Source organism: Pseudomonas sp. GW823-FHT02C02 (assembly GCF_058797635.1).
The window spans coordinates 1-226,041 of the sequence record NZ_JBXAJV010000010.1 but is presented as its reverse complement, the minus strand read 5'-3'; the positions used below and the strand labels follow the sequence as shown (position 1 = coordinate 226,041).

General features: G+C 59.4%; 221 protein-coding genes, 3 tRNA genes, 1 other RNA gene, 4 pseudogenes and 1 riboswitch (1 of these 230 only partly in view). Of the genes and pseudogenes, 99 read left to right on the top strand and 130 right to left on the bottom strand.

The annotated features are described in order from the left end of the window. Window positions 1-818, top strand: partial view of a 2-isopropylmalate synthase gene (leuA, locus tag AC1ROI_RS19570; protein ID WP_010457834.1) — the end only. The gene continues 862 nt to the left of window position 1, outside the view; the window shows 818 of its 1,680 coding nt (coding positions 863-1,680); the start codon falls outside the window, past its left edge; its stop codon occupies window positions 816-818. A gap of 204 nt (window positions 819-1,022) precedes the next feature. On the opposite strand, the gene AC1ROI_RS19565 is transcribed toward leuA, so the two are convergent. From AC1ROI_RS19565 to trmJ, 21 genes are all read right to left on the bottom strand, one after another. Further along, window positions 1,023-1,814 carry an amidohydrolase gene (locus tag AC1ROI_RS19565; RefSeq protein ID WP_010457836.1) on the bottom strand — a complete coding sequence of 264 codons (792 nt, stop codon included), beginning with the start codon at window positions 1,812-1,814 and terminating at the stop codon, window positions 1,023-1,025. Then, entirely contained in the window at window positions 1,802-2,950 is a 1,149-nt protein-coding gene (locus tag AC1ROI_RS19560; protein ID WP_077749337.1) for a pyridoxal phosphate-dependent aminotransferase, read from the bottom strand. Before AC1ROI_RS19560 ends, AC1ROI_RS19565 begins: the two co-directional genes overlap by 13 nt. Window positions 2,951-3,096: 146 nt before the next feature. Further along, on the bottom strand, window positions 3,097-4,566 hold the full coding sequence (der, locus tag AC1ROI_RS19555) for a ribosome biogenesis GTPase Der (protein WP_010457840.1): 1,470 nt from the start codon (window positions 4,564-4,566) through the stop codon (window positions 3,097-3,099). 140 nt (window positions 4,567-4,706) lie between these two features. After that, entirely contained in the window at window positions 4,707-5,858 is a 1,152-nt protein-coding gene (bamB, locus tag AC1ROI_RS19550) for an outer membrane protein assembly factor BamB (protein WP_042932605.1), read from the bottom strand. Next, the gene (locus tag AC1ROI_RS19545) at window positions 5,851-6,492 is read right to left on the bottom strand and encodes a tetratricopeptide repeat protein (protein ID WP_010457845.1); all 642 of its coding nucleotides are present in this window, start codon (window positions 6,490-6,492) and stop codon (window positions 5,851-5,853) included. Before AC1ROI_RS19545 ends, bamB begins: the two co-directional genes overlap by 8 nt. 42 nt (window positions 6,493-6,534) lie before the next feature. Continuing rightward, entirely contained in the window at window positions 6,535-7,824 is a 1,290-nt protein-coding gene (gene hisS, locus AC1ROI_RS19540; protein ID WP_010457847.1) for a histidine--tRNA ligase, read from the bottom strand. Window positions 7,825-7,847: 23 nt separating this feature from the next. Continuing rightward, window positions 7,848-8,957: a flavodoxin-dependent (E)-4-hydroxy-3-methylbut-2-enyl-diphosphate synthase gene (gene ispG, locus AC1ROI_RS19535; protein WP_010457850.1), complete on the bottom strand. Its 1,110-nt coding sequence runs from the start codon at window positions 8,955-8,957 to the stop codon at window positions 7,848-7,850. Window positions 8,958-8,960: 3 nt separating this feature from the next. Then, window positions 8,961-9,995 (bottom strand): RodZ domain-containing protein, encoded by a 1,035-nt coding sequence (locus tag AC1ROI_RS19530; RefSeq protein ID WP_102593570.1) that lies wholly within the window; start codon window positions 9,993-9,995, stop codon window positions 8,961-8,963. Then, the gene (gene pilW / locus AC1ROI_RS19525) at window positions 9,995-10,753 is read right to left on the bottom strand and encodes a type IV pilus biogenesis/stability protein PilW (protein WP_010457854.1); all 759 of its coding nucleotides are present in this window, start codon (window positions 10,751-10,753) and stop codon (window positions 9,995-9,997) included. The genes AC1ROI_RS19530 and pilW overlap by 1 nt, the downstream gene beginning before the upstream one ends. 17 nt (window positions 10,754-10,770) lie before the next feature. Beyond that, on the bottom strand, window positions 10,771-11,913 hold the full coding sequence (gene rlmN / locus AC1ROI_RS19520) for a dual-specificity RNA methyltransferase RlmN (protein ID WP_010457857.1): 1,143 nt from the start codon (window positions 11,911-11,913) through the stop codon (window positions 10,771-10,773). Between the two features lie 28 nt (window positions 11,914-11,941). Then, the gene (gene ndk / locus AC1ROI_RS19515; RefSeq protein WP_010457859.1) at window positions 11,942-12,367 is read right to left on the bottom strand and encodes a nucleoside-diphosphate kinase; all 426 of its coding nucleotides are present in this window, start codon (window positions 12,365-12,367) and stop codon (window positions 11,942-11,944) included. Window positions 12,368-12,459: 92 nt separating this feature from the next. Further along, entirely contained in the window at window positions 12,460-12,660 is a 201-nt protein-coding gene (gene iscX, locus AC1ROI_RS19510; RefSeq protein ID WP_010457861.1) for a Fe-S cluster assembly protein IscX, read from the bottom strand. A gap of 14 nt (window positions 12,661-12,674) precedes the next feature. Then, complete coding sequence (gene fdx / locus AC1ROI_RS19505; protein ID WP_102593569.1) at window positions 12,675-13,016, bottom strand: ISC system 2Fe-2S type ferredoxin; 342 nt, start codon at window positions 13,014-13,016, stop codon at window positions 12,675-12,677. Window positions 13,017-13,018: 2 nt separating this feature from the next. Beyond that, window positions 13,019-14,881 carry a Fe-S protein assembly chaperone HscA gene (gene hscA, locus AC1ROI_RS19500; protein ID WP_083375808.1) on the bottom strand — a complete coding sequence of 621 codons (1,863 nt, stop codon included), beginning with the start codon at window positions 14,879-14,881 and terminating at the stop codon, window positions 13,019-13,021. Between the two features lie 51 nt (window positions 14,882-14,932). After that, window positions 14,933-15,454 carry a co-chaperone HscB gene (gene hscB / locus AC1ROI_RS19495; protein WP_010457866.1) on the bottom strand — a complete coding sequence of 174 codons (522 nt, stop codon included), beginning with the start codon at window positions 15,452-15,454 and terminating at the stop codon, window positions 14,933-14,935. An 8-nt stretch (window positions 15,455-15,462) separates the two neighbouring features. Continuing rightward, window positions 15,463-15,786 (bottom strand): iron-sulfur cluster assembly protein IscA, encoded by a 324-nt coding sequence (gene iscA / locus AC1ROI_RS19490; protein ID WP_007903589.1) that lies wholly within the window; start codon window positions 15,784-15,786, stop codon window positions 15,463-15,465. Window positions 15,787-15,814: 28 nt separating this feature from the next. After that, a complete protein-coding gene (iscU, locus tag AC1ROI_RS19485; protein ID WP_003443374.1) occupies window positions 15,815-16,201 on the bottom strand; it encodes a Fe-S cluster assembly scaffold IscU in 387 nt (128 codons plus the stop codon). 84 nt (window positions 16,202-16,285) lie between these two features. Next, window positions 16,286-17,500: an IscS subfamily cysteine desulfurase gene (locus AC1ROI_RS19480; protein ID WP_102593568.1), complete on the bottom strand. Its 1,215-nt coding sequence runs from the start codon at window positions 17,498-17,500 to the stop codon at window positions 16,286-16,288. Window positions 17,501-17,550: 50 nt separating this feature from the next. Then, on the bottom strand, window positions 17,551-18,042 hold the full coding sequence (gene iscR / locus AC1ROI_RS19475) for a Fe-S cluster assembly transcriptional regulator IscR (RefSeq protein ID WP_007903581.1): 492 nt from the start codon (window positions 18,040-18,042) through the stop codon (window positions 17,551-17,553). A 225-nt stretch (window positions 18,043-18,267) separates the two neighbouring features. Beyond that, entirely contained in the window at window positions 18,268-19,044 is a 777-nt protein-coding gene (gene cysE / locus AC1ROI_RS19470; protein WP_010457882.1) for a serine O-acetyltransferase, read from the bottom strand. A 2-nt stretch (window positions 19,045-19,046) separates the two neighbouring features. Continuing rightward, window positions 19,047-19,817 (bottom strand): tRNA (cytosine(32)/uridine(32)-2'-O)-methyltransferase TrmJ, encoded by a 771-nt coding sequence (gene trmJ, locus AC1ROI_RS19465; RefSeq protein ID WP_010457884.1) that lies wholly within the window; start codon window positions 19,815-19,817, stop codon window positions 19,047-19,049. Window positions 19,818-19,962: 145 nt separating this feature from the next. Between trmJ and suhB the strand changes: the two genes are divergently transcribed. Next, a complete protein-coding gene (suhB, locus tag AC1ROI_RS19460) occupies window positions 19,963-20,781 on the top strand; it encodes a type III secretion system regulator SuhB (RefSeq protein WP_008053258.1) in 819 nt (272 codons plus the stop codon). Window positions 20,782-21,033: 252 nt separating this feature from the next. On the opposite strand, the gene AC1ROI_RS19455 is transcribed toward suhB, so the two are convergent. The 6 genes from AC1ROI_RS19455 to queA form a co-directional block, all read right to left on the bottom strand. Then, window positions 21,034-21,582 carry a glycine zipper 2TM domain-containing protein gene (locus tag AC1ROI_RS19455; protein ID WP_010457893.1) on the bottom strand — a complete coding sequence of 183 codons (549 nt, stop codon included), beginning with the start codon at window positions 21,580-21,582 and terminating at the stop codon, window positions 21,034-21,036. A gap of 120 nt (window positions 21,583-21,702) precedes the next feature. After that, a complete protein-coding gene (gene secF / locus AC1ROI_RS19450) occupies window positions 21,703-22,617 on the bottom strand; it encodes a protein translocase subunit SecF (RefSeq protein ID WP_010457895.1) in 915 nt (304 codons plus the stop codon). A gap of 9 nt (window positions 22,618-22,626) precedes the next feature. Next, entirely contained in the window at window positions 22,627-24,495 is a 1,869-nt protein-coding gene (gene secD / locus AC1ROI_RS19445) for a protein translocase subunit SecD (RefSeq protein WP_102593567.1), read from the bottom strand. Between the two features lie 63 nt (window positions 24,496-24,558). Next, window positions 24,559-24,894, bottom strand: a complete 336-nt coding sequence (gene yajC / locus AC1ROI_RS19440) for a preprotein translocase subunit YajC (RefSeq protein ID WP_007982729.1) — start codon at window positions 24,892-24,894, stop codon at window positions 24,559-24,561. Between the two features lie 43 nt (window positions 24,895-24,937). Next, window positions 24,938-26,053 (bottom strand): tRNA guanosine(34) transglycosylase Tgt, encoded by a 1,116-nt coding sequence (tgt, locus tag AC1ROI_RS19435; protein WP_010457900.1) that lies wholly within the window; start codon window positions 26,051-26,053, stop codon window positions 24,938-24,940. Between the two features lie 14 nt (window positions 26,054-26,067). Then, a complete protein-coding gene (gene queA, locus AC1ROI_RS19430; protein ID WP_008025479.1) occupies window positions 26,068-27,117 on the bottom strand; it encodes a tRNA preQ1(34) S-adenosylmethionine ribosyltransferase-isomerase QueA in 1,050 nt (349 codons plus the stop codon). 107 nt (window positions 27,118-27,224) lie between these two features. On the opposite strand from queA, the gene AC1ROI_RS19425 reads away from it, so the two are divergent. The 3 genes from AC1ROI_RS19425 to AC1ROI_RS19415 all read left to right on the top strand — a co-directional run bounded on the left by AC1ROI_RS19425 (window position 27,225) and on the right by AC1ROI_RS19415 (window position 28,397). Continuing rightward, a tRNA-Leu gene (locus tag AC1ROI_RS19425) sits at window positions 27,225-27,309 on the top strand. Window positions 27,310-27,486: 177 nt separating this feature from the next. Next, on the top strand, window positions 27,487-27,816 hold the full coding sequence (locus tag AC1ROI_RS19420; RefSeq protein WP_102593566.1) for a hypothetical protein: 330 nt from the start codon (window positions 27,487-27,489) through the stop codon (window positions 27,814-27,816). Window positions 27,817-27,953: 137 nt separating this feature from the next. Next, a complete protein-coding gene (locus AC1ROI_RS19415) occupies window positions 27,954-28,397 on the top strand; it encodes a hypothetical protein (protein WP_146012968.1) in 444 nt (147 codons plus the stop codon). Between the two features lie 115 nt (window positions 28,398-28,512). Here AC1ROI_RS19415 and AC1ROI_RS19410 read toward each other — a convergent pair whose 3' ends face one another. Genes AC1ROI_RS19410 through AC1ROI_RS19400 form a run of 3 tightly spaced genes read right to left on the bottom strand, consistent with a single transcriptional unit; the run spans window position 28,513 to window position 31,362 of the window. Next, entirely contained in the window at window positions 28,513-29,061 is a 549-nt protein-coding gene (locus AC1ROI_RS19410; RefSeq protein WP_102593565.1) for an ATP-binding protein, read from the bottom strand. Next, window positions 29,058-30,593: a GNAT family N-acetyltransferase gene (locus tag AC1ROI_RS19405; protein WP_102593564.1), complete on the bottom strand. Its 1,536-nt coding sequence runs from the start codon at window positions 30,591-30,593 to the stop codon at window positions 29,058-29,060. Before AC1ROI_RS19405 ends, AC1ROI_RS19410 begins: the two co-directional genes overlap by 4 nt. Further along, window positions 30,568-31,362, bottom strand: coding sequence for a DUF365 domain-containing protein (locus AC1ROI_RS19400; RefSeq protein WP_102593563.1), 795 nt, complete (start codon window positions 31,360-31,362; stop codon window positions 30,568-30,570). Before AC1ROI_RS19400 ends, AC1ROI_RS19405 begins: the two co-directional genes overlap by 26 nt. A gap of 658 nt (window positions 31,363-32,020) precedes the next feature. On the opposite strand from AC1ROI_RS19400, the gene AC1ROI_RS19395 reads away from it, so the two are divergent. After that, entirely contained in the window at window positions 32,021-32,329 is a 309-nt protein-coding gene (locus AC1ROI_RS19395; protein WP_102593562.1) for a DUF3077 domain-containing protein, read from the top strand. A 435-nt stretch (window positions 32,330-32,764) separates the two neighbouring features. On the opposite strand, the gene AC1ROI_RS19390 is transcribed toward AC1ROI_RS19395, so the two are convergent. Together AC1ROI_RS19390 and AC1ROI_RS19385 are read right to left on the bottom strand one after the other, a co-directional pair. After that, window positions 32,765-33,133, bottom strand: coding sequence for a PH domain-containing protein (locus tag AC1ROI_RS19390; protein ID WP_010457986.1), 369 nt, complete (start codon window positions 33,131-33,133; stop codon window positions 32,765-32,767). A gap of 75 nt (window positions 33,134-33,208) precedes the next feature. Continuing rightward, window positions 33,209-33,550, bottom strand: coding sequence for a potassium channel family protein (locus AC1ROI_RS19385; RefSeq protein ID WP_077749351.1), 342 nt, complete (start codon window positions 33,548-33,550; stop codon window positions 33,209-33,211). Between the two features lie 415 nt (window positions 33,551-33,965). On the opposite strand from AC1ROI_RS19385, the gene AC1ROI_RS19380 reads away from it, so the two are divergent. The 6 genes from AC1ROI_RS19380 (at window position 33,966) to AC1ROI_RS19355 (ending at window position 40,828) form a co-directional block, all read left to right on the top strand. Beyond that, window positions 33,966-34,442, top strand: coding sequence for a formate dehydrogenase subunit gamma (locus AC1ROI_RS19380; protein WP_010457990.1), 477 nt, complete (start codon window positions 33,966-33,968; stop codon window positions 34,440-34,442). Next, the gene (locus AC1ROI_RS19375; RefSeq protein ID WP_102593561.1) at window positions 34,439-35,971 is read left to right on the top strand and encodes a formate dehydrogenase beta subunit; all 1,533 of its coding nucleotides are present in this window, start codon (window positions 34,439-34,441) and stop codon (window positions 35,969-35,971) included. The genes AC1ROI_RS19380 and AC1ROI_RS19375 overlap by 4 nt, the downstream gene beginning before the upstream one ends. After that, window positions 35,968-38,850, top strand: coding sequence for a formate dehydrogenase subunit alpha (fdhF, locus tag AC1ROI_RS19370; protein ID WP_102593560.1), 2,883 nt, complete (start codon window positions 35,968-35,970; stop codon window positions 38,848-38,850). Before AC1ROI_RS19375 ends, fdhF begins: the two co-directional genes overlap by 4 nt. Then, window positions 38,847-39,068, top strand: a complete 222-nt coding sequence (locus tag AC1ROI_RS19365; RefSeq protein WP_010457997.1) for a formate dehydrogenase subunit delta — start codon at window positions 38,847-38,849, stop codon at window positions 39,066-39,068. The genes fdhF and AC1ROI_RS19365 overlap by 4 nt, the downstream gene beginning before the upstream one ends. A gap of 783 nt (window positions 39,069-39,851) precedes the next feature. After that, window positions 39,852-40,316 carry a hypothetical protein gene (locus AC1ROI_RS19360; protein WP_010458001.1) on the top strand — a complete coding sequence of 155 codons (465 nt, stop codon included), beginning with the start codon at window positions 39,852-39,854 and terminating at the stop codon, window positions 40,314-40,316. Window positions 40,317-40,462: 146 nt separating this feature from the next. Continuing rightward, the gene (locus tag AC1ROI_RS19355) at window positions 40,463-40,828 is read left to right on the top strand and encodes a hypothetical protein (protein WP_010458003.1); all 366 of its coding nucleotides are present in this window, start codon (window positions 40,463-40,465) and stop codon (window positions 40,826-40,828) included. Between the two features lie 176 nt (window positions 40,829-41,004). On the opposite strand, the pseudogene AC1ROI_RS19350 reads toward AC1ROI_RS19355, so the two are convergent. The 3 genes and pseudogenes from AC1ROI_RS19350 to AC1ROI_RS19340 form a co-directional block, all read right to left on the bottom strand. After that, a pseudogene (locus AC1ROI_RS19350) lies at window positions 41,005-41,372 on the bottom strand (PH domain-containing protein). A gap of 17 nt (window positions 41,373-41,389) precedes the next feature. Continuing rightward, window positions 41,390-42,742, bottom strand: coding sequence for an ATP-binding protein (locus AC1ROI_RS19345; RefSeq protein WP_102593559.1), 1,353 nt, complete (start codon window positions 42,740-42,742; stop codon window positions 41,390-41,392). After that, complete coding sequence (locus tag AC1ROI_RS19340) at window positions 42,739-43,449, bottom strand: response regulator (RefSeq protein WP_094470782.1); 711 nt, start codon at window positions 43,447-43,449, stop codon at window positions 42,739-42,741. Before AC1ROI_RS19340 ends, AC1ROI_RS19345 begins: the two co-directional genes overlap by 4 nt. A 166-nt stretch (window positions 43,450-43,615) precedes the next feature. Here AC1ROI_RS19340 and AC1ROI_RS19335 point away from each other — a divergent pair, with 166 nt between their 5' ends. The 8 genes from AC1ROI_RS19335 to AC1ROI_RS19300 all read left to right on the top strand — a co-directional run bounded on the left by AC1ROI_RS19335 (window position 43,616) and on the right by AC1ROI_RS19300 (window position 48,815). After that, the gene (locus tag AC1ROI_RS19335) at window positions 43,616-44,407 is read left to right on the top strand and encodes an MlaA family lipoprotein (RefSeq protein ID WP_102593558.1); all 792 of its coding nucleotides are present in this window, start codon (window positions 43,616-43,618) and stop codon (window positions 44,405-44,407) included. After that, complete coding sequence (locus AC1ROI_RS19330) at window positions 44,397-44,660, top strand: hypothetical protein (RefSeq protein WP_077749358.1); 264 nt, start codon at window positions 44,397-44,399, stop codon at window positions 44,658-44,660. The genes AC1ROI_RS19335 and AC1ROI_RS19330 overlap by 11 nt, the downstream gene beginning before the upstream one ends. 105 nt (window positions 44,661-44,765) lie before the next feature. Continuing rightward, entirely contained in the window at window positions 44,766-45,128 is a 363-nt protein-coding gene (locus AC1ROI_RS19325; protein ID WP_010458015.1) for a hypothetical protein, read from the top strand. Window positions 45,129-45,242: 114 nt separating this feature from the next. Next, entirely contained in the window at window positions 45,243-47,165 is a 1,923-nt protein-coding gene (locus tag AC1ROI_RS19320; RefSeq protein WP_371857845.1) for an alkaline phosphatase D family protein, read from the top strand. 14 nt (window positions 47,166-47,179) lie between these two features. Beyond that, entirely contained in the window at window positions 47,180-47,689 is a 510-nt protein-coding gene (locus AC1ROI_RS19315) for a P-loop NTPase family protein (protein ID WP_102593557.1), read from the top strand. Between the two features lie 12 nt (window positions 47,690-47,701). Next, window positions 47,702-48,157 carry a bleomycin resistance protein gene (locus AC1ROI_RS19310; protein WP_102593556.1) on the top strand — a complete coding sequence of 152 codons (456 nt, stop codon included), beginning with the start codon at window positions 47,702-47,704 and terminating at the stop codon, window positions 48,155-48,157. A 152-nt stretch (window positions 48,158-48,309) separates the two neighbouring features. Continuing rightward, complete coding sequence (locus AC1ROI_RS19305; protein WP_010458023.1) at window positions 48,310-48,564, top strand: type II toxin-antitoxin system prevent-host-death family antitoxin; 255 nt, start codon at window positions 48,310-48,312, stop codon at window positions 48,562-48,564. Then, on the top strand, window positions 48,561-48,815 hold the full coding sequence (locus AC1ROI_RS19300; RefSeq protein ID WP_077749362.1) for a Txe/YoeB family addiction module toxin: 255 nt from the start codon (window positions 48,561-48,563) through the stop codon (window positions 48,813-48,815). The genes AC1ROI_RS19305 and AC1ROI_RS19300 overlap by 4 nt, the downstream gene beginning before the upstream one ends. Window positions 48,816-48,823: 8 nt before the next feature. On the opposite strand, the gene AC1ROI_RS19295 is transcribed toward AC1ROI_RS19300, so the two are convergent. Then, window positions 48,824-49,999 carry an aspartate aminotransferase family protein gene (locus AC1ROI_RS19295; RefSeq protein ID WP_102593555.1) on the bottom strand — a complete coding sequence of 392 codons (1,176 nt, stop codon included), beginning with the start codon at window positions 49,997-49,999 and terminating at the stop codon, window positions 48,824-48,826. A 102-nt stretch (window positions 50,000-50,101) separates the two neighbouring features. On the opposite strand from AC1ROI_RS19295, the gene AC1ROI_RS19290 reads away from it, so the two are divergent. The 3 genes from AC1ROI_RS19290 to AC1ROI_RS19280 all read left to right on the top strand — a co-directional run bounded on the left by AC1ROI_RS19290 (window position 50,102) and on the right by AC1ROI_RS19280 (window position 52,493). After that, window positions 50,102-51,007 carry a LysR family transcriptional regulator gene (locus tag AC1ROI_RS19290; protein ID WP_077749364.1) on the top strand — a complete coding sequence of 302 codons (906 nt, stop codon included), beginning with the start codon at window positions 50,102-50,104 and terminating at the stop codon, window positions 51,005-51,007. Between the two features lie 71 nt (window positions 51,008-51,078). Then, on the top strand, window positions 51,079-52,092 hold the full coding sequence (locus AC1ROI_RS19285; RefSeq protein WP_102593554.1) for a sensor domain-containing diguanylate cyclase: 1,014 nt from the start codon (window positions 51,079-51,081) through the stop codon (window positions 52,090-52,092). Beyond that, window positions 52,089-52,493, top strand: coding sequence for a GNAT family N-acetyltransferase (locus tag AC1ROI_RS19280; protein WP_010458034.1), 405 nt, complete (start codon window positions 52,089-52,091; stop codon window positions 52,491-52,493). The genes AC1ROI_RS19285 and AC1ROI_RS19280 overlap by 4 nt, the downstream gene beginning before the upstream one ends. 12 nt (window positions 52,494-52,505) lie before the next feature. On the opposite strand, the gene msrA is transcribed toward AC1ROI_RS19280, so the two are convergent. Genes msrA through msrB form a run of 3 tightly spaced genes read right to left on the bottom strand, consistent with a single transcriptional unit; the run spans window position 52,506 to window position 55,570 of the window. Further along, entirely contained in the window at window positions 52,506-53,213 is a 708-nt protein-coding gene (msrA, locus tag AC1ROI_RS19275; RefSeq protein ID WP_083375787.1) for a peptide-methionine (S)-S-oxide reductase MsrA, read from the bottom strand. Window positions 53,214-53,244: 31 nt separating this feature from the next. Beyond that, window positions 53,245-55,008 carry a cytochrome c biogenesis protein DipZ gene (locus tag AC1ROI_RS19270; RefSeq protein WP_010458037.1) on the bottom strand — a complete coding sequence of 588 codons (1,764 nt, stop codon included), beginning with the start codon at window positions 55,006-55,008 and terminating at the stop codon, window positions 53,245-53,247. 43 nt (window positions 55,009-55,051) lie between these two features. Then, on the bottom strand, window positions 55,052-55,570 hold the full coding sequence (msrB, locus tag AC1ROI_RS19265; RefSeq protein ID WP_077749381.1) for a peptide-methionine (R)-S-oxide reductase MsrB: 519 nt from the start codon (window positions 55,568-55,570) through the stop codon (window positions 55,052-55,054). Window positions 55,571-55,722: 152 nt separating this feature from the next. Here msrB and AC1ROI_RS19260 point away from each other — a divergent pair, with 152 nt between their 5' ends. The 4 genes from AC1ROI_RS19260 to AC1ROI_RS19245 all read left to right on the top strand — a co-directional run bounded on the left by AC1ROI_RS19260 (window position 55,723) and on the right by AC1ROI_RS19245 (window position 59,578). Beyond that, window positions 55,723-56,439: a response regulator transcription factor gene (locus AC1ROI_RS19260; protein ID WP_102593553.1), complete on the top strand. Its 717-nt coding sequence runs from the start codon at window positions 55,723-55,725 to the stop codon at window positions 56,437-56,439. Continuing rightward, complete coding sequence (locus AC1ROI_RS19255) at window positions 56,436-57,953, top strand: sensor histidine kinase (protein ID WP_042932584.1); 1,518 nt, start codon at window positions 56,436-56,438, stop codon at window positions 57,951-57,953. Before AC1ROI_RS19260 ends, AC1ROI_RS19255 begins: the two co-directional genes overlap by 4 nt. A 60-nt stretch (window positions 57,954-58,013) precedes the next feature. Next, a complete protein-coding gene (locus AC1ROI_RS19250) occupies window positions 58,014-58,757 on the top strand; it encodes a DUF72 domain-containing protein (RefSeq protein ID WP_102593552.1) in 744 nt (247 codons plus the stop codon). 116 nt (window positions 58,758-58,873) lie between these two features. Next, window positions 58,874-59,578, top strand: coding sequence for a hypothetical protein (locus AC1ROI_RS19245; protein WP_010458047.1), 705 nt, complete (start codon window positions 58,874-58,876; stop codon window positions 59,576-59,578). A gap of 171 nt (window positions 59,579-59,749) precedes the next feature. Here the strand turns inward: AC1ROI_RS19245 and AC1ROI_RS19240 are convergent, their stop codons facing one another. Beyond that, window positions 59,750-60,244 carry a RidA family protein gene (locus AC1ROI_RS19240; protein ID WP_042932582.1) on the bottom strand — a complete coding sequence of 165 codons (495 nt, stop codon included), beginning with the start codon at window positions 60,242-60,244 and terminating at the stop codon, window positions 59,750-59,752. A gap of 122 nt (window positions 60,245-60,366) precedes the next feature. On the opposite strand from AC1ROI_RS19240, the gene AC1ROI_RS19235 reads away from it, so the two are divergent. After that, entirely contained in the window at window positions 60,367-61,770 is a 1,404-nt protein-coding gene (locus tag AC1ROI_RS19235; RefSeq protein ID WP_102593551.1) for an aminotransferase-like domain-containing protein, read from the top strand. A gap of 104 nt (window positions 61,771-61,874) precedes the next feature. Here the strand turns inward: AC1ROI_RS19235 and AC1ROI_RS19230 are convergent, their stop codons facing one another. The 10 genes from AC1ROI_RS19230 to hmpA all read right to left on the bottom strand — a co-directional run bounded on the left by AC1ROI_RS19230 (window position 61,875) and on the right by hmpA (window position 71,372). Continuing rightward, the gene (locus tag AC1ROI_RS19230) at window positions 61,875-62,327 is read right to left on the bottom strand and encodes a hypothetical protein (RefSeq protein ID WP_077749374.1); all 453 of its coding nucleotides are present in this window, start codon (window positions 62,325-62,327) and stop codon (window positions 61,875-61,877) included. Continuing rightward, on the bottom strand, window positions 62,311-62,949 hold the full coding sequence (locus AC1ROI_RS19225; protein WP_172791623.1) for a DUF6036 family nucleotidyltransferase: 639 nt from the start codon (window positions 62,947-62,949) through the stop codon (window positions 62,311-62,313). The genes AC1ROI_RS19230 and AC1ROI_RS19225 overlap by 17 nt, the downstream gene beginning before the upstream one ends. 254 nt (window positions 62,950-63,203) lie before the next feature. Continuing rightward, the gene (gene cyoE, locus AC1ROI_RS19220) at window positions 63,204-64,091 is read right to left on the bottom strand and encodes a heme o synthase (RefSeq protein WP_010458052.1); all 888 of its coding nucleotides are present in this window, start codon (window positions 64,089-64,091) and stop codon (window positions 63,204-63,206) included. 11 nt (window positions 64,092-64,102) lie between these two features. Continuing rightward, window positions 64,103-64,438: a cytochrome o ubiquinol oxidase subunit IV gene (gene cyoD / locus AC1ROI_RS19215; RefSeq protein ID WP_077749376.1), complete on the bottom strand. Its 336-nt coding sequence runs from the start codon at window positions 64,436-64,438 to the stop codon at window positions 64,103-64,105. Further along, the gene (locus AC1ROI_RS19210) at window positions 64,439-65,065 is read right to left on the bottom strand and encodes a cytochrome o ubiquinol oxidase subunit III (RefSeq protein ID WP_010458056.1); all 627 of its coding nucleotides are present in this window, start codon (window positions 65,063-65,065) and stop codon (window positions 64,439-64,441) included. A 3-nt stretch (window positions 65,066-65,068) separates the two neighbouring features. Beyond that, the gene (gene cyoB, locus AC1ROI_RS19205; protein ID WP_010458058.1) at window positions 65,069-67,099 is read right to left on the bottom strand and encodes a cytochrome o ubiquinol oxidase subunit I; all 2,031 of its coding nucleotides are present in this window, start codon (window positions 67,097-67,099) and stop codon (window positions 65,069-65,071) included. 3 nt (window positions 67,100-67,102) lie between these two features. Beyond that, window positions 67,103-68,047 (bottom strand): ubiquinol oxidase subunit II, encoded by a 945-nt coding sequence (cyoA, locus tag AC1ROI_RS19200; protein WP_010458061.1) that lies wholly within the window; start codon window positions 68,045-68,047, stop codon window positions 67,103-67,105. 816 nt (window positions 68,048-68,863) lie between these two features. Continuing rightward, complete coding sequence (locus AC1ROI_RS19195) at window positions 68,864-69,373, bottom strand: disulfide bond formation protein B (protein WP_042932579.1); 510 nt, start codon at window positions 69,371-69,373, stop codon at window positions 68,864-68,866. 25 nt (window positions 69,374-69,398) lie between these two features. After that, entirely contained in the window at window positions 69,399-69,941 is a 543-nt protein-coding gene (locus AC1ROI_RS19190; protein WP_010458066.1) for an ester cyclase, read from the bottom strand. Window positions 69,942-70,190: 249 nt separating this feature from the next. After that, a complete protein-coding gene (gene hmpA / locus AC1ROI_RS19185; protein ID WP_010458067.1) occupies window positions 70,191-71,372 on the bottom strand; it encodes an NO-inducible flavohemoprotein in 1,182 nt (393 codons plus the stop codon). 157 nt (window positions 71,373-71,529) lie between these two features. On the opposite strand from hmpA, the gene norR reads away from it, so the two are divergent. From norR to AC1ROI_RS19160, 5 genes are all read left to right on the top strand, one after another. Then, on the top strand, window positions 71,530-73,080 hold the full coding sequence (norR, locus tag AC1ROI_RS19180) for a nitric oxide reductase transcriptional regulator NorR (protein WP_102593550.1): 1,551 nt from the start codon (window positions 71,530-71,532) through the stop codon (window positions 73,078-73,080). 265 nt (window positions 73,081-73,345) lie between these two features. Next, on the top strand, window positions 73,346-74,248 hold the full coding sequence (locus tag AC1ROI_RS19175) for a chemotaxis protein CheV (protein WP_010458072.1): 903 nt from the start codon (window positions 73,346-73,348) through the stop codon (window positions 74,246-74,248). 27 nt (window positions 74,249-74,275) lie between these two features. Further along, a complete protein-coding gene (locus AC1ROI_RS19170) occupies window positions 74,276-74,734 on the top strand; it encodes a GNAT family N-acetyltransferase (RefSeq protein WP_042933005.1) in 459 nt (152 codons plus the stop codon). A gap of 179 nt (window positions 74,735-74,913) precedes the next feature. Next, on the top strand, window positions 74,914-75,240 hold the full coding sequence (locus AC1ROI_RS19165; RefSeq protein ID WP_102593549.1) for a hypothetical protein: 327 nt from the start codon (window positions 74,914-74,916) through the stop codon (window positions 75,238-75,240). 83 nt (window positions 75,241-75,323) lie between these two features. Further along, on the top strand, window positions 75,324-76,073 hold the full coding sequence (locus AC1ROI_RS19160) for a YkgJ family cysteine cluster protein (RefSeq protein ID WP_102593580.1): 750 nt from the start codon (window positions 75,324-75,326) through the stop codon (window positions 76,071-76,073). Window positions 76,074-76,228: 155 nt separating this feature from the next. Here AC1ROI_RS19160 and AC1ROI_RS19155 read toward each other — a convergent pair whose 3' ends face one another. After that, window positions 76,229-76,486 (bottom strand): hypothetical protein, encoded by a 258-nt coding sequence (locus tag AC1ROI_RS19155; RefSeq protein WP_083375782.1) that lies wholly within the window; start codon window positions 76,484-76,486, stop codon window positions 76,229-76,231. Window positions 76,487-76,687: 201 nt separating this feature from the next. After that, window positions 76,688-77,059, bottom strand: a complete 372-nt coding sequence (locus AC1ROI_RS19150; RefSeq protein WP_083375781.1) for a DUF6124 family protein — start codon at window positions 77,057-77,059, stop codon at window positions 76,688-76,690. Window positions 77,060-78,158: 1,099 nt separating this feature from the next. Here AC1ROI_RS19150 and AC1ROI_RS19145 point away from each other — a divergent pair. From AC1ROI_RS19145 to AC1ROI_RS19115, 7 genes are all read left to right on the top strand, one after another. Beyond that, the gene (locus AC1ROI_RS19145; RefSeq protein WP_102593548.1) at window positions 78,159-79,319 is read left to right on the top strand and encodes an efflux RND transporter periplasmic adaptor subunit; all 1,161 of its coding nucleotides are present in this window, start codon (window positions 78,159-78,161) and stop codon (window positions 79,317-79,319) included. Further along, the gene (locus tag AC1ROI_RS19140; RefSeq protein WP_102593547.1) at window positions 79,316-82,417 is read left to right on the top strand and encodes a multidrug efflux RND transporter permease subunit; all 3,102 of its coding nucleotides are present in this window, start codon (window positions 79,316-79,318) and stop codon (window positions 82,415-82,417) included. Before AC1ROI_RS19145 ends, AC1ROI_RS19140 begins: the two co-directional genes overlap by 4 nt. Window positions 82,418-82,426: 9 nt before the next feature. After that, window positions 82,427-83,104: a heavy metal response regulator transcription factor gene (locus tag AC1ROI_RS19135; protein ID WP_007916978.1), complete on the top strand. Its 678-nt coding sequence runs from the start codon at window positions 82,427-82,429 to the stop codon at window positions 83,102-83,104. Continuing rightward, window positions 83,094-84,458, top strand: a complete 1,365-nt coding sequence (locus AC1ROI_RS19130; RefSeq protein ID WP_102593546.1) for a heavy metal sensor histidine kinase — start codon at window positions 83,094-83,096, stop codon at window positions 84,456-84,458. Before AC1ROI_RS19135 ends, AC1ROI_RS19130 begins: the two co-directional genes overlap by 11 nt. Before the next feature lie 274 nt (window positions 84,459-84,732). Beyond that, entirely contained in the window at window positions 84,733-84,957 is a 225-nt protein-coding gene (locus AC1ROI_RS19125) for a hypothetical protein (protein ID WP_010458093.1), read from the top strand. 194 nt (window positions 84,958-85,151) lie between these two features. Beyond that, window positions 85,152-86,471 carry an OprD family porin gene (locus tag AC1ROI_RS19120; protein WP_077748988.1) on the top strand — a complete coding sequence of 440 codons (1,320 nt, stop codon included), beginning with the start codon at window positions 85,152-85,154 and terminating at the stop codon, window positions 86,469-86,471. Window positions 86,472-86,619: 148 nt separating this feature from the next. Next, the gene (locus AC1ROI_RS19115; protein WP_102593545.1) at window positions 86,620-88,116 is read left to right on the top strand and encodes a sensor domain-containing diguanylate cyclase; all 1,497 of its coding nucleotides are present in this window, start codon (window positions 86,620-86,622) and stop codon (window positions 88,114-88,116) included. Between the two features lie 148 nt (window positions 88,117-88,264). Here the strand turns inward: AC1ROI_RS19115 and lpxC are convergent, their stop codons facing one another. From lpxC to rsmI, 18 genes are all read right to left on the bottom strand, one after another. Beyond that, complete coding sequence (gene lpxC, locus AC1ROI_RS19110; RefSeq protein ID WP_008147525.1) at window positions 88,265-89,176, bottom strand: UDP-3-O-acyl-N-acetylglucosamine deacetylase; 912 nt, start codon at window positions 89,174-89,176, stop codon at window positions 88,265-88,267. A gap of 112 nt (window positions 89,177-89,288) precedes the next feature. Further along, a complete protein-coding gene (gene ftsZ, locus AC1ROI_RS19105) occupies window positions 89,289-90,482 on the bottom strand; it encodes a cell division protein FtsZ (RefSeq protein WP_007943486.1) in 1,194 nt (397 codons plus the stop codon). A gap of 107 nt (window positions 90,483-90,589) precedes the next feature. Next, entirely contained in the window at window positions 90,590-91,849 is a 1,260-nt protein-coding gene (ftsA, locus tag AC1ROI_RS19100; protein ID WP_008147519.1) for a cell division protein FtsA, read from the bottom strand. Window positions 91,850-91,864: 15 nt separating this feature from the next. Then, window positions 91,865-92,734 (bottom strand): cell division protein FtsQ/DivIB, encoded by an 870-nt coding sequence (locus AC1ROI_RS19095; RefSeq protein WP_010458113.1) that lies wholly within the window; start codon window positions 92,732-92,734, stop codon window positions 91,865-91,867. Between the two features lie 4 nt (window positions 92,735-92,738). After that, window positions 92,739-93,695, bottom strand: a complete 957-nt coding sequence (locus tag AC1ROI_RS19090; RefSeq protein ID WP_010458115.1) for a D-alanine--D-alanine ligase — start codon at window positions 93,693-93,695, stop codon at window positions 92,739-92,741. Then, window positions 93,692-95,152: a UDP-N-acetylmuramate--L-alanine ligase gene (murC, locus tag AC1ROI_RS19085; protein WP_077748991.1), complete on the bottom strand. Its 1,461-nt coding sequence runs from the start codon at window positions 95,150-95,152 to the stop codon at window positions 93,692-93,694. Before murC ends, AC1ROI_RS19090 begins: the two co-directional genes overlap by 4 nt. Further along, on the bottom strand, window positions 95,145-96,215 hold the full coding sequence (gene murG, locus AC1ROI_RS19080) for an undecaprenyldiphospho-muramoylpentapeptide beta-N-acetylglucosaminyltransferase (RefSeq protein WP_102593544.1): 1,071 nt from the start codon (window positions 96,213-96,215) through the stop codon (window positions 95,145-95,147). Before murG ends, murC begins: the two co-directional genes overlap by 8 nt. Then, complete coding sequence (ftsW, locus tag AC1ROI_RS19075) at window positions 96,205-97,422, bottom strand: putative lipid II flippase FtsW (RefSeq protein WP_010458121.1); 1,218 nt, start codon at window positions 97,420-97,422, stop codon at window positions 96,205-96,207. The genes murG and ftsW overlap by 11 nt, the downstream gene beginning before the upstream one ends. After that, on the bottom strand, window positions 97,419-98,765 hold the full coding sequence (gene murD, locus AC1ROI_RS19070; RefSeq protein WP_102593543.1) for a UDP-N-acetylmuramoyl-L-alanine--D-glutamate ligase: 1,347 nt from the start codon (window positions 98,763-98,765) through the stop codon (window positions 97,419-97,421). Before murD ends, ftsW begins: the two co-directional genes overlap by 4 nt. Window positions 98,766-98,770: 5 nt before the next feature. Beyond that, window positions 98,771-99,853 carry a phospho-N-acetylmuramoyl-pentapeptide-transferase gene (mraY, locus tag AC1ROI_RS19065; RefSeq protein ID WP_010458126.1) on the bottom strand — a complete coding sequence of 361 codons (1,083 nt, stop codon included), beginning with the start codon at window positions 99,851-99,853 and terminating at the stop codon, window positions 98,771-98,773. Further along, entirely contained in the window at window positions 99,853-101,220 is a 1,368-nt protein-coding gene (locus tag AC1ROI_RS19060; protein WP_102593542.1) for a UDP-N-acetylmuramoyl-tripeptide--D-alanyl-D-alanine ligase, read from the bottom strand. The genes mraY and AC1ROI_RS19060 overlap by 1 nt, the downstream gene beginning before the upstream one ends. Beyond that, complete coding sequence (locus AC1ROI_RS19055; protein WP_010458130.1) at window positions 101,213-102,676, bottom strand: UDP-N-acetylmuramoyl-L-alanyl-D-glutamate--2,6-diaminopimelate ligase; 1,464 nt, start codon at window positions 102,674-102,676, stop codon at window positions 101,213-101,215. Before AC1ROI_RS19055 ends, AC1ROI_RS19060 begins: the two co-directional genes overlap by 8 nt. Then, window positions 102,676-104,415, bottom strand: coding sequence for a peptidoglycan D,D-transpeptidase FtsI family protein (locus AC1ROI_RS19050; RefSeq protein WP_169857918.1), 1,740 nt, complete (start codon window positions 104,413-104,415; stop codon window positions 102,676-102,678). Before AC1ROI_RS19050 ends, AC1ROI_RS19055 begins: the two co-directional genes overlap by 1 nt. Next, window positions 104,415-104,708, bottom strand: a complete 294-nt coding sequence (ftsL, locus tag AC1ROI_RS19045) for a cell division protein FtsL (RefSeq protein WP_010458132.1) — start codon at window positions 104,706-104,708, stop codon at window positions 104,415-104,417. The genes AC1ROI_RS19050 and ftsL overlap by 1 nt, the downstream gene beginning before the upstream one ends. Beyond that, window positions 104,705-105,652 carry a 16S rRNA (cytosine(1402)-N(4))-methyltransferase RsmH gene (rsmH, locus tag AC1ROI_RS19040; RefSeq protein ID WP_010458133.1) on the bottom strand — a complete coding sequence of 316 codons (948 nt, stop codon included), beginning with the start codon at window positions 105,650-105,652 and terminating at the stop codon, window positions 104,705-104,707. The genes ftsL and rsmH overlap by 4 nt, the downstream gene beginning before the upstream one ends. Further along, window positions 105,649-106,104 (bottom strand): division/cell wall cluster transcriptional repressor MraZ, encoded by a 456-nt coding sequence (gene mraZ, locus AC1ROI_RS19035; protein WP_008025967.1) that lies wholly within the window; start codon window positions 106,102-106,104, stop codon window positions 105,649-105,651. Before mraZ ends, rsmH begins: the two co-directional genes overlap by 4 nt. Window positions 106,105-106,459: 355 nt before the next feature. Further along, window positions 106,460-106,813, bottom strand: an RNA gene (gene rnpB, locus AC1ROI_RS19030) — RNase P RNA component class A. A gap of 76 nt (window positions 106,814-106,889) precedes the next feature. Next, a complete protein-coding gene (rsmI, locus tag AC1ROI_RS19025) occupies window positions 106,890-107,795 on the bottom strand; it encodes a 16S rRNA (cytidine(1402)-2'-O)-methyltransferase (protein WP_167362276.1) in 906 nt (301 codons plus the stop codon). A 175-nt stretch (window positions 107,796-107,970) separates the two neighbouring features. On the opposite strand from rsmI, the gene AC1ROI_RS19020 reads away from it, so the two are divergent. The 4 genes from AC1ROI_RS19020 (at window position 107,971) to AC1ROI_RS19005 (ending at window position 111,417) form a co-directional block, all read left to right on the top strand. After that, complete coding sequence (locus tag AC1ROI_RS19020; RefSeq protein WP_102593541.1) at window positions 107,971-109,782, top strand: penicillin-binding protein activator; 1,812 nt, start codon at window positions 107,971-107,973, stop codon at window positions 109,780-109,782. Beyond that, entirely contained in the window at window positions 109,782-110,144 is a 363-nt protein-coding gene (locus tag AC1ROI_RS19015) for a YraN family protein (protein ID WP_007904371.1), read from the top strand. Before AC1ROI_RS19020 ends, AC1ROI_RS19015 begins: the two co-directional genes overlap by 1 nt. Before the next feature lie 104 nt (window positions 110,145-110,248). Next, on the top strand, window positions 110,249-110,842 hold the full coding sequence (locus AC1ROI_RS19010) for a phosphoheptose isomerase (protein ID WP_008025961.1): 594 nt from the start codon (window positions 110,249-110,251) through the stop codon (window positions 110,840-110,842). Beyond that, window positions 110,839-111,417 (top strand): BON domain-containing protein, encoded by a 579-nt coding sequence (locus AC1ROI_RS19005; RefSeq protein WP_010458144.1) that lies wholly within the window; start codon window positions 110,839-110,841, stop codon window positions 111,415-111,417. The genes AC1ROI_RS19010 and AC1ROI_RS19005 overlap by 4 nt, the downstream gene beginning before the upstream one ends. 99 nt (window positions 111,418-111,516) lie before the next feature. Here AC1ROI_RS19005 and AC1ROI_RS19000 read toward each other — a convergent pair whose 3' ends face one another. The 7 genes from AC1ROI_RS19000 to rplM form a co-directional block, all read right to left on the bottom strand. Next, complete coding sequence (locus AC1ROI_RS19000; RefSeq protein WP_010458147.1) at window positions 111,517-111,930, bottom strand: ClpXP protease specificity-enhancing factor; 414 nt, start codon at window positions 111,928-111,930, stop codon at window positions 111,517-111,519. 16 nt (window positions 111,931-111,946) lie between these two features. Further along, window positions 111,947-112,564 carry a glutathione S-transferase N-terminal domain-containing protein gene (locus AC1ROI_RS18995; RefSeq protein WP_007905304.1) on the bottom strand — a complete coding sequence of 206 codons (618 nt, stop codon included), beginning with the start codon at window positions 112,562-112,564 and terminating at the stop codon, window positions 111,947-111,949. A 150-nt stretch (window positions 112,565-112,714) separates the two neighbouring features. Beyond that, a complete protein-coding gene (locus AC1ROI_RS18990; protein WP_010458152.1) occupies window positions 112,715-113,497 on the bottom strand; it encodes a cytochrome c1 in 783 nt (260 codons plus the stop codon). Further along, complete coding sequence (locus AC1ROI_RS18985; RefSeq protein ID WP_010458153.1) at window positions 113,497-114,708, bottom strand: cytochrome b; 1,212 nt, start codon at window positions 114,706-114,708, stop codon at window positions 113,497-113,499. The genes AC1ROI_RS18990 and AC1ROI_RS18985 overlap by 1 nt, the downstream gene beginning before the upstream one ends. After that, a complete protein-coding gene (gene petA, locus AC1ROI_RS18980; protein WP_007905300.1) occupies window positions 114,708-115,301 on the bottom strand; it encodes a ubiquinol-cytochrome c reductase iron-sulfur subunit in 594 nt (197 codons plus the stop codon). Before petA ends, AC1ROI_RS18985 begins: the two co-directional genes overlap by 1 nt. Window positions 115,302-115,568: 267 nt before the next feature. Further along, window positions 115,569-115,961, bottom strand: a complete 393-nt coding sequence (gene rpsI / locus AC1ROI_RS18975) for a 30S ribosomal protein S9 (protein ID WP_002555064.1) — start codon at window positions 115,959-115,961, stop codon at window positions 115,569-115,571. Window positions 115,962-115,975: 14 nt separating this feature from the next. Then, a complete protein-coding gene (gene rplM, locus AC1ROI_RS18970) occupies window positions 115,976-116,404 on the bottom strand; it encodes a 50S ribosomal protein L13 (protein WP_007905295.1) in 429 nt (142 codons plus the stop codon). A 245-nt stretch (window positions 116,405-116,649) separates the two neighbouring features. On the opposite strand from rplM, the gene AC1ROI_RS18965 reads away from it, so the two are divergent. After that, window positions 116,650-117,690 (top strand): NADP(H)-dependent aldo-keto reductase, encoded by a 1,041-nt coding sequence (locus AC1ROI_RS18965; protein WP_010458157.1) that lies wholly within the window; start codon window positions 116,650-116,652, stop codon window positions 117,688-117,690. A gap of 103 nt (window positions 117,691-117,793) precedes the next feature. Here the strand turns inward: AC1ROI_RS18965 and AC1ROI_RS18960 are convergent, their stop codons facing one another. After that, on the bottom strand, window positions 117,794-118,930 hold the full coding sequence (locus AC1ROI_RS18960) for an acyl-CoA dehydrogenase family protein (RefSeq protein WP_010458159.1): 1,137 nt from the start codon (window positions 118,928-118,930) through the stop codon (window positions 117,794-117,796). A 245-nt stretch (window positions 118,931-119,175) separates the two neighbouring features. Here AC1ROI_RS18960 and AC1ROI_RS18955 point away from each other — a divergent pair, with 245 nt between their 5' ends. Continuing rightward, window positions 119,176-120,072, top strand: coding sequence for a GlxA family transcriptional regulator (locus tag AC1ROI_RS18955; RefSeq protein WP_169857917.1), 897 nt, complete (start codon window positions 119,176-119,178; stop codon window positions 120,070-120,072). 177 nt (window positions 120,073-120,249) lie between these two features. Here AC1ROI_RS18955 and zapE read toward each other — a convergent pair whose 3' ends face one another. From zapE to AC1ROI_RS18940, 3 genes are all read right to left on the bottom strand, one after another. Further along, window positions 120,250-121,344, bottom strand: a complete 1,095-nt coding sequence (zapE, locus tag AC1ROI_RS18950; RefSeq protein WP_010458163.1) for a cell division protein ZapE — start codon at window positions 121,342-121,344, stop codon at window positions 120,250-120,252. A gap of 91 nt (window positions 121,345-121,435) precedes the next feature. After that, entirely contained in the window at window positions 121,436-122,791 is a 1,356-nt protein-coding gene (locus tag AC1ROI_RS18945; protein WP_077748996.1) for a tryptophan--tRNA ligase, read from the bottom strand. A gap of 24 nt (window positions 122,792-122,815) precedes the next feature. Then, entirely contained in the window at window positions 122,816-123,445 is a 630-nt protein-coding gene (locus tag AC1ROI_RS18940; protein WP_042932570.1) for an alpha/beta hydrolase, read from the bottom strand. Between the two features lie 144 nt (window positions 123,446-123,589). On the opposite strand from AC1ROI_RS18940, the gene AC1ROI_RS18935 reads away from it, so the two are divergent. Continuing rightward, window positions 123,590-124,024: a Z-ring associated ZapG family protein gene (locus tag AC1ROI_RS18935; protein WP_010458168.1), complete on the top strand. Its 435-nt coding sequence runs from the start codon at window positions 123,590-123,592 to the stop codon at window positions 124,022-124,024. A gap of 172 nt (window positions 124,025-124,196) precedes the next feature. On the opposite strand, the gene AC1ROI_RS18930 is transcribed toward AC1ROI_RS18935, so the two are convergent. The 8 genes from AC1ROI_RS18930 to ehuR form a co-directional block, all read right to left on the bottom strand. Beyond that, window positions 124,197-125,582: an aspartate aminotransferase family protein gene (locus AC1ROI_RS18930; RefSeq protein WP_102593540.1), complete on the bottom strand. Its 1,386-nt coding sequence runs from the start codon at window positions 125,580-125,582 to the stop codon at window positions 124,197-124,199. Window positions 125,583-125,593: 11 nt separating this feature from the next. Further along, window positions 125,594-127,066, bottom strand: coding sequence for an NAD-dependent succinate-semialdehyde dehydrogenase (locus AC1ROI_RS18925; RefSeq protein WP_010458172.1), 1,473 nt, complete (start codon window positions 127,064-127,066; stop codon window positions 125,594-125,596). 246 nt (window positions 127,067-127,312) lie between these two features. Next, window positions 127,313-127,792: an Lrp/AsnC family transcriptional regulator gene (locus AC1ROI_RS18920; protein ID WP_083375771.1), complete on the bottom strand. Its 480-nt coding sequence runs from the start codon at window positions 127,790-127,792 to the stop codon at window positions 127,313-127,315. A gap of 68 nt (window positions 127,793-127,860) precedes the next feature. Then, window positions 127,861-128,862: a N(2)-acetyl-L-2,4-diaminobutanoate deacetylase DoeB gene (doeB, locus tag AC1ROI_RS18915; protein WP_010458176.1), complete on the bottom strand. Its 1,002-nt coding sequence runs from the start codon at window positions 128,860-128,862 to the stop codon at window positions 127,861-127,863. Between the two features lie 3 nt (window positions 128,863-128,865). Beyond that, entirely contained in the window at window positions 128,866-130,056 is a 1,191-nt protein-coding gene (gene doeA / locus AC1ROI_RS18910) for an ectoine hydrolase DoeA (RefSeq protein WP_102593539.1), read from the bottom strand. Between the two features lie 42 nt (window positions 130,057-130,098). Then, window positions 130,099-131,091, bottom strand: a complete 993-nt coding sequence (locus AC1ROI_RS18905; RefSeq protein ID WP_102593538.1) for a cyclodeaminase — start codon at window positions 131,089-131,091, stop codon at window positions 130,099-130,101. A gap of 39 nt (window positions 131,092-131,130) precedes the next feature. Then, a complete protein-coding gene (gene eutB / locus AC1ROI_RS18900) occupies window positions 131,131-132,102 on the bottom strand; it encodes a hydroxyectoine utilization dehydratase EutB (RefSeq protein WP_010458182.1) in 972 nt (323 codons plus the stop codon). Between the two features lie 107 nt (window positions 132,103-132,209). Next, the gene (gene ehuR / locus AC1ROI_RS18895; RefSeq protein ID WP_042932568.1) at window positions 132,210-133,604 is read right to left on the bottom strand and encodes a MocR-like ectoine utilization transcription factor EhuR; all 1,395 of its coding nucleotides are present in this window, start codon (window positions 133,602-133,604) and stop codon (window positions 132,210-132,212) included. 280 nt (window positions 133,605-133,884) lie between these two features. Between ehuR and ehuB the strand changes: the two genes are divergently transcribed. The 4 genes from ehuB to ehuA all read left to right on the top strand — a co-directional run bounded on the left by ehuB (window position 133,885) and on the right by ehuA (window position 136,999). Further along, window positions 133,885-134,742, top strand: coding sequence for an ectoine/hydroxyectoine ABC transporter substrate-binding protein EhuB (gene ehuB / locus AC1ROI_RS18890; protein WP_102593537.1), 858 nt, complete (start codon window positions 133,885-133,887; stop codon window positions 134,740-134,742). A 69-nt stretch (window positions 134,743-134,811) separates the two neighbouring features. Next, complete coding sequence (gene ehuC / locus AC1ROI_RS18885; protein ID WP_010458187.1) at window positions 134,812-135,471, top strand: ectoine/hydroxyectoine ABC transporter permease subunit EhuC; 660 nt, start codon at window positions 134,812-134,814, stop codon at window positions 135,469-135,471. Continuing rightward, window positions 135,468-136,124, top strand: a complete 657-nt coding sequence (gene ehuD, locus AC1ROI_RS18880) for an ectoine/hydroxyectoine ABC transporter permease subunit EhuD (protein ID WP_010458188.1) — start codon at window positions 135,468-135,470, stop codon at window positions 136,122-136,124. Before ehuC ends, ehuD begins: the two co-directional genes overlap by 4 nt. Window positions 136,125-136,204: 80 nt before the next feature. Further along, entirely contained in the window at window positions 136,205-136,999 is a 795-nt protein-coding gene (ehuA, locus tag AC1ROI_RS18875) for an ectoine/hydroxyectoine ABC transporter ATP-binding protein EhuA (protein WP_010458189.1), read from the top strand. 137 nt (window positions 137,000-137,136) lie between these two features. Here the strand turns inward: ehuA and AC1ROI_RS18870 are convergent, their stop codons facing one another. From AC1ROI_RS18870 to AC1ROI_RS18840, 7 genes are all read right to left on the bottom strand, one after another. Further along, window positions 137,137-137,868 (bottom strand): YiaD family glycine zipper/OmpA-like lipoprotein, encoded by a 732-nt coding sequence (locus AC1ROI_RS18870; protein ID WP_010458190.1) that lies wholly within the window; start codon window positions 137,866-137,868, stop codon window positions 137,137-137,139. Window positions 137,869-137,970: 102 nt separating this feature from the next. Further along, window positions 137,971-138,612 (bottom strand): MBL fold metallo-hydrolase, encoded by a 642-nt coding sequence (locus tag AC1ROI_RS18865; protein ID WP_010458191.1) that lies wholly within the window; start codon window positions 138,610-138,612, stop codon window positions 137,971-137,973. A gap of 88 nt (window positions 138,613-138,700) precedes the next feature. After that, a complete protein-coding gene (locus AC1ROI_RS18860; protein WP_102595363.1) occupies window positions 138,701-141,439 on the bottom strand; it encodes a winged helix-turn-helix domain-containing protein in 2,739 nt (912 codons plus the stop codon). A 352-nt stretch (window positions 141,440-141,791) separates the two neighbouring features. Next, window positions 141,792-143,156 carry a DUF1329 domain-containing protein gene (locus AC1ROI_RS18855; protein ID WP_010458193.1) on the bottom strand — a complete coding sequence of 455 codons (1,365 nt, stop codon included), beginning with the start codon at window positions 143,154-143,156 and terminating at the stop codon, window positions 141,792-141,794. Window positions 143,157-143,184: 28 nt separating this feature from the next. Then, window positions 143,185-145,071: a DUF1302 domain-containing protein gene (locus tag AC1ROI_RS18850; RefSeq protein ID WP_102595362.1), complete on the bottom strand. Its 1,887-nt coding sequence runs from the start codon at window positions 145,069-145,071 to the stop codon at window positions 143,185-143,187. Between the two features lie 336 nt (window positions 145,072-145,407). Next, on the bottom strand, window positions 145,408-147,090 hold the full coding sequence (locus tag AC1ROI_RS18845; protein WP_077748998.1) for a fatty acid--CoA ligase: 1,683 nt from the start codon (window positions 147,088-147,090) through the stop codon (window positions 145,408-145,410). A gap of 161 nt (window positions 147,091-147,251) precedes the next feature. Further along, window positions 147,252-147,881, bottom strand: coding sequence for a LysE family translocator (locus AC1ROI_RS18840; protein ID WP_102595361.1), 630 nt, complete (start codon window positions 147,879-147,881; stop codon window positions 147,252-147,254). A 240-nt stretch (window positions 147,882-148,121) separates the two neighbouring features. Between AC1ROI_RS18840 and AC1ROI_RS18835 the strand changes: the two genes are divergently transcribed. The 3 genes from AC1ROI_RS18835 (at window position 148,122) to AC1ROI_RS18825 (ending at window position 150,958) form a co-directional block, all read left to right on the top strand. Next, a complete protein-coding gene (locus tag AC1ROI_RS18835) occupies window positions 148,122-149,087 on the top strand; it encodes a 2-hydroxyacid dehydrogenase (RefSeq protein WP_010458197.1) in 966 nt (321 codons plus the stop codon). A 33-nt stretch (window positions 149,088-149,120) separates the two neighbouring features. Beyond that, complete coding sequence (locus AC1ROI_RS18830) at window positions 149,121-150,119, top strand: methyltransferase (protein ID WP_010458199.1); 999 nt, start codon at window positions 149,121-149,123, stop codon at window positions 150,117-150,119. Between the two features lie 40 nt (window positions 150,120-150,159). Continuing rightward, window positions 150,160-150,284, top strand: a riboswitch (yybP-ykoY riboswitch). 89 nt (window positions 150,285-150,373) lie between these two features. Beyond that, window positions 150,374-150,958 carry a TMEM165/GDT1 family protein gene (locus tag AC1ROI_RS18825; RefSeq protein WP_010458201.1) on the top strand — a complete coding sequence of 195 codons (585 nt, stop codon included), beginning with the start codon at window positions 150,374-150,376 and terminating at the stop codon, window positions 150,956-150,958. Between the two features lie 136 nt (window positions 150,959-151,094). Here the strand turns inward: AC1ROI_RS18825 and AC1ROI_RS18820 are convergent, their stop codons facing one another. Then, window positions 151,095-151,913, bottom strand: coding sequence for a M48 family metallopeptidase (locus tag AC1ROI_RS18820; RefSeq protein WP_010458203.1), 819 nt, complete (start codon window positions 151,911-151,913; stop codon window positions 151,095-151,097). A 156-nt stretch (window positions 151,914-152,069) separates the two neighbouring features. On the opposite strand from AC1ROI_RS18820, the pseudogene AC1ROI_RS18815 reads away from it, so the two are divergent. After that, window positions 152,070-153,473, top strand: a pseudogene (locus tag AC1ROI_RS18815) (methyl-accepting chemotaxis protein); the annotation flags it as partial. A 12-nt stretch (window positions 153,474-153,485) separates the two neighbouring features. After that, on the top strand, window positions 153,486-154,328 hold the full coding sequence (locus AC1ROI_RS18810) for a methyl-accepting chemotaxis protein (RefSeq protein WP_370654477.1): 843 nt from the start codon (window positions 153,486-153,488) through the stop codon (window positions 154,326-154,328). 141 nt (window positions 154,329-154,469) lie between these two features. Here the strand turns inward: AC1ROI_RS18810 and AC1ROI_RS18805 are convergent, their stop codons facing one another. From AC1ROI_RS18805 to AC1ROI_RS18795, 3 genes are read right to left on the bottom strand one after another with little or no spacing between them, the layout of a single operon-like run. Then, window positions 154,470-155,093, bottom strand: a complete 624-nt coding sequence (locus tag AC1ROI_RS18805) for an SOS response-associated peptidase (protein ID WP_010458207.1) — start codon at window positions 155,091-155,093, stop codon at window positions 154,470-154,472. Window positions 155,094-155,128: 35 nt separating this feature from the next. Further along, window positions 155,129-155,389: a putative signal transducing protein gene (locus AC1ROI_RS18800; protein ID WP_010458208.1), complete on the bottom strand. Its 261-nt coding sequence runs from the start codon at window positions 155,387-155,389 to the stop codon at window positions 155,129-155,131. 9 nt (window positions 155,390-155,398) lie between these two features. Beyond that, entirely contained in the window at window positions 155,399-155,581 is a 183-nt protein-coding gene (locus AC1ROI_RS18795; RefSeq protein ID WP_010458210.1) for a CPXCG motif-containing cysteine-rich protein, read from the bottom strand. A 139-nt stretch (window positions 155,582-155,720) separates the two neighbouring features. Here AC1ROI_RS18795 and AC1ROI_RS18790 point away from each other — a divergent pair, with 139 nt between their 5' ends. Then, a complete protein-coding gene (locus AC1ROI_RS18790; RefSeq protein ID WP_010458211.1) occupies window positions 155,721-156,887 on the top strand; it encodes a 1-acyl-sn-glycerol-3-phosphate acyltransferase in 1,167 nt (388 codons plus the stop codon). Window positions 156,888-157,118: 231 nt separating this feature from the next. Here AC1ROI_RS18790 and AC1ROI_RS18785 read toward each other — a convergent pair whose 3' ends face one another. Then, a complete protein-coding gene (locus AC1ROI_RS18785) occupies window positions 157,119-157,397 on the bottom strand; it encodes a hypothetical protein (protein WP_010458213.1) in 279 nt (92 codons plus the stop codon). A 192-nt stretch (window positions 157,398-157,589) separates the two neighbouring features. Between AC1ROI_RS18785 and AC1ROI_RS18780 the strand changes: the two genes are divergently transcribed. Beyond that, entirely contained in the window at window positions 157,590-157,796 is a 207-nt protein-coding gene (locus AC1ROI_RS18780) for a hypothetical protein (protein WP_010458215.1), read from the top strand. Between the two features lie 97 nt (window positions 157,797-157,893). On the opposite strand, the gene AC1ROI_RS18775 is transcribed toward AC1ROI_RS18780, so the two are convergent. Beyond that, window positions 157,894-158,478 carry a YajG family lipoprotein gene (locus AC1ROI_RS18775; protein WP_010458217.1) on the bottom strand — a complete coding sequence of 195 codons (585 nt, stop codon included), beginning with the start codon at window positions 158,476-158,478 and terminating at the stop codon, window positions 157,894-157,896. 205 nt (window positions 158,479-158,683) lie between these two features. Between AC1ROI_RS18775 and AC1ROI_RS18770 the strand changes: the two genes are divergently transcribed. Then, entirely contained in the window at window positions 158,684-158,917 is a 234-nt protein-coding gene (locus AC1ROI_RS18770) for a hypothetical protein (RefSeq protein WP_010458219.1), read from the top strand. Between the two features lie 738 nt (window positions 158,918-159,655). Then, the gene (gene mqo, locus AC1ROI_RS18765) at window positions 159,656-161,164 is read left to right on the top strand and encodes a malate dehydrogenase (quinone) (protein ID WP_077749003.1); all 1,509 of its coding nucleotides are present in this window, start codon (window positions 159,656-159,658) and stop codon (window positions 161,162-161,164) included. Window positions 161,165-161,366: 202 nt separating this feature from the next. Here mqo and AC1ROI_RS18760 read toward each other — a convergent pair whose 3' ends face one another. Both AC1ROI_RS18760 and AC1ROI_RS18755 read right to left on the bottom strand, forming a co-directional pair. Beyond that, window positions 161,367-161,654 (bottom strand): PA4642 family protein, encoded by a 288-nt coding sequence (locus tag AC1ROI_RS18760; RefSeq protein ID WP_010458223.1) that lies wholly within the window; start codon window positions 161,652-161,654, stop codon window positions 161,367-161,369. 63 nt (window positions 161,655-161,717) lie between these two features. Continuing rightward, on the bottom strand, window positions 161,718-162,203 hold the full coding sequence (locus AC1ROI_RS18755; RefSeq protein ID WP_102595359.1) for a hypothetical protein: 486 nt from the start codon (window positions 162,201-162,203) through the stop codon (window positions 161,718-161,720). A 151-nt stretch (window positions 162,204-162,354) separates the two neighbouring features. On the opposite strand from AC1ROI_RS18755, the gene dauA reads away from it, so the two are divergent. After that, a complete protein-coding gene (gene dauA, locus AC1ROI_RS18750) occupies window positions 162,355-164,076 on the top strand; it encodes a C4-dicarboxylic acid transporter DauA (protein ID WP_102599434.1) in 1,722 nt (573 codons plus the stop codon). Between the two features lie 9 nt (window positions 164,077-164,085). Here dauA and AC1ROI_RS18745 read toward each other — a convergent pair whose 3' ends face one another. Both AC1ROI_RS18745 and AC1ROI_RS18740 read right to left on the bottom strand, forming a co-directional pair. Further along, complete coding sequence (locus AC1ROI_RS18745) at window positions 164,086-164,559, bottom strand: WbuC family cupin fold metalloprotein (protein WP_102595357.1); 474 nt, start codon at window positions 164,557-164,559, stop codon at window positions 164,086-164,088. Between the two features lie 4 nt (window positions 164,560-164,563). Further along, the gene (locus AC1ROI_RS18740; protein WP_010458232.1) at window positions 164,564-165,121 is read right to left on the bottom strand and encodes a hypoxanthine-guanine phosphoribosyltransferase; all 558 of its coding nucleotides are present in this window, start codon (window positions 165,119-165,121) and stop codon (window positions 164,564-164,566) included. A 164-nt stretch (window positions 165,122-165,285) separates the two neighbouring features. Here AC1ROI_RS18740 and upp point away from each other — a divergent pair, with 164 nt between their 5' ends. Together upp and AC1ROI_RS18730 are read left to right on the top strand one after the other, a co-directional pair. Then, window positions 165,286-165,924 (top strand): uracil phosphoribosyltransferase, encoded by a 639-nt coding sequence (gene upp / locus AC1ROI_RS18735; protein ID WP_010458234.1) that lies wholly within the window; start codon window positions 165,286-165,288, stop codon window positions 165,922-165,924. Window positions 165,925-165,926: 2 nt separating this feature from the next. Beyond that, window positions 165,927-167,201, top strand: coding sequence for a uracil-xanthine permease family protein (locus AC1ROI_RS18730; protein ID WP_010458235.1), 1,275 nt, complete (start codon window positions 165,927-165,929; stop codon window positions 167,199-167,201). A 104-nt stretch (window positions 167,202-167,305) separates the two neighbouring features. On the opposite strand, the gene hemH is transcribed toward AC1ROI_RS18730, so the two are convergent. Continuing rightward, on the bottom strand, window positions 167,306-168,331 hold the full coding sequence (gene hemH, locus AC1ROI_RS18725; RefSeq protein WP_010458238.1) for a ferrochelatase: 1,026 nt from the start codon (window positions 168,329-168,331) through the stop codon (window positions 167,306-167,308). A 13-nt stretch (window positions 168,332-168,344) separates the two neighbouring features. Next, window positions 168,345-169,247 (bottom strand): TIGR01777 family oxidoreductase, encoded by a 903-nt coding sequence (locus tag AC1ROI_RS18720; RefSeq protein ID WP_102599435.1) that lies wholly within the window; start codon window positions 169,245-169,247, stop codon window positions 168,345-168,347. A gap of 196 nt (window positions 169,248-169,443) precedes the next feature. On the opposite strand from AC1ROI_RS18720, the gene AC1ROI_RS18715 reads away from it, so the two are divergent. From AC1ROI_RS18715 to AC1ROI_RS18660, 12 genes are all read left to right on the top strand, one after another. Further along, window positions 169,444-170,430 carry an NAD(P)/FAD-dependent oxidoreductase gene (locus tag AC1ROI_RS18715; RefSeq protein WP_010458243.1) on the top strand — a complete coding sequence of 329 codons (987 nt, stop codon included), beginning with the start codon at window positions 169,444-169,446 and terminating at the stop codon, window positions 170,428-170,430. Then, window positions 170,427-170,642 carry a TIGR02450 family Trp-rich protein gene (locus AC1ROI_RS18710; protein ID WP_010458245.1) on the top strand — a complete coding sequence of 72 codons (216 nt, stop codon included), beginning with the start codon at window positions 170,427-170,429 and terminating at the stop codon, window positions 170,640-170,642. The genes AC1ROI_RS18715 and AC1ROI_RS18710 overlap by 4 nt, the downstream gene beginning before the upstream one ends. A 203-nt stretch (window positions 170,643-170,845) precedes the next feature. Beyond that, window positions 170,846-171,808 (top strand): YbgA family protein, encoded by a 963-nt coding sequence (locus AC1ROI_RS18705; protein ID WP_102594932.1) that lies wholly within the window; start codon window positions 170,846-170,848, stop codon window positions 171,806-171,808. Further along, a complete protein-coding gene (locus AC1ROI_RS18700) occupies window positions 171,808-172,749 on the top strand; it encodes a MerR family transcriptional regulator (RefSeq protein ID WP_102594933.1) in 942 nt (313 codons plus the stop codon). The genes AC1ROI_RS18705 and AC1ROI_RS18700 overlap by 1 nt, the downstream gene beginning before the upstream one ends. 11 nt (window positions 172,750-172,760) lie before the next feature. After that, a complete protein-coding gene (phrB, locus tag AC1ROI_RS18695) occupies window positions 172,761-174,206 on the top strand; it encodes a deoxyribodipyrimidine photo-lyase (protein ID WP_102594946.1) in 1,446 nt (481 codons plus the stop codon). Continuing rightward, window positions 174,199-174,621 carry a nuclear transport factor 2 family protein gene (locus tag AC1ROI_RS18690; RefSeq protein ID WP_010458253.1) on the top strand — a complete coding sequence of 141 codons (423 nt, stop codon included), beginning with the start codon at window positions 174,199-174,201 and terminating at the stop codon, window positions 174,619-174,621. The genes phrB and AC1ROI_RS18690 overlap by 8 nt, the downstream gene beginning before the upstream one ends. Beyond that, on the top strand, window positions 174,618-175,400 hold the full coding sequence (locus tag AC1ROI_RS18685) for an SDR family NAD(P)-dependent oxidoreductase (RefSeq protein ID WP_010458254.1): 783 nt from the start codon (window positions 174,618-174,620) through the stop codon (window positions 175,398-175,400). Before AC1ROI_RS18690 ends, AC1ROI_RS18685 begins: the two co-directional genes overlap by 4 nt. After that, on the top strand, window positions 175,397-176,644 hold the full coding sequence (locus AC1ROI_RS18680) for an NAD(P)/FAD-dependent oxidoreductase (RefSeq protein WP_102594934.1): 1,248 nt from the start codon (window positions 175,397-175,399) through the stop codon (window positions 176,642-176,644). Before AC1ROI_RS18685 ends, AC1ROI_RS18680 begins: the two co-directional genes overlap by 4 nt. Continuing rightward, window positions 176,641-177,456, top strand: a complete 816-nt coding sequence (locus AC1ROI_RS18675) for a DUF1365 domain-containing protein (RefSeq protein WP_102594935.1) — start codon at window positions 176,641-176,643, stop codon at window positions 177,454-177,456. The genes AC1ROI_RS18680 and AC1ROI_RS18675 overlap by 4 nt, the downstream gene beginning before the upstream one ends. Beyond that, complete coding sequence (locus AC1ROI_RS18670) at window positions 177,443-178,714, top strand: SAM-dependent methyltransferase (protein ID WP_077749013.1); 1,272 nt, start codon at window positions 177,443-177,445, stop codon at window positions 178,712-178,714. Before AC1ROI_RS18675 ends, AC1ROI_RS18670 begins: the two co-directional genes overlap by 14 nt. Next, entirely contained in the window at window positions 178,707-179,210 is a 504-nt protein-coding gene (locus AC1ROI_RS18665) for a DUF2878 domain-containing protein (protein WP_010458261.1), read from the top strand. The genes AC1ROI_RS18670 and AC1ROI_RS18665 overlap by 8 nt, the downstream gene beginning before the upstream one ends. A 53-nt stretch (window positions 179,211-179,263) precedes the next feature. Next, entirely contained in the window at window positions 179,264-179,569 is a 306-nt protein-coding gene (locus AC1ROI_RS18660; RefSeq protein WP_102594936.1) for a YkgJ family cysteine cluster protein, read from the top strand. A 129-nt stretch (window positions 179,570-179,698) separates the two neighbouring features. Here the strand turns inward: AC1ROI_RS18660 and AC1ROI_RS18655 are convergent, their stop codons facing one another. The 6 genes from AC1ROI_RS18655 to hemA all read right to left on the bottom strand — a co-directional run bounded on the left by AC1ROI_RS18655 (window position 179,699) and on the right by hemA (window position 185,067). After that, window positions 179,699-180,217, bottom strand: a complete 519-nt coding sequence (locus AC1ROI_RS18655) for an acyloxyacyl hydrolase (RefSeq protein WP_010458265.1) — start codon at window positions 180,215-180,217, stop codon at window positions 179,699-179,701. Window positions 180,218-180,334: 117 nt separating this feature from the next. Beyond that, entirely contained in the window at window positions 180,335-181,126 is a 792-nt protein-coding gene (gene murI / locus AC1ROI_RS18650; protein WP_102594937.1) for a glutamate racemase, read from the bottom strand. Beyond that, window positions 181,119-181,874 carry a molybdopterin-synthase adenylyltransferase MoeB gene (locus AC1ROI_RS18645; RefSeq protein ID WP_102594938.1) on the bottom strand — a complete coding sequence of 252 codons (756 nt, stop codon included), beginning with the start codon at window positions 181,872-181,874 and terminating at the stop codon, window positions 181,119-181,121. Before AC1ROI_RS18645 ends, murI begins: the two co-directional genes overlap by 8 nt. Next, window positions 181,868-182,698, bottom strand: coding sequence for a peptide chain release factor N(5)-glutamine methyltransferase (gene prmC, locus AC1ROI_RS18640; RefSeq protein ID WP_010458270.1), 831 nt, complete (start codon window positions 182,696-182,698; stop codon window positions 181,868-181,870). Before prmC ends, AC1ROI_RS18645 begins: the two co-directional genes overlap by 7 nt. Next, window positions 182,699-183,781, bottom strand: coding sequence for a peptide chain release factor 1 (gene prfA / locus AC1ROI_RS18635; RefSeq protein ID WP_010458272.1), 1,083 nt, complete (start codon window positions 183,779-183,781; stop codon window positions 182,699-182,701). Then, window positions 183,778-185,067 carry a glutamyl-tRNA reductase gene (gene hemA, locus AC1ROI_RS18630; RefSeq protein WP_010458274.1) on the bottom strand — a complete coding sequence of 430 codons (1,290 nt, stop codon included), beginning with the start codon at window positions 185,065-185,067 and terminating at the stop codon, window positions 183,778-183,780. The genes prfA and hemA overlap by 4 nt, the downstream gene beginning before the upstream one ends. Before the next feature lie 182 nt (window positions 185,068-185,249). Here hemA and AC1ROI_RS18625 point away from each other — a divergent pair, with 182 nt between their 5' ends. From AC1ROI_RS18625 to ychF, 8 genes are all read left to right on the top strand, one after another. Then, window positions 185,250-186,974 (top strand): tetratricopeptide repeat protein, encoded by a 1,725-nt coding sequence (locus AC1ROI_RS18625; RefSeq protein ID WP_077749018.1) that lies wholly within the window; start codon window positions 185,250-185,252, stop codon window positions 186,972-186,974. Window positions 186,975-186,978: 4 nt separating this feature from the next. Then, entirely contained in the window at window positions 186,979-187,596 is a 618-nt protein-coding gene (gene lolB, locus AC1ROI_RS18620) for a lipoprotein insertase outer membrane protein LolB (protein ID WP_102594939.1), read from the top strand. A gap of 2 nt (window positions 187,597-187,598) precedes the next feature. Then, a complete protein-coding gene (ispE, locus tag AC1ROI_RS18615) occupies window positions 187,599-188,450 on the top strand; it encodes a 4-(cytidine 5'-diphospho)-2-C-methyl-D-erythritol kinase (protein ID WP_010458280.1) in 852 nt (283 codons plus the stop codon). 36 nt (window positions 188,451-188,486) lie between these two features. Further along, window positions 188,487-188,561: transfer RNA gene (locus AC1ROI_RS18610), tRNA-Gln, on the top strand. A 46-nt stretch (window positions 188,562-188,607) separates the two neighbouring features. Further along, window positions 188,608-189,549 carry a ribose-phosphate pyrophosphokinase gene (locus tag AC1ROI_RS18605; RefSeq protein ID WP_010458281.1) on the top strand — a complete coding sequence of 314 codons (942 nt, stop codon included), beginning with the start codon at window positions 188,608-188,610 and terminating at the stop codon, window positions 189,547-189,549. A gap of 141 nt (window positions 189,550-189,690) precedes the next feature. Continuing rightward, entirely contained in the window at window positions 189,691-190,293 is a 603-nt protein-coding gene (locus AC1ROI_RS18600; RefSeq protein WP_074880258.1) for a 50S ribosomal protein L25/general stress protein Ctc, read from the top strand. A gap of 170 nt (window positions 190,294-190,463) precedes the next feature. Continuing rightward, window positions 190,464-191,048 (top strand): aminoacyl-tRNA hydrolase, encoded by a 585-nt coding sequence (gene pth, locus AC1ROI_RS18595; protein ID WP_010458286.1) that lies wholly within the window; start codon window positions 190,464-190,466, stop codon window positions 191,046-191,048. Window positions 191,049-191,070: 22 nt separating this feature from the next. Continuing rightward, a complete protein-coding gene (ychF, locus tag AC1ROI_RS18590) occupies window positions 191,071-192,171 on the top strand; it encodes a redox-regulated ATPase YchF (protein WP_010458288.1) in 1,101 nt (366 codons plus the stop codon). A 176-nt stretch (window positions 192,172-192,347) separates the two neighbouring features. Here ychF and AC1ROI_RS18585 read toward each other — a convergent pair whose 3' ends face one another. Next, window positions 192,348-193,565, bottom strand: coding sequence for an MFS transporter (locus tag AC1ROI_RS18585; RefSeq protein WP_102594940.1), 1,218 nt, complete (start codon window positions 193,563-193,565; stop codon window positions 192,348-192,350). A gap of 333 nt (window positions 193,566-193,898) precedes the next feature. Here AC1ROI_RS18585 and AC1ROI_RS18580 point away from each other — a divergent pair, with 333 nt between their 5' ends. Continuing rightward, window positions 193,899-195,956, top strand: a complete 2,058-nt coding sequence (locus AC1ROI_RS18580; protein WP_010458292.1) for a methyl-accepting chemotaxis protein — start codon at window positions 193,899-193,901, stop codon at window positions 195,954-195,956. Between the two features lie 116 nt (window positions 195,957-196,072). Beyond that, window positions 196,073-196,149, top strand: a tRNA-Met gene (locus tag AC1ROI_RS18575). 71 nt (window positions 196,150-196,220) lie between these two features. Here the strand turns inward: AC1ROI_RS18575 and AC1ROI_RS18570 are convergent. Further along, complete coding sequence (locus AC1ROI_RS18570; RefSeq protein ID WP_010458293.1) at window positions 196,221-197,330, bottom strand: DUF2817 domain-containing protein; 1,110 nt, start codon at window positions 197,328-197,330, stop codon at window positions 196,221-196,223. 164 nt (window positions 197,331-197,494) lie between these two features. Here AC1ROI_RS18570 and ggt point away from each other — a divergent pair, with 164 nt between their 5' ends. The 3 genes from ggt (at window position 197,495) to AC1ROI_RS18555 (ending at window position 200,251) form a co-directional block, all read left to right on the top strand. Further along, a complete protein-coding gene (gene ggt / locus AC1ROI_RS18565; protein WP_010458294.1) occupies window positions 197,495-199,327 on the top strand; it encodes a gamma-glutamyltransferase in 1,833 nt (610 codons plus the stop codon). Between the two features lie 246 nt (window positions 199,328-199,573). After that, window positions 199,574-199,876: a type II toxin-antitoxin system HigB family toxin gene (locus AC1ROI_RS18560; protein WP_010458295.1), complete on the top strand. Its 303-nt coding sequence runs from the start codon at window positions 199,574-199,576 to the stop codon at window positions 199,874-199,876. A gap of 3 nt (window positions 199,877-199,879) precedes the next feature. Beyond that, complete coding sequence (locus AC1ROI_RS18555; RefSeq protein WP_010458297.1) at window positions 199,880-200,251, top strand: helix-turn-helix domain-containing protein; 372 nt, start codon at window positions 199,880-199,882, stop codon at window positions 200,249-200,251. Between the two features lie 76 nt (window positions 200,252-200,327). On the opposite strand, the gene AC1ROI_RS18550 is transcribed toward AC1ROI_RS18555, so the two are convergent. Continuing rightward, window positions 200,328-200,672: a gamma-glutamylcyclotransferase family protein gene (locus tag AC1ROI_RS18550; protein WP_010458309.1), complete on the bottom strand. Its 345-nt coding sequence runs from the start codon at window positions 200,670-200,672 to the stop codon at window positions 200,328-200,330. A gap of 33 nt (window positions 200,673-200,705) precedes the next feature. Then, window positions 200,706-201,800 (bottom strand): D-alanine--D-alanine ligase, encoded by a 1,095-nt coding sequence (gene ddlA / locus AC1ROI_RS18545; protein ID WP_010458310.1) that lies wholly within the window; start codon window positions 201,798-201,800, stop codon window positions 200,706-200,708. Between the two features lie 186 nt (window positions 201,801-201,986). On the opposite strand from ddlA, the gene AC1ROI_RS18540 reads away from it, so the two are divergent. Beyond that, on the top strand, window positions 201,987-202,796 hold the full coding sequence (locus tag AC1ROI_RS18540; protein ID WP_102594947.1) for an AraC family transcriptional regulator: 810 nt from the start codon (window positions 201,987-201,989) through the stop codon (window positions 202,794-202,796). A 76-nt stretch (window positions 202,797-202,872) separates the two neighbouring features. Then, window positions 202,873-203,241 (top strand): cupin domain-containing protein, encoded by a 369-nt coding sequence (locus AC1ROI_RS18535; protein ID WP_077749023.1) that lies wholly within the window; start codon window positions 202,873-202,875, stop codon window positions 203,239-203,241. A 12-nt stretch (window positions 203,242-203,253) separates the two neighbouring features. On the opposite strand, the gene AC1ROI_RS18530 is transcribed toward AC1ROI_RS18535, so the two are convergent. The 4 genes and pseudogenes from AC1ROI_RS18530 to AC1ROI_RS18515 all read right to left on the bottom strand — a co-directional run bounded on the left by AC1ROI_RS18530 (window position 203,254) and on the right by AC1ROI_RS18515 (window position 206,668). Continuing rightward, on the bottom strand, window positions 203,254-203,853 hold the full coding sequence (locus AC1ROI_RS18530; protein ID WP_102594941.1) for a flavin reductase family protein: 600 nt from the start codon (window positions 203,851-203,853) through the stop codon (window positions 203,254-203,256). A 56-nt stretch (window positions 203,854-203,909) separates the two neighbouring features. After that, a pseudogene (locus AC1ROI_RS18525) lies at window positions 203,910-204,347 on the bottom strand (methyl-accepting chemotaxis protein); the annotation flags it as partial. A 102-nt stretch (window positions 204,348-204,449) separates the two neighbouring features. Next, a pseudogene (locus AC1ROI_RS18520) lies at window positions 204,450-205,136 on the bottom strand (PAS domain-containing protein); the annotation flags it as partial. 218 nt (window positions 205,137-205,354) lie between these two features. Then, on the bottom strand, window positions 205,355-206,668 hold the full coding sequence (locus AC1ROI_RS18515; RefSeq protein ID WP_102594943.1) for an MFS transporter: 1,314 nt from the start codon (window positions 206,666-206,668) through the stop codon (window positions 205,355-205,357). A gap of 202 nt (window positions 206,669-206,870) precedes the next feature. On the opposite strand from AC1ROI_RS18515, the gene AC1ROI_RS18510 reads away from it, so the two are divergent. Next, complete coding sequence (locus AC1ROI_RS18510; RefSeq protein ID WP_010458328.1) at window positions 206,871-208,289, top strand: short-chain fatty acid transporter; 1,419 nt, start codon at window positions 206,871-206,873, stop codon at window positions 208,287-208,289. Window positions 208,290-208,324: 35 nt separating this feature from the next. Here AC1ROI_RS18510 and AC1ROI_RS18505 read toward each other — a convergent pair whose 3' ends face one another. Next, the gene (locus AC1ROI_RS18505) at window positions 208,325-208,669 is read right to left on the bottom strand and encodes a HepT-like ribonuclease domain-containing protein (RefSeq protein ID WP_010458329.1); all 345 of its coding nucleotides are present in this window, start codon (window positions 208,667-208,669) and stop codon (window positions 208,325-208,327) included. Further along, on the bottom strand, window positions 208,666-208,956 hold the full coding sequence (locus AC1ROI_RS18500) for a nucleotidyltransferase family protein (protein WP_010458330.1): 291 nt from the start codon (window positions 208,954-208,956) through the stop codon (window positions 208,666-208,668). The genes AC1ROI_RS18505 and AC1ROI_RS18500 overlap by 4 nt, the downstream gene beginning before the upstream one ends. Before the next feature lie 234 nt (window positions 208,957-209,190). Between AC1ROI_RS18500 and AC1ROI_RS18495 the strand changes: the two genes are divergently transcribed. The 4 genes from AC1ROI_RS18495 (at window position 209,191) to AC1ROI_RS18480 (ending at window position 214,569) form a co-directional block, all read left to right on the top strand. After that, a complete protein-coding gene (locus tag AC1ROI_RS18495; RefSeq protein ID WP_077749025.1) occupies window positions 209,191-210,888 on the top strand; it encodes a molecular chaperone HscC in 1,698 nt (565 codons plus the stop codon). A gap of 11 nt (window positions 210,889-210,899) precedes the next feature. Next, complete coding sequence (locus tag AC1ROI_RS18490) at window positions 210,900-212,621, top strand: J domain-containing protein (RefSeq protein ID WP_102594944.1); 1,722 nt, start codon at window positions 210,900-210,902, stop codon at window positions 212,619-212,621. A 73-nt stretch (window positions 212,622-212,694) separates the two neighbouring features. After that, on the top strand, window positions 212,695-213,867 hold the full coding sequence (locus AC1ROI_RS18485) for a hypothetical protein (protein WP_077749027.1): 1,173 nt from the start codon (window positions 212,695-212,697) through the stop codon (window positions 213,865-213,867). A gap of 177 nt (window positions 213,868-214,044) precedes the next feature. Then, window positions 214,045-214,569, top strand: coding sequence for an SET domain-containing protein-lysine N-methyltransferase (locus tag AC1ROI_RS18480; protein ID WP_102594945.1), 525 nt, complete (start codon window positions 214,045-214,047; stop codon window positions 214,567-214,569). A 6-nt stretch (window positions 214,570-214,575) separates the two neighbouring features. On the opposite strand, the gene can is transcribed toward AC1ROI_RS18480, so the two are convergent. Further along, window positions 214,576-215,220: a carbonate dehydratase gene (can, locus tag AC1ROI_RS18475; protein ID WP_010458342.1), complete on the bottom strand. Its 645-nt coding sequence runs from the start codon at window positions 215,218-215,220 to the stop codon at window positions 214,576-214,578. Window positions 215,221-215,362: 142 nt separating this feature from the next. On the opposite strand from can, the gene AC1ROI_RS18470 reads away from it, so the two are divergent. Beyond that, window positions 215,363-215,767 (top strand): hypothetical protein, encoded by a 405-nt coding sequence (locus AC1ROI_RS18470; RefSeq protein WP_010458344.1) that lies wholly within the window; start codon window positions 215,363-215,365, stop codon window positions 215,765-215,767. Window positions 215,768-215,878: 111 nt separating this feature from the next. Here the strand turns inward: AC1ROI_RS18470 and rimI are convergent, their stop codons facing one another. Together rimI and AC1ROI_RS18460 are read right to left on the bottom strand one after the other, a co-directional pair. Next, window positions 215,879-216,331, bottom strand: a complete 453-nt coding sequence (gene rimI, locus AC1ROI_RS18465) for a ribosomal protein S18-alanine N-acetyltransferase (RefSeq protein WP_077749029.1) — start codon at window positions 216,329-216,331, stop codon at window positions 215,879-215,881. After that, on the bottom strand, window positions 216,324-217,070 hold the full coding sequence (locus AC1ROI_RS18460) for an energy transducer TonB (RefSeq protein ID WP_102595874.1): 747 nt from the start codon (window positions 217,068-217,070) through the stop codon (window positions 216,324-216,326). The genes rimI and AC1ROI_RS18460 overlap by 8 nt, the downstream gene beginning before the upstream one ends. Before the next feature lie 219 nt (window positions 217,071-217,289). Between AC1ROI_RS18460 and mksB the strand changes: the two genes are divergently transcribed. The 3 genes from mksB to mksF are packed head-to-tail and all read left to right on the top strand — an operon-like array spanning window position 217,290 to window position 222,095. Beyond that, window positions 217,290-218,567, top strand: coding sequence for an Mks condensin complex protein MksB (gene mksB / locus AC1ROI_RS18455; RefSeq protein WP_010458351.1), 1,278 nt, complete (start codon window positions 217,290-217,292; stop codon window positions 218,565-218,567). Further along, window positions 218,557-219,258, top strand: a complete 702-nt coding sequence (gene mksE, locus AC1ROI_RS18450; protein ID WP_077749032.1) for an Mks condensin complex protein MksE — start codon at window positions 218,557-218,559, stop codon at window positions 219,256-219,258. The genes mksB and mksE overlap by 11 nt, the downstream gene beginning before the upstream one ends. After that, the gene (mksF, locus tag AC1ROI_RS18445; RefSeq protein WP_102595873.1) at window positions 219,255-222,095 is read left to right on the top strand and encodes an Mks condensin complex protein MksF; all 2,841 of its coding nucleotides are present in this window, start codon (window positions 219,255-219,257) and stop codon (window positions 222,093-222,095) included. Before mksE ends, mksF begins: the two co-directional genes overlap by 4 nt. Window positions 222,096-222,310: 215 nt before the next feature. Here mksF and AC1ROI_RS18440 read toward each other — a convergent pair whose 3' ends face one another. From AC1ROI_RS18440 to AC1ROI_RS18430, 3 genes are read right to left on the bottom strand one after another with little or no spacing between them, the layout of a single operon-like run. After that, complete coding sequence (locus AC1ROI_RS18440) at window positions 222,311-224,614, bottom strand: PqiB family protein (RefSeq protein ID WP_010458354.1); 2,304 nt, start codon at window positions 224,612-224,614, stop codon at window positions 222,311-222,313. Further along, the gene (locus tag AC1ROI_RS18435; RefSeq protein ID WP_010458355.1) at window positions 224,607-225,230 is read right to left on the bottom strand and encodes a paraquat-inducible protein A; all 624 of its coding nucleotides are present in this window, start codon (window positions 225,228-225,230) and stop codon (window positions 224,607-224,609) included. The genes AC1ROI_RS18440 and AC1ROI_RS18435 overlap by 8 nt, the downstream gene beginning before the upstream one ends. Next, a complete protein-coding gene (locus tag AC1ROI_RS18430; protein ID WP_077749035.1) occupies window positions 225,217-225,876 on the bottom strand; it encodes a paraquat-inducible protein A in 660 nt (219 codons plus the stop codon). The genes AC1ROI_RS18435 and AC1ROI_RS18430 overlap by 14 nt, the downstream gene beginning before the upstream one ends. Window positions 225,877-226,041: the final 165 nt, after the last annotated feature.

Sequence of the window (226,041 nt, the reverse complement as noted above, 5' to 3'; positions counted from 1 at the left end):
TCGCGTTGAACCTCTACACCCAGGGCATTCACCCTGAGCTGGACTTCTCCGACATCGACGGCGTGCGCAAAGTCGTTGAAGAATGCAACCAGATCCAGGTGCACCCGCGTCACCCCTACGTCGGCGACCTGGTTCACACCGCGTTCTCCGGCTCCCACCAGGACGCGATCCGCAAGGGCTTTGCCCAGCAGAAACCGGACGCCTTGTGGGAAGTGCCGTACTTGCCGATCGACCCGGCCGACATCGGCCGCAGCTACGAGGCGGTGATCCGCGTCAACAGCCAGTCGGGCAAGGGCGGTATCGCCTACTTGCTGGAACAGGAATACGGCATCAGCTTGCCGCGTCGCATGCAGATCGAGTTCAGCCAGGTGGTACAGCGTGAAACCGATCGCCTCGGCCTGGAGATGACCGCCCAACAGATCCACGCCTTGCTGCACAGCGAGTATTTGCAGGCCAACACCCCGTATGCGCTGGTCAGCCATCGCCTGCAGGAAGAAAACGGTCACAGTGCCGTGGAAGTGGAAGTCTCGGGCAAAGGCCAGGGCGAAACCAACCTGCACTGGCGCGGCAAGGGCAACGGCGCGCTGGAAGCCCTGGTGGCCGGCCTGCCAATCCCGGTGGAAATCATGGACTACAACGAACACGCAATCGGCGCGGGCACCAATGCCAAGGCAGCGGCCTACATTGAACTGCGTGTGAACGGTGAACGTGCGGTGCATGGCGTCGGTATCGATGAAAACATCACCACCGCGAGCTTCAAGGCCCTGTTCAGCGCGCTGAACCGCTCCCTGAGCCAGCCGGAAGCGAAAGCGGCGTAAGCGTTCGCGGCAATGCAAAAGGCCCCGAGGTGAAAACCTCGGGGCCTTTTTGTTTGCCTGGCATTTTTAGGGTGCCTGTCATGGCCTCTTCGCGAGCAGGCTCACTCCCACAGGAGGCTTCGGGTGCACACAAAATCTCTATTCACGCGATCCACTGTGGGAGTGAGCCTGCTCGCGATGAGGCCGGCTCAGGCTGCCGAGATATCAGGTGAACTCGAACGTATCAGCATCGAGATTCGCCGGAAACCGTGTGCGATAGGCTTGCAGATCCGCCGCATTCAGCACGACCTGGAACACGCCATCGGCTTCGCCGGCACTGAGCAATGTCTCACCCTGGAAATCCAGCACCTGGCTATCACCGGTGTAAGCAAAGCCTTTGCCGTCGGTACCGATGCGATTGACCGCCGCCACGTAGCACAGGTTTTCAATCGCCCGCGCTGGCAGCAAACGGTTCCAATGCTGACGACGCGCGCCGGGCCAGTTGGCGGTGTAGAGCAGCAAGTCAGTGTCTTGTGCATCGCGGCTCCAGACCGGGAAACGCAAGTCATAGCAAATCAGCGGCCGCACACGCCAGCCCTTGAGCTCGAACTGCACCTGGCGCTCGCCCGGTGTGTAGTGGTTGTGCTCACCGGCCATGCGGAACAGGTGACGCTTGTCGTAGTGCCAGACTTCCCCGTCCGGCCGCGCCCACAACAATCGATTGCGGTGGCTGCCATCAGCGGCCTGGACGATGACGCTGCCGGTGATCACCGCATCAAGTTTCGCCGCCTGGACGCGTAGCCATTTGCTGGTCGGACCGTTTTCCGCTTCGGCGAGGGTCTGCGATTCCATGGAAAAACCGGTGGTGAACATCTCCGGCAGAATGATCAGATCCGCCCCGCGAGCCTGCTCAAGCAATGGCTCGAAATGCTCCAGGTTGGCCTGACGGTCGTGCCAGGCCAGGGTGGTCTGGATCAGCGCGACGTTCAGATTGGGCAGTGCACTCAGATCACGCATAGTTTTGCCGCTGCTTCACGCAACGTCTCCTCGCGTTTGGCGAAGCACAAGCGCACCAGGCGCTGGCCTTCAGGTGGTGTCTGGTAGAACACCGAGATCGGGATGCTCGCCACGCCATGTTCACGGGTCATCCACAGCGCCATTTCGACGTCATTGAGGTCCGGGCGGATCTGCGAATAATCGACCAACTGAAAATACGTGCCGGTCACGCGCTTGAAGCTGAAACGCGACGATGCCAGCAGATCGCAGAACAGATCGCGCTTGGCCTGGTAGAAACCCGGCAGTTCTTCGACGTGTTCAGGATGTTCGGCCATGAAGTCGGCCAAGGCGTATTGCAGCGGGGTCACGCCGCAGAAACTGACGTACTGGTGAACCTTGCGCAGCTCGGCGGTGAGCGCCGGCGGTGCGACCACGTAGCCGGTTTTCCACCCGGTGACGTGATAGGTCTTGCCGAAAGAACTGACCACGAAGGCGCGCTGATACAGCTCTTCGTGATTCAGCACGCTGACGTGAGGCACGCCGTCGAAGACCAGGTGTTCGTAGACTTCGTCACTGACGATGTAGATGTCGCGATCCCGAATCAACGCTGCCAACTGGTCCAGCTCGGCACGGCTGATCAGCGCGCCACTCGGGTTATGCGGAGCGTTCAGCACGATCATCCGCGTGCGCGGCGTAATCGCTTCGGCGAGTTTCTCGAAGTCGATGGAAAAATCATTCAGACCCAGTTGCACATGCACGCATCGCCCACCGGCCAGCTCCACCGACGGCTCGTAGCTGTCGTAGCACGGATCGAACACGATCACTTCATCGCCGCTGTGGATAACCGCTTGAATCGCACAGAAGATCGCTTGGGTGGCACCGGGAGTGACCGTCACTTCATGGTCGGCATCCACGCTGACGCCGTAGGTGCGGGCGATCTTCGCCGAAATCTGCTGACGCAGCGCCGGCAGGCCGGTCATCGGTGAATATTGGTTGTGGCCATTGGCAATGTGCCGACCGACCGCATCGCACAGGGCTTGCGGCGCATCGAAATCAGGAAACCCCTGGGACAGGTTGATCGCCCCGGTTTGCGCCGCGAGCTGAGACATCTGAGTGAAGATAGTGATGCCGACATTCGGCAGCTTACTGGTGATCATCGGTAGCCCCTTGCAGGTGAGCTGCAAGTTTCAAGCTGCAAGCTGCAAGTGGTCAAGCAACAAACCATCAGACACAAAAAAGGGCTCTGACTTGAGCCCTTTTCTGCAGTGACTTGAAGCGTGCAGCTTGAAACTTAAAGCTGCTTCTATTTCTTATCGCGGCGCTTTTTGTCGGCCTTTTTGTGGTGCGACATCATGCGACGCTTCTTGTTGACCTGACGGTCGGTCAGCGTGGTCTTTTTGCCTTCGAACGGGTTCTCGCCGCCCTTGAACTCGATGCGGATCGGCGTACCGACCAGCTTCAAGACACGACGGTAAGTGTTTTCCAGATAACGGACGTAAGACTTCGGCACCTTCTCGATCTGGTTACCGTGGATCACGATGATCGGCGGGTTCGCACCACCCAAGTGGGCATAACGCAGCTTGATCCGGCGGTTGTTGACCATCGGCGGCGCGTGCTCGCTGACCGCATCTTCCAGGATTGTGGTCAGGCGGTTGGTTGGCCAGCGGGTAACCGCGGACTTGAACGAGTTCTGTACGGAGGCATAGAGGTTGCCCACGCCCGTACCGTGCAGGGCCGAGATGAAGTGGATGTCGGCGTAGTCGACGAAGAACAGTCGACGTTGCAGCTCGACCTTCACGAAGTCACGCTCGCTCGGCGTCATGCCGTCCCACTTGTTGATCGCGATCACCAGCGCACGACCCGACTCAATGGCGAAGCCCAGTAGGTTGAGATCGTGATCGACCACGCCCTCGCGGGCGTCCATCACAAAGATCACCACGTTGGCGTCTTTGATCGCTTGCAGGGTTTTGACCACGGAGAACTTTTCGACTTCTTCGTGGATCTTGCCGCGCTTGCGCACACCGGCGGTGTCGATCAGCGTGTACTTCTCGTCGTTACGCTCGAACGGGATGTAGATGCTGTCGCGAGTGGTGCCAGGCTCGTCATAGACGATAACCCGGTCTTCACCGAGCATGCGATTGACCAGGGTCGACTTGCCGACGTTCGGGCGGCCGATGATGGCGATCTTGATCCCGTCTTTTTCGCTAGGGCCAGGAATGCGCTTGGCTTCCTCGCCTTCGGCAACGATCTCTTCCTCGCCTTCTTCCTGTTCGTCATCGTCTTTCGGGAAGTCGCTCAGGGCGATTTCCAGCATCTGGGTGATGCCACGACCGTGGGCGCCGGCGATCGGAATCGCGTGGCCCATGCCCAACGGGGCGAACTCGGCGCGGGCCATTTCAGGGTCGATGTTGTCGACCTTGTTGGCAACCACGTAGGAACGCTTGTTACGTTTGCGCAAATGCTCGGCGATCATCTGGTCGGCGGCGGTAAAACCGGCCTTGGCATCTACCAGGAACAGAACGACATCCGCTTCTTCAATGGCCAGCAACGACTGCTCGGCCATTTTTTCGTCCATACCGTGCTCGTCACCGGAGATACCGCCGGTGTCGACCAGAATGTAGGAACGCCCTTGCCACTTGGCCTCACCGTATTGGCGATCACGGGTCAGACCGGACAAGTCGCCGACGATGGCGTCGCGAGTCCTGGTCAGGCGGTTGAACAAGGTGGACTTGCCGACGTTCGGTCGGCCCACCAGGGCGATTACGGGAACCATGCGGCTCTCCACTTCGTTATTTCAGAAAATACAAAAGCCGCTGCGAGGCAGCGGCTGGTGCTCGGGGCAGCGCTTGAAGGCGCCGCAAGCCTTGCAGAACAAGGCCGCCTGGGGGTTAAACCCCAAGCATAGTCAAACCTTTACTTAATGGTCAGGGCTTCCAGTTTGCCACTGTTGCCATATACATAAATCGTGTCACCCACCACCAGCGGACGGGCACGCAGGCCGTCGCTGTCGATGCGCTCGCGGCCGACGAAACGACCGTCCACCTGGCTCAGCAGGTGCAGGTAGCCTTCCATATCGCCGACTGCAACGTAGCTGGAGAACACTTCCGGAGCCGACAGTTGACGACGAGCCAGCGAATCGTTGCTCCACAAGGCTGTGGTGGAACGTTCGTCGACGCCTTCAACAGTGCCCGAAGACAGGCTCACGTAAACGCTGCCAAAACCCTGCGCGACGCCGGCATAGCTGGAAGCATCACGCTGCCAGAGCTGACGACCGCTTTGCAGGTCCAGTGCCGCAACGCGACCCTGGTAGCTGGCGACGTACAGTGTTTCGCCGGACAGCAGCAGGCCACCGTCGATATCGACCACACGCTCCAGTTCCGAACGACCTTGTGGAATCGCGACCCGTTGTTCCCACACCGGCACGCCGTTGGAAATATCGAGAGCGACCACTTTACCGGTCGACAGGCCAGCCACCGCGAGGCGGTTGGTGACGATCGGTGCGCTGGTGCCGCGCAAGGTCAGGACCGCAGGCGTGCTGTCATACAGCCAGCGCTGGGTGCCGGTGGCGGCATCCAGACCAATCAGACGGTCGTCCTGAGTCTGAACCACAACCACGTCACCGTTGTTGGCCGGCGGTGCGAGTACTTCGCTGGACACGCGAGCGCGCCATTTCTCTTCACCATTGATCGCATCCAGAGCAACGATTTCGCCCTTGATGGTGCCGAACATGACCAGACCGTAACCCACGCCAACGGCGCCGGAAACAGGCAGTTCAAGGTCCTTCTTCCATTTGACGTCGCCGTTGCTGCGATCCAGCGCCATCACCACACCGGTGACGTCGGCAGCATAGATGGTATCGCCTTCGATCGCCGGAACCAGCATGTTGTAGGTTTCGCCCTGACCGTCACCGATCGAACGACTCCACTGCTTTTGCAGAACCACTTCTTCTTTGAAGTCGGTCAACTCGGCCGGTGGCAATTCTTTTTTGCTGTTGCTGCTGCAACCCGCGGCCAAAATGGCCAGAGCCAGCAATGCTGCATGTTTCCAACGGATCACGTCACGCATCCCCTTTGGCCAGGTCGTCCAGCTTGATTTGTAGGCCACCGACCGCCGCTTCATCCGACAGTGCCGCCTTGGCTTTTTGATACGCCGTGTTTGCTTCGTCGGTACGACCCAACTGCACCAGCAGGTCGCCTTTGAGTTCTTCGCGCGTGGCCAGGAATGCCTTGTCAGCATCGCCTTCGAGCAGCTTCAGGGCCTCATCGACCTTGTTCTGCGCCGCCAGTACCTGCGCCAGACGCTGACGGGCGATTTCGCCCAGCGCCGGGTTGGCCGGTTTTGCCACGATGGCTTTCAGCTCGGTGGCCGCGTCGTCCAGCTTGCCGCTGTCGACCGCGACTTTCGCCACGAACAAGCTGCCGTACTGTGCATAGGCGCTACCGCCGAACTCGCTGTTGAGCTTGCCGGCCAGGTCCGAAACACGGGCGGCATCAGGCTTGCCGTCAGGCGTCAGCGTGGTTTCGAGCAATTGCTGATAGAGAATCGAGGCGCCTTGCGACTGATTGCTCTGATACTTCTGAAAGGCCTGCCAGCCGAACACGATGACCAGCGCCAACAGGCCGCCAGTGACCAGGGGCTTGCCGTTGCGTGTCCACCAGTCCTTCAAATCTGCCAGGTTTTCGTCTTCGGTACTCGACACCCCAATACTCCTTAATCGCTAAATCGGCTGTTTATGACAGCTTCAACCCTGCACGACGCAGGTGGCCAGGTGTGCAGCAAGCGCATCCCAGGCAATGCTTTGTTGTTCGCCCTGGCCACGCAGGGGTTTGAAACCTACCACTTGCTGGGCCATTTCGTCGTCACCGAGGATCAGCGCATACAGCGCGCCGCTCTTGTCGGCCTTCTTGAACTGGCTTTTGAAGCTGCCCGCGCCGGCATTGACTTGCAGGCGCAGGTTGGGCAATTGATCACGTACACGTTCACTCAGGGCCAGACCGGCCAGCTCGGCGGCTTCTCCGAAGGCGCAGAGGTAAACGTCGACCTGACGGGAGATCTCTTCCGGAATCTGCTCCAGGGTTTCAAGCAACAGCACCAGGCGCTCGATACCCATGGCGAAACCGACGCCCGGGGTTGGCTTGCCACCCATCTGCTCCACCAGACCGTCGTAACGACCACCGGCACACACGGTGCCCTGGGCGCCCAACTTGTCGGTGACCCATTCGAAAACGGTCTTGCTGTAGTAATCCAGCCCGCGAACCAGCTTCGGGTTGATCACGTAAGGAATGCCGGCGGTGTCCAGACGAGCCTTCAGGCCCTCGAAGTGCACACGGGACTCTTCGTCCAGGTAGTCGGCCATTTTCGGCGCATCGACCAGCACGGCTTGCGTGTCTGCGTTCTTGGTATCGAGCACCCGCAAAGGGTTGGTTTTCAGACGGCGCTGGCTGTCTTCGTCCAGCTTGTCCAGGCGGGACGAGAGGAACTCGACCAGCGCTTCGCGATAACGAGCACGGGACTCGGCGGTGCCCAGGCTGTTGAGCTCAAGCTTGACCGCATCACGGATGCCCAGCTCGCCCCACAGGCGCCAGGTCAGCACGATCAGCTCGGCGTCGATGTCCGGACCGTCGAGGTTGAAGACCTCGCAACCGATCTGATGGAACTGGCGATAACGGCCTTTTTGAGGACGTTCGTGACGGAACATCGGGCCGATGTACCAGAGTTTCTGCACCTGACCACCGCCGGTGATGCCGTGCTCGAGCACAGCACGCACGCAGGCCGCCGTGCCTTCAGGGCGCAGGGTCAGGGAATCGCCGTTGCGGTCGTCGAAGGTGTACATCTCTTTTTCGACGATGTCGGTCACTTCACCAATGGAGCGCTTGAACAGCTCGGTGAACTCGACGATCGGCATGCGGATCTGCTTGTAACCGTAGTTATCCAGCAGACGCGAGACGGTACCCTCGAAATGACGCCACAGCGGGGTCTGTTCGGGCAGGATGTCGTTCATGCCACGTATGGCTTGCAGAGACTTGCTCACTATAAATCCTTAAATTCGTTCGATCAGCCGCGGGCGATGACTGCCGCGTCGGCTTCGACCTTTTCGGCCGCTTTCTGGCGGATCAAGCGTTCAAGCTCATCCACCAGATTGTCATTCGTCAGTTTCTGCGACGGCTTGCCGTCGATGTAAATCAGGTTCGGCGTGCCGCCGGTCAAGCCGATATGGGCTTCCTTGGCTTCACCCGGCCCGTTGACCACGCAACCGATGACCGCGACATCCAGCGGCACCAGCAGATCTTCGAGGCGCCCTTCCAGCTCGTTCATGGTTTTGACCACATCGAAATTCTGCCGCGAGCAGCTCGGGCAGGCGATGAAGTTGATGCCACGGGAACGCAGGTGCAGGGATTTGAGAATGTCGTAGCCGACTTTCACTTCCTCGACCGGGTCGGCCGCCAACGAGATGCGAATAGTATCGCCAATCCCTTCGGCGAGCAGCATACCGAGGCCCACGGCGGATTTCACCGTGCCTGAGCGCAAACCACCGGCTTCGGTGATGCCCAGGTGCAGCGGCTGGACGATTTCCTTGGCCAGCAGGCGGTAGGCGGCGACGGCCATGAACACGTCGGAGGCCTTCACGCTGACCTTGAAGTCCTGGAAATTCAGGCGTTCAAGGTGCTCGACGTGACGCAGGGCAGACTCGACCAGCGCCGCCGGGGTCGGCTCGCCGTATTTCTTTTGCAGGTCTTTTTCCAGGGAACCGGCGTTGACGCCGATGCGGATCGGGATCCCGCGATCACGGGCGGCATCGACCACCGCGCGCACGCGGTCTTCACGACCGATGTTGCCCGGGTTGATCCGCAGGCAATCAACGCCAAGTTCGGCGACGCGCAGCGCAATCTTGTAGTCGAAGTGGATGTCGGCAACCAACGGCACCTTGACCAATTGCTTGATCTTGCCGAAGGCTTCGGCGGCATCCATGTCCGGCACGGAAATCCGCACGATATCGACACCAGCGGCTTCCAGACGATTGATCTGGGCCACGGTGGCGGCCACGTCATTGGTGTCGCTGTTCGTCATGCTCTGAACAGCGATGGGCGCATCGCCGCCCACGGGCACGTTACCGACCCAGATCTTGCGGGATTCGCGACGTTTGATTGGAGATTCGCCGTGCATGACTTATTGACCCAACTTCAGGCGAGCAGTCTCGCCACTGGTGAACGGAGCGACATCAACCGCCTGCCCGTTGTAGCTGACCTGCGCGCCACGGGCGAAGCCCAGACGCACGGCAAACGGCGGCTTGCCGCTGACGGAAACACTTTCGCCTTTACGCTTCAGACCGCTCAACAGCACTTTGCCGGTGCCATCGGTCACTTGCGTCCAGCAATCGGCGGTGAACTGCAGTTGAACCTGACCTTGGCCGGCAACCGGAGCTGCCGGTGCTGGAGCGGGGATGGTCGGCGTCACCGAAGCGCTTGCAGGCGGAGTTGATACAACAGGAGCCGTCGGAGCCGGCGCTACGGGAGTCGCGACAACCGGAGCGCTGCTGTGCGCCGGTGCAGCAGGCGCTGGGACAACGGGCGCAGTCGGCGCGGCGGCAGGCGCAGTGGCTTCAGTCCCGGCCGGTGCTTCAGTGGAATTCTCGGCTTGCGGCAACGCCAGCGCGGTTGCTCCGTCAACCTGACTTTCCGCGACGGCCTGGTCTTCCGGCTCGTCCAGCGGATGGATCTGGGTGGTGCCATCAGCACCTTCGACTTCGACGTGTTCCGGGCTCGGGGTGATCAGGTCCTTGGTGCGCTGGGAGGTTTGATCCTGCCACCAGACAAAACCACCGCCAATCACTGCGATCAGCAACAGCAGGCTGACAATGCGCAAAATAGTGTGGGAAACCCGAACCGGTTCTTCGATACGCCCCAGGCTGTGGACGTTGCTGCCCTGGGAGTCGGTGCCGGTGGATTGGTCGAACTGCTGGACCAGAACGGTCTGGTCCATGCCCAACAATTTGGCATACGCGCGAATATAACCGCGAGCAAAGGTGTGCCCCGGCAGCTTGTCGAAAGCGCCGGCTTCCAGATTACTCAAGGAATTAACGGTGAGGTTGAGCTTGAGGGCCACTTCAGCCAGCGACCAGCCATTGCTTTCGCGGGCCTGGCGCAAAGTCTCACCGGGGTTAACGCGATTCGCTGCTACAACTTCGGGATGCGCCGCTTTCATCATTGCTCCGACAGGTATTGCTGATATTCCGGCGTACCGGGATAGAGTCGTTTTAGTTGCAGGCCAAAACTGGCGGCCTTGTCGCGATCTTCAAACACTTTTGCCAGCCGAACGCCGAGCAATAGACTACGTGCATTTTGCTCGGTGAGCAGGCTAAAACGATCGTAATAGTCACGCGCGGGCACATAATGCCTGTCTTCGAAGGACAACTCAGCCATTTCCAGCAATGCACGCGGTTGTTGGCGGTTCAAACGCAGGGCTTTTTCCAGTTGCTGCTGGGCCAGATCACGCTGACCCAGCTTCGAAGCGGTCATGCCCAGGTTCTCGAACACCCGCGAACGCTCAGGATACAGGGTATCGGCGGCGGCCTGTTCAAAGCGCTCGTAAGCCTCTTTGTAACGTTTTTCTTCGAAAAGAAAGCTGCCGTAGTTGTTCAGGATTCGAGCATCGTCGGGGCGGGAAGACAGCGCCTTGCGAAAGTGCTGGTCTGCCAGTTCAGGTTCCATTTCAGCCTGAAACACCAACCCAAGCGCCGCATTGGCATCCGGGTCCGAGTCATCCAGATCCAAGGCTTTCTTCAACGGCACTTTCGCCCGTTCGGTCATGCCTTGCTGCAGGTACCCCAAGCCCAGTTGCACATAGGCAGCACGCGCTTCATCGCGACCTTTGCTGGTTTTCATCGGGTTGAAATCGCCCGACAGGACGCAACCAGCACACAGGCTGGCCAACAGCAAAAGCAGCGCAAAGCGCAGGGACATAGAGATCCTCTCTTGATTTATTCCGCAGCGTTTTGAGCCATATCGTTCTCGGCGTTCAACTCACGCACGGCGATATAACGTTCGCTGCGACGGGTGCGATCCAGCACCTGCCCTACCAATTGGCCACACGCGGCATCGATGTCTTCACCGCGGGTGGTGCGCACGGTGACATTGAAGCCGGCATGGTGAAGCTGATCCTGGAAACGGCGAATCGCGTTGTTGCTTGGGCGCTCGTAACCGGAATGCGGGAACGGGTTAAACGGAATCAGGTTGATCTTGCACGGGATGTTCTTGAGCAACTCGATCATCTCAACGGCATGTTCAACCTTGTCGTTGATGTCCTTGAGCAAGGTGTACTCGATGGTCAGCACGCGCTTTTCGCCCAGGGACGACATGTAGCGCTGGCACGACTCGAGCAGCATCTTAAGCGGATACTTCTTGTTGATCGGCACCAATTGGTTACGCAATGCGTCGTTTGGTGCGTGCAGCGACAACGCCAGGGAGACGTCAATGTGCTTGGACAGCTCATCGATCATCGGCACCACGCCCGAAGTGGACAGGGTCACGCGGCGCTTGGAGATCCCGTAGCCCAGGTCATCCATCATCAGATGCATGGCGGCCACGACGTTGTCGAAGTTCAGCAGCGGCTCACCCATGCCCATCATCACCACGTTGGTGATGGCACGGTCGGCGGTCGCCGGGATGCTGCCGAACGATTTATTGGCAATCCACACCTGGCCGATGACTTCAGCGGCGGTGAGGTTGCTGTTGAAACCTTGCTTGCCGGTGGAGCAGAAACTGCAATCCAGGGCACAGCCTGCCTGGGACGAAACGCACAAAGTGCCGCGCTTGCCCTGGGGAATGTAAACGGTCTCGACGCAGCTGCCGGACGCCACGCGCACTACCCATTTACGGGTACCGTCGGTGGAGATGTCCTCGCTGACGACCTCAGGACCGCGAACTTCGGCAATAGCCTTGAGCTTGTCGCGCAAGGCCTTGCTGACGTTCGTCATGGCGTCGAAATCATCGACGCCAAGGTGGTGAATCCATTTCATTACCTGACCGGCACGGAAACGCTTCTCCCCGATTGAGTCGAAGAATTTTTCCATTTCCAGCTGAGTCAGACCCAGCAGGTTGGTTTTTACAGTCGATGTAGTCATGGATTCACCTTCACTCATAAGCCAATGCTTAGCGAGTGGTTACTTCAGTAGCTGCGAAGAAGTACGAGATTTCGCGAGCAGCAGCGGCTTCGGAGTCCGAACCGTGTACAGCGTTGGCATCGATGGAGTCAGCGAAGTCAGCACGGATGGTGCCGGCAGCAGCTTCTTTAGGGTTGGTAGCGCCCATCAGCTCACGGTTCAGAGCGATAGCGTTTTCGCCTTCCAGAACCTGAACGACAACTGGACCGGAGATCATGAAAGCAACCAGGTCGCCGAAGAAACCGCGAGCGCTGTGCTCAGCGTAGAAGCCTTCAGCTTCGGCTTTGGACAGTTGCTTCATTTTCGAAGCTACAACCTTCAGGCCGGCTTTTTCGAAACGAGTGGTGATCTCGCCGATGACGTTTTTTGCAACAGCGTCAGGCTTGATGATGGAGAAAGTACGTTGAACAGCCATGGTGTAACTCCAGAAACGGTAATTTGCGAAAAATTAAACCCGCGAATTATACGCGGGTTCTTTGGTATTGCCTAACTGCATACGGCGCAGACTCAGTCTGCTTCTTCGATCCAGGCGGCCTGAATGGCTTCAAGTACCTTCTCGCCACCGCGGGTCGGATCATCACGGAACTCCGGCAATGCCAGCACCCATTTGTGCAGATCGACGAAGTTCACATAACGCGGATCCACTTCCGGCCGGGATTCAGCCAGCTGGATCGCGATTTCCAGCACATCAACCCATTTCAGACTCATGACGTTTCCTTGAATCAGTGCGGCGCTTCGGCCGCATGGTTGAGCGAGTACTTCGGAATTTCGACGGTCAGGTCTTCAGTCCCGACTTTTGCCTGACAGGCCAGGCGTGACTGGGGCTCCAGCCCCCAAGCCTTATCAAGATAGTCTTCTTCCAGCTCATCGGCCTCTTCCAGCGAGTCAAAGCCCTCGCGAATCAGGCAATGGCAGGTGGTGCAGGCGCAGACGCCGCCGCAAGCGCTTTCCATCTCGATATGGTGTTCGTGAGCCAGTTCGAGGATGGAGATGCCGGGTTCAGCCTCCACAACCATGCCGTCCGGGCAAAACTTCTCGTGTGGCAGAAAAATGACCTGCGGCATCGTTATTCCTCAATCTCATTCAAGTTGCGCCCCGCCAGCGCGGCTTTCACCGTTGAGTCCAGGCGGCGGGCAGCAAAAGCGTCGGTCACTTGCGACAGACGCTTGGTCTGCTGCTCGATGGCGAAACCATCGGTACCTTTCATCAGTTCGGTCAGTTCCTGCATCTGCAACTCGATGACCATGCGCTCTTCGGCGTCGAGCAAGCGCTCGCCGTCGACATCAAGGGCAGCCTGCACCGCTTCGATCAGGCGCTGGGCGTCGACCTGCTGCTCACGCAACACACGGGCGACCTTGTCGTCGTTGGCGTGCTGGAACGATTCCTTGAGCATTTTGGCGATTTCGCCGTCGGTCAGACCGTAGGACGGCTTGACCTGAATGCTGGCCTCGACGCCTGAACCCAACTCGCGAGCGGAGACACTGAGCAGACCGTCGGCATCGACCTGGAACGTCACGCGGATTTTCGCGGCACCGGCGACCATGGCCGGAATGCCGCGCAATTCGAAGCGTGCCAGGGAACGGCAGTCGCTGATCAGCTCACGCTCGCCTTGCAGCACGTGAATCGCCATGGCCGACTGGCCGTCTTTGTAAGTCGTGAAGTCCTGGGCGCGGGCAACGGGGATGGTGGTGTTGCGTGGAATCACCTTCTCCATCAGGCCGCCCATGGTTTCCAGCCCCAGGGACAACGGAATGACGTCGAGCAAGAGCAATTCGCCGCCATCGCGCTTGTTGCCAGCCAACGTATCGGCCTGGATCGCAGCCCCAATGGCCACCACTTGATCCGGATCGATTTCAGTCAGCGGCTGGCGACCAAAGGCTTCAGCGACGGCTTCACGAACGCGAGGCACGCGCGTCGAGCCGCCGACCATGACCACAGCGTGCACTTCGTCCAGCTCGATGCCGGAATCACGCACCGCGCGGCGGCAGGCTTTCAGGCTGCGGGCGACCATTGGCTCGATCAGCGCATCGAAGGCTTCGCGGGTCAGTTGCGCTTTCCAGTCGCCGTAAGCGACTTCAACCGTCGAGGCATTGGTCAGGGCTTCTTTGGCCGCACAAGCGGTTTGCAGCAGATGGCGCTGAGCACCCGGGTCGAGGTCGGCGGACAAGCCGGCGCTCTCGATGATCCAGCCAGCGATGGCGTGGTCAAAGTCATCGCCACCCAAGGCGCTATCGCCACCGGTAGCGAGGACTTCGAATACACCGCCCGTCAGGCGCAGGATCGAAATATCAAACGTACCGCCACCCAGGTCGTAAATCGCGACCAGGCCTTCGGCATGCTGATCCAGACCGTAAGCCACAGCGGCTGCGGTCGGTTCATTGAGCAAACGCAGCACGTTCAGACCGGCCAGCTTGGCCGCATCCTTGGTCGCTTGACGCTGAGCATCATCGAAATAGGCCGGAACGGTGATCACCGCGCCCACCAACTCGCCGCCCAATGCCGCTTCAGCACGCTGACGCAGCACCTTGAGGATATCGGCGGAGACTTCGACCGGGCTTTTCGGCCCCTGAATCGTGTCGATGAACGGCATGTGCGACTCGCCACCGACAAAGCGGTACGGCAGTTGGTCGCCCAATTGCTTGACGTCGGACAGACCACGACCCATCAAGCGCTTGACCGACAGCACGGTGTTCAAAGGATCGGTAGCGGCCGCCAGCTTGGCGGACTCGCCGACTTCGACGCGATCGGCGTGGTAGCGCACGGCGGACGGCAGGATGACCTGCCCTTCGGCGTCGGCCAGAGGCTCGGAAAGACCACTGCGCAACGCAGCGACCAGCGAATTGGTAGTGCCCAAGTCGATCCCCACAGCCAGACGACGCTGGTGCGGTTGAGGACTTTGGCCGGGTTCGGCGATCTGCAGTAGGGCCATCGTTATCAGGACTTATCTGTATATCAGGCGTGCGACCGGAGCGGCACTGGGTTAATCGTCGAGGCGCTCTTCTAACTGGCGCACTTCGTAGGTGAGCTTGTCGAGGAACTGCATACGCCGCATCAGGCGTTCGGCCTGCTCACGTTGCGCTGCATCATCCCAACAGGCTGCGAAGCTTTCGTTCAGTTCATCCTGAGCCGTCTTCAGGCGGCGCTTGAACACTGCAACACCCGCCAGGTCGGCGCTGTCTTGCAGGTCTTCGAGCTCTTCACGCAATTCCATCTGCTGCAGAAGGAATTCCGGATCATGCACCGTGACCTCCAGCGGCAGCTCGCCTCCATTCAAAGCGAGCAGGTATCGCGCGCGCTTTGGGGGACTTTTGAGCGTCTGATAGGCCTCGTTGAGGCTCGCGGATTGCTCCAGCGCCAGCCGCTGCTCGCGCTCGGAAGCGTCTGCAAAGCGGTCCGGATGAACACCGCGCGCCAACTCACGATAGCGCGTGGCCAACTGATCGAGATCCAGACGGAAGCTCGGCTGCAGTTCAAATAAAGCGAAATGACAAGGAGTACCCACGAGCAGCCTCAGATGTTGAAGCTTTCGCCGCAGCCACATTCACCGCGCACGTTGGGGTTGTTGAACTTGAAGCCTTCGTTCAACCCTTCCTTGACGAAATCGAGTTCGGTGCCGTCCAGGTAGGCAAGGCTTTTCGGGTCGATGATCACTTTCTCGCCGTGACTTTCGAACACCTGATCCTCTGCAACCACCTCGTCGACAAACTCCAGCACGTAGGCAAGGCCGGAACAGCCTGTGGTGCGAACACCCAGGCGAATCCCCTCACCTTTGCCGCGCCCGTTAAGGGAGCGTCGCACGTGTTGAGCAGCCGCTTCTGTCATGCTGATAGCCATCGTTGACTCCTTACTCGTCGCTTAATGCTTAGATCAAGCCTTTCTTCTGCTTGTAGTCGCGAACGGCCGCTTTGATAGCGTCTTCAGCGAGTACGGAGCAGTGAATTTTTACCGGCGGCAGTGCCAGTTCTTCGGCCAGCTGAGTGTTCTTGATGGTCTCCGCTTCATCCAGAGTCTTGCCTTTCATCCACTCGGTCGCCAGGGAGCTGGAGGCGATCGCCGAACCGCAACCATAGGTCTTGAACTTGGCGTCTTCGATGATGCCTTGCTCGTTGACCTTGATCTGCAGGCGCATCACATCGCCGCACGCCGGAGCGCCGACCATGCCGGTGCCGACATCAGGGTCTTCCGCGTCCATCTTGCCGACGTTGCGCGGGTTTTCGTAGTGGTCGATGACCTTTTCGCTGTAAGCCATGATTCTTAATCCTCACTCATCAGAGAGTCGCTCTTGAGCCCTGAAAACCTTGGTTTTGCAGGGCCGGTTTGCGGCGACTTGAAATCAGTGTGCCGCCCACTCGATTTTCGAAATGTCGACACCGTCTTTGTACATGTCCCACAGCGGCGACAGGGTGCGCAGCTTGGTAACGGCCTCGCAGACTTTCTGCGCGGCGTAGTCGATTTCTTCTTCGGTGGTGAAACGGCCGAAGGTGAAACGGATCGAGCTATGGGCCAGTTCGTCGTTGCGGCCCAGGGCGCGCAGTACATACGAAGGCTCAAGCGATGCCGAGGTGCAGGCCGAACCGGACGAAACCGCCAGATCCTTGAGCGCCATGATCAGCGACTCGCCTTCAACGTAGTTGAAGCTCAGGTTCAGGTTGTGCGGTACGCGGGCGGTCATGCTGCCGTTGATGTACAGCTCTTCCAGGCCTTCGACCTGCTTGAAGAAACGGTCGCTCAGGGTTTTGATACGGATGTTCTCGGCCGCCATGTCTTCTTTGGCTACGCGGAACGCTTCACCCATGCCGACGATCTGGTGGGTCGCCAGGGTGCCGGAACGCATGCCACGCTCGTGACCGCCGCCGTGCATGGTCGCTTCGATGCGAACACGCGGCTTGCGGCTGACGTACAGCGCGCCGATGCCTTTAGGGCCGTAGGTTTTGTGGGCAGAGAACGACATCAGGTCGACTTTCAGCTTCTGCAAGTCAATTTCGACCTTGCCAGTGGACTGAGCGGCGTCGACGTGGAACAGAATTCCCTTGGAGCGGGTCAGTTCGCCGATGGCTGCGATGTCGTTGATGGTGCCGATTTCGTTGTTCACGTGCATGACCGAGACCAGGATGGTGTCGTCGCGCAGGGCGGCTTCGATCATCGCTGGCGTAACCAGGCCGTCAGTCTGAGGCTCGAGGTAGGTCACTTCGAAACCTTCACGCTCCAGTTGGCGCATGGTGTCGAGGACAGCCTTGTGCTCAATCTTGGTGGTGATCAGGTGTTTGCCTTTGGTCGCATAGAAATGCGCCGCACCCTTGATTGCCAGGTTGTCGGACTCGGTGGCACCGGAGGTCCAGACGATTTCACGCGGGTCGGCGTTAACCAGGTCAGCGACCTGACGACGAGCGTTTTCGACGGACTCTTCAGCTTTCCAGCCGAACACGTGGGAACGGGACGCCGGGTTACCGAAGTTTCCGTCGACCAGCAGGCACTCACTCATCTTTTGCGCAACACGCGGATCAACCGGGGTGGTCGCAGAGTAATCAAGGTAAATCGGCAATTTCATGGACTATCTCCTAATCAGGCTGGCTGGCGTACCGCTTTGCTCTCTGGCTGTCATTCGACGGCGGACGCTTCAATCTTGTCCAGGCGTGGCGCCTTGCTGTTGCAACGGCGCTGGTCCTGACGCTGGGCTACTTCTTGCACCTCACGGCGAGTTACAAGGTCAGCCAAGCTGATACCGCTCAGAAATTCGTGAATCTGCAGGCTCAGATCGCACCACAAGTGGTGGGTCAGGCAGGTGTCGCCTTGATGGCAATCACCCTGGCCCTGGCATTTGGTTGCATCGACCGATTCGTTCACCGCATCGATCACCTGGGCGACCTGGATGCCCTGCATGTCGCGGGACAGTTGGTAGCCACCGCCCGGGCCACGAACGCTGGAGACCAGATTGCTGCGGCGCAATTTGGCGAAAAGCTGTTCGAGGTAGGACAGGGAGATGCCTTGGCGCTCGGAGATATCGGCCAGGGACACCGGCCCGTGCTGCGCGTGCAACGCCAGGTCGAGCATGGCGGTTACGGCGTATCGGCCTTTTGTAGTCAGTCGCATGGACAATTACCACGGAGTTCGGAATGGGGCGAGTATGCAATTCCCGAGTATTTAAGTCAACTATAAGACCTAGTACTTTAGTCAGGATTACCCGCAAAAGAGCGCGCGCATCATAGCAAAGGCTGGCCGCGTACAGCCAGCAGTACCGCGATATCGTTCTTCGCGGGCAAGCCTCGCTCCTACAGGGGTCGCGCCAAGGCTTGCCCGCGAAGGGGTCGGCGCGGTTTAACTGGCCTGGCTCTGATCCTTGTCCTTCACACAGGCAAAGTCTTCTTCGCGCAGCTCAGGCAGATCTTTCGCACAGTAATTACTGCCCAGGTCCTTCAACGCTCCGCACATCCCCTCCAGACGGCCATCGACTGCCTGCAGGTGATCGAGCAATTGGTTAATAGCCCGCGCCACCGGGTCAGGCATGTCTTCGCCAACACCGTAGGCATCGAAACCGATCTTCTCGGCCATGGCCTTGCGCTTGGCGTCCTGCTCTTCATCGGACTTGACGATGATCCGCCCCGGAATCCCGACCACCGTGGCCCCGGCCGGAACCGCCTTGGTCACCACGGCGTTGGAACCGACCTTGGCACCCGCGCCCACCGTGAACGGACCGAGCACCTTGGCGCCCGCCCCGACCACCACGCCATCTTCCAGCGTCGGGTGACGCTTGCCCTTGTTCCAGCTGGTGCCACCCAACGTCACGCCCTGATAAAGGGTGACATCGTTGCCGATCTCGGCGGTCTCGCCAATGACGATGCCCATGCCATGGTCAATAAAGAAGCGACGACCGACCTTGGCGCCGGGATGAATCTCGATCCCGGTCAGCCAGCGACCGAAGTTAGAGACAACCCGCGCCAGCCACTTCCAACCCATACCCCACAGGGCCGATGACAGGCGATGGATCCAGATGGCGTGCATGCCGGGGTAGCAGGTCAGGACTTCAAAGGCGTTGCGCGCTGCCGGGTCACGATGGAAAACACTCTGGATATCTTCACGCAAACGCTCGAACATTTTTAATCCTTCCGCTTTAGAAGCTCGCCACGGGCCGCTTTCTGGGTTTCCGTGAGGATGCCACGCAATATATTCATTTCCGCCCGGCTGACCGAGCTGCGACCGTACAACCGGCGCAGGCGCGCCATCAAGTGCCGTGGTTTTTCCGGATCGAGGAATTCGATGGCCACCAGGGTTTGCTCCAGGTGCTCATAGAATCGCTCCAGCTCATCCATGGTCGCCAGCTCACCACTTTTGGTGGACGCCACCTCATCCTTCTCGACCTTGCTCGGCTGGCCTTGGGCCGCGAGCCAGGACATGCGCACTTCATAACTCAACACCTGCACCGCTGCCCCAAGGTTCAGCGAACTGAACTCAGGGTCTGATGGGATGTGCACGTGATAATGACATCGCTGCAGCTCTTCATTGGTCAGGCCGGAATCTTCACGACCAAAGACCAAGGCAATCTCGGCACCCGATGCCGCTTCCTCGACCACCTTCACACCGCATTCGCGGGGATCGAGCAACGGCCAGGGGATGCGACGGTCACGGGCGCTGGTGCCAAGCACCAGATTGCAGCCGACCAAGGCATCTTCCAAGGTGGCGACGACTTGCGCGTTTTCAAGGATGTCCCCGGCGCCGGAAGCACGGGCATCGGCCTCGTGATGCGGGAACAACCGCGGTTCGACCAGCACCAGCCGCGACAGGCCCATGTTCTTCATGGCACGCGCAGCCCCGCCGATGTTGCCGGGGTGGCTGGTATTGACCAGGACGACACGAATGTTATGCAGCACGGGAGGCGTTCTCGAACACAAATTTGGGAGCAGAATCTTACAGTTGATCCTACCGTTAAGCTATGAAAGCGAACACCAACCTTCACCTGTAGAAAAGTTCTGATAGAATGCCCGGCTTTCTTTAACAACCTTAGGTGACACATCCATGCAGCCCATGCTGAATATCGCGCTGCGCGCCGCCCGCAGCGCCAGTGAATTGATCTTCCGCTCCATCGAGCGCCTGGATACCATCAAGGTCGACGAAAAAGACGCCAAGGATTATGTATCCGAGGTGGATCGCGCCGCCGAACAGAAAATCATCGACGCGCTGCGCAAGGCCTACCCGAATCACTCGATCCTGGGTGAAGAAACCGGCATGCACGCCGGCACCGGGATCGAAGGCGAAGAATACCTGTGGATCATCGATCCGCTGGACGGCACCACCAACTTCCTGCGCGGCATTCCTCACTTCGCTGTCAGCATCGCCTGCAAATACCGCGGTCGCCTAGAACACGCTGTTGTTCTGGACCCGGTTCGCCAGGAAGAATTCACCGCCAGCCGTGGTCGCGGCGCTCAACTGAACGGTCGTCGCCTGCGCGTCAGCGGTCGCACCAGCCTGGACGGCGCCCTGCTGGGTACCGGCTTCCCGTTCCGTGACGACCAGATGGACAACCTCGACAACTACCTGGGCATGTTCCGCGCCCTGGTGGGCCAGACCGCCGGCATCCGCCGCGCAGGTTCGGCGAGCCTGGACCTGGCCTACGTGGCTGCCGGTCGTTTTGACGCCTTCTGGGAGTCGGGCCTGTCCGAGTGGGACATGGCGGCAGGCGCCCTGCTGATCCAGGAAGCCGGCGGCTTGGTGAGCGACTTCACCGGTGGCCACGACTTCCTTGAGAAAGGCCATGTCGTTGCAGGCAACACCAAGTGCTTCAAGGCGGTATTGACGGCGATCCAGCCGCACCTGCCGGCCTCGCTGAAACGCTAAGCGAACGCCCCCAAAAAAGCACCCTTCGGGGTGCTTTTTTTATGCCCGGGATTTTTACCTGCAGCACCACGGACCCCATGTAGGAGTGAGCCTGCTCGCGATAGCGATGTATCAGTCTCCGCCTGTTTTGACTGATAGATTGCAATCGCGAGCAGGCTCACTCCTACAGGGGATTTGCTGTGTCGCTTAAATCGTGGGCACAAAAAAAAGCACCCATCCGGGTGCTTCTTTTTGAATCTGAATTGCAGTTTTTTAGTGAGCCTGTTCGTTCTGCGACAGGACCAGCTTGCCTTCCTTGTCGACCGGAATCTGGTTACCCGGATCACGATCCATCCGCACCTTGCCTTCCTTGCCATCCAGCGAATAACGAACGTCGTAGCCTACAACCTTGTCGCTGATGTCATTCACCGTGTTACAGCGAGTCTGAGTCGTGGTGTAGGTGTCACGCTCTTGCATGCCTTCCTGAACCTTGTTGCCCGCATAACCACCACCGACAGCGCCTGCGACCGTGGCAATTTTCTTGCCGGTGCCGCCGCCGATCTGGTTACCCAGCAAACCACCGGCTAATGCACCGACCACCGTACCGGCGATCTGGTGTTGATCTTTCACCGGCGCTTGCCGGGTTACTGCTACATCCTTGCACACTTCACGTGGCGTCTTGATTTGTGTCTTGACCGGTTCAACGGCTAGCACTTGCGCATACTCAGGGCCGCTTTTAACCAGGCTGTAGGTGGCAACAGCACCCCCGGCTGTTACACCGACAGCACCCAATACCGCACCAACCAGCAACGACTTGTTCACATGAACCTCCTGACCATCACATGCGGGCAAAGCCCGCGCTTCTCCCAGCCTTGGAGCATAAAAAAAGGCGCGAGTTCAACTCGCGCCTTTTTGGGCTGACAGCTGGAGGAGCGATGGCCGTTATGGACGGTCGTCGACTTCCTTGTCAGTGGCCGCAGGAGGAATCAGGTCCTCGCTGCTCAGGTTCAGCCAGATCAGCACCACGTTCGCGATGTAGATCGACGAGTAAGTACCCGCCAGAACACCGATAAACAGGGCAATGGAGAAGCCGAACAGGTTGTCGCCACCGAAGAACAGCAGGGCCGCGATCGCCAGCAAGGTGGAGATCGACGTCGCCATGGTGCGCAGCAGGGTTTGCGTGGTCGAGATGTTGATGTTCTCGATCAGGCTGGCCTTGCGCAGTACACGGAAGTTCTCACGAACCCGGTCGAATACCACGATGGTGTCGTTGAGCGAGTAACCAATGATCGCCAGTACCGCCGCCAGCACCGTCAGATCGAAGGTGATCTGGAAGAACGACAGGATACCGATGGTCACGATCACGTCGTGGATCAGCGAAACGATGGCACCGACCGCGAACTTCCACTGAAAGCGGAAAGCCAGGTAGATCAGGATACCGCCCAGCGCCATCAGCATGCCGAGGCCGCCCTGGTCGCGCAGTTCTTCACCCACCTGCGGACCGACGAACTCGACGCGTTTGACCGTCGCCGGGTTGTCGCCACCGACTTTCAGCAGCGCTTCTGCCACTTGATGGCCCAGCTGCGGGTCTTCACCCGGCATACGCACGAGCAAATCGGTAGTCGCACCGAAGCTCTGCACGATTGCCTCGTGATAACCCGAAGTGACCAGCTGCTCACGCACCTTGGTGACATCGGCCGGACGCTCGTAGGTCAGCTCGATGAGCGTACCGCCGGTGAAGTCCAGGCCCCAGTTCATGCCCTTGGTGGCGACGCTGAACAAAGCCAGCACGGTAAGGAACAATGTGACGCCGAACGCAACGTTGCGAACGCCCATGAAGTTGATTGTACGTAACATGGCAGCCCCTTAAATCCACAACTTCTTGAAGTCACGACCGCCGAAGATCAGGTTGACCATCGCGCGGGTCACCATGATGGCCGTGAACATCGAGGTAAAGATCCCGAGGGACATGGTCACTGCGAAGCCTTTGACTGGACCTGTGCCCATCGCAAAGAGAATCCCGCCGACCAGCAACGTTGTCAGGTTGGCGTCGAGAATCGCAGTAAATGCCCGGCCGAAGCCTTCGTTGATTGCCCGTTGCACGGTCATGCCCGCCGCAATCTCTTCACGAATCCGCGAGAAGATCAGAACGTTGGCGTCGACCGCCATACCCATGGTCAATACGATACCGGCGATACCCGGCAGGGTCAGCGTTGCACCCAGCAGCGACATCAAGGCCAGCAGCAGCACCATGTTCACCGACAGTGCGACGGTGGCGATGATGCCGAAGAAGCGGTAGATGGCGATGATGAACAGCGAGACGAACAGCATGCCCCACAGCGATGCATCGATACCTTTGGTGATGTTGTCGGCACCCAGGCTCGGGCCAATGGTGCGCTCTTCAGCGAAGTACATCGGTGCAGCCAGACCACCGGCACGCAACAGCAGCGCCAGTTCGGACGACTCGCCCTGACCGTTCAGGCCAGTGATGCGGAATTGAGCACCCAGCGGCGACTGGATGGTCGCCAGGCTGATGATCTTCTTCTCTTCTTTAAACGTCTGGACCGCAACGTCTTTCTCGACGCCGTTGACCATTTGCTTGGTGTACGTGGTGACCGGGCGCTGTTCGATGAAGATCACCGCCATGCTGCGACCGACGTTGCTGCGAGTCGCACGACTCATCAGCTCGCCACCGTGGCCATCCAGACGGATGTTCACTTCTGGCGTACCGTGCTCGCCGAAGCCAGCCTTGGCGTCAGTCACCTGGTCACCGGTGATGATCAGGCCACGCTCGATCTGTGCCGGTGGACGATTGCCTTCACGGAACTCGAAGCTTTCGGAAGTGGCTTTCGAAGCGCCCGGCTCAGCCGCCAGACGGAACTCAAGGTTGGCCGTCTTGCCGAGGATACGCTTGGCTTCTGCGGTGTCCTGCACGCCCGGCAGCTCAACCACGATGCGGTTGGCGCCCTGACGTTGAACGATCGGTTCGGCAACACCCAGCTCGTTGACGCGGTTACGTACCGTGGTCAAGTTCTGCTTGATGGAGTATTCGCGGATTTCCGCCAGCTTGGCCGGGGTCATCGCCAGACGCAGCACCGCCTGACCATTGAGGTCGGCCGGAACAATGTCGAAATCGTTGAAGTTCTTGCGGATCAGTGCGCGGGCCTGTTCGCGGGAAGCTTCATCAGCGAAGCCCAGCTGAATGGCACCGTTGAGTTGCGGCAGGCTGCGATAGCGCAGTTTCTCTTTACGCAACAGGCTCTTTACATCGCCTTCGTACACTTTCAAGCGTGCGTCGAGGGCTTTGTCCATGTCCACTTCCAGCAGGAAGTGCACACCACCGGACAAGTCCAGACCCAGCTTCATCGGGTGCGCGCCCAGGTTGCGCAGCCATTGCGGGGTGGTTTGTGCCAGGTTCAGCGCGACGACGTAGTCATCACCCAGCGCCTTGCGCACGACGTCTTTGGCCGGCAGCTGGTCTTCAGCCTTGGTCAGACGAATCAGACCGCCCTTGCCATTGGCCGCCAGCGTGGCTGCCTTGACGTTGATCCCGGATTCCTTGAGCGCAACGCTCACACGATCCAGATCAGCCTGAGTGACTTGCAGCGCAGTGCTTGCACCGCTGACCTGAATGGCCGGGTCATCAGGATATAAATTGGGAGCGGAATAAATCAGACCGACCGCCAGCACCGCCAGGATCAGAATGTATTTCCACAGAGGGTATTTGTTCAGCATCACGCCGCCCGCTTATGACGCGGGGCGCCTTGCGCGCCCCGTCGATTGAGTAGAAGTTGAAACTTAGATCGCTTTTAGCGTGCCTTTTGGCAGCGTGGCGGCAATGGCGCCTTTCTGGAACTTCATTTCGACGGTGTCGGAAACTTCCAGAACCACGAAATCATCAGCCACTTTAGTGATCTTGCCGGCGATGCCGCCGGTCGTCACAACTTCGTCGCCTTTCTGCAGGCTGCTCAGCAGGTTCTTCTGCTCTTTGGCGCGCTTGGCCTGTGGACGCCAGATCATCAGGTAGAAGATGACCAGGAAACCGACCAGGAAAATCCACTCAAAGCCGCCACCCATTGGGCCTGCAGCAGGTGCAGCAGCGTCAGCCATGGCATTAGAGATAAAAAAGCTCATTTAGCACTCCAGTTGCAAATGTTGAATCTTGGGGTCAGAAAACTCAGTCCAAAGGCGGAACAGGAAGCCCGCGTTTGGCGTAGAAGGCATCGACAAAGGCGGCCAATGTACCCTGTTGAATAGCCTCGCGCAAACCAGCCATAAGCACTTGATAATGACGCAAGTTATGGATGGTATTGAGCATGCTCCCCAGCATTTCGCCGCACTTGTCCAGGTGATGCAGATAAGCGCGGGAGAAGTTCTGGCAGGTATAGCAATCGCAGGTCGGATCGAGCGGCGAATCATCATGGCGATGGAACGCGTTACGGATCTTCAGCACGCCTGTATCAATGAACAGATGCCCATTGCGGGCATTACGGGTTGGCATCACGCAATCGAACATGTCCACACCGCGGCGCACACCCTCAACCAGATCTTCCGGTTTGCCAACGCCCATAAGGTAACGAGGTTTGTCAGCCGGCATTTGCCCCGGCAGGTAATCCAGCACCTTGATCATCTCGTGCTTGGGCTCGCCCACCGACAGACCGCCAATGGCCAGACCATCGAAGCCGATCTTGTCGAGGCCTTCCAGGGAGCGCATGCGCAGATCCTGGTGCATGCCGCCCTGAACGATGCCGAACAGCGCCGCCGTGTTGTCGCCATGGGCTTCTTTCGAACGCTTGGCCCAACGCAACGACAGCTCCATGGAAATCCGTGCGACGTCTTCGTCAGCCGGGTACGGGGTGCATTCGTCGAAAATCATCACGATGTCCGAGCCCAGGTCACGCTGAACCTGCATCGACTCTTCCGGGCCCATGAACACTTTGGCGCCGTCGACCGGAGAAGCGAAGGTCACGCCCTCCTCTTTGATCTTGCGCATCGCGCCGAGGCTGAACACCTGGAAACCGCCGGAGTCGGTCAGAATCGGGCCTTTCCACTGCATGAAATCGTGCAGGTCGCCGTGCTTCTTGATCACTTCGGTGCCAGGACGCAGCCACAAGTGGAAGGTGTTGCCCAGAATGATCTCCGCGCCGGTCGCGACGATATCCCGCGGCAGCATGCCCTTGACGGTGCCATACGTGCCCACCGGCATGAACGCCGGGGTCTCGACGGTACCGCGCGGGAAGGTCAAACGACCGCGACGAGCCTTGCCGTCGGTAGCAAGCAACTCAAACGACATACGACTTTGGCGACTCATTCTTTGTCCTCAGGGCCACGTGGTGCGGGGTTACGGGTGATAAACATCGCATCACCGTAGCTGAAAAAGCGGTATTCATGCTCGACAGCCGCTTTATAAGCGGCCATCGCTTCGGGATAACCGGCGAACGCCGAAACCAGCATCAACAGCGTGGATTCGGGCAAATGAAAGTTGGTGACCAGGGCGTCGACCACATGAAACGGCCGGCCCGGGTAGATAAAGATATCGGTGTCACCACTGAACGGCTTGAGCACACCATCGCGCGCGGCGCTTTCCAGGGAGCGCACGCTGGTGGTCCCCACCGCCACCACACGACCACCGCGAGCGCGGCATGCAGCGACGGCATCCACCACGTCCTGGCCGACTTCCAGCCATTCGCTGTGCATGTGGTGATCTTCGATCTTCTCGACGCGCACCGGCTGGAACGTGCCCGCGCCGACGTGCAAGGTCACGAACGCGGTCTCGACGCCCTTGGCGGCAATCGCCTCCATCAGCGGCTGATCGAAATGCAGCCCCGCCGTCGGCGCCGCCACCGCGCCCAGGCGCTCGGCGTACACCGTCTGATAACGCTCACGGTCCGAGCCTTCATCCGGGCGGTCTATATAAGGAGGCAGCGGCATGTGCCCGACGCGGTCGAGCAGCGGCAACACCTCTTCGGCAAACCCCAGCTCGAACAACGCATCGTGCCGCGCCAGCATCTCGGCCTCGCCACCGCCATCGATCAGGATCTTCGAACCCGGCTTCGGCGACTTGCTGGACCGCACATGGGCCAGCACACGATGACTGTCGAGCACCCGCTCCACCAGAATTTCCAGCTTGCCGCCGGAAGCCTTCTGGCCAAACAGCCGCGCCGGAATCACCCGGGTATTGTTGAACACCATCAAATCGCCCGGACGCAAATGCTCGAGCAAATCGGTGAATTGACGGTGTGCCAGGGCGCCGCTGACCCCATCAAGGGTCAACAGGCGACTGTTGCGACGCTCGGCCAAAGGGTGGCGAGCAATCAGCGAATCTGGGAGTTCGAAAGTAAAGTCAGCAACGCGCATGATGGGGTTCGTCTAGCAGGGGCCGGAAGTCTAGCCGAAATAGTGAAAATTCTCTATGTACCTGATTGACCGACGGTAATCTCATCTCTATACTTCGCCGCCATTGAGCCCTGATGGCGGAATTGGTAGACGCGGCGGATTCAAAATCCGTTTTCGAAAGGAGTGGGAGTTCGAGTCTCCCTCGGGGCACCAAAATTAAGAAAGGTCTTGCTTAGCAAGGCCTTTTTTTTCGCCTGCGATAAAGTGGCTGACACCCCGCCGACCTGTAGTGGCTGCCGAAGGCTGCGATCTTTTGATCCTGCTTTCCAACGCCACAACCAGAAACCCGAAACCCGAAACCGCTCGGCTAACGAATCAAGGATTCACACAATGGAATTGCCACTGGAAACCGTTGCCCTTTTCGCCCTCAAGCTGGCTTATGAGACGGAAGGTGAAAGTCCGATTCTGCGGGATGATCCGATCATGAGCGATTATGAGCGGGAGGTGTTTGGGTTGCTGGTGCGACGGGGGGATGTTGAGGGGATTCAGGTCAGAGTGGCGCACTGTGTAAATTTGGCGCTGGTGGCCATAGGTGGGCCCGATACGCCGCTAGGGCGCGAACTGCATCGGTTGTCAGCTAATTTCAGCAATGCGCGGACGATGGAGCAGCTTGATGCCCCGCTCATTACGCTCAAGGATTACCTGAAAGAAATTCAATGAATGAAGGCAGGCGGCCTATAAAGCTGGAACGTCCGATAGCCCGACCTACGTTAGTCGCTACGTATCATGCCTAATAATAAATCTGCCCAACTTTTCTTTTTATGAAAAAACACAAACTCTTTTATTGGAGAACTGCTTTGGAACATCTTGACCATCCGACACTCGAACAATGGAACAAAAGACGCGACTGGTTTGTAGCCTTTATTTTTGATTACGAAGAAAGGGGCTCATACTTAGTAGGAGAACAAGCATGCGCTATTATTTCCGACGTTCAGTCTTGCTTCTGCGCGGGCGCTTGGGCAGCAACAATCGTACTTGCTTTTGCAGTTATCGAAGCAAATCTTCAAGAAACAAATGAAACAGGAAAAAAACAACGCTCTGTCGAATTATTGAGCTCATTTAGTAGTGACAACAAATTTGACATACTACGAAAACGCAGAAATGCACTTATACATGCCACCCCTAACAACCCAGCTATTACAACAGATCAACAATGGGATGATCGTGACTCACTAGAATCCGAGGCAAAAGCAGCTGTAGAACTTATGTTTATCGCATTTTATTCGCAAGCCGGGACCTAACATTAAGTAACTAGCACACCTTGAAAAGACAAGCCCTACAACATTCTAAACCAGTACTTCACAGATCAAAACACATAAAATACACACACTAAAACTTGTAACCCACCCATATACATCAATATTCTTTGATAATATGCTCCATCCACTCCAAACAACCTGAGGACAACACTGTAAAAGGGACACCCAAAGATAGAGAAATCTTAAACCCAACACTCTGCGCATGGAGTTGATACGTCTCCAAATAGCTTAGCGAGCGATCTGGGCGCGCCCTTTCGATATCGGATGTCCTCCTCCTTAATATCTCGCGAGGATCCTCTACCAAGCACACGAGATGAGTCACCCCCATTGATTTAAATACAATTGCATCTATATCTACCAACCCACTTGGTGACTCTATAACCGTATGCCCGTCCAATATAACAATTAATGCATTAGGATCTCGTAGGCGGTCAAAGCCTGAAATCAAAAGCCTCTGATTTTCATCAATATTTGCGTGACGCAAAACCTCAGCATTTAAATGCTGATTTTCTTTATTTTGAATTTGCTGGCGTATAACATCACTAGCCTGGAGAAGTTGAAACTCGACCTTTGACTGCAATTTTTTTAGAAAAGTCGACTTCCCGACTCCCGAGACGCCAACAACTGCAATAATTTTCTGACTCATGCCTTAAACCCTAAACTTAAACCTCCAAGCAACTCCCTAAGTTTCGCCTGGCCAATCTCAAAAATGGATTGAGGAGGATGACCCACAAATATTCCTCGACTAAATAGCTCATTAAGACCGACAGGAGGATCTATGTATCCGACGAGCAGATAGTTAATCACTTTAACCGGGCGACTCTCGCTTGCCTTCCATCCTTCTAATTCAGTTTCGCTATACACTGACCTGCCACCGGCTAACTGCATTAGTTCTTTGGTAGAGCGCGCCGATGCGACCTCCTCGAAAATCCCTATCGCGGTTAAAGCTTGCGAAGGATTGTGCTCAGACTTGCCTTTGTAGAAAAAAAGCAATGAGCCCGGTTCAGCGAGGCGAGACTGCGCCCGACAAAGATAAACTTTTCTTATGGTATTACCTGGGCGCTGCGGGCCTCCACTCAGACCGAAAGCCTCAAAAAGATCTGCTTGCTGGCGAACTTTCAGATCCGGATATAGTGTGTCGTGATATGCCTCTCGAATTGGTATTCCGAACGCTCTAACACCAGCACCAGAAACAAATCTTGGGTAGTTTAAACGGGCAGTGACAAACAGATTTTGCCCTGGAGTTTTAACGAGATTTTCTTGAGAAAAAGTCTTCTCATAAATCAACTCGCCATCCGGCTTAGTCTTAGTATGTTGAAATCCGTAATACTCGATCAAGTCAATTAGCGCAACTTGGGCCGGATAGGTGGTTACATACACCAGGTCATAGGCGTTCCGCTGAGCGAACCAAAAAACTTTTTTAAGCAGCAACTCCCCAAGCTTGAACCCACGCTTCTCTGGCCGGACTTTAAAAGTACAAATCTTGAGTATTTTGGCAGCCGGAAGAGTTGCATCCGTTTTTCCTGCAAATTCATCCTTTCGCACTATTAGTCCGGCAATGCTTCCGTCATCTACAATCCAGCATGAGCGATGTTCTCGCACACACTTTTCACGCCACCATTGATCAAACGGTGCGTAGTCTTCTCTGAGACTATCGAATATTCCATCCTCTAGCGGAATCGTGTTGGCAGAAACCTCCTCAACAAAACGAACTGGACTTGCTTTCGGCTCAAAAGTAGTCCTCAGCAAATCTACAGCATCTGCCACATGCAATACACGTCGACCAAGCTCAGAAGAGAAGCGACGAGCCCGCTCGTGGAGACCACGATCCTGAGTAACAAGAAAATCAGCAGCGCCAATATACAGAGCATGCAAAATAGTTACGTCTACTAGATCGTTATGCTTTCGAATAGATCCAAATTGCTCTTCCAATACAGAGGATGTTATCCCACGCATTTTCGCAATAGAGCGAAACTTTTCAAGCTTGCTTAGAGAAACCTTTCTCCTTTCAACGTCTTTATCTTGAGCAATATCATCTCGGGCTGCCTCATGAACAAATACGTCTGCCTTGTATTTCGCCGCGAGGTTTATAAATGCAGCGAAAGCAGGCTGAACAGCACGATTATCTTCGAGACCAATAACAACATTTGTATCAATCAGATACGTTTGCGTATTCATCCTTGAGAGCCCTGCGGAGATCTGGTTTGGCATAAAGAAAAGATTGAGGTGGTTGGAACCCGAAGCGTTCTCGCAACTCATTTAATTTCAACGGACGTGGTAATGGACGAACATTGGAGAACTCCAGTGCATACCCCTCCTCCACACCGGAAAAATACACATCAAAATCTTCTTTTTTGATAAATGCACAATCTGAATATTGTTTCCAGATATCGGCCACTGACATCTTTATTACATCGGAAATTTCCGCACTACCGACCATGGCACGAACAGGAGAGGTAGAGTAAATATATACTATTGACCCTTTGGATGTAGACATAGGAAAGCGGCGGCGGAGTTCAACCGTTTTTTTCCCCTCCATAATTTTTTCAGAATACTGGGGGCGAATACTAAGAACAACGTCTCGCGATGAGTCAGCGATACAATCATCATCACCAAAAATAGGTAATACCAATTGATGAGACTCTAAAGTGTCTAGATTAAGCTCTGTCCGTAAACGTAGAGCTAACTCACCACTTGCTGGAAATGCAGCCTCAATACGCAAAGCAGCACCAAGCGCCTCAACATACTTTTGTAACGATGAAATTTGAACGTCACCACGGGCCTCGATTTTAGAAACTGCCGCCTGACCAATACAAAGTCTTTCGGCCATCTGCTTTTGTGTGAGGCCAACAGACTCCCGCAAGCTTTTGAGTGAACGACCAACTACTCGGCCAGCGTCACTATCCGTATCGTAAACGGCAGCGACCACCTGTGATTTTTGAGCCATATGCTCCTCCCTCGCATTACTGGTCGCACAGTATCACCGGAAAATATTCCACTCAAGGAATATACAGAGAAACATCCTGTAAAACTGATTGATGAAAATCTGCATTCTGCATGGAGGAACTGAGCATTGGTTCTCACCCTACAGAAAACGTATCCGACGATAGCGGAAGGCAGTGAGAGAGCATGTCTGAAACCTTCCAAGTTGTGATTGATCGTTTTTCTGAGATCAAAACTAGAAATTTTAGCGGAAGAATTTGGGCCAGGGATTTTCGATGATTGCAGGAACGGGGCCTGCACGATACCCTCCCACCGTCGCTGCCAATTCAGCGACCGGGCTTGGTAACCCGAGGTAAATCACTGCGCAACAGTGCTATGCGTTCGCAGGCGCTTTTTTTTCGCCTGCGATCTGCGTTATGGCGGCTGTGCGTGGGACGTCTTCGGACGTGCCGGTTTCCTTGATTTCCCGGTTTACCAACCTGCGCACAGCTGCCACCCATTCGCTTGGTAACGAATTGTGGCGGCTCTTAAAAATTAAGGAGCTTCACAATGCGCTGTATGGATACGTACAAAACTTGGCTTTTCCCTCAACGCGACTCCCAGTTGCGTAACGCCCCACCATCCACCCTCTCCCACCGCCTCTCCCTCACCGGAGGTGGCGAATGACCGATCAATCAGAGCTAAAAACCATCGGCCTAACCCCTGCCATTTACTGCGCAGACCAACCGCTTTTCCACGTCACTCGTGGCGTCCCCCTCGGCGATGCATTAGCCATGGCTTCTGACTTTCTGTTTCTCGCCAAGAAGCTGAATGAAGATGCCGCGTACGCCACGGACACCGACCGCCACTCTTGGGCCGCGCATTATTTGACGGCGATGAGTAAGGCGGTGGTTGATGATGCGGTGAAGGTGCTGACGCGGGATCGGAAGGTTGCGCCGATGTCGAAGCAGGCGGCGGAGGCTGAAGAGTAGCTTCTGGTTTTTAGACGTCAGGCGTACCGCATGTAGGGGCGGGTTTGGTCGCGGGCTGGGGCATTCAGTGGGAGTGATGGTTGCCTTGAGTTTTTCGCGAGCAGGCTCGCTCCCACAGGGGGCGGTTAAGCCAATTTCCATGTTCCAGAAACAAGAAGGCCCGAACGTAATGCCGGACTGAGCCAGCACCAGAGGATCGGGCGCGATTGGGATTGATGCTGTCGACGCCTGATCATCATGTCTACGCCGACGCCACATAAAACACTGGTTTTTTGCCGACACCTAAGCGGGTGGGGGCTGAGGCTGGGAAGTAGTGGCTAGCTTTAAGCGTTGATGGTGGCTGGTCTGGCGCTTTCGCGAGCAGGCTCGCTCCCACTTTGGATGTGTGTTTAGTCAGTTGGGGCCCCGAGGTTTCGGGGCTTTTTCGTTTTGGGGTTAGAGCAAGTGCTGGGAGATCAGTTTTGAGATTTCGACCATGGATGTCCTGCCGGTGAATTCGAATTTCACTTTTCCCAACGACGAGAAATAAACCTCCAGTTCGGAGTCCAGGTCGAACGTGCCAGAGGTTTCCACCGAGTACGCCACGATGTTTTTGTAGGGTAATGAGGTGAAGTCTTTTTTGCTGCCGGTGAGACCCTGGACGTTGACGGCGATGATGCGTTTGTTGGTGAACACCACGCCGTCGCGCATGGACTTATAAGCGTCGATGACGTGCTCGCCGTCGATCAAAAGGTCGGAAACGCGTGCGGCGTATTCGTCGTTTTGCTTGAGCTTGAAGAATCCTTTGTTGTTGAAATCAATCATCAGTCTTTCCCTGTTTTCAAATGAACATCGCGAGCAGGGCTTCATAGCGCATTTCCCACTACGCCGCCACGTCCCCTACTCCAGGTGGTCTGTCGCCCGCACCGCATTTTCAATCGCCCGAATGCTGATCGCCGCAAATATTGCCGTCATCAGCACCCCGTTAAACCCCAGCAAAACCGCCAGCACCCGCGAGACGGCCAGTTTCGGGACGAGATCGCCATAACCGATGGTCAGGCCGGTCACGAACGCGAAGTAGATACCGTCAAAAGGACCCCATCCTTCCAGATAGCTGATGATCAGACCGAACAGCACGATCAAAAACAGCAGGATGGAAAAAATCGGCCAGACAACGCGAAAGTAGAACCTGACGGCTTTATAGAATTCTCGACGGACGTGTGCTGCATGAGCGATGTTCATGTTATGGGCCCTTTGGGGGTTTGCCGGACCGGCAATTGAATGCTCGGCGCTTCAACACCCTTCAGCTTGGCACAAGCGAGGTGGATCGCCCGCTCATCGTACTCAAGGCGTATCTGAAAGATATTCGGTGAGCAAACGCTTGGCTTTGTGCTCTTCTAGACTTACTGGAGAGTCGTAGGCAGAACCGAACACGTCGCTTTGGTGCAGTTCGATCAATAGCAGCGTGGCAAGCTGCCCTTTATGCCCAATAGAGGTGCGGCGAAGACCGTATCGGGCACAACAAGATGCCCGCTCAGGGTGCCCTGGCCAACGGCCTGACAATGCCACGATACCGTGACGTGGTGTGAATGCCGCAGCCGACACTTTCGGACGACCGACAACCGCCTGGTTTGTCCGTGACCGTGAGGAATGCTGTATGCCTGATGAGATGTTGCAATTGCCTATGGTCAACAGCGTGCTGGAGCGCCACAAGGGCTCTGCGGGTGCACTGTTGCCCATCCTTCATGAGATTCAGGCCGGTATCGGTTACATCCCCGATGCCGCCATCCCCGAGATTGCCCACGCGCTCAACCAGAGTCAGGCCGAGGTTCGCGGGGTGATCAGCTTTTACCATGACTTCCGTACCGCGCCGCCGGCCCGGCATATCCTGCGGTTGTGCCGGGCGGAGTCGTGCAAGAGTCGTGGCGCCGAGCAGCTTGCCGCGCAGTTGCGTGATCGTCTGCAACTGGACGATCACGGCAGCAGCGCCGACGGCAGCATCAGTTTGCGTCCGGTGTATTGCCTCGGTGCCTGCGCCTGCTCACCCGCTCTGGAATTGGATGGTCAGGTGCATGCGCGGCTCAGCGCCGAGCGTCTCGATGCTTTGCTCGACGCTTGCCGGGAGGACGCATGAGCCTCTATCTCCCCTGTGATTCTCTTGCCCGTGCCGTGGGTGCCGATGCAGTGGCGTCTGCCCTTGCCGGTCAGGACCTGCAACGCACCAGTTCCCGTGGTCTTTACTGGCTTGAGCCGCTGCTGGAAGTGGACACCCCGCAAGGCCGTATCGGCTTCGGCCCGCTGACTGCTAGCGATGTGCCGTCGGTGCTCGATGCGCTGCAAGGCGACCCGTCCTCGCACCCACTGGCCTTGGGTCTGGTGGAAGAATTGCCCTATCTGAAATCTCAACAACGCCTGTTGTTCGCTCGCGCCGGTATTACCCGGCCGCTGTCGCTGGACGATTACCGGGCCCATGGCGGTTTCGAAGGTTTAACGAGAGCCGTGACCGTTGGCGGTGATCAAACCGCAACGGAAGTGTTCGATTCAGGCCTGCGTGGCCGTGGCGGCGCAGCGTTCCCCGCCGGGATCAAGTGGCGCACGGTACGCGCCACCCAGGCGGCGCAGAAATACATTGTGTGCAACGCCGACGAAGGCGACTCTGGCACTTTCGCCGACCGCATGTTGATGGAAGGCGACCCCTTCCTGCTGATCGAAGGCATGGCCATTGCCGGCATCACCGTCGGCGCCAGCTACGGCTACATCTATGTGCGCTCGGAATACCCACAGGCCATCACCACGCTGAACGAGGCGCTGGAGATTGCCCGGTCCAACGGTTACCTGGGGGCCAATGTCGGCGGCAGCGGCTTGGCTTTTGATATGGAAGTGCGTGTCGGGGCCGGCGCTTACATCTGCGGTGAGGAAACCGCGTTGCTGGATTCGCTCGAAGGCAAGCGCGGGGTCGTTCGCGCCAAGCCGCCGATTCCCGCGTTGAAGGGGCTGTTCGGCCTGCCGACGCTGGTGCATAACGTGCTGACCCTGGCCTCGGTGCCGCTGATTCTGGCCAAGGGTGCGCAGTTCTATCGTGATTACGGCATGGGCCGTTCCCTGGGCACGATGCCCTTCCAGTTGGCGGGCAATATTCTTCACGGTGGCCTGGTGGAACGGGCCTTTGGCCTGACCCTGCGCGAACTGGTGGAAGACTACGGCGGTGGCACCGCCAGTGGTCGACCGCTGAAAGCCGCGCAGGTCGGCGGTCCGCTCGGCGCTTGGGTGCCGCCGTCGCAATTCGACACGCCGCTGGATTACGAAGCGTTCGCCGGCATCGGCGCGATGCTCGGTCACGGCGGTGTGGTGGTCGCGGACGACAGCCTGGACATGGCGCAAATGGCGCGTTTCGCCCTGCAGTTCTGCGCCGAGGAATCCTGCGGCAAATGCACGCCCTGCCGTATCGGCTCGACCCGGGGCGTGGAGGTGATCGACCGCCTGTTGGCCGCGCCGGACCAAAGTGGTCGCGATGAGCAGGTCATCATCCTCAAGGACCTGTGCGACACGATGCAATACGGTTCGCTGTGCGCCTTGGGCGGCATGGCCCCCTTTCCGGTGGTCAGCGCCCTCAAGTACTTCCCCGCCGACTTCGGTCTGCAATCTTCGGAGGCCGACCAATGATTACCCTCTTCGACCCGAAAACCGATATTGATCTGGGCACCCCGGCCCGCGACAGCGACGTGCAGATAACCCTGAGCATCGACGGGCGCAGCATCAGCGTGCCCGAAGGCACTTCGGTGATGCGCGCCGCCGCATTGATGGGCACGACCATTCCGAAACTGTGTGCCACCGACAGCCTGGAAGCCTTCGGCTCCTGCCGCATGTGCCTGGTCGAGATCGACGGCATGCGCGGCTATCCCGCGTCTTGCACCACGCCGGTCACCGAAGGCATGACCGTGCACACCCAGACGCCGAAGCTCGCGACCCTGCGTCGCAATGTCATGGAGTTGTACATCTCCGATCACCCGCTGGACTGCCTGACCTGTTCGGCCAACGGCAACTGCGAGCTGCAAACCGTCGCCGGTCAGGTTGGCCTGCGGGAAGTGCGTTACGGCTATGAAGGTGACAACCATCTGGCCGACGTGAAGGACACTTCCAACCCTTACTTCGATTACGACCCGAGCAAGTGCATCGTCTGCAACCGCTGCGTGCGTGCCTGCGAAGAAACCCAAGGCACCTTTGCGTTGACGATTACCGGACGCGGTTTTGAATCCCGAGTGGCGGCGGCCGGTGGCGATAACTTCCTCGACTCCGAATGCGTGTCCTGCGGCGCCTGTGTGCAGGCTTGTCCTACTGCGACGTTGATGGAAAAAAGCGTGGTCGAACTGGGTCAGCCGGAGCACAGCGTGATCACCACCTGCGCCTATTGCGGCGTGGGCTGCTCGTTCCGCGCCGAGATGAAAGGCGACCAGTTGGTGCGCATGGTTCCGGACAAGAACGGCCAGGCCAACCATGGCCACTCGTGCGTCAAAGGACGCTTCGCCTGGGGCTACGCCACCCACCCGGATCGCATCACCAAGCCGATGATCCGTAAACACATCAACGACCCGTGGCAGGAAGTCAGCTGGGATGAAGCGGTGACTTACGCCGCCAGCGAATTCCGTCGGTTGCAGCAAAAGTACGGCCGCGATTCCATTGGTGGCATCACCTCCAGCCGTTGCACCAACGAAGAAACCTACCTGGTGCAAAAACTGGTGCGCGCTGCGTTCGGCAACAACAACGTCGACACCTGTGCGCGGGTCTGCCACTCGCCGACTGGTTATGGGCTGAAACAAACTTTGGGCGAATCCGCCGGCACCCAAAGTTTCGACTCGGTGATGCAGGCCGACGTGATTCTGGTGATGGGCGCCAACCCCAGCGACGCCCACCCGGTGTTCGCCTCCCAACTCAAACGCCGCCTGCGTGAAGGCGCACGCCTGATCGTCATCGACCCACGGCGCATTGATCTGGTGGACGCGGTGCATGCCCGCGCCGAACTGCACCTGGCCCTGCGCCCGGGCACCAACGTCGCCATGCTCAACGCACTGGCTCACGTCATCGTCACCGAAGGCTTGCTCGATCAGGCCTTTATCGACGCCCGTTGCGAGGGCAGCGATTTTGCTCGCTGGAGCGAGTTCGTCAGCCGCGCGGAACACTCGCCGGAAGTGCTCGGCCCGATCTGCGGCGTCGCCGCTGCCGATATCCGCGCCGCCGCTCGCCTGTATGCCGGTGCCGGCAATGCGGCGATCTACTACGGCCTGGGCATCACCGAACACAGCCAGGGCAGCACTGCGGTCATGGGCATCGCCAACCTCGCCATGGCCACCGGCAACATCGGCCGCGAAGGCGTGGGCGTGAACCCGCTGCGTGGGCAGAACAACGTTCAGGGCTCCTGCGACATGGGTTCGTTCCCCCACGAATTGCCCGGTTACCGGCACATCTCCAACGAAGTGGTACGGGCGCAGTTCGAACAGGCCTGGAACGTCACCTTGCAACCCGACCCGGGGCTGCGTATCCCGAATATGTTCGAGTCGGCGCTGGCCGGCAGTTTCAAAGGCCTGTATTGCCAAGGCGAAGACATCGCCCAGAGCGACCCGAACACCCAACACGTCACCGCAGCCCTGTCGGCCATGGAATGCATCGTGGTGCAGGACATTTTCCTCAACGAAACCGCCAGGTTCGCTCATGTATTCCTGCCGGGCAGTTCGTTCCTGGAAAAGGACGGCACCTTCACCAACGCCGAGCGGCGTATCTCGCGGGTGCGCAAGGTCATGGAACCGCTGGGTGGCAAGGCTGACTGGGAAGGCACGGTGGCCCTGGCCAACGCCCTGGGCTACCCGATGAACTACACGCATCCGTCGCAAATCATGGATGAAATCGCCAGCCTGACGCCGACGTTCACCAACGTCAGTTACGCAGCACTGGACAGCCACGGCAGCCTGCAATGGCCGTGCAACGCCGAGGCGCCGGACGGCACGCCGACCATGCACATCGATCAGTTCGTGCGCGGCAAAGGGCGCTTCATGCTCACCGGGTACGTGCCCACCGAGGAGAAGGTCAACAATCGTTATCCGCTGCTGCTGACCACTGGGCGCATCCTCAGTCAGTACAACGTCGGCGCTCAGACACGGCGAACCGAAAACGTCGCCTGGCACGATGAAGACCGCCTGGAAATCCACCCGACCGACGCCGAGAGCCGAGGCATCAACGAAGGCGACTGGGTCGGCATCGGCAGCCGCGCCGGTCAGACCGTACTGCGTGCGCGGGTCACCGAGCGGGTCGCGCCGGGCGTGGTGTACACGACGTTCCACTTCCCGGAATCGGGGGCCAACGTCATCACCACCGACAACTCCGACTGGGCTACCAACTGTCCGGAGTACAAGGTCACCGCCGTGGAAGTCAGCCGCGTCTACCACCCTTCCGAATGGCAAAAACGCTATCAGGCCTTCAGTGATGAACAGGACCGTCTGCTCAAGGAACGCCGGCATGCCCGTGGCGCCAAAGCGGAGGTGCGCCGATGAGTACGGAGAACCTGATCAAGATGGTCAACCAGATCGCCCTGTATTTCGCCACCGAACCGGACCAGCAAGCGGCCGTGCTCGGTGTGCGTAATCACCTGCAGATGTACTGGACGCCGGGCATGCGCAAGGAATTGCTGGCCTGGCAGACGGAACATCACGGGGCGGATTTGCACCCGTTGGCGCAGGCGGCGGTCAGTGGCGCGGGGTGGGAGGCTTAGGTTCACACAAGCTCAAGATCGACCGAAAAACCTGTAGGAGTGAGCCTGCTCGCGATGGCGTCAGATCAGTCAGCAACAATGCTGAATGTACTGACGCCATCGCGAGCAGGCTCGCTCCTACAGGGGTTTTGTGAACTGACTGACATCCGGGATGAACCACGGGTTTTTCGGCGCCTTCGATCACTCAGCTCACAGCAAATGATTGGAAATCAAAGTCGATTACTCGAGCGTGGCGCGCTTCACCCAAGTACAGCGTCGAACGCCCTGGATATTCAGTGAGTGACGAAATGTGGGTTAAGCCGTTTTTCCTGCGTGGGCCGTCGTGGTCACCAGAATCCGCGCCCGCTTCGGACGTAATGGCCATAGGACATTATTTCAATTGCGCCCTCCGTACTGCCTCTGCTAGATTTCTCGACAGGCACGAATCTCAAAATAGTCGCCACTGATCCACGCACTTCGTTAAAAAACCACATAAAGGACTAACAATGGCTCGCAACAAAGCAAGGGACGACAAATTTTTCAATTGCGTACAAGAGTTTGAGGACGACTACGTTTCCAGCCACTACGGGACGAACAAGGGAACAGTAAAATCCTTCCTCAAAGACTCATGCAAAACAGGTGTTATCAATTACAGCACCCATGAGTCAGTCTACAAACTGATTGAGGAAAAACTGGGATACCCGGTTCCATCCTCACCAAAATAAACTTGTAGACATTTTAAAAATCGCACCTATAAAAAACCAAACTGCCAGTTTCAGTTCAATCACGTCAAGGATGAAAACAATGAAAAAGTATCTTCTGCTCGCCGGTGTACTTCTCGCAAGCCAAGCGCATAGCGCGCCAAGCTATGTTGTTGACCTTAAACTCATCACACCGAAGCGAACAACTTCAGACCGGATTGACTCTAACGCTCCGTACTATTCAAAAGAAGGTCAGACGCGTAATTACGTAGAACTTGTTTGCGAAGGGAATAAAAAAATCCTGCGTTCCACACCTGTATTTGATGGAACTACCATAGATGGACTATCAAAAGAAAACGAGCTTTCCATTATCATTGAAAGTTCGACCGTGATCGACAAAAGCGAAGAAATCGGCAAAATTAGCAAGTCCCAATGCATCACTATTCGCCCCGACATAAAAACAAATAAGCTCACCGCAAAAATCCCTTTGACGGCTACTGCAGAGTCTAAAAAGATCGATTTAGGCGACGGCTACAGCATCCAGTATGAAGTACATCAAAAACACTAACCCGGGTTGAATAAGCCCCGAGCTTTCGGGGCTTTCGGGGCTTTCAATGCTCAGTGCTTGGCGGGCGAACAACGCGGCAGCCACTGCATCCCCCTCCAACACAGTGGATCGTTTCCGGGGCAGGTCACCAAGGGATGGAATAAATAATGCTGTTCGACTGGCTGGTTATTTACGCTGCGTGGGCGGGAATGTGGGTTTGGGTGGTGCGCGCTCGCGGCACCATGAATGTGTGGCTTGCCAATCTCGCGGGCTTCGTAGGTGGCTGTATCGTCGCAATGATCGTGGAGTACCTGACTCGCGTCGCCAACGGGGATGCCCCACCGAACGCTCCCTATATGTTGTTCTCGATCATGGCCGCGCTTGGCACGTTAGTCGGAACATGGATGTGGCTCATCGCAAGGCTTCAACAGCCGGAAAACCTGTTCCTGCGCCATCTGTTCGCTGGGGCAGTCAGTCTCGTCACCGGCTCGATTGCGCTCAATTTGGCGTGGACGCATTTGGTTTCCGGATGATGAAGGCGCTGAAAAAGAAAACGGTATGTACAGCGATCATGCGAGCCAGTGCTGATCGACATTTGATGTTGGCTGATCTGCGCTATCGCGAGCAGGCTCGCTCCTACAGGGGGGGTGTGTAACTGACTGACATGCGGGATGAGCCCCGAGTTTTTCGGGGCCTTCGATCACTCAGCTCAGAGCAAATGCTTGGAAATCAGTTTCGAAATTTCCACCATCGATGTCTTCCCGGTGAACTCGAACTTCACCTTCCCCAGCGACGAAAAATAAATCTTCAACTCCGAATCCAGGTCAAACGTCCCCGACGTTTCCACCGAATACGCCACGATGTTTTTGTACGGCAACGAGGTGAAGTCTTTCTTGCTGCCGGTAAGGCCCTGGACGTTGACCGCGATGATCCGCTTGTTGGTAAACACCACGCCATCGCGCATGGATTTGTAGGAGTCGATCACCGTTCCCCGTCCAGTAGCAGCGCGGTGACGCGTTCGGCGTATTCGTCGTTTTGCTTGAGTTTGAAGAAGCCTTTGTTGTTGAAATCAATCATCTGTCATTCCCTGTTTTTCAAATGGACACCTGGGCCGGATGCACGGGCAACACCACCAACGCCTCCAACCCGCCCTTCGACCGATTTCGCAGTTTCAATTCCCCGCCATGCTCCAACACTATCGCCCGCGCCGCCGATAATCCCAAGCCCACACCGCCGGTGCTTTTGTTGCGTGATCCTTCCATGCGAAAGAACGGCACAAACACTTGTTCAAGGCTGGCCTGCGGAATACCCGGCCCGCGATCCAGTACTTTGATCCGCACTTCCCCAGCATCAGCAATCAACTCAATTGCCGGTTCACTGCCGTACTTGATCGCGTTATCCAGCAGATTGGTCATCACCCGCTTAAGCCCCAGCGGCCGCCCGAAATACACCCACCGCGTCGGCCCGACGTAGGCGATCTCAACCCCCTGATCCCGGTAATCATCCAGCAACGTTTGCAGCAACTCGGCCAGATCGAACTGGGTCGCCGGTTCAAGCCGCGCATCATCCCGGAAGAATTCCAGCGCCGAGTTGATCATCGCCTGCATTTCATCCACATCACGAAACAGTCGCTGCTGTTGCTCGCTGTCTTCGATGAATTCCCCGCGCAAACGCATCCGCGTCAGGGGCGCGCGCAGGTCGTGGGAGATGGCGGCGAGCATTTGGGTGCGGTCGCGAATGAAGTGTTGCAGTTGGGCCTGCATGGCGTTGAACGCGAGGATCGCCTGGCGGATTTCCTGAGGGCCTAGCGGTTCGATCGGCGGGGCGCGGAAATCCACGCCGAAACGTCGGGCGCCTTCGGCGAAGTGTTGCAAAGGTGTGGCGAGGCGGCGGGTGGCGATCAGCGCGACCAGGGCGGTGGAGATCAGCACCAGCAGGATGACGATCAGGTAGCGCGGCGCTTCGTCCAGGCCCCAGCTGCGCGAAGGGGCGGAGAACATGACCCAGGTCGCGTCCGGCAGCTGGATCAGCAGCGCATAACGGGCGTCCGCCGAGGGCTCCGTCCAGTCGGCCGGCTCGTAGGTCTGGATTCGTGCGGAAAACTTAAGCAACGGATGCAGGATGGTCGAGCCGATTTCGGAATCCAGGTCTTCCACCGTCGGCAGATTGAGCTCACGTCGATCAAGGTGCCAACTGACGATGAAGCCCTCATCGCTGACGGCGTGCGCCAGTTGGCTGCGCAGCGGCGCCGGGGCGGCCTGGATGATGCGGGTGATGGCGGCCATTTTGTCCGGCAACCCGGTTTCGGTCAGCGGTGGGCGCGCCCACACACCCGCCAGTTGGATAAACAGCCCGTTGAGCGCCAATGAAATCAGCATCGCCAGAATGATGGTCAAGGCGATCCAGCGCGCCACCGTGTCCCGGCGAATCCGCTTCAACCAGCTCATCGCCGGGTCACGCTGGGGGTGAACAGATAACCGCCATTGCGCACCGTACGAATCATCGCCGGGCGTTTGGTGTCGGATTCGAGCTTGCGTCGCAGGCGGCTGACTTGCACATCGATGCTGCGATCAAACGCGTCATGGCAATGCCCCCGCGCCAGGTCCAGCAACTGCTCGCGGGTGAGGATGCGTTGAGGGTGTTCGACGAAGACCAGCAGCAAGTCGAACTCACCGGCCGACAGCGGGATCATCACGTTGTCCGGCGAGCGCAGTTCACGGCGGGTGACGTCGAGGTGCCAGTCGGCGAAGTCGATCAGCGGCCGTGGGCGCTCCTGCACGACCGGCCGGCGTTCGTCCACGCGCCGCAGCACGGCGCGCACCCGGGCCAGCAGCTCGCGGGCGTCGAAAGGTTTGGTCAGGTAATCATCGGCGCCGAGTTCGAGGCCGACGACCCGGTCGCTGAGTTCGCCCATGGCGGTCAGCATGATCACCGGCATCGCGTAGCGAATCCGCAATTGCTGACACAGGATCAATCCGCTGTCCCCCGGCAACATCACGTCAAGAATGATCAGGTCCGGCGGCTGGCGCTCGATGGCCGCCCACAGCGACGCGCCGTCGGTGGCGACCTCGACGCTGTAGCCGTGTTGCACGAAGAATTTTTTCAGCAGATCGAGGACTTCAAGGTCGTCGTCCACAATTAAAAGGCTGTTCACCGAAGGTCACTTAAGGGGCGAATGGAGCCGCCATCTAAAACCATTCACGGCAGCGCGTCATATATTTCAATCCTGCAATAAAGCGTCAGCACCGCAATAAACCAGACATCTTTGTGCAAGGCCTGGGGCTCAGCATCTCGGCGAATTCCTCCCGAGACTTGCGTCCATGTTGCCTTTCAAATGTGCTCCCTGGTTGGTCCGCAACACATCGATGGCCGTGCTGGCCGCCGGGCTGGCGGGTTGCAGCAGCCAACCGCCGGCGTCCGCCACCGTGACGTGTGCCGAAATCAGCTATTCGGTGTACGACCCGGCGGAACCGTTCAACCGCGGTGTCTTTGCCTTCAATCGGGTGGCCGATGACTATGCCCTGGCGCCGGTCGCCCGTGGCTATCGGTACTTGCCGGACTTTTTCCAGACCGGTGTGCACAACTTTGTCGCGAACTTTGGCGAGCCCAAGGTCTTTATCAACGACCTGCTGCAAGGCAACCCGATGCGCTCGGTCAACACGTTGGGACGTTTCGCGCTCAATACCACCGTGGGCGTGGTGGGCTTGATCGATGTGTCCGGCATGGCCGGCATCCCGCGTCACAAAGCAGATTTCGGCCAGACCTTCGGCGTGTGGGGCATCGGCAACGGTCCGATCGTCGAGCTGCCCTTGTTCGGCACCTCGAACAGCCGCGATGCAGCCGGGCGAGTACTGAGTTTTGTGGTCGATCCGTTCGGCAGCAACAGCGATACCGTGGACACGCTGTCCATGATCAACACGGTCGGCGGCATCGTCGATGGTCGAGCCGAAGCATTACCGCTGACCGACAGCCTGCAAAAATTGCCGGATTATTACAGCGCCTTGCGCAACGTGGTCGCCGAGCATCGAGCCGCTTATGTGGAGGATGGCAAACAAGGCTCAGCGCAAACAACCCAACCTCAATGCGAAGGAGTACCGACCGATGGTTTCTGAAAGCAATCATTTAACGCTGCAACAGCGAGTAACCCGGCACGACGCGGTTAATGTGCACTGCCGGGAAATCACCCTGCGCCTGTCACCGGACTGCCGCCAACTGGTGCTCAGCCGCTACACCGAACACTACGGCCCGGCGGTGGTGCGCTGGATCGAGCGCAGTCATACGGTGTCGCTGAGCGAGCTGTTTCGCTGGCTGGTGGCCAATGGGGAAACCAGTGTCATGAGGGGGGACAGCCTTTCGCTGCCTTGATGAATCGCCCGTCTCACTTCAACACCACGCCACTGATTTGCTATCGTGCACGCCATCGCCCCACCTCAAAGAACAATGGACGCCATTGTTACCAAGGAAGAATGAATGGTTCTCGTCGCAATATTGGTGTTCTTGGCTGCGTCAGCGGGGATCTGGTTCTGGATAGTGAGGAACCGTGGCAGCTTGTATCTGTGGTTCGCCAACCTGGCAGGTGCTCTGGCCAGTTTGATTGTCGCGACGATCGTGCTGATGTTCATGAGCCCCGATGAGACAAAAACACGACCCGCTTACTTTCTCTATACGATCATGGCGACCTTTGGCGTCTTCTTCGGAACATGGCTCTTCACAGTCGCCAGGTTCAAGCAGGATGAGTATCCGGTCGGGCGCCATTTGATAGCCGGAGCTTGCAGCCTGGTGACGGCATTCCTGACGTTTGTGATATGCGCAGTGATCATTGATGGCAAATGAGCACTGCCCGGCTCGGCTCTACAATTTCAGCAGCAAGCCAGTAGCCATCAGATAATCCCGGGCGCTGGCTGCGCTATCATCGCGCGCTCTGTGCACCAAGAGTCTTGAACCTGCATGCCCATGTCTTCGCCATTCCCCGACAGCCATCGCTCTCTGCCACCGGTCCTTGCCGGCCCGCTGTTGCGGCGTCTGGAGCCCACGCGCCTGGTGCTCTGGCTGGTAGGAACCCGGGCATTGTCGCTGACCTTGCGCCTGCAAGGTGTCGGCGACATTCGCCTCGATGCCGGGCAATGCACGGTCATTCCGGTGGGCAAGCATGCCTTCGTCCACCTGATCGATGTACCACTGGCGACCGCCCTGCCCTGCGACACCCTGATCGACTATGACCTGCTGATAGATGACGCGGCGACCGGTATTGCCGACTGGGCGCCTCATCTGCTGTACGGCGAAGCCCGTTGCCCGAATTTTGTTTTGCGTTCGCGCATTGATCAGTTGATGCACGGTTCCTGCCGTAAACCTCACCACCCGGCAGCCGACGGTTTGCTGTGCGTCGATCGTTTTCTGGCGACAGAACATGCCGCGACGGAGCGCCCGGCCCTGCTGATGATGAGCGGCGATCAGGTGTACGCCGACGATGTCGCCGGTCCGATGTTGCGGGCGATCCATGCGCTGATCACTCAACTGGGGCTGTTCGAAGAACGCCTCGAAGGTGCGGTGGTCAGCGACAGCGCCAAACTCTACGAACACCCTGCCAGTTATTACCATCGTGCGGATTTGTTGCCGGCGCTTGAGAGCAACAAAACCTTGCGCGAGCGATTTTTCGGCGGAGCGCGCAAGCCGATTTTCACCAGCAGCAGCGCCGACAATCACCTGGTGACATTCGCTGAAGTCATGGCCATGTACCTGCTGGTCTGGTCGCCGACTCCCTGGACGCTGATCGCGCCACAACCGCCAGCGCTGACGCCCGAAAGGCGCAAGCGTTATGCCCTTGAACAGACGCGTATCGATGACTTCAAGGTGGGCCTGGGGGATGTCGCGCGGGCCATGGCGCATCTGCCGTGCCTGATGATTTTCGACGACCATGACATTACCGACGACTGGAATCTGTCCGCGCAATGGGAGGAAACGGCCTACGGCCATCCGTTCTCCAAGCGCATCATCGGCAACGCGCTGCTCGCCTACATGCTGTGCCAGGGCTGGGGCAACAACCCGGATGCGTTCGGCGACGTGCTGGAAAAAGCCCGATTATTGAGTGCCACGGGACACGACGATTATCTCGACAGCGACGTCCAGGACGCTCTGATCGATGAGCTGCTCGGCTTTCAACACTGGCATTACGTGCTGCCGACCACTCCGGCGCTGGTTGTCATCGACACCCGCACCCGACGCTGGCGCAGCGAGATGAATCTCAAGCAACCCTCGGGTCTGCTGGACTGGGAAGCGCTCAGCGAACTGCAACAGGAACTGCTCGATCACCCGTCGGCGATTATCGTTTCGCCAGCGCCGATCTTCGGCGTCAAACTGATCGAAACCGTGCAACGCGTCTTCAGCTGGTGCGGTTATCCGCTACTGGTCGACGCTGAAAACTGGATGGCCCATCGGGGCGCGGCCCAGGTGATCCTGAACATTTTCCGACACTCGCGCACACCGGGTAACTACGTGGTGCTGTCGGGCGATGTGCATTACTCCTTCGTCTACGAAGTCCTGATCCGACACCGCCAGGCCGGTCCGAGGATCTGGCAGATCACCAGCAGCGGCATCAAAAACGAATTCCCGCCCACGCTGCTCGAATGGTTCGACCGCCTCAACCGCTGGCTCTACTCGCCGCGCTCGCCGCTCAATTGGCTGACCAAACGCCGTCGCATGCGCATCATCCCGCACATCCCTGAACATGCCGAAGCGGGTGAACGGCTGTGGAATTCGGCAGGGATCGGCCAAGTGTTCTTCAATGAAAAGGGACAGCCGCAGGAAATCTTTCAGCACAATTCAAACGGTTCACCAAAGACGCGAATGATTGCGCCCGACACAGACGACTGAACGTGTGAGCCACCATGAACCTCACCCGAACCCTGATCATCGGCAACTCTGGCGCTGGCAAAAGCTGGCAGGCTAAACGACTGGCCGAACACCTGCATGCGCCGTGGACTGATCTTGACCGCGTCCACTGGCTGTCGGATGAAAGCAGCATCGCCCGCTCTCGCTCCGAAGCATTGGGCATGGCGCGCGTGCTGGCCGATGAAGAGCGCTGGGTGATTGAGGGTGTTTACGGCTGGATCGTCAGCGAACTGATCAACCGTGCAACAGCGCTGGTCTGGCTGTGTGTTGACGACGAAAGCTGCGTCGCGAATATTCGTCAGCGAGAAAACCGGCAGGACAACGACGAATTGCTGATCGCGTTGCTGGAATGGGCCGGCAGTTATCGTGTTCGCAAAGACTCCAGCGGGTTTTCCGCACACCGGCAGCTGTTCGAAGGGTTCAGCGGTTCAAAAATCAGACTCAGGGATCGGAGTGAAATCGCGGCCTTCGTGAACACTCTTCCCGACTCATCTCACAGCGTTTGAAAAAGGATTGGTATGTTTGCACGGAGCAAGTTAGTCCCCGAACTGATGGTCACCGACATCAAGAAAAGCCTGCATTTCTGGACCTCGCTAATCGGTTTCAAGATTGCCTACGAGCGCCCTGAAGCGGGTTTCGCCTACCTCGATAACAACGGCGTGCAAATCATGCTGGAGCAATACGCTCCAGACGAAGGCCAGTGGATGACAGGAGCATTAGAAGCGCCGTTTGGCCGGGGCATCAACTTTCAGATCACTGTTGATTTTGTCGAGCCGATACTCAAGCGATTGGAGGATGTCGAATGGCCGCTGTTTCGTCCCTGCGCCGATGTCTGGTATCGCGCCGATACGGTGGAGGTCGGGCAACGTGAGTTTCTGGTTCAGGACCCGGATGGGTATCTGGTTCGGTTGGTGGAGAGTTTGGGGGAGCGGGTGTGTTTGTCCGTAGATCGGATCGCGGGCAAATCGGATTAGGATTACATCGGTCTCGGAAACGTCTTGAAGAAGCTTCGGCGATACTCAGTGCAAGCGTAGACACATCGTCTGCGTAACGACCACTCGGAGGTATCGCCTTGTCAACCTGTACTCATTTCTGTACGTTCTTTGCATCGAGCGAGGACTACAACATGCAAACTATCAACTACACCACCGCACGGGCCCATCTGGCCGAAACCATGGATAGGGTCAATGAAGACCGTGCGCCGTTGCTGGTTACTCGCCAGAAAGGCGAACCCGTAGTGATGATGTCTCTGGCGGAGTACAACGCTCTCGAAGAGACCGCCTATCTGCTGCGCTCCCCCGCCAATGCTGAGCGCCTGATCAAATCGATCAGCAACTTGCGTGCAGGGAAGACCCAATCCAGGCAACTCATCGAAGAATGAATATTGAGTTCACTCCCGAAGGTTGGGACGACTATTTATGGTTCCAACAAAATGACAAGGCCGGACTCAAACGAATCAACCTGCTCATCACAGCTATCCAGCGTGAACCATTCGACGGGCTCGGAAAGCCTGAGCCGCTCAAACACAATTTGAGCGGCTTTTGGTCACGTCGAATTACTGCTGAGCATCGTTTGGTCTACGAGGTCGATGAAGGTGAGATTCGCGTCGTGATGTGTCGATATCACTACTGAACACGATCTCAGGATGTTCTCATCGCCCGACAAACCCCTCTGACAATCATCTCCACTTCCCGCCCATCAATCGTCAGCGGTGGCAGCAGGCGGATGGTCTTGCCCCGTGTCACGTTGATCAGCAAGCCGTGGTCGCGTGCGGCGATCAGGGTCAGGTCGCGGATCGGTTGCTTGAGTTCGATGCCGATCATCAAGCCTTGGCCACGAATCGCCAGGACGTTCGGGTCGTCGGCCAGTTCGGCGCGCAGTCTGGCCAGCAGGCGTTCCCCCTGAAGCCTGGCGTTTTCCAGCAGACCTTGTTCTTCGATGATGTCCAACACCGTGCAGCCGACCCGACACGCCAGCGGATTACCGCCGAAGGTGCTGCCATGGCTGCCGGGGGTGAACAGCTCGGCGGCTTTGCCCCGGGCCAGGCAGGCGCCAATGGGGATACCGTTGCCGAGGCCCTTGGCCAGGGTCATGACGTCCGGGACGATGCCGTCGTGTTGGAAGGCGAACCACTGGCCGGTACGACCGATGCCGGTCTGGATTTCGTCGAGCATCATCAGCCAGCCGCGCCGGTTGCACAGTTCGCGCACGGCTTTCAGGTAGCCGGGGGGCGCCAGCTGGACGCCGCTTTCACCTTGAATCGGTTCCATCAGAATCGCCACGATGCGCGGGCCATGGGCTTGCCGCACTTTTTCCAGCGCGTTGAGGTCGCCGAAGGGCACTTTGACGAAGTCGCCGGGCAACTCGTTGAACCCCAGGCGCACGGCCGGGCCGTCGCTGGCGGATAAGGTGCCCAGCGTCCGGCCATGGAAGGCGTTTTCCATCACAACCACCAGCGGCTGCTCGACGCCTTTATGCCAGCCATAAAGCCGTGCGAGCTTCAGCGCGGTTTCATTGGCTTCGGCCCCGGAGTTGTTGAAGAACGCCCGCTCCATGCCCGACAACTGCGTCAGTTTCTGCGCCAACCGCTGCTGCCAGTCGATGCCGTAGAGGTTGGAGGTATGCAACAGCAGCCCGGCCTGCTCGCTGATCGCCGACACGATTTTGGGATGAGAGTGGCCGACATTGGTCACCGCCACACCCGCCACCGCATCCAGATACTCACGTCCCGCCTGGTCCCAAAGTCGAGTGCCCAGGCCTTTGCTGAAACTCAGGGCCAGGGGTTGGTAAGTGGTCATCAGGCAAGCGGCGGTCATGACATCAAGCTCCATCAATTGTCGGTGTTTTTGCAGTATGGTTAGCCACCTGAGCTGGATAAACGCTGCAACACTTCAATCATCTTAAAGCTGAGCTTGATAATGGATTTATTCCAGGCAATGACGGTTTACGTCAAAGTGGTCGAAGCCGGGAGCATGACGGCCGCCGCACAGCAGTGCGAAATGTCCACTACCATGGTCGGCAATCACCTCCGCGCGCTGGAGCAACGTCTGGGTGTGCGTTTGTTGAACCGGACGACGCGGCGCCAGCGTTTGACGGAGTTCGGCTCCGCCTATTACCAGCGCTGTCTGGAGGTGTTGGGATTGGTGGAGGATTCCGAGCGGCTGGCCGAACAAAGTCAGGACACCCCGAGCGGGACATTGCGCATCACCGCCCCGCTGACCTTCGGCACTGAAAAGCTTGCTCCGGCACTCAGCGAGTTCACCCTGCGTTACCCGCAAGTCAAACTGGACGTGGTGCTCACCAACGGGCGGCCCGACCTTCTCGAAAACGGCCTCGACGTGGCGTTTCGCCTGGGCGCAATCGAACCGTCCAACCTGATCGCCCGCCCGCTCATCGACTACACGCTGACCATGTGCGCCTCGAAGTCTTATCTGGCACGCCGGGGCACACCGGAAAAACCCGAAGACTTGCAACAGCACGACTGCTTGTCCTTTGCCTACCCGGTCGGCGATGACTGGCAATCTGTGGAAAAGCAATGGCGGCTGAGCGGGCCGGAAGGCGAAGTCATGGTGGCCGTCAGAGGACCGATGCTGATCAACAGCTCGGCCGGGCTGCACCAGGCTGCTCGAACCGGGATGGGCATCGTGATGTTGCCCGATGCGCTGGTCGAGCAGGATCTGCTGAGCGGAAACCTGGTAGCGCTGATGCAAGACTATCGACTGCCCAGCCGGCCGATGCACCTGGTGTACGCCCAGGATCGCTACCGCTTGCCGAAATTGCGTCGCTTCGTCGACTTCGCCATGCAGATGTGGGCCAAGCACTAGCCGGGGCAATACACCATGCACTAATCTCCCGACTGACGGGTCACTTTGATATCAGTGCAAGGAGAGCGGTGATGGGTGAGGCATCAAATATCGAGCCGTTGAAATTCAATGTGTCGGATTTGAACGAGGACATGCTGCACACCATTCTGGAACTGGTCAGTGACGGCATTTGGGACTGGAATGCCAACACCGGGTTCGTCTACCGCAATCCCGGGTGGTACGTGATGCTCGGCTATGCTCCGCACTCCCTGGACAACACCGTGTTTACCTGGGAAAACGTGATGCACCCCGACGATTACCCGCGGGTGATGGCGTTGTTTGATGCGTACCTGAATCAACACACGGCGGGCTATCAAGCCGAGTATCGCTGCCGCAAGCAGGACGGCAGTTATACCTGGATCGAAGATCGCGGCTACGTGCTGGCACGCAATGCCGACGGATCGGTCGCGCGGATGGTCGGTGCGCACCGCAGCATCGAAGACAAGAAACGCCTCTTCGAGGAGATGGAACGGCGCAATCAATCCCTTGAAGCCATCGTCGAAGAACGCACCCGGGAGTTGTCGCGGGTCAATCAGCAGCTGCAAATTCAACTGGAAGAAAATCGCAAACTGGCGGAAACCGATGCGCTGACATCGATCGCCAATCGCTATCGCCTGGAAAAAACCTTGCCTCAGGAATGCGAGCGTGCCCAGCGCTTTCGCCAGCCGCTGTCATTGATCGCCATGGACATTGATGACTTCAAGAACATCAACGATCACTACGGCCATGCCCTGGGAGACGCGGCATTGGTGCAGGTCGTCAAGACCGTGAACCGCTGCGTGCGCTACGGCGATCTACTGGCACGCTGGGGCGGTGACGAGTTCATCCTCATTCTGCCCAATACCTCGCTGGCCGACGCCCGATCCTTCGCCGAAAAAATCCGCCATGGCCTCTCAAGCATGCCGCCTGTGGGCGAGTTCCAGGTGACCATGAGTTTCGGGGTGGTCCAGCGCTTCGAGGAAGAGCAAAAGACCGGCCTTCTGGCCAGGGCCGATCAGGCGCTGTATCGGTCGAAAGTGGCAGGCAAGAATGTGATTTCCGGGTGAGCGCCGTCCTGCATGTCCGCGATGTACTGCCCTCGGAAGCGGAATCCGTGCGGCTGTTTCTTGAGCAGAACGGATGGGCCCACCGCCTGGGATCAACTGAACATTTTGCGCAGTTGATCGCCAGCTCCCAACGTACCGCGCTTGCCGTGAAAGATGCCCAGATCATCGGGTTTGCCCGTGGCATCACCGACAGCCTATCCAATGGTTATCTGTCTATGGTTGTCGTGTCCGGGCAGCATCGACGTGAAGGCGTTGGCCGGGCGCTGGTCGAGCATGTCATGGGCGAGAACACCGACATCACCTGGGTTCTGCGCGCAGGCCGTGAAGGCGCTTCGGAATTTTTCTCGCGCCTGGGTTTTGAACCGTCGAGCATCGCGATGGAGCGCCCGCGCAGTCGATAGCCAAAACGCCCTTCACATCCCCGCCTTCACCAGCACCGGTTTCTCCTGATACCGATCCGGGTACAGCTGCTTCAGCTGCGCGACTTTCGGCAGGTCGTTGATCACGATGTATGGATACGTCGGGTGCTCGGTCAGAAAGTCCTGATGTTCCTCTTCCGCCGGGTAGAAACCGTTGTAGGTTTCCAGCTTGGTGACAATGGGTTTGGTGAACGAATGGGCGGCGTCGAGCTGGGCAATGTAGGCCTGGGCGACGCGCTGCTGTTCCGTGTTCGCCGGGAAAATTGCCGACCGATACTGCGTGCCGCTGTCGGGGCCCTGGCGGTTCAACTCGGTGGGGTTGTGCGCCACTGAGAAATAGATTTGCAGCAAGGTGCCGTAGCTGACCTGCGACGGATCGAAAGTGACTTCGACCGATTCCGCATGACCGGTATCGCCGTCGCTGACACGCTCATACCGGGCGGTGTTGGCTTCACCGCCAGCGTAACCGGAGACGGCTTTTTTCACGCCTTTGACGTGCTGGAACACCCCTTGGACGCCCCAGAAGCAACCGCCGGCGAAGACTGCGGTTTCGCTGTGGGCCTGGGTGGTTTCATCCAGGGCAGGCGGCGGGATAATGACGGCCTCTTCAGCAGCGCCGAAAGAAAACGCCGAGCATTGGCCAATGACGCCTGCAGCCGCCAAACCCAACAAGGTACGGCGCCAGGTAACCGGGATTTTCATGAGTCTGACTCCTGAACAAATGATAGGGCGATCAACCGAACGTAAACGCATACGCCGACACACCCGGATCGAGAAACTCGATGCTGAAAGTGCGGTCCGTCACGCCGCCGTTCTGGCGCACCAATTGATACAACCGTTGCTCGGTAACGCTGCCGCTGCCATCGGGGGCGACGTCGGTACCGTGGGCATCGCCGGGGGCTTTTCCGTCGATCAGCACTTTGAAGCGCACCGGTTTGCCGTCTGCGCCGGGGCCCAGTACCAGGTGCAAATCGCGCGCGTGGAAGCGGTAGACGATTCGGCTGGCCGGCGCGCTTGAAATCGCGCGCTCCGAACCGACGTTCCATTGACCGTCCAGGCCCCAATCGTTGAGTGCCAATTGCGCCGGCGTGCTGTACGCCGACACCTTGTCCGGCACCAGACCGGTTTGCGGTACGAAGTGCTCCGCACGCTGGTAGCCGACATAGGTTTCCGGCGACTGGACTTCATTCATGTCCGGGGCCAGTTGGACCCCGGTGGCATCGGCTGTGATCAGCCCATCGGCGACTTTTGAGGCGCCCGCTTCACGCAGCAACTGCTGGATGACGCGTTCCGATTCGGCGTACTCGCCTTCACCGAAGTGGTGATAACGAATGCGCCCCTGCGCGTCGGCAAAATAGTGAGCCGGCCAGTATTCGTTGTTGAAGGCACGCCAGATCTTGTAGTCATTGTCGATCGCCACCGGGTAGTTGATGCCCAGGTCTTTCATGGCTTTGGTGACATTGCCCACATCCCGCTCGAACGCGAATTCGGGCGCATGAACACCGATCACCACCAGCCCCTGATCGCGGTACTTCTCGGCCCAGGCTTTGACATACGGCAAGGTGCGCAGGCAGTTGATGCAGGAGTAAGTCCAGAAATCCACCAGCACGACCTTGCCCTTCAATGCCTGTGCGGTCAGTGGAGGCGAATTGAGCCATTGCACGGCGCCATCCAGCGGCGGGAGGTTGCCCTCAATCGGCAATGCGCCTGGCGCTTTTGCTGACATTTTCATCGCCCCGCCAGCGGCCATCATCGCCCCGCTGTTGTTCGGTGATTTGCCGGCCAAACGGCCCACCAACGCCTGCTCGAGGCCGCCGGTGGAAGCCGTCGAAACCCGCGCCAGGATGCCAGTGTCCAGCCCGAGGGCAATCGCCGCCACACCGGCCAACATCGCCGCGCCCAAACCTCGACGGACCCATTCACCCGCGCCGATCGAGCGCTTCATCGCCGCGAAGACTTTACCGCCCAGCAACAACGCCACGGCGAGGGAAGTGGCGGCACCCGCGGCGTAAGCCAGCAACAGCAACGTGGTGGCGATGCTTGCCCCTTGCAGCGCCGCCCCGGTCAGCAACAGGCCGAGAATCGGCCCGGCACACGGTGCCCAGAGCAGGCCCGTGGCGACGCCGATCAGGAACGAAGCGCCGGGACGCGGACGAGCATCGGCGCCCGCGGCTTCCGACAGTCGGCTGCCGGCCGCCACCAGTGGGCGCGTCAGGCGCTCGGCCAATCGAGGCAGCAGCAGCGTCAGCCCGAACAGTGCCACGAACAGCAACGCGAGCCAGCGACCGTACTGATTGACTTGCACCACCCAGCCGCCGCCCACCGCCGCCAATGAGGCGACGAGCGCGAAGGTCACCGCCATCCCCGCCAACAGTGGCAAGCCACTTTTCATAAACGGCTGCCCGGTGCGAGCGAAGACAAAGGGCAATACCGGCAGAATGCACGGGCTGACAATCGTCAGCACACCACCGAGATACGCGAGAACCAGAAGCCACATAGCATCGACCTGCAATAAATGAGTGAAAGGAAGTGCCCATGGGTCACGCCGCCCCGGGCTCGAAGGTCATCGCCAGACCGTTCATGCAGTAACGCAGGCCGGTCGGCTTGGGCCCATCGTCGAAGACGTGGCCCAGATGCCCCCCGCAACGCCGGCAGTGGACTGCTTCGCGCAGCACGCCGAAGGAACGGTCCTGACGGGTCGCCACCGCCTTGTCCAGTGGCGCCCAGAAGCTGGGCCAACCGGTGCGGCTATCAAACTTCGTGTCGGATGAGAACAGCGGCAAATCACACCCGGCACAGGCGAAAATTCCCTCGCGATGCTCGTTGTTCAACGGGCTGCTGTAGGCCCGTTCGGTGCCTTCTTCGCGCAGGATTTCGTACTGCTCGGCACTGAGCATCGCGCGCCATTCGCTGTCACTGTGAGTCACCTCGAACACCTCCGACGCACTGGCCTCGCTGACCAGCGCCGAATGGGCGGCAAATTTTGGCAACACACCGATCACCAGGGCTGCAGCGCCCAGCCCGCCGCTCGCTACAAGAAATTGTCGCCGTGAAAACATGGCCATCTCCAAAATTCCAGGTGCCTGATAGGGAACACAGCCTAGGCTTGGGTTGATCGCCAAATCCTCACGGACAGTTAAACAATTCGTGATAACTCGCCCCGGGGAAAACCCGCACAATGTGCCCATTGCGCTACAAAGGATTGAGCTTTATGGAACAGACCAAACGTGTCCTGGTGGTCGAGGACGACCTGCACATCGCCGACCTTATCTGCCTGCATCTGCGCGATGAGCAGTTCGAGGTGGTGCACTGCGCCGACGGTGATGAGGGTATGCGACTGCTGCAGCAAGGAAGCTGGGACGCACTGATCCTCGACCTGATGTTGCCCGGCGTCGACGGCCTGGAAATCTGCCGTCGGGCGCGGGCCATGGCCCGCTACACACCGATCATCATCACCAGCGCCCGCTCCAGTGAAATGCACCGGATCCTGGGGCTGGAACTCGGGGCCGACGATTACCTGGCCAAGCCTTTTTCAATGCTTGAGCTGGTCGCCCGGGTCAAAGCCCTGCTGCGACGTGTCGACGCCATGGCCCGCAACCTGAAAATGGACGCCGGCAGCCTGATCACCAACGGCCTGTCCATCGACCCGATCACCCGCGACGTGTCCCTCGACGGTCGTCGCCTGGACCTGACACCGCGAGAGTTCGACCTGCTGTATTTCTTCGTCCGCCAGCCTGGCAAGGTGTTCTCGAGGATGGACCTGCTCAACGCGGTCTGGGGCTACAGCCACGAAGGCTACGAACACACGGTCAACACCCACATCAATCGTCTGCGGGCCAAGATCGAAGCCGATCCGGCACAACCTGCGCACATCCTCACGGTATGGGGTCGTGGCTATAAATTCGCGGCCAAGGAGGAGCAGCCATGAGGCTGACCCTGACACAGCGCCTGTCCCTGGTGTTCGCCATTCTGTTGCTGGTGTGCTGTGGCACCTCGGCCTGGATGCAAGTGCGCTCCAACAAAATGCACGAACTGGAGGTGGTTCAAGGGCTGTCGCGTGATCTCGCCCAGCACATCGCCCGCGACACTGTGCTGATGGACACCAATGGCCTGATGCCCAATGCCGTGCGCGAATTGTTCAGCAAACTCATGCTGGTCAATCCGAGTGTCGAGGTCTATCTGCTTGATAACGAGGGGCTCATTGTCGGCAGCGCCGCCCCCGAAGGCCGGATGCGTCGGGATCGGGTCGATCTGGCACCAATCCAGCGCTTGCTCAAGGGCGAGGCGCTGCCGATTCTCGGCGACGACCCGCGCAGCGTCGACGGACGAAAGGTGTTCAGCGCAGCGCCGTTGCAGGTCAACGGCAAGCCGGAAGGTTACCTCTATGTGGTGTTGCTCAGTGAAGAACACGACCGCTTCGCCGAACGCGGTGCCACCAGCGCCGCGCTCAATACGGCGCTGCTGTCTATCGGTCTGGTGGCGTCGTTGTGCCTGATCGCCGGCCTTGCCGCATTTGCCCTGATCACCCGACCGTTGCGTCGATTGACCGATCGAGTCAGCCAGTTCGACATCGACGGAGTCCCCTCCACACCGCCCGCATCGGACCCGGTAGAAAAAGCATCGAGCCACGATGAAATAGCCGTACTCGACGCCGCTTTCCGCCAGATGCAAACCCGTCTCGGCGAACAATGGCGCTCGCTGACTCGCCAGGATCAGGAACGCCGCGAATTGGTAGCGAACATCTCCCATGACCTGCGCACACCGCTGGCCTCGCTGCACGGTTATCTGGAAACCCTGTCGCTCAAAGACGCCACGCTGTCCCCCGCCGACCGCCGTCGCTATCTGGGCATCGCCCTGGATCAAAGCCGCAAGGTTGGCGGCCTGGCGCAATCGCTGCTGGAACTGGTGCGGCTGGAACACGGTTTCGTGCAACCGGTGCTGGAGCGTTTCTCCCTGACCGATCTTGTGCAGGACATCTTCCAGAAGTTCGAACTCACCGCCGAAGCGCGCCAGATTGAACTCAAGGCCAACTTCGCGCCCAACGTCTCGGCCGTCTGCGCCGACCTGGGGCTGATCGAACGTGTGCTGACCAACCTGTTCGACAATGCCCTGCGCGATACCCCGCAAGGTGGAGAAATCGAACTGAGCCTGCGACCTCAAGGGCCCTTCATCGAAGTCACCGTCAGCGACACCGGCCCCGGCATCGCCCCCGAATTGCGCGAAGGTTTGTTTCTGCGTCCGTTCAACATTGGCGGTGCCCGGCGCGATGGCGGGCTGGGGCTGCGCATCGTGCATCGGATCCTGCAACTGCACGGTCGCGAGATTCAGTTGATCGACGTTCCGGGACGGGGGGCGACTTTCCGTTTCTCCTTGCCGGTGGATGAGCAAACGGCCGAAAAATGGGCCGTTCGCTCGATGAACCTGAATTCGATGGGGAAATAGCCCGGTTTCAGCGGTCACAGCTTTGAACCCGATACCCGATGCTGAGGCGAGAAAACGTTGATGACGGCCACGACGCCCTTGTATATCGGCTGCGCCGGATGGAGCCTGCCCCGTGAGCAATGGAGTGCTTTTCCCGACGAAGGCACTCACCTGCAACGGTACGCGGCACAGCTGATGTGCGCGGAAATCAACAGCTCGTTTTATCGACCACACCGCCCGGCAACCTATGCGCGATGGGCTGAAAGCGTGCCGGAGAATTTCAGGTTTTCAGTCAAAGTCCCCAAGCAGATCACCCACGAGGCTCGCTTGGTGAATGGTGAACAGTTGATCGATGACTTTATTGAGCAATGCATCCACCTGGGCCAGAAGCTTGGCTGCCTGCTGATCCAGCTTCCGCCCTCCTTGCCCTTCGACGTCAACACGGCCGAAACCTTTTTCGCCACCTTTCGTTCGCGCTACACAGGCTTCGCCGTGTTTGAACCCAGGCACGTCAGCTGGCAAACAGGCGAGGCGCAGGCGCTGCTGATGGAGCATCGAATAGGCCAAGTGGCAGCCGATCCTTCGCCACTGCCCAATGGCGATGTACCCGGTGCCTGGCCGGGCATCCGCTACTACCGATTGCACGGGTCGCCGCGAATCTACTGTTCAAACTACGAGAAACCATGGCTTGAAGACCTGGCTCGAACGCTACCCCCCCAAGCTGACGGCGTTCCCACCTGGTGCATCTTCGACAACACCGCCAGTGGTGCGGCGACCGCCAATGCGCTGGAGCTTCAGCGAATGACATCCCAGCGCCAAAAATGATGACCAACCGCCTGTTCATCCGTGACAACTCGGGTCAGGTCCAATAGATTAGGCGGCCTGAAAAGGCCCTGTGCTTTCTCGCCTAAACCCAAGTTAAAAGAAGTAGTGAAATTTCAATGTCCGATTCCAATACCGCTGAATCCGTAGTCACCTTGTCGTCCAAAGCGGAATACGAAAACTCCATCAATCTTTCACAGCATGTGCCACAGGCCAAGACCATCAGCGAGATGGTCCTGGACGCTTTTCAATCCACCCGGGAAAGCGACCAGATCCGCGAGCTGCGCGCCGCGATTCGCCAGGCGCACGACAGCTTCGACGACGATAAAGCCTATGAACTGATGGGCGAACTCAAACAACTGAAAGACGCTGAAGCGTCCGACATTGCCGCGCTGGAAGACCTGAGCAGCAAATTCCCGATCAGCCGTATTCTTTCCAGCTTCAAGGAAGACCCGGCGTTTCAGGAAATCGTCTATGGCCTGGCGTTGAAGGTGCTGAACCAGACTCACCAGGCCATCAGCAACCCAAGCACGGGCAAGAGCAAAGTGGCTCGCGCCAAGAAAGACCTCGAAGTGTTCACCATCAGCAAGGATGGCGTGAGCGTTACGCTGCCGCTGCGCACGCCACGTGCGAGCCTGAACGTTGATCGCAAAGCGCTGGAGTTCCTCGGTTTCACTTTCGTCGGCGAAGGTGAAGACGCGGCCATTGAAAACGAAACGTTCCTGGACAATACCGGGGCCGAACAAGCGGTCAACCGCAAGAACATCATCACTGCTATTCAACAACAAACCGCGTTCGACGGTTACAGCATCGCTGCGCAGTAACCGTTCGACCTGAAAGCTTTCAGTCAGTAAGGAACCTGTGGCGAGGGAGCTTGCTCCCGCCGGGCTGCGTAGCGGCCCCAAAAAATGTGGCAACAATGCCGACTCTTGTGAGTGCTACCCACTCAAGCGGGAGCAAGCTCCCTCGCCACAAAGCAGGTATGCCCAAAAGAATTATCGCGCTGACGGATGCAGGGCCGCGATCATGTCCACTTCAATCGGCGCATTTTTCGGTAGCTGGTAAACACCGACGGTCGTTCGGGTGTGTTTACCGGCCTCACCCAATACATGCGTGAAGACGTCAGACGCTCCATTGGCAACCTCACTGAGGTCCACAAAATCGAACGTGGATTTCACGTAGACCGTGATGCGCAGCAATGCCTTGAGGTTATCCAGTGAGCCGATGGCCTCACGGATCAGGGCAAGCCCGCGTATCGCGCTGATACCGGCAGCCTCTTGGGCATCGGCCAGGTTGAGTTCCAGTCCCACTCGGCCGGGGTACTGGATTTTGCCGTTCATTCGCGGCACCAGCCCACTGACGTACAGTTCATCATCGTGCCGGACCACCGGGGCGTAATGCCCGCCGGCAGAATTCTCGTCGTAGATATCAAAGCCAAGTTCTTTCGCCATCGCGAGGAAGCGTTCGTCGCGACTCATTTGATTACTCATTAACCGACCCCCTCTTAATCAATCATGCATACGCGCAGATGATGGTAGAGAGAGATGCGTGTCTTGATCAGGGCAACTTCGTATAAGATCCAACAAACTTTACTGCCAGGGAGACCAGTAAAATGCAGCGCGCCGTCATCGCCGCCATCGAGTTCCAGCCGGGAGTGCCGCTGGTGCAGCAGATCGTCGATCAGCTGTCTTTGGCCATCCACCAGGGTGGCCTGCCGAACGGGGCCAAGTTGCCACCGATTCGCGAGCTGTCCGAGTTGATGAACGTCGGCAAGTCCACGGTGGTCGATGCTCTCGACCGGTTGCGGGCCAAGGGGTTGGTGGTTTCACGCCAGGGTTCGGGGCATTACATTCACCGCCCAAGCATTCAATCCCAGCATGCAACTGGCCCGGACCTGCATCCCCAAGACACACTCAGCCGGGTCCGCCGCGCCTTGCTGCTGAACAACGGCGCGCTGCGCCCCGGCTGCGGATTTCTGCCCGCCTCGTGGCTGCCCGCCGACGAATTGCTCAAAGCCGTGCGCAGCACCCTTCGTGCGACCGCGCTGCGCATGGGCGAGTACGGTGAGGTCGGTGGTTACCTCCCGTTGCGCGAGGCGTTGCGCGTGAAGCTGTCGACCGTCGGCATCGAGGTGCCGGTGGAGCAGATCATCACCACCGCCAATACCGTGCAGGCCATCGACCTGCTGATGCGCCTGTTGATAAAACCCGGCGACACCGTGCTGCTCGACGATCCGTGCTACTTCAACATGCACACCAACCTGGCGCTGCACGGCGCCAAGGTCATCACCATCGCCCGCGATTGCGACGGGCTGGACCTGGAAGCGTTCGAGCAATTACTGATCGCCCATCGCCCAGTGCTGTATATGACCAACAGCACGCTGCACAACCCGACCGGACACTCGTTCTCCGCCGCCCAGGTTTATCGCTTGCTGGAGCTGAGTCACCGTTACGGCGTCCACATCCTCGAAGATGACTTGTATGGCGACATCCAGCAAAGACGCACCCCGCGCCTGGCCGCGAGCGGTCTGGACAATGTCAGTTACGTGTCCGGTTTCTCCAAGACCCTGACCGCCAACAGCCGGGTCAGCTACACCGCGCTATCGCCGCAACTGGCCGCACGCATAATCACCTTGAAAATGGCCTGCGGCGGCGTGACCTCGGAACTGGCGGAGCAGATCACCTGCACCATGCTCAGTAACGGCAGCTACGCCAAACACACCCGGCGCACGGTGGATCGCCTGTATGAATCGAGCAGTCGCGTGACGAGATGGCTGGTAGAGGCGGGATGTTCGGTGTCATCGATAGCGGGTGAAGGGCTGTTCATCTGGACTCGGTTGCCCGAAGGACTGCACGCCGAAACCCTGGCCGGCAAAGGCCTCGAACACGACCTGGTGCTGGCGCCCGGCACCCTGTTGAGCAAAGCCGCCGATGCCAGCAGCTTCCTGCGTTTCAATGTTGCGCATAGCGATAGCCTGCAGGTGCGCGAGCAGTTTTTCCGGCTGCTCGATCGCTGAGTTTTTCTGATGCCATTTTGCTGTTCCAATAAAAGCCCCGCTCTTCTCTCGAAGGCGGGGCTTTCAACCGGAGCTGCATCGGGTTCTTGTTTTGCAACTCAGGCTCAAGAAAATGTTGCGCGTTGCTCCGCCTCGTAATGTCGAGTCTGAAAAGGCATGAGGGTTTGAGCCTTTAGGCCAAGGCCTTCACTCAACCCCCAGGAGGCTGCCAGTTCATCACGGCGACGGCGAAGCGGCGCGGCTGGTTCTGGCTTCACGCCTTGCTTGAAAGTCGAGTAGGCAAAAAGCTCAAGGGCATTAAAGGTTTCCAGCACTCGGCTATCAGACACGCATGAAAAACGTGTAAAGCGTTCGAGCAGGTAGCCTGCGCGACGAACCTCGACCTCATCAGAATGCCGACTCAAAAAAGCCGTGACTTCACTTGAGAGGTTCGAGCTTGAGTACCAAACAGCTTTGGCAGCGCTCACAAGCGCAACGTCATCTGCTTGATTCAAAGGACTTTTGACCAGAGTGTCCAAAGCGGATGAGAGGACGTGGCCGCTAAGGGGCTTCGTCATCTGTATTCTCCAGATAGTTTTGCAGAATATTTTCGAGAACAGAGGTTGGTGATTCTTTATTGCCAACATATACATCAATAGCCTGCAACGCCAGTCGGCGGAGCTCAGTGGTGAGTATGAAACCACTTCTGAGCAGCGCCATGATATCGCCAATGTCCTGATCCGTAGCTCTGCCCAATTTAGAAATGGCAATGTCGATAGGCGATGCAATGTGAACATGCAGAGGAGACTCATTCGGAAACTCGGCAAGTGGAAGGCTTCGCTCCCAGTAATCCTCGTGAACAGGCCCAAAGCTTGTGTTGTATTGAAGGTCGTAGTTCAGTTCCATCAATCGACCGGATCGTTCATCGACAAACTCTTCCGGAACCTCTGCGAGCATGGTTTGAAGGTGGAGACCTTTTGGGACATTAGCCTCGTAAATTTCGGCATCGACATCCGTGGAAACACGGTGATTTGTATAGAGGTGAACCGCACACCCACCGAACACAATAATTTTGACCGCCCCAGTGTCTGCAGACTCAAGCACCAACTCAGCTTCGACAGATTTGAACATTGAAATCAAAGCCTGCCCTAACGCCGTGCTCGTATTAACACGGGGATTGATTACGTCCGGCAAATCCATATTCGAACCTCTAGCGACAAAACGCCAGGCAGCTGCTGCAGCTGATTTGGCAAAGCCCGAGGTTAGAAAGACGACTTCCGACCGACAACCTGAAAGGTTTGTAGGAAGATTCTTCCACATGGGTAAGCAGGAGCACTGGGCCTCGCATTAGTTGCGCGCCTACGAGACTTGGTGTGCCAAACGACTGAATCGCACCCAATAAAAAGCCCCGCTCTTCTCTCGAAGACGGGGCTTTTCTTTACAGCAGCCGGCGCTTAAGGCGCGTAAGTCAGCAACAACTCACTCGGCACTTTGAAGTCCAGCGACATCATCACGCTCAACGCGGTGATGGTGAAGATCGAGAACACGAACAGCTTGCGTGCCCAGACCGTGTCATCGACTGCCTTGTAGCCGGTCCAGGCCATGTACAACCAGTACATGCCCATGGCCGCGGCGACGGCGAGGTAGCTCATGCCGGCGTAGCCGCTGAAGGTCAGCATCAAGGTCGCCACGAGGAACGCCAGGATGTAGAGCAGGATGTGCCGCTTGGCCACTTGAATCCCGCGCTTCACGGGCAACACCGGAATCGATGCGGCCCGGTAATCGTTGAAGCGGAAGATCGCGATGGCGTAGGAATGCGGCATCTGCCACAGGCTGAACATCACCAGCAACGTCAGTGCGGCCATGTCGAAGTTGTTGGTCACGGCCACGTAGCCAATCACCGGCGGCATCGCACCCGACAGACTGCCCACCAGCGTGCCGTGAACCGACTTGCGCTTGAGGTACAGGCTGTAGAAGCCGACGTAGATGACGAAACCGATCACCGCGAACAGCGCGGCCAACGGGTTCGCCACCTTGTACAACAATGCAACGCCGGCCACACCGAGGACGGTCGCGAAGATCAGCGCCAGTTTCAGGGAGATCAGGCCCTGGACCAGTACGCGGTTCTTGGTGCGCTCCATCTTCAGGTCGATGTCGCGGTCGATGCAGTTGTTGAACACGCAACCGGAAGCCACCACCAGGGAGGTGCCGATCATTGCCGCCAGGAAGATGGCCAGATCGACATGCCCTTGAGAGGCCAGGAAAAATCCGCCTGCCACTGAAAGCACGTTACCGAAAATGATCCCCGGTTTGGTGATTTGGATAAAGTGCTTAAAGGACATCCGGACTTACCTCACTTCGCCATCATGAACGTGTGGATGCTGAACATGATCCACAGCGACAGGCCCACCAGCAGGACAATCACGATCGCGGCGAAAACAAATGCAATCACGTTGTTACGCTGCGCGGCCGAACGGTCCAGGTGCAGGAAGTACACCAGGTGCACCAGCACCTGGATCACGGCGAATGCCAGGACGATCATCAGGGTGATCGACTTCGGCAGCGTCGGGTACATCACCAGCGCAAACGGGATGACGGTCAGGATCACCGACAGGATGAAGCCGATCGCGTAGGACTTGACGCTGCCGTGGCCGGCGTCGTGGCTGTCATGGGCGTGTGTGTTAGCCATTTACATAGTCCCCATCAGGTAAACAACGGTGAATACGCAGATCCACACGACGTCCAGGAAGTGCCAGAACAGGCTCAGGCAGCTCAGGCGGGTCTTGTTGGTCGACGTCAGGCCATGCTTGTTGACCTGATACATCATGATCGCCATCCAGATCAGACCGCTGGTCACGTGCAGACCGTGGGTACCGACCAGGGTGAAGAACCCGGACAGGAAGCCGCTGCGGCTAGGGCCGTAGCCTTCGGCGATCAACACGTGGAACTCGTTGATCTCCATGCCGATGAAGCCGGCACCGAACAGGAAGGTCATGGCCAACCAGCCCAGGACCTGCTTCTTGTTACCCCGGTAGAACGCCAGCATGGCGAAACCGTAGGTGATCGAACTGAACAACAGCAGAGCGGTTTCGCCCAGCACGTACGGCAGTTCGAAGATGTCGTGGCCCGACGGGCCACCGGCGACGTTGTTAACCAGTACCGCGTACACCGCGAAGATCGACGCAAACAGAATGCAGTCGGTCATCAGGTAGAGCCAGAAACCGTATACGGTCATCTCGCCCGAGTCGTGGTGATGGTCATCGTGCCCATGTCCATCGACATGGGTGTGTCCAGCATTGGTCACTAAGTTCGACATGGTTTAAGCCTGTTCCAACGAGGTTTCAACACGGGTGGCGGTGGCCGGGATTTTCCCTGCCGCGACCAGACGCTTGTGCTGCTCGGCTTCGATGCGTTCGATCACATCGACCGGCACCATGTAGCCTTGATCGTCACGTGCAGCGTGGATCACGAAGTAGATGACAGTGCCAGCCAGGCTCGCGATTGCCAGCCACCAGATGTGCCAGATCATCGCGAAACCGAACACGGTCAACAGCGCGCCCATCACCACGCCAGTGGCGGTGTTGTTCGGCATGTGGATCGGCTCGTACTTGGCCGGAGCGCGGTACGCAGTACCGTTTTCCTTGGCTTCGGTGAACGGGTCGATGCAGTCGGCTTTCGGCAGCACGGCAAAGTTGTAGAACGGTGGTGGCGACGAGGTCGACCATTCCAGCGTGTGGGCATTCCACGGATCACCGTGTTCGCACATGTTCTCTGGCTTGTTGCGGTCACGCACACTGACGTACAGCTGGATCAGTTGGCAGGCGATGCCGACAGCGATCATCACCGCACCGAACATGGCGACATACAGGTACGGCACCCACTCAGGGTTGGTGGTGGCGTTCAGACGACGGGTCATGCCCATGAAGCCCAGTGCATAGAGCGGCATGAACGCGACGAAGAAGCCGCTGATCCAGAACCAGAACGCTGCCTTGCCCCAGCCTTCGTGCAGCTTGAAGCCGAACGCTTTCGGGAAGTAGAAGGCGAAACCGGCGATGTAGCCGAATACCGCGCCGCCGATGATCACGTTATGGAAGTGCGCGATCACGAACAGGCTGTTGTGCAGTACGAAGTCAGCACCCGGGATGGCCAGCAATACGCCGGTCATGCCGCCGATGGCGAAGGTCACCATGAAGCCCAGGGTCCACAGAACCTGGCTGGTGAAGCGCAGACGGCCCTGGTAAATGGTGAACAGCCAGTTGAATAGCTTCACCCCCGTCGGGATCGAAATCAGCATCGTCGCCAGGCCGAAGAAGGCGTTGACGTTGGCACCCGAACCCATGGTGAAGAAGTGGTGCAGCCAAACCATGAAGCCCAGTACCGAGATCGCGCCGGAAGCGTAGATCATCGAGTGGTGGCCAAACAGTTTCTTGCCGGTGAAGGCCGAGATGACTTCCGAGAAAATGCCGAATGCCGGCAGGATCAGGATGTACACCTCAGGGTGACCCCACGCCCAGAACAGGTTGACGTACATCATTGGATTGCCACCAAGTTCATTGGTGAAAATGTGGAAATCCATGTAACGGTCAAGCGTCAGCAGTGCCAGGGTAGCGGTCAGGATCGGGAACGAAGCCACGATCAGGACGTTGGCCCAGGTGCAGGTCCAGGTGAAGATCGGCATGTCCATCAGTTTCATGCCAGGGGTACGCATTTTCAGCACGGTGGCCAGGAAGTTGACCCCCGTTAGCGTTGTCCCCAGACCAGATAGCTGTAGCGCCCAGATGTAGTAATCCATCCCCACGCCCGGACTGTATTGCAGGCCCGACAGCGGCGGATAGGCAACCCAACCGGTCTTGGCGAATTCGCCGACGCCCAGGGACAGGTTGATCAGCACCACGCCGGACACCAGCAGCCAGAAGCTCAGGGAGTTCAGGAACGGGAAGGCAACGTCACGCGCGCCGATCTGCAGCGGCACTGCAAGGTTCATCAGGCCGGTGAAGAATGGCATCGCCATGAAGATGATCATGATCACACCGTGGGCGGTGAAGATCTGGTCATAGTGTTCAGGCGGCAGGTAGCCAGGCGAACCCTCGGTGGCCATTGCCAGCTGGGTACGCATCATGATGGCGTCGGCAAAACCGCGCAGCAGCATGACCATGGCGACGATGATGTACATCACGCCGATTTTCTTGTGGTCGACCGACGTCAGCCACTCGGTCCACAAGTAGGTCCACTTCTTGAAGTAGGTGATTGCAGCGAACAGTGCCAGACCACCGAGCGCGATCATGGCGATGGTTATCATCACGATCGGTTCGTGGAACGGGACCGCTTCCCAACTTAATTTACCAAACATCGTTTACTCCTCTGCCCCGGCAGCTGAATGCGAGTTCATGTCCATTCCTTGCGTAGCGGCCACTTCTTTCTCTTTCTTCTCGTGCTTCACCTTAGGACCCGGTTTCATGCCTTCGTACTTGTCGACGATGGTCTGGAACAGGTTCGGCGTCACCGAGGAGTAGAGCTCGACTGGGTTGTTCTGGCTCTGCTTGGCAAGGGCTGCGTACTCAACTTGTTCAAGCTGCTTGGGTGACTTTTTGACTTCACTTACCCAGGCGTCGAAATCTTCCTGGGAAGTTGCGATCGCTTTGAATTTCATACCGGTGAAACCCGCGCCGCTGTAGTTGGCGGAGATACCGTCCATTTCAGCGTTACGGTCAGCGATCAAGTGCAGCTTGGTCTGCATGCCCGCCATCGCGTAGATCTGGCCGCCCAGGCCCGGGATGAAGAACGAGTTCATCACGGCGTCGGAGGTGATCTTGAAGTTGATTGGCGTGTGCGCCGGGAACACGATCTTGTTGACCGTGGCAATGCCTTGTTCCGGGTAGATGAATAGCCACTTCCAGTCCAGCGCGACCACTTCGATGGTCACAGGCTTGACGTCGGATTGAATCGGACGGTACGGGTCCAATTCGTGGGTCGAAATGTAGGTGATGTAACCCAGGGCAACGATGATCAGGACCGGGATGGTCCAGACGGCCACTTCGATTTTGGTCGAGTGAGACCATTTCGGGGTGTAAATGGCGTCCTTGTTAGAGGCACGGTACTTCCAGGCGAACAGGAAGGTCATGACGATAACCGGCACCACGACCAACAGCATCAGCAGCGTGGCGGTGATGATCAGGTTTCGCTGTTCCAGGCCGACCTGGCCCGTGGGATTGAGCAAGGTCATGTTGCAGCCTGACAGCAACAACGTGCCGAGCAGCGGCAATAAGCCTAGTAGTCTGGGGTACCTGTTTTTACTCATCTCACGACCTCTAAAGCAGCTTGCGCAATGCAGTTGGGTTTTGATCGCCAACACTTCACCCTGCCAAGGGTTGGCATTTTTCTTGGATTGAATAAGGGCTGCCCGTCGCGCGTCAGACGCTGTTCGACAAATCCTGGGCTAGCGGTAAGTTCTTATTCGAATTCGTGGTCAAAGGCCTTGTTACAGACCAATTCCATTTGGTGCGGATAGTTGGAAGGCTCCGACACCTGGGAGTCGCACGAAGCGTTCAAGCCCCTCGACGCCCTGTTTTCCTGCTCAAGGTGAGCAGTGCCGGAATTCAGTGCGGGCGATTGTAGATACGTAGCGACTCATAAACCATGTCTCATCCCGAAATAATTTTTATCCATTCCAGCAACAATCATTAACGGATTTTGCAAAAGTGCGGCATCTTATCGAAATTAATTCTCAACAAAAACACCAAAATTTGTAGGTCTACAGGGCGCAGTTCAGACAGCTATCGGGGCTGACGCAGACACTTCGACGGTGCCCTAGCCCCTACAAGACAAGGGCTCTGGCGATTTGCCAGCCGCTGTTAAAACTGTCTGTTTGCGTGCGATGGCCAATAAATCGGCAGACGCCTGAGTAGGCCAATTTTGTTGCCAGGCCATACACCGATTCTGCCCGTTGAAATGCCTTGCGACAGTCACGCTGTGACAACATGTCGCACACGTGTCGCACCCTTTCTTGTCGCACATCACGGACTTTTTATTTGTCCCTTGAAATGCAAAACGCCCCGGCCCTCTTGATGAGGACCGGGGCGTTTTTTCACGTTATCCGCACGAGTGGCGGATGACCTCAGCGCAGCGCTTTGCGGTTACGCGAAGTGAGCAGCGGCACCAGCACCACGATCAGCACGAACGCCACCAGCGCCCACTGCGCCAGCGACAAACCGAGGATCGGCGGGTATGGCGTGGAGCAGAAACCATCGACCTGAAAGCCCAGCGGGAAAATCTTCGCCAGCGGCAGGCCATCGACAATCGGTTGCAGCACATCGATGCCACAGCTGACCGCCGGGTAGAACTGGGTGTAGACGTGATGCCCGGCCACCGCGACGCCGGCCAGTGCGAAAATCACCACCAGGGTTTCAAACACCGTGATGCTGCGGCGGGTGCGCATCGCCGCGCCAATGAAGGCAAACAGCGCAATCAGCAACAGCGCGTAACGTTGCAGGATGCACAGCGGGCACGGCGCCTCGCCCAGCACAACTTGCATGTACAGCGCGCCACCGATCAGCGCCAGGCAGATGATGCCCAGCAACACCAGGTAGCGCCGTTCACGTCCCAACCGCATTGTTTCCTCGCTCATCGCGTTTCCCTTTTATGCTCGTGGATCAGCTCGCCGGCGGCTGCGCTTGCAGCTGCTGCATGAGGCTGATGTTGTCTTCGATATGCCAATTGGCCGCGATGCGACCGCTTTTGATCTGATAGATATCGGTTGCCCGGAAGTCTACACGCTGACCCTGACCTTTGAGAGCCTTGAACGGACCAGTGAAGTGACCGCGAAAGTGCAAATGCACTACCACCCGGTCGCCAGCAATGATCATTTGCTCGATCTCGCAGCTCAGGTCCGGCACCGCCGTGCGGAAAAACTTCGACGCCAGCAGCGGCCCGGTCGGCCCCTGGACCCGGCCTTCAGGCGGGGTCATGTCGATGAATTGCTCCGACAAGGCCGCCTTGGCCAACGCCTCCTCCCCGCTGTTCCAGAAACTACCGTAACGACGAGCTGCCAATTCCATCGCATCACGCTGCGCCTTGGGCAGGCTCTGATCAACGATCAAGGTCTGCGGCTGGAGCAAGGCGGATTCGGCGAACGCGAAAGGGCTGGCCAGTAACGCAGCCGATAGAACGAGACGGGAGAAGGTGAAGTGAGTCATGGGGCGATCCTGATCATGTAAACGAACGAGCGCCTATCATCAGCATCGGGGAATAAACGATAAACCGGTTAAGAACGGATTAACTTTTAAGGGATTTTTACGAATCGGGACTGCGGCGCGTCTATCGCGGGCAAGCCCCGCTCCTACAGGTTTTGTACCGTTGCGCAATCGCGCGAACAACACAGAACCTGTAGGAGCGGGGCTTGCCCGCGAAGCAGGCGACTCGGTCTCCCGAGTCGCCGCAAACAGTTACTCCAACGCCGAAGCCGGCCCAAAGAACTCGTAACGGCTCTGCTTCTCCGGCACACCCAACGCCTTGAGGTGACGCTTGATTGCCGCCATGAACCCTTTCGGCCCCAGGAAGTAAGCATCCAGATCGCGCTGCTCCGGCAACCACTCGCCCAGTTGCTCGCGGCTCAACAGCCCGACCGTGTCGGCCGCCGGGCTCACGCCATCATCTTCGGCGTAGCAATAGAAGCGTTTGAGTTGCGGGTGACGCTCGGCCAAGCCATCGATCCAGTCGCGGAATGCATGAACGCTGCCGTTACGCGCGCAGTGGATAAAGTGCACCGGCCGTTCGGTGGCCAGCGCCGCTTCCAGCATCGCCAGCGTCGGGGTGATGCCGACACCACCGCTGATCAGCACCAGCGGTTTGTCACTGGCGGTCAGGGTGAACTCGCCCGATGGCGGGAACAGCTGGATGCTCGAACCAACGTGCAACTGATCGTGCAAGTGGTTGGAGGCGCGGCCACCGGTTTCACGCTTGACGCTGATGCGGTACTGGCCCTTGTTGGCCAACGCCGACAGCGAGTAGTTACGACGGATCTCTTCGCCATCGAGGATCAGTTTCATGCCGATGTACTGGCCCGGTTCCGCTGCCAAAATCGCGCCTTTGTCGGCAGGTTCGAAGTAGAACGAGGTGATTTCCGCGCTTTCCTCGACCTTGGCCGCCACGATGAATTCCCGCGCCCCGCGCCAGCCACCGGGTGCCTGTTCCTTTTGATCGTAGATGCTGGTTTCGGCGCCGATCAGGATGTCGGCCAACTGACCGTAGGCCGCGCCCCAGGCACTCATCACCTCAGGGGTGGCAATTTCTTCGCCCAGCACTTCGGAGATCGCACGCAGCAGGCAAGTGCCGACAATCGGGTAGTGCTCCGGCAGGATTTGCAGGGCCACGTGCTTGTTGATGATCTTGGCGACGAGGTCGCCCAACTGATCGAGCTGGTCGATGTGGCGCGCGTACATCAGAACACCGTTGGCCAGGGCGCGCGGCTGATCACCGCTGGCCTGGTGGGCCTGGTTGAACAGCGGGCGCACTTCCGGGTATTCCGAGAGCATCATGCGGTAGAAGTGAGTGATCAGCGCTTCGCCACCGCTTTCCAGCAACGGCACGGTGGATTTGACGATGGCACGGTCTTGAACGCTAAGCATAAAGTGACTCCTGGGCTACTTTGGATTGCTAACTGATGACCCTAGGGTTATCACTTTCCATGCCAACTATTTAACCCTTTAAAAACAATAACTTATAAACACAGTAGTCATATCGACACACGCTGGCTTATAGTCATCCCGACTACACGGAGTCACTATGACTGCAAAATCCTTGCTTACCGCCCTGCTACCGCTGGTCTCCGACCTGTCCCGCGAACTGCCCGAAGGCGAGCGTTATCGACGCCTGCTCGAAGCCATGCGCGCCCTGCTCCCCTGCGATGCCGCCGCCCTGCTGCGCCTGGATGGCGAGTGGCTGGTGCCGCTGGCCGTCGACGGGTTGAGCACCGACACCCTGGGCCGCCGTTTCAAAGTCAGCGAGCACCCGCGTTTCGAAGCGTTGCTCAGCAGCCACGGCCCGACGCGGTTCGCCGCCGACAGCGACTTGCCGGACCCTTACGACGGTCTGGTCGACGGCCTCGACGAGCATCTGGAAGTTCACGATTGCATGGGCTGCCCGTTGTTCATCGACGAGCGTCCCTGGGGCTTGCTGACCCTCGACGCCCTCGACCCGGAAAAATTTGAACCCATCGAACTGGACGCCCTGCAAGCCTTCGCCAGCCTCGCGGCGGCCACCGTCAACGCCGCCGAACGCATCGAGCGCCTGGCCAATCGCGCCGAAGACGAGCATCAGCGCGCCGAGGTCTACCGCCAGGCCAGCGGCCAGCAAAACCGCGAGATGATCGGGCAGAGCAAGACGCATAAACGCCTGGTGGAAGAGATCAGCCTGGTGGGCGGCAGCGACCTGACCGTGCTGATCACCGGCGAAACCGGGGTCGGCAAGGAATTGGTCGCGCAGGCGATTCACTCCGCTTCGCCAAGGGCGGACAAACCGATCATCAGCCTCAACTGCGCCGCCCTGCCGGACACCCTGGTGGAGAGCGAATTGTTCGGCCATGTGCGCGGCGCCTTCACCGGCGCCACCAGCGATCGGCGCGGCAAGTTCGAACTGGCCAATGGCGGCACGCTGTTTCTTGATGAAGTCGGCGAACTGTCCCTGACCGTGCAGGCCAAGTTGTTGCGGGTGCTGCAAAGCGGTCAATTGCAGCGCCTGGGGTCGGATAAAGAACATCAGGTGGACGTGCGCCTGATCGCAGCAACCAACCGCGACCTGGCCGAAGAAGTGCGCAGCGGCCGCTACCGTGCCGACTTCTATCACCGTTTGAGCGTTTACCCGCTGCTGGTACCGGCCCTGCGCGATCGCGGGCGCGATGTGTTGCTGCTCAGCGGTTATTTCCTGGAACAGAACCGCTCGCGGATGGGCCTTAACAGCCTGCGCCTGAACAGCGACGCGCAAGTGGCATTGCTGGCATACGACTGGCCGGGGAATGTGCGGGAGCTGGAGCACTTGATTGGTCGCAGTGCCTTGAAAGCGCTGGGTAACTGCAAGGTACGGCCGAAGATTCTGAGTTTGAGTGCGGCGGATCTGGATTTGCCCAATGGCAGCATCGAAGTGGTCGCCGAGCAACCGGCGGCGGCCCCGATGGCATTGGTGTCGGGGGATTTGCGAGAGGCTACCGAAAATTATCAGCGCCAATTGATCAGCGCTTGCCTGGAACGGCACCACGACAACTGGGCAAGCGCGGCGCGCGAGTTGGGCCTGGATCGGGCGAACCTCGGGAGGATGGCCAAGCGCCTAGGGATGAAATAACCCCCCACTGTGGCGAGGGAGCTTGCTCCCGCTCGGCTGCGAAGCAGCCGCAAAACCTGAAAATGCGGATAGTCTGATAACACACATCACCTGATCGGGAGTGCTTCGCACTCCAGAGGGAGCAAGCTCCCTCGCCACAGGGTTCGCCGTTGGGCCGGGAATGGGTATTTAGCCTAAAGCCTGCCCCCAACAAGTCGATAACCCGGCATCAATAGTTTTTGGCGACTTTTTACTCGCCCATCACCTTTTTCCACAGAAGGTTTTTATGTCCACCACCAAAGCCCGCGCAGACTCACTTTCGCTTCTGCTGTTTACCTTGCGCAGCGGCAAGCTGATGGCAATCAACCTGCTGAAAGTCAGCGAAATCATCCCCTGCCCGCCGCTGACCAAGCTGCCGGAGTCGCACCCACACGTCAAAGGTATTGCCACCTTGCGCGGCGCCTCGTTGTCGGTGATCGACCTCAGCCGCGCCATCGGCGAGCGGCCACTGGAAGACCCGAATGGTGGCTGCCTGATCGTCACCGACGTCAGCCGCTCCAAACAGGGCCTGCACGTTCAGGCCGTGAGCAAGATCGTCCACTGCCTGACCACCGACATCCGCCCGCCGCCCTTCGGCTCCGGCGGCGTGCGCTCGTACATCACCGGCGTGACCTCGGTCGACGGCACCCTGGTGCAAGTGCTGGACATCGAAAAGGTCATCCACGGCATCGCCCCGGCGCAGATCGAAATGGCCCCGACCGAACTGAGCATGGAAGACGCCGAAGTGCTGGGTAACGCTCGGATCCTGGTGGTCGACGACAGCCAGGTCGCGCTGCAGCAATCGGTTCACACCTTGCGCAACCTCGGCCTGCAATGCCACACCGCCCGCAGCGCCAAGGAAGCCATCGACTGCCTGCTGGACCTGCAAGGCACGGCGCAGCAGATCAACCTGATCGTCTCGGACATCGAAATGTCGGAGATGGACGGCTACGCGTTCACCCGCACCCTGCGCGAGACGCCGGACTTCTCGCACCTTTATGTGTTGCTGCACACATCGCTGGACAGCGCGATGAACAGTGAGAAAGCGCGTCTGGCCGGGGCCAACGCGGTGCTGACCAAGTTCTCCTCGCCAGAACTGACCCGGTGCCTGATCGAAGCGGCCAAGGCCGTCGCCGAACAAGGTCACTGAGTCATGGCTGAAGGCTTTTGCTTGCTGATGCGGCGCAACCTTGCCGAGGCGGTGCCCGCAATCACGTGGCCGGTCGGCATTGAATTGATCGAGTACCGTCCCGAAGTCGCCCAAGCCGTCCATCACGTGATGGAACTGGGTCACCTGGAAGGCGGTGGTCGTGTGCCGGAATTGGCGATCTGGCAGCGACGTTTTGAAACCGATCCTGAATACGACCCCACGCTCTGCTTCATCGCTCAAGATGCCGAAGGGATCGTCGGCGTGGCGCAGTGCTGGACCAGCGCCTACATCAAGAAGTTGATGGTGCACCCACGGGCACAGCGACGCGGGCTTGGTCGCGCATTACTGCTCCACGCGTTCCAGGTGTTTCAGGACCGCCGGGAAGGTTATGTGGATTTGAAAGTACTGGAAGACAACCTTCGGGCGCAGCGGCTGTATGAAAGCGCCGGGATGTATGTAGTCCGCCGAGAATTGGTCCCAGTCTGATACACCGCCATCGCGAGCAGGCTCGCTCCCACAATGTTTTTTTGTCGTACACAAAATCGGTGTCTGGTGAAGATCTACTGTGGGAGCGAGCCTGCTCGCGATGGGGCCGACACATTCAACCCAATACCATCAGGCATACTCTCCCCTCGGCCAACTCAATGCCCAAGGATGCCTGACTTATGAAAACCGCCACCCTGACCTTGCTCTGCCTTACCGCCCTCGCCACCCAAGCCCACGCCTCCAGTCCCGACGCCTGGGCCGCCTACGACAAAGCCGTGCTCGCCAGCTGCACCAAAGCCAGCGGCCTGAAAAACGCCAAACCCGTCGGCACCGCCGCGCAGTTCGACGACCGGGTCGACTACACCGCGCTCCTGATGCAAGGCCAATACCCGCAAAAACACATGAAAGGCCAGCAAGGCACCGAACTGTGCCTGTACAACAAAAAGAGCAAAACCGCCTACGTGACCGAATGGGACTCCATCCGCCCCACCGCCAAAACCCAGTGACTGGCGCATAACTTGCTTCGACCCGAGCCTTCGCGGTGTCTTTCTGGCGCCGTTCCATGCCCTCGGAAGCGACCGGCCGCTCAATGAATACGACATTTTCCTGCGTAGGTTGCGGCAAATGCTGCAACGACCACCACGTGCCCCTGACCCTGGCCGAAGCCCGCATGTGGGCGGCCGACGGCGGTCAGGTGATCGTGCTGGTGGAAGGTTTCCTCGGCAACGGCCTGGGCCTTCCCGTGCAGCAACGCGAACACGCCGAACGTCGCTCAGCAGTGGTTCGAAGCGGCACGTCCGAGGCTTACGTGGCGATCACTTTTGCCGCCTACAACGTCGGTCCCTGCCGGAATCTTGACGAAGACAACCTCTGCCGAATCTACGAACGCCGCCCGCTGGTGTGCCGCATCTACCCGATGGAAATCAATCCGCACATTGCGCTGAACACCGCAGTGAAAGAATGCCCGCCCGAATCGTGGGAACAGGGCCCGGACTTGATCATCGGGGGTAAGTTGGTGGATCAGGAGCTCGCGGGATTGATCCAGCGTTCGCGCCAGGCGGATCGCGATGACATTCAGACCAAGGATGCGATTTGCGGGCTGCTGGGGATTCGGACGACAGCGTTGAAGGGGGATGGATTTACGGCTTATCTGCCGGATATGAAGGCGTTTGCCACCGCCATCGACCAGGTTGCCGCGCAGCCGCTGGCGGGTTCAGGCAGTGATTGGCAGTTTCATGTGTCAGGGGAAGACATCGCCGTGCAAGTGCAGGCGGCCGGGGCGATGGTGGCGACGGAAGCGCCGGTGAACTATGCGTTTATTTCGTTGCGGGTGGCTTGATTCCAGGGCTGTTCAACCTGTTATGGCCCCTTCGCGAGCAGGCTCGCTCCCACCATTGATCTGCGTCGTACACAAAATCTGTGTCCTGTTGAGATCTACTGTGGGAGCGAGCCTGCTCGCGAAGGCGATTGATCAGGCACTGCAGCGTTTGAAACTCAGCGTTTACCCATCGACCGACGAGTCCCTGGAGGCGCAGCCCCTGGCGTCTTGGTATGGCCATTCTTCGCGCCATTCTTGTACCAAGGCTGGCTGGCATTCTTCGCAGCGGCCAAATCACCCGGTTTGAACGGGAACTTGAACGCCGGGATCGCGGCTTTGGTTTCGCTGTCTGCGCTGGAGTCGACGCTGTCTGGCAGGTCTGCCGGGTCGTCGCTCAAAGCGTCGGCAACCGGCGGTTGTGTCGGGGAAGTCATGAAAGCTCCGGGGTGATGCAAAAAGTCGGGCCCGGTCAGCGAGCCGCGAAAGAGCGGCAGTATACCTGTGTCCAGAGCCGCAAGCTTCACGCCGCAAGCGAGTCCGTCGGGTTTTGTGCCAATCGCGAGCAACCCCCGCACCTGTGGGAGCAAGGCTTGCCCGCGAAGAACGTTCACGCGGTCAATCAGACCGAATGCTATCTACCGGGGAACCTCAACCCTATCCAACACCCGATTCACCGCCAACTCCGCCAGCATGATGACCTGCTGAATCGCCATCAGCGTATGCCGCTGCGGCCCCTCCAGACTCGTCGCAAAATCACTGCTCATCACACTCGCCGACGCCAACGACTCACAGGCATGGGCCAACAGACTTTCAGAATCAACATCAGGATCGACCACAAACATCGTGCTCGGCCGGCGCGGTTTTTCGATGTAGCGCTCGGGGGGATCGAGGTAGTAATCGAGCGCGCGCTTCATGGCTTCGTGGTCTTTGATGAGCGATTCGGCCTGGGTGGTTTCGTCGCGGGGTGTGGTGGTGTTGATGGGTGGATCGGGGATTAACTTATCCATGCAAATTTCCTTTTGATGTTGGAGCCATCAATTTCCGATCTCACTCGGAGCAAAGGTGGCAGCTATGTGCGGTGTGAGATTACCGGCAAAAGGAACCCGGCCAGACCGAAGTCTGCCCGCACACAGCCGCCATAAAAAACTTGCAGGCAGCGGGTAAGCTGGCGGCAATTATGGGGGGCCTTGCGCTGGTTTCCAATTGTTCAGCCGGAATCTCACTCCCGGTCGCTGAGTTTTCAGCGACAGCCAAAGGTTAGAGAACACGCTTCCTACCCGGCAACCTGAAAAATGCGTGGGAAAACGCTGTGTTTTTTACACATCGTTCAACACAAAAATGGAACGCAGCGCGTCCCGGGCGGCATTCCCACGCGGAGCGTAGGGAACGATCAATCGGGGGCAGTAGAGAGAAAATGGTCGGCTGGCAGACCGCTATCGCGAGCAGGCTCACTCCTACAGTGGAACGATGCACGTCTGCAAGAAATTGGTCGGCTGGCAGGCCGCCTTCGCGGGCAAGCCTCGCTCCTACAGTGGAACGATGCACGTCTGCAAGAAATTGGTCGGCTGTCAGGCCGCCTTCGCGGGCAAGCCTCGCTCCTACAAGGGGTTCGGTGTACACGCTTCGCTTTTCCCCACTCATTAGGCCGAGCGTTAGCTCGCCTGCTTTTGATCTTGATCTGCCCGCCCCTTCGGGAGGCTGAGTGGAGGCGTTCATCTGGGGGGTGGGCGCGTAGCGCCGTGCGGCGAAGCCGCACACATCGAGAGGAGGTCGAAGCGAAGCCGACCGGAGGCGATGCCCCCAGATGAATGCCGGAGCGAGGGTACGCCGAGCCCAGGCGAGGGGCCGGACGCTGGGGCGAAGCCTTTTGCTTACTTTTCGGCGTTTGGAAAAGTGAGTCGCTGTAAGAGCGAAACCGCCAGCAACCGTTACCGCAGGAATGGATATGTACGCCATCAACAGCAGCATGGTCGGCTACCAGGCCGCCAAGCCCAAACTGACAGCGCCGTCAGTTAGCAGTCACCTTCCTGACCGCCGAACAGGTTTATAAAGGAAGGTATAAACCCGACCCGACTCCCGACCACCTAGCCCGGCGCCCCCACTCGCATGCGAACCCAGAAAAAAACCGCCTTGATCGCAGGCCTGCTGATCGCCCTGGCAGCGAGTGGCGCGTGGTACGCCACCAAACCCGCCACCGCCAAACTCGCCGCGCCCACAGCGATCCCGGTTCGAGTCGTCAGCGTCACCGAAAAAGACGTCCCCCGCTACGTCACCGGCATCGGCTCGGTCCTGTCCCTGCACAGCGTCGTAGTCCGCCCGCAAATCGACGGCATCCTCACCAAAATCCTGGTCAAAGAAGGCCAATTGGTGAAACAAGGCGACCTGCTCGCCACCATCGACGACCGCTCGATCCGCGCCAGCCTCGACCAGGCTCGGGCACAACTCGGCGAAAGCCAGGCGCAACTGCAAGTCGCGCTGATCAACCTCAAGCGCTACAAACTGCTCAGCGTCGATGACGGCGTATCCAAGCAGACCTACGACCAGCAACAAGCCCTGGTCAACCAGCTCAAAGCCACCGCCCAAGGCAATCAGGCGTCAATCGACGCCGCTCAGGTGCAGCTTTCCTACACACAGATTCGCTCCCCGGTCACCGGCCGCGTCGGTATTCGCACGGTGGACGAAGGCAACTTCCTGCGCATGACCGACACCCTGGGCCTGTTCACCGTGACCCAGATTGACCCGATCGCCGTCGAGTTTTCCCTGCCGCAACAAATGCTGCCTACCCTGCAAGGCCTGATCGGCGACCCCGAGCGCGCACAAGTGAAGGCCTATATCGGCGCCGACACCGACGGCGAAACCGGCAACCTGCTGGGCGAAGGGCACCTGACCCTGATCGACAACCAGATCAACGCCAACACCGGGACCATCCGCGCCAAGGCGGAATTCAACAATCCCGGGCAGAAGCTCTGGCCGGGCCTGCTGGTGACGGTAAAAATTCAGACCGCCCTGGATAAAGATGCGCTGGTGGTCCCGCCCACTGTCGTACAGCGTGGCCTCGATCAACATTTCGTGTACCGCGTCAACGGCGACAAGGTCGAAACCGTCACCGTACAAATGGTCTACCAAGGCAGCGGCCAGGACATCATCAAAGGCGTAAAACCGGGTGACGTGCTGGTCAGCGACGGCCAGTCGCGGCTCAAACCCGGCTCGACCGTGCAGGTAATGACCGAGCCGCCGCAAGTGGTGCAATCGGAGTCGAAGCCATGAAGGGCCACGGTTCTGTCTCAGCCTGGTGCATCGATCATCCGGTGGCGACGATCCTGCTGACCTTTGCCCTGGTGTTGCTCGGCGTCATCGCCTTCCCGCGCCTGCCGATTGCGCCGCTGCCGGAAGCCGAATTCCCGACCATTCAAGTCGCCGCACAATTGCCCGGCGCCAGCCCCGAAACCATGGCGTCGTCGGTGGCCACGCCGCTTGAAGTGCAATTCAGCGCCATCCCCGGCGTGACCCAGATGACCTCGAGCAGCGCCTTGGGCTCGACCAACCTGACCCTGCAATTCACCCTCGACAAAAGCATCGACACCGCCGCCCAGGAAGTGCAGGCCGCAATCAACACCGCCGCCGGCAAGCTGCCCAAGGACATGCCGAACCTGCCGACGTGGCGCAAGGTCAACCCGGCCGATAGCCCGGTGCTGATTCTCAGCATCAACTCAACCTTGATGCCCGGCACCGAACTCAGTGACTTGGTGGAAACCCTGCTCTCGCGTCAGATCAGTCAGATCGACGGCGTAGGCCAAATCAACATCACCGGCCAGCAACGTCCGGCAATCCGTGTTCAAGTCTCGGCCGACAAACTCGCGGCCATCGGCCTGACCCTGGCGGACATTCGGCTGGCGATCCAGCAAACCAGCCTCAACCTGGCCAAAGGTGCGTTGTACGGTGAGTCGAGTATCTCGACACTGTCGACCAACGACCAATTGTTCCACCCCGAGGAATACAACCAGCTCATCGTTTCCTACAAGGACGGTGCCCCGGTTCACCTCAAGGATGTCGCTAAAGTCGTCAACGGTTCAGAAAATGCCTACGTTCAGGCGTGGGCCGGTGATCAACCCGGGGTGAACCTGGTGATTTCCCGGCAGCCGGGCGCCAACATCGTCGAAACCGTTGATCGCATCCAGGCCGCCCTGCCCGGCCTCGAAGCCATGCTGCCGGCCTCGGTGCAGGTCAAGGTGCTGGTCGACCGCACCCAGACCATCCGCGCCTCCCTGCATGAAGTGGAAATTACCCTGCTGATCGCGATCATGCTGGTGGTGGCGGTGATGGCGCTGTTCCTGCGCCAATGGTCGGCGACCCTGATTGTGTCCGCCGTACTGGGCGTGTCGCTGGTCGCCAGTTTCGCCCTGATGTACATCATGGGTTTCAGCCTGAACAACCTGACGCTGGTGGCAATCGTGGTGGCCGTGGGGTTTGTGGTCGACGATGCGATTGTGGTGGTGGAGAACATTCACCGCCACCTGGAGGCCGGCGACGGCATGCGCGAGGCGGCGATCAAGGGTGCCGGCGAGATCGGTTTTACCGTGGTTTCGATCAGCTTCTCGCTGGTGGCGGCGTTCATTCCGTTGCTGTTCATGGGTGGCGTGGTCGGGCGGCTGTTCAAGGAATTCGCCCTGACCGCCACTTCGACCATCATGATTTCGGTGGTGGTGTCGCTGACGCTGGCGCCGACCCTGGCCGCGCTGTTCATGCGCGCCCCGGTGCATCACGCCCACAGCAAACCCACGTTTGGCGAACGCTTGCTGACAGGTTATGAAAAACTGCTGCGCCGCGCCCTCGCCCACCAGAAACTGATGATCGGGGTTTTCTTTCTGTCACTGGGCCTGGCGGTGGCCGGTTACATCTTTATTCCCAAAGGGTTCTTCCCGGTGCAGGACACCGGTTTTGTCCTCGGCACCACCGAAGCCGCCGCCGATATTTCCTACGGCGACATGGTGAAAAAACACCTGGCGATGGCCGAAATCGTCGCCGCAGACCCAGCGGTTGCGGCGTTTTCCCACTCGGTCGGGGTCTCGGGCAGTAACCAGACCATCGCCAATGGCCGCTTCTGGATTTCCCTGAAAAAACGCGGCGACCGCGACGTCTCGGCCAGCCAGTTCATCGACCGGATCCGTCCGAAACTGATGAAAGTCCCGGGCATCGTGCTCTATCTGCGCGCCGGCCAGGACATCAACCTCAGCTCCGGCCCGAGTCGCGCCCAGTATCAATACGTGCTCAAGAGCAACGACGGCGCAACGCTCAGCACCTGGACCCAACGCCTGACCGAAAAACTGCGCGCCAACCCGGCGTTCCGCGATATTTCCAACGACCTGCAACTGGGAGGCAGCATCACCCACATCAGTATTGACCGCAGCGCCGCCGCGCGTTTCGGCCTGACCGCCAGTGATGTCGATGAAGCGCTGTACGATGCGTTCGGCCAACGGCAGATCAATGAATTCCAGACCCAGATCAACCAATACAACGTGATCCTGGAACTGGACACCCAGCAACGCGGCAAGGCCGCAAGCCTCAATTATTTCTACCTGCGCTCGCCGCTGAGCGGGGAAATGGTGCCGCTGTCGGCCCTGGCGACATTCGATGCGCCAACGGTTGGCCCGTTGTCTATTGCCCACGACGGCATGTTCCCGGCCGCCAACTTGTCGTTCAACCTGGCGCCTGGCGTGGCGTTGGGCGATGCAGTGATCATGCTCAACCAGGCCAAGGCCGACATCGGCATGCCGGCCGCCATGAGCGGCAACTTCCAGGGCGCGGCGCAAGCGTTCCAGAGTTCGCTGGCCAGCCAGCCGTGGTTGATCCTGGCGGCGCTGGTGGCGGTGTATATCATTCTCGGCGTGCTCTACGAGAGCTTCGTCCATCCGTTGACCATTATTTCAACGCTGCCATCGGCGGGGCTTGGCGCGGTGATCATGCTGTGGATCTGCGGCCAGGACTTTTCGATCATGGCGCTGATCGGGCTGGTGTTGCTGATCGGCATCGTCAAGAAAAACGGCATCCTGATGATCGACTTCGCTCTCGATGCCCAGCGCAATCGTGGCTTGCCGCCGGAAGAGGCGATTTACCAGGCCTGTATCACGCGGTTCCGGCCGATCATCATGACCACCCTCGCCGCCCTGCTCGGCGCCCTGCCGTTGATGCTCGGCTACGGCACCGGCGCCGAACTGCGCCAGCCATTGGGCATCGCGGTGGTCGGCGGCTTGCTGGTGAGCCAGGCGCTGACGCTGTTTACCACTCCGGTCATATACTTGTGGCTTGAGCGGCTTTTCCATAAGCCCAAACCCGCACCGATGCCGGCGCTGGCAACCACAGACTGAGGCGGGGTCATGCGCGTTCTGATTATCGAAGACGAAGAAAAAACCGCGGACTATCTGCACCGCGGCCTGACGGAACAGGGTTACACCGTGGACCTGGCGCGCGACGGCGTCGAAGGCCTGCACCTGGCGCTGGAAAGCGACTACGCGGTGATCGTCCTCGACGTCATGCTGCCGGGCCTCGACGGCTTCGGTGTATTGCGCGCGCTGCGTGCGCGCAAGCAAACCCCGGTGATCATGCTCACCGCCCGCGAGCGGGTCGAAGACCGCATCAAAGGCTTGCGCGACGGGGCCGACGATTACCTCGGCAAGCCGTTTTCCTTCCTCGAACTGGTGGCGCGCCTGCAAGCGCTGACCCGGCGCAGCGGCGGCCACGAACCCGTGCAAGTGAGCATCGCCGACCTGTGGATCGATTTGATCAGCCGCAAGGCCACCCGCGCCGGCACCCGCCTGGACCTGACCGCCAAGGAGTTCTCGCTGCTCAGCGTTTTGGCCCGCCGGCAAGGTGAAATCCTCTCGAAAACGGCGATTGCCGAGATGGTCTGGGACATCAATTTCGACAGCGACGCCAACGTCGTAGAAGTCGCGATCAAACGCCTGCGGGCCAAGCTCGACGGGCCGTTCGACGAAAAACTGCTGCACACGATCCGGGGCATGGGTTATGTGCTGGAGAGCCGCGGTGTCCAGTAATTCGATTGCCCTGCGCCTGAGCGGGATGTTCACGCTGGTGGCGCTGCTGGTGTTCCTGTTGATCGGCTGGGCCTTGTACCAGCAGGTCGACAAAGGCCTGGGTTTGCTGCCCGAGGCGGAGCTGGACGCGCGTTACAGCGTGCTCGAATCCACCGTCGGACGATATGGCACGCCGGAGCATTGGGTGAAGATCAACAACAAGCTCAAGTTGCTCGGCGAAGAAGACAAGCGCATCAGTTTCTGGATCATCAGCGGCGACCCTCACTACGAGTACGGCAACCTGACACCGCAGATCCGCGCCTTTGCCGAAGGGCCGCTGGGGATGCGCGACATGACGTTGCCGGACCAGCCTTATCCGCTGAAAGTGCTGGTCAGCCAGTTCCCGGCCAAGGATCAACGGCCGCCGCTGCGTTTCATGATCGGTATCGACACCGAGACGTTTTTCCAGACCCAGCATCATCTGCTGATCGCGCTGATCAGCCTGGCAATTATTGGCGTGTTGCTGGCCTCGGCGCTGGGTTATTGGGTGGCGCGAATTGGCCTCAAACCCTTGATCAAGTTGTCGCAGGAAGCCCAACGCCTGGCACCGCCGTTGCGTTCCGGGCGTTTGCGCTTATCGCCGCTGCCGCCGGAGCTCAATCAGTTCGTCAATTCGTTCAACTCCACACTGGAGCGAGTCGAGCAGGCCTATTCGCGGCTTGAGTCGTTCAACGCCGACGTCGCCCACGAACTGCGCTCGCCGCTGACCAACCTGATCGGCCAGACCCAGGTCGCGCTGACCCGTGGACGCTCGGCGGAACACTACTTCGAAGTGCTGCAATCGAACCTCGAAGAGCTGGAACGGCTGCGTTCGATCATCAATGACATGCTATTTCTTGCCAGCGCGGATCAGGGCAGCAAGGCGACCAAACTGACTTCCACCTCGCTGGCCGACGAAGTGGCCACGACTCTTGAATACCTGGATTTCATTCTTGAGGATGCGCAGGTTCAGGTGCAAGTCAGTGGAGATGCGCAGGTGCGGATCGAGATTGCGCATCTGCGCCGGGCGTTGATCAATTTGCTGAGTAACGCGGTGCAACACACCGGGCCCGGGCAGGTGATTGAGGTGCGGATCGAGGTCGAGGAGCACCAGGTGAGCATCGGCGTGGCCAACCCCGGGTCGCCGATTGCCAACGAGCATTTGCCTCGATTGTTCGAGCGTTTTTATCGCGTCGACGCATCGCGCAGCAACAGCGGGAATAACCATGGGCTGGGGTTGGCGATCGTCAAGGCGATTGCGCTGATGCATGGCGGGGATGTGTTTGTGCGCAGTGATCACGGCATGAACACCTTCGGCATCCACCTCCCGGTCTAGACCCTTCCCTGTGGCGAGCGAGCTTGCTCGCGCTGGGCTGCGTAGCAGCCCCCCAATCAGCCACTCAGGTTCCTCAGGAAAATCGGGGGGTTGTTTGCGACTGCTGCGCAGTCGAGCGCGAGCAAGCTCCCTCACCACAAAAGCCATTTCCCGCTGCCGGCTACTGTTGCTTTTAGCGCAACAGTCCTTTCATGAATCCGCTCTTTTTCCCCTGTCCAATCCCCCTTATCTTTGCCGCACCAAACAGCACTTGCCAAGCAAGAAGGTTTTAAAGATGTCCAACACTATGGGTATTGCCAGCGCTTTCGTTTTGTCCTCTTTGTTCCTGTCTCCGTTCGCCGTGGCTGAAGAATCGCCGGCCTTCGTCGCGCACAATGCCGCACGCGCCGCTTCGTATGAAGAGCATCAGGGCGAAATGACAGCCAAGGCTAAAGAGGCTGCGCAAACCCCTCAAGCATCTATGTCTTCAAGCCAACCACGGGTTGAGAAAGACAGCTGATCCGACCCGTTTGCTCCTTTTCCCTCGACACTTTTCATCGGCTCTTCCCTTTGAAAAGTTGTCTTCAAAGCCGCTGCTATCAGCGGCTTTTTTTCGTTGTGGTTTAAACGCCGTCCAGTTCGTCTTCACTGACAAGAAATATTTTTCACTTCAAGAGTATGAAGTGTTTAGTTGACCAAGGAGCTTTACCGCAAGTGCGTTTCCCTCTCCGTTTCAACCCGCTGTTCATTGCAATCGCTGCAACGATGACCCCCGCCGCCTACGCCGCCGACGAATCCAGTCAGGAAGGTTTTGTCGAAGGTTCGAGCCTCAACCTTAATGTCCGTAACTACTACATGAACCGCAACCGCCTGCAGCAGACGGACGACAACATCGAGTGGGGTCAGGGTTTCCTCGGTCTCTTTGAATCGGGTTTCACCCAGGGCACCGTCGGGTTCGGCGTTGACGCCCACGCCATGCTGGGGCTCAAGCTCGACGGCGGTGGCGGCACGGATGGTTCGAGCATCCTGCCGATCAGCGATGGCAACGGCAAAGCGCCTGGGTCGTTCTCAACGGCGGGTGGCACGCTGAAAATGCGTGCTTTTGATACCGAGTTGAAGGCCGGCGACCTATTCCTCACCAACCCGGTAATTGCCGGCGGCGAAACCCGCATGTTGCCGCAGACCTTTCGTGGGGTCAGCCTGACCAACCACAGCTTCGACGGCTTCCTGATCGAAGGTGGCCAGGCGAGCTTCACCAAGCCGTACAACCAGAGCGGTCACACCCGCATCGGCACCTCCTACGGCAGCCTGGCAGACGGTGACGACAGTCAGCACCTGAACTGGGCCGGTGTGGCGTGGAGCGGTCTGCCGGGGTTGACCAGCAGCCTGTACGCCTCCGAACTCAAGGACATCTGGAACCAGTACTACTACGACCTGGATTACACCTACGCGCTGAACGACCTGGTCAGCCTCAACCCGGGCCTGCATTTCTATCACACGCAAGACACCGGCGATGCGCTGCTGGGTAACATCGACAACAACGCCTACAGCCTGCATTTCACCGTCGGCGTGGGCTTTCACAGCGTTACGGCGGCGTATCAGCGAGTCAACGGCAACACGCCGTTCGACTACATCAGCCAGGGCGACAGCGTCTTCCTCGACAACTCCCAGCAGTATTCTGACTTCAACGGCCCGAACGAGCGCTCGTGGAAACTCAAGTACGCCTACGACTTTGCCGGTCTCGGCCTGCCCGGCCTGACCTCGGCGCTGTCCTACTCCCGAGGCGAGCTGGACCTGACCAAAGTCGATCCGGACAGCCGCGGCTACGCCTCGTGGTACAGCGCCGACGGCAAAAACGCCAGGCACTGGGAGCGCGACATCGATCTCAAGTACGTGATCCAGGGCGGCAAGGCCAAGGATCTGGCGGTGCGCATGCAATGGGCCACCAACCGCGGTGGCAATGGCTATGGCGCGCTGGATCAGGACACCGATGAATACCGGGTGATCGTCGACTACCCGCTCAATGTCTTCTAAGCTTCACTAAGCAAAAGGCCAGCATTTTTTTGCTGGCCTTTTTTTTATCCGGCATTTATACAAGCGCTCTGGACGCGACCGGTTTCTGGAACTCTGCCCGATTCTTGTAAAAAACTTTTATAACGCCTTATTTGCAGAAGTCAGAACCATGAGTGTGAGCAATGAGAAATCTCAACATCCGATCAGCTCGACACGATCGGAGCAACTTCTGACTCTCGGCAGTGTGCTGTTGGTGATTGCGATATTCAGCATTGTGACCTTCCTGCTGATCCGTGAACGCGCCAACGCCGAGTTGTCCGCCGCTCGCGCCGCCAACAACATCGTGCAATTGATCGACGCCGATGTGCTGCGAAATGTCGAACTCTATGATATTTCCCTGCTGGGTTTGATCGCCGCCTCCCGGCGAGAAGATCTCAAGAGCGTTTCTCCCACCATTCGCCATCTGGCCTATTTCGACCGCGCCACCGCCGCGCCGTACAAGGGCGACATTTTGTTGCTCGACAACAAGGGCGACGTGATCGCCGACTCGGCGTCGGTGGAACCCAGGCAAGGCAACTACGCTGATCGCGAATACTTCCAGTCGCACGTGAACAACCCGGCCCCGGGCATGTTCATCAGCCCGCCCTTCCGGGCCAGGTCACCCGAACACAACTGGCGTATCAGTTTCAGTCGACGGGTGAGCGGCCCCCAGGGTGAGTTTCTGGGGGTCGCCGAAGCCGCCATGCGCTTGAGTTACTTCGATCAGTTGTTCAACAGTTTGAGCATCGGCCGCGACAGCACAGTCAATCTGATCAGCAAGAACGGGATTCTCCTGGCCCAGCAACCACGCCTGGCCGAAGAGCTGATCGGCAAGGATTTCAGTAACCGCCCCAATTTCCAGCGCATCGTCAAAGAAGGCAACGGCAGCTTCACCAGCATGTCCGATCTATACCGTGACAAACGCCTGTACACCTTTTCCAAGGTCGGAAATTTGCCGTTGATCGTCATCGTTGCACTGTCCAGCGATGAAGTCTTTTCGGCCTGGAAACGCACTGCGGTGGTGGTCAGCTCTGCAACCGCTGCCTTGTGCGTGAGCCTGCTGTGGCTGACGTGGGTGCTGCGCCGGGAATTGCGCCGGCGTCACAATGCCGAACACGAACTGGCGCAACTGGCCGCCACCGATGCGTTGACGGGGCTGGCCAACCGCCGGACGCTGGATCAGGCCCTGCGCCATGAATGGTTTCGCGCTCAACGTTCCGGCATGCCTTTGTCACTGATGATGATTGATGCCGACCATTTCAAAGCGTTCAACGACCGCCATGGCCATCAGGCCGGCGACGAAGCGCTGCGCTCGCTGGCCAACGTTATCAGCGCCCACGTGCGACGACCGGCGGACCTGGCTGCCCGTTATGGCGGCGAGGAGTTTTCGGTGATCCTGGCGGAAACCGATAGCGCCGGTGCGCGGCAGATTGCCGAAAATATCCGCAAGGCCGTTGAGCAGTTGCCGCTGGTTGAGGGAGCTGATGGGCCGATGACTGTCAGTATCGGGATCAGCACCTGGACGACAGCGACGGATATCAGCCTGGAGAGTTTGCTGTTTGCGGCGGACAAGGCGTTGTATCAGGCCAAGGAAAACGGACGGAATCGGGTGGTCGACACGGCTTGAAATCTGCGGTGTCGCTACTGGCCTCTTTGCGGGCACGTCGGATCGCCGCACCGCCCGCGCCTACAATGGCGCTCGGTCTACCTCTTTCCCGCGGGCATAAAAAAAGGCCACCCGAAGGCAGCCTTTAAAAACTAGAGAGGTTTTTGACTTACACGGCCGCTACGGGACGCATGTAAGAGATCGGTGCAGTGCTGGCGTCTTCGAAAGTCACGACTTCCCAAGCATCTGTCTGCTCAATCAACTTGCGCAGCAGCTGGTTGTTCAATGCATGTCCGGACTTGAAGCCCTTGAACTCACCAATCAGGCTATTGCCCAGCAGGTAGAGGTCACCAATTGCATCGAGGATCTTGTGCTTCACGAATTCGTCTTCATAGCGAAGGCCGTCTTCGTTCAGTACACCATCCGCGTCGACCACAATAGCGTTTTCAACGCTGCCGCCGAGTGCGAGGTTGTGCTTGCGCAAGTACTCGATGTCACTCATGAAACCAAAGGTACGGGCGCGGCTGACTTCTTTTACGAACGAAGTGCTGGAAAAATCCACGCTTGCACTTTGTGTGCGGTTACGGAAAACCGGGTGATCGAAATCGATCTCGAAACTCACCTTGAAGCCTTCGAAAGGGACGAAAGTGGCGCGCTTGTCGCCGTCTTCCACTGTCACTTCCCGCAGGATCCGGATGAACTTCTTCGGTGCGTCCTGTTCTTCCAGGCCGGCCGATTGAATCAGGAATACGAAAGGTCCAGCGCTACCATCCATGATCGGGACTTCGGACGCGGAGAGCTCGACGTAGGCGTTATCGATGCCCAGGCCAGCCATGGCCGAGAGCAAGTGCTCCACCGTATCCACTTTGGTGTCGCCACTGACCAATGTGGTCGACATCGTGGTTTCACCAACGTTTTCCGCGCGGGCAGGAATCTGCACCACAGGGTCGAGGTCGGCACGAACAAACACAATGCCGGTGTCGATAGGTGCAGGCTTGAGGGTCAGGTAAACCTTCTCCCCGGAGTGCAGGCCTACACCTGTAGCACGGATAATATTTTTCAGTGTGCGTTGTTTAATCATGGCTTGGGCCGCTTCAGCGCAAATTGCGAACTGGTATCAACAAAGGCTGGCGATAATAGCAGACCAGACCTTTGCTGAACACCAATCACCTTCATAGCCCTGATACATTCCATCAATCAGCCTGACGACGCAGGAAAGCCGGGATGTCCAGGTAATCCAGATCATCTTGCGGATTCATCTTCGCGGCAGTCGCAGCACCGGCCTGAGCCTGGTTGCGCATGACGGTCGGACGGTCCAGGTCACGGTAATTTACCGCCGGTTGTTCCTGACGAGCGGGCGCCGATTGTTGCGGCTGGGAGGCCATGGAGGTGTGAACGGTGTTGTCGATGACCTTCACAGGCTTCTCGATTTTCGCGCCCAGACCGGTGGCAACCACAGTCACGTGCAGTTCGTCGCGCATGTCCGGATCGATAACGGTACCGACCTTGACCATCGCGTGCTCGGAAGCGAAGGCTTCGATGATGCTACCCACGTCGGAGTACTCACCCAGGGACAGGTCAGGACCGGCGGTGATGTTCACCAGGATGCCGCGTGCACCTTGCAGGTTCACGTCTTCGAGCAACGGGTTGCGAATGGCCGCTTCAGTGGCCTCACGTGCACGGTTCGGACCGCTGGCACAGCCAGTGCCCATCATCGCCATGCCCATTTCGCTCATTACAGTCCGTACGTCGGCAAAGTCGACGTTGATCATGCCCGGACGCTTGATGATGTCGGAGATACCGCGAACGGCACCGGCCAGTACATCGTCGGCCTTGGCGAAAGCCGACAGCAGGCTGGCGTCTTTACCGAGGATGGTCAGCAGCTTCTCGTTGGGAATGGTGATCAACGAGTCGACGCTTTCAGACAGCAGACGGATACCTTCGTCGGCGATCTGCATACGCTTGCGGCCTTCGAACGGGAACGGACGAGTCACCACCGCAACGGTGAGAATCCCCATTTCCTTGGCCACTTCAGCAATGATCGGCGCAGCACCGGTACCGGTACCACCGCCCATGCCGGTGGTGATGAACACCATATTGGTGCCCTGCAGGACTTCGGCAATGCGCTCACGGTCTTCGAGAGCGGCCTGACGACCTACTTCAGGGTTGGCGCCGGCGCCCAGACCTTTGGTAACGCCGGTACCCAATTGCAGGATGGTCCGCGCACCGATGGATTTCAGCGCCTGGGCATCAGTGTTGGCGCAGATGAATTCAACGCCTTCAATGTTGCTCTTGACCATGTGGTTGACGGCGTTGCCGCCGCCTCCGCCAACACCGATAACTTTAATAACCGGGCTTGCGGGGATGTTGTCTACGAGTTCGAACATTTTCCCTCTCCTTTACGTTCTCTAGTTTTTTCGCCTACTGCTTTTACTGCTTGTCGCTTTTACTGCTTGCTCTTGCGGCTTGTAGCTTGCCGCTTGAATCTGCTTCGTCAGAAGTTGCCTTGTACCCAGCTCTTGATGCGATCGAGCAAGGCGGCTTTCGGTTCTTCATTGCTGTAGCTGTCGCGGCTGCTGATGCCCGAGAACGAAATCCCGTCGGACTGCTTCTGCAGGCCGTACATCAACAGGCCTACGCCGGTGGAATAAATCGGGTTGCGGACCACGTCGTCCAGGCCCTTGACGCCATGGGGCACGCCCAGGCGGACCGGCATGTGGAAGATCTCTTCGGCCAGTTCGACCGCGCCTTCCATTTTCGAGGTACCGCCGGTCAGCACGATGCCGGCCGGGATCAGGTCTTCGTAGCCACTGCGGCGCAGTTCGGCCTGGATCAGCGTGAACAGTTCGTCGTAACGCGGCTCGACCACTTCGGCCAGGGCCTGGCGGGACAGCTCGCGCGGTGGACGGTCGCCAACACTTGGCACCTTGATGGTTTCACCGGCACCGGCCAGCTTGGCCAGGGCGCAGGCGTAGCGAATCTTGATTTCTTCGGCGTACTGGGTCGGGGTGCGCAACGCCATGGCGATGTCGTTGGTCACCTGGTCGCCCGCAATCGGGATCACCGCGGTGTGACGGATCGCGCCTTCGGTGAAGATCGCGATGTCGGTGGTGCCGCCGCCGATGTCCACCAGGCACACGCCCAGCTCTTTCTCGTCGTCGGTCAGGACCGAATAGGCCGACGCCAGTTGCTCGAGAATGATGTCGTCGATTTCCAGACCGCAGCGACGCACGCATTTTTCAATGTTCTGTGCGGCGTTGACGGCGCAGGTCACCACATGGACCTTGGCTTCCAGACGCACGCCCGACATGCCCAGCGGCTCACGAACGCCTTCCTGGTTATCGATCACGTAATCCTGCGGCAAGGTGTGCAGTACGCGCTGGTCAGCCGGGATCGCCACGGCCTGGGCGGCGTCGAGGACACGCTCAAGGTCGGCGGAGCTGACTTCGCGATCACGAATCGCCACGATGCCGTGGGAGTTCAGGCTGCGGATGTGATTGCCGGCCACGCCGACGAACGCCGAGTGAATCCGGCAACCGGCCATCAGCTGCGCTTCTTCGATCGCGCGCTGGATCGATTGCACGGTGGACTCGATGTTCACCACCACGCCTTTCTTCAGGCCACGGGACGGATGAGTGCCGATCCCGACGATTTCGAGCGTGCCGTCGTCCGAGACCTCGCCGACCAGCGCCACCACCTTGGAGGTGCCGATATCGAGACCGACGATCATTTTGCCGCTTTGCACGTTTGCCATGGGTCCTGCCTCTTCTTAATTCTTCGCGACAGCGGGTTGGGCTGTCGTGGGCGCTACAGGTTCCCGCCAGCCAACAGCAAGGCCGTTGGCGTAGCGCAGATCGATGCGCGCAATGTTCGTAATCTGTTCTTTAAGCGTCTTGTCGTAGATGGCAATGAAGCGGCGCATCTTTTCCACCAGCTTGCCGCGTCCCAGCAGCAGTTCGATCCCCGGGCCCGCGCTGCCGGCGCCGGTGGTCAGGAACCAGCTGCCTCGTTCACGCAACTCCAGGCGTGCAATCGAGAAGCCCATCGGCCTGAGCATCTGGCTCAGCACCTGGTATTGCTGCATCACTTGCTGTTGCGCCCGTTGTGGGCCGAACAGCTGTGGCAAATGTTCGTAATTGGCCAGCTCACGCGGGGTGAACGCCTGGCCCTGGTTGTTCAACAGCGATTCATCGCCCCAACGGGCTATCGGCAGTTGTTCTTCCAGGCGGATCACTACTTGATCCGGCCACACCCGACGCACTTCGGCGTGGGCAATCCATGGCATCGTTTCAAGTTCGGTGCGCATGCTCGCAAGATCGATGGTGAAGAAGCTCGACGCCACATAAGGGGCGATTCGCTGCTGCACCGCCTGCTGGCTGATGTAACTCAAGTCACCCTGCACAGCGACTTTGGTGATCGGCCGGTCGGCGTAGGGCAGCAAACGCTGCGCGCCTTCGTAAGTGCCGAACCCCAGCGCAACCAACATCACCGGCCAGAACAGGCTTTTCAGAAAACCAAAATTGGCTTTCGGCAGGCGCGCAGACATCGGCTCTTTGGCCACCATTCGGCTCGCACCCCGTGGCACCGGCTTGCGGCCGGGTGCTGGAGGGGGCTGATGTCTCAGCTGTGCGCCTTGCATGGTCTTAACCCCGCGCCTCGATACTTGCGGCCAGAATCGCCAGAACCAGTTGCTGGAAATCCAGACCGGCGGCACGGGCCGCCATCGGCACCAGGCTGTGATCGGTCATGCCCGGTGCGGTGTTGACTTCGAGGAACCAGAACTGACCGTCGGCGTCCTGCATCACGTCTGCCCTGCCCCAACCGGCGATACCCAGCGCCTCACAGGCTTTCGCCGTGAGGTCCATCAATTCTTTTTCCTTGGTGCTGTCCAGGCCACACGGGATCCGGTACTGAGTATCGGAAGCCACGTACTTGGCGTCGTAGTCGTAGAAGCTGTGCGTGGTGCCCAGGGCAATCGGTGGCAACACCTGGTCACGCAGGGTGGCGATGGTGAACTCCGGACCTTGAATCCATTGCTCGACCAACACTTGCGAATCGTAGGTACTGGCCGCTTTCCAGGCGTCGATCAATTCCGACGCGGACGTCACTTTGGCCATCCCGATACTTGAACCTTCATGGGCCGGTTTGACGATCAAAGGGAAGCCCAGTTCCGTCGCTGCCGAAATACAATCGGCCTCAGAGCTCAGTACCGCGTGACGTGGCGTCGGGATGCCGAGGCTGTGCCAGACCTGTTTGGTCCGCAGCTTGTCCATGGCCAGTGCCGAAGCCAGGATGCCGCTGCCGGTGTAGGGAATACCCAGGCATTCGAGCAGGCCCTGCATGCTGCCGTCTTCACCACCACGACCGTGGAGGATGACGAAGGCGCGGTCGATCTTTTCGTTCAGCAAACGCTGCAGAAGGTCATCGCCCACATCGAGGCCGAACGCATCCACACCGGCGCTCAGCAGCGCGTCGAGTACCGCGTTGCCCGACTTCAGGGACACCTCACGCTCGGCACTCTTGCCGCCGAACAGCACGGCGACGCGGCCGAAGTCTTTCGGCGCGACCGTGGAGACGAGGTTGGCGTAGGCAGCAGTCATTTCAACTTCCCCACAGTCGGCGCGGCAACAGCACCCGCAAATAGCGGACTGGCCAACAGTTTCGGGGCGAGACCACCGATATCACCGGCGCCCTGGCACAGCAGTATGTCGCCGGCACGCAGCAGCGGCTTGACCAGTGGCGCGAGGTCGACTCCGCGCTCGATGTAGATCGGGTCGAGCTGACCGCGCTGACGAATGCTGTTGCACAGCTTGCGGCTGTCGGCGCCCGGAATCGGTTCTTCACCGGCCGGGTAGACTTCCATCAGCAGCAAGACGTTGGCATCGGCCAGTACATTGACGAAATCGTCGTACAGGTCGCGGGTACGGCTGTAACGGTGCGGCTGGTAAACCATCACCAGACGACGCTCCGGCCAGCCACCGCGGACGGCCTGGATCACGGCCGCGACTTCGGTCGGGTGGTGACCGTAATCATCGACCAGCATGACGTTGCCGCCATCGACCGGCAGTTCGCCGTAGACCTGGAAGCGTCGACCGACACCCTGGAAGCCGGACAGGCCCTGGACGATGGCTTCATCGCTGACGCCCTCGTCGGTGGCGATGCAGATGGTGGCCAGCGCGTTCAGCACGTTATGGTTACCCGGCATGTTCACCGAGACATCCAGCGGCTCGCGATCAGGGCGCAGTACGGTAAAGAAGGTCTGCATGCCTTGCTGGCGCACATTGATGGCGCGCACGTCGCAGTCATCGCCGAAGCCATAGGTGACCGTCGGGCGTTTCACCAGCGGCAGGATTTCACGCACCACCGGATCGTCCAGGCACACCACCGCCAGACCGTAGAACGGCAGGTTGTGGAGGAACTCGACGAAGGTTTTCTTCAGTTTGTTGAAGTCACCGTCATAGGTCGCCATGTGGTCGGCGTCGATGTTGGTGACCACGGCCACCAGCGGCTGCAAGTGCAGGAAACTGGCGTCGCTTTCGTCGGCTTCGGCGATCAGGTAGCGGCTGGTGCCAAGCTGGGCATTGGTGCCCGCGGCATTCAGGCGGCCACCGATGACGAACGTCGGGTCCAGGCCACCGGCCGCGAACACCGAAGCGATCAGGCTGGTGGTGGTGGTTTTGCCGTGCGTACCGGCGACGGCGATGCCGTGGCGATAGCGCATCAGCTCGGCCAGCATTTCTGCGCGTGGCACCACAGGGATGCGACGTTCCAGCGCGGTGGCGACTTCCGGGTTGGACGTGTTCACGGCGCTGGATACCACCAGCACGTCAGCGGCAGCGGCGTTTTCAGCACGGTGACCGATAAAGATGTGCGCGCCAAAAGACTCGAGACGCTCGGTCACAGGCGAAGCTTTCAGGTCGGAACCGGACACTTCATAGCCCAGGTTCAACAACACTTCGGCGATGCCGCACATGCCCACGCCGCCGATGCCGACGAAGTGGATGCGACGGATGCGGCGCATTTCCGGTTGCGGCATGGCTTTCTGTTTCTCAACCATGGGCCACCTCCAGGCAGGTATCGACCACGTTACGGGTGGCATCGGGTTTGGCCAGGCGGCGTGCCGCAGTGGCCATGTCGTTGAGTCGTTGTGGTTGCATCAGGACCTCTGTCAGGCGTGCGGCAAGATCCGCTGCGCCAGTCGTTCTTTGCGGCATCAGGAAGGCAGCGCCTTCACGGGCCAAATAATCGGCGTTGCGGGTCTGGTGATCGTCGATCGCGTGGGGCAATGGCACCAGTATCGAGGGCAGACCGGCGGCAGCCAGCTCACTGATGGTCAATGCGCCTGCGCGGCACACCACCAGGTCGGCCCAGCCATAGGCTTGGGCCATGTCTTTGATGAAAGGCTGCACTTGCGCCTCGACGCCAGCCGCGCGATAGCGCTCTGCAGTCACTTCATCGTGATTTTTGCCGGCCTGATGAAACACTTCCGGGCGCAGGTCGGGGGCGACTTGCGACAGGGCTTCAGGCAGCAACTTGTTCAACGGCTCTGCGCCCAGGCTTCCGCCCAGAATCAGCAAACGCGCCTTGCGACCCGCCAGGGCGGGGCGCTGTGTTTCGAGGAACAGCTCGGTGCGCACCGGGTTACCGGTGGTCCGACGGCTGTCCGACAGGGTAAAGGTGTCGGGGAACGCTTCACAGACTCGGGCGGCCAACGGCACCAGCAACCGATTGGCGGTACCGGCCACGGCGTTCTGTTCATGAACGATCACCGGCACGCCGGCCAGTTTGGCTGCAACGCCACCGGGGCCGGTCACATAACCACCGAAGCCGACCACGCACACCGGCCGCAGCTGACGAATGATCGCCCGCGCCTGCCAGACGGATTTGAGCACCATGAACGGTGCCTTGAGCAGGGACAACTTGCCCTTACCGCGCAGACCGGTGGCGTTGATCCGATGCAGCTCGATACCGGCCATCGGCACCAGGTCGTTCTCAATCCCGCGCGGGGTTCCGAGCCAGTGCACGGTGTAACCGCGGGCCTGGAATTCGCGGGCGCACGCCAGCGCCGGGAACACGTGGCCACCAGTACCGCCCGCCATGATCAAGACGTTAGCGCCCATGGGTCGGCTCCTCGGCGAAGTCGCTCTCATGGAACTCCATCTCTTCGCTGCCCAAGTGGGTTCGACTCTCCCACTCGATGCGCAACAACAAGCCGAGACAGGCACCGCAAATCACCAACGAACTGCCGCCATAACTGAGGAACGGCAGGGTCAGGCCTTTGGTCGGCAACAGGCCAACGTTCACCCCGATGTTGATCAGGAACTGGCCGATCCACAGGAACGACAGGCCATAAGCGATGTAGGCGGCGAAGAATTGCTTGGCCTTCTCGGCCCAATAGCCGATGTACATGCCACGCACGCAAACAAAGACGAACAACGCCACCGTGCACAAGGAACCCACGGCACCCAGCTCTTCGGCAAGGACTGAGAACACGAAGTCGGTGTGGGCTTCCGGCAGGTAGAACTGTTTCTGCACGCTGTTGCCCAGGCCAACGCCCAGCCATTCGCCGCGACCAAACGCGATCAACGCCTGCGACAACTGATAGCCGGCACCGAACTGGTCGGCCCATGGATCGGCAAAGTTGGTCAGACGCGCCATTCGATACGGCTGAACTTGAATCAACAGCACCACCGCCCCGACTGCCAGGACCACCATCAAGGAGAAACGGAACAGTCCGACCCCGCCGAGGAACAGCATCGCCGCCGCCGCGCCCATCATCACGACGGTGGCGCCGAAGTCCGGTTCCATCAGCAACAGACCGGCCATGGGCAGCAGCACGATGAACGGCTTGAAGAAGCCCATCCAGCTTTCCCGCACTTCTTTCTGGCGACGCACCAGATAACCGGCGAGGTAGATCACCACGAATACCTTGGCGATCTCGGATGGCTGGACGTTGAAGAAACTGAAACCGATCCAGCGCATCGAACCGTTCACTTCACGGCCGATCCCCGGGATGATCACCATCACCAGCAAACCGAATGCGCCGAGCAGCATCAGCCAGCCCAGGCGCTGCCAGGTGGCGATCGGAATCATCATGGTGACGACGCAGGCACCCAGGCCCAGCACGATGTAGATCAAGTGGCGAATCATGTAGTACAGGGCACTGCCCGACTGCACGGCCGCCACTTCGGTCGACGCCGAGGCAATCATCACCAGCCCGAGACCGATCAAGGCCAGGCAACCGGCGAGCATCGGGAAGTCGAGGTCGATCCCGCGTCCGGTGATGATCGGCGACGGATAAGGCTTGATGATGTTCATCAGGCTCATACCAGATCCTCCACGGCGCGGACGAACTGGTGACCACGGTCTTCGTAATTCTTGAACATGTCGAAACTGGCGCAGGCGGGCGACAGCAGCACGGCGTCACCCGGTTCGGCGACGGCGCGGCATTGGGCAACCGCTTCATCCAGCGAACTGACGCGAATCAGCGGCACGGCATCGCCGATGGCCTGGCCGATCAAGTCGGAGTCACGGCCCATCAGCACCACGGCGCGGCAATTGGCTGCCACCGGGTCACGCAAATCCTTGAACTCGGCACCCTTGCCATCGCCACCGGCGATCAGCACGAGTTTGCCGTCGATGTCCGCACCCAGGCCTTCGATGGCCGCCAGTGCGGCACCGACGTTGGTGGCTTTGGAATCGTTGTAATAGCTCACGCCGTCCAGCTCACGAACCCACTGGCAACGATGTTCCAACCCGGCGAAGGTGCGCAGGCTCGAGAGCATGGCGTCGAACGGCAGGCCGACGGCATGGCCCAGGGCCAATGCTGCCAACGCGTTGGACTGGTTGTGGGCGCCACGAATTTTCAACTCGCGCACCGGCATCAGGTTCTGGAATTCGAAGGCCAGGTACTTCTCGCCGTCTTCTTCGCGGATACCGAAAGCCTTGAAATCGGGCTTGCTCAAACCGAAGGTCCAGCAAGGCTGGCCCTCGCCCATCAGCGGACGGCTCAGGGCGTCCTGACGGTTGACCACAAACTGTTTCGCGCCACGGAAGATCCGGTGCTTGGCCAGGTGATAGGCCGGCAGACCGCTGTAGCGGTCCATGTGGTCTTCACTGACATTGAGCACGGTCGCCACTTCGGCGTTGAGTTGATCGGTGGTTTCGAGCTGGAAGCTCGACAACTCCATCACGTACAACTCGACGTCGTCGCTGAGCAAATCCAGCGCCGGCGTACCGAGGTTGCCACCGACAGCGACACGCTTGCCCGCCGCCACCGCCATCTCGCCGACCAGGGTGGTGACAGTGCTTTTCGCGTTGGAACCGCTGATGGCGACAATCGGCGCCTTCGCGTTACGCGCGAACAGCTCGATGTCACCGGACAATTTCACGCCACGGGCGGCGGCAGCCTGCAGGGCCGGAGTCGCCAGCGCCAGGCCGGGGCTCACGTAGAGTTCGTCGGCACGGCACAGGAACTCGACGTCCAGCTCGCCACAACGCACTTCCACGTGCGGATAGTCACGCTTGAGCGCGGCCAGTTCCGGTGGATTTTCCCGCGTATCGGCCACAGCAAACGACGTGCCCCGGTTCGCCAGGAAGCGAACCAGGGACATGCCGCTCTTGCCGAGGCCGACAACGATGCGGAAGTGGTCAGAAGCGATCAGAGACACTCGTTCTACCTCAGCTTCAGGGTGGCAAGGCCGACCAGTACGAGAATCACGGTGATGATCCAGAAACGGACGATCACACGCGGCTCGGGCCAGCCCTTGAGTTCAAAATGGTGGTGAATGGGTGCCATGCGAAACACACGGCGACCGGTCAGCTTGAAAGAAGCAACCTGGATAACCACGGACAGGGTTTCCATCACGAACACGCCGCCCATGATGAACAGGACGATTTCCTGACGGACGATTACCGCGATGGTGCCCAGGGCCGCGCCCAGCGCCAGCGCGCCGACGTCGCCCATGAAGACCTGCGCCGGATAGGTGTTGAACCAGAGGAAACCGAGGCCCGCACCGATCAAGGCACCGCAGAACACGATCAACTCACCGGCGCCCGGCACATACGGAATCAGCAGGTATTCAGCGAATTTCACGTTACCGGACAGGTAGCAGAAGATGCCAAGACCGCCGCCGACCATCACCGTCGGCATGATCGCCAGACCGTCGAGGCCGTCGGTCAGGTTGACCGCGTTGCTCGAGCCGACAATCACGAAATAGGTCAGAACGACGAAGCCTATGCCCAGCGGAATGCTGTAGTCCTTGAGCATCGGCAGGATCAGGGTCGTTTCCACCGGCGTCGCAGCGGTCATATAAAGGAAGATCGCCGCGCCCAGGCCGAACACCGACTGCCAGAAATATTTCCAGCGGCTTGGAAGGCCTTTGGAGTTTTTCTCGATCACTTTGCGATAGTCGTCGACCCAGCCGATAGCGCCGAACAGCAACGTCACCAGCAACACGGTCCAGACATAACGGTTGCTCAGGTCAGCCCAGAGCAAGGTGCTGACGCCGATGGACGACAGGATCAGTGCACCGCCCATCGTCGGGGTGCCCGACTTGGACAAGTGCGATTGTGGACCGTCGTGGCGAACGGATTGACCGATCTGACGGTTCTGCAAAGTGCGGATCATCCACGGGCCATAGCACAGCGACAAAACCAGCGCGGTCAGCACACCGAGGATCCCGCGCAGGGTCAGGTACTGAAAGACCGCGAAGCCTTTGTAGAACTGTTGCAGATACTCCGCTAGCAGCAGCAGCATTAATGTTTCTCCGGACTGGACCCGCACAAAGCGGCGACGATGTTTTCCATCGCAGCGCTGCGCGAGCCCTTGATCAAAATGGTGGTGTTTGTGTCTTGCTCGGCGCCCAGGGCCTTGATCAGCTCAGCCTGAGTGCTGAAGTGAAAGGCCTGTGGACCGAAAGCGTTCACGGCGTGAGCCATCAGTGGCCCAACGGCGTAAAGCGCGGAAACCTTGCCGCGGGCGTACTCGCCCACATCGCGGTGCCCCTGCTCTGCCCAATCGCCCAGTTCGCCGATATCTCCGAGCACCAGAACGGTGCGGCCGGAAAAGCCGGCGAGTATATCAACGGCGGCGCACATGGAGGTGGGGTTCGCGTTGTACGTGTCATCGATCACGCGCATGCCATTGCTGGCCAGTTGCGCGACGGTGCGGCCCTTGACCGGTTGCACCGCGCCGAGGCCGGTGGCGATGCCGAACAGCGACACGCCCAAGGCGTGTGCGGCAGCGGCAGCGGCCATGGCATTGGTAACGTTATGGGTGCCGAGCAGATTCAGTTGAACGCGCTCCACACCTTCAGGACTGTGCAGGTTGAAGGCCGGGCAACCGCGCGCATCGCGATCCAGGTCGCTGGCATAGAAGTCGGCGCTTGGGTTGTTCAGGGCGAACGTCAGGACTTTGCGACTGGCCGCACGGGCCTTCCAGATGCCGAACGCCTTGTCGTCAAGATTGAGCACAGCGACGCCATCGGCCTCCAGCCCTTCAATGATCTCGCCCTTGGCTTCAACGATTTTTTCCGGCCCGCCGAACTCGCCGACGTGGGCGGTCCCGGCGTTGTTGAGCACGGCCACGTGCGGCTTGGTCATGCCGACGGTGTAGGCAATTTCGCCAAGACGCGAAGCACCGAGTTCGATGACGGCCGAGGTATGTTCCGGCGCGAGTTCGAGCAGGGTCAGCGGAACGCCGAGGTCGTTGTTCAGGTTGCCACGGGTCGCCAGGACCGGGCCGCGCGTGCGCAGGATGCTGGCGAGCATTTCCTTGACCGTGGTTTTACCGCTGGAACCGGTGATCGCCGCGACCGGGTTGGTAAACGCGGCACGGTTCATCGCGCCCAGTTGGCCCAACGCTTGGCGGGTGTCCTTGACCAGCAATTGCGGCAGCGCGCTGTCGGCGACTTCGCGCTCGACCAGAGCGGCAACCGCGCCTTTGCTGGCGACGTCGTTCAAATAGTCATGACCGTCGAAGCGCGGACCGGCCAGGGCAATAAACAGTTGGCCCGGTTTGATCGCGCGGCTGTCGATACTGACGCCATCGAACGTGGCATCGGCCGCGATCAATCGTGCATTCAGTGCGCCAGTCAGCTCACTCAGCTTCAACGCTTTAAGCATGGGCCACCTCCCATGCGGTCAAGGCGTGATCGGCCTCGACCAGATCGGAGAAAGCGTGACGCTCGCCATTGATTTCCTGATAGTCCTCGTGACCTTTACCGGCCAGGACAATCACGTCATCCGCCGAAGCACTGGCGATCAACTGGGCAATCGCCTGCCCACGGCCAGCGACAAAGGTGACTTTATCCACAGCGGTGAAACCGGCGCGGATGTCATCGAAAATCAACGAAGGATCTTCGGTGCGAGGGTTGTCATCGGTGACCAGCACACCGTCGGCCAGACGTTCGACCACTTCGGCCATCAGCGGACGCTTGCCGCGATCGCGATCGCCGCCACAGCCAAACAGGCACAACAAACGGCCTTTGGCGTGTGGACGCAGGGCCATCAAGACTTTTTCCAGCGCGTCCGGGGTGTGGGCGTAATCGACCACCACCAGCGGCTGAGTGCCGCCGCCCAAGCGCTGCATGCGACCGGCCGGGCCTTCGAGTTTCGGCAGGACCTTGAGGATTTCGTCCAGCGCGTAGTCCAGGCCGAGCAAAGCGCCGACGGCGGCCAGCACGTTGCTCAGGTTGAAACGACCGAGCAAGGTGCTGCGCAAATGGTGTTCGCCCTGCGGCGTGACCAGCGTGGCGCGCACGCCTTCGTCATCGAACTGCGCTTCACGGCAATACAGGTAAGCGCTGGCATCTTCCAGGCTGTAGGTAATCAGGCGCGACTCACGTTTGTCCGCAGCCAGTTGGCGGCCGAACTCGTCGTCGAGATTGATCACCCGGCACTTCAAATCGTTCCAGGCAAACAGCTTGGCCTTGGCTTCGCCGTAGGCTTGCATGGTGCCGTGGTAATCGAGGTGATCGCGGGACAGGTTGGTCATCACCGCCACATCGAATGCCAGCGCGGTCACGCGGCCTTGGTCCAGGCCGTGGGAAGACACTTCCATGGCGACGGCTTTGGCGCCGGCCTTTTTCAGGTCAGCCATGGTCGCTTGCACGGCGATCGGGTTCGGCGTGGTGTGCAGGCCACTTTCCAGTGCACCGTAGAAGCCGGTACCCAGGGTGCCGACAATGCCGCAATGCTGGCCGAGCAAATCCAGGGCTTGTGCAACCAATTGCGTGACGCTGGTTTTGCCGTTGGTGCCGGTCACGCCAACCAGGTTCAGGTGCCGGCTCGGGTCGCCATAAAAACGACCGGCGATGTCCGACAGCTGCGCCGCCAGGCCTTTGACCGGAATCAGCGGCACGTCGGTGATCGGCAAAACGGTAGCGCCTTCGACTTCGTAAGCCACGGCAGCAGCACCGCGTTGCAAGGCATCGGCGATGTGCGCGCGCCCGTCGAGCTTGCCGCCAGGAACGGCGAGAAACAGATCGCCAGCCCGCACGTTACGGCTGTCCAGGGTCAGCTCGCGGATCAACAGATCGCGGCCGGCGTGGGCGAAAATCTTGTTCAGGCTCAAAGACATTAGCCGCGCCCTCCATTGGCTTTCAGTGGAACGACCGGTGTGGCGTTAGCGGTTTGCGTCGGTGGCAGGTTGTCCGGGGTGATGTTCATCAGGCGCAGCGTCCCGGACATCACTTTGCTGAACACCGGGGCCGATACCAGACCACCGTAGTAACCGGCTTTGGTCGGTTCATCGATCACCACCACGATTGCGTAGCGCGGATCGCTCATCGGGCCGAAGCCGGCGAACAGTGAGCGGTAGGAATTCTCGGCATAGCCTTTGGTGCCCACCGACGTCTTGCGCGCAGTACCCGACTTTCCGCCCACGTGATACGCCGGCACTTGCGCACGGAATACACCGCGCGGGGCTTCGATCACCTGGGTCAGCATGGTCTGCATGGTTTTCGCGACGGCTTCCGGCAGCACTTGCGTGGTTTGCGCTGGTTTGTCGGTTTTGATCAGGGTCAGCGGTGCGAGACGACCGTTGTTGGCCAGGGCCGAGAAGGCGTGGACCAGCTGGATCGCAGTCACGGAAATACCGTAGCCGTAGGACAGCGTGGCGGTTTCAGCCTTGCGCCATTCGCGGTAGTTCGGCAGGTTGCCGACGCGTTCGCCCGGGAAGCCGAGACCGGTGTCCTGGCCGAGGCCGACTTTCTGCGCGAGGCGGAAGATGGTTTCGCCGCCGATATCGAACGCGACCTTACTCATGCCGACGTTACTGGAATTGATCAGGATGCCGGTCAGGTCTAGCACCGGGCCTTCGGACTTGGAGACATCCTTGATGGTGTATTTACCAATCTGCAAAGTGCCCGGGTACACCTCGACGGTGTCGCTCGGTTTCCAGCGCCCGGTTTCGATCGCGGCACTCATGGAAATGGCTTTCATGGTCGAACCCGGCTCGAACACGTCGATCATGGCGCGGTTGCGCATCATCGCCGGTTGCAGGTTGCGACGGTTGTTCGGGTTGTAGGTCGGCTGGTTGACCATGGCGAGGATCTCACCGGTCTTCACGTCCATGATCACCAGGCTGCCGGCCTTGGCACCGTTCTCGATGATCGCGTTACGCAGCTCGCGGTTGGCCAGGTATTGCAGACGCAGGTCAATGGACAACGCCAAGGGCTTGCCGGCCTTGGCGTTTTTGGTGACCTGGACATCCTTGATAAGTCGGCCACGCCGATCCTTGATGACCTGTCGCTTGCCGGGGACGCCGGCCAGCCATTCGTCGTAGGCCAGTTCGACCCCTTCACGACCGTGGTCATCGATGTCGGTAAAGCCGACCATGTGCGCGGTGACTTCACCGGCCGGATAGAAACGCCGGAACTCTTCGATGCCGTAGACACCCGGCACTTTCAGGTCGAGCACGGACTGGCCTTGCTCGGGAGTCAGCCCGCGCACCAGGTAGATGAATTCTTTGTTGGCCTGGGCTTCGAGACGTTCGGCCAGGGCTTTAGGGTCTTGGCCCAGCGCGGCCGCCAGGGCTGGCCATTTCTCTTTGGCCAGCTGCATTTCCTTGGCGTTCGCCCACAGTGTGGTGACCGGGGTACTCACGGCCAAAGGCTCGCCATTACGGTCGGTGATCAGACCACGGTGAGCCGGAATCGGAATGTGACGAACGCTGCGCGCATCGCCCTGACCTTTAAGGAAGGCACGGTCGACGACTTGCAGGTCGATGATACGCCAGCAAATCGCCGCGACCATGATGCCGAGCAAGCCCAGCACCAGGCGGAAACGCCATGGGAACAGTGCGCCTTCGAGTTTCATCATGGCGCCACCATCTGCACTTCAGCGGCGCCGGGAATGCGCATCTTCAGTTGCTCGGTGGCCAGCACTTCGATACGGCTGTGCGCAGTCCAGGTGCTCTGCTCGAGAATCAACCGGCCCCACTCCGCCTGCGCCTTGTCGCGCACGCTCAACTCGGCGTACAGCGAGTTCAGCAACTGACGGTTCCAGTGGGCGCTGTACGACACGCCGATGGCCGACACGAGCACGCCAATAAACAGCAGCAGCATGAAAAAGCTTCCGCCGGGAAGAGGCTTGGCGAAAAGCTTGCTCACCGCAGCTTCTCCGCGACGCGCATGACAGCGCTCCGGGAACGTGGGTTGGCTTTGAGTTCGGCCTCGGAGGCGGACTGCGCTTTGCCATGGATTTTGATGATCGGTTCGAACGCGACGTGACGGACCGGCAGGTTGCGCGGCAGGTTGTCGGCTTCGCCTTTTACCAGCTTGCGCATGAACAGTTTGACGATGCGGTCTTCCAGCGAGTGGAAGCTGATGACGACCAGACGGCCGCCGATCTCCAGGCAGTCCAGTGCGGCTTCGAGGCCGGCTTCCAGGTCGCCCAGTTCGTTGTTGACGTGAATACGCAGGCCCTGGAACGCACGGGTGGCAGGGTTCTTGCCCTTTTCCCATGCCGGGTTGGCGACTTTCAGGACTTCAGCCAGGTCGGCCGTGCGCTCGAACGGCTTGATGTCGCGACGCTCGGCTACGGCACGGGCCATGCGGCCGGAGAAACGCTCTTCGCCGTATTCCTTGAATACGCGGGCGATCTCTTCCACCGGTGCGGTGTTGACGAATTCGGCAGCGCTGATCCCGCGGGACGGGTCCATGCGCATGTCCAGCGGGCCATCATTGAGGAAACTGAAGCCGCGCTCAGGGTCGTCGAGCTGTGGCGAAGACACGCCCAGGTCGAGCAACACGCCGCTGACCTTGCCGTGCAGGCCACGTTCGGCCACTTCCGAACCCAGCTCGGCAAAGCTGCGTTGTACAACGACAAAGCGGCCGTCTTCGGCCGCTAGCGTTTGCCCGGTGGCAATCGCTTGAGGATCTTTGTCGAATCCGAGGACCCGACCATCGGGGCCGAGCTGGCTGAGGATCAACCGACTGTGCCCGCCGCGCCCGAACGTACCGTCCAGATAGCAGCCATCAGGACGTACGGCGAGAGCCTCCACGGCTTCGTCAAGCAGTACGGTGATGTGGTTAAAGCCGCTATCAATAGTCACAGGATCAAATCACGCAGTTCATCAGGCATGGCGCCCGGTTGTTGAATAGCAGCCAGGTCAGCGGCAGAAACCGCATCCCAGGCATCCTCGTCCCACAATTGGAACTTGTTCAGTTGGCCTACCAACATCGCGCGCTTATCCAACCTGGCATATTCACGAAGACGCGGCGGAACCAGAAAACGACCACTGCCATCGAGCTCGAGGTCGACGGCATTACCAATCAGCAAACGTTGCAGGCGGCGGTTCTCTTCGCGAAGCGAAGGCAGTGCGCGCAGTTTGGTTTCGATAATTTCCCACTCATCGAGGGGGTAAACACACAAACACGGATCAACGGCATCAATTGTGACGATCAGTTGACCGGAACTACGCGAAACGAGCTCGTCACGGTACCGGCTCGGCATAGCGAGACGGCCCTTTGCGTCGAGACTGATAGCGTTAGCTCCGCGAAACACGTCAGCGTTTCTCCAAATATTAGCGTTTTACGCTCAAAAAACCCACTTCATGCCACTTTCCGCCACTTGCGCACACTATAGGAATGCGGCCACCGCACCGTCAAGGCGCGGTTTAAAGGAAAAGCCTTACAGAACTGAGATTTAGGAGGGTAAACGGAGGGGTAACGACAATCTGACGGCTGAATTTGCCCAATAACTTGAATCAGCACAGAAGGCTGCGTTCGAAAGTTAAAGTAGTTTGTTAAGAGTAAGATTTTTTCGGTATTACGAAAGTGTTCTGGCAACGATTCTGGAAGGAGGGAAAATGCTACTACCAGCGCCCTGCTTAAATGATTAAAGCAGGGAGGAGAAAAAGGTGGAGAGTCGATCTGTAAGCCGGGTTCTGTCTTGAACAGTCATTCGTCTACGATGGCCATCACTGGACATCTTTAGCAACCTACCCGGTCCCAGCGCGGGCCACGCCTTGGGACCCTATTTGGTCTTGCTCCAAGTGGGGTTTACCTAGCCACGAACTGTTGCCAGACGTGCGGTGCGCTCTTACCGCACCTTTTCACCCTTACCGGCGCCGAAGCGCTTAGGCGGTTATTTTCTGTGGCACTTTCCGTAGGCTCACGCCTCCCAGGCATTACCTGGCACTTCGCCCTATGGAGCCCGGACTTTCCTCCCCCCCCTAATTTTCATAGAGGGCAGCGACTGTCCAATCGACTCTCCGCCGCGAAGGTTAACGGCAGAGCGGCCGAAGAACAAGCGCTAAACGCCTTTGGCTGCTCCTGTGCGTCGGGTTTTTACTCGCCCTTCTGTTTATCCAGCGCCACCTGATAGAGCACATTCTTGCGCTCACCGGTAATTTGCGCCGCCAATGCCGCCGCACGCTTGAGCGGCATCTCTTCAAGCAACAGATTGAGGATGCGCATGGCCTCACTGCTGACCGCGTCCTCGGTCTCGGGTACAGACCAGCCCGCCACCAACACCACACACTCGCCACGCTGCTGATTGCTGTCCGACTCGACGAACTCACGCAGCTCGGCCAGCGGCAGGCCTTTGAGGGTTTCGAAGGTTTTGGTGATTTCACGGGCCAACAACGCCGGACGTTCAGGACCGAACACCAGCTCCATGTCTTGCAGGCACTCAAGGATGCGATGCGGCGCTTCATAAAAAATCAGTGTGCGCGGCTCTTCCTTGACCAGTTCAAGACGAGCACGACGACCGACCGCCTTGGCAGGCAGGAAGCCTTCGAAAATGAAACGGTCCGACGGCAGCCCCGCCGCCGACAATGCCGCGATCAATGCACAGGCACCCGGAACCGGCACCACATTGATCCCGGCGGCACGAGCCTGACGCACCAGGTGATAACCCGGATCGGAAATCAGCGGCGTGCCAGCATCGGAGATCAGCGCCACATCATCCCCCGCCAGCAATCGCGTGATAAAGCGGCTACCCTCGTCGCGCTCGTTGTGCTCATGGCACGCGGCCAGCGGCGTGGGAATGCCGAAATGCTGCATCAGGCGCTGTGAGTGACGGGTGTCTTCGGCGGCAATCAACGCGACGTCGCGCAGGATCTTCAGCGCACGCGCACTGATGTCGTCCAGGTTGCCGATGGGCGTCGCCACCACATAAAGCGAGCCAGCAGCGGAATTCAAAGCACCTGGAGCAGTCAAAGCGCACACCTCATGATCGGTAAAAGGCGACATTGTAGCGCGTAGCGGCGCTTGCGATCGCCCCGCCCTCCTCGGGTTTTTCAGGCGTTTGTGCAGCGCTGCAACATTTGTACGAGCTAAATTGATCGATTCACGCCAGTAACATCGCGCCCCGGCCAGTGCTTGGGTACAATTCCACGCTAATTTGATCGAGTATCAGGAACACTACATGATCGCTTGCCTGCGGCTGTTCACTGCCCTCTGCCTCGCTGCCTTGCTGGCGGCTTGCGCCAGCTCGCCCTCCTCCAGCCTTGGCGAACTTCCACGGACCCCTGACGCCAGTATCGAGCAGCTGCTCGAACAGGCCGCTCAAAGCAAGGACCCGGAAAAAGCTGCGTTGCTGCGCCTGAGCGCGGCCGACCTGGCCTATCGTCAGGGCAATGCCGGCCAGTCCGCGCAAATCCTGCAACAGGTTCCGGTGGAACAACTCAAGCCCGGCCAACAGGTCTTCGCCAGCACCCTGGGGGCTGAACTGGCCATGGCGCGCAATCAGCCCAAGGCGGCGTTGACTGCCTTGAGCCATCCGAGCCTGCAACGCCTGAGCGAGTTGCCGGTCGAGCAACAGGTTCGCACCGGCACTGTCCATGCTCGCGCCCTTGAGGCCGACGGACAGACGCTGGCCGCCGCACGGGAGCGCATTTTCATCGCACCCATGCTCGAAGGTGAAGCCGCCGCCAAAAACCACGAAGCGATCTGGACCCTGATCGCCTCGCTGCCAACCGATCAACTGCAGCCCACCACCAATGATGACCTCGGCGGCTGGATGGGCCTGGCACTGGCGGTGAAAACCGCCGGAACCCTGGAACAGCAGCAAGCCGCGATTGACAACTGGCGCGCCCAGAACCCTAAGCACCCGGCTGCCATTCAGTTGCCTCTGCCACTGACCAAGCTCAAGGAACTGGCCAGCCAGCCCCTCAGCAAGATCGCCCTGCTGCTGCCGCAAGACGGCCCGCTGGCGTCGGTCGGCAAAGCACTGCGCGAAGGCTTCATGGCTGCGCACTACCAGGCTCAACAAGCCGGGCAGAAGCCGCCTGCCATTGAGTTCTATGACAGCTCGAAACTGACTTCGATGGACGAGTTCTATCGCAAGGCCCAGGCCGATGGCGTGCAACTGGTGGTCGGTCCGCTGGAGAAGCCACTGGTCAAACAGCTCAGTGCTCGCCCGCAACTGCCGATCACCACCCTGGCGCTGAACTACAGCGAAGGTGAACAAGGTCCGGCCCAGCTGTTCCAGTTTGGTCTGGCCGCTGAAGACGAAGCCCGTGAAGTGTCTCGTCGTGCTCGCGCCGACGGCCTGCATCGCGCCGCCATCATGGTGCCGAAAGGCGAATGGGGCGATCGCGTGTTGCGCGCATTCAGCCAGGACTGGCAAGCCAACGGTGGCAGCATTGTCGCGACCGAGCGCGTTGACCAACCGGTTCAACTGGCCCAGCAGATTGCCGACATGTTCCAGCTGCGCCAGAGCGAAGGTCGCGCCAAGAGCCTGCAAAGCACCGTCGGCTCGCAGATAGCAGCCCAGCCTTCGCGCCGTCAGGACATCGAGTTCATCTTCCTGGCTGCCACTCCGCAACAGGCCCAGCAGATCAAACCGACCTTGAACTTCCAGTACGCGGGCGACGTGCCGGTTTACGCCACCTCCCACGTGTTCAGTGCCAGCGGCGACGTGAACCAGTACAACGACATGAACGGCATCCGCTTCTGCGAAACCCCGTGGTTGCTGGACGCCAATGATCCGCTGCGCAAACAGGTCACCGCACAATGGCCGCAAGCCGCCGGCAGCCTCGGCCGCCTCTACGCAATGGGCGTTGACGCCTATCGCCTGGCACCGCGACTGGGGCAACTCAAGGCACTGCCGGACAGCCGTATTGAAGGTCAGTCGGGCAGCCTGGGCATGACTCAAAACCAGCGCGTGGTGCGCCAGTTGCCTTGGGCACAGTTCGTCAGCGGTCAGGTTCAACGCCTGCCGGATACCTCACGCTGATGCCTGACAGGTCACGCCAGCAAAGCGGTAAAGATGCCGAGCGCCATGCGCTCGAGCATCTTCAACAGCAAGGTCTGCGCCTGCTGGCGCAGAACTGGTTGTGTAAACGCGGCGAGCTTGATCTGGTCATGCTTGATGGCGATACAGTAGTATTCGTTGAAGTCCGCTATAGAAAAAACACCCAGTGGGGTGGAGCGCTCGACAGCATCGATGGGCGCAAACGGCAGAAACTGATTTTCGCCGCGCAGTATTTTCTTCAGCGCGAGTCGCGTTGGGCCAATTCCCCCTGCCGCTTCGACGTGGTTGCCATCGACAGCAACCTCGATCAGTTGAACTGGTTGCAGAATGCCTTCGATAGCTGATCGCCTGCGCCCCGAAGCGCACACCTTTACCCAACACTTTTGCTCTTTGCTTTGCGGGCTGCACATTCATGTGCCGAGTAGCCGCGCTAATTAAGGTCACACAGATGGACATGCAATCCCGAATTCGCCAGCTTTTTCAGGCCAGTATCGACACCAAGCAAATGGCGATGGACGTACTTGCACCGCACATCGAGCAAGCCAGCCAGGTAATGGTCAACGCCCTGCTCAATGAGGGCAAAATGCTTTCCTGCGGCAACGGTGGCTCCGCCGGTGATGCCCAGCACTTTTCGTCCGAGCTGCTCAACCGCTTCGAGCGCGAACGTCCGAGCCTGCCCGCCATTGCGCTGACCACCGACAGCTCGACGATCACCTCGATCGCCAATGACTACAGCTACAACGAAATTTTCTCCAAACAGATCCGTGCACTGGGCCAACCGGGTGACGTATTGCTGGCGATTTCCACCAGCGGTAACTCGGCGAACATTATTCAAGCGATCCAGGCCGCGCATGATCGCGAAATGATTGTCGTAGCATTGACTGGTCGCGATGGCGGCGGCATGGCGTCGTTGCTATTACCCGAGGACGTCGAGATTCGCGTACCGGCCAACGTCACCGCACGTATTCAGGAAGTCCACCTGCTGGCGATCCATTGCCTTTGCGATTTGATCGACAGCCAACTGTTCGGGAGTGAAGAATGACCCCTAATCGCCTAGGCCTTCTGGCCTTGACCCTCTGCCTCGGCATCAGCGGCTGCACTTCGGTGGTTAAAGCCAGCCGTGAAGCCCCCATTGAAGATGACCGCGGTACGCGCACCTTCGGCAGCAAGATCGATGACTCCCTGATCGACACCAAGGTCGGCGTGAACGTCGCCAAGGCCGATCCTGCCCTGGACAACGATTCGCACATCGTCGTCACCAGTTTCAACGGCGTCGTGCTGCTCGCCGGGCAAACACCGACTGCCGAGCTCAAGGCCAAGGCCGAACAGGCTGCCGCCGCGGTCCAGCGCGTGAAGAAGGTGCATAACGAACTGCAGGTCCTGCCGCCCTCCGGTTTCCTTGCCCGTCAGAACGACACCTGGCTGACCTCCAAGATCAAAACCCAGATGCTCACCGACCCGAACATCCCGGGTTCGCGCATCAAGGTCGTCACCGAGAACGGCATCGTTTATCTGCTGGGCCTGCTGACCAAGCAGGAAGCGGCGCAGGCTACCAATCTGGTGCAAAGCGTTTCTGGCGTGCAGAAGATTGTGAAGTTGTTTGAGTACATTGACTGATATGGCTTATCGGCGATGGTGCTCTTAAAGACGCCTTCGCCGGCAAGCCTGGCGCCTACATGAAATAAAAAAGGGTGATCCTTGCGGATCACCCTTTTTTTATTTCACCACTTTCAAACTGGGTCGACCGCTGGGACGCGGTGGTTCGCTGTCGGGCGGCGGAATGTCATCATCCGGCTCGATATCTTCCACGTCTTCCATAGGCGATTCCAGATCGAACACCATGCCCTGACCATTCTCCCGGGCGTAAATACCCAGGATCGATGCGATAGGCACGTACAGAGTGTGCGGCACGCCACCGAAGCGCCCTTCGAAGCTGACCGCTTCGTTGTCCATGTGCAGATGACGCACGGCAGCCGGCGATACGTTCAGGACAATCTGTCCGTCACTGGCAAAACCCTGAGGCACCTGCACCGATGGATACTCGGAATTGACCAGCATGTGCGGGGTGCAATCGTTGTCCACAATCCACTCATAGAGCGCGCGGACCAGATAAGGTCGACTGGAGTTCATAGCGGCTCCTTAAGCCTTAGCGCATATCGCGTTCGACACCAGACAGACTCGCCTGGAAAGCCTCACGCGCAAACGAGCGCTCCATGTAATCAAGCAACGGCTTGGCAGGCCGCGGCAGTTCAATACCCAGAATCGGCAAACGCCAGAGTATTGGCAATAGGCAGCAATCCACCAGACTTTGTTCCTCGCTGAGGAAAAACGGCTTGTCGGCAAACAACGGCGACACGCCAGTCAGGCTTTCACGCAACTCTTTACGAGCCACGACGCGGGCGGCTTCCTTGGTCCGCGAATCCAGGATCAGATCCACCAGACCACACCAGTCACGCTGAATACGATGGATCAGCAGACGGCTGTTGGCACGCGCCACAGGATAAACCGGCAGCAAGGGCGGGTGCGGGTAACGCTCATCCAGATATTCCATCACCACGGTTGACTCCCACAACGCCAGGTCACGATCGACCAGGGTGGGCAGACTTCCGTAAGGGTTCACTTCAATCAGTTTAGGCGGCTGGCGACCAGCTTCCACGTAAATGATCTCTGCGCTGACACCCTTCTCTGCAAGTACGATGCGCACTCGGTGGGAATAGTGGTCGGCGGGGTCGGAGTAACAGGCCAACCGATTGGTCACGCCCATGGCGGTCCTCCTCGCTTGTTGAAATTATCGGAAGCGGAAAAACGCACGCGCCCAGAGGACGCCTCCCGTAACGTCTGGCTTGCCAGACTCGTTACACCTTCAGAGACGCCCCTGGGCGCGTGCGATTAACAGCAATTGCTTACAGCTTTATCAATGGACGTCTTTCCAGTATTCACGCTTGAGCAAGTAAGCGAATACGAAGAAGAACGCCAGGTACAGCAACACATAGGTACCGATGCGCTGATGCTCCAGCTTAACCGGGTTAGCCGAGTAAGCCAGGAAGGTTACCAGATTCTTGACCTTCTCATCGAACTGCTGTTCGGTCAGAGCACCGCTCTTCGGCACGATGGTCAGCTGATCGCACGCTTCATGTGTCAGCGCGTTACCGGTCAGCGGATCATATTGCTTCTTGCCGTCTTCGACGATCGGAACCTGCTTGCAACCGACAACCTGACGACCTTGCAGGCCAACCAGGACGTTAGGCATACCCACGTTCGGGAAAACCTTGTTGTTCACACCCCAAGGACGCGACGGATCTTCGTAGAAGGACTTCAGGTAACCATAAAGCCAGTCCGTACCACGAACACGCGCTACCAGAGTCAGGTCAGGCGGTGCGGCGCCAAACCAGGTCTTGGCGTCAGCCGGCTGCATGCCGATGCTCATGTGGTCGCCAATCTTGGCGCCAGTGAACACCAGCTTCGAGAGCATCAGGTCATGCGGGATGCCCAGGTCATCGGCAACACGCTCGTAGCGCTGGAACTTGGCGCTGTGACAACCCATGCAATAGTTGGCGAACGTACGTGCGCCGTCCTGCATGGCCGCTTTGTCAGAAACGTCGATATCGACCTTTTCCAGTTCAGGAGCACCGGCCGTCGACGCGAAGGACAACACAGGCATGGCAGCAAGAATCAGTACAGCAAATAGCTTTTTCATCAGCCAGTCACCCTTTCCGGAACCGGTTTGGTCTTCTCGAGCCTGGTGTAGAACGGCATCAGAATGAAGTAGGCGAAGTACAGGAAGGTGCATACCTGCGACAGCAGCGTACGACCCGGCGTCGGAGCCAGAACACCCAGAACGCCGAGGATCACGAACGAGACGCAGAACACCACCAGCCAGATTTTGCTCAGCCAGCCTTTGTAGCGCATCGACTTGACGGGGCTGCGATCCAGCCAAGGCAGGACGAACAGCACAGCGATGGCCGCGCCCATGGCGATAACGCCCAGGAGCTTGTCTGGAACCGCCCGCAGAATCGCGTAGAACGGTGTGAAATACCAGACTGGAGCGATGTGCTCAGGGGTCTTGAAGGCGTTCGCCACTTCAAAGTTCGGCTTCTCGAGGAAGTAGCCGCCCATTTCCGGGAAGAAGAACACGATCGAGCAGAAGATGAACAGGAACACCACCACGCCGACGATATCTTTCACGGTGTAGTACGGGTGGAAGGCAATGCCGTCCAGCGGTACGCCGTTTTCGTCTTTGTGTTTCTTGATGTCCACACCGTCCGGGTTGTTCGAACCGACTTCGTGCAGCGCCAGGACGTGCAGCACCACCAGACCGAGAATCACGATCGGCAGGGCCACGACGTGCAGGGCGAAGAAGCGGTTCAGGGTAATACCGGAAATCAGGTAGTCACCGCGGATCCACTGGGTCAGGTCGTTACCGATGACCGGGATCGCACCGAACAGCGAGATAATCACCTGGGCGCCCCAGTAGGACATCTGGCCCCACGGCAGCAGGTAGCCCATGAAGGCCTCAGCCATCAGCGCCAGGTAAATCAGCATGCCGAAGACCCACACCAGCTCACGCGGCTTCTGGTACGAACCGTAGAGCAAGCCACGGAACATGTGCAGATAAACCACGATAAAGAACATCGAAGCGCCGACGGCGTGCAACATACGCAGGATCGAGCCGTACTCGACGTCGCGCATGATGTATTCAACGGAAGCAAACGCTTCTTCCGCCGATGGCGTGTAACTCATGGTCAACCAGACACCGGTAACGATCTGGTTGACCAGAACGAGCAGCGCCAGGGAGCCAAAGAAATAGAAGAAGTTGAAGTTCTTCGGGGCGTAGTACTTGCTGAGATGGTCTTCCCACATTTTGGTCGCGGGAAAGCGTGCATCAACCCAATCCATGAACTTGCTCATCACGCTTTCTCCGTATCGACGCCAATGACAATGATGTCATCGGTCTCATAGGAATGCGGGGGAACTGGCAGGTTCAAAGGCGCAGGTTGCGACTTGTAGACGCGGCCAGCCAGATCGTAGTGGGAACCGTGGCAAGGGCAGAAATAACCACCTACCCAGTCCTTGCCCAGATCCGCAGGTGCCACTTCTGGACGGAAGGTCGGCGAGCAACCCAGGTGCGTGCAGATACCGATCAGCAGCAGAACTTCTGGCTTGATCGAACGCGTTTCCGGGTCGACATAGGTCGGTTGTGTCGAGTTCTTGGAGGTCGGGTCAGACAGCTGGCCCTCGATCTTTTTCAGATTCCCCAGGATTTCCTCGGTACGGCGGACAATGAACACCGGCTGACCGCGCCACTCAGCAATCATCTGCTGACCTGGTTCGATTTTGCTGACATTCACTTTCACCGGTGCACCTGCGGCTTTCGCCTTGGCACTGGGAAACCATGACCCCACGAACGGGACCGCAGCCCCCACCGCTCCTGCAGCACCCACCACGGATGTGGCTGCTACCAAGAAGCGACGCCGGCCTGCATTCACGCCGTCATTGCTCATTCAGTCCTCTCCCATCAGCTTTGTGGCCTGTTAAATCAGGCGTCTACTAAGTAAAAATCTGAACTTATAAAAATTTTGCCGAATGGTAATGAAAAGCCCCAATTCTGACAAGGTAATTACCGAGGGGCTTCACTGCCAAGCCTTGCAGTATAGGGCTTCTACGGCTGTGGCAAGTTGTCACAGCGCAATTCTTTGATAAATCGCGCCCATAAAAAAACGCCCAGCTTCGCGAGGAAACTGGGCGTTCTTTTTGAACGCGAAAGCGAATTAACGCTTCGAGTACTGCGGACGCTTACGCGCTTTACGCAGACCAACTTTCTTACGTTCAACTTCACGAGCATCGCGAGTAACGAAGCCAGCTTTGCGCAGAGCGCCACGCAGGGTTTCGTCGTACTGCATCAGAGCGCGAGTGATACCGTGGCGGATTGCGCCAGCTTGACCACTTACACCGCCACCGATAACGGTGACGTAGATGTCGAACTTTTCAACTGTCTCGGTCAATTCCAGCGGCTGACGAACTACCATGCGGGCAGTTTCGCGACCGAAGAAATTATCCAGGGAGCGGTTGTTGATCGAGATGTTACCAGTACCCGGACGCAGGAAAACGCGTGCGGTTGCGGTCTTGCGACGGCCAGTGCCGTAATTTTGAGTCGCCGACATAATGAACTATTCCGTTAAAACTTCAGTTCTTGGGGCTGCTGAGCAGTATGAGGGTGTACAGCGCCCGCATAGACTTTCAGCTTACGATACATGTCGCGACCCAGCGGGTTCTTAGGCAGCATGCCTTTGACCGCGGTCTCGATCACGCGCTCAGGGGCTTTGGCGATCAGCTTTTCAAAGTTGATCGACTTGATGCCGCCCGGGAAACCGGAGTGGGAGTAGTAGATCTTGTCGGTGGTTTTAGCACCGGTTACACGAATCTGCTCGGCATTGATAACGACGATGTAATCGCCGGTGTCAACGTGAGGAGTGTACTCAGCTTTATGCTTGCCACGCAGACGGCTCGCGATTTCGGTGGCCAGACGACCCAGGGTCTGACCTGCAGCGTCGACGACAAACCAGTCGCGCTGTACTGTTTCCGGTTTAGCAGTAAAAGTTTTCATTCTTTATAGCCTCAGGGGCCGCCCTGTAAATTAGACGGCGGATCTTACTGAATAGTGCGTACTTTGACAAGTCAAAGGCAGCCGGATACAGACGCTTTCGGGGGCTCGGGTCGGCGCGTCCGTTCAACGGCAAGATTCTTCGGCGGCGGCGCATCACTTCCACTGCAGAAAGAGGTGCGCAATTATGCAGATTGCGAAAAATAATTCAACCTGCTTTTATGATTGTTTTGCCCAAGGAGCACCCGATGGACTATCGCCAGCTAGGCCGAACCAATCTGAACGTGAGTGCCATCTGCCTCGGAACCATGACCTGGGGCGAGCAAAACACTGAAGCTGAAGCCTTCGCCCAGATCGAACGGGCCAAGAACGCCGGGATCAATTTCATCGACACGGCCGAAATGTACCCGGTGCCGCCGAAGGCCGAAACCTACGCCACTACCGAACGCTACATCGGCAATTACTTCAAAAGTCGCGGTGATCGCTCCGACTGGATCCTCGCCAGCAAAATCGCCGGCCCCGGCAACACCATCGATTACATCCGCGATAAAAACCTGCGACACAACCGCCAGCACATCACTGAAGCCGTGGATGCCAGCCTCAAGCGCCTGCAAACCGACTACATCGACCTCTATCAGCTGCACTGGCCGGAACGCAGCACCAACTTCTTCGGCCAGCTCGGTTACAAACACCAGACCGAAGCCAACCTCACGCCGCTGGAGGACACCCTCGAAGCGCTGGACGAGCAGGTCAAGGCCGGCAAGATCCGCCACATCGGCCTGTCCAACGAAACGCCATGGGGCACCATGCGCTTCCTCGCCCTGGCCGAAGCCCGTGGCTGGCCGCGCGCGGTCTCTATCCAGAACCCGTACAACCTGCTCAACCGCAGCTTCGAAGTCGGCCTGGCGGAAATCGCCATCCGCGAACAGTGCGGCCTGCTCGCCTATTCGCCGCTGGCGTTCGGTTTCCTGTCGGGCAAGTACGAAGGTGGCGCACGTCCACCAAAAGGCCGCCTGAGCCTCTACAGCCGCTTCAGCCGCTATTTCAACCCGCAATCGGAAGCAGCGTGCAGCCGTTATGTCGCGCTGGCCCGGGAACACGGCCTGGACCCGGCGCAAATGGCGTTGGCGTTTGTCAATCAGCAGCCGTTTGTGACCAGCAACATCATCGGCGCCACAACCCTGGAGCAACTGGAGAGCAACATCGCCAGTTTTGAGCTGAAACTTTCCGATGAAGTGCTGGCGGGGATTGAGGCGATTCACAAGGATCACCCGAACCCGGCGCCTTGATCGACTCATAGTCCCCATCGCGAAAAGCTCGCTCCCACAGGTTTTGCACTATCCCTGTAGGAGTGAGCCTGCTCGCGATGAGGGCCTGACAGTCACCGCAAAATCAAAGCGACCGCGCAATAATCTCCTTCATGATTTCATTGGTCCCCGCATAAATCCGCTGCACCCGCGCATCGGCCCACGCTCGGGCGATCGGATATTCCCACATGAATCCGTAACCGCCATGCAACTGCACGCATTCGTCGAGCACCTTGCATTGCAGGTCAGTCCCCCAATACTTGGCCATCGCGGCGGTCGGCACATCCAGCTTGCCTTGCAGGTGCAACTCGAGGCAGCGATCAACGAAGACCCGGCCGATCTGGATTTCAGTCGCCATCTCCGCCAACTTGAAGCGCGTGTTCTGGAAATCGGCAATCGCCTTGCCGAACGCCTTGCGTTCACGGGTGTAATCGAGCGTCCATTTCAACGCAGCTTCGGCCGACGCCAGCCCGCCAATGGCGACGGTGAGGCGCTCCTGCGGCAACTCCTGCATCAGGTAAGCGAAGCCCATGCCCGCCTGCCCCAACAGATTCTCCTTGGGGACCCGCACGTCCTGGAAGAACAACTCCGACGTGTCCTGAGCCTTCATGCCGACCTTTTCCAGGCGCTTGCCCTTGTCGAAGCCCGGGGTGTTGGCCTCGACCAGAAACAGACTGGTGCCCTTCGCGCCGGCCTTCGGATCGGTCTTGGCCACGACAATCACCAGATCAGCCAAAAAGCCGTTGGTGATGAAGGTTTTCGATCCGTTGATCACGTACTCGTCGCCATCCAGCACGGCGGTGGTTTTCACCCCTTGCAAGTCGGAACCGGCGCCCGGTTCGGTCATGGCAATCGCGGTAACCATTTCGCCGGACACCAGTTTCGGCAGGTATTTGTGCTTCAGCGCTTCACTGCCGTAATGCAGGATGTACGGCGCCACAATGTCCGAATGCAGAGAAAAACCGATGCCAGTCAGGCCGAGACGACCGACCTCTTCGATCACGACAGTGCTGTAGAGAAAGTCCGCCCCCAGCCCACCGTATTCCTCCGGCAGGTGCGAACAAAGCATCCCCGCCTCCCCCGCCTTGTTCCAGAGTTTACGGTCGATGTAGCCTTGTTTTTCCCATTGCCCGTGGAACGGCACGGCCTCTTTTTCGAGGAACGTTCGCACGCTGTCGCGAAACAATTCGTGCTCGGAACTGAACAAGGTTCTGGGGATCATGCGGCACCTGTCATTAATTGTTGGAAGAAGTTGACCTTCAGAGACTAAGCCCCGCATCCGATACAGGACACTGGACACATCAGACAAAAAATAAGACGATCCAGCCGTCTGGTGACCACTTTCCCCTATAAGAATAAAGTTGAATTATGTCTAACCAAGTCTCCACGCCCTTGCGGCGCGTCAGCATCCTGGCTATCGACCGGGTTTTCGCTTCCACCCTCATGCAAGCCAAGGATTTCTTTCATCTGGCCAGCCTGCGATATGGCAAACAACTGGGCCAGGGCCTGACACCGGCGTTCGAAACCCGGCTGGTCAGCCCCGACGGCAAACCGGTGAACAGCTTCAGCGATGTGATCATGCCGGTGGACGGCGGCCTGGAAAATGCCGACGTTATTATCCTCCCGGCCTTCTGGGACGATTTCGATACCCTTTGCCAACGTTATCCACAGGTCCTGCCCTGGTTGCGTCAGCAACACGCTCGCGGCGCCGTGCTTTGCGGTGAGGCCACCGGGGTGTTCTGGCTTGCCGAGGCCGGCCTGCTCAACGGCAAGGAGGCGACCACCTATTGGCGCTTCTTCAATGCCTTCGCCGAGCGTTTCCCACAGGTTTATCTCAATCAGGACAAGCACCTGACGGACGCCGACAACCTGTATTGCGCAGGCGGCACCACCTCGGCATGCGACCTCTACATCTACCTGATCGAACGTTTCTGCGGCGCCAACGTCTCCCAGGCCGTGGCCCGGGACATTCTCTACGAAGTGCAGCGCAGCTATTCGCCAGGACGCATCGGCTTCGGCGGACAGAAATTGCACCAGGACGTGATCATCCTGCAGATCCAGCACTGGCTCGAAGAACACTTCGCCGACAAATTCCGCTTCGAAGACGTCGCCCGCGAACACGGCATGAGCATCCGCAACTTCATGCGGCGCTTCCAGACCGCCACCGGCGACAAGCCCCTGCATTACCTGCAACGCCTGCGCATCGAAACCGCCAAGGGTTTGCTGTCGGGCAGCCGCAAGAGCATCAAGACCATCAGCTATGAAGTCGGTTATGACGATGCGAGCTTCTTTGCGCGGCTGTTCCGCCAGCACACTGAGTTGTCGCCGAATCAGTACCGGCAGCAGTTTCAGCAAGCCGCCTAAGCTGAAACCCAACACCCGTCCGATGTGGGAGCGAGCCTGCTCGCGAAAGCGATAAATCAGTCACATCAATGCTGGATGTGCCGCCGCCTTCGCGAGCAGGCTCGCTCCCACAGGAAATCTGCGGTGAATAAAAAAGGGCCTGCATATGCAGGCCCTTTTTTTATTGTCCGAATCGTCCTACGGCTTGTGCGCCCGGGACAGGAATTCGTGCGACTGCATTTCCAGCAGACGGCTGAGCGTGCGCTGGAATTCGAAGTTCAGGCGACCGCCGGTATAGAGGTCCTTGAGCTCGACTTCAGCCGAGATGATCAGCTTGACGTTACGGTCGTAGAACTCGTCGACCATGTTGATAAAGCGTCGAGCGATGTCGTCGGTGGTGACGCTCATCTGCTCGACACCGCTGAGCAACACGGCGTGGAAAATCTTGCCCAGCTCGATGTAATCGTTCTGGCTGCGCGGGCCGTCGCACAGTTCGCGGAAGTCGAACCAGGCCACGTCATCGCAGGTGCGCACGGCGCGAATTTCGCGGTTCTCGATCATCAGCACGTCATTCTCGATGGCGGCCGTGCATTCCGGAGTCAGGGCGCGGAAGCTTTTGCGCAGGCTTTCCTGAGCGGCTTCGTCCAGCGGGAAGTGGAACAGCTCGGCTTGCTCGAGGTGGCGCAGACGATAGTCGACGCCGCTGTCGACGTTGACGATGTCGGTGTTCTGTTTGATCAGCGCGATGGCCGGCAGGAAGCGCGCACGTTGCAGGCCATCCTTGTACAGACCGTCCGGCACGATGTTCGAGGTCGCAACCAGGGTCACGCCATTCTTGAACAGCTCTTCCATCAGCGTGCCGAGGATCATCGCGTCGGTGATGTCGGACACGAAGAATTCATCGAAACAGATCACCCGGGCTTCATCAGAGAAGCGCTTGGCGATGATGGTCAGCGGGTTCTTCTCGCCGCCGAGGGTCTTCATCTCTTCGTGCACGCGCTTCATGAAGCGGTGGAAGTGAGTGCGGACCTTTTCCTTGAACGGCAACGCTTCGAAGAAGGTGTCGACCAGGTAAGTCTTGCCGCGACCCACGCCACCCCAGAAATACAGGCCCTTGACCGGTGCCTGATCTTTCTTGCCAAACAGTTTGCCGAGCAGGCCCGGCTTGGTGTTCGACGCAGCGACCAGATCGTCGTACAGGCGCTGCAAATGACGCACGGCGGTTTCCTGCGCGGCGTCATGGAAGAATTCCGGGCGTTTCAGATCAGCTTGATATCGTTCTAGGGGCGTCATAATTCGTTAGCAAGGCAACAAAAACGGGCCGTCACTGTAGCGACGGCCCGTGGGAATGGCAATCGGCCCTTGGTCGGGTCGAGCCGTTGATTTATTCCTGAACCGGTGTCAGCGCAACCCGCAGGGCGTCGATGGCGACGTCGCGAGCGGCGTTGTCAGCAAAGGTCGGGCTGTCGGCCACGCACTCGCCTTCCAGCCAGACGCTGAAGCTCTGCTCTTCACTGCGCACATCCAACGGCTGGCCCGATTGCAGCTGCTTGGTCACTTGACCAGCGGTTTTGCCGTCGGCGAAGTTGCGCGACAACAGCAGTTGCTCGCCATCGGCCGCCAGCAGACGGAAACGGAAACTGCTGTCTTCTTCGCGGAAGCTGACAAAACGCGCGGCTTTCGCGGCTTTCTTCTTGGTGGTGGCAGCGACCTGAGTCTGGGCGACGAAAGAGCGCAGGCCGACCGCTTCGCGCAGTTCGTGGAGGAACGGCGTGGCGACCGAACGGGCTTTTTTCGCGCCGAGTTGCAGCATGTCTTCCAGGTCCGCCGGGCGTTCGATCAGTTGGTGATAACGCTCGCGGGACTCGCCCAGCTCGCTATCGAGCAGTTGGAACAGGCGATTCTTCGCCTCGCCCCAACCCAGGCCCTGCAACAGTTCGCTGCGGAATTCATCGGACTGTGCCGGCGTGGCAAACGCCTGGAACAGGGTGAACAGGTGCGAGTTGTCCGGATCCTTGGCTTCGCCCGGCGCGCGGGAGTCGGTGACGATCCGCGAGATCGCGTCCTTCATTTCCTTGGCGCTGCTGAACAACGGAATGGTGTTGTCGTAGCTTTTCGACATCTTGCGACCGTCGAGGCCTGGCAGCGTGGCGACGCTTTCTTCGATCAGCGCCTCCGGCATGGTGAAGAATTCTTTGCCCTGGCCGAACAGGTGGTTGAAGCGCTGGCCGATGTCGCGGGCCATTTCCACGTGCTGGATCTGGTCACGACCGACCGGCACCTTGTGGGCGTTGAACATCAGGATGTCCGCGGCCATCAGCACCGGATAGCTGTACAAGCCCATGGTGATGCCCGCATCCGGGTCTTCGCCGGTCTCGACATTCTTGTCCACCGAGGCCTTATAGGCATGGGCGCGGTTGAGCAGGCCCTTGGCGGCAACGCAGGTCAGCAGCCAGGTCAGCTCGGGGATTTCCGGGATGTCGGACTGGCGATAGAACGTCACACGATCCACATCCAGGCCACCGGCCAGCCAGGTCGCGGCGATTTCCAGACGCGAGCGCTGGATGCGCAGCGGGTCGTCGCATTTGATCAGGGCGTGGTAGTCGGCCAGGAAGTAGAACGAATCGGCATTGCTGTCACGGCTGGCCAGGATCGCCGGGCGGATGGCGCCGGCGTAGTTGCCCAGGTGCGGCGTGCCGGTAGTGGTGATGCCGGTGAGGATACGGGTACGAGTCGTCATGGGTAATCGCTTGTCAGACTGCAATCAATTCGAAAGGCGCGGCAGGATCAGATCCTTGAGATCGGTCAGCTTGCCATGAAAAAAGTGTCCGCATTCTGCCACTTTCAGCAGCTCATGGGGGCGTTCGAGCTTGTCGGACCATTCGTAAACAAGTGGCGGATCGATCACTTCGTCGGTTTCCGGCTGGATCAGGGTCAGTTCACCCTGCTGCGGCAGTTGATCCTGATCGCCCAGGCGCATGACAGCCGGCGCGACCATAAACAGATGCTTGAGCTGTTCGCCCTTGGCTTCCAGGCGTCCGCCGAGACTTGCTGCAACAAAACCACCAAAGGAGAAACCGAACAGGGTCAGCGGCAACTCGGGGTGTTTGGCCCGTAGCCATTCGGCAACGGCTTGGGCGTCGTCGACTTCGCCGGTGCCCATGTCGTGGGTGCCTTCGCTGGCACCGACGCCACGGTAGTTGAAGCGCAAAGTAATCAAACCGGCGTCGCGCGCGGTGCGCTGCAGGGTCGAGACGACTTTATTGAGCATGGTGCCGCCCTGCACCGGGTTCGGGTGGCAGATCAGCGCGATGCCGCGCGGCTGCTCATTATCAAGATAAAGGGCTTCCAGTTGGCCGACCGGGCCATCAATCACTACAGGGGTTTCGCGCATAAGCAAGGAAGGAACTCCGTGACCTCGAATCGGGTCGACTCGTCTAGCAAATTGTCTGTGCCAATCTATTGCGAGTGAATCGCGGTATACAGCGCAGGTTCGAGCCGTTAACGTAAAGCAAAGCCGTTTATAGAGGAAGGACTCGTGGAACACTCGCTCTTAGTTTGGTTGTTGCCGACTCTTGCCCTGGTTGTGGGTGTCGCCATTGGTTTCCTGATCGCTCGTTTGGTGCCGAATGCCGCGCCTAGCAGCACCCAACGTCAGCTGGATGACATTCAGGAACGTTTCGACAGTTATCAGAACGAGGTGGTCACCCACTTCAACAGCACTGCAAACCTGGTCAAGAAGCTGACTGCGAGCTATCAGGAAGTGCAGGATCACCTCGCCGAGGGTGCCAACCGCCTGGCCCTGGACGAGCAGACTCGTCAACGCTTGCTGGCCGCCCTGCACGCCGATTCGGCACAGGCTCCACGGGAACGCCTGACGCCACCGCGCAATCAGGAGCCGCCTCGCGACTACGCCCCCAAAGCTCCGAACGCGCCGGGCATGCTCGATGAGCATTACGGCCTGAAGAAGTAATCAGGTCTCGCGCGACACCAAAAACCTCGGACGAGTGATTGTCCGAGGTTTTTTTGTTTCTGATTGAGGATTTTTGGTGCCTGTCCTGACCTCTTCGCGGGCCTGAAAAGGCGACGCAAAAAAGCCCGCCCGATCTGTGAATCGGACGGGCCCTGTTCAACCAGGCTGGGGATCAGCCAAGCACTTCGCTGGCCACCTGATCCACCGCGCTCTTGGTGATGTCGACGATCAGGTCGGCTTCTTCCTCGGTCAAAATCAACGGCGGCGCAAAGCCGAGAATGTCGCCGTGAGGCATCGCCCGGGCAATCATGCCGCGCTCGAGACAGGCCGCCGAAACTTTCGGGCCGACCTTCAAGGCGGCGTCGAACGGCGTGCGCTGCTCGCGATCGGCCATGAACTCGACGGCGGCAAGCATGCCGTCACCGCGCACTTCACCCACCAGCGGATGGCCTTCCAGGGTTTCGCGCAACCGGCGGTTCAGGTAGCTGCCTACTTTCTCGGCGTTGGTGGTGAGGTTTTCCCGCTCCAGAATATCGAGGTTGGCCAAGGCCGCGGCGGCGCAGATCGGGTGACCGGAGTACGTCCAGCCATGGCCCATTGCACCTTGTGATTCAGAGGCTTTTTCGATTACTTCCCATACTTTTTCGCCGACGATCACTGCCGACAATGGTGCATAGGCGCTCGTCAGGCCCTTGGCGGTGGTGATCAAGTCCGGCTGCATGCCGTAACGCTGGCTGCCCATCTTCGAACCCAGCCGACCGAATGCGCACACCACTTCATCGGCGATCAGCAACACGTCGTATTTGTTGAGCACCGCTTGAATCGCCGCCCAATAACCCGCCGGAGGAACGATGATGCCGCCGGTGCCCATCAACGGCTCGCCGATGAACGCGGCCACGGTGTCCGGCCCTTCGGCGAGGATCATTTTCTCCAGTTCGTCGGCGCAATAGCGCACGAACGCCGCTTCATCCATGCCGGCCGGCGCCTTGCGGTACCAGTGCGGGCAAACGGTGTGTTTGACGCCTTCGGCCGGCAGGTCGAAGTGCTGATGAAAAGTCGGCAGGCCGGTGAGGCTGCCGGTCATGATGCCCGAGCCGTGATAACCGCGATCGCGGGAGATGATTTTCTTCTTCTGCGGGCGACCCAATACGTTGTTGTAGTAACGCACCAGTTTGATCTGGGTTTCGTTGGCGTCAGACCCGGACAGACCGTAATAGACCTTTTTCATGCCCTGCGGCGCCCAGTCCATGATGCGGCTGGACAACTCGATGATCGCCTCGGTCGAATGCCCCACATAGGTGTGGTAATACGCCAGCTCCTTGGCCTGCTTGTAGATCGCATCGGCGACTTCGGTACGGCCGTAGCCGATGTTCACGCAGTACAGGCCGGCGAAGGCATCGATGAAGTCGCGGCCCTCGTGGTCGCGGATGCGAATGCCCGACGCACTCTTGATGATGCGTCCCTTGAGCGCGCCGCTGGCGTGGTCATGGGCGTGGGTCGAGGGGTGCATGAAGTGCGCGCGGTCTTGTTCGAACAGGGTATCGAGTTCTTGGTTCATGACATGTCTCCTTAGAACTGGCCTTGATGGTGCAGGCAAAAGTATTTGGTTTCGACAAAGGCTTCGAAGCCCTCGGTGCCGCCTTCGCGGCCCAGACCCGAGGCTTTCATGCCACCGAACGGAATTGGATGGCCGGTGAACTTGACGCCGTTGACCGCGACCATGGCGTGGTCGAGTCGGCGAATCAGCGGGTAGATCAGGTCCAGGCGATTGGAACAAATGTAGGCGGCCAAACCGTATTCGGTGTCGTTGGCCATTTCGATGGCGTGCTCAAGGGTGTCAAAAGGCATCACCCCCGCAATCGGCGCGAAATTCTCTTCGCGATAGATGCGCATCTGCGGGGTGACATCCGCGAGCACCGTCGGCTGGTAGAACAATCCCCCCAAGGCGTGAGCCTCGCCGCCGACCAAGCGTTGCGCACCGAGTTGAAGGGCGTCAGCCACACGCTCGGCCGTCACCTCGAAAGCGGCCCGGTGCATCAACGGGCCGATGTCGACAGGTTGTTCTTGATCGCCCACCAGGGCCGGACCGACCCGCAGCTCGCGAACCGCAGCGGCAAAGCGCTGGAGGAATTCCGGGTAAATCGAGCGCTGCACCATGATCCGGTTGGCCGCGCAGCAATCCTGACCGGAGGTCTGGAATTTGGCTTCTACGGCGACTTTCACCGCCAGCGCCAGATCGGCATCGGCGCAGACGATGAACGGCGCATTGCCGCCCAGTTCCAGCGAGACTTTCTTCACGTCCTGCGCCGCCGCTTGCAGCACCAACTTGCCGACGCGGGTCGAGCCGGTGAAGCTGACCGAACGCACGCGGCTGTCCTGCACCAGGGTTTGCATGGTCATCTGCGGCTCGCCCAGCACCACGTTGAACACGCCCGCCGGGAAGCCCGCCTCCTCCGCCAGTTGCGCCAGCGCCAACGCTGAAAAAGGCGTTTCATGGGCCGGTTTGATCACTACGGTGCAGCCAGCGGCCAGGGCGGCGGCCGCTTTGCGGGTGATCATGGCCGACGGGAAATTCCACGGTGTCAGCAGTGCACAGACGCCGACCGGCTCCTTGAGAGTGCCCAGATGTGCACCAGGAATGTGGCTGGGAATGTTTTGCCCATAAAGACGCCGTGCTTCCTCGGCGAACCAGGGAATGAAACTCGCGGCGTAAGCGATTTCCCCACGAGACTCGGCCAGCGGCTTGCCTTGTTCCTGACTGAGGATGCGTGCCAGGTCTTCCTGATGCTCAAGGATCAACGCCGCCCAGCGCCGCAAAATCGTCCCACGCGCATCGAGGCTTTGTTCGCGCCAGCCGGCAAAGGCCCGGTGCGCGGCATCGACAGCCGCGACAATCTGCGGCTGATCGAGCATCGGCACGTGGCCGATCAATTTCAGGTCGGCAGGGTTATGCACGGCGACACTGTGACCACTGTCGCTGTGGACCCAATGCCCATCGACGTAACACAGTGCCTTGAACAGCAGCGGATGTTTGTATGTCATGGCGGTTACTCCAAACCGTGTGCGTGGAACCATGCTAGGGCAGCTCGGCTCGGGTTATTGGGTGTTTGGCGGGGCTTGGCAGGCGGTTTTTTCTGATTGAACAGCGCAAAACCGAAGATTTTGCGGTGACCCTTAACGAACACTGTTCTTTCAGTCAGACAAGCAGTCATGTGGGAGCGAGCCAGCTCGCGAAAGCGGCGTGTCAGTCAACGTGAGCAAGCCCTCTCCCACACGGATCTGTCGTGTTCAGGGCTCTTGTGCCAGCTCCGCTGGCAAGGCGCCGGCGGTCTTGATGGTCTTGGTCACGATGTAGGTGAAGTAACGCTCGATGCCCAGATCGTCGAGCAGCAGCTGGTCGATAAACCGCTGGTAGTGATCGATGTCCGGCGCCTGGATCATCGCCATGTAATCCACCCCGCCACCGGTGGCGTAACAGAACGCCACTTCAGCTGCCTCGCACATGCGTTGCTCGAACCGGCGCATATCCTGTGCGGTGTGTCGGGCCAGGGTGATTTCGACCAGGACCTGCTGACTTTTGAATACCGCATTCCAGTCAATCTGCGCCCGGTAGCCCTTGATCAACCCAAGCGCTTCCAGTTTGCGCACGCGCTCCCAGGCCGGGGTCACCGATAGATTGATCGCGTCGGCCAGGCTCGACTTGGTGATCCGCCCGTCTTCGGCAAGGATTCGCAGGATTTTCAGGTCGTAGCGATCAAGCTTGTGCATGGGCCGAGGAACTCCTGTGCCATTGGGACCTTGTGGGAGCTGACGTGCCCGCTCCCACAAGGAATGTGTTACGCCAATACTTCGGCGATGACTGCCACGGTGTCACCGCACTGCACCAACCCGGGAAAATGCCGCGCCGCCAGCAAACCGCTGCGGGCCGCACGATACTCCACCGGGGCAACACCGCTGCGGGTGGCGTCATAAACCCGGGCAATCACCTCGCCCTTACTCACGTTGTCACCCAGATCGCGACACATTTCCAGCAAGCCGTCATGTTCGCTGGCAATGAAGCAATCAGCATCCGGCATGTCGAGCATGATCGACGCAGCGGTCTGGACCTCGCCTTCGAGAATCCCGGCATGCACCAGCAGATTGCGCACCCCGCGCTCGGCGATCGCCACACTGCGTGCGCTGGACGAACCACCGCCACCCAGTTCGGTGGTGACGAAAACTTTGCCCTGTCGCTCGGCGGCTGTGTCGTACATCGCCCCCGCATCCAGCTCCAGCATGCGCATGCTGTACGGGGCATTGAACGCGCGCATGCCGGCTTCGCATCGGGCCTGCTGGTGTTTATCGGGCAGCACATGACACGCGGCGAACGGCAGGAAATCCAGGGTGCGGCCGCCGGAATGAATGTCCAGCACGATATCGGCCAAAGGCAACAAGGTCCGGTTGAAGTAATCGGCGATTTTCTCGGTCACCGTGCCGTCCGGCTTGCCGGGAAAACTGCGATTCAGGTTGCCCTTGTCGATGGGCGACGTGCGCCGTCCGGCGTGGAACGCCGGGGTATTCATGAACGGGACGATGATCACCCGCCCGCTCACTTCACCAGCCGTCAGCCCCTGCGCCAGTTTGCTCAGCGCAACCGGGCCTTCGTATTCGTCGCCGTGGTTACCGCCGGTCAGCAGCGCCGTCGGTCCCTGACCACGCTGAATCACCGTCAGCGGAATCATCACCGCGCCCCAGGCAGAATCGTCCCGCGAATACGGCAGTTTGAGAAACCCGTGCTGCACGCCTTCGCGGGCGAAATCCACCGTGGCGCTGATCGGGTTATCAGGCAATTCGCTCATGGCTCAATCCTTCACGAACAGTTGGCGTGGCACGTTGCACAACGTTTCGACACCGGTCTCGGTGATCAAAATGCTCTCGGTGATTTCCAGCCCCCAATCGTCCATCCACAGGCCCGGCATGAAGTGGAAGGTCATGCCCGGTTGCAACACGCTGGTGTCGCCGGGACGCAAGCTCATGGTGCGCTCGCCCCAATCCGGCGGATAACTGATCCCGATCGGATAACCGCAACGGCTGTCCTTGTGGATGCCGAACTTCTCCAGCACTTTGAAAAACGCGACGGCAATGTCACCCGTGGTGTTTCCTGGCTTGGCCGCTTCGAGCCCGGCGGCGATGCCTTCGACCACGGCTTTTTCGCCGTCGAGGAAATGCTGCGGCGGTTTGCCCAGGTAAATGGTGCGCGACAACGGGCAGTGATATCGCTTGTAGCAACCGGCAATTTCGAAGAACGTGCCGGCGCCCTTTTCGAATGGCGTGTCGTCCCAGGTCAGGTGCGGCGCGCTGGCATCGGCGCCGGTCGGCAACAGCGGCACGATGGCCGGGTAATCACCGCCATGACCGTCGGCGCCGAGAATGCCGCTGCTGTAGATCTCGGCCACCAGTTCGTTTTTGCGCATGCCCGGCTCAATGCGTTCAAGGATCCGCGCGTGCATGTTTTCGACGATGCGCGCGGCGATGCGCATGTAGGCGATTTCCTGGGGCGACTTGATCGCCCGCTGCCAGTTCACCAGCCCGACCGCGTCGATCAGCGAGGCCTTTGGCAGGTGTTTCTTCAGCGACAGATAGGCGGCGGCGCTGAAGTAATAGTTGTCCATTTCCACGCCAATGGTCAGCGCGTCCCAGCCGCGAGCGCTGATGACTTCGCGCGACAGGTAATCCATTGGATGGCGTTCCCGGGACTGCACATAAATGTCCGGGTACCCGATGATGTTTTCATGCTGCATGAACACGGTGCGTTTGGCGCCGTTGGCATCTTGCCCGCGCCCGAACCAGACCGGTTCGCCGTCGAGCGCCAGCAACACGCATTGATGGACGTAAAACGACCAACCGTCATAGCCGGTCAGCCAGGCCATGTTCGATGGATCAGTGACCAGCAGCAACTCGATGCCCTGAGCCTGCATGGCCGCTCGAACCCTGGCCAGACGCTGGGCGTATTCCTCCCGTTCGAACGGGAGATTGACGACTATCTGAGACATGCACATGCCCTCTGATAAATGACGCACGGAGGAAAAAACGGCTTAGCTGCCGAACTGGAAACCCTTGCCGGCCGAGCGCGAACGCTCGAAGGCCAGATTGGCGATGGCGGTGTCTTGAGCGCCGGTACCGGTGAGGTCACACACGGTGATCTGTGCCGCATCGGTGCGGCCGGGACGTTGCCCGGCCAGCACCTGACCCAACTCGACCAGGCGCGATTCATCGGCCATGACGCCGGCCGCCAAGGCGTGATGCAATTCACCGAGGAGGCGGGTCTGGCTCAAGCGATCAGCCACGTAGAGGTCGGCCTGCGCCAACGCCCGGGGCGAAATTTCGTTTTTGTGTTCGGCGTCGGAGCCCATGGCAGTGATGTGCAGGCCGGGATGCAAATGGCGCGCTTCAATCAAGGGTTCACGACTGGGCGTGCAAGTGATCGCAATGTCCGCGTCGGCCATGGCCTCTTCGATACTCGCGCAAGGCGTCACCGCCAGACCGCTGCTGCGCGCCAGTTCTGCACTGAAGCTGTTTGCCTTGGCGCTGTCACGCGCCCAGACGCGCACCGATTTAATCGGACGCACCAGGCGCAAGGCCTGCAACTGCAGCGCGGCCTGCTCGCCGGCCCCGATCAGCGCAACGTTGCGACTGTCGGGCCGCGACAGGGCCCGCGCCGCCACCGCACCCGCCGCCGCAGTGCGCACGGCCGTCAGGTAACCGTTATCCAGCAACAAGGCCTCCAGCAAACCGGTGCGCGCCGACAACAGCATCATCATGCCGTTGAGGCTCGGCAGGCCGAGTGCCGGGTTATCGAAAAAGCCCGGACTGACCTTGATCGCAAAACGCTCCAGACCCGGCAGATACGCGGTCTTCACGTCCACTTCGCCGTTGTGCTCCGGAATGTCCAGACGCAGGATCGGCGGCATTGCCACGGCGGCCGTGGCCAGCAGCACAAAGGCTTGCTCGATGGCTTCGATACTCGGCAAATCCAGCGCCACACAAGCGCGCAAATCCGCTTCGCTCAATAAAGTAATGTCACTCATCAACGCAGCGCTCCAATCGGATGGTTATTGTTGTGGGGTTCACGCATCGGCTCCGGCGAGCACGCGTAAATGCTGATCGACATCGACGTTACGGCCGCTGACCACCACCACGATCGGCCCGCGCGGCTCAATCAAGCCGTCGAGCAACGCGGCAATGCCGACCGCCGCCGCGCCTTCGAGCACCAGACGCTCTTCGCGGTAGGCATGGCGGATGGCATTGGCGATAGAGGCTTCGCTGAGCAAATGCAGGTGGTCGCACAGGTTGCGAGTCATGTTGAAGGTGTAACGATTGTCCAGACCGATGCCGCCGCCGAGCGAATCGGCCAGGGTCGGCAACTCTTCGACTTCGACCGGATGCCCGGCTTCAAGGCTGGCGTGCATCGCCGCGCCGCGCTGCATGCTGATGCCGTGAGTGACGATGTGTGGATTGGCGCTTTTGATCGCCAGTGCCACGCCGGCAAACAGACCGCCGCCGGATAACGGCACCAGCACTTGCGCCACCTCTGGCTGCTGCTCGAGGATTTCCAGCCCGAGGGTGCCTTGCCCCGCGATGATCGCCGGGTGGTCGAAGGGCGGCAGCAATGTCGCGCCCTGCTCGCTGGCAATCCGTTCGGCTTCGCGCTGGGCATCGTCCTGAGAGTGACCGACGATGCACACCTCGGCCCCCAGATCCCGAATGGCCTGCACCTTGTTCGCCGGCACCAGGCGCGACAGGCAAATGGTCGCCCTCACACCTTGCCGGGACGCGGCATACGCCAGCGCCCGACCGTGATTGCCGGTCGAGGCGGCCACCACGCCACGGGCCTTTTGCTCGACATCAAGCTGCGCCACGGCATTGCTGGCGCCACGCAACTTGAAGCTGCCGGTCAGTTGCAGGGATTCGAGCTTGAGAAACACCGCCACACCCAAGCGCTGCGAGAGGCTGGGTGAATACTCCATGGGCGTTCGCCGAACCAACGATTCGATCCGCTGGCGAGCGAGGTAAATATCGTTCAATTGCAGTGCTGACATGACCGCATCCCAACCGAGGTGTTGGGCGCAGTCTAAGAGGGCTGGATTGTCGCGATGAATGTACTAGGGCAATTTAGCCGACAAACTTTTCGCGAACTTTTTCTCGCTCAAAAGTCATGGATCTGCGGGTACTGGCCAAAGATCTCGCGCATGCCGATCAGCGCAACACGCATTTCTTCATCACTGCATTCGGCGCCCACACAGACCCGCACCGCTCGCGGCCGAGGCGTGCCGCGCACGGTGAACGGGTCAGGTGAAGTGACGGCAATGTGTTTGTGGCGCAATGCCCGGACCAGGCTGTCGATTTCCCAATGGGGCGGAATTCCGATCCAGGCGTTCAAGGCATAGGGGTGCTGGGCGATCAGGTATTCGTCCAGATACTCAGTGACCAGCGCCTGGCGGCCCGCCAGGAGTTTGCGCTGCAGGCCCACCAGGGTGTCGGCGCGACCATCACGAATCCAGCGCGCCGCGATCTCGGACACCATGGGCGTGGCCATCCAGCTGTTGACCCGCAAGATACTCTCGGTGCGCAGCGCCAGCCGCTTGGGCACGACCAGATAACCGATGCGCAAACCGGTGAGCACCGACTTGGTCATGCTGGTGCAATAGAACGACAGCTCCGGCAGGTAATGACTGATCGGCGGCGCGCGTCGCTCATCGAGCAACGGGCCGTACACATCGTCTTCAATGATGTGCACCCCGAAGCGCCGGGCGATCTCGGCGATTTCACGCCGGCGGCTATCCGGCATCAGGCTGGTGGTGGGGTTGTTCAGGTTCGGTGTACAGACCAGCGCGGTGATGCGCTCGTTACTGCACATGTCTTCAAAATGCTCGGGGTCAATGCCGTAACGGTCCATCTCCAGGCCTTTGAGGGTAAACCCCAGCACCTGGGAATTGCCGATCACACCGTGGTCGGTGACGCCCTCGCACAGCACCACATCGTCCGGGCCGGCCAAGGAAGCCAGCGCGAGAAAGATGCCGTGGGCCGCGCCGTTGGTGATCAGGATGTCGTCACGCTCGACCCGTAACCCTTGTCGCCCGATCCAGTGCATGGCCGCTTCCCGGTGCGATTCGAACCCGGCAATCGGACGAAATGCATGAATCCACGGCTGATCCTCTTCGGTGCTGAGTTCGCGGCAGGTCTCGCGCCAGAACTGGTCATGCTCACGGGTGTGCATGATCCGGGTGATGGAAAAATCCACCAGGGCCCGCTCGGGGCTGTCGAGAATATAGGTGGCGACCCGATCGCTCATGCGTCGCGACACAAAGCTGCCGCGCCCGACTTCGCAACGCACCAGCCCCTGGCGCTCCAGCTCCTTATAGGCGTTGGTGACCGTCTGCACGCTGATGCCCATCGCATCGGCGACGTGCCGTTGCGGCGGCAGGCGCTGATCGTTGGCCAACACGCCTTGCTCGATGTCATCGGCGATGGCCTGCACCAGGATCTTGTATTTGGACTCACCGCTGCGGGCGACGTCCAATGCTGCTTTCCACTTATCCATCGGCGCTAAAACCCGCGTAGGTGCCAGTGCGCACAGCATCCCGCGAGAATACATGCAAAGCAATTGTCCTAGTGCAATGCCACGATGCCTGAGGCTTTTGTATGCTCGGACCAAGGTCGATGCCCGGGCACGTTTCAAGCCCCTACAACAAAACCAATCGACCTGTATCGGAACTGCGTCCCGCGCCATGGATCAGTCCTTATACGCTTTGCTCTTGTCACACTGCCTCCTACCACAGAGCCGTCACAGACGGGTCCACAAGAAACAGGAGATTTTATCGATGAGCAATTTCCCCACCCGCACCCCCCATGTTTTGCGTCGTCTGTTCGTGGCGTGTGCCTTGTTCGGCCTGGCCGCCAGCGCTCACGCCGCCAATACGCTGGAAACCGTCAAACAGAACAGCAGCATTCGCATCGGTTACGCCAACGAAACCCCTTTCGCCTATACCGAAACCGACGGCAAGGTTACCGGCGAATCGCCGGAAATCGCCAAAGCGATCTTCGAGAAGATGGGCATCAAGAAAGTCGACGGCGTGTTGACCGAATGGGGCTCCTTGATCCCGGGACTGCGCGCGGGGCGATTCGACGTGATTGCCGCCGGCATGTACATCACCCCGGCTCGTTGCAAGCAGGTGCTGTTTACTGATCCGCAGTACCAACTGCCGGACGCCCTGCTCACGGCCAAAGGCAACCCGAAGAACCTGCACAGCTATGAAGACATCGCCAAGAACCCTGATGTGAAGCTGGCGATCATGGCCGGCACGGTGAACCTGGCCTATGCGCGTGACTCCGGCGTGAAGGATGCGCAAATCCTTCAGGTGCCGGACACCACCGCGCAGCTGCAAGCCGTGCGCGCCGGCCGTGCCGACGCGGCAGTGGGCACGCAACTGACCATGAAAGGCCTGGCCGCCAAGGGCGGCGAGAAAGTCGAAGCCGTCACTGAGTTCAAGGACGATCCGTCGCACATCGGCTACGGCGCCCTCGCTTTCCGCGCGGAAGACAAGGACCTGCGTGATGCGGTCAACGCCGAGATGAAAAAGTGGCTGGGCTCCGAAGAGCACCTCAAGGCGGTCGCCCCTTTCGGCTTCGACAAATCCAACGTGACAAGCAAAACGGCTGCCGAGCTCTGCGCTCAATAGTCGAAACAGGCATGGCGCCACGGCGCGATGCCTATTTCCCCTGCTTACTCCGGATGGCCAGGTTGAATCATGGGTGAATTACTTCCGCTGTTGATACAAGGCGCCTGGGTAACCCTCCAGGTGACATTCTTCGGCTCGCTGCTGGCGATTGTCGCCGCCATTCTGGCGGCACTCGGGCGCATGTCGCCATGGCGGGCACTGCGCTGGTTTTCGATTGCTTACATTGAAGTGTTCCGCGGCACGTCGTTGCTGGTGCAATTGTTCTGGCTGTTTTTTGTGCTGCCGTTGCCGCCGTTCAATATTGAGCTGAGCCCCTACAGCGTGGCCATTGTCGGCCTCGGCCTGCACATCGGCGCTTACGGCGCCGAGGTGATGCGCGGCGCGATCAGCTCGGTCGCCAAAGGTCAGTACGAAGCGTCCACGGCGCTGAACTTCAGCGGCTACAAACGCTTTCGGCGGATCATCCTGCCGCAGGCCTTACTTGCGGCCATCCCACCCGGCACCAACCTGCTGATCGAATTGCTGAAAAACACCTCGCTGGTGTCGCTGATCACGTTGTCGGACCTGAGCTTTCGTGCCCGGCAACTCGATCAGGCAACCTTCCAGACCCTGGAAATCTTCAGCCTGGCGCTGGTGATCTACTTCGTCCTGGCGCAAGCCATCAATATCGGCATGCGCCAGATAGAGCGGCGTCTGGCTCGCGGGCGGATGCGTGGAGGTCTGTCATGACACTGTTCGACTGGACCTACGCCTGGCAAATCCTCCCCGATTTGCTGCGCGCTTCGCTCAACACCGTGGGGATTACCCTGATCGGTTTCCTGATCGCCATTGTCCTGGGGCTGTTCCTGGCGATTGGCCGACGCAGCCGCAGAGTCTGGTTGTCGTGGCCGGCGACCGGGGTGATCGAGTTCATCCGCAGCACGCCGCTGCTGATCCAGGTGTATTTCCTCTACTACGTGCTGCCCAATTACGGCGTCAGCATGACGGCCATGCAAGTCGGGATTCTCGGCATCGGCCTGCATTACGCCTGCTACATCGCCGAGGTGTATCGCGGTGGCCTCGACGCCGTGCCGCGAGCGCAATGGGAAGCGGTCACGGCGCTGAACATCGCGCCCTATAGCGCCTACCGCAACATCATCTTGCCCCAGGCCCTGCGGCCGATCCTGCCGCCATTGGGCAACTACCTGGTGGCGATGCTCAAGGACACACCGGTGCTGTCGGCGATTACCGTGGTGGAAATCATGCAACAGGCCAAAAACATCGGTTCCGAGAACTTCCGCTACCTGGAGCCGATCACCATGGTCGGTCTGTTTTTCCTCGCCCTGAGCATCGCCTTGGCTTATCTGGTACGGCGCCTTGAAGTGCGCCTGGAGCTACGCTAATGACTTCTCCACTCTCGACACCTACCGACCTTTCCCGGCGCAGCCATCCGTCACCGCTGCATCCGCAGGAGGCCACGGCCATGCATGAACCCAATCCGGTCAAGCCGATTGTCAGCTTCCAGGACGTCACCAAGAGTTACGGCAATTTCACCGTACTCGACCACCTGAACCTGGACGTTACGCCAGGGGAGAAAGTCGCGATCATCGGCCCCAGTGGCTCCGGCAAATCCACGCTGCTGCGGGTGTTGATGACGCTTGAGGGCATCGATGACGGACTGATCCGCATCGAGGATGACCTGCTGACCCACATGCCTAACCGCAATGGCGTGCTGGTACCGGCCAATGATCGGCATATCCGTCGCGTTCGCGGCAAGATCGGCATGGTGTTCCAGAGCTTCAACCTGTTCCCGCACATGACGGCGCTGCAAAACGTCATCGAAGCGCCGGTGCAGGTGCTCGGCATGAAACCGGCCGAAGCGCGGGAACGGGCGGCAGATTTGCTGGAACTGGTCGGGCTGGGCAGCAAACTGGGGCATTACCCTTCGCAACTGTCGGGCGGGCAGCAACAACGGGTCGCGATTGCCCGGGCATTGGCGATGCGGCCCAAGGTCATGCTGTTTGACGAAGTCACCTCGGCGCTCGACCCGGAATTGTGCGGCGAAGTGCTCAACGTGATCCGCAAACTCGGTGCCGAGCACAACCTGACCATGCTGATGGTCACACACCAGATGGGGTTTGCCCGGGAGTTCGCTGATCGCGTGTGCTTCTTCTACAAGGGCCAGATCCATGAACAAGGCACGCCGCAGCAGATCTTCGAGCACCCGCAACAGGAACGTACTTGCGCGTTTCTCAGCGCGGTAAAAGAAGCCAACTAGGAAAGTCGCGACAGGCCAAAACCAAATGTGGGAGCGAGCCTGCTCGCGAAAGGCGGCGTGTCAGCCCAACCTGATTGTTGTCTGACACGCCGCCTTCGCGAGCAGGCTCGCTCCCACAGTTTTTTATTGCGCAGATGTTACGGGTATTGCTGAACCGTACCCGGCTGTTGCTGACCACCGTACTGCTGACCCGGAATCGCCTTCAGGTTGACTTCAACGCGGCGGTTCTGCGCCCGGCCATTGACGTCGCCGTTGCTGGCAATCGGGTTATCCGGCCCGGCACCGCGAGCCGACAGGTTGGCGCCGCTGACACCTTGCGAGGTCAGGTAGGTCGCCACGCTCTGCGCACGACGTTGCGACAGGTCCATGTTGTGCTGGCGGCTGCCGGTGCTATCGGTGTAGCCGACGATTTCGATCTGGTTCTGGCTGAACTCCTTCAGCGAGCCGGCCAGATTGTTCAGCGGCTGATAGAAGCTGGAGGCGATATTTGCCGAATCGGTGGCAAACGTGATGTTGCCCGGCATGATCAGTTTGATCTGGTCACCCTGACGCTGCACCTCGACACCGGTGTTGGCCATGCTGGCCCGCAGCTTTTTCTCTTGCTGGTCAGCGTAGTAACCGTAACCGGCAGCGGAAGCACCCACGACGGCAGCGCCAATCAGCGCGCCCTTGCCCCGGTTATCATGACCGATGGCGGCACCAGCCAAGGCGCCAGCCAGAGCGCCGAGGCCACCGTATTTAGCGGTTTTGCTCATGCCCGTGGAGCCACTGTCAGCCTGGCCCTGGTTGTCATAAGGGTTAGGTGAGGCGCAGCCAGACAGCAAGGCCACAGCCGTAGCGACAATAATCAAACGCTGCTTGGTGAACATGAAGAGCTCCTACTTTTTGCATTCTGGGGTGCAACGTACAAAGGCAATGGACCTTTGCGGGTGTTGGATCGTTTTGGCCGACGAAAATTCCGTCGATTGCCTTCAAGCCCGCACAAACGGGTTCTCGCGCATTTCATCGCCCAAGCGCGTGTCCGGACCATGCCCGGTCACGACCGTTGCTTCTTCGTCGAGCGTATAGAGTCGCTGCTTGATCGACCGCACGATGGTCGCTTGATCGCCGCCCCACAAATCCGTACGCCCTACCCCGCGACGAAACAACGTGTCACCGGCAATCAGCAGCTTGGCCTCGGAAAACCAAAAGCTCATGGAACCCGGGGTATGACCCGGCGTATGCAACGCCACGCCGCAACCGCAAGCCAGCTCTTCATCATCGGCCAACCAGCGATCCGGCGACGGCACCGGCGTGTAAGGCACACCGAACATCTGGCATTGCATCTCCAGATTGTCCCAGAGGAACTGATCTTCTTTGTGCAGGTGCAGGGTCGCGCCGGTTTTCTCCTTGAGCTGACCGGAGGCCAGAAAGTGATCCAGGTGCGCATGGGTGTGGATGATGCTCACCACCTTCAGGCCCAAGGCATCGAGGCGCGCGAGGATCAGTTCGTGGTTGCCGCCTGGGTCGACCACGATGGCTTTTTTGGTGATCGGGTCGCCGATGATCGTGCAGTTGCACTGCAAAGGGCCGACAGGGAAGGTTTCGCGGATGAGGGTGGGCTGCTGGGACATCGGGGCATGCTCGGAAAACAGGGATGGGCAATTTTGGCACAAAACCGTATTCCGTCATTTAGCGGACCCGGTAGATCTTGAAAATGCGCTACTCCAGCACCCTTAACTCTTTAGCCCGCGCCACCGCCTGCGTCCTTCGCTCAACCCCGAGTTTGCTGTTGATGTGACTGGCGTGGGTCTTGACCGTGTGCAGCGAGATGAACAGCTGATCGCTGATTTCCTGGTTCGAGCACCCTTGGGCGATCAGGCGCAGGACGGCCAGTTCACGCGCGCTGAGCTGTTCTGTTGCGGGGGATGCTTCCAGTGTGGGGCGAGCGGCCATGGCTGGTAGTTTTTCGGTCAGTTCCTGCGAAACGACTGTAGGAGCGCATAGTTGCAGTTGCCCGCGCAGCCAGTCCGGGTGTTCGGCCAGCAATCGGTCGAACGGTTGCAGGACGCCACCAGCTGCCGCTTCCAGTGCCTGGGCAAACGCCTTGCGCGCCTCGGGCTCACGCCCGACCGAAAGCAACAGGGTGATTTTCTGCGTCAGCGCCATCACGCTGAGCATTTGCCGTCCCGATTTCTGCCCATGCTCAAGCAGCGCGTTCAAACGCCCCTCGGCCAGCATCGGCTGCCCCTGGATCACCTCCAGCAAGGCTTGCTGCAATTCGATATGCAGCGGCAGCTGTGGATGGAATTCCGGCGGCGCTGCCGCGTGCTCGCCGTTGTAGGTCTGTCCCAATCGCGCCAGCCAGGCTTCGGCCAGATCGGTACGGCCCTGGGCCAGCCAGAGCTCGCATTTGACCAAGGTAATCATCGCCAGGTAGTAGATCGGCGGCACGTCCCAGATGTGCATCAGGCGCTCGGCTTCGGCGAGTTCGGCGAAGGCTTTGGCGAACTCGCCGCTGCTGCCCTCGAGCCGGGCGATCACGCAGTGGCCGATCAACACGCTGATATCGCGACAGGCTCGGGCTTCATTCAAACCGGCTTGTAGACGCACCCGCGCGGCTTGCGGCTGCAAGCGCACGGCCAGCAAAAAGCCCTCGTACAAGGTCAGGCGTGCACGCACGGCGTAAAGCCGTTGCGGGGATAACCCTTGCAGGCGTTGCAGCCCCTGACGGACCTCCTGCAACGAGCGCAGGATTTCCCCGCGCGCTTGCAGCACACGTGCGCGGTCGTAATGGGCCAGCGCTTCGAACAGCGGGTTGCCGACCCGTTGCGCCAATTCCAGCGATTCGCGGTTCAAGCTGCGTGCACGCCACAGGTCGCCGTCGGCGATCGCCAGGTTGGACAGCGTCGAAAGACACATCAGCCGTTGCCCGTAGCGCTTGGCCGGCAGACTATCCAGCGCTTCGGTGCAGTAAAGTTGCGTGAGCGCGCGATTGCCGCGCCCCCGGGCGATGATGCCACTCAGGGCCAGCCATTGCGCCAGCATGGACTTCTGCGCAGTGGCCGACGGGGCTGGCAGGAAACGACTCAAGTGCGCCGCCAGCTCCTCGGCAGCGTCCAGCTGACAGGCCAGTCCCAACGCCCAGCTGTAGAGCACAATCAGGCGCGGCGTGCTGATCAGCAGGCTGTCGGGCAAGTCCATCTTCCAGCGCAGCAGCATGCCGACATTCTGTTCGGCGAGCAGTTGTTCTTCAGAGAGGTTTTGCACCAGGTTCGCTGCAACGTCCAGGTGTCCGGCGCGCAGTGCCTGCTCCACCGCTTCGTCGAGCAACCCCTGCGCATTGAACCAGCGACAGGCGCGCAGATGCAGGCTGGCGGCCGGCACGATTGACTGGGCGGCGGGCCGGGTACGCAGCAGGTCGGAAAACAAATGGTGATAGCGATACCAGTGACCGTGCTCGTCCAGCGGCACCAGAAACACTTGGTGCGCCTGAAGGAAACGCAGGATTTCGGCACTGTCATGGGCCTCGCGGACCGCGTCGCAGAGCTCGCTGCAAAAACGTTCCTGAGGCGCGGTGTCGTACAGGAACGACTGCACTTCGGCGGGCAGGCAATCGATGACTTCTTCGAGCAGGTAATCGCGAATCAGCCCTTCTCCGCCGTGCAACGACTGCGGCAATGCTCCGTCGGTACCGGCTTCGGACGCCGCCAGCAACCAGAAACGCAGGCCGGCGACCCAGCCTTCACTGCGCTGGATCAGGTTTTCCAGTGCCTCGCCACGCAATGAACTGCTGTGTCGATCGAGCAACGTGAGGGCTTCATCGTGGGTCAGTCGTAGGTCCTGCTCATGCAACTCAAGCAATTGCCGCGACAAGCGCAAACGCGCCAGATGCCAGTCCGGACGCTGTCGGCTGGTCACCATGACCAGCAAGCCATCGGGCAAATGATTGAGGAAAAACTGCAAGCAACGATCCAGCACAGGCCCCTGCGCCAGGTGATAGTCATCCAGCACCAGCAGCAAAGGTGTCATCGGCGAAAGGTGGATGGCCAGTTCATCGAGCAACCCGTCCAGCCATTCTTCGAAGGCGAAGGGCTGATGGCGCTGGCGCATTTTCAACAGACCCAGGGCCTGGCTGCCGAGCTTCGGAAAGTAATCCTGAAGACCTTCGAGCAACCGCTCGAGGAAACGCCCCGGATCGCTGTCTCGAGGACTCAACCCCAACCACAGACTGTGCCAATGGGCCGGCAGCCCCTGACAGAACTCCACCGCCAGTGAGCTCTTGCCGAACCCGGCGGGTGCACTGACCAGCAACAGCCTGCCACCGAGGCCAGCACTCAGGCGCTCGCACAGGCGAGGCCGCAGCACATGGCCGTCGGGCAACGGGGGCCGAAAAAAGCGCCCGTCCAGTGCCGCGACGGCAACGCTTGCAGGGCCCGGGAGTGGGGACAGATCAGTCATGGCCGGCTCTTGTTTGAATTGCGGGTGGCGGCGTTGCAGATGTCCGCAGACTATCGGTAAACGAAGAGGGAATGAAGGTTATTGCTACAAATGGCTACAAAAAGAATACAAGCAGAAGTTGCGGGGCTTGAGATGGCGTTTTCCTGACAGACCGTATCGCGTCTCCATCGCGAGCAGGCTCGCTCCCACAGTTGACGGCGTTCTCATGGAACAGCGCGCTACCTGTGGGAGTGAGCTTGCCCGCGATAGGCCGTCATCGACACTGAAGATCCACAGTGAGAAATCCGGGCAAAAAAAACGCCCCGAACCAGTCGGGGCGTTTTTCGAGGATGCGGCCTCTGTTCAGTGCAGGTTAACGAACCCCGTCCTGACGCAGCGCAGCGGGGGTGAAATCGCTGGTGGTCGCGGTGAAGCCGAAGTCATATGCCGACTTCTCTTCGTTCTTCATGCCCAGTGCCAGGTAACGGCCCGATTGCAGGTCGTACAAGGTTTCCAGGGCGTACCACGGCACTTGCTTGTCGTAGTAGTTCTCGGCGTGAGCTTCCGCCACTCGCCACAGTTGATTACGGCCGTCGTAGTGGTCGATCACCGCGGCTTGCCAGGTGTCTTCGTCGATGTAGAAGTCGCGCTTGGCGTAGATGTGACGCTGACCTTCCTTCAAGGTAGCCACCACATGCCAGACCCGGCGCAGCTCGTAGCGAGCCAGGTCCTGGTTGATGTGACCGGCCTTGATGATGTCGTCGTACTTCAGTTGCGGTGAATCGAGCTTGTAGCTGTCGGAGGCAATGTACATCTCTTTCTTGCCTTCGAGTTTCCAGTCGTAGCGATCCGGCGCACCGTTGTACATGTCCAGGTTGTCGGAGGTCCGCAGGCCGTCAGCCGCAGTACCCGGCCCGTCATAGGACACTTGTGGCGCACGACGCACGCGACGTTGACCGGCGTTGTAGACCCACGCCGAACGTGGCTCTTTAACCTGATCGAGGGTTTCGTGCACCAGCAGCACACCACCGGCCAGACGTGCCGGCGCAGTCACTTTCTGCTTGAAGTAGAACAGGATGTTGCCCGGATTCGCCGGATCGTAGTCCTTCATCTTGTCGCGGAACACGAACTGATCCTGGAAGTACACCAGGCTGTACGAACCGTTCGGTTGCGGCGTCGCCTGGGTCACCAGGCGGGTCACGCTGCCTCCGCGATAACGGGTGATGTGGTTCCAGATGACTTCAACGCCGGTCTTTGGAATCGGGAACGGTACGGCGGTTTCGAAGTTTTCCAGGCCGTTGCCGCCAGACACGAGGTTGGTGTTGGTGGCGTTTTTCTTGATGGAGGCGAACACGGCATCCGGCACGGTCGCGCCACGATGGGACGGGTAAACCGGCATCTTGAAGGTTTCCGGGTAGCGCTTGAACATCGCGTACTGGCCCGGAGCGAGCTTGTCTTTGTATTGGTCGACGTTCTGCGCAGTGATGGTGAACAGCGGTTTTTCACTGGCGAACGGGTCAGACAGGAAGCCTTTGCCGTCGACGGTGCCGGCGTTTTTCGCCATCGGTTTCCAGGCCGGGATCGAACCGTCAGCGTTGCCCGCCATCTCGGCGCCCATCGGCGTCAGGCTCTTGCCCAGTTTGTCCGCTTCGGCAGCAGGCACTGCCGCCATGACGCTGGTCGCCAGCAGCGAAAGCCCCAGAACTCCAGCGTGGAACAGACTCTTTGTTATTTTCATATGTGTGTTCGTCCTGAAAAAACAGTGCTTAGAAGTTCACGCCGAAGCTGAGCGCAACGAAGTCGCGGTCATCGACGGTGGTGTACTTGCCATCAAAGAAGTTGGTGTAGGCCAGGCTCGCGGTGTAGGTGTTCTGGTACTCGGCGTCGACGCCCAGGCTCACGGCTTTGCGGCCTTCCTCGAAGTTGCCGCCAGGGCCTGGCGAGTAACCGTCCACGTCGTGGGACCAGGCCACGTTCGGCTTGAGGTTCACACCGGCGAACACGTCGTTGTATTCCCAGATGGCGCGACCACGGTAGCCCCACGAAGTCGACGTGGTGAAGCCGTCACTGTTGCAGTTGCGGCTGCGGTTGTTGGTTGGAGTGCCTGGGCCGGCACCGTTGATGGTGCTGGTGTTGAGGGCCACACACGTATTCGCCCCGCCAGTGGCTGGCAATGCACCCGGACCGTAGACCGGATCGCGGCCATAACGGAGGTCGGAAGTGCTTTCCAGGCCGCCGACGTGAGTCACGCCCACTTCGCCCACCAGGGTCAGACGGCTTGCGCCCATGACCTGGTCAAAGAAGTGCGTCAGGGTGGTCTGGAATTGGGTGATTTCTTTACGACGATAGCCGTGCAGGTCTTGACCCGGGCCGGCAGAGAGCAGCGAAGCGTTACCCAGGGCACCGCCCAGAGGTCGTACACCGGCGAACAGAATGTCGGTGGAGTTAAGCTGCACCGGTGCGTTCGGACGGTAGCTCAGTTCACCGCTCCACGCCGTACCGGTAGGCAGGGTGGTAGAGAAGCTCAGGCCGTAGAGGCGAATGTCTTCAGGGTATTCGATGAAGTATTTCGAATTACCTGCCACCAGCAGCGGCGCGAGTGCGGCGAACGGTCCTGGCAGAGAAGCCGCGGTGTTATAGACCGACTGCGGCGCACCCGTGGCGCTGAAGATCGGCGCACGGCTGTGGTAGTTCATGAAGTAGGCACCGAACTCGGTGTCCAGCGGCTCGAACATGTACTTGAGGGACGCGCCCCACTGGCCGCTGTCGCGAGCATCACGATCGCCGCCACGCTGGACCAGCACACCTTCCTCGTTGACATTGACGCCGTTGGCGGCCAATGGACCCAACGCCACGGCTGGAATCTGCGAACGCTTGTTCAGCACGCGCAGGTTGTTTTCGCAACCATCGGCAACAATGTCCGGCTGCGAGAAGAACGTGCCGCAGTTATCGACAACGGTCTGGTCCCATTCCAGCTGGTAGAAGGCTTCTGCCGACAGGTTTTCGGTCAGGCTCTGGGACACATAGAACATGTTGACCGGGATCAGGCCTTCCTTGATCTCGGCACCCGGACGACGGAACGCAGACACGTCGATCGGGTTGATCGAGTTGATGCCGCCGCCGATGAAGGTACTTTCACCCCAGCTCACTACCTGCTTGCCCAGACGCACGGAACCCGGCTGATCGGCAACGGAGTAGTTGTGGTAGACGAAGGCGTCGAGGATTTGCCCGCCGGAGGACTTGGCGCCTTCCTTGCGGTTGTTGTCGCTGATGTCCTTGAACGGACGGCTTTCGTCCTTCAGTTCAAAGTCGTACCAGTATTTGCCACGGACGAAAACGCCAGTGTCGCCATATTTCAATTCAAGGTCATGGATGCCCTTGAAGATCTTCGAGAAGGTTTTCCCGCTTTCGAAGTTCAGGTGACCGTCATCAGAGGTCTGGGACAGGCCGCTGCCACCGTTGTTCACGCCAATGAGGTTCTTGTTGGCACTCTCGGTAGACCAGCTGGAACCGATCGAGAGGGAAGAATCGAACTGACCTTCGATTTCACCAACGTTGAAACTGACGCCGAATGCAGGCCCGGCGAGCGAAGAGGCGAGACTGACCGCCAGGGGCAATTTCGCCCGGCGCCAGAACGTGTTTACTGATGTCATCGACGCTACTCCATGTGCATTATTGTTATGGCAGTTAGCACTTCTAAAAACGTTGTGGATGACGGGGAGCCAAGGCGTCCCGAAGTCACTCCAAATTGCATCGCCCCGTTTTGTGCGTGCGCTCCGTTCTTAAAAATCCTTGAGCGGACTATAGCCAGCAGGTAGTAGAGCTTGATCCCTCTAAAGTGTGATTTGCAGCTGCCGGCCACTCTGGAACAGTCCTTTCGCCAGTCCGACACATGTCGGCATGCCAAGGATGGCTGAAAATTCGGATTTCACAAGCCAAGCGCTTGCTTGGTGGGGCTGGCGTGCCCTTTCGGGCACACCAGAAGGCGCTTAAAGCGTCGAGAGGAAGGTGCTGTTGTTGGCCTGCCATTCAGTGATGTCTAGGCGGATGCGCTTCTTGTCGAGTTTGCCGACACTGGTCTTGGGAATTTCAGTAACAAGGGCGATCTGGCTCGGGATCGCCCACTTGCTCAGGTGGCCCAACTCTACGAATGGCTTGAGGTGTTCCTTGAGCTCTTTAGCCCCGATCTCATGCCCTTCGCGGATCACCAGCAGCGCAAACGGGCGCTCGCCCCACTGTGGATCGGCGATGCCTACCACTGCTACTTCGCGTACCGCCACGTGACGGCTGATCAGATCTTCGAGGTCCAGGGACGAGATCCACTCGCCGCCGGTCTTGATCACGTCTTTGATGCGATCACGAATGTCGATCACGCCCATGCTGTCCAGCGTTGCCACGTCGCCGGTGTGCAGCCAGCCCCCGGCCCAGAGCTCGGCGCCCTTTTGCGGTTCGTTGAAGTAGCCCTCGGTGAGCCACGGCGCACGCAGCACCAGTTCGCCCTGAGTCTCGCCATCGGCGGGCAGGAAGTTGCCGTCGGTGTCGACGATCGCCGCCTCCACCAGTGGCCCCGGCACGCCGGCCTTGATGCGATACGTGGTGCGTTCGTCTTCGGTGCCGGCCATCAGCTCATCGTTGAGGTGGGCACAGGACACCAACGGCCCGGTTTCCGACATGCCATAAGCGGCGGTCAGCTGAATGCCCTTGGCCTTGGCCGCTTCGTACAGTGCACGGTTCAGCGCACTGCCGCCGATGACGATTTTCCAGCCGCCGAAATCGGTGCTCTGCGCCGCCTTGGAATTGAGGACCATCTGCAGGATGGTCGGCACGCAGTGGGAAAAGGTGACCTTCTCCTTGCGCCACAGCTCCACCAGGTACTCCGGGTCGTAACGGCCGGGATAAACCTGCTTGAGCCCGAGCATGGTCGCCACATACGGCAAGCCCCAGGCATGCACGTGGAACATCGGCGTGATCGGCATGTACACGTCGTTGGTGCCCAGCAGCCGCACGCTGTCGATGGCGCCCATGATGGTCGACACGCCCATGGTGTGCAGCACCAGTTGCCGGTGGGTGAAGTACACGCCTTTAGGGTTGCCGGTGGTACCGGTGGTGTAGAACGTGGTCGCGACCGAGTTTTCGTCGAAATCCTGGAAGTCGTACTGCGTGCTCGCGGCCGCCAGCAACTGCTCGTACTCGCCTACCAGGTTCGGCAAGTCGGCGGTTTTTTCCGGCAGGTCTGTCAGAAGCAGGGTTTTCTCGACCGTGGTCAGGTGCCCGGCAATCGCCTGGTACAGCCCGACGAATTCGCTGTTGACCAGTACGAAGCGGTCCTCGGCGTGGTTCATGGTGTAGAGGATCTGTTCCGGTGACAGGCGCACGTTGATGGTGTGAATCACCGCGCCGATCATCGGGATGGCAAACATGCATTCCAGATACCGATGGCTATCCCAGTCCATCACCGCCACGGTATCGCCGGCCTTGACCCCGGCCGCCGTGAGCACGTTGGCCAGCCGCGCGACCCGCTCGATCAGGGTCGGATAGCTGTAGCGCAACTGGTCGCGGTAAATGATCTCGCGGGTTTTCTCGTAACGAGCGCCGGACATCAGCAGCCGTTTGATCAGCAACGGATACTGGTAAGCGCCTTCGGCTGGGGGGATAACGCGAGTCTGCAACATAAGAATCCCTTTTCTGACTGCACGGTGTTGGCTTCAAGAGGCAAACACTCTAGAACCCTTATACGCCGGCCAAATCAGCCAAAGGAATGATTTGCAGAGCCGTACAAATGCTAGCTTTGCGCCAGCATTTGCGGGAGTTCGTTATCCAGGGCTCTGCGCGATCAATGCATCTCGGTAAAAGCGAGTTTGACGCCGATGGCGATCAGCACCACACCCATGGTCCGGTCGAACCAATGGCCCATCCGCGCAAAACCGGCGCGCACGCGCTGCTGGCTGAACAGCCGCGCCACCAGGCAGAACCACACGGCCGTCGCCGCCGCGAGATAGAGCCCGTAGCTTGCCTGCACCGCCAACGGCGTGTGCGGGTTGATCACCACGGTGAACAGCGACAAAAAGAACAGCGTGGCTTTGGGGTTCAGGCCGTTGGTCACGAAACCTGAGGTGAAGGCACCGCGGGGTGTGCGCTCGCCGGCTTCCTTGTGCAAGTCGTCGGTGACGGCTTTAGCCGGTTGCGCGCGCAAGGCCTTGTAGCCGATGTACAGCAGATACGCGGCAGCCGCCCATTTCAAGGCGTTGAACAGCACGATCGACTGCGACACGATCAGGCCGATGCCGAGCAATGAATAGCCGACGTGCAGGAAAATCGCCGTACCGACGCCCAGCGCTGTCCAGGTCCCGGCGCGACGGCCATGAGTCACGCTTTCACGCACCACCACGGCGAAATCCGGGCCGGGGCTGGCGACGGCGAGCAAGTGAATCAGGGCAACGGTCAAGAACTCTGTCCAGTACATGGGGGCTCCTTTGGGGTAGATCGATCAAAATGAAATTCACAGGTCAACGCCAACCCTTGTGGGAGCGAGCCTGCTCGCGATGCGATCTGACATTCAACAAAGGTGTTGAATGTTAATGACCCATCGCGAGCAGGCTCACTCCCACAGGTTTCGCACCTGGCCTGCAATGCGTAACTATATGTTTCATCTGGTAGGCTCGGCAGATTACGCCTTCAGTTCACCGCACAAAAGGTACAGTTGATGACGAACTCTCGCCGCGCCGTTTTCCTCGACCACCCTTCCCTGGACCTGGGCGACCTCGATCTCAGCCCGTTGCGCGACTGCTTTGACGACTTGCAGCTGTTCGCACAGACCACGCCGGAGCAGGTGATCGAACGCCTCAAGGGCGCCACCGTGGCCATCAGCAACAAGATTCTGATCGACGCCAACGCCATCGCCGCCAGCCCTGATCTGAAGCTGATCCTGATCACCGCTACCGGCACCAACAACGTCGACCTCGCGGCCGCTCGTGCCCACGGCATCACGGTCTGCAACTGCCAGGGCTACGGCACACCGTCGGTGGCGCAGCACACGATCATGTTGCTGCTCAACCTGGCCACGCGCCTGGCGGACTATCAGAAAGCCGTGGGTGAAGGCCGCTGGCAGCAAGCGAAACAGTTCTGCCTGCTGGATTACCCGATTGTCGAACTCGAGGGCAAAACCCTCGGCCTGCTCGGCCATGGCGAACTGGGCGGCGCCGTCGCACGGCTGGCCGAAGCCTTCGGCATGCGTGTGTTGCTGGGACAGATTCCGGGGCGCCCTGCCCGGCCGGATCGCTTACCGCTGGATGAACTGCTGCCGCAAATCGATGCGCTTACCCTGCACTGCCCGCTCAACGAACACACCCGCCACTTCATTGGTGCCCGCGAACTGGCCTCGATGAAACCCGGCGCGTTCGTGGTCAACACCGCACGCGGTGGCTTGATCGATGAACAGGCACTGGCCGATGCCTTGCGCAACGGTCATCTGGGCGGCGCGGCGACCGATGTGCTGAGCGTCGAACCACCGACCGCCGGCAATCCGTTGCTGGCCCACGATATTCCACGGCTGATCGTCACGCCGCACAACGCCTGGGGCAGTCGCGAGGCGCGGCAAAGGATCGTCGGTCAGTTGACCGAAAACGCGCAGGGATACTTCAGCGGTAAAGCGCTGCGGGTCGTCAGTTGATAGACTGCGGCACTTTTTTTCACAGGAGCAGTTATGGATCCGCGCAGTGAAGTACTGCTTCGTCAGGCCGACTTATTTCAGGGTTCGGTGCTGCTGGCCGGTTTGCCCGCCGACGACTTGCTGGGCCGTCTGCCCGACGCCCATGGCTGGTGCTGGCATGCCGGTGATCAAGCGGCGCTGGAGGCGCGTTTTGCCGAGCGCAGCCATTTTGGTGTGACCGCACCCGAGCGTGAGTTCGAGACGGCGGTGGTGTTTTTACCCAAGTCCAAGGACCTGACCGATTACATTCTCAACGCCCTCGCCTCTCGCCTGGCCGGTCGCGAGTTGTACCTGGTGGGTGAAAAACGCAGCGGCATCGAAGGCGCGGCCAAGCAACTGAACCCCTTCGGCAAGCCACGCAAGCTCGACAGCGCGCGGCATTGCCAGCTTTGGCTGGTTACTGTGGCCAACGCGCCAGAAGCCAAGTCGCTGGAAAGCCTGGCCCAGACCTATGAATTGCCGCTGGCCGAAGGTCCGCTGAAAGTCATCAGCCTGCCGGGCGTGTTCAGCCACGGCCGGCTGGATCGCGGCAGCGCATTGCTGCTGGAACACTTGGACAAGTTGCCGAGCGGCCACTTGCTCGACTTCGGTTGCGGTGCCGGTGTACTGGGCGCGGCGGTGAAACGTCGTTATCCGCACAATCAGGTGACGTTGCTTGACGTGGACGCCTTCGCTGCCGCCAGCAGCCGTATGACGCTGGCTGCCAATGGCCTGGAAGCGGACGTGATTACCGGTGACGGCATTGACGCGGCACCGATGGGTTTAAGTGCAATTCTGAGCAATCCACCGTTCCATGTCGGCGTTCACACCGACTACTTCGCCACCGAGAACTTGCTGCGAAAAGCAGCCAAACATCTGAAAAACGGCGGCGAACTGCGCTTGGTTGCGAACAGCTTCCTGAAGTATCAGCCGCTGATCGAAGAGCACTTGGGCGTGTGCGCGATCAAGGCCGAAGGACAGGGTTTCAGAATTTATCGGGCCAAACGAGGCTGAAAAATAAGTGCTTGCCTAACGGGTTTTGCCTAGGCAGAATCCGCTCCGTCCTAGGGGAGTAGTCTCCCACGAGCGCCATGCTCGTCCGGCATACGTCAACATACTTGGTCAACAGACCATGGCGTATGCGACCCAAGCGTCCGCATCAGACGGATCGCAGGGTTTGACAAGACCTATGACACGAACACCTTACCCGGGGCGGGAAGGCTGTACGTGTCATAGCCGTGTCGACCCGCCCCTTAGGAAAATCCCTGATGCTGGACTCTCTGCTCGTTCCCACCGCAATCGTTGCCTTGGCCGAAATCGGCGACAAGACGCAACTGCTCGCGCTCATTCTCGCTGCCCGCTTTCGCAAACCCTGGCCGATCATCGCCGGCATCGTCGCCGCGACCCTGGCCAACCATGCGGCGGCCGGTGCGGTCGGCGCCTGGTTCGGCAGTTTCTTCTCGAATGCGGTGTTGCACTGGATCCTGGCGGCGAGCTTCGCCGCGACCGCACTGTGGACCCTGGTGCCGGACAAGATGGACGACGATGAAGCCAGCACCGCCCGCAAGTTCGGGCCGTTCCTGACCACGCTGATCGCGTTTTTCCTGGCAGAAATGGGCGACAAAACCCAGGTCGCCACGGTGATGCTCGCCGCGCAATACCCGGATTTGTGGCTGGTGATCATCGGCACCACCGCCGGGATGTTGATTGCCAACGTCCCGGTGGTACTGGCGGGTAACTTTGCGGCGGATAAATTGCCGCTCACCCTGATCCGTCGCCTGGCGGCGTCGGCGTTCTTTGTCCTGGCGATTGTGGCGGTGTACAAGGCGATGCAGAGCAGCGGGTGGGTTTGACGCCGTAGGTTGATAGACCGCGTTATCGTTCTTCGCGGGCAAGCCTCGCGCCTACAGATTCTGTGTCGTAATCGACCGAAAACCTGTAGGAGCGAGACTAGCCCGCGAAGGCGTCAGCGGCATCACCGCCTGACCATCAGGATTTCGGCGCTTTCTCGTACAACGGCATCACCTTCGGAATCGCCGCCTGCAACGAAGCAATCCGGCTGGACGAAGCCGGGTGCGTACTCAAGAACTCAGGTGGAGCGCCTTCCGAGGCTTTGCTCATTTTGTTCCACAACGTGATCGCCGCATTCGGGTTGTAACCGGCGCGGGCCGCCAGCTCGAGGCCGATCAGGTCCGCCTCGTTTTCATTGCCACGGCTGTTGGGCAAGGTCATGCCGTATTTCGCCACGGTGTCCGCCAGGGCCAGGCTGTCCTGACCCAGACCGAGCAACGCGCCTGCGCCTTGCTTGGCCATTTCGACGCCGTATGCCTTGGACATCGCTTCACGACCATGCTCGCGCAGGGCATGGGCGATTTCATGGCCCATGATCGCGGCGATTTCATCGTCGGTGAGTTGCAGTTTGTCGATCAGCCCCGTGTAGAAAAAGATCTTGCCGCCAGGCCCGCAGTTGGCATTGAGCTCGTCGCTCTTGATCAGGTTGACTTCCCATTTCCACTGGGCCGAATCCGGACGAAACACCGGCGCCTGGGCAATCAGCCGGTCGGCAATCAGCTGGACGCGCTTGGCGTCGTTACTGGTCTTGTCCAGCACACCCTTGGTGCTCGCCTCTCCGACAGTCTTCTGATAAGACTGCGCGTACATCTGGTTGACTTCGTCGGTGGACAACATGCTGAACATGTACTGCTTACGCTCTACGCCAACAGCCCCACCGCTGGTGGTATTGACCGACTGACAACCGGCAAGCAACAAACCTGCGCTCAGCGCACACACAACCAATGTCTTGTTCATCAAAAAACTCCCTGAAAACATGCCGGGTATCCTAGGCGGGTAACTGTATCCGCACCAGATACAACTGACGTGTAGACGCTCATTTCAGATAAAGCTCTCATTGCCGTAGGAAAAAATTCACATAACGGCGCTCGCCACGGTCGCCAACGCCCGGCAATGATTCATTTACGACATCAACCACTCCAAAACAGCCATTTCGCGCTGCCTCGCTCATGGCCCTCCTGCTCCCTGCCGATACACCACCGCAGACGTCCTCTTGCGTGCGGAGCACCCATGAAATTCAAGTCGATCCAGTTTTCCGTGGCCGCCCTCGCCGGCGCCATCGTCCTTAGCGTAGTCGCCGCGCTGGTGCTGTACGCACTGTTTTCCGGCGCCCGGACGCAAGACATGGTCCAGGAGCGGACCCAGGCGCAATTCGAGCAAGTCATCGAGCAGCGCCTGACCTCTCTGGCGCAAACCCAGGTCAGCCAGATCCAGCGCGAACTCGAAGCGCCGCTGCTGATCGCTGGCGGCCTGGTGCGGGTCAACGCGCTGATCGGTACGCCGGGGGCCGATGGCCAGCCGACATTGAGTCTGAGCCGGGAGCAGTTGATCAGCCTGATCAAGGAAAACGTTGCCAAGAACCCGAAAATTCTCGGCACCTATATAGGTTGGGAAAAAGACGCGCTCGATCACAACGATGCGGCCTACGTCGACACCAAGGTGGTCGGCATCGACGCCAGCAACGGGCGCTTCCTGCCGTGGTGGTTTCGCAACGAGGACGGCACCCTGGGCCTGGACAAACTGGTGGACGTCGATGACCAGAAAACCCTGTCCACCGGCGTGCGTGCCAGCGAGTACTACCTGTGCTCGAAAGAAACCAAGAAGTCCTGCGTGATCGATCCGGCGCCCTACAAGGTCGGCGACAAGATCGTCATGCTCGCCTCCTTTATTGAACCGATCATGCTCAACGGCGCCTTCCAGGGCATCGTCGGTGCCGACCTGTCGGTGAACTTCATCCAGGAAATGTTGCTGGGGGCGAATCAGAAACTGTACAGCGGCGCAGGGGAAATGGCGCTGATCGGCGGTAATGGCCGGATCGTTGCCTACACCAAGGACCCGAGCAAATTCGGCGAAAAGGTCAGCGACCTTCTCGACAGCAAGCAGATCGCCAACATGGCCCACCTCAAGGGCGGCGAAGTGACTTACACCGTCGACAAGGCCCAGGGCCGGATCGAGTTGTACCTGCCCTTCGGCATCGGCCAGACCGATGCGCGCTGGACCTTGATGCTGCAATTGCCGCTGAACGCCGTGATGGCCGACCTGCAAAAACTCCAGGGCGACCTGGACGCTCAGCGCAAATCCGACACCTTCGGCATGGCCATGGTCGGTTTGTTGATCGCCGGTATCGGTCTGTTGGTGATCTGGCTGGTGGGCCACGGCATCGCCCGCCCGCTCAAGCAAATGGTGGCGATGCTCGACGATATCGCCAAAGGCGAAGGCGACCTGACGCGCCGCCTGACCAGCGACCGCGCCGACGAACTGGGCTCGATTGCCAAAGGCTTCAACACGTTCCTCGCCAAGCTACAGGCGATGATCACCCAAGTCGTGACCTCGGTGCAGAGCGTCAGCGATTCATCGGAACACACCGCCGACATTGCCATCCGCACCAACATCGGTGTGCAGAAGCAAATGGCCGAGATCGATCAAGTGGCGACGGCGGTGCATGAAATGACCGCCACCGCCCAAGACGTGGCACGCAACGCCACCCAGGCCGCACAAGCCGCCAGCCATGCCGATCAGGCAGCGGCCCAGGGCATGCAAATTGTCCGGGATACGTCGAATTCGATTGGCGTCCTGGCAATTGAAATCGGCAAGGCTGTGGGCGTGGTGCAAACCCTGGCCAAGGACAGCGAGAACATCAATGCGATCCTGACCGCCATTCGCGGGATCGCTGAACAAACCAATCTGCTGGCCTTGAATGCGGCCATTGAAGCGGCACGCGCGGGCGAACAGGGCCGCGGTTTTGCGGTGGTGGCCGATGAAGTGCGCAACCTGGCGCAGAAGACTCAGAAAGCCACTGAAGAAATCCAGACCATGATCCAGCAACTGCAACAAGGCACCCGCGATGTAGTGCGGGTCATGGAGGACAGCCAGAACCGCACAGACGAAAGCGTGCAACATGCGGCGAAAGCGGCCGAGGCCCTGGAGACCATTACTCAGGCGGTGTCAGTGATCAATGACATGAACACCCAGATTGCCAGTGCGGCCGAAGAGCAGAGCGCGGTGGCGGATGACATCAACCGTAACGTGATCAACATCGGGCAAGTGGCCAATGAAGTGGCCGGCGGGGCGGATGAATCCAGTGCGGCGAGTGCGGATCTGACTAAGTTGGCTGAGCAGCAGCGGCGGTTGATCAATCAGTTCAAGGTTTAAAGATTACAGGAAGGTCCTGCGGACCTTATCGCGAGCAGGCTCGCTCCCACAGGGGGATTTCTGTGAACACATTATTTGTGAACACTAGAGATCCACTGTAGGAGCGAGGCTTGCCCGCGAAGGCGTCAGCACAGGCAACCTTTAACCAGGGGTCAGACACTCCGGCCCATTCAGCTTCGGATCATTCACCAGATTTGCCAATACCCGCTCGCGCAACGCCGCGGGTTCACTGGCCAGCAACCCTTGCAATACATGCAGCGGCGTCTCGGGATCAAGCCACGCCGCCTGCCCTGCCTCATCCAGAATCAATGGCCGACGCTGACTCGCGGCCGGCTGGGTGATCACCGCCGTGCTCAGCCACACTTGCTCCTGCACCGGATACGCTTCCCAGATCGCCGCAAAAAACAAGGTCGAGCCTTCTCCCGGCGTCAGCCAATACGGACGCTTGCGGGTCGTGCCACGCCATTCGTAGAAACCGTTGGCCGGCAGCAGGCAACGGCGTTCGCGCAAGGCCTGGCGAAACATCGGTTGTTCAGCGACGGTTTCGGCCCGGGCATGGGCCGGGGTGCGGGAAAGATCGGTCAGCCACGGCGGCGTCAGCCCCCAACGCGCCCGCGCCAACTCACGCTGAGCGTCTGCACCGGCACGCAGCATCAGCACCGAATCATTGGGGGAAATATTCCACTGGGCCTGCTGATCGGCGGGGAAGCCAGGCAGGGCCGCGAAGGCGGGGTTCCAGCGAAACAGGGCATAACGTCCACACATGGGGCAACACGACTCTCAATAAAACGAACGCCAGCCTAACAGACCAGCGTGCCGGGAAAGCTGTCCGGTTCATCACCGGGCAGTGGCAGCGCGGCATTGTACGCGGTGATCAGCTCGCGGGCGTATTCGGCCTGGTCGTTGTCCACCGACAAACCCAGCAGGCCGTAGATCGGCAGTTCACCGGTCCCGCCGATCAAATCGCGGCCCACCAGATGCGCCTCAATGCCCTCGCTGGCCAGCATGCCTTGCAGCAACTCCCCTTCCATCAGGTTTTCCGGCTCGTAGATTCGCTGCATAGACGCCCCTTACTCGTTTTCGCTGAACACTTCGAGATGCCATTCCTCTCCGTCTACCTGCAACACAAACGTTATCGGCCGACAGCACACCTGACAGTCCTCGATATAGGTCTGATCGCCACCGGACAGGTCCACCGTCGTCTCGACCTCTTCACCACAATACGGACATTCGTACAACGCAGGTTCCAGCATCGCGGTCTCCCAAGTGACTTGTGCGTATAATCGCCGGTCTATTTGCAGGGCTATTTTTGTCTGGCTAACTTTTCAGACCGTGCCCCGTTGGTTTTCGATCAAAACCTTTACTTACCCTAGCCGTTTCTAACAAGAGAGCATGATGGGCGAATTCGATGCCATCCGACCTTACAATGACAGCGAAGTCCCTGCGGTGCTGGACCGACTGCTCGGCGACAAGGCGTTTCTAGATATCCTCATCCATTTCCGCTTCCCGCGTTTTGCCGGTGCCTTTGGCTGGGCGCTCAAACCTCTTATAGCTCATCGGCTGCGCCGTGAGTTCGCCAGCGTCACCTCGGTGGCGACGTTGCAGGATAAAGTCGAGATGTATGTCGACCACACCATCGAACGAGCCACGGACGGTGTGACGTACACCGGCGTCGAGCAGTTCAAGTCCGGCAGCGCCTACCTGTTCATCGCCAACCACCGTGACATCGTGATGGACCCGGCCTTCGTCAACTACGCCGTGTACCACGCCGGCCTGCCGACACCGCGCATCGCGATCGGCGACAACTTGCTGCAAAAGCCCTTTGTCAGCGATTTGATGCGCCTGAACAAGAGCTTCATCGTGCACCGTTCGATCACCGGGCGTCGCGAGAAGATGGCGGCGTATCAGCTGCTGTCCGCCTACATCAACCACTCGATCCGCAACGATTGCGCCTCCATCTGGATCGCCCAGGCCGAGGGCCGGGCCAAGGACGGTGATGACCGCACCGAGTCGGCGATCCTGAAGATGTTCCACATGAGCCGCAAGGACGAGCCGTTCGGCGAAGTCATCCGCTCGCTCAACGTCAGCCCGGTGTCGATCAGCTACGAATACGACCCGTGCGACCAGGCCAAGGCCCGCGAATTGTTCATCCGCGCCACCACCGGCAGCTACACCAAAGTCCCGGGCGAGGACGACGTCAGCATCGCCAAGGGCATCACCGGCTACAAGGGCCGGGTGCACGTGAACTTCGCCGCGCCGATCACCGAACTGTTCGACGACACCAAGCAATTGGCGATCGAAATAGACCGGCAGATCCTCGGCGGCTACCGGTTATTCCCGGTGCATTACCTGGCTTACGCGCAGTGGAAAGACGCTGACCCGCAATTGCAGGTGCCAAAAGCTGCCGAGGTGTTTGCGGCCGACGAACTGGTCAAGGCTCAGGAAGAATGGCAACGCCGACTGGAAGCCTGCCCTGAGGAACATCGGCCGTATCTGGTGCTGCAATATGCGACGCCGGTGCGTAATCAGTATCGGGTCAAGGCTGGTTTGCCGCTGTAATTGACTGGATACAACAACGGCGCCTTCAAGGCGCCGTTTTTATTTGCCTTGACGCGGTAGGTGGGCAAGGCACTGTCCCTGTGGCGAGGGAGCTTGCTCCCGCCCGACTACGCAGCAGTCGAAACATCGGTGCTAGCGGTTTGCCTGACGCTACAAGGATGGCTGGTTGTGGGGCCGTTTCGCAGCCCAGCGGGAGCAAGCTCCCTCGCCACAAGGTTCTGCGTCAAAGATTCAGAACCAGGTGCTGATCCAAGACACCAGCAACGCCAACCCCAGGCACGCGAAGCCGAAGCGGTAGAAGAAACGGTTCATGCGCAACGTCGCCCAATCCAGGGTGGGCTCTTCGTTCGGACGGCTCTGGCGTTGGGCGACAAGGCTCGCCATGGCGCGTTGTTCACGGCGACGCGTGGCATGCAGCAGCCAACTACCCGGGAAGGCCAACAGCAAGGCCAGCAGGTTGATCAACTTGGCGGGATGGTGGGTGAACAGCGAAATCAAATGCAACGACATCACGGACCTCGGCAAAACAGGTGTGGCAGACGCCGAACCGACGACCGCGGCGCGAATTCTACCGAAAGCCTGTCCCCCTGCCCTGCCTTTCCGACAAATAACGAACCATCTGACCAAATGCTGCCCTGTGTCACGGCTCCGTCATCTGAATACGCCAGTCTGGCGGCCCTCGAAACCGACACGGATACCGTCATGCTGCACGCCGAAAACCAGGACCGCCTCTACCTCATCGCCCAGAGTGACGAACAACAAAACCTCGTAGGAAGCCTCGCCTTTAACGTTCAGGACCGCCATTGGCTGGTTTATTGCGCACTGGGCGGGCATCAGCATGCGGATTTGCCTGAGACGGATTTGCTGACCGGCGTGAGCGTGCTGGATTTCTATTCACAAGCGGCCTGACCCCGACAGCCTCGCGCCTGCTGGTGATCGGTAATCAGCAGGCATGAAAAAGCCCGGAGCCATTGCTGGCACCGGGCTTTTTTGAATCTCGCGAAAGTTACTCGCCGAGAATCTGACCAATCGTCGGGTCCTTGAACAGACGCGTCAACGCATCGCTCAACACGTCGCTGACCAGCTTGGTGTTGGTTTCCTGATTCGGCGCCATACCGAAACGCTGGTCCAGGGATGCGCCGTAACGGCCGCTGTAGCGACGGTTGGCGTTCTGCACATCCGAGCGGAAAGTTGCGCCGATGGTCGCTTCAGTCACGTACATGCCTTCTTTAGGCGACTGATACTTCAACTCGGCCAAGGTAACGGTCAATTGCGGGGCATTCAGCGCATTCGAGGTCGGGGTGAAGCCCAGCAACCGCACGGCCGCCTCGGCCTGTGCCTGCAACTTCGGCAGGATCTGCGCGCCCTGCACGGTGATCGCGCTGGTCTCGGGGTACAAGCCACCACGGGTGCCCAGGGTTGGCGACGGACGACCATCCACCACACGCACCACCACCGGCTGACCGCGGCCGACCGGCGCCAGCTGAGCTGTCAGCTTGGGTTCAGGGTTCAGTTGTTGCGGGCTGTGGGCGCAGCCGACGAGGGTCAAACTGGTCACAGTGATCAAACCGAACAACAGGCGTTGCAACATGCTCTTCTCTCCAGAATCAGGCACAAACAGGCCCGCAGTATAGCCGTGCGCCACTGCAGCGAACTAGGGCGCTGCAATGATTGAAGTAATTTCCTACAAACCCATCAGAAACCCCCTCGTGTCACAGATCTGTCATCGCCCATACACTTTCACGTCACGGCTTGCTGGCAACCTTCTCGGCAGGTCACCCACAAGGTACTTTGTCATGCGTTATCTCATCTCGCTGTTCGCGCCACGCCCCTTGCACCGCAGTTTTGCCCTGCTCGACCGCAATGGTCATTGCCAGGCGTTCAAGCAGTGCAGCCTCCAGCCGATGGGCGATGGCTGGGTCGAAATCGAAGAAATCCGCCTCAACTGGTTGCACCATCCCCTGCCCCCGAGCGCCCGTGTCAGCCAGCGCCGGCCACGTGCACGGGTGCAACATCTGTTGACCACCTGACCAGACGCCTAATAAAAGTCATTAAACACGTCCATTTCCCTGCGTTTCTTAGATACAATCTCCCCCCGATTATAAGGACGTCTCCTGATCGGGCCTCGCAGCATCGTCAATGCTTCGGTATTGGCACCCCGCACCGCCCACAGAGAGCCGCCCACACAGATCGAGTGAAGCTGGCGCGCTTGCTGTTCCTTGAGCAAAAACCCCACTTTTCGCGAATCTGCAGAGCTGTCATTACGCTCGGTCACTGAGCTGTTTGCCCGTTTTGCCTGTCATGTACCCCATGACGGCAATCCATCCGGGCACGGTGCCAGGCTGGGACAGCCCTTTTTTGAGGTTCACGTCTTCAAAAGAGCGTGAAAAAAACGGGTTTTCACAACTTCACAAGAGTGTGGCGAGCAAATGAATAGTTTTGCGTCTGAACATGCACCATTAGCGTCTGAAACAGCCCAACGACACAGGACCGAGTACTCCTCGAACACCGGAGCCTGAAGCCTGTCCGCTACGGATTTGGTTGCACAAACGGATGTCTCGACCATAAGTCGAATTGCCAGCCGCGCGCTGAGATGAGTTCATGTAACTCTTTAGGCCCGGCCGCATGCATCCGTCGAAGTTGCGAAAAATTGCGAAGATTCGGACATGGCAACACTGACCACGGGTACCTGGGCATCACTGACACGCCCCGGAACGCCTGGCAGCCATGCCGACAATTTGGTGCTGCAGATTTTGGAGACGCGTTAAATGGCGCATAACGAAGCAGTCGACGTAGTACTGGTTGGGGCCGGCATCATGAGTGCCACCCTTGCCGTACTGCTCAAAGAACTCGACCCCGCGATCAAGCTGGAAGTCGTCGAGCTGATGGATTCCGGTGCTGCGGAGAGTTCCAACCCATGGAACAACGCCGGTACCGGTCACGCCGGGCTGTGTGAGCTCAATTACACGCCGCAAGCGGCCGACGGCAGCGTCGACATCAAGAAAGCCGTGCACATCAACACTCAGTTTGAAGTGTCGAAGCAGTTCTGGTCCTACCTGACCAAAAAAGGCACGTTCGGCTCCTGCAAGACGTTCATCAGCCCGGTGCCGCACCTCAGCTTCGTGCAGGGCAATGATGGCGTTTCCTTCCTCAAGGAACGCTTCAAGACCCTGAGCAAGCACCATGCCTTCTCGGACATGGAATACACCGAAGACAAGGCCACCATGGCCGACTGGATGCCGTTGATGATGCCGGGCCGGCCAGCCGACGAAGTCGTCGCAGCCACCCGCGTAATGAACGGCACCGACGTCAACTTCGGCGCCCTGACCAATCAATTGCTCAAGCACCTGACCAGCGCACCCGATGCCCAGGTCAAGTACTGCAAGCGCGTGACGGGCCTCAAGCGTAACGGCAGCGGCTGGACCGTCAGCATCAAGGACGTCAACAGCGGCAACACCCGTGAAGTCGACGCCAAATTCGTCTTCCTCGGTGCGGGCGGCGCGGCACTGCCGCTGTTGCAGGCCTCGGGCATCGAAGAAAGCAAAGGCTTCGGCGGCTTCCCGATCAGTGGCCAGTGGCTGCGTTGCGACAATCCGGAAGTGGTCAAGCATCACCAGGCCAAGGTCTACAGCCAGGCTGCGGTGGGTTCTCCACCGATGTCGGTGCCGCACCTGGATACCCGCGTGGTCGATGGCAAGAAGTCGCTGCTGTTCGGACCTTATGCCGGTTTCACCACCAAGTTCCTCAAGCATGGCTCCTTCATGGACCTGCCGATGTCGGTTCGCGCCGGCAACATCGGCCCGATGCTGGCCGTGGCGAAAAACAACATGGACCTGACCAAGTACCTGGTCAGCGAAGTGATGCAGTCGATGGAGCAGCGTCTGGACTCCCTGCGTCGCTTCTACCCTGAGGCGAAAGCCGAAGACTGGCGCCTGGAAGTGGCCGGCCAACGGGTGCAGATCATCAAGAAGGATCCGAAAAAAGGCGGCGTTCTGCAGTTCGGTACCGAACTGGTCGCGGCCAAGGACGGTTCCCTTGCCGCCCTGCTCGGCGCCTCCCCAGGCGCTTCGGTGACTGTTTCGATCATGCTTGAGCTGATTGAAAAATGCTTCCCGAACAAGGCATCCGGCGAATGGGCTGCCAAACTGGCGGAAATCTTCCCGGCCCGGGAAAAAGTTCTGGAAACCGACGCTGCGCTGTATCGCAAGATCAATGCGCACAACAACGTCGCCCTGGAACTGGTTGAAGCCAGTAACGAGACCGAAAGCTACGCTTGATTCGGCCCCATGAAAAACGCCCCGTTCTCAGTGAGAGCGGGGCGTTTTTTTTAGGACGCTGAAATTATCTTTGTGGCGAGGGAGCTTGCTCCCGCTGGGCTGCGAAGCGGCCCCAAAGCTCTGCGAACGGCATAGATTTTGTGAGCGCTGCGCACTCAAGCGGGAGCAAGCTCCCTCGCCACATATTCCGGTGTGTCCGGGATCAGCCGCGCGCCTTGGCAATCAACTCGATGTACTCGGCGGCATTGCGCTGATCCTTGATCAGGGCGACGAAGTCATTGCCGTGCTCATCCTTGCCATCCAGGTCCAGGCCGGCTGCGACGAAGAATGTCAGAAAACGCTCGAAGTCATCGATGCGCAGGCCACGGTAGGCCTTGATCAGCTTATGCAGGGACGGCGAAGTGGCGTCGACCGGTTCGAAATCGAGAAACAACTTGATCTGCTCATCGCCGATCTCGTCACCAATCACTTGTTTCTTATCTTTACGCATTGCCGACTCCAGCTCGCAGACATTTCACGGGGCGGGCAGTTTACCCCTGCCCGGGCACAAGGCTCAACGCGGACGAACAGTGCCCGTGTGCAGATCGGCCCAGACATGGCCGTTTGCGTAGCTGAGGAACTGGCAATACACCGTGCCATTGCGCAACAAATCGATCACCACCCGGTACTGCGCCATCGGGTAAAACAGCGTCAGGGTTTTGCTTTTTTCGTCATAGATCGGCTTTTTCAGGCTTTTGCTTTCGCCGTCGAAATTGACCAGCACCTGGTTGATGGTCGCGCCCTTGTTCAAGGATTTGCCCTTGAGGCGGATCATCATCGGAGACGTGACCGGAATCGGTTGTTGATTGGACTGACGCTGGCTGCCAACCACCACCGAATATTCGGTGACCTGCAACAACTGTTGCTGCTCGGGCTCCGCGTCACGCAGGGTCAGGTCGTCAGGCGGTAGAAACTGCGCGTGCATCGGCGCCGGGGCGGCCGCCAGAGGCAGGCTGAGGGTCAGCAACAGGACGGCGCAGCTGCGGATCAAAAGGCTCATGACGGGCTCCGAAGACGAGGCCAAGCACTCTAGCATGAGGATCAACCGCGCGAATTGGCGATATAGGTCAATACTTCGCAGTACGAGGTTGGCCATGCTGGACGAGCTTTCAGCCGTCGTTCAACAGTGCATCGTCTTCTAGGGAGTGTGCATGACGTTCTCCGTCCCCCCGTTGTTTGCGGCCTGGCGTCAGACCTGGCGCGCCGGCTACACCCTCAGGCGCTTACGCGGCGACATCAGTGCCGGGGTGACGGTAGGGATTATCGCCATCCCGTTGGCCATGGCCCTGGCGATTGCCGTAGGTGTGCCGCCCCAGCAAGGGTTGTATACGGTACTGATCGCTGCGCCCCTGATCGCCCTGACGGGAGGTTCACGTTTCAATGTCAGTGGGCCGACCGCCGCGTTCGTGGTCATTCTGTTGCCCATCACCCAACAATATGGCCTGGGCGGCCTGCTGCTTTGCACCATGCTTGCCGGCGTCATTCTCATTGCCTTGGGGCTGATTCGAGCCGGGCGGTTGATTCAGTACATTCCGTACCCGGTCACCCTGGGCTTTACCGCCGGGATCGGCATTGTCATTGCCACCCTGCAATTGAAGGATTTGCTGGGCCTGACCACCGCCGGCCAGGTAGAACACTACATTGAACAACTGGGCGTATTGATTCTGGCGTTGCCCAGCGCCCGACTAGGGGACGGGATCATCGGCCTCACATGCCTGGCCGTTCTGATTGTCTGGCCACGGTGGGTGCCGAGGATTCCGGGGCATCTGGTGGCGCTGACAATCGGCGCGCTCCTGGGGGTGGCGCTGGAGCACGGCGGGCTGGCGGTGGCGACATTGGGTGAGCGCTTCAGCTATATGGTCGACGGCGTCAGCCATCCCGGCATTCCGCCGTTCCTGCCAAGCTTCGATTGGCCTTGGAATCTACCCGGCCCCGACGGCCAGCCGCTGCACCTGTCCTACGATTTGATCCGTCAGTTACTGGCGCCAGCGTTCGCCATTGCCATGCTCGGCGCCATCGAATCCTTGTTGTGTGCGGTGGTGGCGGATGGCATGACCGGCAGCAAACACGACCCCAACGCAGAACTGCTGGGCCAGGGCCTGGGCAACCTGATCGCACCGTTGTTCGGTGGCATTACCGCCACGGCGGCCATTGCCCGAAGTGCCACCAACGTGCGCAGCGGCGCCTTTTCGCCACTGGCCGCCATTATTCATAGCGCCGTGGTGCTGATGGCAATACTCGTCCTGGCACCGCTTTTCAGCTACTTGCCGATGGCGGCACTGGCCGCGTTGCTGGTCATGGTGGCGTGGAACATGAGCGAGGCCCGGCACGTGCTCCATACCTTGCGTATCGCGCCTCGCAGCGATGTGCTGGTCTTGCTGACCTGCCTGAGCCTGACGGTGTTGTTCGACATGGTGATGGCCGTCGCCGTCGGCCTGCTGCTGGCCGCCGGGTTATTTATCAAGCGCATGAGCGATCTCACCGACACCGCCGAACTGCCTCGCGGCTTCCATCAAGCCTTGCAGGACATGCCGGAGCACGTTCGCTGCTACGCGATACGCAGGCCGCTGTTCTTCGGCGCAGCTGAAAAAGCGCTGGGGGTGCTACGCAAATTCAACCCGGAGGTCAAAGTGGTGATCGTCGAGATGAGCGCCGTGCCGATGCTGGACATGACGGCGCTGGCCGCCTTCGACAATATCCTGAGGGATTACCGCAAGGACGGCATCGGCCTGATTCTGGTGGCGACCGCTCCACGGGTGCGCCTGAAGCTCAGGCGCGCGGGCATCCATCGGGAACAGCGTCAGCTGGCCTACGTGAACAACCTGGAACAGGCCCGTCGCAAAAGCGAACGCTGGCTGGCCGAGGAAAATTGAGCCCACGGCTCAATCAAACTGTGCGCGCATCCACGCCTGATACTCGGCCACACCCGGCTCGCCTTCACGTGGCGCCCAGGTCGCCAGCTCACCTTCACCCACCGGGCGATAAGGCCCGGCCTTGCACTCGAACATCAGGCTGTCGGCTTCCAGCACGACCAGGCCATGGAACACGCCTGTTGGCAGGTCCACGCCGACACAATCACCACCGGCGACGAGGACTTGCTTCGTCACGACCACGCCAGACTCATCAAAGATCAGCAAACCGAGCCGCCCTTTGAGGACCAGCAATGTTTCTGCCTTGTTGTCGCCCAAGTGTCGGTGAGGCGGGATATACGTGTTTGGCTGCAACCCCACCGCCATGCGATGGCAAGCCTCTTCCATCTGATGGAAGTTGTGATGCTGACGCCCGCGAGGACTCGCGGCCGCTTTCTCGGCCAATCCGGCGAACAACGTTTGATCAAGAAAGCTGGGCACGGTCATGTTCTTACATTCCTTTAACAGCAAAAATCCCGTTGGCGTTACGCCAGTAACCTTTGTAGTCCATGCCGTAACCGAAGATGTAACGGTCGATGCACGGCAGGCCGACGAAATCGGCTTTCAGGTCCGGGCGAGCCTTGCGGTCGTGGTCCTTGTCGATCAGCACGGCAGTGTGCACTTTGCGCGCGCCAGCGTGTTTGCAGTAATCGATGATCGCGCCCAGGGTGTGACCTTCATCGAGGATGTCGTCGATGATCAGCACGTCGCGGTCGAGGAACGAAACTTCCGGCTTGGCTTTCCAGAACAGGTCGCCGCCGCTGGTTTCGTTGCGATAACGGGTGGCGTGCAGGTAGGACGCTTCCAGCGGGAAGTGCAGATGGGTGAGCAGCTTGCCGGCGAAAATCAGGCCGCCGTTCATCACGCAGAACACCACCGGGTTAGTGTCAGCCAGCTGTTCATTGATGTGTGCACCGACGCGGGCGATGGCCGCCTCGACTTCAGCTTCGGTGTACAGGCAGTCAGCCTCTCGCATGATTTGACGGATATGCTCGAGATCAGCGGACATGGCGCTCTCCAGGGGGGGACGGATTCGGGAAAAGCGGGCAAAGGTACGCATCCCGCACGGCCAGATCAAGCGTTTGTGGACTAACGTACTGTATGTCTATAGGACAACACCCTCGGATAGATTAATCTAGGCCGGTTTTTTTGCCCGCCGCCGGAGCCTTTCCCATGCCCATCCTCGAGATCCGCCATCCGCTGATCCGTCATAAACTCGGCCTCATGCGCCGCGCCGACATTAGCACGAAGAATTTCCGTGAGCTCGCTCAGGAAGTCGGTGCCCTGCTGACCTATGAAGCCACCAAAGACCTGCCGCTGGAAACCTACGACATCGAAGGTTGGTGCGGCACCGTGTCGGTGGAGAAAATCGCCGGCAAGAAAATCACCGTAGTGCCAATCCTACGCGCCGGCATCGGCATGCTCGAAGGCGTGCTGAGCCTGATCCCGGGTGCCAAGGTCAGCGCCGTCGGCGTGGCCCGCAACGAACAAACCCTGCAGGCCCACACCTACCTGGAAAAACTGGTTCCGGAAATCAACGAGCGCCTGGCAATGATCATCGACCCGATGCTCGCCACCGGCAGCTCCATGGTCGCCACCATCGACCTGCTGAAAAAGGCCGGTTGCCGCGACATCCGCGCCATGGTGCTGGTTGCCGCGCCGGAAGGCATCGCCGCTGTAGGCAAAGCGCACCCGGACGTGATGATCTACACCGCCTCCATTGATGAAAAACTCAACGAACACGGTTACATCATCCCAGGCTTGGGCGATGCCGGTGACAAGATCTTCGGTACCAAGCAGAAGGACGCTTGAGCATGCAGCAAGAGTTCAACGATCCGCTCTGGCGCACGGTTCTGTCTGGCGCACAGATGCTGTTCGTGGCCTTCGGCGCCCTGGTGTTGATGCCGCTGATTACCGGCCTTGACCCTAACGTGGCGCTGTTTACCGCAGGCCTGGGGACGATTCTGTTCCAGATCGTCACCGGGCGCCAGGTGCCGGTATTCCTCGCATCGAGCTTCGCCTTCATCACCCCGATCATTCTCGCCAAGGGCCAGTTCGGCCTCGCGGCGACCATGGGCGGCGTGATGGCGGCGGGTTTCGTCTACACCTTTCTCGGCCTTGCGGTGAAGATCAAAGGCACCGGTTTCATCGACCGTCTGCTGCCACCGGTAGTGATTGGTCCGGTGATCATCTCGATCGGCCTGGCCATGGCGCCGATTGCCGCCAACATGGCGATGGGCAAGGCTGGCGACGGCACCGAGCTGATTCCCTATCAGACCGCCATGCTGATCTCGATGCCGGCGCTGCTCACCACGCTGATCGTCGCCGTGTTCGGTAAAGGCATCTTCCGCCTGGTGCCGATCATTTCCGGCGTGCTGGTCGGTTTTGCCATGGCGTTCTATTTCGGCGTTGTCGACACCGCGAAGATTGCCGCCGCACCGTGGTTTGCGATTCCGCACTTCACCGCGCCGGAATTCAACTGGCAGGCGATTCTGTTCATCGTTCCGGTAGCCCTGGCGCCAGCCATCGAGCATATCGGCGGGGTAATTGCCGTCGGCAGCGTGACCGGTCGCGATTACCTGAAGAAACCCGGCCTGCACCGCACCCTGCTCGGCGATGGCATTGCCACCACCGCTGCCGGTCTGTTCGGCGGCCCGCCCAACACCACCTACGCCGAAGTGACGGGCGCGGTGATGCTGACCAAGAACTACAACCCGAAAATCATGACCTGGGCGGCGATCTTTGCCATCAGCCTGGCGTTCGTCGGCAAGTTCGGCGCACTGCTGCAAAGCATTCCGGTGCCGGTAATGGGCGGGATTTTGTGCCTGTTGTTTGGCTCGATCGCTGCGGTGGGGATGAACACGCTGATTCGCCACAAGATCGACCTGGGCGAAGCGCGCAATCTGGTGATTGTGTCGGTGACGTTGGTGTTCGGGATTGGCGGTGTGCTGGTCGGCACTGGCACCGGCCCCGATGACTTCGGCCTCAAAGGCATTGCGTTGTGCGCGGTGGTGGCGATCGGGCTGAATCTGTTGCTGCCGGGCAATGACAGCTGGAAGCACAAGAAGGCGGATGAGCCGTTGTTGTAGTCAGCCTTGAGAATGCCTTCGCGGGCAAGCCTCGCTCCTACAAGTTGTGTGTCGCTCGACACAACGACGCAATTCTGTAGGAGCGAGGCTTGCCCGCGAAGCTTTTAAAGCGCCAACGGCGCCCTTTCACACAAGGCACTCAACGCCCGCGCCCACTGCGGATCATCGTTGAGGCAAGGCACCAGCACCAAATCCTCGCCCCCTGCCTCGCGGAACAATTCCTTCCCGCGATCACCGATTTCCTCAAGCGTCTCGATGCAATCAGCAACGAACGCCGGGCACATCACTAGCACCTTCTTCACGCCCATTCCCGCCAGCTCATCGAGGCGCGCTTCGGTGTAGGGTTCGATCCATTTCGCCCGGCCCAAACGCGACTGGAACGACACCGACCACTTGCCATCCGCCAGCCCCATGCGCTTGGCAAACTCCGACGCCGTGCGCAGGCATTGGGCGCGGTAGCAGGTCGCCAATACTTCTGGCGAAGCGTTCTGGCAGCAATTATCGCTTTGGAAGCAATGGTGACCGGTAGGGTCGATCTTCTTCAGGTGCCGCTCCGGCAAACCATGGAAGCTCAGCAACAGGTGATCGTAATCCTGCTGCAAATAAGGTTTCGCGCTGGCGACCAATGCGTCGAGGTATTCCGGCTGATCGTAGAACGGCTGGAGAATCGAAAACTGCACATCGAGCCGCTTCTCACGCACCACCCGCTTGGCTTCTTCAATCACCGTGGTCACGGTGCTGTCGGCGAATTGTGGATAAAGCGGTGCGAGGGTGATTTTTTTGTGGCCCTGAGCAGCCAGCTCAACCAGTTTCGTCTCAATCGACGGCTCGCCGTAGCGCATCGCCAGCTCAACCGGCCCATGGTGCCATTGCGCAACCATGGCCTCGCGCAGGCGACGGCTGAGCACCACCAGCGGCGAGCCCTCCTCCCACCAGATCGACGCGTAGGCGTGGGCGGACTGCTCCGGACGCTTGATCAGGATCAGCGACACCAGCAAGCGTCGCACCGGCCATGGCAGGTCGATCACGTAGGGGTCCATCAGAAATTGATTGAGGTAACTGCGCACATCCGCCACCGATGTAGAGGCAGGTGAACCCAGGTTAACCAGAAGCAATGCGTGATCGGTCATGCAACGTCCTATTTCAAAGGCGGCTGGACAGGTCGTCCAGGGCCGCGCGCAAATCGGTGAACTGGAACGTGAAACCCGCTTCCAGCAAGCGCGCCGGTACGGCCTTCTGGCCGCCCAGCAACAGCAGTGACAACTCACCCAGGCAAACTTTCAAGGCCAGGGCCGGCATCGGCATGAACGCCGGTCGGTGCAGCACGGCGCCCAATGTTTTGGCGAACTCGCGGTTGCGCACCGGTTTTGGCGCGCAGGCATTATATGGACCGCTGGCGTCATTGCGATGTAGAAGAAAATCAATCAGGGCGATTTGATCGTTGATATGAATCCAGGGCATCCACTGCCGACCACTGCCCAAAGGCCCGCCCAGCCCCAGTTTGAACGGCAGCAACAGCCGCGACAAAAAGCCGCCCTCGGCAGACAGCACCAAACCGGTTCGAATCAGGATCACCCGAATACCCATGGCCTCGGCGCGCTGGGCGGTTTCTTCCCAGGCAATGCACAACTGACTGGCGAAATCATCGATGGACGGCGGAGACGCTTCGGTCAGTTCGCGCTCGCCACTGTCGCCGTACCAGCCGATGGCAGAACCCGAGATCAACACCTGCGGTTTCTGCGCGCGGGTCTCGAGCCAGGCCAGCAAGGTTTCGGTCAGGGTGATGCGACTCGCCCAGAGCAAGGCTTTGCGCCTGGACGTCCATGGCCGATCGGCAATGGGCGCGCCCGCCAAATTGATAATTGCGTCCACCGATTCTTGCCCGAGGTCTTCGAACAACGCGACGCCGCGAACCTGGGCACCGCAGATTTTCGCGACTTTTTCCGGCGTGCGGCTCAAGACTGTCAGGCGATGTCCCTGACTCAACCAGTGTCGGCAGAGTTGACGTCCTATCAAACCAGTACCGCCGGTCAGCAATATGTGCATGACTTCTTCCTCGCGTGGCGTTTTACCCTGATCACTAGTCTATTTTTATAAGCAGGGATCTTTGGTATCGGGCAGTGTCTGTGTTTAACAATAGGCCAAGCTGTCAGATCGAGAACGCTAAAAGTTATACCAAAAAACAATATTGTACAGGTTTAAACCACGGCGTAGTCTGTACAGAAAGGTAAACGAGGCCCCTATGACTGTACCTATCGCAATCATCGGCACCGGCATCGCCGGGCTCTCAGCCGCTCAGGCCCTGACAGAAGTCGGGCACAGTGTTCAACTTTTCGATAAAAGCCGCGGCAGTGGCGGACGCATGTCGAGCAAGCGCAGTGATGCGGGTGCCTTGGACATGGGCGCACAGTATTTCACTGCCCGCGACCGGCGCTTCGTCACCGAGGTCCAGCGTTGGCAATCCAACGGCTGGGTCGCCGAGTGGACGCCGCAGCTCTACACCTTCCACGGCGGGCAGCTCAACCTGTCGCCGGACGAACAGACACGCTGGGTCGGAACACCGCGCATGAGCGCCATCACCCGCGGCCTGCTCGGCGACCTGGAAGTGCATTTCGCCTGCCGGATCACCGAGGTCTATCGCGGTGAAGAACACTGGCACCTGCAAGACGCCGAAGGCTTCACCCATGGTCCATTCAGTCATGTGGTGATCGCCACGCCGGCGCCTCAAGCCACGGCACTGCTGGCCTCCGCGCCGAAACTCGCCGGGGCCGCCGCCGGGGTAAAAATGGAGCCAACGTGGGCGGTGGCGCTGGCGTTCGATACGCCGCTGGATACCCCCATGGAAGGTTGCTTCGTGCAGGACAGCCCGCTCGACTGGCTGGCGCGCAACCGCAGCAAACCCGGGCGCGACAACACCCTCGACACTTGGGTGCTGCACGCGACGAGCGCCTGGAGCCGGCAACATATCGACCTGCCCAAGGAGGCGGTGATCGAGCAACTGCACGGTGCATTTGCCGAGCTGTTGCACAGCGCCATGCCCGCCCCGACCTTTAGCCTCGCGCACCGCTGGCTTTACGCGCGTCCCGCCAGCAGTCACGAATGGGGTGCCTTGGCCGATGCCGACCTGGGACTGTATGTATGCGGCGACTGGTGCCTGTCCGGGCGTGTCGAAGGCGCCTGGCTCAGCGGCCAGGAAGCTGCACGACGGTTACACGAGCACTTGCAGTGAATAGAATCAATCCGAGTAAATTGCTGCTGTCGAAATGGACAGCAGCCCACCCGCGAAACCGCGAGAAACATTTTCTGGTGACCGAACTGTTCCGCGATGAGGAAGGCACGGTGCTGGACGTCGAATTGCAGGCGGTGCTGACCCAACGCAGTGAGCGTCTCCCATGGCAATCGCTGAAAGCCAGCGACGACTGGATACTCGGCTGGAAATAGATCCTGCCCGCGGATGCGGTGTGTCAGCTACCCATGTGTCGCCTGATCCACCGCTATCGCGAGCAAGCCCTCTCCCACAAGGGAATGCACTCCCCTCCCGAAAACCTATACAAATAATTTGACTTGTACACCTTTGAATCTATGATGAAGACAAAGTTGTACAGAGTTACCGCTCTGTACAGGTCTGGATTCGAGGTGTTCCGATGCATGTACAGCCAGCGACTCTACCGAAAATCGCCATCAGCGCCTGCTTGATGGGAGCGGAGGTGCGTTTCAACGGTGGGCACAAGGAATCGCGCCTGTGCAGCCGAACCCTCACCGACTATTTCGAATTCGTACCGGTGTGCCCGGAAGTCGCCATTGGCCTGGGTATCCCTCGCGAACCGATCCGCCTGATCGGCGACCCCGAACATCCCGAAGCCGTTGGCACCGTCAACCCTGAGACTAACGTCACCCGGCCGCTCGCCGACTACGGTCAGAAAATGGCTGCGGAGCTGGACGATATCTGCGGCTACATCTTTATGCAGAAATCCCCTTCCTGCGGCCTCGAGCGGGTCAAGGTCTACCAGACCAACGGGTCGCCGGTGGACGGAGGTGGACGTGGTATCTACGCCCAGGCGTTCTGCGCCCTGCACCCCGACTTACCGGTGGAAGAAGATGGCCGCCTCAACGACCCGGTATTGCGCGAAAACTTCCTGACCCGCGTGTTCGCCTACAGCGCCTGGCAGCAGCTATTGCGAGAAGGAGTGACACGACGCGGCCTCATAGAATTTCACTCGCGCTACAAATACTTGCTGATGGCCCATAACCCGGTGCAATACAAAACCCTGGGCAACCTGCTGGGCAACATGGGCCAGACCGATCCTGCGGAACTCGGCCCGCGCTATTTCAGCGAACTGATGGCGGCATTGAAAAAATGCGCGACGCGGCGTACCCACACCAACGTCCTGCAGCACATCAGCGGTTATCTCAAGCAATTCATCAGCCCTGAAGACAAGCAGGAAATGCAGCACGTCATCGGCCAGTACCGGCACGGCATCGTGCCTTTGGTGGTGCCGCTGACGCTGCTCAAACACTATTTCCGTCAACACCCGGATCCGTATATCGCGCAGCAGGTTTACCTTCAGCCGCACCCGGAAAACCTCAGCCTGCGAAACGCCATCTAATGAAAAGCCTAATCGACACCAGCGCCAGCGAAGACCTTGGCGCCGACTTCAAGAAAGCCCTGGACGAAGGCTGGTTGCCGATTCGCGAAGTGGCGCGCCAGACTGGCGTGAACGCCGTGACCCTGCGTGCCTGGGAGCGACGCTACGGGCTGATCGTGCCCCAGCGCACGCCCAAGGGGCATCGCCTGTTTTCTGCCGAACACGTGCAGCGGATTTTGACCATCCTTACCTGGCTCAATCGCGGCGTGGCCGTCAGTCAGGTCAAGCAGCTGCTCGACACGCCACAGGCCTTTACCGAAACCGTCGAAAACGATTGGCAAGTGCTGGGCCAGACATTGCTGCAAGCGGTGACCCAGCTCAATGAACGCACGCTGGATGACACCGTCAATCAAGCCATGGCGCTGTATCCGCCTCGTACCTTGTGCGAACAACTGCTGATGCCGTTGCTGGCGGAGCTGGAGCAACGCTGGCAGGGCCAGTTCGGCGCGCAGATGGAGCGGGTGTTTTTCTTTTCCTGGCTGCGTAGCAAATTCGGCGCACGCATCTACCATAACAACCGTCAGTTACGTACCGCGCCGTTGCTATTGATCAATCACTCGGACCAGCCACTGGAACCTTGCCTGTGGCTGACCGCGTGGCTGATCAGCAGCGCCGATTGCCCGGTGGAGGTCTTCGACTGGCCGCTGCCGCCGGGCGAACTCGCGCTGGCGGTCGATCACCTGCAAGCCCGCGGCGTACTGCTGTATTCCAGCAAAGCCATGAACATTTCGCAGCTGCCGAAACTTTTGAATGGCGTCAGTTGCCCAAAAATGATTGCCGGACCAACGGTATGCATCCACCACGCCGAGCTGTCCGCAAAAACGTCCGAGAGTGTTGATTTGTTCCTGGCCGAAGACCCGCTATCGGCTCACCAGGAACTGGTTAAGCGTGGGCTTATTTAATGGACACTTCCATGCATTTGATCTGGTTGCGTAGCGACTTGCGCCTGCACGACAACACCGCCCTGTCGGCTGCTGCCGCTCGCGGCCCGACGGTGGCCGTGTACCTGTTGAGCCCGGCGCAATGGCTGGAACACGATGACGCGCCGTGCAAAGTGGATTTCTGGCTGCGCAATCTGGGTGAACTGAGCGACGCGCTGGGCGAACTGAACATTCCCCTTTTGATTCGCCACGCCCCTCGCTGGGATGAAGCGCCGCAGGTTTTGTTCAAGCTGTGTCAGCAATTAAACGCGGAGGCGGTGCACGTCAACGAGGAATACGGGGTTCATGAAAGCCGTCGCGATACGGCAGTCGCCGAAACGCTCAAGGCCCATGGCATCGACTTCTATAGCTACCTCGATCAACTGCTGTTCAAACCAGGCACCGTGCTGACCAGGACCGGTACTTACTTTCAGGTCTTCAGTCAGTTCCGCAAAGTCTGTTACGAACGTCTGCACCGCTCTCTTCCGGGACGGGTGGCAGCACCGGCCGAACAGGATCCGTTGCCCATCAGCAGTGACGACATTCCGTCGAGCGTCGAAGGTTTCGAAACGCCCAGTGACAGCCTGCGCCAGCTCTGGCCCGCCGGCGAAGCCGAAGCTCAACGCCGTCTCGACACCTTCGCCGACGCACAAATCGATTACTACAAAAGCGAGCGCGACTTCCCGGCCAAACCCGGCACCAGCCAGCTCTCGGCTTACCTCGCTGCCGGGGTGATTTCCCCGCGCCATTGTTTGCACGCCGCCCTGCACAGTAACCAAGGCGAGTTCGAAAGCGGCAAGGTGGGCGCGGTCACCTGGATCAACGAATTGCTGTGGCGCGAGTTCTACAAGCACATTCTAGTGGGCTACCCACGGGTCTCGCGTCACCGTGCCTTCCGCCCGGAAACCGAAGCCCTGGCCTGGCGCGACGCCCCGGAAGAACTGCTGGCCTGGCAGCAAGCCCGTACCGGCCTGCCGATCATCGACGCGGCCATGCGCCAGTTGCTCGAAACCGGCTGGATGCACAACCGCTTGCGCATGGTGGTGGCGATGTTCCTGACCAAGAACCTGCTGATCGACTGGCGCGAAGGCGAACGCTTTTTCATGCGCCACTTGATCGACGGCGACCTGGCGGCGAACAACGGTGGCTGGCAGTGGAGTTCGTCCACGGGCACTGACTCGGCCCCTTATTTCCGTATTTTCAATCCGCTGAGCCAATCGGAGAAATTCGACGCTGAAGGCGTGTTCATCAAGCACTGGCTGCCGGAACTGGCTGGGCTGAACAAAAAAGACGTGCACAACCCGGCGAACGTCGGCGGTCTGTTCGGCGTAGCGGATTATCCGTCGCCGATCGTCAACCTGAGCACTTCGCGCCAGCGAGCCTTGGCCGCGTTCAAGAACTTGCCCTCGCGACACGATGCCGGAGGCGCTCATGAGTGATTTCCTGCGGCAGTTTGCCCGGCAATTCGCGCAGCTGGATAAAAACAGTTTGCAACGCCTCGGCGAGCTGTACACCGAAGACGTGCACTTCACCGATCCGCTGCATGAAGTGCAAGGGCTCGGACAGTTGCGCAGCTACTTCACGGAGCTCTACGCCAACGTCACCGAACTGCGTTTTGATTTTCACGGTTTCGACCAGACCGGCGAAGGCCAAGGTTATCTGCGCTGGGTCATGAGTTACCGCCATCCGCGCCTGAGCGGCGGCCGGTTGATTCGTGTCGACGGCTGCTCGTACCTGCTCTGGCGCGACAAGGTTTATCGTCACCGGGATTACTTCGATGCCGGGGCACTGCTTTACGAACATTTACCCGTATTGGGTCGGGCGATTGCCTGGCTGAAAAGGAGAATGGGATGAGTCTTACACCTCCACGGCGATACTGGCTGACGGGTGCCAGCAGCGGCATCGGCGCCTCGCTGGCTGAAGAAATCCTCAAAACCGGTGCTCATCTGGCCGTGAGCTCGCGCTCTACAGCGGTGCTGAAAGTCTTGTCCCAGCGTTATCCGGGGCAAGTGCTGGTCGTGCCCGGCGATTTGACGAGCAGTCAGGCGGTGCGCGAAATCGGCGAACAGATCGCCCATGAATGGGGCTCGCTGGACACGGTGATCCTCAACGCCGGCACGTGCGAATACGTCGACGTCAAGCAGTTCGATTCCTCGATCGTCGAACACGTGGTGCGCACCAACCTGCTCGCGAGCGCCTATTGCATCGAGGCCGCGTTGCCCTTGTTGCGCAAGGGCACCGCGCCGCATCTGGTGGGCGTCGCCAGTTCGGTGACCTACCTGCCGCTGCCACGGGCCGAAGCCTATGGCGCGTCGAAGGCCGGGCTGCGTTATCTGTTCGAATCCCTGCGCATCGATCTTGCGCCGGAAGGCATCGAAGTCACAGTGGTCAGCCCGGGGTTTGTCGAGACCCCACTGACGGCGAAAAACGACTTCCCGATGCCGCTCAGTTGGCCAGTGGCGAAAGCCGCCCGGCACATCTTCGCCAAACTCAAGAACCGCCCCCTGGAGATCGCTTTTCCGGGACTGTTCATGGCTGCTCTCTGGCCCCTGTCGAAAATGCCCAATTGCGTGAAACTGGCCATCGGCAAACGCATGGTGCGCAGCAGCCCACCGATCAGGGACGTGCCGTGAACATTGCGATCATTGGCAGCGGAATCTCCGGGCTCACCAGCGCCTACCTGCTCAATCGCAGGCATGAGATCACCCTGTTCGAAGCCAGCGACTGGATCGGCGGTCACACCCACACCGTGGACGTGACCGTGGATGACCAGCGCTATGCCGTGGACACCGGTTTCATTGTGTTCAACGACTGGACCTACCCGAATTTCATTCGTCTGCTCGGCCAGATCGGCGTGGAGTCGAAACCGACTGAAATGAGTTTTTCAGTGACGGATCCGGACTCGGGCCTGGAATACAACGGCAATAACCTCAATAGCCTGTTTGCCCAACGGCGAAATCTGTTGTCACCCGGCTTCTGGGGCATGTTGCGCGACATCCAGCGCTTCAACAAAGAGGCGCAGCGTGACCTGGCCGAGGGTCGGATCGCCGCCGACACCACGCTGGACGACTATCTGAAAAACGGCCGCTATGGCGAACGCTTCATCCTGCATTACATCGTGCCGATGGGCGCAGCAATCTGGTCGATGTCCATGGCTGACATGCTCGGTTTCCCATTGCAATCCTTCGTCAGGTTTTTCAAGAATCACGGCCTGCTGTCCGTCAGTAATCGCCCGCAATGGCGGGTGATCGAAGGTGGCTCGAGTGCTTACATCGAGCCATTGACGGCGACCTTCAAAGAGAAAATCCGTCTCGGCTGCCCGGTGACCCGGGTCGAGCGGGATGAGGAAGGCATCGTTATCCACAGCACCGCCGGAAGCGAGCGATTCGACAAAGTGGTGTTCGCCTGCCACAGCGATCAGGCCCTGAAACTGCTGGCCAAGCCGAGCGATGCCGAACAATCGATCCTCAGCGCCCTGCCCTACGCCGACAACGAAGTGGTGCTGCACACCGACACACGCCTGCTGCCTACTCGAAAACTTGCGTGGGCCAGCTGGAATTACCGCCTCGGTGGCCCGGGCCATACACGGGCCGCCGTCACCTACGACATGAATATCCTGCAAGGCATCCAGAGCGACACCACGTTCTGCGTCAGCCTCAACCAGAGCGCTGGCATCGACCCGAGTAAAGTGCTCGCCAGATTCACTTACGCCCATCCGCAATTCAGCCTGGCGGCCGTTGCTGCGCAAAGCCGCTGGGAGGAACTGGACGGCGCGCAACACACTTATTATTGCGGCGCCTATTGGGCCAACGGTTTCCATGAAGACGGCGTGGTCAGCGCGTTGCGCGTTGCTCGCTCGTTTGGTGAAGTGTTGTGAACAGCGCCCTCTACAGCGGCTGGATCGCGCATCGGCGGTTCGCCCCAAAGCCTCATGCCTTCCGTTACCGGATCGGTCTGTTGTACCTGGACCTCGACGAACAGGAGGCCGTGCTCGGCCTGTCGCCGTTCTCGGGCAACAGCCGCTTCGCACCGTTCTCGTTTCGCGAGAGCGATTACCTCAAAACCTATACCGGCAGCGGCATGCGCCTGATTGACGCGGTGCGCCAGCTCGTGGGCCAGGCCATCGGTCATGCGCCCCAAGGTTCGATCTGCCTGCTGACCCAGCCGCGCAGTTGGGGTTTGTCGTTCAACCCGGTGAGTTTTTTCTACTGCCATGAGGCGGACGGGCAACTGGCGGCGATTCTTTGCGAAGTCACCAACACCCCGTGGCGCGAGCGTTATCACTATGTATTGCCGGCCAAGGCCCCGGAGAATCTCGGCGATTTCCATCAACATTTTGCCGTGGCGAAGGCGTTTCACGTTTCGCCGTTTCTACCGCCAGATCTGGAATACCGCATGAGTTTCAGCCCCGCCGCGAAACGGCTCGGCGTGCACATGGCGGACTGGCAGGGCGAGCTGAAGTTGTTCGACGCCACGCTCAGCTTGAAACGCCAGGCACTGGACCGTGCCAGCCTGCATCGTTACTTGCGGCGCTTTCCATGGATGACGGCGAAAACCTGCCTGGCGCTCTATTGGCAGGCCCTGCGCCTGCTGCTCAAGCGCGCACCGATATTTGCTCATCAGGCTGCCGTTGGCAGCGTTCAAACCGCCATCGTTCCTCCCAAGGATCACCGTCATGAAATCCTCTAGCGCCTCGGCCAAAGTCAATCTGCTCAGCACCAACGGCCTGACCGGATCGTTGCTGCGCCGTGGTGTACTGCGGCAACTCACGCAGCTCAAACATGGACAACTGGTGGTCATCGAAAACGGCGAACGGCAAGTTTTCGGGACCGCAGGCAGCCCATTGATCGGGGAGATCCATATCCTCGACGCGGCGGCGTGGGGGCTGGTGGCGGGTAACGGCTCGATCGGCGCTGGCGAAGCGTTTATCCACGGTTATTGGAGTTCGCCGGACTTGACCGCGGTGGTTCGCGTGTTCGTCAGTAACCTTGAGGTACTGGATGCGCTGGAAGGTGGCCTGGCGAAACTCGGCCGCCCTTTCGTTCAAGCGCTGCACTGGCTCAATCGCAACACGCGCAAGGGTTCGCAGAAAAACATCGCCGCCCACTACGATCTGGGCAACGACCTGTTCGAACAGTTTCTCGACCCCACAATGATGTACTCCGCCGCACAGTTCCTGACGGACGAAGACAGCCTGGAACAGGCGCAGTTGAACAAGCTGGAACGGATCTGCCAGAAACTCGCGCTCAAACCCAGTGATCACTTGCTGGAAATCGGCACCGGCTGGGGCAGCATGGCGCTTTACGCGGCGCAGCATTACGGCTGCAAGGTCACCACCACCACGCTTTCAAAAGAACAGTACGCCTTCACTGCCCAACGCATTGAAGCCCTCGGCCTGCAAGACCAGGTCACGCTGCTGCTCAAGGATTACCGCGACCTCACCGGGCAGTACGACAAATTGGTGTCGATCGAGATGATCGAAGCCGTCGGCCATCGCTTCCTGCCGGTCTATTTCAAGCAATGCGCGCAGTTGCTCAAAAGCAACGGCCTGATGCTGTTGCAGGCCATCACCATCCGCGAACAGCGCTACGAACAGGCCAAGGGCAGCGTCGATTTCATTCAGCGTTACATTTTTCCTGGCGGTGCCCTGCCCTGTGTGCAGAAGATGCTGGAAGTCATCAGCCGCGACACTGACATGAATTTGCTGCACATGGAGGATTTCGGCCTGCACTACGCCCGAACCCTGCGCCTGTGGCATGAGAATTTTCGCCGAGCCCAGGGCCGCTTGAGCGAGTTGGGCTACGACGATTATTTCCTGCGGTTGTGGGAATTTTATCTGTGCTACTGCGAAGGGGGATTTCTGGAGCGCACCATCGGCACCGCGCAAATGGTGCTGGCCAAACCCTCGGCAATGCCCGCGCCGCTGCTGGGGCGCTTCGATGCGTGAGCGCTTGGCCAATGCCGCACTGTTTCAGCTCGGCTGGTTTGCCTGTGTGATGGGCGGCGACAGTTTATGGTTGCTGGTGGCGTTGGCGGTACTGGTGATTCATCTGCTGTGGATAAGTCGCTGGGCGGATGAAGGCCGACTGATTCTCAGCGTTGTGCTGCTGGGCACCACCGTCGACAGTTCGTTGCGCTGGCTTGGTGTGTTCGATTTCGCCGACGTCGCGCCCTTGATCCCGCTGTGGCTGATGCTGTTGTGGGCGTTACTGGCAACCACGTTGCGCCACTGCCTGCAATGGACCGCCAAACCTTGGTGGCTCGGCAGCCTGCTGGGCGCCGTGGGTGGGCCGTTGTCGTATTACGCCGGTGGACAACTGGCCGGCGTGCAGTTTCCTTACGGTCAGGTGCCCACGCTGCTGGGTATCGGCCTGCTCTGGGCCATGCTGTTCCCAACGCTGCATTTCATGGCGCAACGGCTGGCGGCGGACACCCGCAGCTAAGCGTCCGTCAGGCCTTTAACACAGCCAGGGCGCACTGCCTTACACTGCCCGCCATGAAAACCATTCCCCACACGCAAATCACCGAACCGGCCGTCACGTGCTCGACTTGCGCAGCCTGTTGCTGCCAGCTCGAAGTCATGCTGATCACCGACACGGGCGTGCCTGAACGTTTTATCGATACCGATGATTGGGGCGGGGAAGTCATGCTGCGTCTGGATGACGGCTGGTGCGCTGCGCTGGATCGCAACAGCATGATGTGCACCATCTACGAAAAGCGCCCGCTGATCTGCCGGGAGTTCGAGATGGGCGCACCGGAGTGCCTCGAAGAGCGCCAGGGGATTACCACGGCGTATCGCTGAATTTGAAGTCGATGCACATCCAGTGTGGGAGCGAACCTGCTCGCGATGGCTTCCTGTCAGTCAACACTGTTGCTGAATGGCAGACCGCAATCGCGAGCAGGCTCGCTCCCACACTTAAAGGAGCGAGTCTCAGAGCGGCATCGTGTAATGCAGCGCGTAACTTTCTACACCGTTGTTCGGGCTACTGAGCCCGGCATTGGAATAGTGCGTCGCACGAATGCCGACTTCATGTCCGCCGGTAAAGCGCAGACCAAAACCGAACCGGTCTTCAAACTGAAAAGCACTGCCGAGTTGATTGTTTTCGACTTCGGTATTGGCGAATACCGCGACGCCGACCCCCAACTCCACATAAGGCTTGACGGTCTGGCCAGCAAATTCGTAAACCAACACCGGCGCGAACGACAGGCTGTGGTTGCTGGAAGTCTTGTCGCCGTCCCAATAGGTGTAGGCACCGCTCCAGTACCCCGTCAAACGACCGATATCACTCTGCAACCAGCTCTTGTCCCAATCGAATTGCATGCCCAATCGATAGGTCATGGTCGACTCGCTGGTCTGTCCGACCGCGAATTCCACGCCTGCCGCCTGCGCGGTAAAACTGTGCCCCATCAGTGCGGCCGCAATCGCGGCCAAGCAGAATAGTCGCTTCACTAGAAACATCCTTTTCCGAACGATTTCATATGGTTTTTTTGTTGCTCACCGCTATAGAAGTCGACGATTAATCAGAAGTTCAGCCCAATTATTCGTTTTCGCCCACTTTTTTTTTAGTTATCTATCGAAGCTTTGCACAACACCGCCGCTGTTCCACAGCGTCGGCAAAATAGTCCTGAAATGCTCCGGATCGGCACTCGTCCAGAACTGCGCAGCACGTGCCGGCCCCTCGGCAAGTAACTCACGCTCGGCCAACAAACGCTGGAGTTGCCGCGCAACAGCGGCACCGGTGTCGATCAAGCTGATGTCTTCAGGGATCATCTGCTTAAGCAATGGCTTTAGGAAGGGATAATGCGTGCAGCCCAGAATTATCGTGTCGCACCCGGCGCCGAGCAGCGGCCCGACATAGCCGGCCAGTAATTGACGCAAGGCGTCGCTGTGCAGATCGCCACTTTCAATCAGCTCCACCAGGCCAGGACACGGTTGAGTGATGACGCGAACATCGGTAGCGAACCGGTCGAGCAAGGCTGCGAACTTGGCGCTCTGCAACGTGCCAGTGGTGGCGAGCACGCCGACCACACCACTGCGGGTGGCGGCAGCGGCAGGTTTGACGGCGGGCTCCATGCCGACGATGGGCCACGCAGGGAAATCGCGCCGCAAGTCCGCAACACCGGCGACGGTCGCCGTGTTGCAGGCCAGCACCAAGGCCTTCGCGCCCTGCTGCTGAAAAAATTCGGCCATCACGCTGCAACGCTGCTGGATGAATTCAGGGGTTTTTTCGCCGTAGGGAACATTGCCGCAATCGGCGACGTACAGCAGCGACTCGTTGGGCAGCAAACGCTGGATCTCGGCCAATACCGAAAGCCCACCGACGCCGGAGTCGAATACGCCGATTGGCGCTTCACGCATGTTTTGAACCACAGACGCTGCAGCCAGGATCGCGCTTGACCCGCAATTCACGGAAGCGCGAGCCCAGGGCATCGATCAGCAACAGGCGCCCCACCAATGGCTCACCGAAACCCACCAGCAGTTTCAGGGCTTCCAGCGCCTGGAGGCTGCCCACCAGCCCAACCAGTGGACCGACAACGCCGGCCTCACTGCAGGTCAATTCGGCTTCGCTGCCGTGACCGTATAGACAGTGGTAGCACGGGCTTTCCGGGCGGCGCGGGTCAAACACCGACAACTGCCCTTCGAGGCGAATCGCCGCGCCGCTGACCAGCGGTTTGCCGGCAGTAACGCAGGCCGCGTTGACCGCTTCACGGGTCGAGAAATTATCGGAACAGTCCAGCACCAGATCCACCGCCGCCACGGCGGCCGCCAGGGAATCTTCGTCCAGTGCGGTGCGATGGGCGATCAGTTGGATCTCGGGATTGATCGCGCTCAGTCGGCGGATCGCTGAATCGACCTTGCTCGAGCCGACGCTGTCAGTGTCGTGAACGATCTGGCGTTGCAGATTGGTCAGGTCGACCGTATCGAAATCCGCCAGGTGCAGCTCGCCGACACCGGCCGCGGCCAGATACAGCGCCACCGGTGAGCCAAGACCGCCAAGACCGACGATCAATACGCGGCTTTCTTTCAGCCGCAACTGGCCGTCGATATCGACGTGTTGCAACAGAATCTGCCGGCTATAGCGCAACAACTCCTGATCATTCAGCACGGCAGGCGCCCCAGGCTGATACGTTCGTGACCGCCCAGATCGGTGCGACTGTGGACTGCTTCAAAGCCGCGGCTCAACAGCAAGTCGCGCACGGCTTCGGCTTGATCGTAACCGTGTTCGAGCATCAGCCAGCCACCGGCCTCCAGATAATCCGGCGCCTGGGCGACGATCAGGCGCAGATCATCGAGCCCGTCGACGCCAGCCACCAGAGCGCTGGCCGGTTCGAAGCGCACATCGCCTTCTACCAGATGCGGGTCGGCGGAGGCGATGTACGGCGGGTTGCTGATGATCAGATGAAAACGCTGACCTTCCAGGGCGCTGAACCAATGGCTGCTCAGTACCGTGGCATTGTTCAAGTGCAGGCGCTGACGATTGCGTTCGGCCAGCGCCACGGCCTCGAGTATGCGATCCACCGCAGTGACTTTCCACGCCGGACGCTCGCTGGCCAAAGCCAGGGCAATGGCGCCGCTGCCGGTGCCAAGATCGAGCACTTGGGCCGGTGTGGCTGGCAGCAATTCCAGCGCCGCTTCCACCAGCAGTTCGGTATCCGGGCGCGGGATCAGCGTGTGCGGCGCGACTTCCAGATCAAGCTTCCAGAACCCTTGCTGCCCCAGAATGTAGGCCACCGGCTCACCGCCGCGACGACGTTGCAGGTACTCGGCAAACTTCAGCGCGGCTTCGCTCGGCACAATGCGTTCCGGCCAGGTGTGCAGAAAGCTGCGGGACTTGCCCAAGGCCGCGGCCAGCAATAATTCGGCATCCAGACGCGCCGTGGGCGAGTCGGGCAAATCGGCGGCGCGCAACAAACTGGCAATGATCGTCATTTACTCACCTATCGCTGCCAATTGATCGGCCTGGAACTCGGCCAGTAACGGTTCAATCACGGCCTCGACGCCGCCCGCGAGGACTTCGTCGAGGGAATACAGCGTCAGGTTGACCCGGTGGTCGGTCACCCGGCCCTGGGCAAAGTTGTAGGTGCGGATGCGCTCGGAGCGATCCCCCGAACCGACCAGCAGCTTACGCTCGCTGGCGATGGCGTTCGCGGCGGCGCTGGTTTGTTGATCGTTGAGCTTGGCCGACAGCCAGGACATCGCCCGGGCACGGTTCTTGTGTTGCGAGCGTTCTTCCTGGCATTCGACGACGATACCGGACGGCAAGTGCGTGATGCGGATCGCCGAGTCGGTCTTGTTGACGTGCTGGCCGCCGGCCCCGGAGGAACGATAGGTATCGACCCGCAGGTCCGCCGGGTTGATCTCGATCGTTTCCTGCTCATCCGGCTCAGGCAACACCGCCACGGTGCAGGCCGAGGTGTGGATGCGACCCTGGGATTCGGTGGCCGGAACCCGTTGCACGCGGTGCACGCCGGATTCGAACTTCAGTTTGCCGTAGACGTTTTCGCCTTCAACACGGGCGATGACTTCTTTATAGCCGCCGTGCTCACCGATGTTCTCCGAGAGAATTTCCACCCGCCAGCCACGCCGCTCGGCATAACGCGAATACATACGGAACAGGTCGCCGGAAAAAATCGCCGCTTCGTCACCGCCGGTGCCGGCACGGATTTCGAGGAACACGTTGCGCCCGTCATTCGGGTCCTTGGGTAGCAGCATGCGTTGCAGGCTGGCTTCGATGTCGATCAGTTGCTCTTTGGCTTCGCGAACTTCTTCCACGGCCATTTCGCGCATGTCCGGGTCGCTGTCCTTGAGCAGTGCCTGGGCGCCTTCGAGGTCGCCTTGCACTTTGAGCAGCTGTTTATAGGTGGCGACAATCGGTTCGACTTCCGCGTATTCCTTGGAATAGGTGCGGAATTTGTTTTGATCGGAAATGACTTCGCCATCGCCAAGCAGGGCGGTCAATTCCTCGAAACGGTCCTGGAGGATGTCCAGCTTATTGAGCAGTGACGCTTTCATTGCGGTTTCTTATCCGAAAAGCTATCCGATGAGCCCTCATTCAGGGCAAAGAGTTCCTGGGCCATGGCCAGCGCATCGAGGCGGCCTTCGGCAGAAAGCTTTTTCAACTGCACACTCGGGGCATGCAAGAGTTTGTTGGTCAGGCCACGCGCCAATTGCACCAGCACCTCTTCGGGGCTGCTGCCATTGGCCAGCATGCGCTGGGCCTTCTGCAATTCTTCGTCGCGCATGCGCTCGCTTTGTTGGCGATAGGCCTTGAGCACATCCACCGCCGCCAGTTCACGCAGGCGGACCATGAAATCTTCGGCACCGACCAAGACCATATCTTCCGCCGCCTGGGCAGCGCCCTGCCGGCTCTTGAGGTTTTCGGCGACCACTTCGTGGAGATCGTCGACGCTATAGAGGTAAACGTCGTCCAACTCGCCGACTTCCGGCTCGATATCCCGAGGAACAGCGATGTCTACCATGAAGATCGGTTTGTGCTTGCGCAGTTTCAACGCGCTTTCCACGGCGCCTTTGCCAAGGATCGGCAACTGGCTGGCAGTGGAACTGATCACGATGTCGCTGCGCACCAGCTCTGCCGGGATGTCCGAGAGCAAAACGGCATGGGCACCAAACTGCTCGGCAAGGATGCTCGCGCGTTCCAGGGTTCGGTTTGCGACCACAATGCGCTTTACACCCAGTTCATGCAGGTGGCGGGCGACCAGGGTGATGGTCTCTCCGGCGCCGATCAGCAAGGCCTGGCTGCGCTGCAAATCGCTGAAAATCTGTTTCGCCAGGCTGACCGCGGCAAACGCCACGGACACCGGGTTCTCGCCGATGGCCGTGTCGGTGCGCACTTGCTTGGCCGCGTTGAACGTCGCTTGAAACAAGCGCCCGAGCAGCGGACCGATGGTGCCGGCCTCACGCGCCACGGCGTAGGCCGATTTCATCTGGCCGAGGATCTGCGGTTCGCCCAACACCAGCGAATCGAGCCCGGAAGCCACCCGCATCATGTGACGAACTGCCGCATCATCTTCGTGCACATAAGCGCTCGCACGCAGCTCTTCGAGGCTCAAATGATGATAATCGGCCAGCCAGCGCAAGATGATGTCAGCCGAAAGGTGATCCTGTTCTATATAGAGTTCACTGCGATTGCAGGTGGAGAGGATCGCAGCTTCGCGGCTGTCGGTAAGTCGGCAGAGCTGCTGCAAGGCCTCCACCAGCTGCTCAGGGGTAAAGGCCACGCGCTCGCGGACGTCTACTGAAGCAGTCTTGTGGTTGATACCGAGTGCAAGGAAGGCCATTCAAGGTCGCTGATGGTGACGTGAAGCCGGCAATTGTCCTACTTCGACAGAGCCAGAACAACTACCGCTGACTATTGTCCCAATGACCTGCCTCTATAAAGGCATCCATCGAGACTCGGTTATGTTTGGCCGAAGGCTTGTGTCATGATGATCCGACCGCAGGTTAGTCGTCCTCTTCCTATATGAATAGATCTTCCGCGTTGCTCCTCGCTTTTGTCTTCCTCAGCGGCTGCCAGGTCTTGGCACCCGTTTCGTCGGACGGTACGCCGCCGGTCGAAGACAGCACTCCGGCCCCTGAAAAGCCCAAGGTTTACAGCTCATTCAGTGAAGAAACCGTCTTCAGCCTGTTGAGCGCCGAACTGGCTGGCCAGCGCAATCGTTTCGACATTGCCCTGGACAACTACGTCACCCAGGCCATCAACACTCAGGATCCGGGCATCTCCGAGCGAGCCTTCCGCATTGCCGAATACCTTGGCGCCGATCAGGCTGCCCTGGATACCGCGTTGATCTGGGCAAAAAACGCCCCGGACGATCTCGAGGCGCAACGCGCGGCTGCCGTGCAGCTGGCGCGCGCCGGGCGTTATGACGACTCCATGGTCTATATGGAGAAAGTCCTGCTCGGCAAAGGCGACACGCATTTCGACTTTCTTGCCCTGTCCGCGGCCGATACCGACCAGGACACGCGCAACGGCCTGATGAAAAGTTTTGACCGCTTATTGCAGCGCCACCCGAACAACAACCAGTTGATTTTCGGCAAGGCTTTGCTGTTGCAACAGGACGGTGACGCCAAAGGCGCGCTGACCTTGCTTGAAGACAATCCGCCGGACGACGGCGAAATTGCCCCGATCCTGCTGCGCGCGCGCCTGTTGCAAGTGCTCAACCGTGGCGATGAAGCCTTGCCACTGCTGCAAAAAAGCATCAAGAAATACCCGGACGACAAGCGTCTGCGCCTGACGTATGCACGCATGCTGGTTGAACAGGACCGCATGGACGACGCCAAGGTCGAGTTCTCAAGCCTGGTCCAGCAATACCCGGAAGACGACGAACTGCGTTATTCCCTGGCGCTGGTGTGCCTGGAAGCCAAGGCCTGGGACGAGGCCAAGGGTTATCTGGAAGACTTGGTCGCCCGGGAAAGCCACGTCGATTCGGCGCACCTGAACCTCGGTCGTATAGCTGAAGAGCGCAACGACCCACAAGGCGCACTGATCGAGTACGCCCAGGTCGGCCCCGGCAATGACTATCTGCCTGCGCAACTGCGCCAGACCGACATTCTGATCAACAACGGCAAGACCGCCGAAGCCCAAAGCCGTCTGGCTACGGAACGCGACGAGCAACCTGATTACGCGATCCAGTTGTACCTGATCGAAGCCGAGACCTTGTCTGCCAACAATCAGCCCGACAAGGCGTGGAAGGTTCTGCAAACCGCGCTGCAGAAGTACCCGGACGATTTGAACCTGCTGTACACCCGCGCCATGCAGGCGGAAAAACGCAATGACCTGGCGCAGATGGAAAAAGACCTGCGCCTGATCATCAAGCGCGACCCGGACAATGCGATGGCGTTGAACGCCCTCGGCTACACCCTGTCGGACCGCACGACGCGTTACGCCGAAGCCAAGGCCCTGATCGAACAAGCGCACCAGATCAACCCGGAAGACCCGGCGGTACTCGACAGCCTCGGCTGGGTGCACTTCCGCCTGGGCAATCTCGATGAAGCCGAGCGCTATCTGCGTCAGGCCCTGGATCGCTTTCCCGATCAGGAAGTTGCCGCTCACCTGGGCGAAGTCCTTTGGGCCAATGGCAAACAGCGGGAAGCCAGGCAAATCTGGAGCAAGTTCCTCAAGGAACAACCCGACAGCCCCATCCTGCGCAGCACCATCAAGCGCCTGACCGGATCAGAGACTCTTTAAGATTATGTTTTTGCGCCACCTTATTGTTTTCAGCTTCATCGCCCTGCTCGCCGGTTGCGCGGGCTTCGGCGCCCGCGAATCGGTCCAGGGCCAAGGCAACACGGCCCAATGGCGCGATTACAAACAGCAGCTGACCAGCCTTGATGGCTGGCAGATCAACGGCAAGATCGGTATTCGTGCGCCAAAAGACTCGGGCAGCGGCACGTTGTTCTGGCTGCAGCGACAGGATTACTACGACATTCGCCTCTCTGGCCCGCTGGGTCGCGGCGCGGCTCGTTTGACCGGCCGCCCGGGCAAAGTCTCGCTGGAAGTGGCCAATCAGGGCCGTTATGACGCCACGACCCCCGAAGCGCTGGTTGAAGAACAGCTCGGCTGGAAGCTGCCGGTGTCCAATCTGGCGTGGTGGGTTCGCGGGCTTCCGGCCCCGGACAGCAAAAGTCGCCTGACCCTGGACGCCGACAGTCGGCTGGCCAATCTCGAGCAGGACGGCTGGCAAGTCGAATACCTCAGTTACGCCGAGCAAAACGGCTACTGGCTGCCCGAGCGGATCAAACTGCACGGCACCGACCTTGATGTCACGCTGGTGATCAAGGAATGGCAACCACGCAAACTGGGGCAGTGAACATGACCGTTGCGCGCTTGACGCTGCCCTCCCCGGCCAAACTCAATCTGATGCTGCACATTCTCGGCCGCCGTGAAGACGGTTATCACGAGTTGCAGACGATTTTTCAGTTTCTCGATTACGGCGATGAAATCACGTTTGCCGTTCGTGACGACGGTGTGATTCGGTTGCACACCGAATTCGATGGCGTTCCTCACGACAGCAACCTGATCGTCAAAGCCGCGAAAAAACTTCAGGAACAATCCGGTTGTTCGCTCGGCATCGATATCTGGATCGAAAAAATCCTGCCCATGGGCGGGGGAATCGGTGGCGGCAGTTCAAATGCAGCAACGACTTTGCTCGGCCTCAATCATCTCTGGCAACTGGGCTGGGATGAGGATCGACTGGCCGTGCTGGGCCTGACACTGGGCGCCGACGTCCCGGTTTTCGTGCGTGGGCACGCGGCTTTCGCCGAGGGCGTAGGGGAGAAACTCACCCCTGTAGACCCCGAAGAACCGTGGTATCTCGTGCTTGTGCCGCAAGTATCTGTAAGTACAGCAGAAATTTTTTCAGATCCGTTGTTGACACGTAACTCTTCTCCCATTAAAGTGCGCCCCGTTCCCAAGGGAAACAGTCGAAATGACTGCTTACCGGTGGTAGCAAGGCGTTATCCAGATGTACGTAACGCATTGAATTTGTTAGGTAAATTTACCGAAGCAAAACTCACCGGAACTGGAAGTTGTGTGTTTGGGGGCTTCCCAAGCAAAGCTGAAGCTGATAAAGTCTCGGCCCTTCTTACAGAGACCCTTACAGGGTTTGTAGCAAAAGGAAGCAACGTTTCGATGTTGCATCGCAAGCTGCAAAATCTGCTCTAAAGGAATCGATTACTGGGTAATCGTTGCAACAGATACAGGGGCGTCGCCAAGCGGTAAGGCAGCAGGTTTTGATCCTGCCATGCGTTGGTTCGAATCCAGCCGCCCCTGCCATTTTCCTATACTCATCCAGGTTACCCTCAGCCTTCAGGTACTGCGCGTGTCCAAGATGATGGTCTTTACGGGGAACGCTAACCCCGATCTGGCTCGGCGTGTTGTACGTCAGCTGCATATCCCTCTCGGTGACATCTCTGTCGGTAAGTTCTCCGACGGCGAAATTACTGCCGAGATCAATGAAAACGTCCGCGGTAAAGATGTTTTCATTATTCAGCCGACTTGCGCTCCGACCAACGATAACCTGATGGAACTGGTAGTGATGGCTGATGCCTTCCGCCGCTCCTCGGCTACTCGTATCACTGCTGTTATTCCTTACTTTGGTTATGCCCGTCAGGATCGCCGTCCGCGTTCCGCACGTGTGGCTATCAGCGCGAAAGTCGTTGCTGACATGCTTACCGTAGTCGGCATCGACCGTGTTCTCACGGTTGATCTGCATGCTGACCAAATCCAGGGTTTCTTCGATATTCCGGTAGATAACATCTACGGCTCCCCGGTTCTGGTGGATGACATTGAAGATCAGCGCTTCGAAAACCTGATGATCGTGTCCCCGGACATTGGCGGCGTCGTGCGTGCACGTGCTGTTGCCAAATCCCTGGGCGTGGATCTCGGGATCATCGACAAACGCCGTGAGAAAGCCAATCACTCTGAAGTGATGCATATCATCGGTGATGTCGAAGGGCGTACCTGTATTCTGGTCGATGACATGGTCGATACCGCCGGCACTCTGTGCCACGCGGCCAAGGCCCTGAAAGAGCATGGCGCCGCCAAGGTTTTCGCCTACTGCACACACCCTGTGCTGTCCGGTCGGGCGATCGAAAACATTGAAAATTCCATGCTGGACGAACTGGTGGTGACTAACACCATCCCGTTGTCCGCTGCTGCTCAAGCCTGCACGCGTATCCGCCAACTGGATATCGCGCCGGTCGTTGCCGAGGCGGTCCGCCGCATCAGCAATGAAGAATCGATCAGCGCGATGTTCCGTTAAGGGCCCTGCCCTTCTCGACTGTCTCGCTGACGAAAAGCGCCCCGCCCCGGCATTCCTGCCGGGGCGGGGCTTTTTTGCCCATATCGCCTTTAGCGCTGGTCGCAACCGCTGGGGCGAATGTGGTTATTTTGGAGATACAACATGAACGAATTTACTCTGAATGCTGAAGTGCGTTCCGACCTGGGGAAAGGTGCGAGCCGCCGCCTGCGTCGTCTCGCAAGCCTGGTTCCAGCTGTAGTTTACGGTGGCGAAAAAGCCCCTGAATCCATCAGCATGCTGGCTAAAGAAGTTGCCAAACTGCTCGAAAACGAAGCGGCTTACAGCCACATCATCGAGCTGAACGTTGGCGGCACCAAGCAAAACGTAATCATCAAGGCTCTGCAGCGTCACCCGGCCAAAGGCCACGTACTGCACGCTGACTTCGTGCGCGTTGTAGCTGGCCAGAAACTGACCGCTATCGTGCCTGTACACTTTGTTGGCGAAGAAGCCCCGATCAAGAAAGGCGGCGAAGTTTCGCACGTTGTTTCGGAAATCGAAGTGACCTGCCTGCCAAAAGACCTGCCTGAATTCATCGAAGTCGACCTGGCTAACGCCGAAATCGGTTCGATCATTCACCTGTCCGACCTCAAAGCCCCTAAAGGCGTTGAGTTTGTTGCTCTGGCACACGGCGATGACAAGGCTGTTGCCAACGTCCACGCTCCACGTGTTGCTCCAGAAGCTACTGAAGAAGGCGCAGCAGAGTAATTCACTCTGTCATGCCGGAGTGATCAAGTAACATCGCGGACTGGAACGTAGCGAGAAAGCGGGCGAGAACGCGGAGTTTACATAATGGTAAATGAGCACTTTTCGTCCACTTTCGCCGCACACACTGATTGCGGCGATGTTATCCACCACTCCAAAGAAGGGCCCCTATCGTGACTGCCATCAAACTGATCGTTGGCCTGGGAAATCCAGGCGCTGAATACGAACAGACCCGGCATAACGCAGGGGCCCTTTTTGTTGAGCGCATCGCGAACGCGCAAGGCGTCAACCTTGTGGCCGATCGCAAATATTTCGGCCTGACCGGGCGCTATTCGCATCAGGGTCAGGATGTTCGTCTGCTGATTCCCACCACCTACATGAACCGCAGCGGCCAGGCCGTCGCGGCACTTGCCGGCTTCTTCCGCATTACGCCTGAAGAAATCCTGGTGGCGCATGACGAACTCGACCTGCCTCCCGGCGTTGCCAAGCTCAAACAGGGCGGCGGCCATGGCGGTCACAACGGGTTGCGCGACATCATCGCGCAACTGGGCAATCAGAATACCTTTTACCGCTTGCGGCTTGGCATTGGCCACCCGGGCGTTGCCAGTATGGTTTCAAATTTCGTCCTGGGTCGTGCGCCACGCGCCGAACAGGAAAAACTCGATGCCAGCATCGACTTTGCCCTCGGCGTGCTGCCGGATATCCTCGCCGGTGAATGGAACCGCGCGATGAAAAACCTGCACAGCCAGAAGGCCTGACTCACTCCTCGGGGAAAACACCATGGGATTCAATTGCGGCATCGTCGGCCTGCCTAACGTCGGCAAGTCCACCCTATTCAACGCCCTAACCAAATCCGGGATCGCGGCCGAGAACTTCCCCTTCTGCACCATCGAGCCGAACACCGGTATCGTGCCGATGCCGGATCCACGCCTGGAAGCCCTGGCGGCCATTGTCAATCCAAAGCGCATCTTGCCAACCACCATGGAATTCGTCGACATCGCGGGCCTGGTGGCCGGTGCCTCGAAAGGTGAAGGCCTGGGCAACAAGTTCCTCGCCAACATCCGCGAGACCGATGCTATCGCTCACGTGGTCCGCTGCTTCGAAGACGAAAACGTGATTCACGTCTCCAACAGCGTCGACCCGAAACGCGACATCGAAATCATCGACTTGGAACTGATCTTCGCCGACCTCGACAGCTGCGAGAAGCAACTGCAGAAAGTTGCCCGTAACGCCAAGGGTGGTGACAAGGACGCCGTGGTCCAGAAAGGTCTGCTGGAGCAACTGATCGCTCACTTCACCCTCGGCAAGCCAGCGCGCACGCTGATGAAGAACATGGGCGCCGACGATAAAGCGGTGATTCGTGGCTTCCACCTGCTGACCACCAAGCCGGTCATGTACATCGCCAACGTCGCTGAAGACGGTTTCGAGAACAACCCGCTGCTGGACATCGTCAAGGCCATCGCCGAAGAAGAAGGCGCCATGGTGGTTCCGGTCTGCAACAAGATCGAAGCCGAAATCGCCGAACTCGAAGACGGCGAAGAGAAAGACATGTTCCTCGAAGCCCTGGGCCTCGAAGAGCCTGGCCTGAACCGCGTGATCCGCGCCGGCTACGAAATGCTGCACCTGCAGACCTACTTCACCGCCGGTGTCGAAGAAGTCCGCGCCTGGACCGTCCGCGTAGGTGCTACCGCGCCACAAGCCGCTGGCGTGATCCACACCGACTTCGAAAAAGGCTTCATCCGCGCCGAAGTCATCGCCTACGACGACTTCATCCAGTACAAGGGCGAAGCCGGCGCTAAAGAAGCCGGTAAGTGGCGCCTGGAAGGCAAGGACTACATCGTTAAAGACGGCGACGTGATGCATTTCCGTTTCAACGTGTAAAAGCAGCCGCACAAGAAAAAGCCGCGTTTAATACGCGGCTTTTTTGTGCCTGAAATCCGGGCGAGACCTAATCCTGCAGGAGCGAGGCTTGCCCGCGAAGAACGATGACGCGGTGTTCCTGGCAAACCGCGTAATGGCCTTGGCGGGCAAGCCACGCTCCTACAGGTGGAGCGGTGCTACGCCTTTTTGGTTCTTGGCAGGAAGATCGCGAGTACGCCAAACAATGGCAGGAACGAGCACAGAAAGTACACATATTCGATGCCGTGGACATCCGCCAGATGCCCGAGCAACGCCGCGCCAATCCCGCCAAAACCGAACATCAATCCGAAGAACACCCCGGCAATCATCCCGACATTGCCCGGCACCAGTTCCTGTGCGTACACCACAATGGCCGAAAAGGCTGACGCGAGGATAAAGCCGATCAGCACGCTCAGAATGCTGGTCCAGAACAGATCAACGTGAGGCAGGATCAGCGTGAATGGCGCCACGCCAAGGATCGAGAACCAAATCACCGCCTTACGCCCGATCTTGTCGCCAATCGGCCCACCGAAGAACGTCCCCGCCGCCACGGCGCCCAGGAACAGGAACAGATGCAGCTGCGAACTGGCCACCGACAGGTCGAACTTCTCGATCAGGTAGAAGGTGAAGTAGCTGGTGAAACTGGCCATGTAGAAATACTTGGAGAACACCAGCAGCCCGAGCACCACCAGCGCGCTGATCACCCGGCGTTTCGACAGGCCGTGCGTCGCCGCCTGACCTTGTTTGAGCTTGAACAGGTTTAAGTGGTTGGCGTACCAGCGGCTGATCCGATAGAGCACGAACAGCGCAAACACGGCGAACAATCCAAACCACGCCACATGGCCCTGGCCGAAGGGAATGATGATCGCCGCTGCCAGCAACGGGCCGAAGGCCGAGCCGGCATTGCCGCCGACCTGAAAGGTCGATTGCGCCAGACCGAATCGCCCGCCCGAGGCCAGTCGAGCCACGCGAGAAGCTTCCGGGTGAAAGGTCGATGAGCCGATGCCAATCAACCCCGCCGCCAGCAGAATCAGCGGAAAAGTACCGACCACCGACATCATCAAAATACCGATCAGCGTGCAGATGGTTCCCGCCGGTAGCAGCCAAGGCTTGGGATGGCGATCGGTGTGGTAACCGACCCATGGCTGCAACAGCGAAGCCGTCAGCTGGAACGTCAAAGTGATCAATCCAACCTGGGTAAATGTCAGGCCATAGTTGGCTTTCAACATCGGATAAATCGACGGTAGAACTGACTGGATCAGGTCATTGATCAAATGCGCCAGCGCCACCGCGCCAATGATGCGCATGACCAGCGGGCTGCTTTGTGAAGTCGCGGGTGCCGACGTCGTGCCGGTCTGAACATTGCTGATAGCCATGAGAATTTCCGTACAGCAGATGGGGTGCACGCAGGCAGGTGCGTCAATGTGCCATTTTTCAGTGCGACAGCGCCATCCCCTTAGCCTGCTAACGACCTCGACACTCATCGCCAAGAAGGTGATAGCGCAACGCCATGGTCTGAATCTTGCCTTGTTAATCCGCTTCAACGCGGCCCCTTACAAAGGGGACCGAGAATGGGAAGTTTCGCTACAGAGTCGGCCTACAGAGCTGACAAGGGTGAACTTTCGAGGCCTTTTAAAAGGGCACAAGTCGCGGTCGCAACGACCCCGACGCACGCCATTGGTGCGTGGTGTTCAGAGGAGTCATGGGGCATGCAGGCTTTTTTATCACCGGGGATCGGATTGCTGGGGCGTTTTGGCTTCGCACGCAAATTTCAGTTGTTGTTTCTGCTGTTTATCCTGCCGCTGGCAGGCAGCCTGGTGATGATTGGTCAGGACTATCGCGCCAAACTTAACTTGATCTCCGGCGAACGTGCCGGTGTTCGGCAACTGCTCGCCCTGGATGCGCTCGATAACCTGCTCGCCGCCCAACGTGACCGCGCCGCCCGCTGGCGTGCGACGGAAACCAATCGCCAGCCAACGCCTGCAACCCTTGCCGCGATGGCCGGGTTCGATGCGGTTCAACCCGCCGTCGCCCAAGCCACCTCGGACCTCGGTGATGCGCTGAAAACCGAAGGCGCCGAGGGCGAAACCCTGACCCGTTATCAGGCCCTGCAAACCGCCCTCAACGGCCTCGACTCGAAAAGCCTGAGCAGCGTTGGTTGGTGGCCGGATGGCTACGATCGTTTCACCAATGCCTTGAGTGCGCTGCAAGCCCTGCGCGAGCAGATCGCCATGGACAATCGCCTGACCCTCGCGCCGTGGCTGGAAACCTACTTGCTGACGCAAATCTCGACACAGCATGCGCCGGACCTGATTGAGCGGGTTGGCCGCCTGGCCAGCGTCGGTCAGGCATCGGTGGTGTCCGGGCAGTTCACCCTGCAAAGCCGTCTGCAATTGCGCGATTTGCGCAGTCGTATCGGCGATGCCCGGGAACAGCTGGCGAAAACCGCCAGCCTGCTGGAAGCACGCCTGCCCAGCGCGTTGCAAAGCTGGGCCGGGCAATACCACGACAGCCTCAAGCATCTCGATGCTGAACTGAAAGTCCTCGATGACGGCGTCTTCGGCGGCAGCATCAAGCTCAAGCCGGAAGAATTCGAACGCAGCCTCGACAGCCTGCTCACCGACCTCGCCTCGCTGCGCCAGCAGTCATTGGTTTCGCTGGATCAACGCCTGGATTACTACCATGGCTCGGCGATCAGCCAGTTTATTCTGGTGGCGACGATCTTTGGCTGCCTGCTGCTGGCCGCGCTGTACCTGTTCATCTGCTTGCAGGCCTCGATCCGTCGCAGCGCCAGCGGCATCACCCTGCTGGCTGAAGCACTGCGCGACGGCAACCTAAGCCTGCAAGTGCCGGTGCAGGGGCGCGACGAACTGGCGGCCATCAGCACGGCCCTGAATGTCGCCGTGGTGCAGCTGCGCAACAGTTTGCTGGGGGTCGATCACGAAACCTTGCAGGTGAGCAACGCGGTGCGCACCCTCAACCATCACTCCAGCGGCGCCTTGGGCGAAGTTGAAGCGCAGCAATTGCAGATCAGCCAGATCGCCGCTGCGGCCACGCAGTTGGCCGCGACCTCTCAGGGTGTCGCCCAGAGTTGCGAACAGGCGTCCGGCAGCGCTCAACACACCCAACGCATTGCGGCCGATAGCAGCCGCGACAGCCAACGCACCACGGCGAGTATTCAGCAGCTCAACCAGCGCTTGAACGACACGGCGGCGGCACTCGGCCGGGTCAGCGAACAAGGCCAGCAGATCCAATTGGTGGTCGACACCATTCGCGGCGTGGCCGAGCAGACTAATCTGCTGGCGCTCAACGCGGCGATCGAGGCGGCTCGCGCGGGCGAACAGGGTCGCGGCTTTGCGGTGGTGGCGGATGAAGTGCGCAGCCTCTCGCAACGCACTCAGTCCTCCACCGCGCAGATCGCCGGCACTGTCGACAGTCTGCGCAGCACGGTGAATGAGGCGGTCAGCCTGATGGAAGCGGCCTGTAGCCAAGCGCAAAGTGATGCCCAGTCGGTCACCGGCCTGGGCGAACGCCTCGGGGAAATTGCCCACGCGGTGCAAGGCGTTACCGACACCCTGGCGCAGATCGCCACGGCGGTTGAGGAACAGGCCAGCACCGCCGATGAAGTCAGCGGCAACATCCAGCAGGTCGATCAGGCCGCGGTAAGGTTGCTCGAAGGCGCGCGGGCGGTGAACCTGGCGGCGGACACCTTGAGCCAGGGCAGCAAGGCCTTGAGTGCCAATACCGGGAGATTTCAGCTCAGTTGACGCCCTCACCCGGCCCGAATATTCGGCTCAGGTGGATAAGCGGTTGAAAGCGTAGAGAAATATTTTGGATTTACGCTTGACGCATCTGCATTACCGGTGAATAATGCGCGCCACTTGGCTACATAGCTCAGTTGGTTAGAGCATAGCATTCATAATGCTGGGGTCCGGGGTTCAAGTCCCTGTGTAGCCACCAAGTACTAAAAACGGCTTACCGAAAGGTAGGCCGTTTTTTTATGCCTCGCGAAAAGTGCCCCGAACAGCACTTCAAGAACGAACCGTCGGCAACGCCGATAACGCGCGCTCCCAAATCTGCCACGTCCGCAGCCAGACCATCGCCTGCCAGTCGCTGTCGGCAGGATAGAACTGCTCCAGCAGATTCAGCTTGATCTCGCGCCCCACCGCATCACTTGGATTGCCGTGCAGATGCAGCCAGTGGTCATCGCGCAAATGACGATGAACGTCCGGCCCCGGATACGTCCCGCACTCGATCACGAACGGCATCAGTTTGACCTGCGGCAGCGCATTGATCAGTGCCTGCGAGGTGTAGCCCGTCGCGGTGGCCGCCACGCCGGTTTCGCTCAAGGTGTCGGCACCGGTCAGCAACGTGTAGAGCCAGGGTCCATAAATGGCCTGCGCATCGGGTAGCGCCGGATAAGCCGCCTCGGTGATGGTCAGCAACATCGGATGACCGTACTCGCCAGCGCCGGTGTGCAAATCGAAACACATCGCGACCTCGGCGTGGGCAACATGCGTTTGCAGGATTTCGTGCAGCGTGCGGTTCGACCAGCTCGGCGCCAGGCCGCCATAAAACAGCCCATCGGGATGACTGTGCTGGCCGCCCTCGACGATCGACATCACCGCTGGCCAGCCGTGTTCGCGAATCTGTCCGTCGAGCAAGGCGTCGGCGCGCTCACGTTCGGGCCCCCGCAACTCAGTGAACGCATAGATGTCATGCAGCGTTGCGTAAGCCTGATTGTCCGGCAGCGGACGTTCGAAGTTCAGGTGATTGCGGTTCAGATCGATGTTGTCTTCGTTGACCCGACGCAGCCATGCGGTGCCCCAGGGATTGATCAGGTGGATCATCACCACCGCGACATCGGCCGGCAGTGAACGCTTGCCCAACTCCTGCATCCACTTGATCTGGCATCCCGAGCCATAGAAACCTTCCACCCCATGGGTGCCGCTCAACGCAATCAGCAATCGCTTGGCACCTGGATCACCCAACACCGCCACATCGGTGCTCAAGGGTTCACCGAAAGGTCCTTTGAGGGGATGCGGATATTCAGTCAACGTCGCTCCGGCCGCAGTCGCTGCGGCGAGGAATTGCTCACGCTGAGTGCGATAACTCGGCTGGGTGGGAAACTCGGTCTGCATGGCTGCCTCATGTTGATTTTCTGACCCGTCTGATGCCCTCGACCCTACAGAAAATCCGTCAACTCATGAAGGGTAAAAGCGTCTTGGCTGTCATCCGTGGTTTGCACCACGCCCTGTCGGCCGATAAAGTCCCCTGATCTTTTCCCACGGACGGAGTGCCCAACGTGTTCTCAGCCTTCCGCTTGAGCCGCTATCGCCTGTCAGCCTTTTCGCTGATCGCCACCGCGCTGACCCTTGCAGCGTGCAACGCCCCGCCCACGTCGACATTGCCGATCGCGCCGGAAGTCGCCTCGGGTTATCGCACCGACCTGCAAACCCGGCACGCCTCGAAACACATGGCGGCGGCAGCCAACCCTCTGGCGGCCGAGGCCGGGCGGGAGATGCTGCGTCAGGGCGGCTCGGCGGTGGATGCCGCGATTGCCATGCAAGCGGTGTTGACGCTGGTGGAACCTCAATCCTCGGGCATCGGTGGCGGCGCGTTCATTGTGTTGTGGGATGGCAAGAACGTGCGCACTTACGACGGTCGCGAAACCGCACCGGCCGGCGCCACGGAGAAGCTTTTCCTACAAGCCGACGGCAAACCGATGGCCTTCACCCAGGCGCAGATTGGGGGTCGCTCAGTGGGCACGCCCGGTGTGTTGCGAGCGCTTGAGCTGGCACATCAGAAACACGGTCGTCTGCCATGGGCGCAACTGTTCGAACCGGCCATCCGACTCGCGGAGCAAGGTTTCGCCATCTCGCCGCGCTTGCATCAGCTGATCGCTTCAGATTCCTCCATGCGTCGCTCGCCTGACATGATGGCGTACTTCCTGAATGCCGATGGCAGCCCGAAAGCCGCCGGCACTCAGCTGAAAAACCCGGCACTGGCCGCCGTGCTCAAACGCATCGCCACAGAAGGTCCCGATGCGTTGTACAAAGGGCCGGTTGCGCAAGAAATCGTCGCCAAGGTTCAGGGCCACGCCAACCCTGGCAGTCTGTCGCTGAACGATCTCCAAGGCTATACGGCCAAGGAACGCGCGCCGCTATGCACCGACTACAAACGCTGGCAGGTCTGCGGCATGCCGCCGCCGTCGTCGGGCGGGATCGCCGTGGCGCAGATCCTCGGCACACTCCAGGCGCTGGAAGTACGCGACCAGCGTTTTGCCTTGGCCTCAATGAAACCGGTCAAGACCGACAAACCCGCCGGCACCGAGCCGACGCCAGAAGCCGTGCACCTGATTGCCGAAGCCGAGCGCCTGGCCTACGCCGACCGCGCGCTCTATCTGGCCGACGCCGACTTCGTGCCCGTCCCTGTCAAAGGCCTGGTGGACCCGAGCTACCTGGCCAGCCGCGCCGCCCTGATCGGTGACCGCAGCATGGGCACGGCCAAACCCGGCACCCCACCGGGCATCAAGATCGCCTACGCACCGGACCGTTCACCGCTGCGCATCTCCACCTCGCAAGTGGTGGCGGTCGATGACGAAGGGGGCGCGGTGTCCATGACCACCACCGTCGAATCCGCGTTCGGTTCGCACGTGATGGTGCAGGGCTTCCTGCTCAACAACCAGATGACCGACTTCTCGTTCATCCCGGAAGAAAACGGGCAGAAAGTCGCCAACCGCGTCGAACCCGGCAAACGCCCCCGCTCGTCCATGGCCCCGACGCTGATCTTCGATCGCCAGAGCGGTGAATTCCTCGCCACCATCGGCTCGCCGGGCGGTTCGCAAATCATCGAATACGTCGCCAAATCCACCATCGGCCTGCTCGACTGGAACCTCGACCCGCAAGCCGCCATCAGCCTGCCCAACTTCGGCAGCCGCAACGGCCCGACGGAACTGGAAGAGGGGCAGTTCAGCGCCGGGCTGATGCAGGCGCTGAAGGACAAAGGGCACAGCGTGAGCGAGATCGACATGACCAGCGGCACCCAGGCGATTGTCCGGGTGAAGGATGCGCAGGGGAAGGCTTCGTTGGCGGGCGGGGCCGATCCTCGGCGTGAGGGGGCTGCGTTGGGGGATTGATTCCTACAGAGGGTGGAAAAGGCTTACCGGGAGGTAGGCCTTTTTTGTATGTAATGAGTCCTGTTCGGCTACCTCGCGCCGACTTTTCCTACCTGCACACCACTGCTTCTTCGATAGAGTTCAAAGATCATTTTTCGCATCAGTTCAGCCACCCGAAGCACCTAGGTACAAAGTCGAGTCCGCACCTCCCATCGGCCACACCTCCACAGACTTGCATCAGTCCCATCACGGGACTAGGATCGCGTCATGAGAATTATCGCCATTAGCCAGCTTAAAAGTTTTTGGGAGCGCTACCCGGACGCAGAACAATCCTTACTAGCTTGGATTGACGAGGCAAGAAATGCCGAGTGGAAAACACCTGCGAACATAAAAGCGCACTTTGCTACCGCCAGCATTCTCAAGAGCCATAGAGTCGTGTTCAACATCAAGGGTAATGACTTTCGGCTGGTAGTCGCTGTGGCTTATCGCTTCGGCGCCGTTTACATAAAATTTGTCGGCACTCACAAGCAGTACGACGCAATCGACGCCGATACCGTCGAGATGGAGTAACCAATGAACATTCGTCCGATTCACACCGACGAGGACTACCGCGCAGCCCTCAAGACTGTATCTGCCCTTTTCGACAATGAGCCAGAGCCTGGCACGCCTGAAGGGGATTATTTCGACATCATGATCACACTGATCGAAGCTTATGAATCGAAGCAGTTTCCAGTTGATCTGCCCAATCCAATCGATGCGATAAAATTTCGCATGGGACAATCAGGTCTGTCCGCAGCGGACCTTGCGCCTGCCATTGGCCGGACAAACCGGGTTTACGAAGTGCTTAATGGCAAGCGTGCGTTGACGCTCCCGATGATATGGAAACTACATGATCTGTTCGGAATACCAGCAGAGAGCCTGATTAAACCTATGAAACAAGCTTGATCAAACGTCGGTCGAAGCGTACTGGCCGACGCTGAAAATCTCCCCTCCCCGGCTCATCGGATATCACGCAGGCACACTACACGCTCACGTACACCCACGCTTCAATCCCGGATTGAAGGACTACGCTGACACGCTTGTAATCCGATACTTCATAACTGTCGGCGGCGGCTAGTTCCTCGGGTGTGATCTGGAACACCATGCCGGGAATCGGGACGCTGCTATCGCTTCCCGGACGAAGAATCGGATGGTGAGTCTTGCCGCTGGTGGCCAACACCTCTGGGTCGGTGATTTCGACCCAGGACTGCTCGTACCCCAGCATCGCATCGGCACTGCCGCTGAGCTCGCGCCCGAAGTTGGCCAGTTGCACGACTTTGTCCTGCAAGGTGCCGTAGGAAAACAGGTACTCCGTTTTATCGCTCATCCATAAATCCTTGTTTGAATAGTCCCGAGTAGCTTATCGGGTGATCTTCAGCGCTTGCCGTGCCTTGTGCTTCTCCAGCGCCAGATCGATCAAGCGGCTGACCAGCTCGCTGTAAGTCATGCCGGTGGCTTGCCAGAGCTTGGGGTACATGCTGATTCGGGTGAAGCCGGGCAGCGAGTTGATTTCGTTGATCAGCACTTCGCCGCTGTCGGTCAGGAACACATCGACCCGCGCCAGCCCGGAACAGCCGAGCACCTGAAACGCCTCGACAGCCAAGGCGCGGATGCGCTCACTGGCCTCGCTGCTGATGTTGGCCGGCACCACGACCTCTGCCGCTTGAGCGTCGATGTATTTGCTGTCGTAGGAATAGAAGCCGCTGCGCACCACGATCTCGCCACAACCGCTGGCGATGGCATCTTCGTTGCCCAGCACCGCGCACTCGATCTCGCGACCGTTGACGGCGGATTCGATCAATACTTTTTCATCGAAACCCAGGGCCAGTTCCACTGCCGCCGTGTACTCGGCTTCGTCACTGACCTTGCTGACGCCCACGGACGACCCCTGGTTCGCCGGCTTCACGAACAGCGGCAGACCGAGTTTGGCCTGGACCTCGGCGAACCCGGTGCGCGCGGCGCTGGCACGAGTCAGGGTCACGAAGGGCGTGACTGCAATCCCGGCATCACGCAACAGCCGCTTGCTGATGTCCTTGTCCATGCACACCGCCGAGCCGAGCACATCGGAGCCGACAAAGGGTAAATCCGCCATGCGCAACAGGCCTTGCAGGCAACCGTCTTCACCCAGCGTGCCGTGCACGATCGGGAAGATCACATCGACGTGGCCCAGCATTTCCTGACTCGAGGTTTCGACCAATTGCTGGCTGGCCTTGCCCGGCACCACGGCCAGTTCCCGGTTGGACTGGTTGAGGGCGATCAGGGCCGGATTTTCCTGGTTGAGCAGGAAGTTCGATGGATCATTGAGGTGCCAATGGCCTTGCTTGTCGATACCGATCAGCACCGGTTCGAAGCGCGACCGATCCAGCGCATCGACGATGTTTTTCGCCGATTGCAACGACACTTCGTGCTCCGCCGAACGACCACCAAAAATAATCCCTACCCGCAGTTTGCTCATACCAGACACCTCGACGAACGATCAAACGCACCCGCGCCTCGATGGCTTACAGGGTGCAGAGAATGCTCGATACCTTGCTACATTTGTATGCGGTTTTCTACCAGCCCCATGGGTTTTGTCGGCCAGCAGACAGGTGGCCGGTCCCTGGGTTACCGTGGTCGACATTGCGCTCAAGACAACGACACCATGGCCAAGCACACGCCTCCCATCGACTGGTTCCATCGCGCCCCCGACGTGGGTGGGGTTCAGCGTTTCGAGGCATTTTTTGCCGGCCACGGCTTCGACCTTCACCGCCATGACACCTACGCAATCGGCCGGACCCTGGCCGGCGTGCAGAGTTTTCAATACCGCGGCGGCTGGCGCCACAGCCTGCCCGGCGGGACCCTGGTGCTGCACCCGGACGAAGTCCACGATGGCGAGGCTGGCACCGAGGCCGGCTTCAAGTACCGGATGATGTACATCGAGCCGGCGCTGATCCAGCAGATACTCGGCGGGCAACCGCTGCCGTTCATCAAGACCGGATTGTCGACCGACCCACGCCTGTTCGCCGCCACCGACGTGCTGCTGCGAAGCCTGGATTGCCCCCTCGATCCACTGGAAGAGCAGGACGCGCTGTTCGATCTGGCGCAGGCATTGAGCACTGTCTCCGGCGCGCCCGGTAAACGCCAACGCTTCGACTACGTGGCGGCGGAGCGCGCGCGGGAGTTCATCCACAGCGCCCTGGATCGCACGGTGACACTGGAGGAACTGGCGCAGCACAGCGGTCGGGATCGCTGGAGTCTGTCGAGGGATTTCCGCCTGTTGTTTGGCACCAGCCCTTATCGATACCTGACCATGCGTCGCCTGGACCTGGTCCGCGCCCTGCTGATCCAGGGCCAGTCTCTGGTCAGTGCCGCACTGATCGCCGGTTTCACCGACCAGAGCCACATGACCCGGCAATTCAGCAAGGCATACGGCCTCTCACCGGCCCGCTGGATGAAAATGCACCGCCGCTGAGCGCGCACAATCGTACAAGAAGCCCGCTGCCGTGCTGACTATCGTGGCTTCACGATCAACCACGAGAGCTTTCTTCATGAACGCCTACCAAAGCCTGAACTTCGCTGAAAAAATCGCCCGGATCGACTCGCACTGGAGCCCTCGGGTCATCGCCGAGATGAACGACTACCAGTTCAAAGTGGTGAAACTGCTGGGGGATTTCATCTGGCACGATCACCTGGACACCGACGAGACCTTCATCGTGCTCGAGGGGCAGCTGCGCATCGACTTTCGCGATGGCCACGTCCTGCTGAACGCGGGGGAAATGTACGTGGTGCCAAAGGGTGTCGAGCACAAACCCTCTGCCGCGCAGGAAGTGAAACTGCTGCTGATCGAGCCCAAGGGTGTGCTGAATACAGGCAGCGAAGGCGGCGAACGCACGGCGCAGAATGACGTCTGGGTGTAAAAGGCAGCCGGCTTACGGCTGCAGAGTCTTGCCGTCCACCGGCTCGCCGATCGTCAGGAAATGCCCGCCCGCCACATGATGCAGGGTGCGTAGCGCATCGTGTCCCTCGAAGTGCCAACGGCCTTCGCTGAACACGCGCTCATCGGCCTGGGCGGCAATCACCTCGGCCAGGAACAGGTCGTATTGCTGATGGTTGTTGGGCTCCGGCAGCAGTCGGCACTCCAGCCAGGCGACGCAACCTTCAAGCATCGGCGCATCGATCAGCTCGCCACTGAACGTCTGCAGGCCGTAGATCTGAAACTTGTCCAGGCCCTGGCCCTGAGTCAGCTCCAGGCCCGACGTCGAGCCCACAGTCTGGGCGATATCGGCCTGGGCCGCGCAGGGAACGTTCAGCACGAAGGTGCCCGACGCTTCCAGCAGTTGGCGGGTCCAGGTGGACTTGTCCAGCACCACGGCGATTTTCGGCGGTTCGAAGTCCAAAGGCATGGCCCAGGCCGCGGCCATGATGTTGCGCTGGCCGTCATGCGCCGCGCTGACCAGCACGGTCGGCCCGTGATTGAGCAAGCGATAAGCCTTGGACAAGGGAACCGGACGGCGGTGAGAAACGCTCATGAGGGCTGCTCCTGGGAAAACGCCGATTGTAGCGATTTCCACCAGGAGGTCAGTTATCAAGTCGCCAGTTGATTGGCAAACTGCCCGACCGCGTTCACCACTTTCTGTGCGCCGTCCTGAATCTCGACGATCACCGTGCCCGCTTCCGCCGCCAGCGCCAGGCCTTGTTCAGCCTGAAGTTTGCCGTCGGTCATCAGGGCCACGGCATTGCGCGCCATGTCCTGGTTCTGGCGTACCACGCCAACGATTTCATCGGTGGCCTGGCTGGTACGGGACGCCAACTGCCGGACTTCATCCGCCACCACCGCAAAACCTCGCCCCTGTTCACCGGCGCGCGCCGCTTCGATGGCCGCGTTAAGCGCCAGCAGGTTGGTCTGTTCGGCAATGCCGCTGATGGTTTTGACGATGGTGCCAATCACCAGCGACTGCTCGTTCAACGCTTCGATGCCTTCGCCGGCGGTTTGCATGTGCCGGGCCAGGTCACGCATCACGTCCACCGCCTGAGTCACCACGGCGGTTCCACGCTGAGCGCTTTGATCGGTTTGCTGGGAGGTGCTGTAGGCGATGTTGGCCGCTTCGGCGACCGCCTGCTCCTGATTGACCTGATCGGTAATCACCGTGGCGAATTTCACCACTTTGTAGAGCGTGTTGTTGGCATCCACCACCGGGTTGTAGGACGCCTCCAGCCAGACCACACGACCGTGGTTGTCCACACGCTTGAAGCGGCCTGCCACGAATTCGCCGGCGTTCAGGCGGCGCCAGAAGTTCTGGTATTCCGCGCTGTTGTACTCTTCAGGCTCGCAGAACGTACGGTGATGTTTGCCCTTGATTTGCGCCAGGCTGTAACCCATGCCGCTGAGGAACCGCTCGTTGGCCGCCAACACGTTGCCATTGAGATCGAACTCGATAACCGCCGTCGAACGCACCAGCGCGCCGATCAGGTTCTCATGCTCGCGGGACGCCTCGATGGTGCGGGTCAGGTCGCTGGAATAAATCGAGAAGTGCTTGATCCGCCCCTCCGAGGACAACACTGGCTGCACAATCGAACGCAACCAGGCTTCCTTGCCATTGCCCCGCAGCAAACGCACGGCGCCGGCAAAGTGCTCACGGCGGGTCAGCGCAGCCTTGAAGCGGAGGTGGAATTCGTCCGATTTCACATGGGGCGGGACGATGTCTTCAATGTGCCGGCCGATCAGGTCGCTGCTTTTGTAGAGCATCTCGCCGAGGAAGTTCTGGTTGACCGATTGAATCCGTCCATCAGGATCCAGGGTCAGGACCAGCATCTCGCTTTCCAGACTGTCCTTCACTTGCTGAAGGCTGGAGAGTTCTTCGCGAAGAGCCGACAGCTCCTGCTTCAAGCGTTTGTTGAACATGGAAAGCACCGATGGACAGGAATGGAAAGCGGCATGCAGCCTAGCCATCGGCCTTGCGGATATTTTCTGAAGAGCGTTTCAGGGTTGTCCTACAAAAATAGTTGCGGCACGCCTGCGTGACCTTGCGTTCATGCCGTGCCAGCGGCCGGGCAATGCTCAACCCGGGGCATCCGTGTGCCGAAATAAGCAGCGCTGCTCACGCCCACCGCGCCCATCACCGCACTGAAGATCACGCAAATCCACGGACTCCACGGCATCAGACCGATCAGCAACAACGGTGTGACACTCGCCCACGCTGCGTAGGCAATGTTGTAGGTGAAGGAAATCCCCGAGACGCGAATTCGCGCGGGAAACAGGCTGATCATCACCGACGGCACCGCGCCGACGACCCCGCAACCGAGTCCGGCAATCGCGTAGGCCAAGCCGATCCATTGGCCCCCGGTGATCAGGCACGTATAAAGCACGCCGATGCCCAGCGGCAGCAGCAGGCTATAGAGCATGACCGTGCGCCAGGCGCCGATGCGATCGACGAGCAGCCCGGCGAGTACACAGCCGATGTTCAGGAACACAATGCCCAAGGCACTCAAGGCGAAGGTGTGGCTGGCGGTCATGCCGAAGGTTTTCTGCATCATGGTCGGGGTGATGACCACGAATACCACCACCGCCGACGTCAGTACGCAGGTGAGGAGCATCGCTGGCAATATCGCCAGGCGATGTTCGCGCAAGACCGTGCGCAGCGGCAGTTCGACAGCGGCCTCGCGCTTGGCCTGCATGGCCATGAACACCGGGGTTTCGCTGAGCCAGCGGCGCAGCCAGACGCCAATCACCCCGAACACGCCGCCCAGCAGGAACGGGTAACGCCAGGCGTAATCGAGGATTTCCGCCGGGGTGAACGCCTGCGCCAGAAAGGTCGCGGTCAGGGCGCCGATCAGGTAGCCAAAGGTCAGCCCGGCTTGCAAGAAGCCCAGGGCATAACCGCGATGCCCGGCCGGCGCGTGCTCGGCGACGAACACCCAGGCGCTCGGCACTTCACCGCCGACCGCAGCGCCCTGCAGGACCCGCAGGACCAACAGCAGCAGCGGTGCGAAATAGCCGATCTGGGCGTAGGTCGGCATGATGCCGATCAGCAGGCACGGCAGCGCCATCATCAGGATGCTCAGGCTGAAGACCTTCTTGCGCCCCAGCCGGTCGGCGAAATGCGCCATCAGAATGCCGCCCAATGGGCGCGCCAGATAACCCGTCACGAAAATCCCGAAGCTTTGCAGCAAGCGCAGCCACTCGGGCATTTCCGGTGGGAAAAACAGCTGGCTGAGGGTCAGCGCGAAAAAGACGAAAATGATGAAATCGTAGATTTCCAGGGCGCCGCCAAGGGCCGCCAGGCCAAGGGTCTTGTAGTCCGAGCGGCTGAAGGGCGCCGGGCGCGAATCGGTATTGGCAGTCATGAAAAGAACTCTGGCACGGGCAAAAAACCAAGGCGCCCATGGTCTACGCAAACGCGTCCACCGACAACCCGTTAGACCAAAGTCTCAGACGGGTTAATCTTCGTCACAAAAAAATGACCGATTGAATTACTGTTGGCACCTGTCCAGACGGGCCTTTGCCGCCCCAAAGACCACAATAAACATAAAAATTCGAGGTACTCCCGTGGCCGCTGATATCGAAGATACCCGCTCCGCCCGCTTTGCCCTGCGCTGTTCAAGTTTTGCCGAACGCTGGTTCCCCGACTCGTGGGTGTTTGCCGCGCTGGCGGTGATCATCGTGGCCGTGGCGACCCTGTTCATGGGCGCCAAACCCACTGACGCGGCCATGGCTTTCGGTGATGGGTTCTGGAGCCTGATCCCGTTCACCATGCAGATGGCGTTCGTGGTCATCGGCGGTTATGTGGTCGCCAGCTCCCCGCCCGCGGTGAAACTCATCGACCGCCTGGCCCGGATCCCGAAAAACGGCCGCTCGGCCGTGGCCTGGGTCGCGTTGATTTCCATGGTGGCGTCGCTGCTGAACTGGGGCCTGTCGCTGGTGTTCGGCGGTCTGCTGGTGCGCGCCCTCGCTCGCCGCACCGACCTGAAAATGGATTACCGCGCCGCCGGTGCTGCCGCGTATCTGGGCCTTGGCGCCGTGTGGGCCTTGGGCCTGTCGTCGTCCGCCGCGCAATTACAGGCCAACCCGGCCAGCCTGCCACCCTCGATTCTGTCGATCACCGGCGTCATTCCGTTCACCCAGACCATTTTTCTCTGGCAGTCCGGCGTCATGTTGCTGGCACTGATCGTGATTTCGCTGATCATCGCCTACGCCACCGCGCCGGGGCCGAAAACAGCCCGCGACGCCGAAGCCTGCGGCATCGACCCGAGCTTCAACCTGCCACCGCTGCAACCGCGCACCCGCCCCGGCGAATGGCTGGAGCACAGCCCGTTGCTGACGATTTTGCTGGTGCTGCTGGCCGCAGGATGGCTGTTCCACGAGTTTTCGACTAAACCGGCGATCAGCGCGATCTCGGGCCTGAACACTTACAACTTCCTGTTCATCATGCTCGGCGCGCTGCTGCACTGGCGCCCGCGCAGCTTCCTCGATGCCGTATCGCGAGCGGTGCCAACCACCACCGGCGTGCTAATCCAGTTTCCGCTCTACGGCTCGATCGCTGCGCTGATGACCACGGTCAAAGGCACTGACGCGCAGACCCTGGCCCACCACATCTCGACCTTCTTCGTCAGCATTGCGTCCCACGACACTTATGCGCTGCTGATGGGCGTTTACTCGGCGATTCTCGGTTTCTTCATTCCATCCGGCGGCGGCAAATGGATCATCGAAGCGCCTTATGTCATGCAGGTGGCCACCGACCTGAATTACCACCTGGGTTGGGCCGTGCAAATCTACAACGCGGCTGAAGCCCTGCCGAACCTGATTAACCCGTTCTACATGCTGCCGCTGCTGGGCGTGCTCGGGTTGAAGGCGCGGGACTTGATTGGCTTCTCGTTCGTGCAATTGCTGGTGCACACGCCGCTGGTGCTGTTTTTGCTGTGGGCGCTGGGGACGACGCTGACGTATACGCCGCCGGTGATGCCGTAAACGAAGTTGATTGCACCTGTGCAAAGCAGGTGCAATCAGATTTGATCGGAGGGTAAAACCTTCAACAACTCAGGCAAGGCCGTCTGAACGGTATCCCACACCACTTCGAGATTGATATCGAAATAGCCGTGAGCAATGCGGTTGCGCATACCTCGCATGCTGCGCCATGGCACTTGTGAATTTTCGCTCGCAAAATCCGCATAGCCATCCATTACTTTGGTGGCTGCTTCACCAATAATGATGAGGCTCATGATCACAGCTTGCTGGGTACGTTTGTCTTCGGAAAACTCTTCTTTACTCAAGCCTTCGACAAAAATCAGCGCATCGCTTGCGGCTTGCCGCATATGGTCAAGGTAATCTGCGAGACGGTTAACAGTCATACGGGACGAGCCTGTTCGAGTACCTGCTGACGAAACTTCAACGGAAGATCTCCCGGCGTCAGCAGATCAACACTGACCCCCAGCAAATCTTCGAGCTCGACTTGAAGCCCTCCGAGATCGAAAAGCGTGGCCCCTGGGAGAGCGTCCACCAGTAAATCAAGGTCACTCCCTTCTTTATCTGTCCCGAGTAACGCGGAACCAAATACACGAGGGTTGGACGTACGAAATCGACCGACGACCTCGCGGACGGCTGCTCGTTTTAGATCCAGTGCAGTAGAAGGTTTCATGGGTGACCTTTGCCAAGTCCAATACTGCGCCAGTCTAGCAGTGCTCGAGAGCGGTAGACACTGCACCTCTTGTAACCCTCTGTCACATCCCACGCTTGCGGACCAAACCACGTCCCGCCGCAAATAATAGCTCAGTGCCACTACTTTCCTTTACCGCCCCGCTGCTCCGGTAATATCCTTGCGCGAATATTATCTGTATCAACTTTTTGCAGGCCGGAAAGGGAGTTCATCGCCATGATCGTAGGGATTGACCTGGGAACCACCAACAGCCTCGTTGCCGTCTGGCGCGGGGAGTCCAGCGAGTTGGTGCCCAATGCACTCGGCCAGTTCCTCACTCCCAGCGTGGTGGGTCTCGATGATCAGGGCCGGGTTCTGGTCGGCCAGGCTGCCCGCGAGCGCTTGCACACTCACCCGCGCCAGACCGCTTCGCTGTTCAAGCGGCACATGGGCAGCGCTACGGAAGTGCGTCTGGGAGACCGGTCATTCCGTCCCGAGGAGCTTTCGGCGCTGGTGCTCAAGAGCCTGAAGGAAGACGTCGAGCGGGCCTTCGGCGAAACCGTGCATGAAGCGGTGATCAGCGTGCCGGCCTACTTCAGCGATGCCCAGCGCAAGGCCACGCGCATTGCCGGTGAGCTGGCGGGTCTGAAGGTTGAAAAACTGATCAACGAGCCAACCGCTGCGGCGCTGGCGTATGGGCTGCATCAACGGGACAAGGAAACTTCGTTCCTGGTGTTCGACCTCGGCGGCGGCACCTTCGACGTGTCGATCCTGGAGCTCTTCGACGGGGTCATGGAAGTGCGCGCCAGCGCGGGCGACAACTTCCTGGGTGGTGAAGATTTCGACAGCGTGCTGCTTGAGCATTTCCTTGAGCACCATCGCAACACCGACAACTTTCCTGACCGCAACAGCATCATCCAGCCTTTGCGTCGCGAGGCCGAGCGCGTGCGCAAAGCCCTGGGCCAGGACAGCAGCGCCGAATTCAGCCTGCGGGTCGACGGCCAGCAATGGACGCAAACCATCACCCAAGCGCAATTGGCCACGCTCTACACGCCGCTGCTCGAACGCCTGCGCACACCGATCGAGCGGGCCCTGAGAGACGCGCGGATTCGGGTCAGTGATCTCGACGAAATCCTGCTGGTGGGCGGTACGACGCGCATGCCGCTGGTGCGCAAACTGGCGGCCGGCCTGTTTGGGCGTTTCCCTTCGATCAGTCTCGATCCGGACGAAGTCGTGGCCCACGGTGCGGCGATCCAGGCTGCCTTGAAAGCACGCTCCGCCGCGCTGGAAGAAGTGGTGCTGACCGACGTCTGTTCTTACACATTGGGCATCGAGACTTCGACCCAAATCGGCCAGCAGTACGAAAGCGGGCATTACTTGCCGATCATCGAGCGCAACAGCATCGTGCCGGTGAGCCGGGTCAAGACGGTGTACACATTGCAAGATAACCAAGAGCACGTGCTGCTGAAGATCTTTCAGGGCGAAAGCCGCCTGGTCAAAGACAACGTGGCATTGGGCGAACTGGACATCAAAGTGCCGAAACGCAAGGCCGGCGAAGTCGCCCTCGACGTGCGTTTCACCTACGACAACAACGGTTTGCTCGAAGCCCAGGTGGTCATTCCCCTGACGGGCGACAAGCATTCGCTGGTCATCGAAAACAACCCCGGCGTGCTCACACCCGAAGAGATTCAGGAACGCCTGGAGGGCCTGGCGCTGTTGAAGATTCATCCGCGCGATCAGCAGGTCAATACGGTGTTGACCGCACGTCTTGAGCGTCTCTATCAGGAAAGTCTGGGGCAGATGCGTGAACAGATTGCTCATTGGGCCAAACAGTTTCAGCACGTGCTTGATTCGCAGGATGAACGGCGGATCCGTGAAGCGCGCAGTGAACTGACCCAGCAACTGGGCACGCTGGACAACGGTCTCTGGCACTAAGGAGCAGCAATATGGATTGCTGGTCTGTGCTGGAACTGCCCGAAGACGCTGATGCGCGCACCCTCAAGCGAAGCTATGCAAGGCTGCTGAAAACCTTCCGGCCCGATGAAGATCCCGAAGGCTTTCAGCGCTTGCGTGAAGCCTATGAGCAGGCGCTGGGTGTTGCGCAATGGCGAGCCGAATACGCCGCCGAAGAACATGAAGTCGCAACGGTCGACATTGTCGAGAAGCCCAATCACACCGACCTCCAGGCAGGGTCCGATGTGCTCGGCGTGCGTCCGTTGAGCCTTCAAAATCCGCCTCCACTTCGGCCCTTGAACCTTGAAAGTCCGCCCCCTCTGCACTCGCTGAACCTTGCACCGTCCAACTCCCAGCCCCTTCACGAACCGGTTGCAGCGCCGGACGAACTCGCGGCGCGCGCCTTGCTCGACGGACTCTCCGAGCAGAATCTGTCCGAGCGCTGGGCCCAAGCGCAACAACAGCACTGCGCCAAGGCGTTTGAACAGCGATTGCTGGCGTTGTGCTTCGATCATCCGGGCTTGCGCAATTCGATTGCCGCCTGGGCGGTCCAGCACCTCGATTGGCTCGCGCCCTGGCAAAACGTCGAAATGACCGATTGGCAGCGAGACGCTCTCGCCAGCGGCTTGCTGCAGGATTATCGGCAGGCGTTGCAGGAGTTGCTCGAAGCCGGCAAGGAGCGGGAATTCCTGACACAGCTCAAAAGTTACACCGTGCAACCCTGGCTGCAGGTGTTCGATCGACGTCAGGAGTGGCAGCGGATCCTCCTGCAATTGTTCAACGACACCGAATGGAGCCTGCCACTGTTCGATCGCGTCGGTCAGGTGTTTGGCTGGGACGATAAAAAAGGCATTCATCCTGAACCGATGTCGCTCTGGCAGGCACTGATTGAACGCTGCAATCAGGAAAGCTTCTACGCAAGCCTGCAGGCCAAGGCCCAAGACAACCGGACCTGGGCCGCTGACGTTCAAGCCGCGCACTTGCTGATGAATCCGATGCAGCCTGGCCAACAGAAGAAAATGATCGACGGCTTTGGCCAGAACGAATGGCAGGCCTGTCATGACCTTGCGCAAACCCTCAAGTGGCGTTATCCGCAATTGCGTTTGCGGTTGCCCCACGCCGATGTTTTTCACTGGCGACGTTTCCTGCCGCGCCCCATCGCCGACGAAACCTGGGTGCGTGTCTGGGCGGGCATCGCACTGGCGCTGTTTTTGTTTTATTTCCCGACCGAATACAAATCCAAAGGCTTCAGCATCAGCATCCCAATGATATTTATCCCGTTGGCATTCGCCTGCGTGCCAGTCTGGTTCTTCCGTTTCGCCATGAGTTGGTGGGTGCCGATCATCTCGCATGTCGTTGTCCAGGACCTGTGGCTGACCGAAGGCCTGGTCCCCCGCCACTGGAACCCGGATACCCGTTGGCTGGTGATGCGACACGGTGTTCCGCAAGCCGTCCTCACGTTGCTGTTCGGGCTTCTGTTGGGTTGGCCGGGCATGGCGACTTATGTCGGTTTCATGCTGATCGGTCTCTTGCACAAACGCCGTATCGGTCAGCTCGACCCTGAACTGGCCGCTCGGCGTCCCTGGCTGACGGCGCTGCATTGGGCGCACTTCAGTCCGTTGCAGTTGGTGTTTTTGCTGGTGATGGTCGGCGTCATCTTCGTGTGTCGGATGTATTTCCCGGAATATCACCTGACTCATTTGATGTTCAGGTGAGCGATTGCCGGCCGATCTGCTTAAGTAACTATCGCCCGCGATCAACGCGGCCCACGCTGAAAAGGATCTGAGCATGTTCAAACTGACAGGACTTACCCTCGCGGCCCTTACCCTGAGCGCCGCCGCCCACGCCAATGTCGATCTGAAACTGGGCAGCACCGAACGCGTCACGCGGCTGTTCGCCTACCCCAACAACTGCAACGTCGTCTGCTTCCGCAACTGGACGCTTGAGCAAACCGTCGAGCACTACCTGACCCAAAGCGTACAGCGCGATGGCTACAGCACTGCGAAAGTGCGGGTCAAAACCGATAACGGTCAGCTCTACGCCGACATCAGCGGCGTGCCGAAGGGTTACGAAAAACCGTTGTCCGCGCTGCTCAATGCCGGTGATCTGGCCTACACGGGCGCCAAAAAGCTCAACGTTGATGGCAAGTGGGCTTACAGCTGGTATCTGTTCCTGCCACTGGGCATGGCCCTGGAAAACCGCAAGAGCGTCGAGCTGCTGCATTTCCCGCCGGATTACTCCCTGACACAGGCCCAGGATTACCTGCGCTCCGCCACCACGGATCGCTGGGCCACGCTGCTGACCGACAACGGTATCCCCGCCGATCAGACGCCGGGTTACCAGACCATCATTGATATCGCGCCGATTGCGGCGCCGGCCAGTGCAGGCAAGGATCTGGAAGGTGTCTACGACTACTTCAAGGACTACCAGACCACCATGGTCAAGGAAGTCAGCCAGAACGCCAGCGGTGCCACGTTGCCGATGGTCGCGTTTGGCGCACCGGTGCGTAACTGGATCAAGCAGCAATACGGGCCGACCGTGAATGTGCTGGGTCTGGCCACGATCAGCCCGAGCGCCGGGGTGAAGGTGCCGGTGCTGGGCTCCAACCACCCGAGCTACATCTGGTACGCCGCCAACCCAGAGAGCTACACCGGCGACGATGCTCAGGCCAAGGCCGATGCCGCGGGCCTGAAAGTCATGGGCCAGGATTTGAGCGCCGCCTGCTGGCAGGCCGGTATGGGCAGCAAACCCGGGACCGACCCGACCGCTCAGCTGAAAGGCTGCACACAGACGTGGCAAGTGACCCAGAAAGAAAAAACCTGCGAGCTGTTCTACACCTCGATCCGTAACCTGACGCCTGAACAAGCCGTGGCCAAATGCGCGACGACGCCGATCCAGTCCGAGCTCAAACAGCTGCAAGCCCCGGCACCTGTGACTGCGGCTCCGGCGCCTGCGCTGTAAACGCCCTTGCACGTTTGCGTGTGAGCGAAGGCTTACGCGCAAAAGCGCACTTTCCTTCTGTCAGTTCTGACAGTAGACCCGTCGTTTCATTTGCGAGATCTTGAGGTAACCCCCTGTGTTGCAGGGCTGACAGGACGTCAGTTGGGAAGTCGCAACGCGCTGCCGACAAGGATCGTTATGAAACCTCATTCCCTGCACGGGCCCCTGGCGCAAGCTCCCGATGGATTCTATCCATTCCCGGAGCTACCGCCAGGCCTTGGATTTCCTTCCCGGGTCGATTTCGAGATTATCTACAACGCGAGTGGATTGGCCGCGGCCATCGTAGCCCTGCGCGAATTTCCACAGATCAGCCGAATCTGCCGCGTGTCGGGGCATCTCGTGCCTTATCGCCATCGACATACCCGGCAACTGGCGCCTGGTATCCACGTCTACGACCCACACTTCAGCGGGCTGCTGAGGCACTCCTGCGACCCCAATGTCTTTCTCGACATGAGCGAAATGTGGTTGTGGGCACTGACGGATATTAATAAAGGCGACAACTTGACGATGGATTACGCCACGACCGAAGACAAACTGCTGCGCCAGTTCGCCTGTCAGTGCGGGTCCCCGGAGTGTCGAGGCTGGATCTGCGGCTACGATGAACAGCCGAACGCCGACGGCCAGTTGTATTTCCACCACTGGCGTCGGCGCAGTCTCTGTTGAACCGTTTTACAGCGTTTCGACCGGACGCAGTCGGTACTGCGGCGGCAATTGCTCAAAACCGCTGATGGTCGTGTTCAGGCTTTTCCACCGGCCATCCTTGATGCCGTAGATGCAACCATGGATCGACAGGTTCTGCCCGCGATGCCAGGCGTTTTGCACAATGCTGGTATGGCCGACGTTGGCCACTTGCTGGATCACGTTGAGCTCGCAGAGACGGTCGACCCGCTCTTCTTCGGTCGGCAACCCGGCCAGTTCTTCGCGCTTCTCGTAATAGAGATCACGGATCGAGCGCAGCCAGCCGTCGATCAGGCCCAGCTGGCGATCCTGCATCGAAGCGCGCACACCGCCGCAGCCGTAGTGGCCCGTGACGAGGATGTGTTTGACCTTGAGCACGTCGACCGCGTACTGAATCACCGACAGGCAGTTGAGGTCAGTGTGCAGCACCACGTTGGCCACGTTGCGGTGGACGAACAGGTCGCCGGGCAGCATGCCGACGATCTCGTTGGCAGGCACCCGGGCGTCGGAACAGCCAATCCACAAGTATTCCGGCGTCTGTTGGCGAGCCAGCTTGGAGAAGAAGTCCGGATCTTCCTGTTTGATCGCCTCGGCCCAGCGTTCGTTGTTATCAATCAGATCTTGTAATTCGTTCATGCTGTAAAGCCTCAAGAATGATGCGCTGGTTTGACAGACAACCGCCCGTCGGGGTCACGCGCTTGATGCAAGTAATGCCGGGTGGAATTCTCAGGAGTTCAGCGGGTCCACCCTAGTAAGGCCCACAGTATGAGGAATTGCCATGACTGATTCACGACGTCCGTACGATGCGGTGCAGCCCGAGCCCATCGACGACAACGAAGACCGCATGGGTTCGATGCATGAACTGGATTTCGACGAGGAAGAACCCAGCGCGAAAATAGGCGACGAACTGCCGGAAACCGAGCGCGAACGGCTGATGCCTCGGGAACGTGTGCGTGAAGCGGGCATGACGGGGGCCTCGACCGATGACCATGAGTCTACAGATGATGACATGAGCCCGGAAACGTTGATCCGTGAAGACGGTGCGCGGGATGCCCATGAGGCCGGTGAAGGCAATCAGGCGGATTGGGATTTGAGTATTGTCGATGAAGACGATATTGGCGGGGGCAATGGGCTGGATGAGGCGGAGATGGCGCGGCGGGATCCGATGGACGGTAATCGTTGATCGTAGATGTCAGTCAGGACGCCTTCGCGGGCAAGCCTCGCTCCTACGGGATTAGTGGGTACGACACCAGTCCTGTAGGAGCGAGGCTTGCCCGCGAAGCTTCAAAAAGGCTCAGTCGACCAAAGTGCAGGCCATGACCACGGCATCTTCCCGCCCTCCCACCGCGGGGTAGTAATCCCGCCGCCGCCCAATCTCGTTAAACCCATAACGCTCATACAACTTGAACGCGCCACGGTTGCTGTCGCGCACTTCCAGAAAACATTCCCGCGCCTTGGCGTTATACGCCCGGGACATCAAATGCTCCAGCAGCGTCAAACCCAGCCCACGGCCCTGATTCTCGGGCTTGACGGTGATGTTGAGCAGATGCGCTTCATCCAGAATGATCTGCACCACGCCGTGACCGACCTGTTGCTGCCCTTCGAACATCAGCCAGATCTGGTACTTGCCCAGCCCATCCAGAAAAATCCCGCGGGTCCAGGGATGGCTGTACGCCGCGTATTCGATTTTCAGTACAGCGTCCAGGTCCGCCTCGGTCATCGGGCGGAACGATACAGCGTCACTCATTTGATTCTTTCCAGCGCGCCATCAGCCGACGCATGGCTTGCCAGACATCAGCCTTACGCTGTGGCTCTTCCATTAATAATTCCAGGCCCGGCAGGGCCCAGACCGAGCCCAGGCCTTCGACCTGGAGTTCACGGTTGAAGGATTCGGCGTTCGCCTCACCGGCAAAACGCACCGCTGGCAGGCCGATCAGCCACACGCAAACGCACGGAGCGTCTTCCAGCCGGGCCGAGAGAAAACCTTGCACGAAGTCCCGAGCGGCTTCCGGCCCCTGATCCATGGTGCCCCGGGCCAACAGCGGCCAGCGCACCGGCTCGCCGATGATCTGTGGGCTGTCCGGCAGACCGGCGGCGCGCAGCATGTCTTTGAGCAGCAGATAGGCCGGATCGCGGGTCTGGAACGTCTCGCCTGTGGGTAACTCGACCAACAGCAGGCACCGACCAGCGCGCAGCAATTGCAGGGAAAAACGCGGTGGCGGCACTGGCACAGACTTGGCGACGACTGGCGCGGCGTCTTCTTCGACCTTGGCGTTCGTGCGGGTGCTGGCCAGCGATGGCCGCGGCACCTCGATCTTGACGCGCTCCGTCGGTGCCATCACCGGCGCAGCGGCAGCGGCAGGTGCTGGCGCGGAGGCAGGCACCACCGGCGCGACGACCAACGGCTCCGGCATCTCCATCAGCTCGGGACGCGATGGCGCGGCAAAGGGCAATTCAGTGCGCGGCAGCCAGTTGACCACCTGCATGGCAGTCAAATAGGCGCGGCGACGGGACTCGATTAGCAAAGGTCGGCCACTTGTGGATAACTAAAGTGCGCTGATTCTACCGCCCTTCGCTCAAGATCGCCCGCGCTTGATCGATACTCTTTCCCTTAGAAACAGCTACAGCCCGTCCCGAGAGTGAATCGCATCGGTCCCGATGCAGTACAATCGCGGCTTTTAATCGCCAACCAGCCGGCCATTCCGATGATCGAACCCAAGCGCGTCTTGCGCGCCCTCGCTGAACACTGGGCACTTCTGGAGCCACTGTGCGAGCACTTCGACCAAGGCACATTGAGCCTCAACGAACTGCGTTCACAGTTGGCAGCCCAGCAACTCGACAGTACGCCGCAGGACATCACCAGCCTGCTGGACGTGTGGATCCGCCTCGACATTCTGGTTCCCGTGGCAAAAAGCCCGAACCGTTTCGAGCTCAATGCGCAGATCCACGACTTCCTCGCTTACCTGCGCCGTGAGCACCGTCTGGGCCTGTGCCTGGAAATCGAAGCCTATCTGCGCCACCTCGAACGTCTGGCCGGTTATATTCAGGACGCTTTCGACATTCGCGACGGCCACGATCTGGCGCGCCAATTGCGTTTGCTCGACATGCGCGTACGCGATGTATTGAAGAAACTCGCCAACGACGAACAGGCCCTGGTGGCCGTCGCCGAACGCGCCAAGACCAGCGACCGGCAGATCCCGCTGCGTCAGCGTTACGCCGAAGTACTGGCGACCTGGGACGAATACGTCGAGCCGATGATTCAGTTGGTGAACGCCGACGGTGCCTTCGAGCAAGGCGTGCGCAAGGTCGAGAACGTCCTGCTGCGCATGCTCACCGAACAACAGCGCCTCGGTCACCTGGTCGACGACGACATGCTGCTGCGTACTCACGCGCGCATCCTCGAAATGCAGACCAGCGCCCAACTGACCCTGCGCCACGCCCGCGAATTGCTGCTGCCGCTGCGTGAAGAAGCCCGTCGACACAACGCCGTGACCCGTGGCGCTGCGCTGGCCTTGTCGGCCATTCGTCGCAAAGGCATCGATGCGGTGCCGCAAGCGGCGATGCCGATGTTCACCCGCCCGCAAAGCACCTTCCTCGGCAGCGCCAGTCAGGTCGAAGCCTACGTTTATGCGCTGGCCCGATTCGAGCCGAAACCGGCGCGCTTCCCCAAGGCCCACAAAACGCAGAAAGGCGAAGCGCCGCGCGCGCCACGCACGGTTCGGGAAATGCTCGAACGCTGCGAAGACGCCCTGCCGATGCCGGACCTGATGACCTGGCTGCTGGAGCAGGAGCCGGACGGCGCCACCGACGAATTGCTTTACTGGTTCTCGCGCCTGTCGCGGGAAAAACGCTTCACACGCGAGCGTCTGGAACGCCGCGATTACCACACTCACGAGCACCAGGTCAGCCTGCGCTCCTTCGCCCTGCTCTCGGCCCGCGACACCGCCGCCGAGGATTCTGCGAGCACCCCACATGCATCTTGATCTATCCGAACTGTCCCAACTGGCGCCGATCTTTCGCGAGCTGTTCAAGGGCTACCACGTCAGCCGCCGCGACCCGGAGTTGTACGCGCAACTGTCGAACTTCCAGGACCAGTACCGCACGCTGTTCAGGGCGCTGGGCTATGAGTTGGTCTGCGATACCCGTGGTTTCTATTACTTCGTGCCGGACCTTGCGGCGGCAGCGGTGAACAAGACTGCGCAACGTCTGGCGTTGTTCACCTTCATCCTCGTCGAGCACTTGGCGGATCAGGGGCGTGACCCGGTCGCCGTGCTCGACGGCGGCAGCCTCGGCCGCGATGAATTGCCGTCCTTGCTGGAAAAATACCGCGACCTGTTCATCCAGGCCGAAGTGCAGACCGTGGAAGAACTCGAAGAAAAAATCATGCGCCGCATGACCCAGCTCGGTTTTGCCGGCGAAGAAAACGGCATCTACCGCTTCCTGCCGCCGATGCATCGTTTCCTCGACGTTTGCCTGTCGGTTCAACAAGACCGCGATCTGGCGGCCAGCCTGCACAGCGTCTTACCGCTGCCGGTTCCGGTGCTGATCGATGACGACAGCGACGAAAAACTGCTGCAAACCGATGATCCGCTCGATCTGAGTGACTTCGAAGAAGAAAGCGAAGAAGACGCCATGGCCCGCGCCATTGCAGAAGAACAGGAGACCGACGCATGAGCAAGGAACGCTACGGCATTCGCCGCTTTGCCCTTTTGAACACCGCCGGTTACAGCCTCGGCCTGTTCCCGCTGGAAGAACCGTTGTCGGTCTACGGCGCGAACAACCTCGGTAAATCCGCCTCGATCAACGCGTTGCAGTTTCCGATTCTGGCGCGCATGTCGGACATGAGTTTCGGCAAGTACAGCCTGGAACAATCCCGTCGTTTCTACTTCGCCTCGGACACCAGTTACATCCTGGTCGAAGTCTCGCTGCCCCACGGCCCGCACGTAATCGGCGTGGTCGGGCGCGGCCCGGGCGGTGGTTTCGGTCACCAGTTCTTTGCCTACGCCGGCAAACTGGACCTGGCGCATTACCAGAAGAACGACACCTGCCTGCGCCAGAAAGAGCTGTTCACCAACCTTGAGCGAGAGGGCCTGAAAGCCTATGAACTCAAGCCGGATGAGCTGCGTCGCTTGCTGGTCGGCGGTCACACCTCAATCCCGCTGGACCTGACCCTGATCCCGCTGCGCTCCACCAGCGAGCAGAGCCTGAAGACGTTCCGCGCACTGTTCATCAACCTGCTGCACATGCGCGAAATCACCGCGGCCAAGCTCAAGCAGCTGTTCCTCGATGCGTTTGAACACAGCTTGCGTTCCGGCAGCGTCGATTACATCGCCGCGTGCGAAGAAGCGTTCCGCGATGTACGCCGCATGGAGCAGGACTACAACTCGCTGGTCACCGCCGGCCCGTTGGTTGAAGCCCTCGCCGCTGGCGTGACCCAGCGCAATATTCTGCGCGGCAAGTTGCACCGGATCTCTCCGCTGCTCGATTCGTTGCTTGGCACTTGGTCGGATTACGCCAGTGCGCGCAAGGAAGAGCTGACGATTCAGGCCGAGCACTACCGCAACGAGCAGGACGCGCTGCAAAACGATCAGCGTGGCGGCACTCAGGAGTTGATGCGCCTGGAGCGGGAAATCACCGGCATCCAACGTTGGCTCGGCGAACTCTCGGCGTTGAAGAATCGCTTCGCGTTGGTCGATGACGTCAAAGTGCTGGAGCAGCAACTGCTCGCGGCCAAGGACGCGCACGATGAACTGGCCGGTGCGCTGGCCCAGTCGCGGCAGTTCTCTGCCGAAGACCTCGAAGAACGTCTGCGGGACCTGGAAAAACGCCTGAAATCGGTGAAACAGCAACTCGATCACGCCGACAACAACAGCTACGCCCGTCTGCGCGAAGAGTTCTCGCAGCAGGACGTTGAGCGTTTGATGCGTCTGTTCAACAGCGCGCTGTTCAGCCTGCCGCTGGGTGAGCATGGCATTACGCTGGATGAGGACGGTCAGTGGGTCAAATCCCTGGAGCTGATCCTCGACGGCTTCAAAGGTGAGCGTTTCGAAGTACCAGGCCTGGCCATCGACATCTCGCACATTGAGCCGCCAGCCCTGCAAGCCCTGGCCGACCGCGCGGCATTGCGCGATCAGAAAGACCGCCTGGAGAAAGAACTCAAGCAACTGAAAACCCAGGCTGCCGTGGTCGCCGACCGCGCAGCGAGCAAGACCCAGACCGAAGCGCTGTACCAGCAAGTGCTGGATGCGCAAAAAGCCCTGGAAGATTTCCGCCGCGCACAAACCCTGAGCGCCGAAGAAGGCGACAAGCTGGAGCAACTGGCGCAGATGGAAGCGGCGCAGGACGAATTGAAGCGTTCCAGCGATGCCTTCACCGAGCGCGTCCAGCAACTGTCGGCCAAGCTGCAACTGGTCGGCCGGCAGATCGGCGACATGGAAGCCAAGCAACGCACCCTAGACGACGCCCTGCGCCGCCGTCAGCTGTTGCCCGCAGACCTGCCGTTCGGTACGCCGTTCATGGACCCGATCGATGACTCCATGGACAACCTGCTGCCGCTGCTCAACGACTATCAGGACAGCTGGCAGGGTTTGCAGCGCAGCGATGGCCAGATCGAGGCGCTTTATGCGCAGGTTCGCCTCAAGGGCGTGGCCAAGTTCGACAGCGAAGACGATATGGAGCGTCGCCTGCAACTGCTGATCAACGCTTACGCGCACCGCACCGACGAAGCGCTGACCCTCGGCAAGGCGCGCCGTGCGGCGGTGACCGACATCGCCCGGACCCTGCGCAACATCCGCAGCGACTACGACAGCCTTGAGCATCAACTGGCGCTGTTCAACCGCGAGATCAACAAACGTCAGGTCTCCAACCTGCAGAGCTTCCGCATCGTGCTCGCGCCGAACAAGGAAGCCCTCAAGCACATCGACCAGATCATCCACAGCGCCGGTCAGTACGAGGAAGGCGAAACCCTTTCGGTCTTCGACCTGAGCCAAAGCGCCGATCAGGACAACAAGAACGAAGAAGCCAAGGAATACCTGGCCCGTCTGGTGGCGGCTAACCACAACCAGCTCGGCCTCAAGGACTTGTTCGAACTGGCGTTCGAGATTACCAAGGTCAATGGTCAACCGGTTATCCACACTGACATCGATGGCGCGGCCTCCAACGGCACCACGATGACCATCAAGGCGCTGACCAACATGTACTTGTTGCTGCACTTGATGGACCGCGACCAGGCCGGTCGCGTGCGCCTGCCGTACTACCTCGACGAGGCGGCGGACATCGACGAGAAGAACCAGGCTGCGCTGCTGGAAACGAGTCTGCAACTTGGCTTCGTGCCGATCCTGGCGAGTGTGAAGCCGCAGGTCTGTGCCAGTGTGGCGATTGACCTGGAAGGTGGCAGTGGGCCAAACGGGATCTACATCGATGAGGCGGACTGGAAGTACATCCGTCGTCATGATGAGGTGAAGGCTGTAGTTAACGTTGAAGCAGATGAGCCGGAGCTGGACGCGGTTTGATTCGCGTTAATCGAAGGCATTAAAAAGGCCGCGATCCAATGGATCGCGGCCTTTTTTTGGGCATGTCTTTTTAGTGATTCAGTGTACTTGAGGGCCTCTTCGCGAGCAGGCTCGCTCCCACAGGGGGTTGGTGTCGATCACAAATTCCGTGGTCACAGCCAATCCCTTGTGGGAGCGAGCCTCCTCGCGATGGCGGCAGCAGGGACACCAATAGTCTATTTACCGAGTGAAATCTTCGGCGCCCAGGTCAGCCATTCATCTTCAAACTTGTCGAACAGCGGGAACGTCTGCTCAGGCCGCGCCGGATTGCCCATGCGATCACCCTCCGGCGTGGCGAAGGCGATACCGCCCTGAATCAGCGTTTCCAACGATTCGGTACGGACCGTCGCGCCTTTGAACAAGCCGTAGTCGAACCCGAAACCGCTGGTGTTCCAGAAACGCGTGCCGCTGCGCACCAATGGCGCGTATTTCGGCTCGATCAGAATGTGCACCAACACACGGTCAGCGGTCTGACCCAATTCATAGCCCGTCACCTTGCCCACGGTGACCTCGCGGTACGTTACCGGCACACCGGTTTTCAGTGAACCACGGCGAGCGGCGCTCAACACCAGACTCAAACCGGCTTCTTGCTTGGCCGATTCCGGTGGAGTGGCCAGGGCGACGAAGTTCTTCTGCGGCCCCAGATTCTTCGCTGCTGGCTGCACTTCGATGTATTGGCCAGTTACCAGCGTTTCCAGGTTGGAGGTCTTGATCAGGCCCAACTCAGGCTTGACCACCCAGAACTGGCTGCCGACCCGGGCAATGCGCTCCGGCACTTCGGTGATTCGTGCGGTGAGCATCACCGATTGCAGGTCATCACTGAGGTCGACATCTTCGATCTTGCCGACATCCAAGCCTTTGAATCTCACGGGAGTGCCACTGCGCAAGCCATCGGCGCGATCGACCTTGATCGTAACCACGGCGCCTTTCTGGTTGGCTTCCTCATGGCTGGCGAACAGGCGGAAACGCGGAATGCGTTTTTGCAACGGCGCCTTGGCTTCGGGGGTTTCGAAAGCGATGCCGCCGGCCATCAGGCTTTGCAACGATTCACTTTTGACCTGGATTCCACCGGTCAGTCCGCCTGTGAGCGTGATTCCGCTAGCATTCCAGAAGCGTGTCGAGGCATTGACCAAGCCTTCGTATTCCTTCTCGATGTGGACACCGATCACCAGTTGCTTCTTCTTTTTGGAGAACTGATAGCTCTGCACCGAACCAACCTTGACCTGCTTATAGAGAATCGGACTGCCGACTTCCAGCGAACCCAGGTTTTCGGTGAACAACACCAGGTGCAGACCGGGCGAACGCAGGTCCAACGGCGGCGCCTTGGGTCTGGCCACAAATTCACGTTGCGGCGCGGCCCCTTTGTCGCCCGGTCGCACAGCGATGTAGTTACCTTTGACCAAGGCCTCCAGCCCGGTGATGCCCGCAAGGGAAATCGACGGTTTGACCACCCAGAACTGAGTGCCTTCGACCAGGTAATCCTCGGCCAGTGGATCAAGTGTCAATTCGGCAGTGGCGGCATTCAGGTCCGGATCGACCTTCAGTGCTTTCAGGTTGCCGACCTGGATGCCTTTGTACATGACCGGAGTACGGCCGGCCTGCAGGCCTTCGAAATCGCTGAGTTTGACCTTGACCCGAATACCGGCAGCGGCGGCATCGAAGTCCTCGTAGAGGCGAAACGGCAGGCTTGGATCGGTGGGCGGGCTGTCCTTGCGGTTCTCCGGCGTGGCGAAGGCGATACCGCCGGCGACGATGCTGGCGAGCGATTCGCTGCGCACTTTTACACCAGACAGGTTGGCGTCGATGCTGATGCCGCTGGCGTTCCAGAAACGGGTGTGTTTGCGCACCAGATTGGCGTAGGTGGGCTCAATGAACACTTTGAGCTCGACTGTGCTTTGATCTTCCGACAGCAAGTAGCTTTTGACCTGGCCGACCTTGATCTGCTTGTAGAACACCGGGCTGCCGCGATTCAGTGAACCGAGACGATCAGCCTTGATGGTGAGGTGCAGGCCGGGCTGAGAGTCTGACAGCGGGGGCTCTTCAGCCAGGGCCTTGAACTTGCGGGTAGGCTCGCCCTCGCCGGGGCTGATGGCCACGTAGTTGCCGGACACCAGCGTTTCCAGCCCGGTGATACCAGCCAGGGTCACGCTCGGTTTGACCAGCCAGAAACGGGTGCTGGTCTTGAGGTATTGCTCCACGTCCTTGTTCATCTCGACGGTGGCGATCACACCTTTGGAACTGCCTTCGTCATCGAGCTTAAGGGTTTTCACCTTGCCGACTGGCATGCCCTTATAGACGACTTCAGTCTTGTTGGCCTGAATGCCTTCACCGCTTTCGAAACGCACCTGTATCTCGATGCCAGTTTCGCTGTAGGCACGCCAGCCGAGCCAGCCGCCGATGATCAGGGCGATCAGGGGCAGCACCCAGATGGCAGACCAGTTCGAAGCCGGTCGGGTTTTAGCTGTAGGCAAATCAGTCATGGTCGTCGTCCGACTCCGTGTTATCCCAAATCAGTCGGGGATCGAAAGTAACTGCGGCAAGCATCGTCAAAATCACCACACTGGCGAAAGCGATGGCACCAAGATTGGCTTCGACGCTGGCAAGCCGTCCGAAATTCACGACCGCCACCAGGATGGCGATCACGAAGATGTCCAGCATCGACCAGCGGCCGATGAACTCGATAAAGCGGTACATCCAGATTCGTTGGCGTGCCGAGAGGGGCTGGCGGCGTTGTACTGAAAACAGCAGCAGTGCGATGCCCACCAGCTTGAACGTCGGCACCAGAATACTGGCGATAAAAACCACGGCGGCGATGGGAATCATACCGTGCTGAACCAGCTGGATAACGCCCGACATGATGGTGCTGGGATCGCCCTGCCCTAATGAGCTGACAGTCATGATCGGCAGCACGTTGGCCGGAATGTAGAGAATCGCTGCGGTGACCAGCAGTGCCCAGGTCCGCATGACACTGTTCGGGCGACGGGCGTGCACCAGCGCACCGCAACGGGTGCAGGTTTGCTCGTCGGTGTCGGCTTCCTGCTTGTTCAATTCATGGCATTCGGTGCAAATCAGAATGCCTGCATCAATCGCCCGCATGGGCATCCTCTCCTGACAAAGCCTGCCAGATCTGATGAGGCGACATCACGACCTCCAACCAGACCTGGACCAACAACAAACTGATAAAGCAGGCCAAACCGAGACCTACTGTAATGGCTGCCATATCTGCCAGTTTTACGATCGCCACCAGTACGCCCATGAGGTAAACCTCGAGCATCCCCCAGTCCCTTAGATGGTGATAAATACGGTAGAGCAGCAAACCGTAGCTGCGTCCGATATCAAACCGGATGCTCAATAGCACGGCCAATTGGCAGAGCAACTTGAGCAACGGGATTCCCATGCTGCACAGGAACACAATCACCGAGACGCCTTGCATGCCGGTATCGAACAGACCGACAACGCCGGTCCAGACGGTGTCTTGCGACGATTGCCCGAGTAGATTGAGCTGCATGATGGGTAAAAAGTTCGCCGGGATGTACAACAACAGCGCGGCGATGACCAACGCGAGACTGCGCTGCACTACGTTGTGCCGATGGGCGTAGAGTTCGTAACCGCAGCGCGGGCACAGGGCTTTCTCGCCATGGGCAAGCTCAGGCTTGCGCATCAGCAAGTCACACTCATGGCAGGCCACCAAGTCGTCCAGCGGTAATTCTGACAGCCCGGGGGCGTCAACCGGATCTGGCATAAGGGCTCTGGCTCCGAAAAAAGTTGGACCTATTCTAGTGTCATGAGTCGAAAATAACTGTGCAAATTTGTGTTGTAGCTTGAGGAGAACTTTCCTGCGGACAAAACAAAACCCCTACCTGCATACGCAGATAGGGGTTTCGGAATTTAATCTTGACGATGACCT

Excerpts from the sequence above, each read along its gene's own strand:
- AC1ROI_RS19565 (WP_010457836.1), bottom strand. The coding sequence starts at position 1,814 with ATGCGTGATCTGAGTGCACTGCCCAATCTGAACGTCGCGCTGATCCAG.
- AC1ROI_RS19560 (WP_077749337.1), bottom strand. The coding sequence starts at position 2,950 with ATGATCACCAGTAAGCTGCCGAATGTCGGCATCACTATCTTCACTCAG.
- der (WP_010457840.1), bottom strand. The coding sequence starts at position 4,566 with ATGGTTCCCGTAATCGCCCTGGTGGGCCGACCGAACGTCGGCAAGTCC.
- bamB (WP_042932605.1), bottom strand. The coding sequence starts at position 5,858 with ATGCGTGACGTGATCCGTTGGAAACATGCAGCATTGCTGGCTCTGGCC.
- ispG (WP_010457850.1), bottom strand. The coding sequence starts at position 8,957 with ATGCACGGCGAATCTCCAATCAAACGTCGCGAATCCCGCAAGATCTGG.
- AC1ROI_RS19530 (WP_102593570.1), bottom strand. The coding sequence starts at position 9,995 with ATGAAAGCGGCGCATCCCGAAGTTGTAGCAGCGAATCGCGTTAACCCC.
- pilW (WP_010457854.1), bottom strand. The coding sequence starts at position 10,753 with ATGTCCCTGCGCTTTGCGCTGCTTTTGCTGTTGGCCAGCCTGTGTGCT.
- rlmN (WP_010457857.1), bottom strand. The coding sequence starts at position 11,913 with ATGACTACATCGACTGTAAAAACCAACCTGCTGGGTCTGACTCAGCTG.
- ndk (WP_010457859.1), bottom strand. The coding sequence starts at position 12,367 with ATGGCTGTTCAACGTACTTTCTCCATCATCAAGCCTGACGCTGTTGCA.
- iscX (WP_010457861.1), bottom strand. The coding sequence starts at position 12,660 with ATGAGTCTGAAATGGGTTGATGTGCTGGAAATCGCGATCCAGCTGGCT.
- fdx (WP_102593569.1), bottom strand. The coding sequence starts at position 13,016 with ATGCCGCAGGTCATTTTTCTGCCACACGAGAAGTTTTGCCCGGACGGC.
- hscA (WP_083375808.1), bottom strand. The coding sequence starts at position 14,881 with ATGGCCCTACTGCAGATCGCCGAACCCGGCCAAAGTCCTCAACCGCAC.
- iscA (WP_007903589.1), bottom strand. The coding sequence starts at position 15,786 with ATGGCTATCAGCATGACAGAAGCGGCTGCTCAACACGTGCGACGCTCC.
- iscU (WP_003443374.1), bottom strand. The coding sequence starts at position 16,201 with ATGGCTTACAGCGAAAAGGTCATCGACCACTACGAAAACCCGCGCAAC.
- AC1ROI_RS19480 (WP_102593568.1), bottom strand. The coding sequence starts at position 17,500 with ATGAAATTGCCGATTTACCTTGATTACTCTGCGACCACCCCGGTTGAT.
- iscR (WP_007903581.1), bottom strand. The coding sequence starts at position 18,042 with ATGCGACTGACTACAAAAGGCCGATACGCCGTAACCGCCATGCTCGAC.
- cysE (WP_010457882.1), bottom strand. The coding sequence starts at position 19,044 with ATGTTCGAGCGTTTGCGTGAAGATATCCAGAGTGTTTTCCATCGTGAC.
- suhB (WP_008053258.1), top strand. The coding sequence starts at position 19,963 with ATGCAGCCCATGCTGAATATCGCGCTGCGCGCCGCCCGCAGCGCCAGT.
- secF (WP_010457895.1), bottom strand. The coding sequence starts at position 22,617 with ATGTTACGTACAATCAACTTCATGGGCGTTCGCAACGTTGCGTTCGGC.
- secD (WP_102593567.1), bottom strand. The coding sequence starts at position 24,495 with ATGCTGAACAAATACCCTCTGTGGAAATACATTCTGATCCTGGCGGTG.
- yajC (WP_007982729.1), bottom strand. The coding sequence starts at position 24,894 with ATGAGCTTTTTTATCTCTAATGCCATGGCTGACGCTGCTGCACCTGCT.
- tgt (WP_010457900.1), bottom strand. The coding sequence starts at position 26,053 with ATGTCGTTTGAGTTGCTTGCTACCGACGGCAAGGCTCGTCGCGGTCGT.
- queA (WP_008025479.1), bottom strand. The coding sequence starts at position 27,117 with ATGCGCGTTGCTGACTTTACTTTCGAACTCCCAGATTCGCTGATTGCT.
- AC1ROI_RS19420 (WP_102593566.1), top strand. The coding sequence starts at position 27,487 with ATGGAATTGCCACTGGAAACCGTTGCCCTTTTCGCCCTCAAGCTGGCT.
- AC1ROI_RS19410 (WP_102593565.1), bottom strand. The coding sequence starts at position 29,061 with ATGAGTCAGAAAATTATTGCAGTTGTTGGCGTCTCGGGAGTCGGGAAG.
- AC1ROI_RS19405 (WP_102593564.1), bottom strand. The coding sequence starts at position 30,593 with ATGAATACGCAAACGTATCTGATTGATACAAATGTTGTTATTGGTCTC.
- AC1ROI_RS19400 (WP_102593563.1), bottom strand. The coding sequence starts at position 31,362 with ATGGCTCAAAAATCACAGGTGGTCGCTGCCGTTTACGATACGGATAGT.
- AC1ROI_RS19395 (WP_102593562.1), top strand. The coding sequence starts at position 32,021 with ATGACCGATCAATCAGAGCTAAAAACCATCGGCCTAACCCCTGCCATT.
- AC1ROI_RS19390 (WP_010457986.1), bottom strand. The coding sequence starts at position 33,133 with ATGATTGATTTCAACAACAAAGGATTCTTCAAGCTCAAGCAAAACGAC.
- AC1ROI_RS19385 (WP_077749351.1), bottom strand. The coding sequence starts at position 33,550 with ATGAACATCGCTCATGCAGCACACGTCCGTCGAGAATTCTATAAAGCC.
- AC1ROI_RS19380 (WP_010457990.1), top strand. The coding sequence starts at position 33,966 with ATGCCTGATGAGATGTTGCAATTGCCTATGGTCAACAGCGTGCTGGAG.
- AC1ROI_RS19375 (WP_102593561.1), top strand. The coding sequence starts at position 34,439 with ATGAGCCTCTATCTCCCCTGTGATTCTCTTGCCCGTGCCGTGGGTGCC.
- fdhF (WP_102593560.1), top strand. The coding sequence starts at position 35,968 with ATGATTACCCTCTTCGACCCGAAAACCGATATTGATCTGGGCACCCCG.
- AC1ROI_RS19365 (WP_010457997.1), top strand. The coding sequence starts at position 38,847 with ATGAGTACGGAGAACCTGATCAAGATGGTCAACCAGATCGCCCTGTAT.
- AC1ROI_RS19360 (WP_010458001.1), top strand. The coding sequence starts at position 39,852 with ATGAAAAAGTATCTTCTGCTCGCCGGTGTACTTCTCGCAAGCCAAGCG.
- AC1ROI_RS19355 (WP_010458003.1), top strand. The coding sequence starts at position 40,463 with ATGCTGTTCGACTGGCTGGTTATTTACGCTGCGTGGGCGGGAATGTGG.
- AC1ROI_RS19345 (WP_102593559.1), bottom strand. The coding sequence starts at position 42,742 with ATGAGCTGGTTGAAGCGGATTCGCCGGGACACGGTGGCGCGCTGGATC.
- AC1ROI_RS19335 (WP_102593558.1), top strand. The coding sequence starts at position 43,616 with ATGTTGCCTTTCAAATGTGCTCCCTGGTTGGTCCGCAACACATCGATG.
- AC1ROI_RS19330 (WP_077749358.1), top strand. The coding sequence starts at position 44,397 with ATGGTTTCTGAAAGCAATCATTTAACGCTGCAACAGCGAGTAACCCGG.
- AC1ROI_RS19325 (WP_010458015.1), top strand. The coding sequence starts at position 44,766 with ATGGTTCTCGTCGCAATATTGGTGTTCTTGGCTGCGTCAGCGGGGATC.
- AC1ROI_RS19320 (WP_371857845.1), top strand. The coding sequence starts at position 45,243 with ATGCCCATGTCTTCGCCATTCCCCGACAGCCATCGCTCTCTGCCACCG.
- AC1ROI_RS19315 (WP_102593557.1), top strand. The coding sequence starts at position 47,180 with ATGAACCTCACCCGAACCCTGATCATCGGCAACTCTGGCGCTGGCAAA.
- AC1ROI_RS19310 (WP_102593556.1), top strand. The coding sequence starts at position 47,702 with ATGTTTGCACGGAGCAAGTTAGTCCCCGAACTGATGGTCACCGACATC.
- AC1ROI_RS19305 (WP_010458023.1), top strand. The coding sequence starts at position 48,310 with ATGCAAACTATCAACTACACCACCGCACGGGCCCATCTGGCCGAAACC.
- AC1ROI_RS19300 (WP_077749362.1), top strand. The coding sequence starts at position 48,561 with ATGAATATTGAGTTCACTCCCGAAGGTTGGGACGACTATTTATGGTTC.
- AC1ROI_RS19295 (WP_102593555.1), bottom strand. The coding sequence starts at position 49,999 with ATGACCGCCGCTTGCCTGATGACCACTTACCAACCCCTGGCCCTGAGT.
- AC1ROI_RS19290 (WP_077749364.1), top strand. The coding sequence starts at position 50,102 with ATGGATTTATTCCAGGCAATGACGGTTTACGTCAAAGTGGTCGAAGCC.
- AC1ROI_RS19285 (WP_102593554.1), top strand. The coding sequence starts at position 51,079 with ATGGGTGAGGCATCAAATATCGAGCCGTTGAAATTCAATGTGTCGGAT.
- msrA (WP_083375787.1), bottom strand. The coding sequence starts at position 53,213 with ATGAAAATCCCGGTTACCTGGCGCCGTACCTTGTTGGGTTTGGCGGCT.
- AC1ROI_RS19270 (WP_010458037.1), bottom strand. The coding sequence starts at position 55,008 with ATGTGGCTTCTGGTTCTCGCGTATCTCGGTGGTGTGCTGACGATTGTC.
- msrB (WP_077749381.1), bottom strand. The coding sequence starts at position 55,570 with ATGTTTTCACGGCGACAATTTCTTGTAGCGAGCGGCGGGCTGGGCGCT.
- AC1ROI_RS19260 (WP_102593553.1), top strand. The coding sequence starts at position 55,723 with ATGGAACAGACCAAACGTGTCCTGGTGGTCGAGGACGACCTGCACATC.
- AC1ROI_RS19255 (WP_042932584.1), top strand. The coding sequence starts at position 56,436 with ATGAGGCTGACCCTGACACAGCGCCTGTCCCTGGTGTTCGCCATTCTG.
- AC1ROI_RS19250 (WP_102593552.1), top strand. The coding sequence starts at position 58,014 with ATGACGGCCACGACGCCCTTGTATATCGGCTGCGCCGGATGGAGCCTG.
- AC1ROI_RS19245 (WP_010458047.1), top strand. The coding sequence starts at position 58,874 with ATGTCCGATTCCAATACCGCTGAATCCGTAGTCACCTTGTCGTCCAAA.
- AC1ROI_RS19240 (WP_042932582.1), bottom strand. The coding sequence starts at position 60,244 with ATGAGTAATCAAATGAGTCGCGACGAACGCTTCCTCGCGATGGCGAAA.
- AC1ROI_RS19235 (WP_102593551.1), top strand. The coding sequence starts at position 60,367 with ATGCAGCGCGCCGTCATCGCCGCCATCGAGTTCCAGCCGGGAGTGCCG.
- AC1ROI_RS19230 (WP_077749374.1), bottom strand. The coding sequence starts at position 62,327 with ATGACGAAGCCCCTTAGCGGCCACGTCCTCTCATCCGCTTTGGACACT.
- AC1ROI_RS19225 (WP_172791623.1), bottom strand. The coding sequence starts at position 62,949 with ATGGATTTGCCGGACGTAATCAATCCCCGTGTTAATACGAGCACGGCG.
- cyoE (WP_010458052.1), bottom strand. The coding sequence starts at position 64,091 with ATGTCCTTTAAGCACTTTATCCAAATCACCAAACCGGGGATCATTTTC.
- cyoD (WP_077749376.1), bottom strand. The coding sequence starts at position 64,438 with ATGGCTAACACACACGCCCATGACAGCCACGACGCCGGCCACGGCAGC.
- AC1ROI_RS19210 (WP_010458056.1), bottom strand. The coding sequence starts at position 65,065 with ATGTCGAACTTAGTGACCAATGCTGGACACACCCATGTCGATGGACAT.
- cyoB (WP_010458058.1), bottom strand. The coding sequence starts at position 67,099 with ATGTTTGGTAAATTAAGTTGGGAAGCGGTCCCGTTCCACGAACCGATC.
- cyoA (WP_010458061.1), bottom strand. The coding sequence starts at position 68,047 with ATGAGTAAAAACAGGTACCCCAGACTACTAGGCTTATTGCCGCTGCTC.
- AC1ROI_RS19195 (WP_042932579.1), bottom strand. The coding sequence starts at position 69,373 with ATGAGCGAGGAAACAATGCGGTTGGGACGTGAACGGCGCTACCTGGTG.
- AC1ROI_RS19190 (WP_010458066.1), bottom strand. The coding sequence starts at position 69,941 with ATGACTCACTTCACCTTCTCCCGTCTCGTTCTATCGGCTGCGTTACTG.
- hmpA (WP_010458067.1), bottom strand. The coding sequence starts at position 71,372 with ATGCTTAGCGTTCAAGACCGTGCCATCGTCAAATCCACCGTGCCGTTG.
- norR (WP_102593550.1), top strand. The coding sequence starts at position 71,530 with ATGACTGCAAAATCCTTGCTTACCGCCCTGCTACCGCTGGTCTCCGAC.
- AC1ROI_RS19175 (WP_010458072.1), top strand. The coding sequence starts at position 73,346 with ATGTCCACCACCAAAGCCCGCGCAGACTCACTTTCGCTTCTGCTGTTT.
- AC1ROI_RS19170 (WP_042933005.1), top strand. The coding sequence starts at position 74,276 with ATGCGGCGCAACCTTGCCGAGGCGGTGCCCGCAATCACGTGGCCGGTC.
- AC1ROI_RS19165 (WP_102593549.1), top strand. The coding sequence starts at position 74,914 with ATGAAAACCGCCACCCTGACCTTGCTCTGCCTTACCGCCCTCGCCACC.
- AC1ROI_RS19160 (WP_102593580.1), top strand. The coding sequence starts at position 75,324 with ATGAATACGACATTTTCCTGCGTAGGTTGCGGCAAATGCTGCAACGAC.
- AC1ROI_RS19155 (WP_083375782.1), bottom strand. The coding sequence starts at position 76,486 with ATGACTTCCCCGACACAACCGCCGGTTGCCGACGCTTTGAGCGACGAC.
- AC1ROI_RS19150 (WP_083375781.1), bottom strand. The coding sequence starts at position 77,059 with ATGGATAAGTTAATCCCCGATCCACCCATCAACACCACCACACCCCGC.
- AC1ROI_RS19145 (WP_102593548.1), top strand. The coding sequence starts at position 78,159 with ATGCGAACCCAGAAAAAAACCGCCTTGATCGCAGGCCTGCTGATCGCC.
- AC1ROI_RS19140 (WP_102593547.1), top strand. The coding sequence starts at position 79,316 with ATGAAGGGCCACGGTTCTGTCTCAGCCTGGTGCATCGATCATCCGGTG.
- AC1ROI_RS19135 (WP_007916978.1), top strand. The coding sequence starts at position 82,427 with ATGCGCGTTCTGATTATCGAAGACGAAGAAAAAACCGCGGACTATCTG.
- AC1ROI_RS19125 (WP_010458093.1), top strand. The coding sequence starts at position 84,733 with ATGTCCAACACTATGGGTATTGCCAGCGCTTTCGTTTTGTCCTCTTTG.
- AC1ROI_RS19115 (WP_102593545.1), top strand. The coding sequence starts at position 86,620 with ATGAGTGTGAGCAATGAGAAATCTCAACATCCGATCAGCTCGACACGA.
- lpxC (WP_008147525.1), bottom strand. The coding sequence starts at position 89,176 with ATGATTAAACAACGCACACTGAAAAATATTATCCGTGCTACAGGTGTA.
- ftsZ (WP_007943486.1), bottom strand. The coding sequence starts at position 90,482 with ATGTTCGAACTCGTAGACAACATCCCCGCAAGCCCGGTTATTAAAGTT.
- ftsA (WP_008147519.1), bottom strand. The coding sequence starts at position 91,849 with ATGGCAAACGTGCAAAGCGGCAAAATGATCGTCGGTCTCGATATCGGC.
- AC1ROI_RS19095 (WP_010458113.1), bottom strand. The coding sequence starts at position 92,734 with ATGCAAGGCGCACAGCTGAGACATCAGCCCCCTCCAGCACCCGGCCGC.
- AC1ROI_RS19090 (WP_010458115.1), bottom strand. The coding sequence starts at position 93,695 with ATGACTGCTGCCTACGCCAACCTCGTCTCCACGGTCGCGCCGAAAGAC.
- murC (WP_077748991.1), bottom strand. The coding sequence starts at position 95,152 with ATGGTTGAGAAACAGAAAGCCATGCCGCAACCGGAAATGCGCCGCATC.
- murG (WP_102593544.1), bottom strand. The coding sequence starts at position 96,215 with ATGGGCGCTAACGTCTTGATCATGGCGGGCGGTACTGGTGGCCACGTG.
- ftsW (WP_010458121.1), bottom strand. The coding sequence starts at position 97,422 with ATGAGCCTGATGAACATCATCAAGCCTTATCCGTCGCCGATCATCACC.
- mraY (WP_010458126.1), bottom strand. The coding sequence starts at position 99,853 with ATGCTGCTGCTGCTAGCGGAGTATCTGCAACAGTTCTACAAAGGCTTC.
- AC1ROI_RS19060 (WP_102593542.1), bottom strand. The coding sequence starts at position 101,220 with ATGCTTAAAGCGTTGAAGCTGAGTGAGCTGACTGGCGCACTGAATGCA.
- AC1ROI_RS19055 (WP_010458130.1), bottom strand. The coding sequence starts at position 102,676 with ATGTCTTTGAGCCTGAACAAGATTTTCGCCCACGCCGGCCGCGATCTG.
- AC1ROI_RS19050 (WP_169857918.1), bottom strand. The coding sequence starts at position 104,415 with ATGAAACTCGAAGGCGCACTGTTCCCATGGCGTTTCCGCCTGGTGCTG.
- rsmI (WP_167362276.1), bottom strand. The coding sequence starts at position 107,795 with ATGTCGCCTTTTACCGATCATGAGGTGTGCGCTTTGACTGCTCCAGGT.
- AC1ROI_RS19020 (WP_102593541.1), top strand. The coding sequence starts at position 107,971 with ATGATCGCTTGCCTGCGGCTGTTCACTGCCCTCTGCCTCGCTGCCTTG.
- AC1ROI_RS19015 (WP_007904371.1), top strand. The coding sequence starts at position 109,782 with ATGCCTGACAGGTCACGCCAGCAAAGCGGTAAAGATGCCGAGCGCCAT.
- AC1ROI_RS19010 (WP_008025961.1), top strand. The coding sequence starts at position 110,249 with ATGGACATGCAATCCCGAATTCGCCAGCTTTTTCAGGCCAGTATCGAC.
- AC1ROI_RS19005 (WP_010458144.1), top strand. The coding sequence starts at position 110,839 with ATGACCCCTAATCGCCTAGGCCTTCTGGCCTTGACCCTCTGCCTCGGC.
- AC1ROI_RS19000 (WP_010458147.1), bottom strand. The coding sequence starts at position 111,930 with ATGAACTCCAGTCGACCTTATCTGGTCCGCGCGCTCTATGAGTGGATT.
- AC1ROI_RS18995 (WP_007905304.1), bottom strand. The coding sequence starts at position 112,564 with ATGGGCGTGACCAATCGGTTGGCCTGTTACTCCGACCCCGCCGACCAC.
- AC1ROI_RS18990 (WP_010458152.1), bottom strand. The coding sequence starts at position 113,497 with ATGAAAAAGCTATTTGCTGTACTGATTCTTGCTGCCATGCCTGTGTTG.
- AC1ROI_RS18985 (WP_010458153.1), bottom strand. The coding sequence starts at position 114,708 with ATGAGCAAGTTCATGGATTGGGTTGATGCACGCTTTCCCGCGACCAAA.
- petA (WP_007905300.1), bottom strand. The coding sequence starts at position 115,301 with ATGAGCAATGACGGCGTGAATGCAGGCCGGCGTCGCTTCTTGGTAGCA.
- rpsI (WP_002555064.1), bottom strand. The coding sequence starts at position 115,961 with ATGTCGGCGACTCAAAATTACGGCACTGGCCGTCGCAAGACCGCAACC.
- rplM (WP_007905295.1), bottom strand. The coding sequence starts at position 116,404 with ATGAAAACTTTTACTGCTAAACCGGAAACAGTACAGCGCGACTGGTTT.
- AC1ROI_RS18965 (WP_010458157.1), top strand. The coding sequence starts at position 116,650 with ATGGACTATCGCCAGCTAGGCCGAACCAATCTGAACGTGAGTGCCATC.
- AC1ROI_RS18960 (WP_010458159.1), bottom strand. The coding sequence starts at position 118,930 with ATGATCCCCAGAACCTTGTTCAGTTCCGAGCACGAATTGTTTCGCGAC.
- zapE (WP_010458163.1), bottom strand. The coding sequence starts at position 121,344 with ATGACGCCCCTAGAACGATATCAAGCTGATCTGAAACGCCCGGAATTC.
- AC1ROI_RS18945 (WP_077748996.1), bottom strand. The coding sequence starts at position 122,791 with ATGACGACTCGTACCCGTATCCTCACCGGCATCACCACTACCGGCACG.
- AC1ROI_RS18940 (WP_042932570.1), bottom strand. The coding sequence starts at position 123,445 with ATGCGCGAAACCCCTGTAGTGATTGATGGCCCGGTCGGCCAACTGGAA.
- AC1ROI_RS18930 (WP_102593540.1), bottom strand. The coding sequence starts at position 125,582 with ATGAACCAAGAACTCGATACCCTGTTCGAACAAGACCGCGCGCACTTC.
- AC1ROI_RS18925 (WP_010458172.1), bottom strand. The coding sequence starts at position 127,066 with ATGACATACAAACATCCGCTGCTGTTCAAGGCACTGTGTTACGTCGAT.
- AC1ROI_RS18920 (WP_083375771.1), bottom strand. The coding sequence starts at position 127,792 with ATGCACAAGCTTGATCGCTACGACCTGAAAATCCTGCGAATCCTTGCC.
- doeB (WP_010458176.1), bottom strand. The coding sequence starts at position 128,862 with ATGAGCGAATTGCCTGATAACCCGATCAGCGCCACGGTGGATTTCGCC.
- doeA (WP_102593539.1), bottom strand. The coding sequence starts at position 130,056 with ATGTCTCAGATAGTCGTCAATCTCCCGTTCGAACGGGAGGAATACGCC.
- AC1ROI_RS18905 (WP_102593538.1), bottom strand. The coding sequence starts at position 131,091 with ATGAGTGACATTACTTTATTGAGCGAAGCGGATTTGCGCGCTTGTGTG.
- eutB (WP_010458182.1), bottom strand. The coding sequence starts at position 132,102 with ATGTCAGCACTGCAATTGAACGATATTTACCTCGCTCGCCAGCGGATC.
- ehuR (WP_042932568.1), bottom strand. The coding sequence starts at position 133,604 with ATGGATAAGTGGAAAGCAGCATTGGACGTCGCCCGCAGCGGTGAGTCC.
- ehuB (WP_102593537.1), top strand. The coding sequence starts at position 133,885 with ATGAGCAATTTCCCCACCCGCACCCCCCATGTTTTGCGTCGTCTGTTC.
- ehuC (WP_010458187.1), top strand. The coding sequence starts at position 134,812 with ATGGGTGAATTACTTCCGCTGTTGATACAAGGCGCCTGGGTAACCCTC.
- ehuD (WP_010458188.1), top strand. The coding sequence starts at position 135,468 with ATGACACTGTTCGACTGGACCTACGCCTGGCAAATCCTCCCCGATTTG.
- ehuA (WP_010458189.1), top strand. The coding sequence starts at position 136,205 with ATGCATGAACCCAATCCGGTCAAGCCGATTGTCAGCTTCCAGGACGTC.
- AC1ROI_RS18870 (WP_010458190.1), bottom strand. The coding sequence starts at position 137,868 with ATGTTCACCAAGCAGCGTTTGATTATTGTCGCTACGGCTGTGGCCTTG.
- AC1ROI_RS18865 (WP_010458191.1), bottom strand. The coding sequence starts at position 138,612 with ATGTCCCAGCAGCCCACCCTCATCCGCGAAACCTTCCCTGTCGGCCCT.
- AC1ROI_RS18860 (WP_102595363.1), bottom strand. The coding sequence starts at position 141,439 with ATGACTGATCTGTCCCCACTCCCGGGCCCTGCAAGCGTTGCCGTCGCG.
- AC1ROI_RS18855 (WP_010458193.1), bottom strand. The coding sequence starts at position 143,156 with ATGAAAATAACAAAGAGTCTGTTCCACGCTGGAGTTCTGGGGCTTTCG.
- AC1ROI_RS18850 (WP_102595362.1), bottom strand. The coding sequence starts at position 145,071 with ATGACATCAGTAAACACGTTCTGGCGCCGGGCGAAATTGCCCCTGGCG.
- AC1ROI_RS18845 (WP_077748998.1), bottom strand. The coding sequence starts at position 147,090 with ATGTTGCAGACTCGCGTTATCCCCCCAGCCGAAGGCGCTTACCAGTAT.
- AC1ROI_RS18840 (WP_102595361.1), bottom strand. The coding sequence starts at position 147,881 with ATGTACTGGACAGAGTTCTTGACCGTTGCCCTGATTCACTTGCTCGCC.
- AC1ROI_RS18835 (WP_010458197.1), top strand. The coding sequence starts at position 148,122 with ATGACGAACTCTCGCCGCGCCGTTTTCCTCGACCACCCTTCCCTGGAC.
- AC1ROI_RS18830 (WP_010458199.1), top strand. The coding sequence starts at position 149,121 with ATGGATCCGCGCAGTGAAGTACTGCTTCGTCAGGCCGACTTATTTCAG.
- AC1ROI_RS18825 (WP_010458201.1), top strand. The coding sequence starts at position 150,374 with ATGCTGGACTCTCTGCTCGTTCCCACCGCAATCGTTGCCTTGGCCGAA.
- AC1ROI_RS18820 (WP_010458203.1), bottom strand. The coding sequence starts at position 151,913 with ATGAACAAGACATTGGTTGTGTGTGCGCTGAGCGCAGGTTTGTTGCTT.
- AC1ROI_RS18810 (WP_370654477.1), top strand. The coding sequence starts at position 153,486 with ATGATCACCCAAGTCGTGACCTCGGTGCAGAGCGTCAGCGATTCATCG.
- AC1ROI_RS18805 (WP_010458207.1), bottom strand. The coding sequence starts at position 155,093 with ATGTGTGGACGTTATGCCCTGTTTCGCTGGAACCCCGCCTTCGCGGCC.
- AC1ROI_RS18800 (WP_010458208.1), bottom strand. The coding sequence starts at position 155,389 with ATGCAGCGAATCTACGAGCCGGAAAACCTGATGGAAGGGGAGTTGCTG.
- AC1ROI_RS18795 (WP_010458210.1), bottom strand. The coding sequence starts at position 155,581 with ATGCTGGAACCTGCGTTGTACGAATGTCCGTATTGTGGTGAAGAGGTC.
- AC1ROI_RS18790 (WP_010458211.1), top strand. The coding sequence starts at position 155,721 with ATGATGGGCGAATTCGATGCCATCCGACCTTACAATGACAGCGAAGTC.
- AC1ROI_RS18785 (WP_010458213.1), bottom strand. The coding sequence starts at position 157,397 with ATGTCGTTGCATTTGATTTCGCTGTTCACCCACCATCCCGCCAAGTTG.
- AC1ROI_RS18780 (WP_010458215.1), top strand. The coding sequence starts at position 157,590 with ATGCTGCACGCCGAAAACCAGGACCGCCTCTACCTCATCGCCCAGAGT.
- AC1ROI_RS18775 (WP_010458217.1), bottom strand. The coding sequence starts at position 158,478 with ATGTTGCAACGCCTGTTGTTCGGTTTGATCACTGTGACCAGTTTGACC.
- AC1ROI_RS18770 (WP_010458219.1), top strand. The coding sequence starts at position 158,684 with ATGCGTTATCTCATCTCGCTGTTCGCGCCACGCCCCTTGCACCGCAGT.
- mqo (WP_077749003.1), top strand. The coding sequence starts at position 159,656 with ATGGCGCATAACGAAGCAGTCGACGTAGTACTGGTTGGGGCCGGCATC.
- AC1ROI_RS18760 (WP_010458223.1), bottom strand. The coding sequence starts at position 161,654 with ATGCGTAAAGATAAGAAACAAGTGATTGGTGACGAGATCGGCGATGAG.
- AC1ROI_RS18755 (WP_102595359.1), bottom strand. The coding sequence starts at position 162,203 with ATGAGCCTTTTGATCCGCAGCTGCGCCGTCCTGTTGCTGACCCTCAGC.
- dauA (WP_102599434.1), top strand. The coding sequence starts at position 162,355 with ATGACGTTCTCCGTCCCCCCGTTGTTTGCGGCCTGGCGTCAGACCTGG.
- AC1ROI_RS18745 (WP_102595357.1), bottom strand. The coding sequence starts at position 164,559 with ATGACCGTGCCCAGCTTTCTTGATCAAACGTTGTTCGCCGGATTGGCC.
- AC1ROI_RS18740 (WP_010458232.1), bottom strand. The coding sequence starts at position 165,121 with ATGTCCGCTGATCTCGAGCATATCCGTCAAATCATGCGAGAGGCTGAC.
- upp (WP_010458234.1), top strand. The coding sequence starts at position 165,286 with ATGCCCATCCTCGAGATCCGCCATCCGCTGATCCGTCATAAACTCGGC.
- AC1ROI_RS18730 (WP_010458235.1), top strand. The coding sequence starts at position 165,927 with ATGCAGCAAGAGTTCAACGATCCGCTCTGGCGCACGGTTCTGTCTGGC.
- hemH (WP_010458238.1), bottom strand. The coding sequence starts at position 168,331 with ATGACCGATCACGCATTGCTTCTGGTTAACCTGGGTTCACCTGCCTCT.
- AC1ROI_RS18720 (WP_102599435.1), bottom strand. The coding sequence starts at position 169,247 with ATGCACATATTGCTGACCGGCGGTACTGGTTTGATAGGACGTCAACTC.
- AC1ROI_RS18715 (WP_010458243.1), top strand. The coding sequence starts at position 169,444 with ATGACTGTACCTATCGCAATCATCGGCACCGGCATCGCCGGGCTCTCA.
- AC1ROI_RS18705 (WP_102594932.1), top strand. The coding sequence starts at position 170,846 with ATGCATGTACAGCCAGCGACTCTACCGAAAATCGCCATCAGCGCCTGC.
- AC1ROI_RS18700 (WP_102594933.1), top strand. The coding sequence starts at position 171,808 with ATGAAAAGCCTAATCGACACCAGCGCCAGCGAAGACCTTGGCGCCGAC.
- phrB (WP_102594946.1), top strand. The coding sequence starts at position 172,761 with ATGCATTTGATCTGGTTGCGTAGCGACTTGCGCCTGCACGACAACACC.
- AC1ROI_RS18690 (WP_010458253.1), top strand. The coding sequence starts at position 174,199 with ATGAGTGATTTCCTGCGGCAGTTTGCCCGGCAATTCGCGCAGCTGGAT.
- AC1ROI_RS18685 (WP_010458254.1), top strand. The coding sequence starts at position 174,618 with ATGAGTCTTACACCTCCACGGCGATACTGGCTGACGGGTGCCAGCAGC.
- AC1ROI_RS18670 (WP_077749013.1), top strand. The coding sequence starts at position 177,443 with ATGAAATCCTCTAGCGCCTCGGCCAAAGTCAATCTGCTCAGCACCAAC.
- AC1ROI_RS18665 (WP_010458261.1), top strand. The coding sequence starts at position 178,707 with ATGCGTGAGCGCTTGGCCAATGCCGCACTGTTTCAGCTCGGCTGGTTT.
- AC1ROI_RS18660 (WP_102594936.1), top strand. The coding sequence starts at position 179,264 with ATGAAAACCATTCCCCACACGCAAATCACCGAACCGGCCGTCACGTGC.
- murI (WP_102594937.1), bottom strand. The coding sequence starts at position 181,126 with ATGCGTGAAGCGCCAATCGGCGTATTCGACTCCGGCGTCGGTGGGCTT.
- prmC (WP_010458270.1), bottom strand. The coding sequence starts at position 182,698 with ATGACGATCATTGCCAGTTTGTTGCGCGCCGCCGATTTGCCCGACTCG.
- prfA (WP_010458272.1), bottom strand. The coding sequence starts at position 183,781 with ATGAAAGCGTCACTGCTCAATAAGCTGGACATCCTCCAGGACCGTTTC.
- hemA (WP_010458274.1), bottom strand. The coding sequence starts at position 185,067 with ATGGCCTTCCTTGCACTCGGTATCAACCACAAGACTGCTTCAGTAGAC.
- AC1ROI_RS18625 (WP_077749018.1), top strand. The coding sequence starts at position 185,250 with ATGAATAGATCTTCCGCGTTGCTCCTCGCTTTTGTCTTCCTCAGCGGC.
- lolB (WP_102594939.1), top strand. The coding sequence starts at position 186,979 with ATGTTTTTGCGCCACCTTATTGTTTTCAGCTTCATCGCCCTGCTCGCC.
- ispE (WP_010458280.1), top strand. The coding sequence starts at position 187,599 with ATGACCGTTGCGCGCTTGACGCTGCCCTCCCCGGCCAAACTCAATCTG.
- AC1ROI_RS18600 (WP_074880258.1), top strand. The coding sequence starts at position 189,691 with ATGAACGAATTTACTCTGAATGCTGAAGTGCGTTCCGACCTGGGGAAA.
- ychF (WP_010458288.1), top strand. The coding sequence starts at position 191,071 with ATGGGATTCAATTGCGGCATCGTCGGCCTGCCTAACGTCGGCAAGTCC.
- AC1ROI_RS18585 (WP_102594940.1), bottom strand. The coding sequence starts at position 193,565 with ATGGCTATCAGCAATGTTCAGACCGGCACGACGTCGGCACCCGCGACT.
- AC1ROI_RS18580 (WP_010458292.1), top strand. The coding sequence starts at position 193,899 with ATGCAGGCTTTTTTATCACCGGGGATCGGATTGCTGGGGCGTTTTGGC.
- AC1ROI_RS18570 (WP_010458293.1), bottom strand. The coding sequence starts at position 197,330 with ATGCAGACCGAGTTTCCCACCCAGCCGAGTTATCGCACTCAGCGTGAG.
- AC1ROI_RS18560 (WP_010458295.1), top strand. The coding sequence starts at position 199,574 with ATGAGAATTATCGCCATTAGCCAGCTTAAAAGTTTTTGGGAGCGCTAC.
- AC1ROI_RS18555 (WP_010458297.1), top strand. The coding sequence starts at position 199,880 with ATGAACATTCGTCCGATTCACACCGACGAGGACTACCGCGCAGCCCTC.
- AC1ROI_RS18550 (WP_010458309.1), bottom strand. The coding sequence starts at position 200,672 with ATGAGCGATAAAACGGAGTACCTGTTTTCCTACGGCACCTTGCAGGAC.
- ddlA (WP_010458310.1), bottom strand. The coding sequence starts at position 201,800 with ATGAGCAAACTGCGGGTAGGGATTATTTTTGGTGGTCGTTCGGCGGAG.
- AC1ROI_RS18540 (WP_102594947.1), top strand. The coding sequence starts at position 201,987 with ATGGCCAAGCACACGCCTCCCATCGACTGGTTCCATCGCGCCCCCGAC.
- AC1ROI_RS18535 (WP_077749023.1), top strand. The coding sequence starts at position 202,873 with ATGAACGCCTACCAAAGCCTGAACTTCGCTGAAAAAATCGCCCGGATC.
- AC1ROI_RS18530 (WP_102594941.1), bottom strand. The coding sequence starts at position 203,853 with ATGAGCGTTTCTCACCGCCGTCCGGTTCCCTTGTCCAAGGCTTATCGC.
- AC1ROI_RS18515 (WP_102594943.1), bottom strand. The coding sequence starts at position 206,668 with ATGACTGCCAATACCGATTCGCGCCCGGCGCCCTTCAGCCGCTCGGAC.
- AC1ROI_RS18505 (WP_010458329.1), bottom strand. The coding sequence starts at position 208,669 with ATGACTGTTAACCGTCTCGCAGATTACCTTGACCATATGCGGCAAGCC.
- AC1ROI_RS18500 (WP_010458330.1), bottom strand. The coding sequence starts at position 208,956 with ATGAAACCTTCTACTGCACTGGATCTAAAACGAGCAGCCGTCCGCGAG.
- AC1ROI_RS18495 (WP_077749025.1), top strand. The coding sequence starts at position 209,191 with ATGATCGTAGGGATTGACCTGGGAACCACCAACAGCCTCGTTGCCGTC.
- AC1ROI_RS18490 (WP_102594944.1), top strand. The coding sequence starts at position 210,900 with ATGGATTGCTGGTCTGTGCTGGAACTGCCCGAAGACGCTGATGCGCGC.
- AC1ROI_RS18485 (WP_077749027.1), top strand. The coding sequence starts at position 212,695 with ATGTTCAAACTGACAGGACTTACCCTCGCGGCCCTTACCCTGAGCGCC.
- AC1ROI_RS18480 (WP_102594945.1), top strand. The coding sequence starts at position 214,045 with ATGAAACCTCATTCCCTGCACGGGCCCCTGGCGCAAGCTCCCGATGGA.
- can (WP_010458342.1), bottom strand. The coding sequence starts at position 215,220 with ATGAACGAATTACAAGATCTGATTGATAACAACGAACGCTGGGCCGAG.
- AC1ROI_RS18470 (WP_010458344.1), top strand. The coding sequence starts at position 215,363 with ATGACTGATTCACGACGTCCGTACGATGCGGTGCAGCCCGAGCCCATC.
- rimI (WP_077749029.1), bottom strand. The coding sequence starts at position 216,331 with ATGAGTGACGCTGTATCGTTCCGCCCGATGACCGAGGCGGACCTGGAC.
- AC1ROI_RS18460 (WP_102595874.1), bottom strand. The coding sequence starts at position 217,070 with ATGCAGGTGGTCAACTGGCTGCCGCGCACTGAATTGCCCTTTGCCGCG.
- mksB (WP_010458351.1), top strand. The coding sequence starts at position 217,290 with ATGATCGAACCCAAGCGCGTCTTGCGCGCCCTCGCTGAACACTGGGCA.
- mksE (WP_077749032.1), top strand. The coding sequence starts at position 218,557 with ATGCATCTTGATCTATCCGAACTGTCCCAACTGGCGCCGATCTTTCGC.
- mksF (WP_102595873.1), top strand. The coding sequence starts at position 219,255 with ATGAGCAAGGAACGCTACGGCATTCGCCGCTTTGCCCTTTTGAACACC.
- AC1ROI_RS18440 (WP_010458354.1), bottom strand. The coding sequence starts at position 224,614 with ATGACTGATTTGCCTACAGCTAAAACCCGACCGGCTTCGAACTGGTCT.
- AC1ROI_RS18435 (WP_010458355.1), bottom strand. The coding sequence starts at position 225,230 with ATGCGGGCGATTGATGCAGGCATTCTGATTTGCACCGAATGCCATGAA.
- AC1ROI_RS18430 (WP_077749035.1), bottom strand. The coding sequence starts at position 225,876 with ATGCCAGATCCGGTTGACGCCCCCGGGCTGTCAGAATTACCGCTGGAC.